The 227552-nt window shown below is 73.9% G+C and carries 211 protein-coding genes, 1 pseudogene and 2 riboswitches (2 of these 214 running past the window's edge); of the genes and pseudogenes, 100 read left to right on the top strand and 112 right to left on the bottom strand.

Annotation, left to right across the window (positions count from 1 at the left end):
• From RM425_RS06100 to RM425_RS06060, 9 genes are all read left to right on the top strand, one after another.
• A protein-coding gene (locus RM425_RS06100; protein WP_311344293.1) for a PEP/pyruvate-binding domain-containing protein crosses the window boundary here: on the top strand, positions 1-1829 show its 3' portion. It extends 235 nt beyond the left edge of the window; the window shows 1829 of its 2064 coding nt (coding positions 236-2064); its start codon lies beyond the left edge, outside the window; its stop codon occupies positions 1827-1829.
• Positions 1826-2362 carry a hypothetical protein gene (locus RM425_RS06095; RefSeq protein ID WP_311344292.1) on the top strand — a complete coding sequence of 179 codons (537 nt, stop codon included), beginning with the start codon at positions 1826-1828 and terminating at the stop codon, positions 2360-2362. Before RM425_RS06100 ends, RM425_RS06095 begins: the two co-directional genes overlap by 4 nt.
• A complete protein-coding gene (locus tag RM425_RS06090) occupies positions 2359-2766 on the top strand; it encodes a hypothetical protein (protein ID WP_311344291.1) in 408 nt (135 codons plus the stop codon). The genes RM425_RS06095 and RM425_RS06090 overlap by 4 nt, the downstream gene beginning before the upstream one ends.
• A gap of 165 nt (positions 2767-2931) precedes the next feature.
• Entirely contained in the window at positions 2932-3435 is a 504-nt protein-coding gene (locus RM425_RS06085) for a hypothetical protein (protein ID WP_311344290.1), read from the top strand.
• 82 nt (positions 3436-3517) lie between these two features.
• The gene (locus RM425_RS06080) at positions 3518-4402 is read left to right on the top strand and encodes a metallophosphoesterase (protein ID WP_311344289.1); all 885 of its coding nucleotides are present in this window, start codon (positions 3518-3520) and stop codon (positions 4400-4402) included.
• A gap of 36 nt (positions 4403-4438) precedes the next feature.
• Entirely contained in the window at positions 4439-5311 is an 873-nt protein-coding gene (locus RM425_RS06075; protein WP_311344288.1) for an alpha/beta fold hydrolase, read from the top strand.
• A gap of 240 nt (positions 5312-5551) precedes the next feature.
• Positions 5552-6229 (top strand): response regulator transcription factor, encoded by a 678-nt coding sequence (locus tag RM425_RS06070; protein ID WP_311344287.1) that lies wholly within the window; start codon positions 5552-5554, stop codon positions 6227-6229.
• Complete coding sequence (locus RM425_RS06065) at positions 6226-7707, top strand: sensor histidine kinase (RefSeq protein WP_311344286.1); 1482 nt, start codon at positions 6226-6228, stop codon at positions 7705-7707. The genes RM425_RS06070 and RM425_RS06065 overlap by 4 nt, the downstream gene beginning before the upstream one ends.
• The gene (locus RM425_RS06060) at positions 7704-8378 is read left to right on the top strand and encodes a GerMN domain-containing protein (RefSeq protein WP_311344285.1); all 675 of its coding nucleotides are present in this window, start codon (positions 7704-7706) and stop codon (positions 8376-8378) included. The genes RM425_RS06065 and RM425_RS06060 overlap by 4 nt, the downstream gene beginning before the upstream one ends.
• A gap of 127 nt (positions 8379-8505) precedes the next feature.
• Here RM425_RS06060 and RM425_RS06055 read toward each other — a convergent pair whose 3' ends face one another.
• The 4 genes from RM425_RS06055 to RM425_RS06040 form a co-directional block, all read right to left on the bottom strand.
• A complete protein-coding gene (locus RM425_RS06055; protein WP_311344284.1) occupies positions 8506-8820 on the bottom strand; it encodes a hypothetical protein in 315 nt (104 codons plus the stop codon).
• 167 nt (positions 8821-8987) lie between these two features.
• Complete coding sequence (locus RM425_RS06050; protein WP_311344283.1) at positions 8988-9467, bottom strand: hypothetical protein; 480 nt, start codon at positions 9465-9467, stop codon at positions 8988-8990.
• A 176-nt stretch (positions 9468-9643) separates the two neighbouring features.
• Positions 9644-10324, bottom strand: a complete 681-nt coding sequence (locus tag RM425_RS06045) for a GPR1/FUN34/YaaH family transporter (RefSeq protein WP_311344282.1) — start codon at positions 10322-10324, stop codon at positions 9644-9646.
• Positions 10321-10800 (bottom strand): hypothetical protein, encoded by a 480-nt coding sequence (locus RM425_RS06040; protein WP_311344281.1) that lies wholly within the window; start codon positions 10798-10800, stop codon positions 10321-10323. Before RM425_RS06040 ends, RM425_RS06045 begins: the two co-directional genes overlap by 4 nt.
• 33 nt (positions 10801-10833) lie before the next feature.
• Here RM425_RS06040 and RM425_RS06035 point away from each other — a divergent pair, with 33 nt between their 5' ends.
• From RM425_RS06035 to RM425_RS06015, 5 genes are all read left to right on the top strand, one after another.
• Positions 10834-11070 (top strand): hypothetical protein, encoded by a 237-nt coding sequence (locus RM425_RS06035; protein WP_311344280.1) that lies wholly within the window; start codon positions 10834-10836, stop codon positions 11068-11070.
• Positions 11071-11432: 362 nt separating this feature from the next.
• Positions 11433-12071, top strand: a complete 639-nt coding sequence (locus RM425_RS06030) for a TetR/AcrR family transcriptional regulator (protein WP_311344279.1) — start codon at positions 11433-11435, stop codon at positions 12069-12071.
• A 55-nt stretch (positions 12072-12126) separates the two neighbouring features.
• Entirely contained in the window at positions 12127-13128 is a 1002-nt protein-coding gene (locus RM425_RS06025) for a hypothetical protein (protein WP_311344278.1), read from the top strand.
• Positions 13122-14201, top strand: a complete 1080-nt coding sequence (locus tag RM425_RS06020; protein WP_311344277.1) for a phosphotransferase family protein — start codon at positions 13122-13124, stop codon at positions 14199-14201. Before RM425_RS06025 ends, RM425_RS06020 begins: the two co-directional genes overlap by 7 nt.
• 57 nt (positions 14202-14258) lie before the next feature.
• On the top strand, positions 14259-15665 hold the full coding sequence (locus RM425_RS06015; RefSeq protein ID WP_311344276.1) for an aldehyde dehydrogenase family protein: 1407 nt from the start codon (positions 14259-14261) through the stop codon (positions 15663-15665).
• 81 nt (positions 15666-15746) lie between these two features.
• On the opposite strand, the gene RM425_RS06010 is transcribed toward RM425_RS06015, so the two are convergent.
• From RM425_RS06010 to RM425_RS05990, 5 genes are all read right to left on the bottom strand, one after another.
• Positions 15747-17117, bottom strand: a complete 1371-nt coding sequence (locus tag RM425_RS06010; protein WP_311344275.1) for an MFS transporter — start codon at positions 17115-17117, stop codon at positions 15747-15749.
• 122 nt (positions 17118-17239) lie between these two features.
• Positions 17240-18565, bottom strand: coding sequence for an alpha-amylase family glycosyl hydrolase (locus tag RM425_RS06005; protein WP_311344274.1), 1326 nt, complete (start codon positions 18563-18565; stop codon positions 17240-17242).
• Positions 18562-19641: an NADH:flavin oxidoreductase gene (locus RM425_RS06000; RefSeq protein WP_311344273.1), complete on the bottom strand. Its 1080-nt coding sequence runs from the start codon at positions 19639-19641 to the stop codon at positions 18562-18564. Before RM425_RS06000 ends, RM425_RS06005 begins: the two co-directional genes overlap by 4 nt.
• Positions 19642-19811: 170 nt before the next feature.
• Positions 19812-21302 carry a DHA2 family efflux MFS transporter permease subunit gene (locus RM425_RS05995; RefSeq protein WP_311344272.1) on the bottom strand — a complete coding sequence of 497 codons (1491 nt, stop codon included), beginning with the start codon at positions 21300-21302 and terminating at the stop codon, positions 19812-19814.
• Positions 21299-21769: a MarR family winged helix-turn-helix transcriptional regulator gene (locus RM425_RS05990; protein ID WP_311344271.1), complete on the bottom strand. Its 471-nt coding sequence runs from the start codon at positions 21767-21769 to the stop codon at positions 21299-21301. The genes RM425_RS05995 and RM425_RS05990 overlap by 4 nt, the downstream gene beginning before the upstream one ends.
• Positions 21770-22042: 273 nt before the next feature.
• Between RM425_RS05990 and RM425_RS05985 the strand changes: the two genes are divergently transcribed.
• From RM425_RS05985 to heR, 6 genes are all read left to right on the top strand, one after another.
• Entirely contained in the window at positions 22043-24046 is a 2004-nt protein-coding gene (locus RM425_RS05985) for an arabinofuranosyltransferase (protein WP_311344270.1), read from the top strand.
• Between the two features lie 50 nt (positions 24047-24096).
• Entirely contained in the window at positions 24097-24603 is a 507-nt protein-coding gene (locus tag RM425_RS05980; protein ID WP_311344269.1) for a cupin domain-containing protein, read from the top strand.
• 67 nt (positions 24604-24670) lie between these two features.
• Positions 24671-25063, top strand: coding sequence for a VOC family protein (locus tag RM425_RS05975; RefSeq protein WP_311344268.1), 393 nt, complete (start codon positions 24671-24673; stop codon positions 25061-25063).
• Positions 25064-25149: 86 nt separating this feature from the next.
• On the top strand, positions 25150-26115 hold the full coding sequence (locus RM425_RS05970) for an asparaginase (protein WP_311344267.1): 966 nt from the start codon (positions 25150-25152) through the stop codon (positions 26113-26115).
• Between the two features lie 49 nt (positions 26116-26164).
• Entirely contained in the window at positions 26165-26344 is a 180-nt protein-coding gene (locus tag RM425_RS05965) for a hypothetical protein (protein ID WP_311344266.1), read from the top strand.
• 30 nt (positions 26345-26374) lie between these two features.
• Positions 26375-26749, top strand: a complete 375-nt coding sequence (heR, locus tag RM425_RS05960) for a heliorhodopsin HeR (protein WP_311344265.1) — start codon at positions 26375-26377, stop codon at positions 26747-26749.
• A 39-nt stretch (positions 26750-26788) separates the two neighbouring features.
• Here the strand turns inward: heR and RM425_RS05955 are convergent, their stop codons facing one another.
• Positions 26789-27634, bottom strand: a complete 846-nt coding sequence (locus RM425_RS05955; RefSeq protein WP_311344264.1) for an ABC transporter permease — start codon at positions 27632-27634, stop codon at positions 26789-26791.
• On the bottom strand, positions 27631-28626 hold the full coding sequence (locus RM425_RS05950) for an ATP-binding cassette domain-containing protein (protein WP_311344263.1): 996 nt from the start codon (positions 28624-28626) through the stop codon (positions 27631-27633). The genes RM425_RS05955 and RM425_RS05950 overlap by 4 nt, the downstream gene beginning before the upstream one ends.
• 223 nt (positions 28627-28849) lie before the next feature.
• Here RM425_RS05950 and RM425_RS05945 point away from each other — a divergent pair, with 223 nt between their 5' ends.
• From RM425_RS05945 to RM425_RS05930, 4 genes are all read left to right on the top strand, one after another.
• Positions 28850-29314 (top strand): nuclear transport factor 2 family protein, encoded by a 465-nt coding sequence (locus RM425_RS05945; RefSeq protein ID WP_311344262.1) that lies wholly within the window; start codon positions 28850-28852, stop codon positions 29312-29314.
• Positions 29315-29439: 125 nt separating this feature from the next.
• On the top strand, positions 29440-30303 hold the full coding sequence (locus RM425_RS05940; protein WP_311344261.1) for a polysaccharide deacetylase family protein: 864 nt from the start codon (positions 29440-29442) through the stop codon (positions 30301-30303).
• A 185-nt stretch (positions 30304-30488) separates the two neighbouring features.
• Positions 30489-31307, top strand: coding sequence for an ABC transporter ATP-binding protein (locus RM425_RS05935; protein WP_311344260.1), 819 nt, complete (start codon positions 30489-30491; stop codon positions 31305-31307).
• 1 nt (position 31308) lies between these two features.
• A complete protein-coding gene (locus tag RM425_RS05930) occupies positions 31309-33852 on the top strand; it encodes an ABC transporter permease (protein ID WP_311344259.1) in 2544 nt (847 codons plus the stop codon).
• Positions 33853-34032: 180 nt separating this feature from the next.
• Here RM425_RS05930 and RM425_RS05925 read toward each other — a convergent pair whose 3' ends face one another.
• On the bottom strand, positions 34033-34368 hold the full coding sequence (locus tag RM425_RS05925) for a hypothetical protein (RefSeq protein WP_311344258.1): 336 nt from the start codon (positions 34366-34368) through the stop codon (positions 34033-34035).
• 136 nt (positions 34369-34504) lie between these two features.
• Here RM425_RS05925 and RM425_RS05920 point away from each other — a divergent pair, with 136 nt between their 5' ends.
• Positions 34505-35194 carry an NRDE family protein gene (locus RM425_RS05920; protein WP_311344257.1) on the top strand — a complete coding sequence of 230 codons (690 nt, stop codon included), beginning with the start codon at positions 34505-34507 and terminating at the stop codon, positions 35192-35194.
• 13 nt (positions 35195-35207) lie between these two features.
• Here the strand turns inward: RM425_RS05920 and RM425_RS05915 are convergent, their stop codons facing one another.
• Entirely contained in the window at positions 35208-37547 is a 2340-nt protein-coding gene (locus RM425_RS05915) for a lysylphosphatidylglycerol synthase transmembrane domain-containing protein (protein ID WP_311344256.1), read from the bottom strand.
• A 163-nt stretch (positions 37548-37710) separates the two neighbouring features.
• Between RM425_RS05915 and RM425_RS05910 the strand changes: the two genes are divergently transcribed.
• From RM425_RS05910 to RM425_RS05900, 3 genes are all read left to right on the top strand, one after another.
• On the top strand, positions 37711-37881 hold the full coding sequence (locus RM425_RS05910) for a hypothetical protein (RefSeq protein ID WP_311344255.1): 171 nt from the start codon (positions 37711-37713) through the stop codon (positions 37879-37881).
• Positions 37882-37970: 89 nt separating this feature from the next.
• Positions 37971-39188, top strand: coding sequence for an MFS transporter (locus RM425_RS05905; protein WP_311344254.1), 1218 nt, complete (start codon positions 37971-37973; stop codon positions 39186-39188).
• A gap of 37 nt (positions 39189-39225) precedes the next feature.
• A complete protein-coding gene (locus RM425_RS05900) occupies positions 39226-40263 on the top strand; it encodes an MsnO8 family LLM class oxidoreductase (protein ID WP_311344253.1) in 1038 nt (345 codons plus the stop codon).
• Here RM425_RS05900 and RM425_RS05895 read toward each other — a convergent pair.
• Positions 40250-41503: an MFS transporter gene (locus RM425_RS05895; RefSeq protein WP_311344252.1), complete on the bottom strand. Its 1254-nt coding sequence runs from the start codon at positions 41501-41503 to the stop codon at positions 40250-40252. The two genes, RM425_RS05900 and RM425_RS05895, sit on opposite strands and share 14 nt — an antisense overlap.
• Before the next feature lie 110 nt (positions 41504-41613).
• Here RM425_RS05895 and RM425_RS05890 point away from each other — a divergent pair, with 110 nt between their 5' ends.
• Together RM425_RS05890 and RM425_RS05885 are read left to right on the top strand one after the other, a co-directional pair.
• Positions 41614-42249 (top strand): trimeric intracellular cation channel family protein, encoded by a 636-nt coding sequence (locus RM425_RS05890; RefSeq protein WP_311344251.1) that lies wholly within the window; start codon positions 41614-41616, stop codon positions 42247-42249.
• A 138-nt stretch (positions 42250-42387) separates the two neighbouring features.
• Positions 42388-43437, top strand: coding sequence for a porin PorA family protein (locus RM425_RS05885; protein WP_311344250.1), 1050 nt, complete (start codon positions 42388-42390; stop codon positions 43435-43437).
• A gap of 80 nt (positions 43438-43517) precedes the next feature.
• Here the strand turns inward: RM425_RS05885 and RM425_RS05880 are convergent, their stop codons facing one another.
• The 4 genes from RM425_RS05880 to RM425_RS05865 all read right to left on the bottom strand — a co-directional run bounded on the left by RM425_RS05880 (position 43518) and on the right by RM425_RS05865 (position 47956).
• Complete coding sequence (locus RM425_RS05880) at positions 43518-44639, bottom strand: acyl-CoA dehydrogenase family protein (RefSeq protein ID WP_311344249.1); 1122 nt, start codon at positions 44637-44639, stop codon at positions 43518-43520.
• A complete protein-coding gene (locus RM425_RS05875; protein WP_311344248.1) occupies positions 44636-45835 on the bottom strand; it encodes an acyl-CoA dehydrogenase family protein in 1200 nt (399 codons plus the stop codon). The genes RM425_RS05880 and RM425_RS05875 overlap by 4 nt, the downstream gene beginning before the upstream one ends.
• Before the next feature lie 48 nt (positions 45836-45883).
• A complete protein-coding gene (locus RM425_RS05870; RefSeq protein WP_311344247.1) occupies positions 45884-47386 on the bottom strand; it encodes an AMP-binding protein in 1503 nt (500 codons plus the stop codon).
• A gap of 267 nt (positions 47387-47653) precedes the next feature.
• Positions 47654-47956, bottom strand: coding sequence for a hypothetical protein (locus RM425_RS05865; protein WP_311344246.1), 303 nt, complete (start codon positions 47954-47956; stop codon positions 47654-47656).
• A gap of 195 nt (positions 47957-48151) precedes the next feature.
• Here RM425_RS05865 and RM425_RS05860 point away from each other — a divergent pair, with 195 nt between their 5' ends.
• Positions 48152-49144: a hypothetical protein gene (locus tag RM425_RS05860; protein ID WP_311344245.1), complete on the top strand. Its 993-nt coding sequence runs from the start codon at positions 48152-48154 to the stop codon at positions 49142-49144.
• On the opposite strand, the pseudogene RM425_RS05855 reads toward RM425_RS05860, so the two are convergent.
• Together RM425_RS05855 and RM425_RS05850 are read right to left on the bottom strand one after the other, a co-directional pair.
• Positions 49113-49646 (bottom strand): annotated as a pseudogene (locus RM425_RS05855) (UGSC family (seleno)protein). The gene RM425_RS05860 and the pseudogene RM425_RS05855 overlap by 32 nt on opposite strands.
• A complete protein-coding gene (locus tag RM425_RS05850; RefSeq protein WP_311344244.1) occupies positions 49643-51040 on the bottom strand; it encodes a thioredoxin family protein in 1398 nt (465 codons plus the stop codon). The pseudogene RM425_RS05855 and the gene RM425_RS05850 overlap by 4 nt, the downstream one beginning before the upstream one ends.
• Before the next feature lie 183 nt (positions 51041-51223).
• On the opposite strand from RM425_RS05850, the gene RM425_RS05845 reads away from it, so the two are divergent.
• The 3 genes from RM425_RS05845 (at position 51224) to RM425_RS05835 (ending at position 53565) form a co-directional block, all read left to right on the top strand.
• Positions 51224-52693, top strand: coding sequence for a GGDEF domain-containing protein (locus RM425_RS05845; RefSeq protein WP_311344243.1), 1470 nt, complete (start codon positions 51224-51226; stop codon positions 52691-52693).
• Positions 52694-52760: 67 nt separating this feature from the next.
• Positions 52761-53060 carry a hypothetical protein gene (locus tag RM425_RS05840; RefSeq protein ID WP_311344242.1) on the top strand — a complete coding sequence of 100 codons (300 nt, stop codon included), beginning with the start codon at positions 52761-52763 and terminating at the stop codon, positions 53058-53060.
• 73 nt (positions 53061-53133) lie between these two features.
• Positions 53134-53565, top strand: coding sequence for a nitroreductase family deazaflavin-dependent oxidoreductase (locus RM425_RS05835; RefSeq protein ID WP_311344241.1), 432 nt, complete (start codon positions 53134-53136; stop codon positions 53563-53565).
• On the opposite strand, the gene RM425_RS05830 is transcribed toward RM425_RS05835, so the two are convergent.
• Positions 53562-56201: an ATP-binding SpoIIE family protein phosphatase gene (locus tag RM425_RS05830; RefSeq protein WP_311344240.1), complete on the bottom strand. Its 2640-nt coding sequence runs from the start codon at positions 56199-56201 to the stop codon at positions 53562-53564. The genes RM425_RS05835 and RM425_RS05830 overlap by 4 nt on opposite strands.
• Positions 56198-57361: an acyl-CoA dehydrogenase family protein gene (locus RM425_RS05825; protein WP_311344239.1), complete on the bottom strand. Its 1164-nt coding sequence runs from the start codon at positions 57359-57361 to the stop codon at positions 56198-56200. The genes RM425_RS05830 and RM425_RS05825 overlap by 4 nt, the downstream gene beginning before the upstream one ends.
• A gap of 291 nt (positions 57362-57652) precedes the next feature.
• On the opposite strand from RM425_RS05825, the gene RM425_RS05820 reads away from it, so the two are divergent.
• A complete protein-coding gene (locus RM425_RS05820) occupies positions 57653-58912 on the top strand; it encodes an HNH endonuclease (protein ID WP_311344238.1) in 1260 nt (419 codons plus the stop codon).
• A 191-nt stretch (positions 58913-59103) separates the two neighbouring features.
• Positions 59104-59430 carry a nitroreductase/quinone reductase family protein gene (locus tag RM425_RS05815; RefSeq protein ID WP_311344237.1) on the top strand — a complete coding sequence of 109 codons (327 nt, stop codon included), beginning with the start codon at positions 59104-59106 and terminating at the stop codon, positions 59428-59430.
• Here the strand turns inward: RM425_RS05815 and RM425_RS05810 are convergent.
• On the bottom strand, positions 59409-60638 hold the full coding sequence (locus RM425_RS05810) for a saccharopine dehydrogenase family protein (RefSeq protein ID WP_311344236.1): 1230 nt from the start codon (positions 60636-60638) through the stop codon (positions 59409-59411). The genes RM425_RS05815 and RM425_RS05810 overlap by 22 nt on opposite strands.
• Positions 60639-60709: 71 nt before the next feature.
• Between RM425_RS05810 and RM425_RS05805 the strand changes: the two genes are divergently transcribed.
• Entirely contained in the window at positions 60710-62239 is a 1530-nt protein-coding gene (locus RM425_RS05805; RefSeq protein WP_311344235.1) for an ATP-dependent DNA ligase, read from the top strand.
• A gap of 9 nt (positions 62240-62248) precedes the next feature.
• Here the strand turns inward: RM425_RS05805 and RM425_RS05800 are convergent, their stop codons facing one another.
• The 4 genes from RM425_RS05800 to RM425_RS05785 are packed head-to-tail and all read right to left on the bottom strand — an operon-like array spanning position 62249 to position 65424.
• A complete protein-coding gene (locus tag RM425_RS05800; protein ID WP_311344234.1) occupies positions 62249-63001 on the bottom strand; it encodes a PIG-L deacetylase family protein in 753 nt (250 codons plus the stop codon).
• Positions 62994-63563: a GNAT family N-acetyltransferase gene (locus tag RM425_RS05795; RefSeq protein ID WP_311344233.1), complete on the bottom strand. Its 570-nt coding sequence runs from the start codon at positions 63561-63563 to the stop codon at positions 62994-62996. Before RM425_RS05795 ends, RM425_RS05800 begins: the two co-directional genes overlap by 8 nt.
• Before the next feature lie 26 nt (positions 63564-63589).
• Entirely contained in the window at positions 63590-64396 is an 807-nt protein-coding gene (locus RM425_RS05790) for an alpha/beta hydrolase (RefSeq protein ID WP_311344232.1), read from the bottom strand.
• A complete protein-coding gene (locus RM425_RS05785) occupies positions 64393-65424 on the bottom strand; it encodes an LLM class flavin-dependent oxidoreductase (RefSeq protein ID WP_311344231.1) in 1032 nt (343 codons plus the stop codon). The genes RM425_RS05790 and RM425_RS05785 overlap by 4 nt, the downstream gene beginning before the upstream one ends.
• A 141-nt stretch (positions 65425-65565) precedes the next feature.
• Between RM425_RS05785 and RM425_RS05780 the strand changes: the two genes are divergently transcribed.
• The gene (locus tag RM425_RS05780) at positions 65566-66561 is read left to right on the top strand and encodes a YihY/virulence factor BrkB family protein (RefSeq protein WP_311344230.1); all 996 of its coding nucleotides are present in this window, start codon (positions 65566-65568) and stop codon (positions 66559-66561) included.
• 5 nt (positions 66562-66566) lie between these two features.
• Here RM425_RS05780 and RM425_RS05775 read toward each other — a convergent pair whose 3' ends face one another.
• Positions 66567-67298, bottom strand: a complete 732-nt coding sequence (locus RM425_RS05775) for a dienelactone hydrolase family protein (RefSeq protein ID WP_311344229.1) — start codon at positions 67296-67298, stop codon at positions 66567-66569.
• 23 nt (positions 67299-67321) lie between these two features.
• A complete protein-coding gene (locus RM425_RS05770) occupies positions 67322-68149 on the bottom strand; it encodes an acyl-CoA thioesterase (RefSeq protein WP_311344228.1) in 828 nt (275 codons plus the stop codon).
• 127 nt (positions 68150-68276) lie between these two features.
• Between RM425_RS05770 and RM425_RS05765 the strand changes: the two genes are divergently transcribed.
• The 4 genes from RM425_RS05765 to RM425_RS05750 all read left to right on the top strand — a co-directional run bounded on the left by RM425_RS05765 (position 68277) and on the right by RM425_RS05750 (position 72346).
• Positions 68277-69326, top strand: a complete 1050-nt coding sequence (locus tag RM425_RS05765; RefSeq protein ID WP_311344227.1) for a zinc-binding dehydrogenase — start codon at positions 68277-68279, stop codon at positions 69324-69326.
• A gap of 28 nt (positions 69327-69354) precedes the next feature.
• Positions 69355-70026 (top strand): M23 family metallopeptidase, encoded by a 672-nt coding sequence (locus RM425_RS05760; protein WP_311344226.1) that lies wholly within the window; start codon positions 69355-69357, stop codon positions 70024-70026.
• 196 nt (positions 70027-70222) lie between these two features.
• Positions 70223-72028 (top strand): helicase-related protein, encoded by a 1806-nt coding sequence (locus RM425_RS05755; protein ID WP_311344225.1) that lies wholly within the window; start codon positions 70223-70225, stop codon positions 72026-72028.
• Positions 72029-72067: 39 nt separating this feature from the next.
• Positions 72068-72346 (top strand): YciI-like protein, encoded by a 279-nt coding sequence (locus tag RM425_RS05750; protein ID WP_311344224.1) that lies wholly within the window; start codon positions 72068-72070, stop codon positions 72344-72346.
• A 21-nt stretch (positions 72347-72367) separates the two neighbouring features.
• On the opposite strand, the gene RM425_RS05745 is transcribed toward RM425_RS05750, so the two are convergent.
• Together RM425_RS05745 and RM425_RS05740 are read right to left on the bottom strand one after the other, a co-directional pair.
• Entirely contained in the window at positions 72368-73192 is an 825-nt protein-coding gene (locus RM425_RS05745) for a sulfite exporter TauE/SafE family protein (RefSeq protein WP_311344223.1), read from the bottom strand.
• Between the two features lie 90 nt (positions 73193-73282).
• Positions 73283-74923 (bottom strand): bifunctional 3'-5' exonuclease/DNA polymerase, encoded by a 1641-nt coding sequence (locus RM425_RS05740; RefSeq protein ID WP_311344222.1) that lies wholly within the window; start codon positions 74921-74923, stop codon positions 73283-73285.
• 96 nt (positions 74924-75019) lie between these two features.
• Between RM425_RS05740 and RM425_RS05735 the strand changes: the two genes are divergently transcribed.
• From RM425_RS05735 to RM425_RS05720, 4 genes are all read left to right on the top strand, one after another.
• Positions 75020-75214 carry a hypothetical protein gene (locus RM425_RS05735; RefSeq protein WP_311344221.1) on the top strand — a complete coding sequence of 65 codons (195 nt, stop codon included), beginning with the start codon at positions 75020-75022 and terminating at the stop codon, positions 75212-75214.
• A gap of 37 nt (positions 75215-75251) precedes the next feature.
• Positions 75252-75614, top strand: a complete 363-nt coding sequence (locus RM425_RS05730) for a DUF1330 domain-containing protein (protein ID WP_311344220.1) — start codon at positions 75252-75254, stop codon at positions 75612-75614.
• A gap of 112 nt (positions 75615-75726) precedes the next feature.
• Complete coding sequence (locus RM425_RS05725) at positions 75727-76596, top strand: siderophore-interacting protein (protein ID WP_311344219.1); 870 nt, start codon at positions 75727-75729, stop codon at positions 76594-76596.
• Between the two features lie 77 nt (positions 76597-76673).
• Positions 76674-77645, top strand: coding sequence for an NADPH:quinone oxidoreductase family protein (locus RM425_RS05720; RefSeq protein WP_311344218.1), 972 nt, complete (start codon positions 76674-76676; stop codon positions 77643-77645).
• Between the two features lie 56 nt (positions 77646-77701).
• On the opposite strand, the gene RM425_RS05715 is transcribed toward RM425_RS05720, so the two are convergent.
• The 4 genes from RM425_RS05715 to RM425_RS05700 all read right to left on the bottom strand — a co-directional run bounded on the left by RM425_RS05715 (position 77702) and on the right by RM425_RS05700 (position 82339).
• On the bottom strand, positions 77702-78025 hold the full coding sequence (locus RM425_RS05715) for a hypothetical protein (RefSeq protein ID WP_311344217.1): 324 nt from the start codon (positions 78023-78025) through the stop codon (positions 77702-77704).
• A gap of 131 nt (positions 78026-78156) precedes the next feature.
• Entirely contained in the window at positions 78157-79134 is a 978-nt protein-coding gene (locus tag RM425_RS05710) for a hypothetical protein (RefSeq protein ID WP_311344216.1), read from the bottom strand.
• Positions 79135-79489: 355 nt separating this feature from the next.
• Positions 79490-80857 carry a hypothetical protein gene (locus RM425_RS05705; RefSeq protein WP_311344215.1) on the bottom strand — a complete coding sequence of 456 codons (1368 nt, stop codon included), beginning with the start codon at positions 80855-80857 and terminating at the stop codon, positions 79490-79492.
• Positions 80858-81072: 215 nt separating this feature from the next.
• A riboswitch (cyclic di-AMP (ydaO/yuaA leader) is annotated at positions 81073-81236 on the bottom strand.
• 245 nt (positions 81237-81481) lie between these two features.
• A complete protein-coding gene (locus tag RM425_RS05700) occupies positions 81482-82339 on the bottom strand; it encodes an SGNH/GDSL hydrolase family protein (protein ID WP_311344214.1) in 858 nt (285 codons plus the stop codon).
• A 275-nt stretch (positions 82340-82614) separates the two neighbouring features.
• On the opposite strand from RM425_RS05700, the gene RM425_RS05695 reads away from it, so the two are divergent.
• From RM425_RS05695 to RM425_RS05685, 3 genes are all read left to right on the top strand, one after another.
• Complete coding sequence (locus tag RM425_RS05695; protein ID WP_311344213.1) at positions 82615-84459, top strand: phosphoenolpyruvate carboxykinase (GTP); 1845 nt, start codon at positions 82615-82617, stop codon at positions 84457-84459.
• A 188-nt stretch (positions 84460-84647) separates the two neighbouring features.
• Positions 84648-85142 carry a SigE family RNA polymerase sigma factor gene (locus RM425_RS05690; RefSeq protein ID WP_311344212.1) on the top strand — a complete coding sequence of 165 codons (495 nt, stop codon included), beginning with the start codon at positions 84648-84650 and terminating at the stop codon, positions 85140-85142.
• Positions 85139-86224 (top strand): hypothetical protein, encoded by a 1086-nt coding sequence (locus tag RM425_RS05685; protein ID WP_311344211.1) that lies wholly within the window; start codon positions 85139-85141, stop codon positions 86222-86224. Before RM425_RS05690 ends, RM425_RS05685 begins: the two co-directional genes overlap by 4 nt.
• A 415-nt stretch (positions 86225-86639) precedes the next feature.
• Here the strand turns inward: RM425_RS05685 and RM425_RS05680 are convergent, their stop codons facing one another.
• Complete coding sequence (locus RM425_RS05680) at positions 86640-87983, bottom strand: RNA polymerase sigma factor (protein WP_311344210.1); 1344 nt, start codon at positions 87981-87983, stop codon at positions 86640-86642.
• Positions 87984-88309: 326 nt separating this feature from the next.
• Between RM425_RS05680 and RM425_RS05675 the strand changes: the two genes are divergently transcribed.
• A complete protein-coding gene (locus tag RM425_RS05675; protein ID WP_311344209.1) occupies positions 88310-89455 on the top strand; it encodes an FUSC family protein in 1146 nt (381 codons plus the stop codon).
• 36 nt (positions 89456-89491) lie between these two features.
• Here the strand turns inward: RM425_RS05675 and RM425_RS05670 are convergent, their stop codons facing one another.
• Positions 89492-90361 carry a tryptophan 2,3-dioxygenase gene (locus RM425_RS05670; RefSeq protein ID WP_311344208.1) on the bottom strand — a complete coding sequence of 290 codons (870 nt, stop codon included), beginning with the start codon at positions 90359-90361 and terminating at the stop codon, positions 89492-89494.
• Positions 90362-90601: 240 nt separating this feature from the next.
• Here RM425_RS05670 and mqo point away from each other — a divergent pair, with 240 nt between their 5' ends.
• The gene (gene mqo / locus RM425_RS05665; protein WP_311344207.1) at positions 90602-92104 is read left to right on the top strand and encodes a malate dehydrogenase (quinone); all 1503 of its coding nucleotides are present in this window, start codon (positions 90602-90604) and stop codon (positions 92102-92104) included.
• A 201-nt stretch (positions 92105-92305) separates the two neighbouring features.
• Positions 92306-92509 (top strand): cold-shock protein, encoded by a 204-nt coding sequence (locus RM425_RS05660; protein WP_040339557.1) that lies wholly within the window; start codon positions 92306-92308, stop codon positions 92507-92509.
• 102 nt (positions 92510-92611) lie between these two features.
• On the opposite strand, the gene RM425_RS05655 is transcribed toward RM425_RS05660, so the two are convergent.
• From RM425_RS05655 to RM425_RS05615, 9 genes are all read right to left on the bottom strand, one after another.
• On the bottom strand, positions 92612-93070 hold the full coding sequence (locus RM425_RS05655; protein ID WP_311344206.1) for a flavodoxin family protein: 459 nt from the start codon (positions 93068-93070) through the stop codon (positions 92612-92614).
• Between the two features lie 7 nt (positions 93071-93077).
• Complete coding sequence (gene mug / locus RM425_RS05650) at positions 93078-93617, bottom strand: G/U mismatch-specific DNA glycosylase (RefSeq protein WP_311344205.1); 540 nt, start codon at positions 93615-93617, stop codon at positions 93078-93080.
• Positions 93618-93640: 23 nt separating this feature from the next.
• Positions 93641-94459, bottom strand: coding sequence for an anti-sigma factor (locus RM425_RS05645; RefSeq protein ID WP_311344204.1), 819 nt, complete (start codon positions 94457-94459; stop codon positions 93641-93643).
• Positions 94456-95091, bottom strand: a complete 636-nt coding sequence (locus RM425_RS05640; protein ID WP_311344203.1) for a sigma-70 family RNA polymerase sigma factor — start codon at positions 95089-95091, stop codon at positions 94456-94458. Before RM425_RS05640 ends, RM425_RS05645 begins: the two co-directional genes overlap by 4 nt.
• Positions 95092-95356: 265 nt before the next feature.
• A complete protein-coding gene (locus RM425_RS05635) occupies positions 95357-96202 on the bottom strand; it encodes a formate/nitrite transporter family protein (protein ID WP_311344202.1) in 846 nt (281 codons plus the stop codon).
• 168 nt (positions 96203-96370) lie between these two features.
• Positions 96371-97234, bottom strand: a complete 864-nt coding sequence (locus RM425_RS05630; protein ID WP_311344201.1) for a dioxygenase family protein — start codon at positions 97232-97234, stop codon at positions 96371-96373.
• 78 nt (positions 97235-97312) lie between these two features.
• Positions 97313-98284 (bottom strand): zinc-binding alcohol dehydrogenase family protein, encoded by a 972-nt coding sequence (locus tag RM425_RS05625; RefSeq protein WP_311344200.1) that lies wholly within the window; start codon positions 98282-98284, stop codon positions 97313-97315.
• Between the two features lie 10 nt (positions 98285-98294).
• Entirely contained in the window at positions 98295-99134 is an 840-nt protein-coding gene (locus tag RM425_RS05620) for a citryl-CoA lyase (protein WP_311344199.1), read from the bottom strand.
• Entirely contained in the window at positions 99131-100330 is a 1200-nt protein-coding gene (locus RM425_RS05615; RefSeq protein WP_311344198.1) for a CaiB/BaiF CoA transferase family protein, read from the bottom strand. Before RM425_RS05615 ends, RM425_RS05620 begins: the two co-directional genes overlap by 4 nt.
• 227 nt (positions 100331-100557) lie before the next feature.
• Between RM425_RS05615 and RM425_RS05610 the strand changes: the two genes are divergently transcribed.
• The 3 genes from RM425_RS05610 to pdxY all read left to right on the top strand — a co-directional run bounded on the left by RM425_RS05610 (position 100558) and on the right by pdxY (position 103870).
• Positions 100558-102048, top strand: a complete 1491-nt coding sequence (locus RM425_RS05610; protein WP_311344197.1) for an amidohydrolase family protein — start codon at positions 100558-100560, stop codon at positions 102046-102048.
• A 120-nt stretch (positions 102049-102168) separates the two neighbouring features.
• Positions 102169-102996 carry an IclR family transcriptional regulator domain-containing protein gene (locus tag RM425_RS05605; RefSeq protein WP_311344196.1) on the top strand — a complete coding sequence of 276 codons (828 nt, stop codon included), beginning with the start codon at positions 102169-102171 and terminating at the stop codon, positions 102994-102996.
• A 22-nt stretch (positions 102997-103018) separates the two neighbouring features.
• Complete coding sequence (gene pdxY / locus RM425_RS05600) at positions 103019-103870, top strand: pyridoxal kinase PdxY (RefSeq protein WP_311344195.1); 852 nt, start codon at positions 103019-103021, stop codon at positions 103868-103870.
• A 4-nt stretch (positions 103871-103874) separates the two neighbouring features.
• Here the strand turns inward: pdxY and RM425_RS05595 are convergent, their stop codons facing one another.
• Positions 103875-104534 (bottom strand): class I SAM-dependent methyltransferase, encoded by a 660-nt coding sequence (locus RM425_RS05595; RefSeq protein WP_311344194.1) that lies wholly within the window; start codon positions 104532-104534, stop codon positions 103875-103877.
• A 158-nt stretch (positions 104535-104692) separates the two neighbouring features.
• On the opposite strand from RM425_RS05595, the gene RM425_RS05590 reads away from it, so the two are divergent.
• The gene (locus RM425_RS05590; protein ID WP_311344193.1) at positions 104693-106312 is read left to right on the top strand and encodes a peptide chain release factor 3; all 1620 of its coding nucleotides are present in this window, start codon (positions 104693-104695) and stop codon (positions 106310-106312) included.
• Between the two features lie 90 nt (positions 106313-106402).
• On the opposite strand, the gene RM425_RS05585 is transcribed toward RM425_RS05590, so the two are convergent.
• Together RM425_RS05585 and RM425_RS05580 are read right to left on the bottom strand one after the other, a co-directional pair.
• Entirely contained in the window at positions 106403-106810 is a 408-nt protein-coding gene (locus RM425_RS05585) for a four-helix bundle copper-binding protein (protein ID WP_311344192.1), read from the bottom strand.
• Positions 106811-106924: 114 nt separating this feature from the next.
• A complete protein-coding gene (locus tag RM425_RS05580; RefSeq protein ID WP_311344191.1) occupies positions 106925-107749 on the bottom strand; it encodes a hypothetical protein in 825 nt (274 codons plus the stop codon).
• A gap of 711 nt (positions 107750-108460) precedes the next feature.
• Between RM425_RS05580 and egtA the strand changes: the two genes are divergently transcribed.
• Genes egtA through egtD form a run of 4 tightly spaced genes read left to right on the top strand, consistent with a single transcriptional unit; the run spans position 108461 to position 112936 of the window.
• Positions 108461-109972 (top strand): ergothioneine biosynthesis glutamate--cysteine ligase EgtA, encoded by a 1512-nt coding sequence (gene egtA, locus RM425_RS05575; RefSeq protein WP_311344190.1) that lies wholly within the window; start codon positions 108461-108463, stop codon positions 109970-109972.
• Positions 109969-111264 (top strand): ergothioneine biosynthesis protein EgtB, encoded by a 1296-nt coding sequence (gene egtB / locus RM425_RS05570; protein WP_311344189.1) that lies wholly within the window; start codon positions 109969-109971, stop codon positions 111262-111264. The genes egtA and egtB overlap by 4 nt, the downstream gene beginning before the upstream one ends.
• Positions 111265-111266: 2 nt before the next feature.
• Complete coding sequence (gene egtC / locus RM425_RS05565; protein WP_311344188.1) at positions 111267-111971, top strand: ergothioneine biosynthesis protein EgtC; 705 nt, start codon at positions 111267-111269, stop codon at positions 111969-111971.
• Positions 111968-112936 carry an L-histidine N(alpha)-methyltransferase gene (gene egtD / locus RM425_RS05560; protein WP_311344187.1) on the top strand — a complete coding sequence of 323 codons (969 nt, stop codon included), beginning with the start codon at positions 111968-111970 and terminating at the stop codon, positions 112934-112936. Before egtC ends, egtD begins: the two co-directional genes overlap by 4 nt.
• A gap of 385 nt (positions 112937-113321) precedes the next feature.
• Here egtD and RM425_RS05555 read toward each other — a convergent pair whose 3' ends face one another.
• A complete protein-coding gene (locus RM425_RS05555; RefSeq protein WP_311344186.1) occupies positions 113322-113654 on the bottom strand; it encodes an alpha/beta hydrolase fold domain-containing protein in 333 nt (110 codons plus the stop codon).
• A 70-nt stretch (positions 113655-113724) separates the two neighbouring features.
• On the bottom strand, positions 113725-115149 hold the full coding sequence (locus RM425_RS05550) for an NADP-dependent succinic semialdehyde dehydrogenase (protein ID WP_311344185.1): 1425 nt from the start codon (positions 115147-115149) through the stop codon (positions 113725-113727).
• 184 nt (positions 115150-115333) lie between these two features.
• Between RM425_RS05550 and RM425_RS05545 the strand changes: the two genes are divergently transcribed.
• Complete coding sequence (locus RM425_RS05545) at positions 115334-116314, top strand: sensor histidine kinase (RefSeq protein WP_311344184.1); 981 nt, start codon at positions 115334-115336, stop codon at positions 116312-116314.
• Here the strand turns inward: RM425_RS05545 and RM425_RS05540 are convergent.
• A complete protein-coding gene (locus RM425_RS05540; RefSeq protein ID WP_311344183.1) occupies positions 116295-117779 on the bottom strand; it encodes a mannitol dehydrogenase family protein in 1485 nt (494 codons plus the stop codon). The two genes, RM425_RS05545 and RM425_RS05540, sit on opposite strands and share 20 nt — an antisense overlap.
• Positions 117780-117906: 127 nt before the next feature.
• Here RM425_RS05540 and RM425_RS05535 point away from each other — a divergent pair, with 127 nt between their 5' ends.
• On the top strand, positions 117907-119082 hold the full coding sequence (locus tag RM425_RS05535; RefSeq protein WP_311344182.1) for an acyl-CoA dehydrogenase family protein: 1176 nt from the start codon (positions 117907-117909) through the stop codon (positions 119080-119082).
• A 7-nt stretch (positions 119083-119089) separates the two neighbouring features.
• Positions 119090-120238 (top strand): acyl-CoA dehydrogenase family protein, encoded by a 1149-nt coding sequence (locus RM425_RS05530; RefSeq protein ID WP_311344181.1) that lies wholly within the window; start codon positions 119090-119092, stop codon positions 120236-120238.
• Between the two features lie 120 nt (positions 120239-120358).
• Here RM425_RS05530 and RM425_RS05525 read toward each other — a convergent pair whose 3' ends face one another.
• Positions 120359-121198, bottom strand: coding sequence for an HDOD domain-containing protein (locus RM425_RS05525; RefSeq protein ID WP_311344180.1), 840 nt, complete (start codon positions 121196-121198; stop codon positions 120359-120361).
• Entirely contained in the window at positions 121195-123255 is a 2061-nt protein-coding gene (locus tag RM425_RS05520) for a putative bifunctional diguanylate cyclase/phosphodiesterase (protein WP_311344179.1), read from the bottom strand. Before RM425_RS05520 ends, RM425_RS05525 begins: the two co-directional genes overlap by 4 nt.
• 122 nt (positions 123256-123377) lie before the next feature.
• Between RM425_RS05520 and RM425_RS05515 the strand changes: the two genes are divergently transcribed.
• The 6 genes from RM425_RS05515 (at position 123378) to RM425_RS05490 (ending at position 130962) form a co-directional block, all read left to right on the top strand.
• Positions 123378-125030 (top strand): leucine-rich repeat domain-containing protein, encoded by a 1653-nt coding sequence (locus tag RM425_RS05515; RefSeq protein WP_311344178.1) that lies wholly within the window; start codon positions 123378-123380, stop codon positions 125028-125030.
• A gap of 142 nt (positions 125031-125172) precedes the next feature.
• Entirely contained in the window at positions 125173-126774 is a 1602-nt protein-coding gene (locus RM425_RS05510) for a Re/Si-specific NAD(P)(+) transhydrogenase subunit alpha (RefSeq protein WP_311344177.1), read from the top strand.
• Positions 126771-128183, top strand: a complete 1413-nt coding sequence (gene pntB, locus RM425_RS05505; protein ID WP_311344176.1) for a Re/Si-specific NAD(P)(+) transhydrogenase subunit beta — start codon at positions 126771-126773, stop codon at positions 128181-128183. The genes RM425_RS05510 and pntB overlap by 4 nt, the downstream gene beginning before the upstream one ends.
• Before the next feature lie 61 nt (positions 128184-128244).
• Entirely contained in the window at positions 128245-129102 is an 858-nt protein-coding gene (locus tag RM425_RS05500; RefSeq protein ID WP_311344175.1) for an MEDS domain-containing protein, read from the top strand.
• Positions 129099-130046, top strand: a complete 948-nt coding sequence (locus RM425_RS05495; RefSeq protein ID WP_311344174.1) for a sensor histidine kinase — start codon at positions 129099-129101, stop codon at positions 130044-130046. The genes RM425_RS05500 and RM425_RS05495 overlap by 4 nt, the downstream gene beginning before the upstream one ends.
• 187 nt (positions 130047-130233) lie before the next feature.
• Positions 130234-130962 carry a GAF and ANTAR domain-containing protein gene (locus tag RM425_RS05490; protein WP_311344173.1) on the top strand — a complete coding sequence of 243 codons (729 nt, stop codon included), beginning with the start codon at positions 130234-130236 and terminating at the stop codon, positions 130960-130962.
• Here RM425_RS05490 and RM425_RS05485 read toward each other — a convergent pair whose 3' ends face one another.
• Positions 130963-131373, bottom strand: a complete 411-nt coding sequence (locus tag RM425_RS05485; protein WP_311344172.1) for a hypothetical protein — start codon at positions 131371-131373, stop codon at positions 130963-130965. It lies immediately after the preceding gene.
• Between the two features lie 17 nt (positions 131374-131390).
• On the opposite strand from RM425_RS05485, the gene RM425_RS05480 reads away from it, so the two are divergent.
• A complete protein-coding gene (locus RM425_RS05480; protein WP_311344171.1) occupies positions 131391-131639 on the top strand; it encodes a hypothetical protein in 249 nt (82 codons plus the stop codon).
• Positions 131636-132034, top strand: coding sequence for a glycoside hydrolase family 3 N-terminal domain-containing protein (locus tag RM425_RS05475; RefSeq protein WP_311344170.1), 399 nt, complete (start codon positions 131636-131638; stop codon positions 132032-132034). Before RM425_RS05480 ends, RM425_RS05475 begins: the two co-directional genes overlap by 4 nt.
• Positions 132035-132130: 96 nt before the next feature.
• Here the strand turns inward: RM425_RS05475 and RM425_RS05470 are convergent, their stop codons facing one another.
• From RM425_RS05470 to RM425_RS05455, 4 genes are all read right to left on the bottom strand, one after another.
• Positions 132131-133042: an aggregation-promoting factor C-terminal-like domain-containing protein gene (locus tag RM425_RS05470; RefSeq protein ID WP_311344169.1), complete on the bottom strand. Its 912-nt coding sequence runs from the start codon at positions 133040-133042 to the stop codon at positions 132131-132133.
• 76 nt (positions 133043-133118) lie between these two features.
• Positions 133119-133272, bottom strand: a riboswitch (cyclic di-AMP (ydaO/yuaA leader).
• Between the two features lie 126 nt (positions 133273-133398).
• On the bottom strand, positions 133399-134040 hold the full coding sequence (locus tag RM425_RS05465; RefSeq protein WP_311344168.1) for a class I SAM-dependent methyltransferase: 642 nt from the start codon (positions 134038-134040) through the stop codon (positions 133399-133401).
• Between the two features lie 4 nt (positions 134041-134044).
• Positions 134045-134953 carry an SDR family NAD(P)-dependent oxidoreductase gene (locus RM425_RS05460; protein ID WP_311344167.1) on the bottom strand — a complete coding sequence of 303 codons (909 nt, stop codon included), beginning with the start codon at positions 134951-134953 and terminating at the stop codon, positions 134045-134047.
• The gene (locus RM425_RS05455; RefSeq protein ID WP_311344166.1) at positions 134953-136434 is read right to left on the bottom strand and encodes a flavin-containing monooxygenase; all 1482 of its coding nucleotides are present in this window, start codon (positions 136432-136434) and stop codon (positions 134953-134955) included. The genes RM425_RS05460 and RM425_RS05455 overlap by 1 nt, the downstream gene beginning before the upstream one ends.
• 146 nt (positions 136435-136580) lie before the next feature.
• Between RM425_RS05455 and RM425_RS05450 the strand changes: the two genes are divergently transcribed.
• Positions 136581-137231, top strand: a complete 651-nt coding sequence (locus tag RM425_RS05450; RefSeq protein ID WP_311344165.1) for a TetR/AcrR family transcriptional regulator — start codon at positions 136581-136583, stop codon at positions 137229-137231.
• 4 nt (positions 137232-137235) lie between these two features.
• Here the strand turns inward: RM425_RS05450 and RM425_RS05445 are convergent, their stop codons facing one another.
• Together RM425_RS05445 and RM425_RS05440 are read right to left on the bottom strand one after the other, a co-directional pair.
• A complete protein-coding gene (locus tag RM425_RS05445) occupies positions 137236-137748 on the bottom strand; it encodes a universal stress protein (RefSeq protein WP_311344164.1) in 513 nt (170 codons plus the stop codon).
• A gap of 103 nt (positions 137749-137851) precedes the next feature.
• Complete coding sequence (locus RM425_RS05440; RefSeq protein ID WP_311344163.1) at positions 137852-138790, bottom strand: hypothetical protein; 939 nt, start codon at positions 138788-138790, stop codon at positions 137852-137854.
• A gap of 349 nt (positions 138791-139139) precedes the next feature.
• On the opposite strand from RM425_RS05440, the gene RM425_RS05435 reads away from it, so the two are divergent.
• Together RM425_RS05435 and RM425_RS05430 are read left to right on the top strand one after the other, a co-directional pair.
• Positions 139140-140300 (top strand): LLM class flavin-dependent oxidoreductase, encoded by a 1161-nt coding sequence (locus RM425_RS05435; RefSeq protein ID WP_311344162.1) that lies wholly within the window; start codon positions 139140-139142, stop codon positions 140298-140300.
• Positions 140297-140953 (top strand): FMN reductase, encoded by a 657-nt coding sequence (locus RM425_RS05430; protein ID WP_311344161.1) that lies wholly within the window; start codon positions 140297-140299, stop codon positions 140951-140953. Before RM425_RS05435 ends, RM425_RS05430 begins: the two co-directional genes overlap by 4 nt.
• A gap of 32 nt (positions 140954-140985) precedes the next feature.
• Here the strand turns inward: RM425_RS05430 and RM425_RS05425 are convergent, their stop codons facing one another.
• From RM425_RS05425 to RM425_RS05395, 7 genes are all read right to left on the bottom strand, one after another.
• Positions 140986-142551 (bottom strand): FMN-binding glutamate synthase family protein, encoded by a 1566-nt coding sequence (locus RM425_RS05425; RefSeq protein ID WP_311344160.1) that lies wholly within the window; start codon positions 142549-142551, stop codon positions 140986-140988.
• Positions 142552-142562: 11 nt separating this feature from the next.
• The gene (locus tag RM425_RS05420; RefSeq protein ID WP_311344159.1) at positions 142563-143309 is read right to left on the bottom strand and encodes a class I SAM-dependent methyltransferase; all 747 of its coding nucleotides are present in this window, start codon (positions 143307-143309) and stop codon (positions 142563-142565) included.
• 87 nt (positions 143310-143396) lie between these two features.
• The gene (locus RM425_RS05415; protein ID WP_311344158.1) at positions 143397-144716 is read right to left on the bottom strand and encodes an MFS transporter; all 1320 of its coding nucleotides are present in this window, start codon (positions 144714-144716) and stop codon (positions 143397-143399) included.
• An 82-nt stretch (positions 144717-144798) separates the two neighbouring features.
• Positions 144799-146001 (bottom strand): DUF4185 domain-containing protein, encoded by a 1203-nt coding sequence (locus tag RM425_RS05410; RefSeq protein ID WP_311344157.1) that lies wholly within the window; start codon positions 145999-146001, stop codon positions 144799-144801.
• A gap of 28 nt (positions 146002-146029) precedes the next feature.
• Positions 146030-150268 (bottom strand): alpha-(1->3)-arabinofuranosyltransferase, encoded by a 4239-nt coding sequence (locus RM425_RS05405; RefSeq protein WP_311344156.1) that lies wholly within the window; start codon positions 150266-150268, stop codon positions 146030-146032.
• Positions 150269-150288: 20 nt separating this feature from the next.
• Positions 150289-151257, bottom strand: coding sequence for a porin PorA family protein (locus tag RM425_RS05400; RefSeq protein WP_311344155.1), 969 nt, complete (start codon positions 151255-151257; stop codon positions 150289-150291).
• A gap of 220 nt (positions 151258-151477) precedes the next feature.
• The gene (locus tag RM425_RS05395; protein ID WP_311344154.1) at positions 151478-152206 is read right to left on the bottom strand and encodes a class I SAM-dependent methyltransferase; all 729 of its coding nucleotides are present in this window, start codon (positions 152204-152206) and stop codon (positions 151478-151480) included.
• Positions 152207-152218: 12 nt separating this feature from the next.
• Between RM425_RS05395 and RM425_RS05390 the strand changes: the two genes are divergently transcribed.
• The 3 genes from RM425_RS05390 (at position 152219) to RM425_RS05380 (ending at position 155481) form a co-directional block, all read left to right on the top strand.
• On the top strand, positions 152219-153550 hold the full coding sequence (locus RM425_RS05390; protein WP_311344153.1) for a glycosyltransferase family 4 protein: 1332 nt from the start codon (positions 152219-152221) through the stop codon (positions 153548-153550).
• Positions 153551-153617: 67 nt separating this feature from the next.
• Positions 153618-154892 carry a lipopolysaccharide biosynthesis protein gene (locus tag RM425_RS05385; RefSeq protein WP_311344152.1) on the top strand — a complete coding sequence of 425 codons (1275 nt, stop codon included), beginning with the start codon at positions 153618-153620 and terminating at the stop codon, positions 154890-154892.
• Positions 154893-155076: 184 nt separating this feature from the next.
• The gene (locus tag RM425_RS05380; RefSeq protein WP_311344151.1) at positions 155077-155481 is read left to right on the top strand and encodes a cupin domain-containing protein; all 405 of its coding nucleotides are present in this window, start codon (positions 155077-155079) and stop codon (positions 155479-155481) included.
• A 61-nt stretch (positions 155482-155542) separates the two neighbouring features.
• On the opposite strand, the gene RM425_RS05375 is transcribed toward RM425_RS05380, so the two are convergent.
• Both RM425_RS05375 and RM425_RS05370 read right to left on the bottom strand, forming a co-directional pair.
• Entirely contained in the window at positions 155543-156469 is a 927-nt protein-coding gene (locus RM425_RS05375) for a universal stress protein (protein ID WP_311344150.1), read from the bottom strand.
• A gap of 70 nt (positions 156470-156539) precedes the next feature.
• Positions 156540-156749 (bottom strand): phosphoketolase family protein, encoded by a 210-nt coding sequence (locus RM425_RS05370; protein ID WP_311344442.1) that lies wholly within the window; start codon positions 156747-156749, stop codon positions 156540-156542.
• Positions 156750-156866: 117 nt separating this feature from the next.
• On the opposite strand from RM425_RS05370, the gene RM425_RS05365 reads away from it, so the two are divergent.
• Genes RM425_RS05365 through RM425_RS05355 form a run of 3 tightly spaced genes read left to right on the top strand, consistent with a single transcriptional unit; the run spans position 156867 to position 161414 of the window.
• The gene (locus tag RM425_RS05365) at positions 156867-159707 is read left to right on the top strand and encodes an FAD-binding and (Fe-S)-binding domain-containing protein (protein ID WP_311344149.1); all 2841 of its coding nucleotides are present in this window, start codon (positions 156867-156869) and stop codon (positions 159705-159707) included.
• Positions 159708-159756: 49 nt separating this feature from the next.
• Positions 159757-160242: a cation:proton antiporter regulatory subunit gene (locus RM425_RS05360; protein ID WP_311344148.1), complete on the top strand. Its 486-nt coding sequence runs from the start codon at positions 159757-159759 to the stop codon at positions 160240-160242.
• Between the two features lie 8 nt (positions 160243-160250).
• Entirely contained in the window at positions 160251-161414 is a 1164-nt protein-coding gene (locus RM425_RS05355) for a cation:proton antiporter (RefSeq protein WP_311344147.1), read from the top strand.
• A 3-nt stretch (positions 161415-161417) separates the two neighbouring features.
• On the opposite strand, the gene RM425_RS05350 is transcribed toward RM425_RS05355, so the two are convergent.
• The 5 genes from RM425_RS05350 to RM425_RS05330 form a co-directional block, all read right to left on the bottom strand.
• Positions 161418-162035, bottom strand: coding sequence for a GDSL-type esterase/lipase family protein (locus RM425_RS05350; RefSeq protein WP_311344146.1), 618 nt, complete (start codon positions 162033-162035; stop codon positions 161418-161420).
• Between the two features lie 53 nt (positions 162036-162088).
• A complete protein-coding gene (fabG, locus tag RM425_RS05345) occupies positions 162089-162856 on the bottom strand; it encodes a 3-oxoacyl-ACP reductase FabG (RefSeq protein WP_311344145.1) in 768 nt (255 codons plus the stop codon).
• 120 nt (positions 162857-162976) lie between these two features.
• Complete coding sequence (locus RM425_RS05340; RefSeq protein WP_311344144.1) at positions 162977-163396, bottom strand: DUF350 domain-containing protein; 420 nt, start codon at positions 163394-163396, stop codon at positions 162977-162979.
• Between the two features lie 42 nt (positions 163397-163438).
• Complete coding sequence (locus RM425_RS05335) at positions 163439-163882, bottom strand: ATP-binding protein (RefSeq protein ID WP_311344441.1); 444 nt, start codon at positions 163880-163882, stop codon at positions 163439-163441.
• Between the two features lie 18 nt (positions 163883-163900).
• Positions 163901-165421 carry an AI-2E family transporter gene (locus tag RM425_RS05330; RefSeq protein ID WP_311344143.1) on the bottom strand — a complete coding sequence of 507 codons (1521 nt, stop codon included), beginning with the start codon at positions 165419-165421 and terminating at the stop codon, positions 163901-163903.
• A gap of 176 nt (positions 165422-165597) precedes the next feature.
• Here RM425_RS05330 and RM425_RS05325 point away from each other — a divergent pair, with 176 nt between their 5' ends.
• Together RM425_RS05325 and RM425_RS05320 are read left to right on the top strand one after the other, a co-directional pair.
• The gene (locus RM425_RS05325; RefSeq protein WP_311344142.1) at positions 165598-166086 is read left to right on the top strand and encodes a GNAT family N-acetyltransferase; all 489 of its coding nucleotides are present in this window, start codon (positions 165598-165600) and stop codon (positions 166084-166086) included.
• A 139-nt stretch (positions 166087-166225) separates the two neighbouring features.
• Positions 166226-167806, top strand: a complete 1581-nt coding sequence (locus tag RM425_RS05320; protein WP_311344141.1) for an HNH endonuclease signature motif containing protein — start codon at positions 166226-166228, stop codon at positions 167804-167806.
• 56 nt (positions 167807-167862) lie between these two features.
• Here the strand turns inward: RM425_RS05320 and RM425_RS05315 are convergent, their stop codons facing one another.
• The 5 genes from RM425_RS05315 to RM425_RS05295 form a co-directional block, all read right to left on the bottom strand.
• Positions 167863-168024 (bottom strand): hypothetical protein, encoded by a 162-nt coding sequence (locus tag RM425_RS05315; protein WP_311344140.1) that lies wholly within the window; start codon positions 168022-168024, stop codon positions 167863-167865.
• 18 nt (positions 168025-168042) lie between these two features.
• Entirely contained in the window at positions 168043-168288 is a 246-nt protein-coding gene (locus RM425_RS05310; RefSeq protein WP_311344139.1) for an ankyrin repeat domain-containing protein, read from the bottom strand.
• Positions 168289-168447: 159 nt separating this feature from the next.
• Positions 168448-168846 (bottom strand): ankyrin repeat domain-containing protein, encoded by a 399-nt coding sequence (locus tag RM425_RS05305; protein WP_311344138.1) that lies wholly within the window; start codon positions 168844-168846, stop codon positions 168448-168450.
• A gap of 10 nt (positions 168847-168856) precedes the next feature.
• Positions 168857-169351, bottom strand: a complete 495-nt coding sequence (locus RM425_RS05300) for a GNAT family N-acetyltransferase (RefSeq protein WP_311344137.1) — start codon at positions 169349-169351, stop codon at positions 168857-168859.
• 61 nt (positions 169352-169412) lie between these two features.
• Positions 169413-170330 carry an SDR family oxidoreductase gene (locus tag RM425_RS05295; RefSeq protein WP_311344136.1) on the bottom strand — a complete coding sequence of 306 codons (918 nt, stop codon included), beginning with the start codon at positions 170328-170330 and terminating at the stop codon, positions 169413-169415.
• Between the two features lie 107 nt (positions 170331-170437).
• Between RM425_RS05295 and RM425_RS05290 the strand changes: the two genes are divergently transcribed.
• Positions 170438-172000, top strand: a complete 1563-nt coding sequence (locus tag RM425_RS05290) for a DHA2 family efflux MFS transporter permease subunit (RefSeq protein ID WP_311344135.1) — start codon at positions 170438-170440, stop codon at positions 171998-172000.
• Here RM425_RS05290 and RM425_RS05285 read toward each other — a convergent pair.
• Complete coding sequence (locus RM425_RS05285; protein ID WP_311344134.1) at positions 171966-172583, bottom strand: TetR/AcrR family transcriptional regulator; 618 nt, start codon at positions 172581-172583, stop codon at positions 171966-171968. The genes RM425_RS05290 and RM425_RS05285 overlap by 35 nt on opposite strands.
• Positions 172584-172734: 151 nt before the next feature.
• Between RM425_RS05285 and RM425_RS05280 the strand changes: the two genes are divergently transcribed.
• The 4 genes from RM425_RS05280 (at position 172735) to RM425_RS05265 (ending at position 178225) form a co-directional block, all read left to right on the top strand.
• Entirely contained in the window at positions 172735-174822 is a 2088-nt protein-coding gene (locus tag RM425_RS05280; RefSeq protein WP_311344133.1) for an AMP-binding protein, read from the top strand.
• 10 nt (positions 174823-174832) lie between these two features.
• Positions 174833-176098 (top strand): acyl-CoA dehydrogenase family protein, encoded by a 1266-nt coding sequence (locus RM425_RS05275; protein WP_311344132.1) that lies wholly within the window; start codon positions 174833-174835, stop codon positions 176096-176098.
• Positions 176099-176171: 73 nt separating this feature from the next.
• Positions 176172-177284, top strand: a complete 1113-nt coding sequence (locus RM425_RS05270) for an acyl-CoA dehydrogenase family protein (RefSeq protein ID WP_311344131.1) — start codon at positions 176172-176174, stop codon at positions 177282-177284.
• Between the two features lie 188 nt (positions 177285-177472).
• A complete protein-coding gene (locus tag RM425_RS05265; RefSeq protein ID WP_311344130.1) occupies positions 177473-178225 on the top strand; it encodes a dienelactone hydrolase family protein in 753 nt (250 codons plus the stop codon).
• 104 nt (positions 178226-178329) lie between these two features.
• On the opposite strand, the gene RM425_RS05260 is transcribed toward RM425_RS05265, so the two are convergent.
• The 8 genes from RM425_RS05260 to RM425_RS05225 all read right to left on the bottom strand — a co-directional run bounded on the left by RM425_RS05260 (position 178330) and on the right by RM425_RS05225 (position 189926).
• On the bottom strand, positions 178330-179370 hold the full coding sequence (locus RM425_RS05260; RefSeq protein ID WP_311344129.1) for an ABC transporter ATP-binding protein: 1041 nt from the start codon (positions 179368-179370) through the stop codon (positions 178330-178332).
• Positions 179370-180470 (bottom strand): ABC transporter ATP-binding protein, encoded by a 1101-nt coding sequence (locus tag RM425_RS05255; protein ID WP_311344128.1) that lies wholly within the window; start codon positions 180468-180470, stop codon positions 179370-179372. The genes RM425_RS05260 and RM425_RS05255 overlap by 1 nt, the downstream gene beginning before the upstream one ends.
• Complete coding sequence (locus tag RM425_RS05250; RefSeq protein WP_311344127.1) at positions 180467-181402, bottom strand: ABC transporter permease; 936 nt, start codon at positions 181400-181402, stop codon at positions 180467-180469. Before RM425_RS05250 ends, RM425_RS05255 begins: the two co-directional genes overlap by 4 nt.
• 49 nt (positions 181403-181451) lie before the next feature.
• Positions 181452-182411 carry an ABC transporter permease gene (locus RM425_RS05245; RefSeq protein WP_311344126.1) on the bottom strand — a complete coding sequence of 320 codons (960 nt, stop codon included), beginning with the start codon at positions 182409-182411 and terminating at the stop codon, positions 181452-181454.
• A gap of 496 nt (positions 182412-182907) precedes the next feature.
• Positions 182908-184566 (bottom strand): ABC transporter substrate-binding protein, encoded by a 1659-nt coding sequence (locus RM425_RS05240; RefSeq protein WP_311344125.1) that lies wholly within the window; start codon positions 184564-184566, stop codon positions 182908-182910.
• Between the two features lie 264 nt (positions 184567-184830).
• Positions 184831-186450, bottom strand: a complete 1620-nt coding sequence (locus tag RM425_RS05235) for an ABC transporter substrate-binding protein (protein WP_311344124.1) — start codon at positions 186448-186450, stop codon at positions 184831-184833.
• Positions 186451-186755: 305 nt separating this feature from the next.
• On the bottom strand, positions 186756-188387 hold the full coding sequence (locus tag RM425_RS05230; RefSeq protein ID WP_311344123.1) for an ABC transporter substrate-binding protein: 1632 nt from the start codon (positions 188385-188387) through the stop codon (positions 186756-186758).
• Between the two features lie 267 nt (positions 188388-188654).
• Positions 188655-189926 carry a PucR family transcriptional regulator gene (locus RM425_RS05225; protein WP_311344122.1) on the bottom strand — a complete coding sequence of 424 codons (1272 nt, stop codon included), beginning with the start codon at positions 189924-189926 and terminating at the stop codon, positions 188655-188657.
• Between the two features lie 178 nt (positions 189927-190104).
• Here RM425_RS05225 and RM425_RS05220 point away from each other — a divergent pair, with 178 nt between their 5' ends.
• Positions 190105-191418, top strand: coding sequence for an acyl-CoA dehydrogenase family protein (locus RM425_RS05220; RefSeq protein ID WP_311344121.1), 1314 nt, complete (start codon positions 190105-190107; stop codon positions 191416-191418).
• A 96-nt stretch (positions 191419-191514) separates the two neighbouring features.
• On the opposite strand, the gene RM425_RS05215 is transcribed toward RM425_RS05220, so the two are convergent.
• The 4 genes from RM425_RS05215 to RM425_RS05200 form a co-directional block, all read right to left on the bottom strand.
• Positions 191515-192060 carry a hypothetical protein gene (locus RM425_RS05215; RefSeq protein WP_311344120.1) on the bottom strand — a complete coding sequence of 182 codons (546 nt, stop codon included), beginning with the start codon at positions 192058-192060 and terminating at the stop codon, positions 191515-191517.
• A gap of 73 nt (positions 192061-192133) precedes the next feature.
• A complete protein-coding gene (locus RM425_RS05210) occupies positions 192134-192655 on the bottom strand; it encodes a hypothetical protein (RefSeq protein WP_311344119.1) in 522 nt (173 codons plus the stop codon).
• The gene (locus RM425_RS05205) at positions 192652-193239 is read right to left on the bottom strand and encodes a hypothetical protein (RefSeq protein ID WP_311344118.1); all 588 of its coding nucleotides are present in this window, start codon (positions 193237-193239) and stop codon (positions 192652-192654) included. Before RM425_RS05205 ends, RM425_RS05210 begins: the two co-directional genes overlap by 4 nt.
• Positions 193240-193277: 38 nt before the next feature.
• Positions 193278-193745 carry a PPOX class F420-dependent oxidoreductase gene (locus RM425_RS05200; RefSeq protein ID WP_311344117.1) on the bottom strand — a complete coding sequence of 156 codons (468 nt, stop codon included), beginning with the start codon at positions 193743-193745 and terminating at the stop codon, positions 193278-193280.
• Positions 193746-193822: 77 nt separating this feature from the next.
• On the opposite strand from RM425_RS05200, the gene RM425_RS05195 reads away from it, so the two are divergent.
• The 3 genes from RM425_RS05195 to pabB all read left to right on the top strand — a co-directional run bounded on the left by RM425_RS05195 (position 193823) and on the right by pabB (position 197949).
• On the top strand, positions 193823-195130 hold the full coding sequence (locus RM425_RS05195; protein WP_311344116.1) for an AI-2E family transporter: 1308 nt from the start codon (positions 193823-193825) through the stop codon (positions 195128-195130).
• A gap of 91 nt (positions 195131-195221) precedes the next feature.
• Positions 195222-196181: a proteasome assembly chaperone family protein gene (locus RM425_RS05190; protein ID WP_311344115.1), complete on the top strand. Its 960-nt coding sequence runs from the start codon at positions 195222-195224 to the stop codon at positions 196179-196181.
• A complete protein-coding gene (gene pabB / locus RM425_RS05185) occupies positions 196168-197949 on the top strand; it encodes an aminodeoxychorismate synthase component I (RefSeq protein WP_311344114.1) in 1782 nt (593 codons plus the stop codon). The genes RM425_RS05190 and pabB overlap by 14 nt, the downstream gene beginning before the upstream one ends.
• Before the next feature lie 156 nt (positions 197950-198105).
• On the opposite strand, the gene RM425_RS05180 is transcribed toward pabB, so the two are convergent.
• The 7 genes from RM425_RS05180 to RM425_RS05150 form a co-directional block, all read right to left on the bottom strand.
• The gene (locus tag RM425_RS05180) at positions 198106-199770 is read right to left on the bottom strand and encodes a catalase (RefSeq protein ID WP_311344113.1); all 1665 of its coding nucleotides are present in this window, start codon (positions 199768-199770) and stop codon (positions 198106-198108) included.
• On the bottom strand, positions 199767-200165 hold the full coding sequence (locus tag RM425_RS05175; RefSeq protein WP_311344112.1) for a Fur family transcriptional regulator: 399 nt from the start codon (positions 200163-200165) through the stop codon (positions 199767-199769). Before RM425_RS05175 ends, RM425_RS05180 begins: the two co-directional genes overlap by 4 nt.
• 64 nt (positions 200166-200229) lie before the next feature.
• On the bottom strand, positions 200230-201111 hold the full coding sequence (purU, locus tag RM425_RS05170) for a formyltetrahydrofolate deformylase (protein ID WP_311344111.1): 882 nt from the start codon (positions 201109-201111) through the stop codon (positions 200230-200232).
• 36 nt (positions 201112-201147) lie between these two features.
• Entirely contained in the window at positions 201148-202080 is a 933-nt protein-coding gene (ligD, locus tag RM425_RS05165; protein WP_311344110.1) for a non-homologous end-joining DNA ligase, read from the bottom strand.
• Positions 202081-202123: 43 nt separating this feature from the next.
• Positions 202124-203620, bottom strand: a complete 1497-nt coding sequence (gene ligD / locus RM425_RS05160) for a non-homologous end-joining DNA ligase (protein WP_311344109.1) — start codon at positions 203618-203620, stop codon at positions 202124-202126.
• 1 nt (position 203621) lies between these two features.
• Positions 203622-204650, bottom strand: coding sequence for a non-homologous end joining protein Ku (ku, locus tag RM425_RS05155; protein ID WP_311344108.1), 1029 nt, complete (start codon positions 204648-204650; stop codon positions 203622-203624).
• A 177-nt stretch (positions 204651-204827) separates the two neighbouring features.
• Entirely contained in the window at positions 204828-205421 is a 594-nt protein-coding gene (locus RM425_RS05150; protein ID WP_311344107.1) for a DUF1360 domain-containing protein, read from the bottom strand.
• A 187-nt stretch (positions 205422-205608) separates the two neighbouring features.
• Here RM425_RS05150 and RM425_RS05145 point away from each other — a divergent pair, with 187 nt between their 5' ends.
• Together RM425_RS05145 and RM425_RS05140 are read left to right on the top strand one after the other, a co-directional pair.
• Positions 205609-206049 (top strand): hypothetical protein, encoded by a 441-nt coding sequence (locus RM425_RS05145; protein ID WP_311344106.1) that lies wholly within the window; start codon positions 205609-205611, stop codon positions 206047-206049.
• Between the two features lie 259 nt (positions 206050-206308).
• Complete coding sequence (locus RM425_RS05140; protein ID WP_311344105.1) at positions 206309-206707, top strand: STAS domain-containing protein; 399 nt, start codon at positions 206309-206311, stop codon at positions 206705-206707.
• A gap of 100 nt (positions 206708-206807) precedes the next feature.
• Here RM425_RS05140 and RM425_RS05135 read toward each other — a convergent pair whose 3' ends face one another.
• Both RM425_RS05135 and RM425_RS05130 read right to left on the bottom strand, forming a co-directional pair.
• On the bottom strand, positions 206808-207815 hold the full coding sequence (locus RM425_RS05135; protein ID WP_311344104.1) for a DNA topoisomerase IB: 1008 nt from the start codon (positions 207813-207815) through the stop codon (positions 206808-206810).
• A 58-nt stretch (positions 207816-207873) separates the two neighbouring features.
• Positions 207874-209721, bottom strand: a complete 1848-nt coding sequence (locus tag RM425_RS05130; protein ID WP_311344103.1) for a SpoIIE family protein phosphatase — start codon at positions 209719-209721, stop codon at positions 207874-207876.
• Positions 209722-209941: 220 nt separating this feature from the next.
• On the opposite strand from RM425_RS05130, the gene RM425_RS05125 reads away from it, so the two are divergent.
• The 3 genes from RM425_RS05125 to RM425_RS05115 all read left to right on the top strand — a co-directional run bounded on the left by RM425_RS05125 (position 209942) and on the right by RM425_RS05115 (position 212084).
• Positions 209942-210439: an ATP-binding protein gene (locus tag RM425_RS05125; protein WP_311344102.1), complete on the top strand. Its 498-nt coding sequence runs from the start codon at positions 209942-209944 to the stop codon at positions 210437-210439.
• A complete protein-coding gene (locus RM425_RS05120) occupies positions 210436-211494 on the top strand; it encodes an RNA polymerase sigma factor SigF (protein ID WP_311344101.1) in 1059 nt (352 codons plus the stop codon). The genes RM425_RS05125 and RM425_RS05120 overlap by 4 nt, the downstream gene beginning before the upstream one ends.
• Before the next feature lie 131 nt (positions 211495-211625).
• Positions 211626-212084, top strand: a complete 459-nt coding sequence (locus RM425_RS05115) for a rhodanese-like domain-containing protein (protein WP_311344100.1) — start codon at positions 211626-211628, stop codon at positions 212082-212084.
• 114 nt (positions 212085-212198) lie between these two features.
• On the opposite strand, the gene RM425_RS05110 is transcribed toward RM425_RS05115, so the two are convergent.
• A complete protein-coding gene (locus tag RM425_RS05110) occupies positions 212199-213422 on the bottom strand; it encodes an SPFH domain-containing protein (protein WP_311344099.1) in 1224 nt (407 codons plus the stop codon).
• A gap of 78 nt (positions 213423-213500) precedes the next feature.
• Complete coding sequence (locus RM425_RS05105; RefSeq protein ID WP_311344098.1) at positions 213501-213938, bottom strand: NfeD family protein; 438 nt, start codon at positions 213936-213938, stop codon at positions 213501-213503.
• Positions 213939-214030: 92 nt separating this feature from the next.
• On the opposite strand from RM425_RS05105, the gene RM425_RS05100 reads away from it, so the two are divergent.
• The 3 genes from RM425_RS05100 (at position 214031) to RM425_RS05090 (ending at position 216980) form a co-directional block, all read left to right on the top strand.
• The gene (locus RM425_RS05100) at positions 214031-214768 is read left to right on the top strand and encodes a hypothetical protein (RefSeq protein ID WP_311344097.1); all 738 of its coding nucleotides are present in this window, start codon (positions 214031-214033) and stop codon (positions 214766-214768) included.
• A gap of 51 nt (positions 214769-214819) precedes the next feature.
• Positions 214820-216271, top strand: a complete 1452-nt coding sequence (gene argG / locus RM425_RS05095; protein WP_311344096.1) for an argininosuccinate synthase — start codon at positions 214820-214822, stop codon at positions 216269-216271.
• A 76-nt stretch (positions 216272-216347) separates the two neighbouring features.
• A complete protein-coding gene (locus RM425_RS05090) occupies positions 216348-216980 on the top strand; it encodes a hemerythrin domain-containing protein (protein ID WP_311344095.1) in 633 nt (210 codons plus the stop codon).
• Positions 216981-217138: 158 nt separating this feature from the next.
• Here the strand turns inward: RM425_RS05090 and RM425_RS05085 are convergent, their stop codons facing one another.
• The 5 genes from RM425_RS05085 to RM425_RS05065 all read right to left on the bottom strand — a co-directional run bounded on the left by RM425_RS05085 (position 217139) and on the right by RM425_RS05065 (position 222402).
• On the bottom strand, positions 217139-217927 hold the full coding sequence (locus RM425_RS05085; protein WP_311344094.1) for a hypothetical protein: 789 nt from the start codon (positions 217925-217927) through the stop codon (positions 217139-217141).
• Positions 217928-219086: 1159 nt separating this feature from the next.
• Positions 219087-220229, bottom strand: coding sequence for a ferrochelatase (locus RM425_RS05080; RefSeq protein ID WP_311344093.1), 1143 nt, complete (start codon positions 220227-220229; stop codon positions 219087-219089).
• A gap of 55 nt (positions 220230-220284) precedes the next feature.
• A complete protein-coding gene (fabI, locus tag RM425_RS05075; RefSeq protein WP_311344092.1) occupies positions 220285-221055 on the bottom strand; it encodes an enoyl-ACP reductase FabI in 771 nt (256 codons plus the stop codon).
• 58 nt (positions 221056-221113) lie between these two features.
• Positions 221114-221854 carry a 3-oxoacyl-ACP reductase FabG gene (gene fabG / locus RM425_RS05070; protein ID WP_449495078.1) on the bottom strand — a complete coding sequence of 247 codons (741 nt, stop codon included), beginning with the start codon at positions 221852-221854 and terminating at the stop codon, positions 221114-221116.
• 146 nt (positions 221855-222000) lie between these two features.
• Positions 222001-222402, bottom strand: coding sequence for a DoxX family protein (locus RM425_RS05065; protein WP_311344091.1), 402 nt, complete (start codon positions 222400-222402; stop codon positions 222001-222003).
• Between the two features lie 59 nt (positions 222403-222461).
• On the opposite strand from RM425_RS05065, the gene RM425_RS05060 reads away from it, so the two are divergent.
• A complete protein-coding gene (locus tag RM425_RS05060) occupies positions 222462-223253 on the top strand; it encodes a crotonase/enoyl-CoA hydratase family protein (RefSeq protein WP_311344090.1) in 792 nt (263 codons plus the stop codon).
• Positions 223254-223272: 19 nt separating this feature from the next.
• Here the strand turns inward: RM425_RS05060 and RM425_RS05055 are convergent, their stop codons facing one another.
• The 3 genes from RM425_RS05055 to icmF all read right to left on the bottom strand — a co-directional run.
• Complete coding sequence (locus RM425_RS05055; protein ID WP_311344089.1) at positions 223273-224469, bottom strand: transglycosylase family protein; 1197 nt, start codon at positions 224467-224469, stop codon at positions 223273-223275.
• Positions 224470-224682: 213 nt separating this feature from the next.
• Entirely contained in the window at positions 224683-225438 is a 756-nt protein-coding gene (locus RM425_RS05050) for a helical backbone metal receptor (RefSeq protein WP_396137027.1), read from the bottom strand.
• An 80-nt stretch (positions 225439-225518) separates the two neighbouring features.
• Positions 225519-227552 carry the 3' portion of a fused isobutyryl-CoA mutase/GTPase IcmF gene (gene icmF, locus RM425_RS05045; RefSeq protein ID WP_311344088.1) on the bottom strand. It continues 1224 nt past the right edge of the window, so only the last 2034 of its 3258 coding nucleotides appear in the window; the start codon falls outside the window, past its right edge; the stop codon is at positions 225519-225521.

The following is a 227552-nucleotide window of genomic DNA, read 5'->3' as shown; positions in this document are numbered from 1 at the left end:
CCTGGCGCGAGCTGTCGCAGGACGGCGCCCTGCCCCTCGTGGTGCGCAGCAGCTCGACGGTCGAGGACCTCGGGAACAGCTCCATGGCCGGCCGCTTCGAGTCGGTCCTGGACGTGCGCGGGCTGGAGGGGTTCCGCCGGGCCGTCGACGTCGTGATCGCCTCCCGCGAGCAGGCGGCCGCCGGCAGCGACGTGCTGACCGGGAAGGAGCCGCTGGCCGTGCTGGTGCAGCCCCTCCTGGACGTGGACTGCGGGGGTGTCCTCTTCGGCATCGACCCCGTCTCGGGGCGGGAGGACCGGCTGGTCGTGGCCGCCACGGAGGGCGGCCCCGACCGGCTGGTCAGCGGCCAGGTGGATGGCGACCGGTACGAACTGGACCGCAGCGGACGATCGGTGCAGGTCGACCGCGGAGAGGGTGGCGCACGGCTGAGCCGCGGGCGCCTGCGCGAGCTGGCCACCCTGGCCGCCCGGACCGCCGAGGTCTTCGGCGGTCCGCAGGACGTCGAGTGGGCCTACGAGCGGAACGGCCGGCTGCGGCTGCTGCAGAGCCGCCCGGTCACCGCCGAACCCCGGGGACGGCCCGTCGGCCCGGTGCTGGGACCCGGACCGGTCGCCGAGACGTTCCCGGAGCCGCTCCAGCCGCTCGAGGTGGATCTGTGGGTGGAGCCCCTGCGCACCGCACTGGCCCGCGCGCTGCTCCTGACCGGGACCGCGCCGGAGGCCCAGGTGGCGGACTCGCCGGTCGTCGCGGTCGTCGGCGGGTACGTCGCCGTGGACCTGGACCTGCTGGAGCCGAAGGCCGGGCGGTCGGGCATCCTGCGGCGGCTGGACCCCCGGCCGGGCCTGCGCCGCCTCCACGCCTCCTGGCGGGTCGGCCGGTTGCGGGCGGCGCTGCCGGCGCTCAGCCGAGACATCGTGGCCGCCGCCGACGCCGCGCTCGCCGCCGTCCCGCCCCTGGACGACCTCGACGACGCCCAGCTGCTGGGGCTGCTGCACCGGACCGGTCCGGCGCTGGTGTCCGTGCACGCGCACGAGCTACTCGTCGGTCTGCTGGTCGATCCCGAGCGCCCGCGGACGACGGGGGTGGGCGTCGCCCTCGACGTCCTGGCCCGCGCGCGGCAGGCCGGGCTCCCCGACGAGCGGACGGTGGCCGAGCATCCCGTCGTCCTCGCCCTGAGCCCCCCGCAGATCCGCCCCTCCCCGCTGCTCCCGGCCGACGTGCCGCCGCCTCCCGACCGCGAACGGGTGGACGCCGACGACCCGGCCCTGCTGCGCGAGGCGCTGCGCCTCCGGACGCGCTGGCTGCAGGAGGCCGGCGTGCGGGCGGCCTGGGCCCTGGGCGTTCGGCTCACCGCGGCCGGCCGGCTGCCGCACCCGGAGGACGTGCGCGGACTGACGCTGCGCGAGCTGGAGTCGCTGGTACGCGACCCGGCGGCGACGGCGAGACCGCAACGCCCCGAGCCGGGCGAGCCGCTGCCCGCGCGGTTCCGGGTCAGCGACACCGGCGCACCCGTGGTCGTGGCCGGCGGTGCGGCGGCCGCCGGCGCCGGCGGGGGCCGGGGCCGCGGCCCGGTCCACCACGGGGACGATGCGCCCGAGGGGTCGGTGCTGGTGGTGCGCACGCTCGATCCCTCGCTGGCCTCGGTGCTGCCGCGGCTGGCCGGTCTGGTGGCCGAGACCGGCAGCGTGCTGGCTCACCTGGCGATCCTGGCCCGCGAGGCCGGCGTCCCCACCGTCGTCGGAGCGGCCGGGGCGCTGGACCGCTACGAACCGGGCACCGTCGTCCGGGTGGACGGCGACACCGGAGAGATCGAGGAGGACCCGTCGTGAGACCCGTCATCTGGACGACCGGGACGCTGGCGCTGCTCGCCTCCGGCGGCTACGTGCTGGTGTACGTCTACCGGTGGGAGTGGCACCGCGCCCTGCTGGTCGGCATCCTCTTCCTGGCCGCGCTGGTCGGGATGTCCACCGCGCTCGTCCTGCGGCGGCTGGGTCGGCTCGAGCGCACCGTGTCGGCCCCCTCGCGGGCGGACGACGCGCTGCAGCACCTGCGCGCCGCTCCGGTGGAGCTGCCACGCTTCCGCTGGCTGGCACCGCACGACCCGGACCGGGTCGGCGTGTTCATCCCGCTGCTGATCGGCGGCGGCGTGCTGCTCTCCGGTGCGGCCTGGCTGGTCGAGCGGGTGGCCGGCTCGGCCGCACGGGCCGGCGTGGAGGAGGACCTGGCCGGCGATCTGCGCGGGCTGTCGTTCCCGGTCGCCCCGCTGGTGCCCTCCCCCGGCGAGGTGCTCGCCGGCGTGGGCCGGGAGGCCGACCCCGGGCTCGAGGTCCTGCTGGGCCCGGCCGGCGGGAGCCCGCGGTGAAGAAGCTGCTCATCGGGCTGGTGGTGGTGGCCCTCGGCACGGCCGGCCTGCTGGCGCTGCGTGCGGAGCTCATGACGGTGAGCGTCGAGCAGCCCGAGGGCTCCTACACCGACGTGGTCGTCGCTGCGGAGGTCAAGCAGGAAGACCCCGGTGTGCGCCCCGAGATGACCCGCGGGCTGGTCAGCACCTGCCGGCTGCTGGTCAACTCCGACGTCGTCGAGGACTCCTTCGTGGCCCTGAGCGAGGGGGTCTTCACCTTCCGGCTGCACCCCGGGCTCGACGAGTTCGACCGGCGCGAGCTGCGCGGCTGCCTCTCCGACGCGCGCGTGCAGCACCTGCAGGTCGAGGTGCGGCACCTGGAGACGGTGACGCCGTCCGACGGCCAGGAGCGTGGCGCCGCCTGACCCCACCCCTCGTCACCTGTCCGTCACACGGCCCTCGGCGCCGGCGGGCTTCCTTGTCAGACGGGTGACGAAGCCGGTCCGTAGCGGATCGGGGCGCGTCGGCCGGGCATGCCCGGTGGACCCGGAACCGATCGCCGGAACCGTCCGGCCCGAGGAGGAACACCGATGCGCACCACCCGGCCCCTGAGGACGACCACTTCCCGCACCGCCGCCGCGGTGTTCGCCGTCGCCACCGCCCTGGGCGTTGCTGCCTGCGGGAACACGGACTCCGGCGCCGACATCGAGGACGTGCCGGAGGACGAGGTGCTGGCCGACGGTCCCTACGAGGGCCGGTACGAGGTCGACTTCTTCGAGTCGATCGACGACTACGCCGACCAGGAGGTCACCCTCACCGCCGCGGTGGACGAGGTGGTCCGGCCCGACGCCTTCACGATCGGCGGAACCGGCGACGTCTCGGTCGAGGCGCTGCTGGTGGTCGGCGCGGAGCAGGACCAGGAGCTGACCCCGGGAGCCACGGTCGAGGTCACCGGCACGGTGAAGGACGGGTTCGTGATCACCGACGTCGAGGAGGAGCTCGGGGTCGACCTCGACGGCCCGGTGTTCGAGGAGTTCGAGGACGAGCCCTACATCGTCGCGGAGGACGTCGAGGTCCTCGAGAACGCCGACTGACCTCACGCCCCGCCACAGCCACCGCCACCGGCCTGCGCCCACGCTCCGGTCGCAACGAGAGGAACGAGAGGAACGACGAGACATGCGCCGCTGGCTGCTCAGGATCGGCGCCGCGCTCGGCGTGCTGCTCACCCTGCTGCTCGTGTACGGCGTGCTGATCGAGCCGCGGCTCGTCCTGGACGAGGTGCACGCCGAGGTGCCGCTGCCGCACGTCGACGAGGAGCTGGCCGGGACCGAGGTGGCGGTGGTGTCGGACTTCCAGCTCGGCATGTGGTTCGCCAACACCGGCATGGTGGAGCGCTCCCTCGAGACGATCGTCGACGAGGAGCCGGACATCGCCCTGCTCGCCGGCGACTTCCTGTACAGCACCGATCCCGGCGTCGAGGCGCAGGTCGACGTGCTGCTGGAGCTGCTCGGTCCCCTGCTGGAGTCGGGCATCCCGACCTACGCGGTGCTCGGCAACCACGACCACGCCGTCGACGGCGCGGAGGAGCTCACCACCGCCCTGGAGGAGGCCGGCGTGCCGGTGCTGCGCAACGAGTCGGTCCCCGTGCCGGGGCTGCGGACCGCCTCGGGAGAGGCGCTGCACGTCGTCGGGGTGGGCCCGGACCGGCCCGGCCTGGCCGACGTCGACGCCGCGCTGGCCGACGTCCCGGACGGCGCACCCCGCGTCGTCCTCATGCACAACCCCACCGTCTTCGACGAGTTCCCGGCCGGCACGGCGCCGCTGGTGCTCGCCGGCCACACCCACTGCGGGCAGGTGACCCTGCCCGGCACCCCGCGGTGGAGCTATCTCGCACTGACCGACGAGGAGAAGATCGTCGCCGACGGCTGGGCGCCTGCCGGCTACGGGGCCGAGGGCAACCGCATGTTCGTGACCTGCGGAATCGGTTTCAGCCTGGCCCCCATCCGGATCAACGCCCCACCGCAGGTGGCGTTCTTCGAGCTCCGTCCCGGCGACGGATGACCCTCGACCACCGACCCCGACACCCGCAGGAGTTCCATGTCCTCCCTCCCGTCCTTCGACGGCACGCCCCTGGCCGTGACCCGGACCGGCCCGCCGGACGGATCCCCCGTGGTGCTCGTGCACGGCCTGGGCATGTCCACCGACTCCTGGGGCGAGGTCCCGGCCCGGCTCGCCGAACGCCACCACGTCGTCCGGTACGACCTGCGCGGCCACGGCCGCAGCGGGAGCGCCGGCCCGGGCGGCTACGAGCTGCAGGCCCATGCCCGTGACCTCGCCGAGGTACTGCGCTCGTGTCTGCCCGACGGCCGGCGGGCCGTCCTCGTCGGCCACAGCCTCGGGGGCGGGATCATCCTGGCCGCGGCCCGGGAGACCGACGCCCTCGACCGGACCGCCGGGGTCGTCTTCGCCGGCTCGGGCGGCTCGGGCGTCACCGCCCCGGGGCTGCCGGTGCGCGGGCTTCCCCCGGTGCTCGCGCACGGGGTGCGCGGCACCTGGTTCGGGGTGCTGCGCGCCACCACGCGACTGGGCCGGCGGATCCGCTCGGCGCAGTGGGTCGCCGACCGGATGGTCCGGCGCATCGGGGTCGGCCCGACCGCCTCGCAGGAGGTGGTGGCGCACGTCCGGGACAGCTTCCTCACCACCCGCGCACCGGCGCTCTCCGCCACCACGCTGGCCAGCCTCAACCACGACGGCACGCGACTGGCGCCCTCCCTGGCGATGCCCACGCTCATCCTGCACGGCACCCACGACCCGGAGGTGACCGAGGAGGAGCTGCGGGAACTGCTCGACGCGCTGCCCGACGGGGAGCGCGTGGAGTACCCCGACGCCGGGCACATGCTGCCGCTCGCCCACCCCGCCGAGGTGGCCGATCAGATCGCCCGGTGGACCCGGCAGGTGCAGGCCGCGTGACCGCCGGGCCCACGTCGGGCCCGCCCCCGCGCCGGATCGGCGGTGGCGATGTCAACCGACCGTCACATCGGCGCCCGCTCGCGGCACGCGACATGACGGATCTGCGACATCGGCTGCCGGTCGGCATGGACCCGCGCCCGGGAGGTCACCCCGCTCGGACGCCGGGAACCCGGCGGACACCGGTGCGGAGCACCCTTCTTCTGTGGTGCGAAAGGAACGTACGTGGGCACACTTCTGGTTGTGCCCCGCTCCGTGCTGATCATCGAGGACGACCCCCGCATCCGCCGGATCCTCCAGATGACGCTGCAGCGCGAGGGTCTGGAGGTCACCGAGGCCGAGAGCGGCGAGTCCGGGCTGGCGCGGGTGGGCGAGCACGAGTTCGACGTCGTCCTGCTGGACCTCATGCTCCCCGGCATGGACGGGTTCGAGGTGTGCCGGGAGATCCGCCGCTCGTCGAACGTGCCGATCATCATGGTGACCGCGCGGGCCGACAGCCACGACGTCGTCGCGGGCCTGGAGGCCGGCGCCGACGACTACGTCTCCAAGCCGGTCGTGGCCAAGGAGCTCTCGGCCCGGATCCGGGCGCTGGCCCGCCGCACCCGCGCGCCGGAGCCACGGCTGCGCATCACCGTGGGCGACCTGGAGATAGCGCCGCAGGAGGGGACGGTCACCCGCGGTGGGCAGGCGCTGAACCTGACCCGCACCGAGTTCCGCCTCCTGTGCGAGCTCGCCGAGGAGCCGGGCCGGGTCATGAGCCGGGAGGAGCTGCTCGAGCGCGTCTGGGGCTACGACTACTTCGGCGACTCCCGCCTGGTCGACGTCCACGTGCGGCGGTTGCGCAAGAAGGTGGAGCACGATCCGGGGCAGCCCACGGTGGTCACCACCGTCCGCGGCATGGGCTACCGCATCCCGGCGTGACCACCACCCGGTCCCGTCCGCAGCCGGCGCCGGCCCCGGACCTCGAGGAGCTCGACCGGGAGCAGGCCCGCGGCGAGCGGCGGTGGGCGTGGCGGTGGCGCGTCCCCGTCCACACCCTGCGCGGTCGGGCCACGCTGGCGTTCACGGTCGTCACGAGCGTGCTGTGCGCCGTCCTCGCGGTGGCCGTCTGGGTCGCCGTGTCCCAGTACCTGCTCGTCCAGCGGGAGCGGGCCACGCTCGTGCAGACGGCGGCCAACGGCGCCCAGGTGCAGCGCGCCCTGGGGACCGAGGGCCTGTCCGTGCCGCAGGTGCTGGCCCAGCTGCCGCGGGAGACGGGCTCGGTCTCGCTCTACGTCGACGACGGCGAATGGCTGACCTCGTCGCTGTCCATCGGCCGCGACGACCTCCCCGACGCGCTGGCCGAGACGGTGCTCTCCGGCACCCCCGCCCGGCAGCGGATCGCGGTGCAGGGCGAGACCCTGATGGCCGTCGGCATCCCCCTGACCAACCTGGACGAGGCGTACTTCGAGATCTATCCGCTCGAGGAGCTCGACAACACGTACCGGGTGCTGGCCGCGGTGCTGACCCTGTCGGTCGCCGGCCTCGTCCCGCTCCTGCTCTCGGTCGGGTGGTGGGTCACCGGTCCGGCCCTGCGACCGCTGAACCGGATCGCCGCGGCCGCCGCCTCCATCGCGGAGGGGGACCTCTCCGCCCGCATCGACTCCCGCGGCGACCCCGCGCTGGCCCCGATCGCCACCTCCTTCAACCACACCGTGGCCGCCCTGGAGGCCCGGGTCCGCACCGATGCCCGGTTCGCCGCGGACGTGAGCCACGAGCTGCGGAGCCCGCTGACGGCCATGCTCGGCGCTCTCGACCTCGTGGAGGCCGCCGCCGACGACCTCCCGCCCGACGGGCAGGAAGGGGTCGCGGTGCTCCGCGCGGAGATGCACCGCTTCGAGCGGCTCGTCGCCGACCTGCTGGAGATCTCCCGCGCCGATGCCGGCAACGCCGACCTCGTGGTGGAGGAGGTCCGGCTGGCCGCACTCGTCCAGGAGGCGCTGGCCCGCCGTCGGCTCGCCGGTCGGGACGACGCCCCGGTGCACGTGGACGCCGACGCCTCCGATGTGGTGATCGACGCCGACAAGCGACGGCTGGAACGGGTGCTGGGCAACCTCATGGACAACGCCGACAAGCACGGTGGCGGGCTGACCGGGGTCACCGTGGCCCGCGGGGAGGACACCGTCTGCGTGATGGTCGACGACGCCGGTCCCGGGGTTCCCGAGGAGGAGCGGGCGCGCGTCTTCGACCGGTTCGCCCGGGGTGCCGGGAGCATCCGGACGAGAACCGAGGGCGCCGGGCTAGGGCTGGCCCTCGTGGCCCGTCACGTGCATGCCATGGGAGGGACGGTCACCGTGGACCAGAGTCCCTCGGGCGGTGCCCGGTTCACGGTGGTGCTCCCGGTGGAGATCACCCCGTGAGCCGGCGCGCCGCCCTGCTGCGGGCCTTCCTCGCGGCCCTGGCGGCCGTGCTCGTCGCCGGGTGCGGCGTCGCGCCGGACGACCGCCCGGAGGAGGTGTCCACCGACCCCGCTCCCGCGTCGGCGCCCGGCATCGGGAGCTCGGGATCTGGTCCGCTGGTCACCCTCTACCTGATCCGCGGCGCCGACCTGACCCCCGTCGTGCGCCGGACCACGACACGGACGACTCCCGTCGTCCTGGACCTGCTCCTCGAGGGGCCCACCCGCATCGAGGCAGCCGACGGGATCCGCACCGCCCTGGCGCCCGAGCTGGTCGGCGTGGAGGCAACGGAGCCCGACGGCACCGTGACCCTGACGCTCACCCGCGGCTTCACCGGCCTCACCGGCGGCAACCAGCTGCTGGCCGTGGCCCAGGTCGTCTGGTCCCTCACCGAGCTCCCGGCGGTCACCGGGGTCCGCTTCACCGTCGAGGGGGCGCCGGTCGAGGTGCCGACCGATGAGGGGCTGACCGCGAGCCCGGTCGAGCGGGACGACTACGCGTCGGTGGCGCCTGCCACGCCGACTCCCTCGCCGTCACCGACCACCGGCCCGCCGGACGACCCGGAAGATCCGGAAGATCCGGACGGCGCACCGTCCACGCCGCCCACGTCGACCGGCGCACCCGCCAGCTGACCGCGCCACCAGGAGCCGGCCCGGTCAGCGCCGGCGCGATGACGACGGTGCCGACCCGGCCCGCACGGTCGTCATCGCGGCGTCCGTCCGCGGACCCGTCCGGGCCGTCGGCCCTCGTCGAGGACGCTCACCGCACGGCGTCGGGCCGCGGGTCGGGCCGCGGCCGCAGGGCAGGTGCACCGCCCCTCTCCCCCGCTACCGCCAGCCGGTCGTCGAGCAGGTCGTCGATGCGCCGGACGCGTGCCTCCAGGGCCACGACGAGCGCCGACTCCATGTCGATCAGCTCCGCCCGGCGACGCCGCACCTCGGCGAGTTCGGCCAGTGCCCCACGCATGATCTGGCCGTGCGCGCACAGCTCGTCGTCGATGGTGAGCAGCAGCCGACGCGCGTCGGGAGGAAGCCGCCGACGGACGGTGGACGGCGGGGCCTCGGTCTCCGGCATGGCGCTCTCCTCATGTCTGCGGGCGATCCGTCGCATCCACCGAGCGGTCGCTGCGACGCCGTGCTCCACGGTTGCCCCGGGCGGCCCCGGTGGCTTCGCCCCTGCCGCGACTGACACGCGACCGCAAGTTCGGTGCCACGCGACTGCAACGACGCGGGAGCCGCGGGTCAACCGGGAGGGTCGGTGGCGCCGAACGCCGGGTCCTCCTGGTCTTCGGCGGCGACCACCGCAGCGACGGTGAGGTCGCCGGCCTCCGCGAAGACGAGCGTCACCGGGATGGACTCCGGCGAGCGCAACGACGTCCGGACGTCCCGGAGGAGGACGGTCGGGAAGCCCTCCGCGCCGATGTGGACGGTGTCGTCCGCGGGGATCCGGATCACTCCCGGGACCCCGTCGACGGTCAGCAGCGCATCGGCGAAGTCCGGGCCCCGGACGTCGAGCAGGTCGTCGTCGGTGTCCCCCGTGTTGGCGACCACGAGGGAGAGCGCGGCGTCCTCTCCGACGTCGTAGACGCCGTCGTGCGGGTACGCCAGCTGCGCCTGGAGGACACCCAGGTCCCGGCTGACGGCCGCGCCGGTGTCCAGCGCGCCGCGGTCGTCGACGTCGGGGGCCTCGCCACCGCAGCCGGTGACGAGGAGCGCGATCACGCCGGCCACGGAAGCCGGCCGAGCACTCCTGGTCGACATCGCCGCCCACCTCCGGTCGTGCGCGTCCAGCCCGGAGTTCTCCCGCTGCCCGGGGCCGGCGGGAGGAAAACGACGTCCCGGGCCTCCGTCACGGAACCGACATGGCGCTCGTCGGCACCCAGCCGGACCGGCCGGGATCACAGCTGCGGCCGCACCCCCGCCTCCCGCGCCAGGTCGGCGGCATCCAGGGCACCGTCTCCGGCCATGGCGATGCGGCCGGGCCCGCGGCGGCCGAGCGGGAGGACGGTCTTCTCCCTGGCCCCCTCGAGCTCCAGCGCCAGGGCGGTGTAGACCGCGAATACGGCCAGGGCCACCCCGACCCAGCCGGCCGCCGTCTTCCAGGGCGCGGAGGCGGTGACCTCGTAGACGCCGGTGACGACGAACCGGGTGCCGGTCAGCGCCATGACCACGGCCGGGGCGATCTTGCTGCTCACGGCCGCGGCGGCCGGGACGAGCATCGCCGTCCCCGCGACGCACAGCAGCACGCCCAGACCCTGACTGGTGGCGCCCGGCGGACTGGTCAGCGTCGTGAGGCCCGCGACGGCCCACGTGCCGGCGAGGATCCCCATGCCGGTCGCCGCCACCGGATCACGGGTGAGGAAACCGAAGACTGCGGCGAGCAGCTGGAGGGGGGCGGCCGCGAACAACGCGGTGTACGCCACCACCCGACCCTGGTCAGGGTCGATCCAGCCCAGCTGCAGGGCGCTGAACATGGTGGTGGCCAGCGACAGGGCGAGAAAGCCCAGCGGCAGTGGCGTGGCCAGCGGCCGCAGCACGACCCTCGTGCCGGTCGAGGAGTCCCGGCCCTCGCCGCTCAACTGACGAGCACCTGGATCGCGGACTCCTCGAGCTTGCCGTTGGCCCAGCGCACCTGGCGCAGCGTCTCCGGGTGGCAGCGCTCCGCCGACTCGAGGAGCTGCCTCTTCCGCGCGCCCCGGGCGCCCTGGGCGACCAGCTCCCAGTCCCGCGAGGTGCCCGAGGCCTCCCGGTGGATGTGCCGGAGGTCGGCCAGCAGCAGCCCCGGCTCGGGCCGTCGCCCCATCAGGTCCGAGGCCTTCTGCCGGGTCTTCTCCAGGATCGTCGGGTCGCCCCCGGGCTCGGGGTCCAGGTCGAGCCCGACGTCCTTGGCGATGTCCGACAGCGCACGGACGTGGTCCTGCGACCACCGGGCGATGTCGCGGGCGACGTGGAACACCTCGTGGTCGGCCTTGTGCCGGTCCGACATCGCCAGGAGCGCACCGGCGAGGTGGTTCTCCGAGCGGTGCAGTTCCTCGATCGCCAGACCCGGCTTCATCGGGCACCTCGGGACACGGTCGGCATCTCCTCGGTGGACAGGGCGTCGTCGCCCCCGGTCGTGGGCGGCACCCCGTCGCTGAGCGGCCGGGAACCGGTCGTGGTGGGCGCCGCGGAGGGACCGTCCGACTTCTTCGACCGCTTCACCACTGCCGCCGCCGTCGTGAAGACCGGCTGCTTGCTCGCCGGGTCCCAGTCCGTGATCGTCAGCTCGTCGGCCGCCCGGCCGCGCCTGCCGGCGGGCTCGTGGCCGTCGGGTTCGTCCCAGTAGCCGTAGCGTCGCCGACTGCACCCAGCGGTCGACGTCGTCCTCGGTCAGCCCGTCGCCCAGGTAGCTGTCCACCCGCACCGGCCAGGGCTCACCCGATCCGTACGGCGTGCGGCAGCCCCATGGTTCGGCGATGCGGTCGGTCCGTGACATCCGACCTCCTCGTGACGGTGACCCCGCAGCGGCGCCGGGCCGGTTCCGCCCTACCCGCACGCGTACCGGCAACCACTCACCTGCATGACATTTCTGGGACGTGCGCGCCTCTCCCGGGGCCGGCGGAGGACGCCCGCCACCGGTGGCGGCCCCCGCGCGCTGCCCCGTGGGACCGGCGGCCGGGACGGGACTCCGGCCGTAGCCTGACCCCCGTGTGCGCGGCCCCCGCTCCCCCTGGAAGCGCCCACTGGTGGCACGAGCACGGGGAACGGCTGCGCCGCCGCCGGCCGCACACCGACGGCCTGACGCTCGAGCTCGTGCTGGCCGAGGCGCTCGCCCTGGTCGATGCCGAGGGCATGGACGCGCTCACCGTGCGGGCGCTGGCCACCCGGCTCGGCACCGGCAGCTCCACCCTCTACCGCCACGTCGCCAGCCGGGACGAGCTCCTCGTGCTCCTGGTGGACGCCGTCCTCGGGGAGGTGCGGCTGCCGGATCCCGGGCTCCCCGGCCGGGCGCGGGTCGAGCAGCTGTCCGGCGAGCTGCGGCGGGTGCTGCGGAGCCACCCGCACGTCGTCCCGGCGCTCAGCGGGTCGCCGATCCTGGGCCCCAACGCGATGCGGGCGTCGGCCTGCGGCCTGGACAACCTGCTCGCCGCCGGACATCCGCCCGACCGTGCGCGCACCGCCTACCTCGCGCTGCTGGACTACGTCCTCGGCTCGGTCGCGTTCGACGCCGCCACCGAGCCGCCGGGCGATCGGGGCGAGGGACGGCCGGCGCACGAACGACCCGGCAGCGACGACGTCTTCGCCTTCGGGCTGCGCACGTTCCTGGACGGCCTCGAGAGGGGCTGACGCATGCGAGCGTTGCTCGCTAGTGTTCCGGGTCACACCCCGAGGAGGCACCACCGTGGCCCGTCCCACCCCTGCCGACGAGCAACTCGTCCACCAGCTGCCGGAGCTGCTCCCCGCGGTGGCGACGCCGCACCCGCACTGGCGCGAGAGCCACTTCTTCGACGTCCACGACCCCTCGGGCAGCGGGGACGCCGTCTTCTTCACGATGGCCGTGCGCCCTGCCCAGGACAAGATGGACAGCCTGCAGATGGGCCGGGTCGGCGGCGAGCAGATCCTGCACGGGAGCGCCCGGCCGCTGGGGGACGACCCGCAGACCCCCGAGGTCCCCGGTGCCCGCGTCGAGATCGTGGAGCCGTGGCAGGAGGTCCGGCTCTGGGCCGACCCCGACCTCAGCCCCATAGGCGTCGACCTGGTGTTCACCGCCCGCACGCAGCCCTACGGCCTGCGCCGCGGAACGATGCGCGCGACCGACGGCATCGTCTGGGACCAGAGCCACATCCTCCAGTCCGGCACGTGGTCGGGCACCTACACCGTCGGCGGCACCGAGCACCCGGTCGACGGGTGGGTCGGCCAGCGCGACCACTCGTGGGGCATCCGCGACCACGGCCGATGTCCGCTGTGGATCTGGTTCCAGATCCAGCTGGAGGACGGGATGCTCGGCGTCTGGCACTGGGAGCTGGCCAACGGCGCGCACATCTACACCGACGGCTGCTGGGCCGCCGCCGACGGCAGCGACCCGGTGCCGCTCGTCGGCTTCACCTACGACGTCGACTGGCGCGACCGCGACGGCGCCGTCGTGGCCTACGGCAAGAACGGCGAGCAGGTCGCCGGCCTGGCGGGCAGCTGCCGCTTCGTCCTCGCCGACGGGCGGACGATCGACGTCGAGGCCGAGGGCGACTTCGTCCGGCCCTACGAGCCCTTCCACCGCGGCGGCCTGAACGTCGTCCGCGTGCGCACCGGCGACGGCCGCACCGGATCCGCGGTGTACGAGGTGACCGGCGCCCGCCACCACCGCTTCTTCCCCGACACCGACGTGGACGGCGTCCTGCCGTGCTGACCATCGCCGACACGCCCGACGCCCTCACCCCCGAGTGGCTGACCGCGGCGCTGACGGCGTCCGGCACCCTCTCCGGGGCACGCGTCGTCGCCGCTGACGTCCGTCCCCTCGGCACCGGCCAGATGTGCGACAGCGTGCGGATCCACCTGCGCTACGACGCGCCGTACGCCGGACCGGCGTCACTGGTGGCCAAGCTGCCCGCCGCGGACGAGGGCAGCCGGGCCACGGCGATCGCGTTCCGGTCGTACGAGAAGGAGGTCCGCTTCTACCAGGAGCTGGCCGACCGGCTGCCGGTCCGCACGCCGCGCCTGCACTACGCCGACCTCGACGTCGCGACGGCGTCCTTCGTGCTGCTGCTGGAGGACCTCGCGCCCGCCGAGCCCGGCGACCAGTTGCAGGGCTGCGGCACCGACGTCGCCGCGGCCGCCGTGGCCGAACTGGTCAACCTGCACGCGCCGCTGTGGGGCGACCCGGCGCTGCGGCAGCTCGACTGGCTGCACGGCGATCCCGAGGGCCGGGGGGCCTTGCTCCGCGAGGTGCTGCCGATGCTCTGGGCCGGCTTCCAGGAGCGGTACGCCGCCTCCCTCGAGCCGCACGTGAAGCAGGCCGGCGACCTGTATTTCGGTGCCATGGCCTTCGGCCGGCTCGGCAGCCGGCACCAGGACGACCGGCCCGTCACGGTGACCCACGTCGACTACCGCCTGGACAACCTGCTCATCGATCCGGACGGCGTCGTCACCGTCGTCGACTGGCAGACCTGCGGGACCGGGAACGGGCCCAGCGACGTCGCCTACTTCCTCGGCGCGGGTCTCGCGCCCGAGGTCCGGCGGGAGGCCGAGGTCCGGCTCGTCCGCGGCTACCACGACGGCCTGGTCGCGGCCGGCGTGACCGGCTACGACTGGGCGGACTGCTGGCTGGACTACCGCCGGGGGACCTGGTCGGGGCTGTCGATGGCGGTCCTCGCCTCGATGAGCGTGAAGCGCACCGACCGCGGCGATGCGATGTTCCTCGCCATGGCCGAGCGGCACGCCCGGCACGCCCTCGACCTCGACGCCGCCGACCTCCTGACCTGACTCCCCCGCTCGCTGACTCCCCGGATCCCGACCCGACCCGACCCCGAGGAACCCGACGTGACCCAGCACCAGATGACGATCAACGGGGAGTCCCGCGACTCCGCGACCCGCTTCGACGTGATCAACCCGGCGACGGGCGCACCGTTCGCCACCGCACCGGAAGCGACGCCGGAGATCCTGGACGACGCCATGGCCGGCGCCGAGCGGGCGTTCCGCTCCTGGAAGGTGGACGACGACGCCCGGCGGGAGGCGCTGCGCCGGGCCGCCGCCGCCATCAACGAGGCCACGTCGCAGATCGCCGCGCTGCTGACCCAGGAGCAGGGCAAGCCGCTGGGCGAGGCGGTGTTCGAGGTGGCCGGCGTCGGCATGTGGCTGCAGTACTACGCCGACCTCGAGGTACAGCGGGAGATCCTGCAGGACGACGACGCCGCCTTCGTGGAGGTGGTGCGCCGGCCGATCGGCGTGGTCGCCGCGATCGCCCCCTGGAACTTCCCGCTGCTGCTGTCGTCCTGGAAGATCGCCCCCGCCCTGCGCGCGGGCAACACCGTCGTGCTCAAGCCGTCCCCGTACACGCCGCTGTCGTCGCTGGCGATGGTGGAGGTGCTGAGCCGCGTGCTGCCGCCGGGCGTGCTCAACATCGTCACCGGTGGCGACGCCCTGGGTGCCGCGATGACCGCGCACCCCACGCCGCGCAAGGTGAGCTTCACCGGGTCGGTCAGCGCCGGCAAGAAGGTCGCGGTCGCCTCCGCAGCGGACCTCAAGCGGGTGACCCTGGAGCTCGGCGGCAACGACCCCGCCATCGTGCTGGACGACGCCGACCCCGCCGTCGTCGGCAAGCAGCTCTTCGCCGCGGCGTTCGCCAACAACGGCCAGACCTGCATCGCGGTGAAGCGCGTCTACGTCCCGGAGCAGCTGCACGACGCGGTCGTCGACGCCCTGGTGGCGGAGGCGAGCAGCGTCGTCGTCGGCGACGGCATGGCCGAGGGCACGCAGCTGGGCCCGCTGAACAACCGCCCCCAGTTCGACCGGGTCTCCGACCTGGTCGCCGGCGCCCTGTCGTCCGGGGCCCGGGCCGCGGCCGGGGGCGCGGCCCTCGACCGGCCGGGCTACTTCTTCGCGCCGACCATCCTCACCGACGCCGGCGAGGGCACCGCGATCGTCGCCGAGGAGCAGTTCGGGCCGGCGCTGCCGGTCATCGCCTACCGCGACCTCGACGACGCGATCGAGCGGGCCAACGCCACCACCTACGCCCTCGGGGCGTCGGTGTGGGCGACCGACACCGAGCGCGGCGAGGACGTCGCCCGGCAGCTGGAGGCCGGGTCCGCGTGGGTGAACACGCACGCGGCCCTCGCGCCGAACCTGCCCTTCGGCGGGCTCAAGTGGAGCGGCGTCGGCGTGGAGAACGGCACGTGGGGCTACAAGAGCTTCACCGACCTGCAGGTCGTGCACCGCCGCAAGAAGTAGGCCCGCCCGCGGCACCGCCGAGCTCGACGTCTCCTGGAGCTCAGGAAGGTGGATCTTCCCGCGCTCGGTGTGTCGCAGGCGTCAGCGGGCGCCGTGGCCGTCGCGGATGAGCAGGGCGAACGGCACGGCGATGAAGGCGCACAGCGCGGTCAGCAGGTAGACGACGCCGAAGGGCCCCGCCGTCGTGGCGTCCCCCGCGAGCGCGGTGAACAGCCCGATGCCGACCACCGCGCCGATCTGGTTCGAGGTCTGCTGGAGCGACGTCGCCAGCCCGAAGTCCTGCTCGTCCACCGCGTGGCCCATGGCCGACACCAGGCCCGGTTGCGCGTGCCCGAAGGCCCAGCCGGACAGCGGCAGGGCGATCGCGATGGCGACCACCGAGGTGGTGAGCGCCCCGACGGTCATCGACGCCATCACCACGCCGAGCCCCGCGGCGGCGACCACCACCAGGCGGCGCTCCCCGAAGCGCTGCCCCCAGCGCGAGGCGGTCGGCGCCGCGCCCACGATGAAGAGGGCGCGCGGGACGCTCAGCAGCGAGGTCAGCCCCGCCGACAGCCCCATCACCGACTGCATGAGCAGCGGGGTGAGCACGAAGTTGCCCATCCAGCCGGCCCCCAGGAAGAAGCTCGCTGCGGTGACCACCCGGGTGTTCCGCGTCGACAGGACCCGGATCGGCAGCAGCGGGTGCGGCGCCCGGCGCTCGATGCGCACCAGGGCCCAGACGGCGAACGGGACGACGACGAGGCAGGCGATCGGCACCGGTGCCGGGCCCCAGACCCCCAGCCGGTTGATGCCGAAGGTCAGCGCGAGCGTGGCCAGCGCCAGGGCGAGCGCCCCGGGCAGGTCCAGCGGGATCCGCTCCCGCTCCGTCGGGTCGGCCGGCAGCACGGGCACCGCCGCGGCCAGCGCCGCCACGCAGACGGCGGCCTGGACGAAGAAGATCACCCGCCACCCGACGAGGTCGACGAGCGGCCCGCCGATCACCACGCCCACCACGGCGGCGCCGGCCAGCACCGCCGAGGCCAGCGACGACACGCGAACCCGCTGCCCGGGTGGGTGCGCGCGGAAGAGCATGGCGAACGAGCTCGGGATGGTGGCGGCGGAGCCGAGCTGGGAGATGGTGCGCGCGGTGATCAGGCTGCCGGCGTTCCACGCCAGCGCCGTACCGACGGCGAACAGCGCGGCGACGACCATGCCGATGAGGAACAGCCGCCGGTGTCCCCGCAGGTCGCCCAGCCGGCCGAGCACCGGGGTGCTGACCGCGGCGGCCAGGAGCGGCGCCGTCGTGACCCACAGGACCGTCGAGGGGGTCGAGTCCAGGTCGACCGCGATCGGCTGGACCGCGATGGTGAGGATGGTCGCCGGGAACGTGGTGGCGAACATGCCGGCCAGGCAGGCCACCAGGATCCACCGCCGCCGCTCGGGGCGCGGGACGTCGGGCTGCTCGCTCACCCGGCGTCCACCAGGGTCCGGTCGGTCATGGCGCCGTCCTCATGCCCTGGTGCACACGTCGGAGACTCGCACGACCGCCCGGCCGCCCTTCCGGCGGGCTCCGGGTCGCACGACCCGGCCGGTCAGGCCGTCAGCACCGCCCAGCCGCGCGCGGGCAGCGTCACGCGGCCGCCGGCCAGCCGGCCGTTCCCGCACTCGACGGTGGAGGCGTCCGCGGCCGGGAGCTCGACGCGCTCCGGGGCGAGGTTGAGCGCGACCACGACCGCCGTCCCCGCGGTCCCGGAGCGGAGGACGACGTGCTCGTTGGCGAGGTCCACGACGTCGACGTGGACCCGCGTGAGCCAGGGATGGCGGCGGCGCAGGGCGACGAGCGCGCGGTGGGCATCCAGCGTCCCGCGGGCCGTCGCATCCAGCTCCGCGGGAGCCGGGGGTCGGGGCGGGAACTCGGGACGGACGGCGTCGTCACCGCCGGCCCGCTGCTCCTTGACGCCGGTCCAGCCGTACTCGTCGCCAGCGTAGACGCTGGGCACCCCGGCGACGGTGAACAGCACCGCCAGCGCGTGCGGCACCAGCTCGGCGCCCACCGCGGAGGCGATGCGCGTGACGTCGTGGTTGCCGACGAACGTGGACGGCAGGAACGTGCCCAGCAGGCCGTTGTGCCGCTCCAGCGCGTGCGCCAGCTCGAAGAAGTTCCGCTCGGCGATGCCGTGCCAGATCGCCTGCCAGAGCTCGTACTGCGTGAGGGAGTCCATTCCGGAGGCGCGGACGATCGCGGCGGCGTCGCCGTGGATCACCTCGCCGGTGAACCATGCCCCGGGGTGGGTGCGGCGCACCTCCGGCAGCACCCGTGCCCAGAACTCCGGGGGCACCGCGTAGGCGGCGTCCAGGCGCCAGCCGTCGACGCCGCGGTCGAGCCAGTACCGCATCGCCCGCACCACCAGGTCGGCCACCTCGGGCGCGGAGTGGTCCAGGGCGACCAGCTGGTCGTGCCCCTCGAAGACGTCGGCCCGGACCGGGTCGCCGGGCTGCCAGCCGCTCCAGTCGATGCGGAACAGCCCCGCCGTCGGCGCGGCCGGGCCCTCGGCCTCCACCGCGGCGAAGGCGGGGTGCGCGCGGCCGACGTGGTTGAAGACGCCGTCCAGGCAGACCCGGATGCCGCGCTCGTGGCACGCCGCGATCAGCCGGTCGAGGTCATCGGCGTCCCCGAGCCGCGGATCCACGCGGAAGTGGTCGACCGTGTCGTACCCGTGGGTCTGCGAGGCGAAGACCGGCCCCAGCGCGAGCCCGTTGAGCCCGAGCTCGACGACGTGGTCCAGCCAGGCCGCCACCCGGTCGAGCCGGTGCGCCGTGCCCTCTCCACCGGACGCGGGCCGCACCGGGGCGCCGGCGAAACCGAGGGGGTAGACGTGCCACCAGATGACGGTGTCGGACCACTCCGCCGCGGTCACGAGGCGTCTGCGACGAAGTTCCGCCAGTTGCGCATGTACTCGACGAACACCGGGGACAGACCCTCGCCGGCCAGGTGCTCCGGGCTCACCGGGGTCTTCACCGGCACGAAGGCGCCGTCGCGGCGCACCTGGTCGGGGAAGTCGTGGTGCAGGATCGCCGCCCGGCCCACCATCACGAAGTCCGCGCCGCGCTCGAGCGTCTCGGCGGCCCCCTGGCCGCTGCGCACCTTGCCGGCCACGCCCAGGCGCGTCGTACCGCGGTCCAGGTCGGTGAACCAGTCCATCAGCGGGCGGTGCTGGAACTCCTCCTCCTGCGGCAGCTTGGCCACGTCCCACAGCGACATGTCCAGGTAGTCGACGTCGCCCCGGCCCATGAGCTCCGCGGCGACGTCCCGGATCTCCCCGAGCCGCAGGCCGAAGCGCTCGGGCGAGAGCCGGACGCCGACCTGGAAGTCGGGCCGGCACCGCTGCCGCACGGCGGTGAGGATCTCGGACAGCAGGCGGGCGCGGTTCTCCAGCGAGCCCCCGTAGCCGTCGGTGCGCCGGTTGATCTCCGGGGAGAGGAACTGGGCGATCACGTATCCGTGCGCCCCGTGCACCTCGATGCCGTCGAATCCCGCCTCCTGCGCCCGCAGCGCGGCGACGGCGAAGTGCTCGACCAGCTCACCGACCTCGTCGGCGGTCATCGCCCGCGCGCCGGTCTCCTCGTCGTCCGACGGTCCGACCGGCTGACCCACCAGGTCACGGGGCGACCGGATGCCGGCGTGGTGCAGCTGCAGGGAGGACAGCGAGCCGGCGTCGGTGAGGGCGGCGGCCAGCCGGGTCAGGCCCGGCAGGTGGTCGTCGGAGAAGACGCCGAGCTGCCCGGGGAAGCCCTGTCCGCCGGCCTGCACGTGCGCGGCGCAGCTCATGGTCAGCCCGTGCCCGCCGCGGGCCCGCATCGCCAGCCAGTGCAGCTCCTCGTCGGAGAGCCGCCCGTCGGGGTGGCTCTGCGTGTTGGTGAGGGGCGCGAGCCACACCCTGTTGGGTGCGGCCGGGCCGTGGGCCAGCGTCAGGGGCGTGAAGAGGTCGGACACCCGGCCGAGGGTACGGAGGGGCGGCACCCGCGCACGTTCCGACCACCGGGGACCGGCACCCCCGACGCAGCGACGGCCCTCCCGGTGCACCGGGAGGGCCGTCGTGCCGTCGCGCGGACGGGTGGACGGGTGGATGGGTCGGTGGGTGGGTCGGTGGGTGGGTGGTGAGGTCAGTGCACGAGCACCGGCGCCGCGGCGGGACCGTCCTGGTCGTCGAGGAGGTGGGACTCCTCCTTCTTGCGCGGCAGGAAGGACACCGGGACGAGCGCCAGGAGGATGAGGCCGAAGGCCACGGTGAACGTCGTCCCGAACCCGTCGGCCATGAACTCCAGCGGCTCCACCGGACCCGACGGCGTCGACGTGAGCTGGTTGGTCAGCACGACCGACAGCACGGCGGTCCCGATGGAGCCACCGATCTGCTGGACGATGTTGACCAGCGTCGAGCCGCGGGCCACCTCGGAGTTGGTCAGCGACTTCAGCGCCGAGGTCATGATCGGCATCATCGTGCCGCCCATGCCCAGGCCCATCACGAACAGCGCGCTGCACAGCACCAGGTAGGACGTGTCGGCGCCGACCTGCGTGAAGACGAAGAAGCCGCCGGCCATCACGAGCAGGGCGACGGGCACCGTGCGGCCGATCGGCACCCGGTCGGCCAGCACGCCGGCGATGGGCATGGTCACCATGGCACCCAGGCCCTGCGGGGCGATCAGCAGACCGGCCATCAGGGTGGTCTCACCGCGCACCTGCAGGAAGTACGACGGGAACAGCAGGCCCGCGCCCATGAAGGCGATGACGAACACGAACATCGACACCGTGGCGATCGTCAGGCGCCGGTTCCTGAACAGGCGCAGGTCGATCAGCGGCTTCTCGGCCCGGAGCGCGTGGGCGACGAAAGCGACGACCAGCAGGACGCCGATGGTCGCCGACACCCACACCCGGGGGCCGAAGGACGCGCCCTCGCCCCCCTCGGCGATCGAGGAGACGCCGAAGAGGAACAGGGCGAGCCCCGGCGAGAGCAGCAGCATGCCCATGAAGTCGAACGGCTCGGTCGCGCTGGGCTCGTCCTTGGGCAGCACCCGCAGCGCGTAGACGAGCGCGGCGATGCCGATCGGCAGGTTGATCAGGAAGATCCAGTGCCACGACGCGACGTCGATGAGCCAGCCGCCGAGGATCGGTCCCGAGATGGGGCCGAGCAGCATCGGGATGCCCAGGACGGCCATGAGCCGGCCGATGCGGTCGGGGCCGGCCGCGCGGGTCAGGATCGTCATGCCGAGAGGCATCAGCATGCCGCCGCCGAGGCCCTGCAGGACGCGGAAGGCGACCAGCATCTCGATCGAGGTGGCCATCGCGCACAGCACGGAGCCGGCGGTGAAGAGGAACAGCGCCGCCAGGTAGAGGCGCTTGGTGCCGAAGCGGTCGGCGGCCCAGCCGGTGAGCGGGATGACGGTGGCCAGCGCCAGCGTGTACGCCGTCATCGTCCAGGCGACGGTCGCGTAGGTGGCGTCGAAGACCTCTTGGAACGTGGGCAGCGCGACGCTGACCACGGTGATGTCGAGGATGGACATGATGGCGCCGAGGACGACGACGCCGGCGATCCTGAGCACCGGGCCGTCGATCTTCTCGGGGTACACCGGCGGCAGCGGCGGAGCGGACTCGGTCACAGGCACTTCTCCTGGTCTGGTGCCGGGCGGAGGGCGCCGCCCGCGAGGATGTCGGTGAGCGCCCCGTGCAGCCGGTCGCGCTGCTCCGGGGACAGGGCGTGCGTGAACGCCTTGAGCGATTCCTGCTTGGCCGCGATGTGCTGCGCCGCCAGCTCCTCCCCCAGCGGGGTGAGCGACACGAGCTTGACCCGCCGGTCGCTCCGGCTCTCGCGGCGCTCGACCATCGACAGGCCCACGAGCTGGTCCACGTTGCGGCCGGCGGCGGCCATCGACAGGCCGAGGGCATCGGCGATGGAGTTGATGGGCATCGGCTCCGCCGTCCTGGTCAGCAGGAACAGCGTGCGCGCCTGCGAGAACGACAGGTCGCTCTCGGCCAGCGCATCCAGACCGTCGGACTCTCCGGCGCTCATCAGACGCTGCACGAACTCCACGAGCACGTCGTAGAGGTCGTCGGGCTGGGCAGGCACCCGGAAACGCTAACGCTCGTGCAACCTTTGCCCAAGCGAAATGGTTGTGAACGCGCGATGACTTCCGCCACAACGCTCGACCCACGAGGGGCCGGGCGTTCACCCGCCACGGCCTCGTGCACGGCCGGGGCTCCTCGGAAGGCCCGAGCTCCGGCCACGCCGAGCCCCGGCCACCGGAACGTCGTCCTCGCACGCGCGGGAGAATCGCTGCATGAACTCCAGGCCGGCCTCCCCGAGAGCGGTCGCGGTCCCGGCGTCGGGAGCGATCGGCACGTGAGCACGACCGCCCGCGAGGCCATGGCCGTCGGTCCCCCGAGCCCTCCCGCCGCTCCCCCGCGCCCCGGGGGACGTCGCACCGCCGTCGGTCTGCGGTCCGTCCTGCTGCTCGTGCTGACGCTCGGCGGATGGGCGGTCACGGCCTGGCTGATCGACGTGTGGGACGTGACCGTCGTCGACCGGTTCTGGCAGGACCGCCTCGTGCTGGTCCTCACCGTGACCGCGGCGCTGGCCGCTGGGGCGGTCGCCGTCCTGGCCCGCAGCCGGCCCCGGCTGGCGGCGGACGCGGGCATCGTCGCCGCAGGCGTGCTGATCGGTGCGGCGACGACGGCGGCACTGCACGGCACCCGATGGGGGTGGGGCGGCCTCTACGCCGACTCCTCCTTCCGCACCCAGATCGCCACCCGGTACGCCGAGACGCCGGCACTGGCCGACTACGGCTACCGCGATCTCCCCGCCTACTACCCACCCGCCCTGGGCTGGATCCAGGGCCGGCTCGCGGCCGTCACCGACCTGGCCGGCTGGGAAGCGGTGAAGCCGGTGCAGCTGCTGGTGGGCGTGCTCATCCCGCTGGCCGCCTACCTGCTGTGGCGCACGGTGGTCGGCGCCCTGCCGGCGTCGGCGGTGGCCGCCCTCGTGACGATCTGGACCGTGCACCCGCACAAGCCCGACGAGTGGCTGGTGCTCTGCTGCCTGCTGCCGTGGTGGCTGCTGGCCGTGCGTGACGTGCGGGCGCCGGGGGTGCGGCGGTGGCCGGCCTGGCGGCTCGGCGTCGTGCTCGGGTTGCTGCTGCTCGTGCACACCTACTGGTTCCTGCCGTTCGGCGTGGCGACGGTGCTGGCGCTGACCTACGACGCCGTCCGACGCCGCCTCGCCGGGCGGCGGGGGCCGCGGCCCGAGCCGCGGCTCCCCCTGCGACGGGCGCTGGTCATCGGCGCGGTGGGCCTGGCCGTGTCGGCCGTGTCCTGGGTGCCCGTGGTCCTCGCGCGGCTGCGGTTGCCCTCGGACAGCCTGCAGATGCGCTACTCCCTCGCCGGCGCCCACGACCTGGTGCTCCCCTCACCGCTCGAGGCGGCCGAGTTCGCCGGGCTGGTGGGGCTGGCCTGGCTCGGCTGGGTGGCCTGGACGCGGCTGCGCGGGCGCGACATCGGGCACGGCACCGCGGAGCTCGCCGGGGGCCTCGCGCTGGCCCTGCTGGGGTGCCTGGTGACGCTGCGCCTGGGCGCGCTGGCCGAGCGGGCCGACATCGGCTTCCTCGCGTTCAAGACCCAGGACGCCGCGATGACGGTGCTGCTGGCCGCCGGGGTGCTGGGCACCGCCGACTGGCTGCGGCGCTGGTCGGCCCGGCGGCGGAGGGGTGGTCCGGCCGGCGCCTCCACGCTGCCCCGTCTCGCCGCCGTCGTCCTCGCCGCGGGCGCGGCGGCGACCGCCGCGTTCCACCTCGCCGACTACTGGGTCACCGGGCACCACGCGCTGGTCGCCCAGACCACCCGCTACCCCGACGGCTCCGCCCCGACCGGGGACCCGGACGACGGGCCCTACATCGGCACGCTGTTCGTCGAGCCCAGCGACCCCTCGGTGGCGGAGATCCGTGCGGCGTGGCGGACGCTGCGTCCGGAACTCCCGCTCTCGGACGCCGTCCTGGTCACCTCGCAGGTCGACCTGCTCGCCACGACACCGGTGCACGGCTTCCTGGCCTTCAAGAGCATCTACTCCCACCCCAACGGCCGGTTCGAGGACCGGGTGGCGCTGCTGGAGGAGGTCGGGGACTGCCCGACCTCGGCGTGCGCCGCGGACCTGCTGCGCGACAACGAGTTCGACGAGGTCGACGGCCTGGTGCTCCAGCGGGCCGGCGAGGTGTGGCTGCTCCCCCTCATGGTCGACGACTTCCCGAACAAGACGGTGCGCACCGACATCGACTTCCCCGACGCGGTGCTGACGGGCCCGGAGTTCGAACGCATCGAGCTCGGCCGGCTCGTGGTCATCGCGCTCCGGCCCTGACCACGACGGGGAACCGGCTCGGCGGGGCGTCGCTCTGGCAGGCTGGCCCGGTGAGCTTCCCGGACGCCCCCGGCTACCCACCGGTCCGGTACCGCGAGGAGGCGGGCGAGCGCAGCGCCCGGCTCCGCCCGGCCGGCACCCCGCCCGACCTGGTCGGGCCCGCGACGGAGATCGGCTACCTGGCCACCGCGGTGCAGACCGACGGCGGGTTCGGCCTGTACCGGTACACGATGACCGGCCCGCCGACCGGACCCGGCCCGCACTTCCACCGCACCATCTCCGAGTCCTTCTTCGTCCTCTCCGGCACCGTCCAGCTCTCCGACGGCGGCGACTGGTACGACGCCACGGCCGGGGACTTCCTGCACGTCCCCGTGGGCGGGGTGCACGCGTTCCGCAACGCCTCCGGGGAGCGCGCCGAGATGCTGCTGCTCTTCGCACCCGGTGCGCCGCGGGAGTCCTACTTCGCGGCCAACATGGCACGGGCCGCAGCCGGCCTCGAGCTCACCGAGGAGGAGCGGCTGGCCTTCCTCCGGGCCCACGACCAGTACGACGCCTGAGCCGCCGACACCACGACGGACGCCGGGGATCGCGCCGCCCGCAGGCAACCGCTGCAACGATCACCGCATGCCTCCTCTGAACGGCGCCTCGCACCTCGCCCTCACCGTTCGCGACATGGACGCCAGCGCCGAGTGGTACCGGCGCGTCCTGGGCCTGCAGGAGCTGCGCCGCTACGGCGCGGACGAGGCCGGCTCGCCCCGCGTCCTGCTGCTCGACCCGTCGAGCTTCTTCGTCGTCGGGCTCTGCCAGCCCGCCGACGGCTCGTCCGAGGCGTTCGACCACCGGCGCACCGGGCTGGACCACTTCGCCTTCAAGGTCGCCGACGACGCCGAGCTCGACCGGTGGGTCGCCCACCTCGACGAGCAGGGCGTGCCGCACTCGCCGGTGCGCGTCCTGGACCTCGGGCGGTTCGTGTCCTTCGAGGACCCCGACGGCATCCAGTTCGAGTTCTGGCTGTAGTCGCCCTCGGGTCGCCGGACCGCGATGGCCGTAGGAGCGTGGGACCCCGTCGTCGCCCTGACGCAGCAGGGGCGGGAGGAGGTCGTGTGGGCCGGATCCATCTGCTCGCCACCGGCGGCACCATCGCCAGCCGGCACGGCCCGGACGGGCTGGCGGCCCTCACTCCCGCCGCCGAGCTGCTGACCGCGGCCGGACCGCCCCCCGGGCTGACCGTCACCACCAGCGACCTCGGCGCCGTCGGCAGCTTCGCGCTCACGACGCCGGACCTGCGCCGGCTGGTCGACGAGGCCCGCCGGTCCCTGGCCGACGGTGTCGACGGCGTGGTGGTCACCCACGGCACCGACACCATGGAGGAGTCGGTCTACCTCGCCGACCTGGTTCACGACGACCCGCGGCCGATCGTCTTCACCGGCTCCCAGCGACCCTTCGACAGCCCCGCGCCGGACGGCCCGGCCAACCTCGCCGATGCGCTGCGCGTCGCCTCCTCCCCCGCCGCCCGGGACCTGGGCGCGCTGCTCTGCTTCGACGGGGAGGCCTTCGCGGCGCGCGGGGTGCGCAAGGTGGACACCCTGCGCAGCGCCGCCTTCGGCGCTCCCGGGCGCGGGCCGGTGCTCCGCGTGGCCGGCGGCTCGGTGCTCTCCCTCGGCCGGCCCGCCCGCCCGGACCCGCTCCCGCTCGACCTGGCGGTGGAGCTGCCGCGGGTGGACGTCGTGGCCTGCTACCTCGGGGCCGATGCCGCACTGGTGCACGCGGCCGTCGACGCCGGCGCCGCGGGCATCGTGCTCGAGGCGTTCGGCGCGGGCAACGTCCCCCCGGCGGTGGCCGAGGCCGCGGAGGACCTCGTCGCCCGCGGCGTCCCCGTGCTGATCTGCTCCCGGGTGCAGTCCGGGCCGGTCCTCCCCCTCTACGCCGCGGGCGGGGCCCGGCTGGCGCGAGGTGGCGCGGTGTTCGCCGGCGACCTGAGCCCCTGGCAGGGCCGGCTGCTGCTGGCCGCGGCGCTCGCGCTCGCGCCCGACGATCCGCAGCGGGTGCTCACCGCGTACCTCGCCTGAACCCCGCCCCATCCGGACGCGGGCGACCCACCGGAAAGGAACGCGACCGATGACCAAGGAGATCTTCGTGGCCTTCGGCGTCGACATCGACGCCGTCGGCGGCTGGCTCGGCTCCTACGGCGGGGAGGACTCCCCCGACGACATCTTCCGGGGCGTCTTCGCCGGCGAGATCGGCGTCCCGCGCATCCGCTCGAGCACTCGATCAACTCGACCATCATGGTGCTGCTGATCTGCGCCTACACCGGCATCACCGCGGTGCGTGCCCCTCATCGGCATCGCCGGCGCCGACGTCGCCATGATCCTGTTCGGCTGGCTGCAGGAAGTGATGAATCCGCCCGGCCGGGCCCGGACGACGATGCTGCCGTTCTGGTTCGGTTGCGTCGCCGGGGCTGCGCCGGGGGTGGCGGTCACGACCAACATCGTCGGCGCCGCGGAGATACCGGGCTTCGTCTACGGGATCTTCGGGTCGCTGTCCGTGTTCTTCACGAGCTTCGCGGTCAACCAGTGGCTGCAGTACCGGCAGGTCGGCGCGTGGCGCGACTACGCCTACGGCGAGCAGGCCTACCTGGTGCTCAGCCTGGTCGCCAAGAGCGCCCTCGCCTGGCAGGTCTTCGCCGGCTCGCTGGCCACCTGAACCGCCCCGCGGCGGGATCAGGTGGCCGGGCCGGGCCGGTCAGTCGCGGGAGCGACGCCGGAACGCCGAAACGGCGAGCGGGGCGAAGATCGCCGTGAGGACGAGCGACCAGGCGATCGACATCGCGATCGGGTGCTGCAGCGGCCATGCGGCCTCGGGGCCCGCAATCGGGCCGTTGCCCCACAGCTCCCGGCAGGCCTGGGCGATGGCGGACACCGGGTTCCACTCGGCGATGGTGCGCAGCCACGACGGCATGCTCTCCGTCGGGACGAACGTGTTGGCCACGAAGGTCAGCGGGAACATCACCGTGAACATGAAGCCCTGCACGGATTCGACGGTGCGCATGAGGGACCCGACCCAGATGCCGAGCCAGATCACGGCGAAGCCGAACAGCAGCAGGAGCAGGAACCCGAGCACGCCGTCCACGACGCCGTTGCGCACCCGCCAGCCGATGAGCAGGCCCGTCACGCCCATCACCGCGACGCCGATGCTGGAGTGGATGAGGCTGGACAGGCTGCGTCCGACGAGCACCGCGGGACGTGGGACGGGCAGGGACTTGAACCGGTCGACGAACCCCTTCTGGAGGTCGTTGGTCAGCCCCATGGCCACGATCGCCGAGGAGAACACCATCGTCTGGACCATGATCCCGGGCAGCAGGAACTCCCGGTAGTTGGACCCCTCGACCGCGATCGCGCCGCCGAAGACGTAGGCGAACAGCAGCACGAACATCACCGACTGGACCGTGACGTCCAGCAGCATCTCCGGCATCCGCCGGATGTGGATCAGGTTCCGCCAGACGATCGTCATCGAGGCCCGGACGAGCGACGGCGGATGGATGGGCGGCCGCGACGCCGGCTTCACGGGGGTGGTCTGGACGGCGGTCACGTCGTCGCTCCTTCGGTGGTCGGGCCGGCCGGGGCGCCCGCGGCGGGTTCGGCCTCGGCGCGGCGGCCGGTGAGGTGCAGGAAGACGTCGTCCAGGCTCGGCCGGGCCAACCCGAGGTCGTCCAGTTCGATGCCGCTGGCCTCGAACACCGCAGCGATGCGCGTCATGTCCCCCAGCCCGCCGGCCTGCGCGGTGAGGCGACGGCTGCCGGGTTCGACGTGCACCTCCGGCGAGTGCGCACGCATCAGGTCGGCCGCCGGGTCGAGGTCGGCGGCGTGGGTCAGGGTGACCACGACGCTCGCCTTGCCGGCCCGGTCCTTGAGCTGGGTGGGAGTGCCGGCCGCGATGACCGTGCCCTTGTCCACGACGACGATCTCGTCGGCCAGGTGGTCGGCCTCCTCCAGGTACTGGGTCGTCAGCACCAGCGTGGTGCCTTCCGTGACCAGCTCGCGCAGCACCGCCCACAGCCCGGACCGGCTGTGCGGGTCCAGGCCGGTCGTCGGCTCGTCGAGGAAGAGGATCGGTGGGGTGGCGAGAAGGCTCACCGCCAGGTCGAGCCGGCGTCGCATGCCGCCGGAGTAGGTCCTGGCCATCCGGTCGGCCGCGTCGGTGAGGTCGAAGCGGTCGAACAGGCGCTCGGTCGCCTCCCGGATGTACTTCTTGGGCAGCCCGTAGAGACTGCCGATCAACCTGAGGTTCTCCCGACCGGTCAGGATCTCGTCGACGGTGGCGGCCTGTCCGGTGAGGCCCAGGCTGCGACGGACCTCGTTCGGCTGCTCCCGGATGTCGTGACCGGCCACCCGGCCCGTGCCGCTGGTGGGGACGCTCAGCGTCGTGAGCATCCGCACGAGGGAGGTCTTCCCCGCTCCGTTGGGTCCGAGCAGGCCGAGGACGGACCCCTCCGGGACGACGAAGCTCACGCCGTCGACGGCTCGGGTCGTGCCGAAGTGCTTGACCAGGTCGATGGCTTCGACGGCAGGAGTCACGTCCATGCCAGGATCCTCGGCTCAGGTACCGACAGTTCTGCAGCGGCGGTCCTCCGCGGAGTCATGCCGTCAGCATGCGACCTCCAGGGGGCACCGGAGCAAGCGATTTCTCGGAGGGCGCACGACGGCAACGCCACGGCGCACGGCCTCCGGACGGCCGGTGCCGGGCGGCTCCGGAGGCCGGTGACCGTCCTCCGTGGCACGGTGCAGGGAGGAGAAGGGAGCACCGATGAGCCGACCACCCCTGCCCCCGTTCACGCGGGAGACGGCGGTGCAGAAAGTGCGCCTGGCCGAGGACGCCTGGAACACCCGCGACCCCGAGAAGGTGGCCGGCGCCTACACGGCCGACTCCCGGTGGCGGAACCGCTCGGAGTTCGTCACCGGCCGGGACGAGATCGTCGCGTTCCTGACCCGCAAGTGGCAGCGCGAGCTCGACTACCGGCTGATCAAGGAGCTGTGGGCCGCCGAGAGCGATCACCTGGCCGTCCGCTTCGCCTACGAGTGGCGCGACGGGTCCGGCAGCTGGTTCCGCTCCTACGGCAACGAGAACTGGGAGTTCGACGACGAGGGCCTGATGCGCCGGCGGCACGCGAGCATCAACGACGTGCCGCTCGCGGAGGAGGACCGGCTCTTCCACTGGCCTCGGGGACGCCGCCCCGACGACCACCCGGGACTCACCGACCTCGGCCTCTGACCAGGGGGCGTGCCGGCACGACGCGTGCGGGTGGGGCGCCGCGCCTCGTCGTCCGCGGTTCCGGATCCCTTCCGCCACGCGGCCGCGGTCTTGCCCGTCCGTTCCCGGGCCGAGAGGGTGGGGCAGTGAAGAGACGCGGGTTCCTCGCAGCCGCGGGTGCGGTCGTGCTGGCAGCGTGCTCGGGTCCCGGCGCGTCGACGGCTCCGACGGCGGCGCCGACGACGCGTTCCTCCCCGCCGGCCACCACCCCCACGCCGTCGCCGTCCCCGGAACCAGCTCCGACGCCCGCGACGGCCCAGGAGGTGCTGGCCCGCTCCACGGTGCCGGTGCTGTGCTTCCACCAGCTGCGCGAGTTCCGTCCGGATGACAGCGCCTACGCCCGCACGCTGATCACACCCCCGACGGTCTTCCGGGCGCAGCTGCAGGCGTTGCGGGACGGCGGCCGGACGCCGATCAGCACCGGCGCGCTGCTGGACCACCTGCAGTTCGGCGCGCCCCTGCCCGATCGTCCGGTGCTGCTGACCTTCGACGACGGCTCGGCGACCCACTACTCGGTGGCCCTGCCGGTCCTGACCGAGTTCGGTTTCCCGGCGGCGTTCTTCCCCATGACCGTCGTGCTCGGGAAACCGGACTGGCTCAGCCACGACCAGGTGCGCGACCTCGACCGGGCCGGCATGAGCATCGGCGCGCACAGCTGGGACCACCAGCGGGTGGACCGGCTCGCCGGAGACGACTGGGCGGTCCAGCTGGACCGGCCGCGGGCAGAGCTGGCGGAGATCCTGGGCCACCCGGTCGACACGCTGGCCTACCCGCACGGCGTCTGGTCGGCCGAGGCTCTCCCCCGGGTCGAGGCAGCCGGCTACCGGGCGGCCTTCCAGCTCTCCGAGCCGCAGGACCCGACCTACCCGCTGCTGACCATCCGCCGGATCATGCCGCCCCCGACGTGGGACGGACCGACGCTGCTCGAGCGGATGGACGCGGCCTTCTGAGACCCCATGGCCTGTGGCCGCCTCGAACGGTGGAAGTCGCCGACTTCCTTCACAGCCGGGCGCCGGTTGCGCACCGAGATCGTTCACTCGCGGTGTGCCCAAAACCCCTACCGGGGGCTGACGACCCTCCCCTACCGTGCTGAAGCTGCAGGCGGTGACCCGTCCCCCCATCCCGAGGAGCTCCCGTGACCCCCCTCCCGCCCACCGACGCGCAGTCCGTCCCGACGCCGGCGGCGCGGGGCCGCTCCCTCACCAAGGTCTTCGGTGAAGGCGACACCCGGGTGGTGGCCCTGGACGGCGTCGACGTGGACTTCGCCCGCGGGCGCTTCACCGCGATCATGGGGCCCTCCGGCTCGGGCAAGTCGACCCTCATGCATTGCATGGCCGGCCTGGACTCGGTCACCAGCGGACAGGCGTTCATCGGCGACGTCGACCTGAGCACGCTCGACGACAAGGCGCTCACCGTGCTGCGGCGCGACCGGGTCGGGTTCGTCTTCCAGGCCTTCAACCTGCTGCCCACGCTCACCGCGATGGAGAACATCACGCTGCCGATGGACATCGCGGGTCGCAAGCCCGACCGCGACTGGCTGGACACGGTGATCGACACGGTCGGTCTGCGGCCGCGGTTGACGCACCGGCCCAGCGAGCTCTCCGGCGGTCAGCAGCAGCGCGTGGCCTGCGCGCGGGCGCTCGCCGGCCGGCCGGACATCGTCTTCGCCGACGAGCCGACCGGGAACCTGGACTCGCGCAGCGGCGCCGACGTGCTGCACTTCCTGCGCCGCTCGGTGCGCGACATGGGGCAGACCATCGTGATGGTCACCCACGACCCGACGGCCGCGAGCTACGCCGACCGCGTCCTCTTCCTGGCCGACGGGCGGATCGTCGACGAGATGCTGGAGCCCACCGCGGACCGCGTGCTGGAGCGGCTGAAGGCGTTCGATCCCGACAGCGGCGGCGAGCGGACCGCGGCTGCCGGCGACGACACGAGAGCAGCGGTGCGCTGACGTGTGGCGGACCACCTGGCGCAACCTGCTGGCGCACAAGCTGCGGTTGGCCATGTCGGGGCTGGCGATCGTGCTCGGCGTCGCCTTCGTGGTGGGCACGCTCATCTTCACCGACACCCTGAGCAAGACCTTCAACGACCTGTTCCGCAGCACCGCGGCCGACGTCACCGTCACCCGCGCCGCGGCGTTCGACCAGGGCCTGGCGGGCACCGGCGCGGGCGGCACCGCCACCTTCGTGCCGGACGACCTGGTCGACGAGGTCGCCGACGTGGACGGCGTGGCGGCCGTCGCCGGTGACATCACCGCCGAGGGGGTCTACGTCCTCGACCCCGACGGCGAGGTCCTGGACACCGGCGGGGCCCCGGGCATCGGCATCAACTGGACCACCGAGGAGGCCGTGTCCGTGACGACCCTCGTCGAGGGGCGGGCGGCGACCGGCCCCGGCGAGGTCATGATCGACACGGGAGCCGCCGAGGAGACCGGCTACGACGTCGGTGACACCATCACGCTGCTCACGCCCGGCCCGCGCGTCGAGGCCGAGCTCGTCGGCACCTTCCGGTTCGGCGAGGAGGGCGGGCTGGCCGGGGCGTCCCTGACCGCGTTCGACACGGCGACCGCCCAGGAGCTGCTGACCGCGCCGGGACAGTTCACCGGGATCGGCGTCGCCGCCGACGACGGCGTCGCCCCCGGCGAGCTGGCCGACCGGGTCGCCGCCGCGGTGGGTTCGGACTACGACGTCAGGACGGCGGCCGAGCAGGCGGACAGCCTCGCCTCGGACTTCTCCGAGGCGCTGCAGTTCTTCAACATCTTCCTGCTCGTCTTCGCCGGGATCGCGCTGTTCGTCGGCACCTTCATCATCCTCAACACCTTCTCGATGCTGGTCGCGCAGCGGACCCAGGAGCTGGCGCTGCTGCGGGCCCTGGGCGCCAGCAAGGGGCAGATCACGCGCTCGGTCCTGGGCGAGGCCCTGGCGGTGGGCGTCGTCGGATCGACCATCGGGCTGGCGGCCGGCTACGGGATCGCCGCCGGGCTGCGCGCCCTCTTCGGCTCGTTCGGCCTCACCCTGGACGGCAGCCTGGTCTTCGCCGTCGACACCGTGCTGTGGGCCTACGCCGTCGGCGTCCTGGTGACGCTGGTGGCCGCCTACCTCCCGGCCCGGCGCGCGGCCGGCATGCCGCCGGTCGCGGCCATGCGCGACGACGTGGTCACCGTGCAGCGCGGTCTGCGCCGGCGCACCGTGGTCGGCGTGCTGCTGGCCGCCGCCGGCGCCGCGGCGCTGGTGGCCGGGACGCTGACCGAGGACGGCGGCAGCGCGGCCTCGCTCGTCGGCCTGGGCGCGCTGGGGCTGATCCTGGGCGCCACGGCGCTGAGCCCGGTGCTGGCCCGCCCGTTCCTGCGGGGGGTGGGCGCCGTGCTGCCGGCGATCTGGGGCACGACGGGGCGCCTGGCCCAGGAGAACGCCGTCCGCAATCCGCGGCGCACGGCTGCGACGGCGTCCGCGCTGATGATCGGCCTGGCGCTGGTGAGCGCCTTCAGCGTGATCGGCGCCTCGACCAACGCGAGCATCGACAAGCTCATCGCGGGGTCGGTCCGCGCCGAGTTCGTGGTCTCCAGCGCCGTGGGGCAGCCGTTCAGCACGGACGTCGCGACGCGGATCTCCGAGGTCGACGACGTCGAGACCGTCATGCCGCTGCGCTGGGGACAGGCCCTGCTCGACGGCGACATCACCTTCCTGACCGCGGTCGACCCGTCGGGGCTCGACCGCAGCGTCGAGCTGACCTGGGTGAGCGGCTCCGCGGACGGGCTCGGGGACGACGGGCTCATCGTGGACGAGGCCACGGCGGACGCCCGGGGATGGAGCGTGGGCGACACCGTCGACGTCCTCACCATCGACGGCCGGCAGCAGGAGGTCGTCGTCGGCGGGATCTACGAGTCCAACCAGGTGGTGGGCTCCTCGATCGTGTCCCTCGACACCCTCAGCGGGGCAGGAGGCGTGGCCCAGGACCGGTTCCTGTTCGTGGACCTCGCCGACGGCGCGGCGCCCGCTGACGTCCGGCCGCAGCTGGAGGAGGTGCTCGGCGCCTTCCCGATCGTCGACCTCAAGGACCAGGGCGAGTTCTCCGAGGAGCAGAAGGGGCAGGTCGACCAGCTGCTGCTGCTCATCAACGCCATGCTCGTGCTGTCGGTGCTCATCGCCGCGCTCGGCATCGTCAACACCCTGGCCATGTCGGTGATCGAGCGGACCCGGGAGATCGGGCTGCTGCGCGCCGTCGGGCTCGGCCGTACCCAGCTGCGCCGCATGGTCCGGCTAGAGGCCGTGCTCATCTCGATCTACGGCGCGGTGCTGGGACTGGTCCTCGGCACGCTGTTCGGCGTCGCCCTCAGCCGGGCGCTCGACGACCAGGGGATCACCGAGGTGGTGGTGCCCTGGCCGCGGATGGCGGTGTTCCTGCTCGTCGCGGCGGTCATCGGCGTGCTGGCCGCCGTCGGGCCGGCGCGGCGGGCCGCCCGGCTCCGGATCCTGGACGCCATCGCCCGGGCCTGACGGCCGCCGGCCCGCGCGGAGGAAGGTCTGCACCCCGTCGCGGGGCCGGTTCGACACTGCCGCATCCGGGACGGGCACCGGGTCGCGGCGAGGATCGCGGCGGCACTCCGCGCACGGACGGTGCGACGCACCTGCAGGGCGGCCTGTTCCCGCTCGGGGCCGTCGGCCGGGTGCCGGACGTCAGCCGGAGCGGTGCAGCAACCGGGCCAGCGGCGACCTCGAGCGCGCCCGGGGCCGCTCCTGCACCGGCGGCGCGGGCCGCTCCGGCTCCGGAGGTTCCGGAGCCGGTCGCGCCGGTGGGGTCGTCCCGTGCGGCCGCGCCGGCTCGACGACCCGCGAACGGGCGAGATAGTGCTGCAGCGCGTCGGCACCCGACCGGTGCCCGCGCGCGGCCACGTCGTGCCGCGCCTCCCACTCGGCCATGCACTTCTCGGCCGCGGTCATCTGCAGCGGGTCCCAGGTGGGCCGCGGTCGTCCTGGCTGCGCCGCCCGCGCGCTGCCGCTGTCGGTGTCCATTCCGCCTCCTCGTGGGGCGCCGGTGGTCCCGATGCTCCCCGTCCGGCGCGCCGCCACCCAGGGCGCAAGGTCCCCGTTCCGCCGCGCCGACCGGCCCGGCGTCCGCGGGGTCCCCGCAGGCGGGAAGGATGGCCGCATGTGCACGGTCGTGGTGCGACGGTCCGGTGCCGGACCGGCGGAGATCCTCGCCGTCCGCGACGAGGTGACCACGCGCGAGTTCGACGCCCCCGACCGGTGGTGGCCGGAGCTGCCCGATCTCGTGGGTGGTCGCGACCGCGTCGCCGGCGGGACGTGGTGCGCCACCGACGTGGGCACCGGCGTGACCGCGCTGGTGCTCAACCGGTACCACGAGCGGCCGGCCGCTCCCGGGGCGCCGAGCCGGGGTGTCCTGCCGCTGCTCGGCGCCGCCCACGGCCCGTCCTGGGTGGACCACGTGCGGCTGGACGGCATGGCCGGCTTCCTGCTCGTCCTGGTCGCACCGGACCGGCTGACCAGCTGGGAGTTCGACAGCGAGCGGCTCACGGCGACCGAGCACCCGGCGGCCACGCAGGTGTTCACCTCCGGCGGCCCGGAGGACCGCAAGGCCGAGCTGTGGCGCGGGACCTTCGCCGCGGCGCCCTTCCCCGACCGCTGGCGCGAGCTGGTGCAGGAGCAGGAGCCGGCCCCCGAGGCCGAGGCCCTGGTCATCCGCCGCGAGCGGGAGGGCGTCGTCTACGGCACGGTGTTCGCCGAGACGATCGACGCCCGGCCCGGCCGGTTGCGCCTGGAGTACACCCGGCAGCCCTGGACCGGGGACTGGGACACCGCCGCGTTCGCCGCGGGCTGATCCGCCCGGCGGCTCAGATGTGCTCGCGCCGCTGCAGGTGCACGAAGGCGACCCAGCCCACCGGCGCGGGCAGCCAGAACGTGACGGTGCGGAACGCCAGCACCGCGGCCAGGGCCGCCGCCACCGGCACGCCCGTGGCGGTGAGGCCACCGATCAGTGCGGCCTCCACCGCACCCAGGCCGCCCGGGGTGGGCGCCACGGACCCCACCGCCGAGGACACCAGGTAGACGCCGATCACCGTGGGCAGGGCCAGCGAGGCGCCGAAGGCCCGCAGGGAGGCGTCGAGCGCCAACGCGTACCCGGCGTTCTGCAGGACGATGCCGCCCAGCGCCGTGGCCAGCCGCCGCGGCTCGGTGGCCGCGGCGAGCAGCTGCGGGAGCGACTGCCGGACCAGCGGCTCGAGGCGGCGGTACAGCAGGTGCCGCACCGGGGGGATCGCGAGCAGGACACCCACGACGGCGACGGCGCCGAGCAGCACGAGCAGCACGTCCGTGCTCGGCACCAGGGACAGCCGCGACGTCGACACACCGCTGCCCCAGCCGACGACCAGCAGCAGGACGACCGTCGCCGCGACGGTCGCCACCTGGCTCACCGCGACACTGGCCGCGGCCGCGCCCAGGCCGAGTCCCGAGCGCTGGAGGTAGCGGATGTTGAGCCCGACGTGGCCGACCGTCGGCGGGGTCACGAGGGTCAGCCACGCCGTCGCCACCTGCACCAGCGTGGTCCGCGCCAGGGACAGCACCGTCGGCACGAACGCGACCAGGGCGAGGGCCGCCCCGAGGTAGGTCAGCGCCGAGCCGCCGAGGGCGACGAGCAGCCACAGGGGTTCGGCCCTCCGGATCTCGTCGACGATGCTCACCTGCGACAGCTGCGAGGCCAGCAGGAAGGCCGCGACGGTCGTCGCCACCACGGTGAGGACGGCGCGCAGCGAGAAGCGCTCCAGGCGGGGCGCGGCGGCCACGGTCCCGTCCGGGGCGGCCAGCGCGCGCCGCAGCTCGTCGAGGACCTCGGTGCCGCGGACCGACCGCCGTACGGCCGCCGGCAGCGCGACCGGCTGCAGCAGCGCCGCCACCCGGGGCGGCGTCGGAGCCGGGGCCCGGTCGGCCTGCAGCGCGGCCGCCGCCGCGGCCGGTCCGACCACGGTGGCCCCACCGACGAGGAGGGCCACCGTGTCCAGGTCGCGCTGCAGCTCACCGGCCGCCGGCTGGGCAGCTCTCAGGTCGCGGAACCCGGCCGCTCCCCCCGGCCCCAGCACGACGCTGTCGGGCGTGAGGGCGCCGTGCGCCAGGCCGACCCGGTGCAGCCGGCGCAGCGCGGCGAACGCGGCGGCCAGGCCGGCGACCGCGCCGTCGCCGGCGTCGGGCAGCGGCGTCCCGTCCGTTGGCCGCTCGGCCAGCACGAGAGCGGGCCCCACGGCGAGCAGCGCCAGCACCGCGGGCACCGGCACGCCGGCCGCGCCGGCCAGCGCGGCGCTCGAGGCCTGCCGCTCCAGGTCGCTGCGCTGGCTGATCGCCGGCCGGCCGACCACCGCGGCGCGGAACCGGAGCATCCGCCCGGCCCGGCGCACCAGCGGCAGCCCCCGGCCGTCCGGGTCGACGACGGTGATGCAGACGGGACCGCTCGCGTCCTCGCCGGTGAGCCGGAGGAAGCCGGCCGCCTGCTCGGTCGTGTGCAGCTCGCCCACCACCACACCCGCGCGGGCCAGCTCCGCGCGGATGACCTCGTCGCGCGGGCGGGCCGGGGCGACCCCGGCCGCGAGGCGCACGGCGAGGCCGGCGACGGCGCCGAGGAGCACCGCCGCCACCGCGCCGAGGACCGTGAGGCTGCCCAGGGCCACCCCGAGGATCAGAGCGGCCAGGACCGACCACCGGCTCGGCTGCCGCCAGCGCCGGCGTCGCTGGAGGTCGGCGCCGACGAGGAAGGCGACCGAGGCCACCACGGGCACCAGCGCGGCGTCGTCGCGCGGCCCGGTCAGGACGTCGGCCACGACGCCACCGGCCGCGTCGCCGACCCGCTCCCCCACGGCGCCGAGCAGCAGACCGAGCAGCCCCGCGGCCAGGCCCTGCACCAGCGCCGCTCGCCGGTGGCGGGCCGCGTCCACCGCGACGGTGACCAGCACGCCGAGGATCGTCAGGGACGCGGCCACCGACGCGACGGAGGCGAGGGTCCGCGGCAGGCCGCGACCGAGCGTGGGGACGGCGCCGTCGAGCGCGTCCACCACGTCCGGTGCCGTTCCCGTGGCCAGCACGACCAGGGTCAGCCCGGCCCCGGCGGCGAGCAGCTGCACGACGTCGGTCGGACGGCGGATCCGGGGGACGACGGGACGCGGTGCGTCCTCGCCGGCCTCGGTCACCGCGCGATCATCCCCGAGCCGGTCGCCGGGTGGGACGACGGGACACGACTCTGCCCGATCGTGGGCAGGGGGCGCTGTGGCCGGCCCACCCCGATCCGGCGACGGCGTTCCGCGGGCCGGGCCGGGTCCTGCGACGGGACGGATGCGCTGGTTGACTACTCGCATGGTGTCCCCACTGCCGGAACCGGGTCGCGAGATCGATCCCGATCAGCCGATCCCCGATGACCCGGGTGAGCTGCTGCCCGACGCACCGGAGGAGCTCCCGCCGCCGCCCATCGAGGCCACGCCGGAGGATCCCGGCGGCGATCCGGGCAGCGTCCCCGAACCGGCCTGAGCCGGGGTCGTCCTCCGCCTCCTCCCCCGTCGCGCCGGGTCCCACCCGCCGGCGGAGCGCCCCGCCACGACGTGCCAGGATCGACCGTCGTGCGACTCGTCGGGCGCGGTGAACTGCCCCGCGAGGTGGGCGTCCTCGCGATCATCGCCTTCGTCGTGGCCCTGGGCTTCGGCATCGTGGCGCCGGCCATCCCGCTGTTCGCCCGCGACTTCGGCGTCGGCCGGACGGCGGTCGGCCTGGCCGTCAGCGCCTTCGCGTTCTTCCGTTTCGTCTCGGCGTTCGGCGGCGGCTCGCTGGTCGAGCGGTTCGGCGAACGCCTGGTCCTGGCCGCCGGGCTGCTGATCGTCGCCGTCACCACCGGTGCCGCCGGCCTGGCCGGCTCCTTCCCCGTCTTCCTGGCCCTCCGCGCAGCCGGTGGCGTGGGCAGCGCGATGTTCAGCGTCGCCGCGCTCTCGCTGCTGTTCCGGGTGGCCCCGCCCACGCACCGCGGACGCGCCGCGGCGACCTGGCAGGGCGGGTTCATCCTCGGTGGCATCGCGGGGCCCGCGGCCGGCGGTCTGCTCGCCGAGCTCTCCCCGCGACTGCCCTTCTTCCTGTACGCCGGTTTCCTCCTGGTCGCCGGCGTCGTCGGGATGGTGCTCCTGCGCACCGCGCCCGAGGGGGCGACGGCGGCGCCGTCGGCCGGCGTGGACCTCGACCCGGGCCCGGTCGGGCTGCGCAGCGCCCTGCGGTCGCGCGCCTACCTCGCGGCGCTGGTGGCCAACCTCGGGGTCGGCTGGGTGCTCTTCGGCGTCCGCAACTCCCTGGTGCCGCTGTACGTGACCGAGGAGCTCGGCCGCACCGTCGCCTGGGCGGGGGCGGGCCTCCTGGTCGGATCGCTGGCCCAGGCGATCGCCCTGCTGCGGTCGGGCCGGCTGGTCGACGAGTGGGGCCGGCGGCCCTCCCTGCTGCTGGGTTCCACGCTGGCCACCACCTCGATGCTGGTGCTGGTCGCCCCGCCGCAGCTGGGGCTGTTCCTGCTGTCCATGGCGGTGTTCGGCCTCGCCGCCGCCCTGCTCGCCAGCGCGCCGGCCGCGCTGGTCGCCGACGTCAGCCCGGCGCGCGGCGGACGCGTGGTCGCGGTGTTCCAGATGTCGGCCGACCTCGGCGCGATCACCGGCCCGCTGGTCGCCGGCTGGCTCACCGACGTCGCCTCCTTCCAGTGGGCGTTCGCGGTCAGCGCGCTGGTGCTCGCCGCCGCCCTCGTGGCCACGCTGTCGCTGCCGCGGGCGGGCGCACCGACCGCGGCCGGCACCGGACGGGGTTGATCGGAACAGGCCACGGGCGGAGGGCGCTGCACCGGCCGTGACCGCTCCCGAGCCCCGGCTGTCGCTGCTGGACCGGGCCCGCACCCGCGCCGGCGAACCCGATGCGGCAGCGCTGCGTGCGACGGTCGCGCGCGCGGCGTCCGCCGAACGGCTCGGGTTCGGGCGGTTCTGGGTGGCCGAGCACCACGGGGTCCCCGGCATCGCCGGCGCCGCGCCCGCCGTCCTGCTGGCCGCGCTCTCCGGCGCGACGTCCACCATCCGGCTGGGTTCGGCCGGCGTGATGCTCCCCCACCACCAGCCCCTCGTCGTCGCCGAGCAGTTCGCCACGCTGACGGCCTTCGCGCCCGGCCGGGTCGATCTGGGCCTGGGGCGCTCCCCCGGCTTCACCCCGCCGGTGCGCCGCGCCCTGCGGGAGACCGAGCGCGACTTCGCCGCCGACCTGGCCGAGCTGCGCGGCTTCCTGACCGGGACGGGAGAGATCACGGTGCACCCCCGTCCGGTCGGCGACGTCCCGATGCACGTGCTGGCCACCGGGCAGGGGCTGCAGGTGGCCGCCGCGCTCGGGCTGCCGGTGATCGTCGGCGGTCCGCTCCTGGGCGTGGCCGGGGACCCCGAGCCCGGGCTCGCGGCGCTGGCCCGGTACCGGCGGGACTTCCGACCCTCGGAGCAGCTGGCCCGGCCGCGGGTGTCGATCAGCCTCGACGTGCTGGTCGCCGACACCGCCGCCGAGGCCGCGGACCTGCTGCTGCCCGAGGCGTGGGCCATGGCGGTGTCCCGGACGACGGGATCGTTCCCGCCGCTGGAGCCGTTGGTGGCCGTGCAGGCCGCGTCCCGCACCCCACGGCAGCAGCGGTACCTCGAGCAGACGGCCGCCGCGGCGATCGCGGGCACCGCCGCTCAGGTGGAGAGGCGCGTGGCCGAGCTGATCGAGCGCACCGGCGCCGCCGAGCTGGTCGCCAGCAGCAGCACCTTCGACCGGGAGGCGCTGGCCGCCTCCGACTCCGCGCTGGCCGCGATCCTCGGGACGGCGCCGGCCCCCGGGCGGCGTTCGGAAGCCCGGCTCACCCCGGGATGACGGCGGCCTGGGTCTCGGCGAGCCGCCGGCGGTGGTCGCGCACCATGGCCCGCGTGGCGTAGGTCGAGTACTTCGGCACCCACCGGGCGAGACCCGCCGCGCCCAGGAGTCCGACCCCGCCCATGACCGCGATGCCCACCCCCAGCGTCGCGACCGTGGCGATGGCCGCCGGCACGACCGGTCCCAGGGAGGTGCCCACGTCGTTGATCAGCCGGAAGATCGCGAGGAACGAGCGCCGGTCCACCTCGGGTGAGGTGTCCGCGCCGAGGGTCATGACGATGCCGGAGCCGATCCCGTTGCCGAAGGCCATCACCATGGCCACCGCCGTGAGGGTGGCGGCGCTGGACGCCAGCGGCAGGGCCATCGTGCCCAGGCCCAGGACGAGCATGCAGGGGACGGCGATCCACAGCCGGCCCAGCGTGTCCATCACGTGGCCGGAGGGGTAGAAGAGCGCCATGTCGACGGCGTTGGCGATGCCGAAGATCAGGCTGGTGGTCGTCGCGTCCAGGCCGATGTGCTCCGCCCACAGCGGGATGACCGCCACCCGGGCCGCCCGGATGGCGCCGATCGAGGCGACGGCGATGCCGAGGGTGAGGAACAGCCGCCGGTGCCGGCGGAACATCTCCCGCACCCCCACCGGTCCGGAGTGGGCACCGACCGCCGACCCACCCGTCGACGTGACCGGCGCGAAGGCGAGGACCACGGCGGCCAGCAGCGACGCCACGACGGCGACGGCGAACGCCGACCGCGTCCCCCACACCGAGATGACGGCCGCCCCGACGAACGGGCCGATGAACAGGCCGATGCGGAACACGCCGCCGAGGGTGGACATCGCCCGGGCGCGGTGGTGGACGGCGACGACGTCGGCCACGTAGGACTGCCGGGCGAGGTGCATCGTCGCGCCACAGGCGCCCAGCACGAGCAGGGCCACCGCCAGCGCGGCGACGGAGTCGGTCAGCAGCACCGACAGCATCGCCGCCGCGGAGGCGAGCATCGCGGCGAGCATCGCGCCCTTCTCGCCCACCCGGTTGGCCAGCCAGGCGGCGGGGACGTCGCCCAGGATCGTGCCGATCCCGATGGCGGCGAGCATCAGCCCGGCCACCGTCGTGGAGGCACCGGCGTCCAGGGCGGTGAGGGCGATGACCGGCATGACCGCGCCGTGGCCGATCTCGTACACCAGCATCGGCAGCATCACCGACGGCCCGATCTGCCGGACGACGGTGCGCAAGGTCGAACTCATCGCCGTGGTTCCTCGTCCCCGCTCGGTGGCCTGTCCCGGTCAAGCATGAGACACCCGGGGCCGACGACTCGTGCGCCGGGCGCCGGCGACGCGCAGGTTACGTTCCCGCCATGGCAACGACGGCGCTGCTGGTCCTCGACCTCGTCGGCACCTTCGCCTTCGCGCTCAACGGTGCCCTGACCGCCCTGCGCACCACCCGGCTCGACATCGTCGGCGTGATCACCCTCGGCATGATCACCGCTCTGGGCGGCGGCACCATCCGGGACGTCTTCCTCGACGCGCTCCCGCCGGCCACCTTCCTCGACTGGCGCTACCTGGCCGTGGCCGCCGCCGGCGGGCTGATCGCCTTCCTCACCGGGCACCACCTGGACCGGATCAACGGCACGATCACCGTCCTCGACGCCGCCGGGCTGAGCCTGTTCGCGGTCACCGGCGCCCTCAAGGCGGTCGATCTCGGCTTCGGCCCCGCCCAGGCGGTGATCGTGGGTGCGATCACCGGGGTGGGCGGCGGCACCCTGCGGGACGTGCTGATCCGCCAGGTGCCGTCGGTGCTCAGCAGCGGCCTCTACGCCGTGCCCGCGCTGGTCGGCGCCACCGTGGTCGTCGTCGCCGACCTGCTCGACGCCCGGGGCCCGGTCGCCGCCGTGGCGGCCGCCGCGGTGTGCTTCGCGATCCGCATGCTCGGCGTCCGATTCGGCGTGGACGCGCCCTTCCCGCCCGGTGGACGGCGGCGTGAGCCCGGATAGTTGCGGAACTGCATGGTGGCCGACGTCACCGACCCGTTCGGGGCGGATTCGGCAGCGCGAAGGCCCCGACGCAGGTCACAGTCGAGAGCGACGCAGACTCGTCGGGTTCGCACCCCCCTCGCTTCCGGAGTCCCACACGTGAGATTGACCCGTTCCTCCGTCGTCCTCGCCGTCATCGGCGTGCTGCTGATCGTCGCCGCCGCGGTCGTCCGCTTCGTCGTCGTCCCCTCGGTCACCGAGCTCCCGACCGACCTCGACGTCACGCTCGAGTTCGAGGGCACGTACAACGGCATCAACCCGGGCGTGATCAACGGCTCGTCGACCGAGGTGCTGTCGGAGGACGTCCCGATCCAGGCGACCCGGCAGGTGCTCGGCGAGTCCGTGGACGGCGACACCGAGATCGTCCTGCGCAGGGACGAGCGGACCATCGGCGATCGACGGCCGCAGGTGACCGAGGTCCGGTTCGCCGTCGACCGCGAGACCTTCGAGGCCGTCGCCGCCCCCGGCGACGCCGAGGACGTGACGTCCGCCGAGGGTCTGGTCTTCAGCCTCCCCGTCGACCCCTCGACCGAGGAGGGCGCGTACGGGTACTGGGACCAGTACACGATGCAGGCCGCCCCGCTGACGTTCGAGGGCGAGGACACGCTCGGCGGTCGCGAGGTCTACCGGTACGAGTCGGTGGCCGAGGGTGAGCTCGCCGACCCGCCGTCGCTGGGCCTGCCGAGCTTCCTGCCCAAGGCCCAGCTCGCGGCGCTGGCGCCCGGGCTCGAGGGCCTCGTGGCTCCGGAGCTGCTGGCCGCACTGCCCGGGGTCCTGCCGTCGCTGCCCACCTCGATCCCGATCGAGTGGACGTCGAAGACGACGACCCTCGTCGTCGCCGACCAGGAGCTCGGGGCGACCGTCGCCGGCGGGAGCACGCAGGAGATCACCGGTTCGCTCGACCTGGGCGTGACGACGGTGGACGTGCCGTTCGCGACCATCGCGATCGAGTCCACCGACGACTCGATCGAGACGCGCGGGGACCAGGTGGCAGACGACTCGCAGCTGCTGAAGCTGGTCGGGACCGTCCTGCCGATCGTCGCGCTGGTGGTCGGCGTCCTGCTGCTGGTCGCGGCGCTGCTCCTCGCCCGGCGGGCGGCGGCACGCGCCGCGGCGCCGGTGGAGACCGGTTCGCACTCCTCGGTCTGACCCACGACGACGGGCCCGGCCCCGGGTGATCACCACCCGGGGCCGGGCCCGTTCCACGTCCGGCGGCGCCGCGCCGGGCGTCAGCCCACCGGGGCCGGCGCGGGCAGGTCCACCAGCTCGGCCAGCCGGGCGCGGTGGGCGGCCGGGGTGCCAAGGGCGATCTGGTCGGCCTTGGCCCGCTTGAGGTAGAGGTGGGCGGGGTGCTCCCACGTCATGCCGATACCGCCGTGCAGCTGGACGGCCTCCTCGGCCGCCTTGACCGCGACGTCGGAGCAGAACGACTGCGCCACCGCGGTGGCCACGACGGTCTCGGGGTCCTCATCGGCCGTCGCCGCCGCCGCGTACCGCGCCGCGGCGCCCGCCGACTCGACGGCCGCGTACAGGTCGGCCAGCCGGTGCTTGAGGGCCTGGTAGCCACCGACCACGCGGCCGAACTGCCGGCGGTCCTTGAGGTAGGCGATCGTCGTGGTCAGGCACCACTGCGCGACGCCGTACTGCTCGGAGGTCAGCAGCGCGGCACCGACCTCGAGGCCGCGGCGCACCGCGTCCCCGCCCTCGCCGGCGCCGAGCAGCTCCTGGCCCGCCACCCCCTCGAGGGTCACGTCGGCGAGCTGGCGGGTCATGTCGAGCGAGACGACGGGCTCGATGCGCGCGTCCGCGGCCGCCACCGCGTACACGGCGGTGCCGCCCGCCGTGGCGACCGGCACTAGGAGGACGTCGGCCTCGATGGCGCCCGCGACGCTCCGTGCGCTCCCGCTGATCCGCCCCTCCTCGGCCGAGAAGGCCGGGGACTCCTCGCCCGGCCCCGCCGACAGCGGGAGGACCAGCGCGGCGGTGCGCTCGCCGGCGGCCAGGCCGGCCAGCAGCTCATCCGCGGCACCCCCCGGCGCGGCGGCCAGCAGCACGGTCGTGGCGACGACGCTGCTGGTGAGGAACGGCACCGGTGCCACCGAGCGGCCCAGCTCCTCGAGGACCACGGCGGCCTCGCGGGCCGAGGCACCGGCTCCCCCGCGCTCCTCGGGGATGAGCAGACCGGCGAGCCCGAGGTCGCCGGCGATCGCACGCCACAGCGGGTCCACGACGGACCGATCGCCGTCGTAGATCCCCAGCACCGTGTTCGGCTCGCTGCGGGCGGCGACGAGGTCGCGCACGCTGCTGCGCAGGTCGTCCTCGACGTCGGTGTAGAGCAGGTTGAGGCTCATCGGGGCAGGTCCTTCCAGGCGATGCCGGTGTCCACACGCGGCTCGGAGGGCAGTCCGAGCACCCGCTCGGAGATGACGTTGCGCAGGATCTCCGAGGTGCCGCCCTCGATGGAGTTGCCCTTGGCGCGCAGGTAGCGGTAGCCGGCGTCGCGGCCGGTGAAGTCGACGTGCTGGGGGCGCTTCATCGTCCAGTCGGAGAACCGCAGCCCCTCCTCGCCGAGCAGTTCCAGCTCCATCCCGCTGGCCTCCTGGGCGATGCGGGCGAAGGTCAGCTTCATGGCCGACCCCTCGGGGCCGGGCTCGCCGACGGCGAGCTTCTGCCGCAGCCGCTGTCCGGTCATCCGGGCGACCTCGGCGTCCACCCACAGGCGCATGAGCTTGTCGTGCTGGCCGGCGCCGCGGCGCTCGGGGTGCTCGCGCCAGGTCCGGGCGAGGACGCCGACCATGCCGCTCTCCCGGCCGCCGCCACCGCCGCCGATGGCGACGCGCTCGTTGTTCAGGGTGGCGGTGGCGACCTTCCAGCCCTGTCCCTCGTCACCGAGCCGCTGGCTGTCGGGGACGTGCACGTCGGTGAGGAAGACCTCGTTGAACTCGGCCTCGCCGGTGATCTGCCGCAGCGGCCGGACGTCGACGCCGGGAGCGTCCATGTTGCACAGGAAGTAGCTGAGGCCCGCGTGCTTGGCCACCTCGGGGTTGGTGCGCGCCACCAGGATCGCCATCTGCGCCTTGTGCGCACCCGACGTCCACACCTTCTGGCCGTTGACCACCCAGTCACCGCCCTCGCGGACGGCGCGGGTGCTGACGGCGGCGAGGTCGGAGCCGGCGCCGGGCTCGCTGAACAGCTGGCACCAGATCTGCTCACCGGTCCACAGCGGGCGGAGGAACTTCTCCTTCTGCTCCTCGGTACCGAAGGCCAGGATCGTCGGGGCGGCCATGCCCAGGCCGATGCCGTTGCCCCGCGGGTTGTTGTCGGGGGCTCCGGCGGCGGCGAACTGGGCGTCCACCTGCGTCTGGAACGCGCGGGGCAGGCCCAGCCCGCCGTGCCCGGCCGGGAAGTTGACCCAGGCCAGCCCGGCGTCGTACCGCGCGCGGAGGAAGTCCAGCCGCTCCATGGTCGTGTGGTCGTGCTCCGCGAGGAAGTCGGCGACCCGCTGGCGCAGGTCCTCCCCCACGGTTCGTGCGTCGGTCGCGGTCATGACGGAACTCCAGTCGGGTCGGGTGCAGGACGAGGTCGGAGGAGGGGGCTACTGCGGGGCGGGCAGCCGGTCGGCCAGCAGCTGGGAGCGCCGGACCTTGCCGGCCTCGTCCCGCAGCGGCTCGCCGACCAGCTCGAACGTGCGCGGCTGCTTGTACCGCACCAGCCGCTCCGCCAGGTGACGGCGGAGGTCGTCGAGGTCGACGGCGTCGCGCCCGGGCGCCGGCTGCACGATCGCGTGCACCACCTGGCCCAGGTCTTCGTCGGGCAGCCCGATGACGGCGCTGGAGGCGACCTGCGGGTGCTCGTCCAGCGCTGCCTCGACCTCGGCCGGGTACACGTTCGAGCCGCCGACGAGGATCATGTCGGTGCGCCGGTCGGCCAGGTACAGGTAACCGTCCTCGTCCAGCCAGCCGACGTCGCCGAGGGACTCCCAGTCACCGCGGGTGCGCGCCTCCGCGCCGATGTAGCGGTAGGAGGGCCCCATGCCCGGGGCGCGCCGCAGGTAGACCTCCCCGACCGTGCCCGGAGGCAGCTGCTCGCCGTCCGGGCCGAGGATCGTCATCTCGCCGTAGGCCACCTTGCCGACCGAGCCACGGTGCTCCAGCCACTCGGCGCCGCTGATGATCGTGCCGGCCTGCGCCTCGGTGCCGGCGTAGAGCTCCATCAGCACCTCGGCGCCGACCCAGTCGATCCACACCTGCTTGAGCCAGGGCGGGCACGGGGCGGCCAGGTGCCAGACGACCTCGAGCGAGGAGAGGTCGTAGCCGTCGCGGACCTCGTCGGGGAGCCGCCAGATGCGGCTCATCATGGCCGGCACGAGGTAGAGCCAGGTGGCCCGGTGGCGCTCGACCAGGCGGAGGACGCCCTCGGCGTCGAACCGCGGCATGAGCACGAGCGTCGAGCCGTTCAGCAGCCCGGCCATGGCGCTGGTGAAGGGTCCGTTGTGGTACAGCGGGCCGGGCATGAGCAGGGTGCCGCCGGGCCGGTGCTTCCACACCGCGACGCCGAAGGGCTCCACGACGCCGGCCTGCGCGGACACGATGAGCTTGGGCCGGCCGGTGCTGCCGCCCGACGTCGGCGCCTTGTAGGCCGGCGAGACGACCGTCGGCAGCGGGCTGTCGTCCGCGACCTCGCTCAGCAGCTCGTCGACGTCGACGATCGGGCGGTCCAGCGCCATGCCCGCCCGCGCGATGACCAGCGGCGGCCGGGCGAGCTCGACGATGCCCTGCAGCTCGAGCGGCGGCAGCGCCGCGGACACCGGCTGCGGGACCGCACCGGCCTTCCAGCAGGCGACGCACGCCTCGACGAACTCCACGCTGTTCGGCAGGCCGATGGTGAGCAGGTCGCCGAGGACCACCCCGCGCGCGAGCAGTGCCCGGGCGAGCCGGTTGGTGCGGCGGTCCAGCTCGGTCCAGCTCCGCGAGACGTCCTCGCAGACGACCGCGGGCGCGTCGCCGTACCGGGCGGCCAGCTCCGCGACGCGGACGCCGATGGGCACCGGCGGTGGCGGGTCCTCGACGTCCCCGGCGCTCTGCGCGGTCTGGGTCATCGGGTGCCTCCACGGTGCGCGCGGGTCCGGTGCCGGAGCGTTCGACCCGGGCGCACTGCCCCGGTCGCACGGCTCGCCTCCGACGGTCAGAGCGGGCACGACCCCGGGACGTCCGGGCCGCACCCACCGTGAGCGGGCCCACATCGGCCCGTGTTTTCGGACTGTAACGCAGGCCTCAGCGCGTGCGTGAGGGCCGATGCCGAGCCTGTGCACCGCGCCCAAGGACGACGCGCGCGGACCCGGCAGACCGCCGGGGGCGCCCCGGTCTCAGCGCCGGATCGGCGTCCCGGAGCGCCCGCCTGCCCCGTGCGGGGAACGGTCCCCGGGCGGCGCCGAGCGGGTGGCGGCCGGGTCGCTGTCGGCGATGCTCCCCGCGCGGGAGCGCGCATCGAGCCATGACCGCCACTCCGCGGACCGGCTGTCCGACGGGGTGCTCGCGCCGATCAGCAGGAAGCACACCGCGACGACGATGACGAGCCCCAGCAGGACCAGCAGGACGACCCAGCCGTGCAGCGGCGGCACCGTCAGGCTGCCCGGCGGCGGCGGCGGTGCGTTCGGATCGGGTCCCATGCCACGAGGGTGCCCGCCGCTCGGGGGGTCGGCAGCCGCTGCGGGGATCCCCTCACCCGCGCGGGCGAGACGTTGCGAGGACCGACCGGGTGAACCCTCCCCGTCCGGGTGATGCGACTGTCCGTGGTCGAGCGCGCACCTTCCGCTCGACCTAGCGTCGTTCCCGATACCGGTACTCCTGGGGAAGTGGGTGGGATGAGCGTCGAGCTGCATGCCGACAGCGGGGTGGACGGCGACACCGGCCTCCTCTCCCGTGCGGGCACGAACGAGCACATGCGTCCGGACGTGCCGGCCGGCCTGGACCGGGTGCTCGAGGCCGCACCGATGTTCCGCCGTGCGCTGGCCGGCTACGACCGCTTCGAGGTCGAGTCCTACGTCCAGTGGGCCGAGACCGAGCTGGCCACGGCCGAGCGCGAGCGCGAGCACCTGCTCGCCCGCCAGCTCGAGACCGGCGCCGCCCTCGACGAGGCCCGTGAACTGCTCGGGCACTCCGCGGGTGGGGGTGAGTTCCTCCAGCTCTCCCGGCACCTCGGTTCCATGCTCGCCGCCGCCGCGGACGAGGCCGAGGCCATCCGTGCGGAGGCCTACGCCGTCCGGCAGGACGCCACCGCGTTCGCGCAGGAGACCGGCACCGAGGCCCGTCGCGTGGCGGCCGACGCCGCCGACGCCGCGGTTCGGGTGCTCGCCCAGGCGCGGTCGGCCGCGGCGGAGAAGGTCGAGCACGCCCGTCGCACCCTCGCCGTCGCCGAGGAGACCCGGGAGCGGACCCGGGTCGAGCTGGAGGGCCGGGTCGCCGAGGTGCGCCGGCTGGAGCAGCGGGCCGCCGAGGAGGCAGAGCGGGTCCGCGAGAGGGCCGCCGACGAGGCGGCCGCGGCCCGGCTCCGGGCCCGCGACGAGGTGGTGCGGATGCTCGCCGTCGGCCGCGAGGAACGCCGCCGGGCCGACGCCGAGGCCACTGCGGCACGCGAGCGACTGGACCGGGACGCCGCGGCACGCACCGCTGCCCTCCTCGCGGACGTCACCGTCCTCGAGGAGCGACGCGGGGCCCTGCGCATGGAGGTCGAGCAGCTCGCCGCCGCCGTCCCGGCGGGCGCCACCCGGAGCCCGAGCCGGTCACTGCTCGGACGGCTCGGGTGGTCGCAGCGGTCGGCCCAGCTCAGGAACGGGGTGCCGCTCCTCCGGAGGTGACCGCGGCCACGACGGCGGGATAGGCGCCGTCGGCTGCCGCGCGCAGCTCCTCGTCGGTCCGGTCCTGCACCGGGTGCGGCAGCAGCACGAACGGTGCGGGGAACCCCAGCGCGGCGCCCTGCAGCCGGGCGGCGTCGGCGAACACCTCGCTGGCGAGGAAGGCCCCCACCACGCCACGGCGCTCGAGGTCGGCGATGTCGTGCACACTGCACGACGTGCACGAGCCCTAATCGGCCAGTGCCTCGATGACCACCTCGCATTGCTCGGCGATCTCGTGCCGCAGGTCGACCGGCGCCGTCCGGGCGAAGGTCGGCTTGCGGTAGCGGCGGACCACCGCCCCGTCGGCGGTGAGCAGCTCCTCGAGGCGGTCGAGGACGACGTCCCCGCGGGCCTTGCTGATGTCGAGCAGGCCCACGCTGCGACCGCGCAGCGACGCCGGGCGCTGCAGCAGCTCCCGCGCCGACGGCCGGCGCTCCCCCGTGGGGTCCAGGACGGTTCTCATGCGCGCACCTCTCTGGTCACGGGGGCGCTGCCGGTGGCACCGGACACCCACCCGCCGACGATCGCACTGAACAGACCGGCATCGCCGCCGGCGTGCACCACCAGCAGCCCGCCCGGCCGGAACTTGGGCAGCTGGGCCCCGGCCAGACCCTCGGGCACGCCTTCCGCGATGCCGGCCGCCCCGCGGAGGAGCTCGTCGGCGGACAGCGTGAGCAGGCCCTCGAGCTCGGCGAGCAGCCGGGCGCGGTCCCAGCCGGCCTCCCGGAACACCCGTCCGTGCTCCGGCGAGACGACGAGCATCGCGTCGAAGGCCATCGGCAGCTTGGGATGCCCGTTGACCCGCAGGCAGGCCGCGAACGTCCGGGCCAGGGACTCGGGCGTCCGGCTCAGCTGGTCGACGACGGGCTGCACGCCCGAGCCGGCGAAGAGGGTGACCGCATCGCCGGGGACGCCGCGGTCGGCCGCCAGCGGCGCGAACGGGCTCATCCCCTCCCGTTCGGCGAAGCAGGAGGTGAACTTGCCGGGGTTGCCGAGGGTGGCGCGGTCGATCTCGCCGGGGCGGCCGCCGCCCACGTTGCGGACGACGAGCTGCAGGGCCCGGCCGATGGTGGCGTTGGCGCGGTTGCCCTGCCCGAGGGCGTTGACCCCGCTGTTCATGCCGATCCGGGCCGCGACCGGGCCGTTCACCACGATCATCGGGCCGGAGAAGTACGTCGTGGCCAGCAGGCCGTGCAGGGCGAACTCCTCGGTGCAGGCCGCCTCCAGCGCCGCCAGCACGACCGGCAGGTGCTCGGGGAGGCAGCCGGCCATCACCGCGTTGACGGCCACCTTCTCGACCGTGCACTCGACGAGGTCGGGCGGCACGACGGCGACCACGTCGCCCGGGTCGCGGGTGGTGCCGCGCAGCATGCGCAGGACCCGCTCGGGCGTGGGCGGGACGACCGGCAGCCCGTCGGTCCAGCCCCGGTCGTACATCGCCTCGTGCTCGTCTTCGAGATCTGCGAGCTCCACCCGGCGGCTGCCGAGGCCGCTGCCGCCGTACCGCGCCTCCAGGGCGTCGATCCGGTCGGGGTCGACCGAGAGCGACCCGCAGCCGGGCCGGTGCTCGGGCAGGTCCGCGCCGAGGTCGCTGCGCCCGGTCAGGCCCTCCCACTGCTCACGGCTCCAGCCCACGACGCGGGCCGTCTCGGCGCCGTCCTCGATGCGCATCAGCGTCGGAACGGTCTCGATGCCGAGGCGGTAGGAGAGCTCGAGCGCGGTGTCGTCGCCGTCGAACCACCCGGCGTCGTCCTGGCACCACACCGCGGCACCCAGCTCGCGGAGCACCGGCTCGACGAGGACGCAGGTCGGGCAGTCGCGCTTCACCACGGCCACGAGACCGTCGGGAAGGCGCATCGTCGGACCGTAGCGGATGCGGTGGGGCCCCCGCGACCGGTTCCGGCAGCTGCGGCAGCAGGCGCCGGTGGTACCCCTCGGGGTGAGGCCTTCCCGCCTGCTCCACCCGCCCCTCAAGGTTCGCCGCCGGCCGCCGATGCAACGGCAACGGCCGGAGGAGGCATGGTGTCGAGCGGTGGGAACGTGAAGCGCGCAGGAGCGCGGCGGAGCTGGGGACCCCTGGTGGTGTCGGGGGCTCTCGTCGCGGTCATGGGCGTCCTGGGGCTCGTGTCCACGCAGAACGCCGGCGAGCTCGCCGTCGCCCAGCACCGGGAGGACCGGCTCGAGCAGGCCCGCGTCCTCGGGCACCTGAGCGCCCGGACGGCGGAGGACGGCTTCACCCAACTGACATCGGTCCTGTCGGTGCAGGCAGCGGCCGGCGTGCCCCCCTTCGTGGCCACCCGGGACGACGAAGCCGCGGTGGCCAGGGACGTCGCCCGCATCCGGGCGATCGTCGAAGGGTCGGCCGGCCTGATCGACCTCGGCGCCGTCGTGCTCGACGGGCGTGGTCAGCTCATCACCTCGTACTGGACGGCCGACCAGGGCGCCTCACCGGCCGACCCGGGCTTCGATCCGCTCGTCGCCGCGGTCACCGGGACCGATGCGGACGAGGTGCCGCTGTCCGGCATCGTCCGGGTGGGCGACGAGCCGGCCGTCGCCCTCGGCAGCCCCACGCGGCTGTCCGACGGCAGCACGGGCCTCTTCGTCTGCCTGTGGTCGGCTCGCGGCACGTCGCCGCAGTTCGCGCGGGACGGCGCGAACGAGGGCGAGAGCTGGCTCGTCGACGCCGCCGGGCTCGTCGTCGGTGCGCGGGACCCGCAGCTGATCGGCACCGAGCTGCCGTATCCACGTGCGCTGGCCGCCGCGCGGTCGGGCGGGAGCTCCGGCATCGTGGACACCGCCGAGGGCGGTACCGACTACGTCACCGCGTGGCAGCGCCTCGAGGGCACGACGTGGCTGTTCATGAACGTCCAGAGCAAGGACGGCTTCCAGGGCCACCTGGACCGGGCGAGGCTCCGGACCGAGGGCCTCGTCGTCGCACTGCTCCTCATCACCGGCACCGCGCTGGTGGTCATGAGCCGCCGCCGCGAGCGGGCCATGGCCGTCATCGCGACGACCGACGAGCTGACCCGGATCCACAACCGGCGCGGCTGGTTCGAGCTGGCCGAGCAGGAGCTGGCCCGGGCCGCCCGGGCCGGCGAGACCCGGCTGGCCGTCTTCATCGACCTGGACGGCCTGAAGCAGGTCAACGACGTCCTGGGGCACGAGGAGGGCGACCGCGCGATCGCGTCGGCCGCGGCGGTCCTGCGGGCGGCGTGCCGGTCGGGCGACGTGGTCGGCCGGCTCGGCGGCGACGAGTTCGTCGTCCTGTTCGGCGACGGCGCGGACGCGACGATGGCCCGGCAGCGACTGGACGCCGCACTCGAGGACTACAACGCCGGGTCCAGCGCCGCCTTCGAGCTGCGGTTCTCCATCGGGACCGAGCTGTGGGACCCGGAGGACCCCTGCTCGGTCGAGGACCTGGTCCGCCGGGCCGACGAGCGCATGTACGCCCACAAGCAGTCCCGCACGGACCGCTACGACAACCTGATCCGGGTCCCGGCGAAGGTGTAGCCCGGCCGGTCATCGGCGGGGCCGGTCCCGCTGGCGCGTGGTGGCCCTCGACCGGAACACTGGCCGGGTGAGCCCGCCGCCGTCCCCCGGTCCCGGCGCCCGCGGCATCGTCCGTCTGCTCAACACCGCGGGTGGTCGGCTCCTCGTGCTGGCCGGTGAGGTCGACGGCGCAGCGGTCGACGCCTTCCACCGCCGGTACGGACGGGAGCCGGCCCGGATCGACGGCATCGACGCCGGTTCGGTGACCTCTCTGTCCGCGGCGGGACTCGAACTGCTCCGGGACCACCTGCACACGGCGCCGTGGTCCGACCGCACGGTCGCGCTCCGGCGCACCCCGGAGGTCGACCGGCTGCTCGCCGGGCGCTGAGCGTGCCGATGGGCGCCGGCCGAGGCCGCGCCGACGCGTCGGCAGCCAGGTGCCGGTCTGGGAGACTGCAGGGATGGCGCTGCCCGGGGTGTACGAGCCCAGCACGGTGCCGTGGGTGCGCGAGGAGGTCGAGCACCTCGAGCGGACCGGCCAGGGCCTGCGCGGCCGCGCCGTCGTGCTGCTCACCACCGTGGGTGCGCGCAGCGGCAAGCTGCGGAAGACGCCGCTCATGCGGGTCACTCACGCCGGCGTCTACGCCGCGGTGGCCTCGACCCGGGGCGGCGACGCGCACCCGCACTGGTACGCCAACGCCCTGGCCCACCCACAGGTCGAGCTGCGCGACGGGGACCTGGTGCTCTCCCTCGTCGCGCGGGAGGCCACCGGTGCAGAGCGCGCACGGTGGTGGTCGCTGGCCTGCACCCGGTTCCCGTCCTACGTCGAGTACCAGCGGCGTACCGGTCGCCGCATCCCCGTCCTCCTGCTGGAACCGGCCCCAGCGACCTAGGACCGGGCAGCGTCCGATGGCTGGTCAGCCGGCAGCAGGTGCTTGGCGAGCCGAGCCCAGACGTGCTTGCGGTCACCGTCGACCTCGACACCGTGCGCCGAGGTGAGATCCGCGATGACGTAGAGCCCGTATCCCCCTTGCCCGGCGGGGCGGCTCACGGCCGGAGTCGGAAGCACGCTCCCGGCCGAGTCGGTGGCGACGACGACCCAGTGATCACCGGCTTCCCGGAGGTCGAGGCTGGCGGGCAGCGCGCCGTGGCGCAGCGCGTTCGAGGCCAGCTCGTCGATGACCAGGATCGACCGCTGCACCACCTCGTCGATGACGTCCTCGACCACCTCGCCCCCGGCCTGGAGCGACTCGGTCAGGAACGCCCGCACCGCACGGCGGACGGCCCCGAGCTGCCGCAGCGACGTCAGCTCCAGGACGGCTGACGGCACGAGGTCCGGCACCGCGCTCAACCGCCGCCAGGAGGTCCGGGCCGCGTCCACCGCGGCAGCGACCCGCCCCGTCGCCGGGCTCGCCCCATCGTCGCCGTCCACGACGGGGCCGACCGGCTCCGCGGACGACGAACGTGGCCGCACGGCCACCATGGCGACGTCGTCCTCCCCGGCGCGCGGGACCATGACCTCCAGGATCGCGTCGCAGAGCGTGGCGAGGTCCGCGGAGGCGTGCTGCTCGACGGTGGCCAGGAGTCTCCGCAGTCCTTGGTCGAGGTCCTCCCCTCGCCGCTCGATCAGTCCGTCGGTGTAGAAGAGCAGCGTCGAGCCGGCCGGCAGCGTCGTCTCCTCGGTCGTCCGCCGGGCCGAGGCGTCGACGCCCAGCAGGACGTCCGCCTTGCCGGTTCCCGGCTCGAGCAGGTGGGCCCGTCCGGTGGCGTCCAGCAGCACCGGTGGGGGGTGGCCTGCGTTCGACCACCGCATCCGGACGTCCCGGCCGTCCGCCGTGGGAGGCGAGAGCTGGGCCAGGACCGCGGTGGCCATGGTGTTGAGCTCCAGCCCCTGGATCGCCTCGTCCACCGAGGACAGCAGCCGGCTCGGGACGTCGGCGGAGCTGAAGCAGATACCACGCACCAGCCCGCGGATCTGACCCATCGCAGCTGCGGCACGGGTGTCGTGCCCCACCACGTCACCGATGACGAGGACGAGGTCGCCTCTGCGCTGGCGGAAGGCGTCGTACCAGTCGCCCCCGACCTGGGCCTGCTGGCCCGCAGCGACGTAGCGGACGGCGATGTCGGCGAAGGCGACGGTCGGCGGGTCGGTGAGCAGGCTCTGCTGCAGCTCCGTGGCCAGGTGGCGCTGCCCCGAGTACAGCCGCGCGTTGTCCAGCGCGATGCCCGCACGCCTGCCGATCTCGACCGCGAGGTCCCGGTCAGCGGCTGTGTACGGAGCACTGCCCGGGCTCCTCACCAGGAGCAGGGAGCCCAGCAGGCTCGTGCGGCCCGGGACGGGCACGGCGATCAGGCTCCTCGTGCCCAGCAGTCGTACGAGCGAGTGCAGGCCGGCGTCGGGCACCTGGGCGACGAGTTCCTCGGCGTCCACGTCTCGGAGCAGCACCGCCTCACCAGCGGCCGCCCGGCGACTGGGCTCGGTGCTCAGCCCCCTCCGGGACTTCAGCCGCTCCGCCTTGCCCACCACGGCATCGAGCGCGGGATCCCGGTGCCGGATCAGGACCCCGGCAGACTGGTCGTGGTCGTCCCGCAGGTGGATGCTGACCCAGTCGGCGAGCGCCGGCACCAGGGCGCCGGCCAGCCGGGACTGCGACTCCGCGAGGTCGAGGGACCCCATGAGCGACTCGGAGATCTGCCCCAGCAGGTCGACCTGCGCGGCCAGGCGGTCGCGTTCCCGCTCGACCCGCCGCTGCTCGGTCACGTCGATGGCGAGCAGCAGCACGACGGGGCGGTCCAGGTCGGTCTGGCTGCTCACCGCGCTGAGCTCCACCTCCAGCCGGTCGGCGACGCGCACGTGCAGCGGCGGTGCCGCGACCCGGTCGGCCGCGAGCGGGCCGTTCCCCGGCGGCGCGGAGGTCACGATCGACAGCGCGCCGGGAATGACGTCGTCCACCGACGTCCCGCGCATCGCCGCCTCCAGGCCGAAGAGGTCCTCGGCACGGCGGTTCCAGCCCAGCACCTCGCCGGCGCTGCCGGCGACGAGCACGGCCAGCGGCGCGTGCTCGAGGAGGGCTCCCATGGCGGTGACCCGCGACGGCGACGGAGCGTCCGCCGCGCCCACGCCGTGGACGACGGCCGCGAGGACGGCGCTGTGCCGGCGGCGTCCGATGCTGGCCGCGCGCAGCTCCTGGAAGCGGAGGAGCAGATCGTCGGTGCGGCCGGCGACGAGCAGGTCCAGCGGAACGCCGGGGGCGTAGGACACCTGGCGCCGGACGGTGACCGGATCCGGTGCCACGACGGCGACGCTCGCATCCGGCCACCGGCGATGGGCCCGCTGCACCATCGACACGGCCGCCGTGACCTGAGGCCCGATGACCACCAGGTCCACGGGCCCGCCGGCCGGACCCGGCGGCTCCGCGAGCTCGGACGGGTCGATCCGCTCGGCGCCCTCCAGCCCCTCGACCAGCGCGGCGTCCGCAGCCGAGAACCCGGCGAGGACGCAGCGCCCCGGGACACCCTCCCCGGTCACTCGCCCAGCAGCGGCAATCCGAGCGCCGCCCGCCCCGTCCAGGTGCGCAGGATGTCCGTGGTCGGGCTCATCACGTCGGCGGCGCGGGCATCTCGGAGATGCCGCTCCAGGGGCGACCGGTCCCGGTAGCCGATGCCTCCCACCAGCGTCATCGCCTCGTTCGTGACCTCCACGGCGCACCGGGCCACTTCTGCCTTCGCCGCGGTGAGCCCGGGAAGGGCCTTCGGCCCACCTGCGTCACCCTCCTCAGCGGCCCAGTAGACGAGCCGGCGGGTCCGCTCGACCTGCGCCCACAGCTCGCCGAGGCGGTGCTGGAGGATCGGCTCGGTGGCCAGCCGGCGCCCCGTGTGCGCGTGTGCCCGACGGCCCAGGTGTGCGGTCGCCTCGTCCAGCGATGCCTGTGCGACTCCGAGGTAGCTCCCGGCCATCGCCATGAGGAAGTAGGGCGCCACGACCTCGAACACGTACCAGATCTGGTCGCCCTCGGCGCCCAGGAGGTGGTCGGCCCCGACGCGGACGTCCTCCAGGAGGGCCCGCCTCGAGGAGTTGCCGCGCATGCCGATGCCCTCCCAGGCGTCGTGCCACGTCAATCCCTCGGCATCGTCCGGGACGAGCACGCAGGAGAACTCACCGACAGGCGCATCCGGGTCGGCGGCCACCGTGCTGACGACGTAGGAGTCGGCATGCGAGCCGTTGGTGACGAACGACTTCTCCCCGTCGATCCGCATGCCCGTGCCGGCCTGGGTCATCCGGGTCTGCGGCAGCCAGAAGGCTGCGCCGGTCCCCGGCTCGGACAGCGCCAGGGTCGTGAGGTGCTCCCCCGCGACGATGGCGTCGAGGAACTCTGCACGCTGCCGGTCGGTGGGCTTGGCCGCGATCACCGCGGTGCCCACGGAGTGCATGCCGAAGCACAGCGCGGTGGAGGCACACACCCTGCCGAGGGCCTCCCCGACCGCAGCGACGCCGCTCAGGCCGAGCCCGGTCCCGCCGAGTGACCGCGGGGCGGCGAGCCCGCCCAGCCCGGCGTCCTGCAGCGCGCGAAGCGGCTCGGCCGGCCAGACGCCGGAGTCGGTGCGGCCAACCAGCGGGCGTGCGACGGCCTCGGCGATCTCCGAGGCGCGTCGGGAGGCTTCCGCGACACTGACGGGGGGCGCGGTCACAACGCGAGACCTTAGGTGACGGGCTGCCCAGGGGCGGGATGCCTGCCTCGGACGCAGTCCGCCGGGGGCCGCGCCGGCGAGTGGCCAGTGCCGGCGAGTGGCCAGTGCCGGCTGTCGGTGCGTTCGTCGGGTCGGCGCCATCGCCGACGCCGCTGTCGGAGCCGCTGTCGGAGCCGGAGCCGGAGCCGGAGCCGGAGACACTCCCACCGAGAGGTCCCCGCGATCTGCAGACAGACGTCTGAGCTGGGGATTCGACTGGTACAGCGTGCTACCGGACGCTAAGATTCGTACATGTGTTCGACCGACTGTGCGACTCCGCTGGCGTGCCTGGCTGGTGCGCTGGAGGCGCTGGCCGGGCAGGACCTGAAGTCGTCGTTCGGGCCGGCGATGCTCGAGCGCACCGGGTCGCTGGTGGTGGCGCGGAACCGGCTGGACGCCGAGCTGGCGCGCACCGTGCGCGAGGGTGAGTTGACCCAGGCGCCGGAGCACGACGGCAAGGCCTCGATGGCCTCCTGGCTGCGCGGGCACCACCGGCTCTCCCAGGCCGAGTCGAACCGGCTGGTGCGCGCCGGGCGGGCGCTGGAGCAGCTACCGGTGCTGGCCGCCGCAGCCGCCGCGGGTGCGGTCTCGGCGGAGGCGGTGAACGCGATCGCGCCGATCGCCGCCCCGGACACGCTCGCCGCCGCCGACGCGCAGTGCGTCGACGTCGCCGAGATCGACGCGGCCCTGACCCGGGCGGCGATGACAGCGCCGCACGCCGACCTGCGCCAGGCCGTGGGGCACTACCTTGACCGCCTCGACCCCGACGGCCCCGAACCCGACCCCACCGAGCAGCGGTCGCTGACGATCACCCGGCACACCGACGGGTCGGTGTCCTTCCACGGAACCCTCGATGCCGTGGGCGGGGAGAAGTTCCACGCCGCGGTCGAATCGATCCGACAGGCCAACCGCCCCGCCGGGGACACCCGCACCCGCACCCAGCAGGGCGGCGACGCCCTGGTCCAACTGGCCGACAACGCGCTCGCCTCCGGGGATCTGCCGACGATGCGGACGGTGAAGCCGCATGTCGCGGTCGTCATCGACCTGGACGACCTGGTCGACCCGCACCCGGGCGCCGGTGCCGGGCGCACCGGGTTCGGGGCGCTGATCTCCGCGGCCCGCGCGCGCTGGCTGGCCTGTGACAGCGTCGTCAGCCGCGTGGTGATGGGCCCCGACGGGCAGCTGCTGGACCTCGGCCGCACCCACCGCGTCGTGCCCCCGCACCTCCGCCGCGCGGTGGAGATCCGCGACCGCACCTGCGTGTTCACCGGGTGCGACGCCCCCAGCCACTGGTGCGACGTCCATCACGCGCTCGAGTGGCTCGCCCATGACGGCGACACCTCGCTGGAGAACTCAGCGCTGCTGTGCGAAAGGCACCACACCAAGGTCCACCACGGGTTCCGGGTGGAGCGACAACCCGACGGGCGATGGCGCACCTGGCGCCCCGATGGCACCGAGATCCTGATCTTCCCCAGCACGGCCCACGGTCAGGTCCTCGCACGCTCAGGCTGAGCCGTAGGGAACGCGAGCTCGCCGGTAGGTGCCCGTGCCTCACCGGACTCCTCGCCTGACCGGTAGAGCAACTCGTCTCGCTGCAGCAGCCGCCTGCCTGACGCTCACCCGTGCCCGGCCGTGCCGGTCGTCGCCGCACGATGCCGTGCCGACGCGTCCGCAGCCGGCCGCAGGTCTGGGAGACTGCAGGGGTGGCACTGCTCGGGGAGGACGAACCCAGCACGGTGCCGTGGATGCGCGAGGAGGTCGAGCACCTCCAGCGGACCGGCCAGGGCCTGCGCGGCCGCCGCGCCGTCGTCCTGCTCACCACCGTGGGTGCGCGCAGCGGCAAGTTGCGGAAGACGCCGCTGATGCGCGTCTCGGGCGGCGCCGCCCCGGAGGGGCGACGCCGCATGCGCCTCGCCGCCGGACCGACCGGCTCCGACAAAAGCGCGCGAGCCGTTCCTGGCCGGACCTGCCGGAATTCCGTCCGCTGCCTGGGAACCTCCAGTGCTGCTCAGACGGCCGTGACCTCGTAGGTGTGCCCGGCGGCGCGCAGCCGCTCGACGAGGACGTCGCCGAACGCGGTGGCGGGCGTGAGCGAGCCGGCGCGGTCGGGCAGCCGGTCGCCGTCCAGGACCAGGGCGAGCGCGGACTCGCCCAGCATCACCGCGGTCGCGGCGTAGCCCGGGTCGCCCTTGCCGGCGGCGACGGCGGTGTAGCGGCGACCGCTCTCGGTCGTCGCCTCGACGTCCATGCGGAACCACCCCTTCTCCCGCACCTCCTCGCTGGGTCCGGTCCCCGGCGCGGGCAGCACGCGGTCGAGCAACCCGCGGGTGGGCCCGAAGCTCATGGCGGACACCGCGCCGACCAGGCCGGCGGTGACGATCGCCGCCGTCACGGCCCCGCGCGGCCCGCTGCCCGCGCCCATGGCCTCGCCGTAGCTGAACTCCCGGCCGTAGGCCCAGTCCTGCAGCGCGTTGCTGCGCCGGACGATGCGGGTGTTGAACGACGCCATCACGAACGCGGCGGTCCACCGCCCGTCCGACGAGCGCTCGGGCATCCCGGCGTCGCGCGGCTGCCGGGTCTCCGGCTCGGCCGCCCGATCCGGGCTCAGGGCGTACGGGTCGCTGACGACGCGGCGCCGCGACGGGTCCTCCTTCAGCGCCTCGATCTGCGCGCGCATCGAGTCGATCGTGCCGCCGCTGAAGCCGCCGCGGAGGGTCGCCACCAGTTGCACGTCGCGGAGCCCTCCGGCACCGTCCGCGCGGGCCTGATCGGCGAGGAGGAACGCGCTCAGGTCCGAGGGGATCGAGTCGTAGCCGCAGGCGTGCACGATGCGGGCGCCGGTGCCGCGCGCGACGTCGTCCACCCGGTCGATCGCGTTCCGCACGAACAGCACCTCACCGGTGAGGTCGGCGTAGTGGGTGCCGGCCGCGGCGCACGCCTCGACCAGCGGCATGCCGTAGCGGGCGTAGGGGCCGACGGTGGTGACGACGACGCGGGTGCCGCGGGCCAGCTCTGCCATCGAGGCCGGGTCGGACGCGTCGGCCTCGATCAGCGGCCACCCCGCAGCCGCCGCCGGCAGGGCCGCCCGGGCGTCCTCCAGGCGCGCACGCGACCGCCCGGCGAGGGCGATGCGCACGCCCGCGGGGGCGTGCTCGGCGAGGTAGGCGGCGAGCAGCTTCCCCACGAAGCCGGTCGCCCCGAAGACGACGAGGTCGAGGTCGCGTGCGCTGTCGGTCATGCACGCATGCTTACCGGGCCGGACGCCGTCCGCGCACGCCGGCCGTCGGTAGCGGCTGCCACGATGGACCCGTGCTCCTCGCCGAGGTCGTCGCCGCGTCCGCCCAGGTCGCCGCCACCCGGTCGCGCACCGCCAAGGCCGCCGCCATCGCGGACCTGCTGCGCCGGGCCGGCGCCGAGGAGGTCCAGCCGGTCACCGCCTGGCTGTCGGGCGACACCGGCCAGGGCCGGCTGGGCGTGGGCTGGCGCACGCTCGCGCCGCGGACGGGCGCGCCCGCGGCGGAGCCCTCGCTGACCGTCGACGCGGTGGTCGTGGCGCTCACCGAGCTGGCGACGACGTCGGGTCCGGGGTCGACAGCGCGCCGCGACGCCGTCCTGACCGGGCTGTTCTCGGCCGCGACCGAGGAGGAGCACCGCTTCCTCGTCGCCCTTCTCACCGGCGAGCTCCGCCAGGGGGCGCTGGAAGGCGTGGTGCTCGACGCCGTCGCCGCGGCAGCCGACGTCCCATCGGGCTCGGTGCGCCGGGCCTTCATGCTCTCGGGCCGGCTGCCCGAGACCGCCGCCACGGCGCTGTCCGGTGGCACCGCGGCGCTGGACGCGGCGAGGCTGCAGGTGGGGCGGCCGGTGCGGCCCATGCTGGCCGGCCCCGGCTCGTCGCTGGACGGAGCGCTGGCCGACCTCGGCAGCGACGTCACGGTCGAGTTCAAGCTCGACGGTGCCCGCATCCAGGTGCACCGGGACGGCGACGACGTGCGCGTCTGGACCCGGACCCTGCGCGAGATCACCGACGGCGTCCCCGAGCTGGTCACGCTGGTGCGGTCGCTCCCCTGCCGCAGCGCCGTCCTGGACGGCGAGACGCTAGCGCTGGACGACGACGGCCGGCCGCGCGCCTTCCAGGACAGGATGAGCCGGTTCGGCAGCGACGCGGCGGACGAGGGCGTCCTGCTCAGCCCCTTCTTCTTCGACCTCCTGCACCTCGACGGGCGCGACCTGCTCGACGAGCCGCTGCGGGTGCGCCTCGACGCCCTGGCGGAGCTGCTCGCCGGCGACGCGCACGCCCCGCTGCGGATGCCCGGCGTCCGCCGGCCCGACCCCGGGCAGGCCGCGCGGGTGCTGGACGACGCGCTGGCCGGTGGGCACGAGGGCGTCGTGGTCAAGGCGCTGGACGCCCCCTACGCGGCGGGCCGGCGCGGCAGGGCGTGGCAGAAGGTCAAGCCGGTGCACACCCTCGACCTGGTCGTCCTCGGCGCCGAGTGGGGCTACGGCCGCCGCACCGGGTCGCTGTCGAACATCCACCTCGGCGCCCGCGACGCCGACGGCGGCGAGCCGGTCATGGTGGGCAAGACGTTCAAGGGGATGACCGACGAACTGCTGGCGTGGCAGACGGCGACCTTCCCGGAGCTGGCCCGGGAGCGCCCGGACTGGGGCGTCCTGCTGCGACCCGAGCTCGTCGTCGAGATCGCCGTGGACGGCGCGCAGCGCAGCACGCGCTACCCCGGTGGTGTCGCCCTGCGGTTCGCCCGCGTGCTGCGCTACCGGCCGGACAAGACCCCCGCCGAGGCGGACACCATCGACGTGGTCCGCGCCCTGCTCGCGTCCTGACCTCGCGCGCTACCGCACGATCTCGGCCGTCGCCGCCGGGCCCGGAGTGCACCGGATGAACCACTCCGTGGCGAGCATCGAGCCGCGGGTCTCCGGAGGCAGCGCGGCGACCAGCCCGGGCACGGCGCCTCTGGCCACCTCGCTCCGGTGCGCCAGGATCGCCGCGATCTTCGCCTCCAGCCAGGGGGTGACGTCGAGGCGTTCGGTGATCTGCTCGTCCGGAACGCTGTAGACGGCCCGTCGGGCGCCGATGAGCTCGCGCAGCGCCGGCACGACGGAGTCCGGGTGGGTGGCCAGGTACAGGGCGCTCGGCTCCCACGGCGCGCCGGCGTCCGGGTACAGCTGCTCGAGCCCGGCCGCCTGGGCGGCGAGCACGGTGGCCCGGTACGTGAGCAGGTGGTCCGCGTGGCCGGTCATCCCGCCGTAGGCGTCGTGGGTCACCACGATGTCGGGCCGGAACTCCCGGATGTGCGCCACCAGCCGCCGGACGACGTCGTCCAGGGGCGCGTCGAGGAGGCGGGGGCTCCCCGGCGCGGACTCGGGGACTAGCGCGTCGGCGTAGCCGAGCAGGCGCGGGTCCCCAGCGCCGAGGATCCGGAGCGCCTCGGCCAGTTCCGGCGCGCGCACCGAGTCCTCGGCCCAGGTGGCCGTGACCACCGCGGTCCGCGCGCCGGCAGCGGAGGCCCGGGCCAGCAGTCCGCCGGCGGAGAGGGACTCGTCGTCCGGATGCGCGAAGACGGCGAGCACGCTGGGTTCAGCCATGGGCACCACCTTGCTGGATGTGTCCGGCTGCGGCGTCCTGACCCGTCAGCGCACGGTCGGGACCGGCGCTGACGTAGAAGTCGAGGGGACCCGTGTCGTCGGTGTCCTGCCGCGCCCAGCGGTACCCGATGGACTGCGCGAGCCGGCTCGATGCTCCGTTCGACGGGCGGATCGTCGCCCACACGCGCCGGTGCCCGGCCTCGTGCGCCGCGTCGGTGACCCGCCGGGCCGCCTCGCGGGCGATGCCTCGCCCGCGGTGGCGTTCGTCCAGCTCGTAGCCGATCTCCGGTTCGTCACCGCACCGGTTGCCGGTGAAGACACCGCAGCTGCCGAGGAGGGCGCCGCCCTCCGGTGCCCGGATGCCGTACCAGGCCAGCCCCTGCGCGCGATGCCGCTCCACCCTCCGCTCGAGCCAGGTCAGGGTGTCCGCGGGGTCGTGCACCGGCCCGCCGCCGACCGTGCGGCCCGGGCGCGAGAAGAGCGCGTGCACCGCATCGAGGTCATCGGGGCACAGGAGCCGCAGGACGAGCCGCTCGGTGCTGAGCGACTCCGGCATCCCCATGCCGGCACGCTAGGCCAGGCCCGGAGTTACCGGCGCAGCGCGTTCCGGATGAAGGCGACGACGTCGGCGAGGACCTCGTCGCGGTTGGTCTCGTTGAAGATCTCGTGCTGTGCGCCGGGGTAGATCTTCTCGACGTAGTGCTCCCCCCGCAGGTGCTCCACGCCGCTGCGGCTGCCGGCCATCGGCACGAGGCGGTCGCCCTCGCCGTGGGCCCACATCAGCGGCAGCGCACCCAGCGACGGGCCGTCCTGCACCCTCAACAGCGCCCGGGCGATCGCCTCGATGGTCGGGCGCTGGAACGGCCCGTGCCAGACCAGCGGGTCGGCCTCGTAGGCCCGGCCCACCTCGGGGTCCCGGGACAGCGTCGTGCTGTCCAGCGGGGTGTCGGGCATCTCCGGCAGGTCCAGCAACGCGGCCCCGCCCCACTCGCCGACCAGCGGTCCGGAGAGCACCACCGCGGCCAGCGAGCCCCCGTGGCGCTGCGCGTAGCGCGCCGCGATCAGCCCGCCCATCGAGTGCCCGATCAGCACCACCGGCAGGCCGGGGTGCTGCGCCCGGGCCTGCTCGTCGACGGCGTGCAGGTCGTCGACGACCCGCTCGAAGTCGGCGACGACCACCCGGTCGCCCTCGCTCTTCCCGTGTCCGACGTGGTCGACGGCGGTCACGACGGCGCCGGCGTCGACCAGGGCCGCGGCCACGTGCTCGTACCGCCCGGTGTGCTCGCCGTACCCGTGCGCCAGCAGGACCACGTGGCTGGGCGACCCACCCGTCCAGGTCCGGCCGGCCAGCCGCCCCGCGTGCCCGTCGAGCGTCCACTCCCGCGCCGCGGTCATGCCGACGCCGCCACGCGCGGGGCGGCCTCGGTGCCCAGCAGCTCGATGCCGCGCAGCAGGTCGTCGTGCGCCAGCCGCGGATTGGTCATCTGCAGCGAGATGCGGTCCACGCCGCCCAGCTGCCCCGAGATCCGGACCAGCTTCTCCGCCACCGTGTCGGGATCACCCATGAAGAACGCTCCGTCCGGTCCACTCGTCGCATCGAACTGCGCGCGGCTCGGCGGGGAGAACCCGCGCTCGCGCGACACCTTCTCGAACATCTCGTGCCAGCCGGGGTAGATGGTGTCGGCCGCCGCCTGCGTGCTCTCCGCGACGAAGCCGAAGACGTGCAACCCCACCTGCAGCGTCTCCGGCGAGTGCCCGGCCTGCGCGCCGGCACGGCGGTAGAGGTCGACCAGCGGCGCGAACTGGCGGGGCTGCCCGCCGATGATCGCCACCATCAGCGGCAGGCCGAGCAGGCCCGCGCGCACGAAGGACTCCGGGGTGCCACCGACACCCACCCAGATCGGCAGCGGGTCCTGCAGCGGCCGGGGGTAGACGCCCTGGCCCGTCAGCGGCGGGCGGTGCCGGCCCGACCAGGTGACGTGCTCGGACTCGCGGATCCGCAGCAGCAGGTCAAGCTTCTCGGCGAACAGCTCGTCGTAGTCGGCCAGGCTCAGCCCGAACAGCGGGAACGCCTCGGTGAAGGACCCGCGGCCGACGACGAGGTCGATGCGCCCCTTGGAGATCAGGTCCAGCGTGGCGAACTGCTGGAAGACGCGCACCGGGTCGGCGGCGCTCAGCACGGCCACCGCGCTGCCCAGGCGGATGCGGGAGGTGCGCGCGGCGGCCGCGGCCAGGATCACCGGCGGAGCCGAGTCGTAGTACTCGCTGCGGTGGTGCTCGCCGATGCCGAACGAGTAGAGCCCCACCCGGTCCGCCAGCTCGATCTCCTCGAGCAGGTGCTCCATCCGCTCCTCGGCCCCGATGAGGCGGCCCGAGGCCGGATCGGTCACCGCCGAGACGAAGCTGTCGACGCCGAGGTGCATGGACCGTCCCTCCGGAGGCTCTCCCGCGGCGGGCCCGGCGCGGGAACGGGTCCAGTCAAGCAGGGACCGCAGATGCCGGCCGACCGCGAGCCGGGCCGCCCGCTCGGCGTGGCAGCGCAGCCGGGCGGGCAGTAAGGAGGCATGGCGGGAGCGTTGCCGGCACGGGCCGGCCCGAGAGGTGTCGCACGCGGTCACGGGCACGACGCGCGTGCCCCGCACCGGATCCCGCCGCGGGGCTGGCTCCAGGTGCTGCACCGGGCCGCGAGGCACGTCCTCGACGACCGCCTCATGGCGCTGGCCGCGGCCGTCTCCTTCTTCGCGATCCTGTCCATCGCCCCGCTGATGGTGACGGCGCTGTCGGTCTACGGGGCGCTCAACTCCCCCGAGCAGGCGCTCGACCAGCTGTCGTCGGTCGCCGAGGTGCTGCCGCCCGAGCTCGAACCGCTCGTCGCCGAGCAGCTGACCACCATCACGACGGCGTCGGCGCAGGTGCTCACCTGGCGCGGGGTCACCGGGCTGCTGGCCGCGCTCGTCACCGCCACCACCGCCGCCACCTACCTGATCGACGCGCTGACGCTGGCCTACTCCGAGACCGAGACACGGGGCTTCCTCCGCCGGACCGGGCTGGCCGTCACGTTCGTGCTCGGCGGCGCGCTGGTCCTCGGCGCGCTCATCGCCGGCGGCGGTGCCCTGTCCCGGCAGCTGGGCCGCCTGCCCGATCCGGTGCGCCCGCTCGCGCCCGCGCTGATGTGGCTGACCCTGGCGCTGCTGCTGGCGCTGCTCCTGGCCGTCCTCTACCGCGTCGCTCCCGACCGCACCCAGGCGCGCTGGCGCTGGATCAGCGTCGGTGCCGCGGTCGCCACCGGGTTGTGGCTGGCCACGTCGGTCGCCCTGTTCGCCTACGTGCAGGGCCTGGGCTCCTACGAGACCACCTACGGCTCGCTCGGCGGGGTCGCCATCAGCATGTTCTGGCTGTGGCTGAGCGTCTTCCTCGTCATCGTCGGCGCCACGGTGAACGCCGAGAGCGAGCGCCAGACCGCCCAGGACTCCACCGTGGGGCCCGACCGCCCGCCCGGTGAGCGCGGCGCCGTCGTCGCCGACAGCATGCCGCCCCTCCGCGACGACGCGACCGGCTAGGCCGGCTAGGCCGGTGACGCCGGCTGCCCGGCCCGCAGGTGCTCGCCGAAGAACCGCAGGATCCGCGCCCACGCGTCCTCGGCGGAGGGGTGGTGGTAGTCGAAGCCGGTCACCTTCTCCAGCACGCCGAAGGGGCCCAGGTCGTGCCGGTTCATGAAGGAGTGACCGGCGTCCGGGTACTCCTTCACGTCGTGGTCCACCCCGAGCCGGGTGAGCACGCCCTCCAGCTGGTCCGCGGCGCCCCGGAACATCCGGTCCCGCTTGCCGTAGCTGGCCACCACCGGGCAGGCCCCTTGGAGGACCTGTTCGGCGTTCTTCGGCAGGGCGCCGTAGTTGGGAGCGGCAGCGTCGAAGCCCCGGGTGGCGGCCAGCAGCGCGAAGCCGCCGCCCATGCAGAAGCCGAGGACGCCGACCCGCCCGGTGCTGTCGGGCCGCTCGATCAGCCACCGGCGGGCCGCCTCCAGGTCACCGAAGGCCGCCCCCTGCCCCTGCAGCATGGCGCGGAAGGTCGAGCGCAGGCACCGGAGCGCCCCACCGGCGGTGAAGAGGTCGGGCGCCACCGCGAGGTAGCCGGCGGCGGCCAGCCGGTCGGCCTGCTGCCGGGTGTCGTCGTTGAGCCCGAGCGCCTCGTGCACGACGACGACCGCCGGCCAGGGGCCTTCCCCCGTCGGCGGTACGGCGAGGTACGCCCGCAGCTCCGGTGCGCTCTCGGCGCCGGGGATCGAGATGTCGGGCACGAGGCCTCCTGGAGGCGCGGTGGTCAGCTGCCCGGACGGAAGGGGTTCTTGCCCGCCCGGAAGAGCGTCTCCTGCGTGAAACTGGCGGCGAGCGTGCCGCCGGCGGTGAAGATCGCACCGGTGTACCAGCCGCGTCCACCCGAGACCGTGCCCGGCGCCATGTCCATGAGCACCCACTCGTCCAGCGGCGCGTGCCGGTGGAACCACACCGCGTGATCGAGGGTGGGCCCTGGGCTCGCTTCGTCCTGCGGCATGTTGGCCAGGCCGGTGCCGATGTCGGACAGGTACGTGAGCACGCAGGCGTGCACGAGGTGGTCCTCGGGCAGCGGCACCGTCGTCCGCGCCCAGAAGCGGGTCGGCAGCCGCCAGCCCGGGTCCGCCTGGCCGGGCCGGCGGCTCTCCATGGTGAACAGCCGCGGCATGCCGTAGCTCTTCAGCCCGTCGGGCCCGTCGACGTCGGCCATCTCCTGGACCGGGATGTCCGGCCCCACGCCCCCTGCGTGGAAGGAGGCCGCCATGCTGAAGATGACCTCGCCCCCCTGCACCGCGACCACCCGCCGGGCGGAGAACGAGCCGCCGTCGCGGTCCCGCTCGACCCGGAAGATCGTCGGCCGGGCGGCGTCGCCGCTGCGCAGGAAGTAGCCGTGCAGCGAGTGCGGCAGGCGCCCCTCCCCGACGGTCAGCCCGGCGGCCAGCAGCGCCTGGGCGGCGACCTGACCGCCGTAGAGCGGGAACGGGTCGGCGAAGACCAGCGTGCTCCGGTAGAGATCGCGGTCGATCTCCTCGAGGTCGAGGACGTCGAGGACCGACGGCTCGGACTCTGCTGGGTCGGCCCCGGGCTCGCGCTGCACTGGTTCTCCCTGGTCGGTGTCGGATCGCCGCCGCGACGATACGGTCGCCGGAGTGCGACCGACGTCACCGGCTCGGTGGACGTACCCGGACGATCCGGCGGTCCCCGCCGACAGGAGGCAGTGCTCCATGACCGGAACGATGCGCGCGCAGCGGTTCTACAAGGCCACGGGCCAGTGGGCGGTCGAGGATGTCCCGATCCCCGAGCCCGGTCCGGGCCAGGTCCTGATCAAGGTCGCCTACTGCGGCATCTGCCACTCCGACCTCAGCCTGATCGACGGCGTGTTCGGCGGCCTGGGCACCCCCGACGTCATCACTCAGGGGCACGAGGCCTCCGGCACGATCGCCGCCCTCGGCGAAGGCGTGACCGGCTGGTCGGTCGGTGACCGCGTCATCCCCGCCGCCGGGCGCCCGTGCGGCACGTGCGCGAACTGCCTGCGCGGACCGATCGGCCAGTGCCTGAACATCCAGCTGATGGCCTTCGCCTACGACGGCGCCTGGGCCGAGTACACCGTCGCCGGCGCCTTCGGCCTCACCCAGGTGCCCGACGGCGTGCCCATGGACCAGGCCGCGATCCTGGCCGACGCGGTGTCCACCCCCTTCGGTGCGGTCGTGCACACCGGGCAGGTGCGCATCGGCGAGGCGGTCGGCGTCTGGGGCGTGGGCGGGGTGGGCACGCACATCGTGCAGCTGGCCCGGCTGGTGGGCGCCAACCCGATCATCGCCCTCGACCTCGAGGAGCCCGTCCGCGAGCGTGCCCTGGAGATCGGGGCCGACTTCGCCTTCGACTCCCGGGACCCGGACCTCGCCGCGAAGATCGCCGAGGCGACGAAGGGCCGCATGCTCGACGTCGCCTTCGACGCCGTGGGCGTGAAGGCGACCTTCGAGCAGGGGCTGGCGATGCTGGCCAACGGTGGCCGGGTCGTGGTCGTCGGGCTCAGCGGCGAGGAGGTGAGCGTCGGGAACACGCTCGGCTTCGGCCTCTCGCGGAAGCAGGCACTGGGCCACCTCGGCTACCAGGGCACCGACATCGCGATCCTCGCGGAGCTGGTGGCCAGCGGCCGGCTCGACCTCTCCCGCTCGATCAGCGGCGTGGTCTCCCTGGAGGACGTCGGCGAGGGCATCCGCCGGCTGCACGAGCGCGACGGCAACCCCATCCGGATCCTGGTCCAGCCCTGAGGACCCGCGGACACGGCAGGAGGCCGGCATGTCCTTCCCCGGGGCCGTGTCGCTCGCCCTGCCGTTCCGCGGGACCTGGCTGGTGCGCAACAGCCCGGCACGCCGGAGGGACGGCACTGAGCTGTTCGCCACCACGTACGCGATCGACTTCGTCGCCGTCGAGGGCCGGCGGACCGCCGCCACGCGGAGCTGGCGGACGCTGCTGGGCACCGAGCCGCCCGAGCTGTTCGTCGCCTTCGGGCAGCCGGTCCTGGCGCCGGCCGCGGGCACCGTGGTGTCGGTGCTGGACGGCGAGGCCGACCACGAGGCCCGCCGGTCGCAGCTCGCCCTGGTGCCCTACGCGCTCACGCAGGCCGGCCGGATCCGCGGCGGGCCGGCCGCCATCGCGGGCAACCACGTCGTCCTCGAGCTCGCCGACGGCGGCGGGTTCGTGCTGCTCGCCCACCTCCGGCGCGGGTCGGTGACCGTGGCACCGGGCCGCCGCGTGGCCGAGGGTGAGCAGCTGGGGGCGTGCGGCAACTCGGGCAACTCCACCCAGCCGCACGTGCACCTGCAGGTCATGGACGATGCCGACGCCTCGCGCGCGTCCGGGCTGCCGGTGGAGTTCCGCTCCTACCGCGTCCGGCCCCGCTCCGGCGGGCAACCGGTCGAGGTGGCACGCGGGGTCCCCGGTGAGTCCGAGGTCGTGGAGCCCCGCTGAGCGCGGCGCGACCCCGCCGAGGAACGGGTGCTGCGCAGCTCGCGGCACCCCGCAGTGGACAATGGACGCCGTCCGCGAGGGCCGGGGACGCCCGGCCCCGGGCATGAACGCGCCTGTTCCGCTGTTGCTCCCTGCGACGGTCCGCCTGCGACGGCGTCGACCCCGCCTCCAGACGAAGCCTTCCGAAGGACACTGCTTGACCGAGATCCGCTCCACTCCCCTGCCGCAGACGGCCCGCCGCCGCGAGCGCTCCGAAGGCCGCCAGACCGCGGCCCGCGACGCCGACCGCGTGGCCGCCCGCGCCGAGAAGCTGGCGCAGCAGAGCTGGGTCGAGGGCGCCGAGCCCGCGCTGCCGGTCCGCACCACCCGGCCCGAGGACGTCGTCTTCCACCTCGGCCCCACCAACTCCGGCAAGACCTACGAGTCGCTGCAGGCGCTGGCCGCGGCCGGCTCCGGGGTCTACGCCGCACCGCTGCGCCAGCTGGCGCACGAGGCCTACGAGAAGCTCTCCGCCGTCCTGCCCGAGGGCACGGTCGGCCTCTCGACCGGCGAGGAGGAGATCGACCCCTTCGCGCCCATCGTCTGCTGCACCGTCGAGAAGGCACCGCCCCGCGGCGAGATGCTGGTCCTCGACGAGGCCCACTGGGTGACCGACCCCGACCGCGGCCACCACTGGGCGCGGCTGCTGCTCACCGGCGAGTACCGGACGATGCACCTGATCGCGGCCGCGGAGGCCTATCTGGTGCTCAAGCCGCTGGTCTCCGACGCCGAGCACGTCGAGGTCGTCAACCACAAGCGGCTGTCGCGGCTCGACGTGCTGCGCGCTCCGGTCCGGGCCGACGCCGTCCGCCCGCAGACCCTCGTCGTCGCCTTCTCCCGCAAGGCCGTGTACGCGGCGGCGGCCGAGCTGGACCAGCACCGGCCGGGCAAGGTCGGCGTCCTCTACGGCGCCCTGCCCCCGGCCACCCGTCGTGAGGTGATCCAGCGGTTCACCGACGGCGAGCTCGACGTGCTGGTCACCACCGACGTCATCGGCCACGGCATCAACGTCCCCGCCACCACCGTGCTGTTCGCCGAGACGTCCAAGTTCGACGGCCAGGAGGTGCGCCCGCTGCGCACCTGGGAGGCCGCCCAGATCGCCGGGCGGGCCGGCCGCTACGGGCTGACCGGTCACGGCTCCGTCGGCATCCTGATCGGCGTCAGCGGGCTCAAGCCCGTCGGCGCGCTCGTCGCGAACGGCGCCGCGGTGGCCCGCGGCGACGAGATGAGCGACCTGCCCAAGCGCGCGCCGCGGCTGCGGCCGGAGCTCGAGGACCTCGGCGCGATGGAGGCCGTCGACCTGCCGGAGGCGCTGGTGCGCTGGATGGCGTGGGCGCGCGCCGCCACCCGCGACCAGGCCATGACCGCCGACGACGTCACCAGCCTCGTGCTGCGGGTGCACGCCCTACTCCCGCTGCTGCGCGGACCGCTCGGGGCGGCCGGCGACCTGGAGACGGTCTGGCGGCTGGTCAACCTGGCCATCGACTACAACCCGCCGCGGCGCACCCGCTGGCTGGTGCTGGCCCGTGCGGCCCTGGAGCACGCCGTTGGCCTGCCCGTGCAGCCGGAGACCGTGCTCCCCGACGTGCCCCGCGGCGGCACGGTCGAGGAGTACGAGCAGGCGGCCGCCGCGGCCCGCGACGCCCAGACCCTGCTGCGCCAGTTCCCCGGTGTGGGCGGGCTGGACAGCGACGACGCCGCCTGGGTCGAGGAGGAGTGCGCGGAGATGATCACCGAGCTGCTCCCCGACGCGATCGCCCTGGGCCGGTCGGGCACGTGCACCGGCTGCGGCTCGGCGATCGCACCCTGGTTCACCACCTGCCGTCCCTGCAGCGCTCCCGCCGGCCGCCCCGCCGGGCAGCGCGACCGCCGCCCCGGTGGTCAGCGCGCGGCCGGACGGGCCGCCGGTCGCGCGCTCGGTGGCCGCCAGGGCGGACCGCGCGGGCGCTCCCGCCGGGGCTGACCCGCCGGGCGGCGCCCGGCGGTGCGGGACGATGGCGCGATGCACCTGCTCCTGGAGTACGCCCTCGCCCCGGACTACCTCGAGCGCCGCGGCGCCCTGCGCGAGGAGCACCTCGACCTGGCCCGTGCGGCGCACGAGCGGGGCGAGTTGCTGCTCGCCGGCGCCCTGCCCGACCCCTTCGACCGGGCCCTGCTGGTCTGGACGGCGCCGCGCGAGGTGGTGGAGCGGTTCGCCGAGCAGGACCCGTACGTGGTCCAGGGCCTCGTCACCGCCTGGACGATCCGGGAGTGGAACGTCGTCGTGGGCGGCTCGCGGTAGCCCGGCACGTCCCGGGGCCGGTCACTCCAGCCGCGGCCGGATGTTCTCCGTCCAGACGTCCCAGCCCAGGCGCACGATCAGCACGCTGACGACGACGAGGAACGCGACGCGGATGAAGCCGCTGCCCCGGGCGGCCGCGGTGCGTGCCCCGAGGTAGCCGCCGGCCATGTTCGCCGCGCCCAGCGCCAGCCCGAGGCCCCAGTACACGGCACCGTGCGGCACGAAGAAGAGCAGCGCGCCCAGGTTGGTGGCGCAGTTGACGATCTTCGCCTTCGCGCTGGCCTGGAGGAACGCGTAGCCCAGCAGCGAGACCATGGCGAAGACCAGGAACGACCCGGTGCCGGGGCCCAGGATGCCGTCGTAGAAGCCGATGGACACCCCGATGACGGCCGCCGTCCCGTGGTGCCGGCGGCCGGTGTGCCGCAGCGCGGTGACGTTGCCCAGCGCCGGCCGGAGCAGCGTGAACGCCCCGATGCCGACCAGGGCGACGACGATGACCGGCTTGAAGACGCTGGCCGGCAGCAGGGCGGCGATCGACGCGCCGCAGAAGCTGCCGACCAACGCGATCCCCGCCATCGGCAGGGCGGTGCGCAGGTCGGGGTGCACGCGGCGGTAGTAGGTGACCGCGCTGGTCGTCGTGCCGAAGATCGAGCCCAGCTTGTTGGTCGCCAGCGCCTCCACGGGGCTGATGCCCGGGACCAGCAGCAGGGCCGGCAGCTGCACGAGACCGCCGCCGCCGACGACGGCGTCGATGAACCCCGCGGTCAGCCCGGCCAGCAGCACGAGCAGCAGCGTGGCGAGGCCGACCCCCTCGGGTAGCAGGTCCACCGCCTGCAGGTCGGTCATCCCCAGTCCTCTCGGCCCGCCGTCGTGTCCGGCGGGGCCGGGCACCGACACTCCACCACGGCATGGGCGGTGACCGCGCACCGCCCTGGCTCAGGCGGCGTCGGCCCAGGACCGGACGACGTCGACGTCCAGCGGGAAGTCGATCGGGAACTCGCCGAACAGCAGCCGGCCCGCCCGGGCCGCGGCCTGCCGCACCGCCTCGCCGACGTCGTCGGCCAGGTGCGCGGGGGTGTGCACGACGACCTCGTCGTGCAGGAAGAAGACCAGGTGCGGCCGCTCGTGCAGCGCGCCCTCCCCCAGCGTCCAGAGCCGGTTGCGCAGGTCGGCCAGCCAGCACAGCGCCCACTCCGCCGCGGTGCCCTGGACGACGAAGTTGCGGGTGAACCGGCCCCAGGCGCGGCGCTGCCGGTCACGGTCCTCCCGCGGCCCGCTCTCGTCGGGCGCCTCCCCCAGGTCGGCGGAGCGCTCGGCCCAGCCGGCGGTCGGGAGGGGCGAGCCGCGGCCGAGCAGCGTGCGCACCACCTCGCCGCGCTCCCCCGCCCGTGCGGCATCCTCGACGAGGCCGATGGCTCGCGGGTACCGCTGGGTCAGCCGCGGCATCATGCGCCCGCTCTCGCCGCGGGTGGCGCCGTAGAGCGCGCCCAGCATCCCGACCTTGGCCTCGGCGCGCGTCGCGACCACTCCGGCTCCGACGATGCCCTGGTACAGATCGGTGCCCCGGGCGGCGTCGGCCATCGCCGCGTCGCGGCTCATGCCGGCCAGCACCCGCGGCTCGAGCTGGGCGACGTCGGCGACGACGAAGCGCCACCCCTCGTCGGCGATCGCGGCCGGCCGCACCTGCGCGGGCATCGACAGCGCTCCCCCACCGTTGGACGCCCACCGGCCGGTGACCACTCCGCCGGGCACGAAGTAGGAGCGGAACCGGCCCTCGCGCACCCACGTGTCCAACCACGCCCAGCCGTTGGCCGTCATCAGCCGGGCGAGCTTGCGGTACTCCCGCAGCGCCGGCATCGCCGGGTGCTCCAGCTGCTCGAGCGTCCACGAACGGGTGTCGGTCACCGGCAGTCCGGCCGCGGTGAGGGCGCGCAGCAGATCACCCGGCGAATCGGGGTTGAGTCCCGGCGCGCCCAGCGCGGTCCGCACCTCGGCGACCAGCCGCTCCAGCACCACCGGCCGCTGTGCACCGGCCGGCCGCGGGCCGAGCAGCTCGGTGAGCAAGCGGTCGTGGACGTCGGCCCGCCACGGCAGACCCGCGTGCGTCATCTCGGCCGCGACGAGCGCGCCCGAGGACTCGGCCGCGAGCAGGAGGCCCAGCCGGCCCCGCTCCGCCGAGGCGGCCAGCGCCGCCTGCTGCCTGTCGTGCTCGGCGACCGGGTCGAGCAGGTCGGCGGGGTCCGCGAGGGGGAAGAGCGCGGAGTCGACGGCGGTGACCGGCTGCAGCGCGTCCCAGCCCGCGGTCGAGCCGGCCGCGAGCAGCCCCTGGTCGACGAACGGGGACCGCCGCAGCACCGCGTGGCACAACCGCAGGTCGGTGCACCGGGCGACGCGGACGCCGTGCGCCAGCAGGGCCGGGTACCAGCGGGTGGTGTCGTCCCAGACCCAGCGCACCGGTCCGGCCGTCTCCCGGTCGGCCACGAAGGCCGGCAGCTCGCCGGCCGGCAGCCGGAGGGCGCCCGCGGGCTGCTCGACCTCGACGTGCTCGCCGCGGCGCACGAGGACGATCCGGTTCACCCCGGCAGTGTCGCCGACGGGTGCGCCGGCGCTGCGGACATCGGCCGATCGCCCGACCGAGGGCTGATGACGGCGCCGCCGGGGTAGGGCGTGACCATGGATGCCATCTCGATGGGAAAGGCCGGCCTGCAGGGCTGGCGCGCGAAGGTCGCCGACGCCGTGGCGAGCCCGGTCGCGCGGCGCTCCGGGTTGAGCGACGACCAGGTGCGGGCGGTCGTCGGCGGCGCGTTCTTCGTGCTCGCCGTCGTCTACGTCGTCCAGACGCTCCGGCAGCAGCTGCAGCAGACCTGACCCGATCTCCGGTGCCGGAGACCGGTTACCGTGCGGCATGGCTGTCGATCCCCGTGGCTCGGACCTCAAGCGCTACCTGCAGGACGACCCGGGCGGACCCGTCGTGATGCTCAACCTGCTGCGCTACGCGGACGGGGGCAGGGAGACCTACGAGAAGTACTCCTCGGCGCTGCGGACGACCTTCCTCGCCCGCTACGGCGCCGAGGTGCTCTACGCCGGTGACGGGTCGACCGCGCTGGTCGCAGAGCCCGGGCAGGAGTGGGACGCAGTACTGCTGGTCCGCTACCCCTCGCGCGAGGCGTTCAGCCGGATGGTGGCCGACCCGGAGTACCAGCAGTTCACCCATTTCCGCACCCAGGCGCTGACCGAGGCGGTGCTGCAGGCCACCGTCCCTAGGTGAGGGCACCCTAACCACGCCGCTTCGTGCCGGGCTAGGGTTCGGCCGAGGGGGCACCCGACCTCGCGCCGAGCACGGCCGTCCCGCCCCCTGGAACCGTTCCGGAGGAGCAGGCATGACCGAAACACGACGGGGTGGCCCCGACGGCCGCCCGCCCCGCAGGCGGACGGCCCGGGTCGCCGAGGTGCTGCGGACCTCGCGCATCACGCCGCACCTGGTCCGCGTCGTGCTCGGCGGCGAGGGGCTGGCCGGCTTCCCGGCCGGCGAGTTCACCGACCACTACGTGAAGCTGCAGTTCCCGCCGGCCGGCGCGTCCTACCAGGCCCCCTACGACATCGACGAGCTGCGCGGGCAGCTGCCGCCGAAGCAGTGGCCGGTCATCCGCACCTACACCGTGCGCGCCTGGGACGCCGCCTCCGGTGAGCTCACCATCGACTTCGTGCACCACGGCGACGCGGGCGTGGCGGGGCCCTGGGCCGCGGCCGCCCGCCCCGGCGACCGGATCCAGTTCCTCGGCCCCGGCGGCGCCTACCGCCCACGGCCGGACGCCGACTGGCACCTGCTCGCCGGCGACGAGTCCGCCCTGCCGGCCATCGCGGCGGCCCTCGAGGGGCTGCCCGCCGGCGCGCGGGCACTGGCCTTCGTCGAGGTGGCCGGCCCCGTGGAGGAGCTGACCGACGTGGCTGTGCCCCCGGGGAGCGAGCTGCGCTGGCTGCACCGCGGGGATGCCGCACCCGGCGAGGCACTGGTGGCCGCGGTCCGTGCTGCCGAGCTGCCGGCCGGCCGAGGGCACCTGTTCGTGCACGGCGAGGCCTACGCCGTCCGCGAGCTGCGCCGGCACCTGCGCGGGCTCTACGGCCTGGCTCCCGAGTGGACGTCGATCTCCGGCTACTGGCGGCGGGGGGACACCGAGGACGGCTGGCAGACCACCAAGCAGGAGTGGAACGCCGCGATCGAGGCCGAGGAGACGCCGGCCAGGGCCTGAGCCCCGGGCCGGGGCTCGGGCCGGGCACGGCCGTCTGACAAGCTCGGGTGGACCGAACACCGACCTCAGGAGGACCCGTGCGCGCCGCCCAGATCTCCACCCTCGACGGCCCTGGGGCCATCCAGGTCGTCGACGTCCCCGAGCCAGAGGCCGGGGACAAGGTCCTCATCGAGGTGCACGCTGCCGGCGTCACGTACCCGGAGGTCCTGCAGAGCCGCGGCGAGTACCAGATGAAGCCGCCGCTGCCGTTCATCCCGGGCAGCGAGGTGGCCGGCGTCGTGCGCTCCGCCCCCGAGGGCAGCGGCTTCACCGCCGGGCAGCGGGTGGCGGCGTTCCCGTCCCTGGGTGGGTTCGCCGAGGTGGTCGCCGCGGCGCCGTCCATGGTGTTCGCGCTGCCGGACGGCACGAGCTTCGCCCACGGCGCCGCCCTGCCGATGAACTACCTGACGATGCACTTCGCGCTGCGCCGCCGCGGTCAGCTCCGCGAGGGCGAGACCGTGCTGGTGCACGGCGCGGCCGGCGGTCTGGGGACGGCGGCCGTCCAGCTGGCGAAGGCCTACGGCGCCCGCGTGTTCGCCGTCGTCTCCAGCGACGCCAAGGGCGAGGTGGCCCGGGCCGCCGGCGCCGACGAGATCGTGCCCTCCGACGGCTTCCGGGACGCGGTCAAGGAGCTGACCGGTGGGCGCGGCGTCGACGTCGTGGTCGACCCGGTCGGTGGCGACCGGTTCACCGACTCGCTGCGCAGCCTCGGTCGCGAGGGCCGCATCCTGGTGCTCGGCTTCACCGGCGGGGAGATCCCGACGGTGAAGGTCAACCGGCTGCTGCTCAACAACGTCTCCGTCGTCGGCGTGGGTTGGGGCGCGTTCTGGTCCACCAGCGCCCGCGACTTCCCGAAGGAGCAGTGGCAGGAGCTCTACCCGCTGCTCGAGAGCGGCGCGCTGGACCCGGTCCTGGGCACCGTGCACCCGCTGGAGGACGTCGTCGCGGCCGTCACCGAGCTCGACGAGCGCCGCGCAGCGGGCAAGGTCCTCCTCCGCGTCCGCGGCTGACCGCTGCGGCTGCGGCTGCGGCTGCGGCTGGCGGCTGGCGGCTGGCGGCTGCGGCGCTACTCCCCCACGAGTCGCCGCAGCCGCCGCGCGGGCTCGCACAGCAGCACGCCCGGCAGGCGCAGGGCGACCGAGGCCACCCGCACCCCCAACCGCAGCAGGTCCGGCCACTCGGCCGGCCGGGGCGCGGGCGCCACGGGCCGCTCTCGCACGGGCGGCGGCACCGGCGGGAGCGGGAGCTGCGGTGCGGCCGGCGGTGGCGCCAGCACGTCCATGGCCGGATGGCTGCGGCGCGGCGCGCGCAGCGAGGCGAAGGACGGGATGGGTGGCGCCAGGGGCGATTCCCCCTCGCCGCTCCCTCGTCCGCGACCGGTCGTGGACACGGCTGGTTCCTCCAGGTGGGGTTCCGGGATCAGGGTGACCGGGGTGGATCAGTGGTCGCCCGGGGCCGTCGACACTAGTGCCGGCGCCGGACGCGCCCGGCGCGGGTCGGCCCCCGCCGACGCGGCAGGCGTCAGCGGTAGTTCACGTGGACGTGGTCGAAGTGGTTCGCCGTCACGCCGCCGCGGTTCTCCATCTGTTTCCAGGAACCGCCTGGCGAGCTGAGCATCCGCTGCTGCCAGATGACGTAGTCCACGCCCAGCTCGTTCCAGTGGGCCACGTGGTAGGCCGCGATCGCGTCGCCGAGGGCCGCGTTCGTCATCACCATGTAGTCCACCGCGAGACCGGACGGGTGGCCGCCGGGGTCGGCGGCGCTGGCGCGCGTGCCTCCGAGCGCGATGGAGCCCGCTCCCGGGACGTTGCTGACGACGGCGTCGGCCGCCGCCTGGGCCCGGGGGTTGATGGCGCCGGCGGTGTTCCTGATCCGGGCGCGGACGGTGGCGGCCACCGAGCCGGCGGCCTGAGCCACGGCGGCGGCCGGTGCCTTCGGGGCGGGCCGCGCGGCAGCCGTCGGCTGCTCGGCGGCACGCTCGGCGGCACGCTCGGCGGCGGCCGCCTCCTCGGCGGCCCGGCGTGCGGCGGCCGCCTCCTCGGCGGCCCGGCGTGCGGCGGCCTCGGCCTCGGCCTCGGCCTCCACCTGCGCCTGGGCCGCGGCCGCGGCCGCGGCCGCGGCCTCCGCCTCGACGCGCCGCTGGTCGAGCACCGCCTGATCGGCCGCGGCCTGCGTCATCAGTGCTGCGGCCTCGGCGTCCTCACGGGCGCTGCGGCTGGCGGCGATCTCGGCCAGCGGCTCGAGCTCGCGGGTCACGTCCTCGGGAGCGGGCGTGGCCTCGAGGCCAAGCTGACGGGCCACGCTGACCGATTCCGTGCTCACGGCCTCCGCCTGGGCGGCGGGGCCGGCGCCGATGACCAGGTTCACCACGAGAGCACCGGCGGCGGCCACTCCCAGGTAGATGCCCGGACGGCGGACGGCTGCCGGAGGACGGCGGTGAGAGCTCGACCGGCGGTGGGAGCGCGCCGGTCGGTGCGAGACGGTGGTGCGGGGGTGCATGTGCGCGGGTGCTCCGGAGGTGCGTGCGGCGGCGTCCGACCAGGGACGACGAGGTGCTGCGACGGGTGTGCGGTCGGCGGGATCGGCGGCTCCGCGGCGAGCCGGACGCGGCGGGGGGCGAGCGCAGGGCCGCGGCTCGCCCCCGCCCCGCGAGGGACGACGGCGATCCGGCGGCGTCCGTCGATCTCCCCTGGTGGGACGTGGTGACCGTCGGACACTGCCACGGTACCCACCGTTACGGATCCGTGACAATCGCCGGCGGCGTGTCCGTGCGGGACACGCCTGTCCGCGCCTGCGTCCGGGCGCGGACCACCACCGCCGGCCGTCGCACATCGCGACGGCCGGCGGGACGGCGTCAGCGGTAGTTCACGTGGACGTGGTCGAAGTGGTTGGCCGTCACGCTGCCCCGGTTCGCCATCTGCTTCCAGGCGCCACCGGGTGAGCTGAGGTAGCGCTGCTCCCAGATGATGTAGGCCACGCCGAGCTCGTTCCAGTTGGCGATGTGGTAGGCGGTGATGGCGTCCCCGAGCGCGCGGTTCGACATGACCATGTAGTCCAGCGCGAGCCCGGAGGGGTGCCCCCCGGGATCGGCCGCGCTGGGGCGCGTGCCACCGAGCCTGATGGAACCGGCGCCGGGCACGTTGCTGACCACCGCGTTCGCTGCCGCCTGCACCTGCGGCCGGACCGCTCCGGCGTTGTTGGTGATCCGCGCGACTCCGCGTGCGGCAACCGGGGCGGCTGCGGGGACGACCGACGGTGCCGGCACAGCGGCCGCGAGCGGGGCGGGCGCCCGGGGCGCGGGCGGTGCGGGCGGGGCGGGCGCCCGAGGCGTGGGCGGTGCGGGCGGGGCGGGCGCCCGAGGCGTGGGCATGGCGGACGCCCGCGGAGCAGGCGCCGCGACCGTCACCGGAGCAGGAGCGGGCGGGGCAGCGGCAGGTGCGACCGGCCGCGCGGCGGCGGCCTCCTCGGCAGCTGCGAAGGCCGCAGCCGCCTTCATCCCGGCCTCCGCCTCCGCAGCGGCCATCGCCGCGGCCGCCTTCATCCCGGCCTCCGCCTCCGCAGCGGCCATCGCGGCGGCCGCCTTCATCTCGGCCTCCGCCTCCTCGGCAGCGGCCATCGCCGCGGCCGCCTTCATCCCGGCCTCCGCCTCCTCGGCAGCGGCCATCGCCGCGGCCGCCTCCATCCCGGCCTCCGCCTCCGCAGCGGCCATCGCCGCGGCCGCCTTCATCCCGGCCTCCGCCTCCTCGGCAGCGGCCATCGCCGCGGCCGCCTTCATCCCGGCCGCCTCCTCGGCGGCGCGCCGGGCGGCGGCGTCGGCCTCGGCACGCTGCTGGTCCAGCGCGGCCTGGTCGGCGGCGGCCTGCGCGAGGCCGGCGACGGCCGCCGCCTCCTCGCGGCTGCTGCGGCTGGCCGCCAGCTCCTGGAGCGGCTCGAGCCGGTCCGCCACGTCGTCCGGCGCGGTGGTGGTGCCGATCCCGAGCTGCCCGGCGACGCTTCCCGACCCGGAGGGGGCGGGGGCCGAGGGCGCCGGCCCGGCGCTCGCGGCACCGGCGCCGACCGCGTCGGCGCGCGGGGCGACCTCGCTGCCGATGAGGGCGGTGGCCAGGACGAGGCTCGCGGCGGCGGACGCCAGGTAGGTGCCGGTGCGCACGCCGACCGCTGGGCGGCGGCGCGGGGAGGAGTGCCGGCGGCGGGCGCCGGAGATCGTGGTGCGGACGTTCATGGGTGCGGGTGCTCCGAGACGTGGGGCAGCGACACCCCGGCACGGGGTGAGGAGCTGCACGAGTGGGATCGGCGGGACTGCGCTCCGGGCACGCCCGCCTGCAGGCGGGCATGCGGGGAGCAGGGGCGCGGCTCAGCTGTGCGGGTGGACCCGCCGTCGGTAGTGGGTGCGGGCAGGTCCAGCGGCGGTGCAGGGGCGCGCCATCCGGCGGCTCTCCGTTCTTCCGATACCGCTTACCGGGTTAGCTGACGGGTTCGGGCTCAGAAGTGCCCTACGCGCGACGGATGCGTCTCCGGTGCGCGATTCACCCCAGTGCTGCGGTGGGTCCCCGGCTCGCCGGCGTCCTGCGTGGACGACGGCGACTCAGCGGCGTCCGCCGGACTCCCCGGGGAGGGGACGTGGCGACCGGCGGACGGCATGACGGTAGGCACCGTTATGCATCCGTGACAAACGACCAGGTAGTCGTGCCGATTCATGCGCCGGGCACCCGCCGGGGACCGTGTCCACCCGACCGGCAGGGCCGGAACCGGTCTCCCCCCCGCCGCCCGGGGAGCCTGCAGCGCGACGGGCTCCGGCGGCCAGATCCGGGGCCGGGGTGCAGCGGCCGGCTCGAGGAACCGGGGGTCAGAGGCGCCGCAGGGCCTTCATCGCCTGGGCCGCCATCCGGGCCTCGCCCAGGGCGTTGGGGTGTACGACGACCGGGTTGGTGCCTCCGACGACCGGCTCCACCCAGCGGACACCGATCGGCTGGCAGGCGTCGTGTCCCTCCGACACCCGGGTCATGTCCACGTAGGTCACGCCCGTGGCCTTCGCCGCCCGGCGGATGGCGTCGTTGAGAGTCGCCTGCACGCCCCGCAGGTAGGGGACGTCGCCTTCCGCGACGGGCATCTGCGGGAAGCACCCGCCGGTGGCCGGCAGGATCGACGGGTAGCCGAGGATCGCGACCTCGGCGCGCGGGGCCTTGGCGCGCACCGCCCGGAGCGCCTGGACCAGCGACGGGTACGTGGTGGTGCGGATGGTGTCCTCGAAGGACGAGCCGTACCGGTCACGGCACGGGCTCCCCCGGCCGAGCGTGGAGAGCCCCGCTGCGCCGCACTGGGTGATCGAGTCGATGAACACGCCGCTGTCGTTGCCGCCGATGGTCATCGTGATCACCTGCGTGTCGCTGCTGACCGCGTCCAGCTGCGGCGCCACACCCGGGTACTGAGCGGCGAGGTAGTCGCCGGTGTCGGCTCCCCCGCACGTGACGTCGGTGAGCCGGGCGCCGGTGGCCGCGGCGATGACGTGCGGGTAGTTGGCCGTCGAGCGCAGGCACTGCGGTGGGGCTGTGAGGTCGGGCGGCAGGACACCGGACGCCGCGCTGTAGGAGTCGCCCAGCGCGACGTAGCGGACCGGGCCGCTCCCGCCGTGCGCCTGCGCCGGTGGGGCGACCAGCACGAGCGTGACGAACAGGGCCGACAGGACGGCGGCGAGACGGCGCACGGGGCAGCTCCGGAGGGGGCGTGGACAGGCCGCACGGGACAACGACGGCCCGATCCCCGGGTTACGCGCGTCACACCTGCGAGCGTGGACGTACCTCTTCCGGATGCCCGTGGGCGGTCCGGAGGCCTCCCGGCGTACATCAGCGGTAACACGCCTGACACCATCACCGAACGATTTCCCGATCAGGGGTCCACACCACTCCCTCGCAGAGTGGCGCGGTGGCTGGATCGTGCCCGGGACGAGAAGGTGGGTCGTAGCGGATGGAGAGGATCCTCGTGACTGCCATAGACGCGGTACTGGACGAAGCTGGACTGACGAACGAAGCCGTCCGGTCCTACGTGAAGCACTGGGCACAGCACACCGGCGCCGAGCGGGTGGAGGTCATCAACGCCTCCGACGACGCGCGGCTGATCCGCGAGTCGCTCGACGCGGGCGAGTTGCTGCCCGCCGGGGAGGGCCGCTACTACTCCCGCAGCCACCCGAAGGACACGGCGCGCTCCGAGGAGCGCACCGTCGTCGCGACGAACGACCCCGAGGACAAGGGCGAGTACAACAACTGGCGCCCGGCCTCGGAGATGCGGCCGATGCTCGAGGAGCGGATGGCCGGCAAGTCCGCGGGCAAGACGATGTACGTCGTCCCCTACGTGATGGCGCCGCCCGGGTCTCCCCTGCAGCCCTACGCCACCGGCGTCGAGCTGACCGACACCCGCACCGTCGTGCTGCACATGATCCGCATGGCGCGGGTCGGCGTGCAGTACGTCAACGATCTGGCCGACCAGGACTACTTCGTCCGCGGCGTGCACGTCACCGGCGACCTGGACAACCTGGGCCAGGGCACCGCCGACGATCAGCGCTACTTCGTCACGATCGCCGACGAGCGCACGATCCTGCACTACGGCTCGTCCTACGGCGGCAACGCGCTGCTGGGCAAGATCGCCCACGGCCTGCGTCAGGCGACCTACGACGGCTGGGCTTCGGGCAAGTTCCTCTCCGAGCAGTTCCTGCTGCTCGGCATCACCGACAAGCAGACCGGCCGCACGTACCACATCTGCGGTGGCATGCCGAGCGCCTCGGGCAAGACCAACCTGGCCATGATCCTGGCGCCCGACGCCCTCGGTGACCGCTACCAGGTGCACTTCTACGGCGACGACATCGCCTGGCTGTGGGTGGACGAGGAGGACGGTCGCGTCTACGCGATCAACCCCGAGTTCGGTGCCTTCGGCGTCGCCAAGGACACCAACGAGGCCACCAACCCCACGGCCGTGGAGGCCATCGCCGAGGGCACCGGGACGATCTTCACCAACGTCGCCTACAACGAGCAGACGCAGGACGTCTGGTGGGAGGGCAAGTCCAAGCAGCCGCCGGCCGACGTCACCGGCTGGCGCGACTGGAAGGGCGAGCTGATCTCGGAGCGCTCCGAGGCGGAGAAGGACGCGCCCTGGGCGCACCCGAACAGCCGGTTCACCACCACGCTGGCCAACATCCCGAACATCGCGCCGGACTACGAGAACCCGAAGGGCGTGCCGGTCGACGCGATCATCTTCGGCGGGCGCACCCGTGACCGCGAGCCGCTGATCCGCGCGATCACCGACCTCGCCGAGGGCGTCTACGACGGCCTCACCCTGGGCGCGGAGGCGACCTTCGCCGCCGAGGGCACCGAGGGCGTCCTGCGCTACGACCCGATGTCGATGCGGCCGTTCATGGCCTACTCCGAGGGCGCGTACGCCGCGCACTGGATGAAGATCATCGGTGCCGCCAAGGACCAGCCGGTCTTCGCCCACGTGAACTGGTTCCAGCGGGGCGAGGACGGCCGCTTCCTGTGGCCGGGGTACCGGGACAACCTCCGCCCGCTGCTGTGGCTCATGCAGCTGCGCAACGGCGAGGTCACCGGCCGGCAGACCCCGGTCGGCATCGTGCCGACCAAGGAGGAGCTGCAGCTCGAGGGCATGGACGACCTCCGCCCGGACGACCTCGAGACGCTCCTGACGATCGACGTCCCGCGCTGGCAGCAGGAGATGGCCCACCGCGAGCAGCACCTCTCGCTGTTCCGCGACATGCCCGAGGAGATCTGGGCGGCCCACCGCCGGGTCTCCGACGCCCTGGACGCCGAGGCGAAGTGATCCCCGGGGGGCTCCGGCCCTCCTGAACGACGAAGGTCCCGACCGCTCCGGTCGGGGCCTTCGTCGTTCCCGGCGCGCGTCTGCCGGCACCACGTCGCCCGGACCGGGCAGGATCCGTTCCCACCGCGTGCAGCGCCACGCGGTCCCCGATGCGTCTGACCGGGTGGAGACCACCGACGGGAGCAGGCGTGACGTTCGAGGAGTTCGTGGCCGCGCAGGGCAGGCCCCTGCTGCGGCTGGCGTTCGTCCTGACCGGGGACCGGCACCTCGCCGAGGACCTGACGCAGACGGCGCTGGCCGACGCCTACCGGCACTGGCGGAAGGTGCGGGCGGCCGCCGACCCGGCCGCGTACGTGCGCCGGATGCTGGTCAACGCGCACCTGAGCTGGCGACGCCGTCGCTCGAGCACCGAGCGCCCGGCCGAACTGGTGGACGCCTCGATCGATCCGGCCGCCGGACCCGGGGACGCCCTCGAGGCGCGGGAGCAGATGCGCACGCTGCTCGCCGGCCTGGCGCCACGGGCACGCACCGTGCTGGTGCTGCGGTACTACGCCGACCTCGACGACGCCGCGATCGCCGAGGCCATGGGCGTCAGCCAGAGCGCGGTGCGGGCGACCGCCTCGCGGGCCTTGGCCGGTCTCCGCTCCACCGCCGTCGTCGAGGCCGTCCAGGAGGCGCCATGACCGACCCGACCGAGCGGCAGCTGCGCGAGCTCTTCGCCGCCGACGCCGCTCGCGCGCCCCACCCGGGCGGCCTCGCCGCCCTCACCCTGCACAGGGTGCGGCACCGCCGTCGGGTCCGGACGACCGCAGCGACGGGGCTGATCGCGGCCGTGCTGGTCACCGGAGGGAGCGCGGTCGTCTGGGGCCCCCTGGGTTCCAGTTCCTTCCCTGCGGCCGCCCCCACGGGCGTCGGCGAGCTCCCTGGCGGTGCGACCGAGGACTGCTCCTCCGGGTACTCGAGCGCCCGGCTCGCCGCAGAACTGACCCAGGAGGGCGCCTTCGCTCTCGACGGCACCGTCACGGCGATCGAGCTGGGTGCCGACCCCGGTCCCGGGCGGCCCAGCCGGTACGCGAGCGTCACCTTCCGGGTGCACACCTGGTACCACGGCGGCTCCGGCGGGACGGTGGAGGTGCTGCTCGGCCCCCCGGACGTCACGTCCCAGACCTCGGACGTGAGGTCCTACGGCATCGGTACCCGGCTGCTCGTGTCGGGTCAGGTCGCCGAGACCGCGAAGGTGTCGGACGCTCCGACGACCGAGGACGTCGCTCACTTCGGGTTCTCCTGCGGCTCCACCCGCTACTACGACGATGCGACCGCCGCCGAGTGGGCCGCCGTGGCCGCCGGTGAGGCGCCGGCCGGTGCGCTGCCGGCCACCAGGGCCGCGAGCTGCCCCGAGTACTCGCCCGCCCTCGTGGGTGAGCGGGACTTCGCGCTGGACGGAACCGTCACCGGGATCGGGGAGCAGCGCTTCCCCAGGCTGCCGGGAGAGACCGAGTCCGACGGCTACTACTCGGTCACCTTCGAGGTGCACACCTGGTACCTGGGCGGCACCGGCGGGACGGTGACCCTGCACATGGAGGAGCTGCCCTACCTGCCGACGCCGGAAGGCGGAAGCGTCGAGACCTACGGGGTCGGCACCCGCCTGCTCGTCTCCGGTGTGGTGAGCGAGATCGAGGGCCGAGGCCTCATCGGCCAGGGCTGCGGCTACACGCGGTACCACGACGAGCAGACTGCCGCCGAATGGACCGCCGCCACGGACTGATGCGACGAACGACGAAGGCCCCGACCAGTCGGTCGGGGCCTTCGTCTCGTTGCGGGGTCGTGCCGAGTGGGCCCCGGACGGGTCCGCGCAGGCGCGACGGACACGCTCTGCGGGACCGGCCCCGGCACGTGGCCGCGGGGTCGTGCCGAGTGGGCCCGGGAGGGGTCCGCGCAGGCGCGACGGACACGCTCCGCGGGACCGGGCCCCGGCACGTGGCCGCGGGGTCGTGCCGAGTGGGCCCGGGAGGGGTCCGCGCAGGCGCGACGGACACGCTCCGCGGGACCGGGCCCCGGCACGTGGCCGCGGGGTCGTGCCGAGTGGGCCCGGGAGGGGTCCGCGCAGGCGCGACGGACACGCTCCGCGGGACCGGGCCCCGGCACGTGGCCGCGGTGTCGTCCGGAGGACGACAATGTGCTCAGTCGAGGTAGTCGCGGAGTACCTGGGAGCGGCTGGGGTGGCGCAGCTTGCTCATGGTCTTGGACTCGATCTGCCGGATCCGCTCGCGCGTGACCCCGTAGACGCGGCCGATCTCGTCCAGGGTGCGCGGCTGGCCGTCGGTCAGGCCGAAGCGCAGGCGGACGACGCCGGCCTCCCGCTCCGACAGCGTCTGCAGCACGCTCAGCAGCTGGTCCTGCATGAGGCCGAAGCTCACCGCGTCGACGGCCACGACCGCCTCGGAGTCCTCGATGAAGTCGCCGAGCTGGCTGTCGCCCTCGTCGCCGATGGTCTGGTCGAGGCTGATCGGCTCCCGGGCGTACTGCTGGATCTCCAGCACCTTCTCCGGGGTGAGGTCGAGCTCCTTGGCCAGCTCCTCCGGGGTGGGCTCGCGCCCCAGCGACTGCGACATCTCGCGCTGTATGCGGCCGAGCTTGTTGATGACCTCGACCATGTGCACAGGGATGCGGATGGTGCGGGCCTGGTCGGCCATCGCGCGGGTGATCGCCTGGCGGATCCACCACGTCGCGTAGGTGGAGAACTTGAAGCCCTTGGTGTAGTCGAACTTCTCGACCGCACGGATCAGGCCCATGTTCCCTTCCTGGATCAGGTCCAGGAACGCCATACCACGCCCGGTGTAGCGCTTGGCCAGCGACACGACGAGACGGAGGTTGGCCTCCAGCAGGTGGTCCTTGGCGCGCTCGCCGTCCCGGGTGACCCAGGTGAGCTCACGCCGGCGCGCGATCGGCAGGGTCTCGCCGGCTGCCGCGGCGTCGGCGAGCTTGTGGCTGGCGTAGAGCCCGGCCTCGATCCGCTTGGCGAGGTCGACCTCCTCCTCGGCGGTGAGGAGCTTCACCCGGCCGATGAGCTTGAGGTAGGCGCGGACGGCGTCCGTGGACGCGGTCATCTCCGCGTCCTTGCGGGCCTTCCGCAGGGCCAGCGACTCCTCCTCGTCCTCCCACTCGAAGCCGGTGCCGGCGGCACCGGCAGCGGCCTCGCCGTCGGCCTCGGGGGCGTCGGTGTCGTCGTCCTCCTCGACCTCGGCGGGGGCGATGGTGACGGCCTCGCTCGGGGCGGCCGTCTCGAGCGCGTCGTCGAGGACGGGCGCATCGTCGTCGGCCGCGGCGCCCGTCTTCCCCTTGGCCGCCGCCTTGGTCTTGGCTGCGGTCTTCGGAGCGGACTTGGGTGCGGCCTTGGCCTTGGCCTTGGCCTTGGCCGTGGGCGCAGCCTTGGCCCGGGCCTTGGTGGTGGGGGTGGTGGCGGGCGAAGCGGTGGGGTCGTCCGTCCCGTTGGGGGCCGGCTGGGCGATGTCGGTCGCGGTCATCGTCGCCTCTCGTGACGGTGTCGGACGGCGTCGCGAGAACCTGCAGTCCTAGCGGAGAGGCCGGCGCGTGCACGACGAGGGAGCCGGCACGCACTGAGGGTGGGGGGCGAATGTCCTGCGATGGCGGCCAGATCGGCGCGTCACCGGGGACGACATGCCATTTTAGCCCTCCCCGGCCGTCGATGCCGACGGCCTCCGTTCGGAGCCGCCCCGTCGGGGTGGGTTCCGGCCGCTCCGCCCGGGGCACGCAGCCCTCGGGGCCGGTGGCGGACACGCCGGCGAGGGATCGGCCGGCGCGCGGCCGGCCGGGACGACGGAGGTGGGTCGTGCAGCACGACGGCAGCGGGCCGCGCCCGTCCCCGCGGCTCCTGCCGGCGCGCGCCCGCAGGGTGTGGGCCCGGCACCCCCGGCTGGGCATGGCGGTCAAGGCCGCCGTCGCCGCATCGCTGGCCTGGGCGCTGGTCCAGCTCGTCCCCGGTCCGGCAGCCGACTACCCGTACTACGCCCCGCTGGGTGCGCTGATCGCCACCTCGACCACCCTGACCGGATCGGCGCGCGAGGCGGCGCAGGCCGTGACCGCGATCTCACTCGGCGCGGCGGTCGCGCTCGCCGCCGATGCCCTGGGCGGACCGAGCCTGCTGACGATCGCGCTGGCCGTCGCCGTCGGCGTGCTCGTGGGCAGCTGGTCCCGCCTGGGCGGCTCGAAGAGCTGGGTGCCGACGTCGGCGCTGTTCGTCCTGATCATCGGCGACACCAACCCGACGGGCTACGTCCTCGGCTTCGCCGGGCTGACGCTGCTGGGGGCGCTCGTGGGCCTGGCGGTCACCGCGGCATTCCCACCGCTACCCCTGGCCCCGGCGCAGGCGCAGCTCCAGCTCCTGCGCGACCGGCTGGCCGACCAGCTCGACGACCTCGCCGGCGGCCTGCAGCAGGAACACCCCCCGACCGCCGAGGGGTGGCAGAAACGCATCCGCACGATCGATCCGGTCCTCGCCTCGATGCGGGCGGCGGTCGGACAGACCCGGGAGGCGCAGCGCGGGAACCGCCGGGCGCGCCGGTACGCGCAGGACGCCGAGCAGCAGCTGCGGCAGGCCCGGACCCTGGAGCGGCTGACCCTCCTGGTCGAGGAGCTCACCGACGTGCTCACCGACAGCGAGCGCGCGGAGTTCGAGCAGGTGCCCCTCGGGCCGGCGCTCCGCCCGGCGGCGGCCCGCACGCTGAGCGCCCTCGGCGAGGCCCTCCGCTCGGTGGACGCCGAGACCGCGGACCAGGGATCGCTACGGGAGGCGGAGGAAGCGCTCCAGCAGTTCCGGGACGAGGTCCGCCGGACGCGGACGACGACCCAGGACGACCTCTTCGTGGCCGGCAGCGTCATCGACGCGGTACGCCGTGGGCTGATGTCGCTCAGCCCGCCGGCGGCCGCTGCCGCCCACTCCCCGGAGCCGCCGGACCGGGCGGAGCCGTCGCGGTGACCGGCCCGGTCGGTCCGACGGTGCGGTAGGGAGCGCTCAGGTCCCGATCTCCGTGCGGACGGCGTACAGCTCCGGGAAGAAGGTGAGGTCGAGCGCACGGCGGAGGAAACCCACTCCGGACGACCCGCCGGTGCCGGTCCTGGCGCCGATCGTGCGCTGGACGGTGAGCAGGTGCCGGAACCGCCACATCTGGAAGTTGTCCTCGATGTCCACGAGGCTCTCGCACGCCTCGTAGACCCCCCACGGGGTGTCGGTCGATTCGTAGATGCGCCGGAACACCGGGACGAGGCCGGGTGCGAACCGCCAGGCCTCGCAGACGTCCCGGGTCAGCACGGCCTCGGGGACGTCGAAGCCCGCACGGGCCAGCAACCGGAGGAACTCGTCGTACAGCGTCGGGGCCTCCAGCAGCTCCGCCAGCAGCTGCCGCGCGGCGGGCTCGCCCTCGAAGACCTGGAGCATCGCGCCGTTCTTGTTGCCGAGGACGAACTCCACGGCCCGGTACTGGTGGGACTGGAAACCCGAGGCATTGCCCAGCGCGCCGCGGAACTGCGCGTACTCCCGCGGCGTGAGGGTGGCCAGCACCGACCACTGCTCGGTCAGGGTGCGCTGGACGTTCTTGACCCGGGCCAGGCACTTGAGGGCCGGGTCCAGGTCGTCGGCGGCGAGGTAGCGGCGGGCGGCCATCAGCTCGTGGAGCACCAGCTTGAGCCAGAGCTCGCTGGTCTGGTGCTGGACGATGAAGAGCAGCTCGTCGTGGTGCTCGGGCCGGCTGCGGGGCGCCTGCGCGGTGAGGAGCCGGTCGAGCCCGAGGTAGCCGCCGTAGCTGTCGTCGGCGGTCAGATCGGTCCGGATGGACTCCTCGAGCGCGCGCTCGGCGCGGGCCGGGTCGTCGGGAGCGGTGGCCATGACCGGCACGCTAGCCCTCCGGACCGGGGCGCCTGCCTCCTCTGGAAGAGTGGACCGCCGTCCGGGCATGCCCGGGCGGCGGACGGGGAAAAGCCCCGGTCGGGCGGCGCCGCGGACGGAGAAGCCCCCGCTGCGCGAGATTCCTCACACCGCAGCGGCTCACGTCGGCGCCCGTTTCGTCCGACCATCTAGGGTGCGGCGCTCCTGTGCGCCCTCACGCGGCAGGCCAGAGAGGCAGAAGTGACTTCGGATCCCGGCGTAGTAGCTGACAGCGCGAACCCCGACGTGGTGCTCGTGGGCGGCGGCATCATGAGCGCCACCCTGGCCGCGCTGTTCGGCGTCGTCGCCCCCGACTGGTCGGTCACCGTCTTCGAGGCCGGGCCCGCGCTGGCCGGCGAGAGCTCGGACGCCTGGAACAACGCCGGCACCGGTCACGCCGCGCTGTGCGAGCTCAACTACACGCCCGCCGGCCCCGACGGCGAGGTGGACGCGACGAAGGCCGTGTCGATCAACGAGCAGTTCCAGATCTCGCGGCAGTTCTGGTCGCACCTGGTCCGCGGTGGCATGACCGGCTCACCCAAGGACTTCATCACCCCCGTTCCGCACGTCGGCTTCGTGACCGGCGAGGAGGGCCGCCGCTACATGCGCGCCCGGTTCACGGCGCTCAAGGCCCAGCCGCTGTTCGCCGAGATGGAGTACACCGAGGACCCCGCCGTCCTGGCCGAGTGGATCCCGCTGGTCATGAACGGCCGCGACCCCGAGCAGGCCGTGGCCGCCACCCGCTCGATCGCCGGCACCGACGTGAACTTCGGCGCGCTGACCAAGCTGCTCCTCGCCGACGCCGAGACCCGGGGCGTCGCCACGCACACGAACCAGCGCGTCTCGGAGATCGAGCGGGAGAGCGACGGCCGTTGGAGGGTGACCGTCCGCGACACCCGCACCGGCGAGCCGCGCACCGTCCGGGCCCGTTTCGTGTTCGTCGGCGCCGGCGGCGGTGCACTGCCGCTGCTGCAGAGCACCGGCATCCCCGAGATCGCCGGTTTCGGCGGCTTCCCGGTCAGCGGGATGTTCCTGCGCACCACCTCCCCGGAGCTGGTCTCCGAGCACCAGGCGAAGGTCTACGGCCAGGCCGCCGTCGGTGCGCCCCCGATGTCGGTGCCGCACCTGGACCTGCGGCTGATCGACGGTGAGTACTCGCTGCTCTTCGGGCCCTACGCCGGCTTCTCCCCCAAGTTCCTCAAGGCCGGGTCGATCTTCGACCTGCCGCTGAGCGTGAAGCCGAACAACCTGGGCTCGATGCTGGGCGTGGCCCGCACCGAACTGGCGCTCACCAAGTACCTGATCGGCGAGCTGCTGCAGACGCGCGGCGCGCGACACAAAACCCTGCAGGGCTTCGTGCCGGAGGCCGAGCAGGCCGACTGGGACATGATCACGGCCGGCCAGCGCGTCCAGGTGATCAAGCGCGATCCCGACACCGGCAAGGGCATGCTCCAGTTCGGCACCGAGCTGATCGTCGGCGCCGAGGGCAGCATCGCCGGCCTGCTGGGCGCCTCCCCCGGCGCCTCGACCGCGGTCGCGGCGATGCTCACGCTGCTGGAGCGCTGCTTCCCCGACCGCATGACCGCCTGGCGCCCCCGGCTGCAGGAGGCGATCCCGTCCTACGGGCACCGGCTCTCGGAGGAGTCGGCGCTGCTGGCCCAGGTGCGCGCGGACACGATGCAGACCCTGGAACTCAACGGCTGAACCGCCATCGCGGACACGGGCTTCCGTCCGGGGCCGAAGTCGGGGTAGGGTTCTGCCCGGTCGCTGTTGTACCTCTGCTCGTTCTCGAACGTCCGCAGTCGTCTCTGCCCTGACGTTCCTCTCGGTCCTGCCGGTCGGTGCGGCGGCCCCGGATCGGCGCATTGCCGGTCCGGTCACCTCCAGCACGGAAGAAGATCGAACATGGCTCAGGGCACTGTGAAGTGGTTCAACGCGGAGAAGGGCTTCGGGTTCATCGCCCAGGACGGCGGCGGCGCCGACGTCTTCTGCCACTACTCCGCCATCGTCAGCGACGGCTACCGCTCGCTCGACGAGGGCCAGCAGGTCGAGTTCGACGTCACGCAGGGCCAGAAGGGCCCGCAGGCGGAGAACGTTCGCCCCATCTGATCCGAACGGATCCCCGTCGGGGGTCACGGCGCTCCGGCGCCGTGGCCCCCGTCGGCGTTTCCGGGGTCCTCCCGGCTCACCGCCCTCCGGGGTAGATCCGGCTCACCGCCCGCCGCGGTCCTCCAGGCCCACCGCCACGGTCGCGGCCAGCTCGCGGACGGCCTCCAGATCGTCCGGCGAGGCCGAGCCGGTGAGGCTGAGCGGCGCGGCCGCCTGCTTCCAGCGCAGCGCCCCGGTGATGCGGTCGATGCTCTTCAGCGCTCCCGCGGTGTCGTCGTTCCCGTGCACGTAGACGCCGTACGGCAGCCCCACCGTCGCGTCGAGGCACGGGTAGTAGATGGTGTCGAAGAAGTGCTTGAGCGCCCCGGACATGTAGCCGATGTTGGCCGGCGTGCCCAGCAGGACACCGTCGGCGGCGAGCACGTCCGCCGGCCCCGCCGACAGGGCCGGCCGGAGCGTCAGCTCCACCTCCTCCACGAGGGCCGCGCCCTCCTTCACCGCCTCGAGCACCGCCTGCAGCGCGGGCGAGGGCGTGTGGTGGACGACGAGCAGACGAGGCATGCCCGGATCATCCCGCGTCGGCGCCGCCCGGTGTCGTCCGGCCGGCCGCCGTCCGCAGCTCTCCGTACAGCCGCGCCAGGTCGGGCAGCTGGAAATGGGCGTTGAGGCCGCTGGGGTTCGGCACCACCCAGGTGCGCACGCCACCGACCCGCTCGGCCTGCTCCCCCAGGCCGGCGCCGGGTCGCTCGAACGCCAGCCGGTAGGCCCCGATGCCGAGCACCGCGAGCACGCGGGGGCGGTACCGCCCCACGAGCGCCGCCAGGGAAGCGCCACCGGCTCGCAGCTCCTCCCGGCTCAGCTCCGCCGCCGTCCGCGTCGGCCGGTCGGCGAGGTTGGTCACCCCGAGGCCGTGCCGCAGCAGCTCGCGGTCCTCCTCCGGGGTCAGTCGCCGCGGCGTGAGCCCCGCCAGGTGCAAAGCCGGCCAGAACCGATTGCCGGGCCGGGCGAAGTGGTGCCCGCGCTCGGCCGACATCAGCGAGGGGTTGATCCCGCAGAACAGCACGTCGAGGTCCGGAGCGACGACGTCGGGCAGGGGCTTGGCGGGCACGGCCCGATTCTCCGCCCCGGCGGTCAGCTGGGCAGCGCTCCCTCGGCGACCACGTCGGTCGGCGCCTCGGGCGCGGTCCTCCCCCGTTCGATGCTGATGCCGTAGCGCGGGAAGTCGTCGGCGCCCTCGACCTCGAGCGTCTCCAGCTGGAGACCGTCCTCGGTCACGTCGAACTCGCCCAGCGGCTTCGGGGTCCCCTGGTCCAGACCCCACAGCACGTAGATCTCGGCATCCCGGTCGTTGGTCTGCAGCCCGTGGCTGATCAGCTGCACGCCGTCGTCGCGGGCCAGCAGTGTGGCCACGGTCCGGTCCTCGCGATCCTCGACCGGCACGACCGTCGCCGGGCCCGGCTGCAGCAGCTGCTCCACGAGCGCGGTCTGTGCGTCCGCCGTCCGCTGAGCATCGTTCCGGTCGTCCAGGAGCGCGACCGTCCAGCCGCCGAGGCCCACGACGGCGGCCAGCGCGGCCGCCACCAGCACCGCCGTCCAGCGCCGGCGCTGCGCCGGCACCGCCACGGGTGCCGCGGGAGCCGGCTCGGCCGGCCGCGCCGGGACACCCGCAGGCGCCCCCGCCCCGTCGAACGGCGTCTCCTGCGGCGTGCGCGCCACCTCCGCCCGCAACCGCTCACCCAGCGAGGGCGGCGGCTCGGCGGCCGGCGCGGCACCGGCCATGGCCGCCATGACCTCGGTGGTCTCGTCGGCGATCTGCCGGCAGTACGGGCAGCGGTCCAGGTGGATGAGGAAGACCTCGGCGTCCTCGGGCTCCAGCGCGTGCAGCGCCCAGCCGACGGCGAGCTCCTCGAACGCCTCGTCGTGTCCGGGACCCGGCCGGGGGACGCTCATCGGGAGCTCCCGTCCGACGGCGCGGCGGCGCCGCGGCCCTCGCCGGCGGGTCCCGCGCTGCTGCCCAGGTCCGACCGCAGCTTGCGCATCCCCGAGAGCATGCGGGTCTTCACCGTGCCCAGCGGGACGCCGGTCAGCGCGGCCACCTCCCGCTGCGTGTAACCGCCGTAGTAGGCCAGGGCCAGCGCCTCGCGCTGTGCCGGGGGGAGCTCGCCGAGCGCGGTGCGGACCTGCTGGGAGACCACCCGGTCGACGGCCTGCTCCTCGGCGTCGCGCGTCGCGGTCGGTGTGCTCAGTGCCATGTCCTCTTCCGCCCGGCGGCCGCGCCGCCGGTGCCCTTCCTCTCGGCGCACCGCGTCGACCGCCTTGTGGTGCACCATCGCCAGCAACCAGGACGAGACGCTCGCGCGCCGCTCGTCGAAGGCCGCCGGGTTGCGCCACACCGACAGGAACACCTCCTGGACGACGTCCTCGGCGAGCCCGTCGTCGAGCAGGATCCGGCGGGCGAGCGCGAACGCCGGCCGGCCCAGGAGCTCGTACAGTTCGTCGACGGCGTGCCGGTCCCTCGTGCGGATGCGGGCGAGCAGCGCCGCGGCGGCCGGGTTGTCCGGCCGGCGTGCCGGTTCGTCCATGATCGCCACGGTATCCGGCGTTCGCCCCTGGCCGGCGGTCGGAGCGCGCACCGGGAGCAGATCCGTTCCCGCGACAGGTCGCACGGTGGTCTCCTCGTCGTCGGTGGGCGGGCCGTCGACGGCATTCGTGCCGGAGTCCGGATCGGTTCAGCCGTGCCCAAAAACGTTCTTGGCCGGCTGACCGACGAGGGGCTGCACATCCTGGAGGGCGAGCCCGACCACGGGCAACGGGCGTTCCCGCCGCGCCCGCGCCGCCAGGAAACGGTCAGGCCCGTTCGGCGCTCTCCGCGCCGGCCGGTGCCGGCTGGTCGTCGTCCTTGAGGAACAGGTACCAGTACGACGTGGCGACGAACACCACGGCGCCGACCAGGTTGCCGGCGCCGGCGAGCAGCCAGTTGAGCAGCGTGTCCCCCCAGCCGACGTCGGGCACCCCGGCGAAGATGGCGGCCGGCAGGAAGAACATGTTGGCCACGACGTGGTCGAAGCCCATGGCCACGAACGCCATGATCGGGAAGAAGATCGCCAGGATCTTCCCCGAGACGGTGGTGGCCGCCAGCGACATCCAGACGGCCAGGCAGACCAGCCAGTTGCAGCCCACCGCCCGCAGGAACGTCTGCGAGGGTGACTCCCCCAGCGCCTTGCCCTCGGCGATGCCGGCCAGCCGCTCGTAGGTCAGCCCGGCGGTGCCGCCGGCGTCCGCGTCGCCGATGACGCCGGTCTGCACGGCCAGGAACCAGGCGACCACCAGGGCACCGATCAGGTTGCCCAGCAGGACCAGCGAGAGGTTCTTCGCGACGTCGGCCACGCCCAGCTTCCCGCGCATGGCGCCGAGCGGGACCAGCGCCATGTTGCCGGTGGCGAGGTCCGACCCGGCGATGAGCACGAGGACCAGCCCGAGGGTGAACGTCGCGCCGGTGAACAGCGTCGGCAGGGTGCCCCACGTCTCGGGGTCCAGGCCGGAGGAGACCGAGATGGCCACCAGCCCGCCGAACGCGATGTAGGCGCCGGCCAGGAAGGCGCTGACCAGCACCTTGTCCCATGTCCGCTGCGTCTTCTTCGCGCCGGCCTGCGCCGCCACACGGGCGATCTCCTGCGGTTCGCGTGCGGTCATCGGTGCCTCCGCGGCTGCTCGGTGCGGGCCCGGCGCGGCTGCGCCGCACCTCGCCGGCGCAGCTACCCGGTCACCGGCTCGCTGATGCCGACGACGACGCACCGGGAGCGGGATCCGCGTCCCCGGTTCGGGATGCGGGTCCCGCTGCCCGTGGGCGGCGGGTAGGCGTCAGTCCCGGCGCTGCAGCACGAAGTCGTACCGGGACTCCAGCCAGGGGGTGGCCGACGTGCCGCCGTCGGGGGTCGGCCCGGTGGGACGCTCCTCGAACGCGGTGACCAGCTCCTGCTTGGTGCCGAAGACGACGTCGCTGTCGAGGTACTGGGCGCCCTCCTGGAACAGGTGGGTGATCAGGGGCTCGAACCCGGGGACGTTGAGCAGGAAGTGGATGTGGGCGGGGCGGTAGTGGCTGATGCCGGTGCGCCCGACCAGGTCACCCACCGGCCCGTCCATCGGGATCGAGTACCCGAGCGGCGCGATGGTCCGCACGCAGAAGCTGCCGTCCTCGCGGGTCGTGTACTTCGCCCGCAACCGTGCCTCGTCCACCTCGGCCAGCTGCGACTCGTAGAGCCCCTCGGCGTCGGACTGCCACACGTCGAGGACGGCGCCGGCCACGGGGGCGCCGTCCAGGTCGGTGACCGTGCCGTGGAGGTACAGCGGGACGCCGGACAGCCCGTCGGACATGTCCTCGGCGTAGCCCAGCTCCGGGGAGCCCTCGATGTGGAAGGGGCCCAGCACGGTGGCCGGGGTGGCCCGCGGGTCGAGCCGGTGGTTCATCTGCACGACCAGCATGGACAGCCCCAGCACGTCGGAGGCGAGGATGAACTCCTCCCGCTTCTCGGTGCTGATCTGCCCGGCGCGGGTGAGCCACTGCATCGCGGCCATCCACTCGGCCTCGGTGAGCCGCACCTCGCGGGCGAAGTCGTGCAGGTGCCGCACGAGCGCCGTCATGACCTCGGCGAGGCGCGGATCACCGGCCGTGGCCCAGCGCTCGACCGCCAGGTCGGTGATGTTGTCCTCGGTGACCAGCTGCACGGTGTCCTCCTGCTGTCCTCGCGGCCGTGTCCCGGTCGCGCTGCCTGTCGCCCCGCGGTCGGCGGGGGTCGTGCCCGGCTAGGGCGTGAGCACCAGCCGGACGCCCGGGTCGCCGGTGGCCTGGCGGCGCCAGGCAGCGGCGACGTCGGCCAGCGGCACCTCCTCGTGCGCGACGGCCAGCCGGCCGCCGGCGGCGTGCCCGGCGACCGTCATCAGCGCCTCGCGGCGCCGCGCCGGGGTCAGCGCGTTGTTCGTGTAGCCGAGCACCGATGCCGATCGCGCCCGCAGTACCGCCGAGGAGAACTCCGCCAGGTCTCCCGAGGCGCCGCCGAGGTTGACCAGCCGGCCGCCGTCGGACAGCACCCGGGAGGCCGCCGTGGCCGCGGTTCCGAAGACCGGGTCGATCACGAGATCGAGCCTCCCTCCGAGCGCCTCGCGGAACCGGTCGGTCAGGACGTCGGCGTCCCCGTCGAGGGGCAGCACCTGGTCCGCACCCGCTGCCCGCGCGCGTTCCCGCGCCGCCGCGGACCGGGCGACGGCGACCACCTGACCGGCGCCCAGGACGCGAGCGGCCCCGACGGCGACCTGCCCGACGGCTCCGCCGGCACCGAGCACGAGCACGTGCTCCCCCGGCCGCAGCCCGCCCCGCCACGTGAGGGACATCCAGGCCGCCACCGCGGACAGCCCCAGGGCGGCGAGGGCGGCGTCGGGGACGTCCGCGTCCACGGGCACGACGTCGTCGGCACGGACCGCACAGCGCTCGGCCAGGCTGCCGTCGCCGGGCGCCATCCCGGCGCTGGTGGCGAACCAGACCCGGGTACCGGGTGCGAGGTCCGGCGAGCTCTCGACGACGCCGACGCCCTGCACGCCCGGGACGTACGGCGTCGCGGGACGGCCGAAGTACGAGGTGCCCGAGGCGCACAGCAGGTCCAGCGGCACCAGCGGCGCCGCGCTCACCCGGACGACGGCCTCCCCGGCCCCCGACGTCGGCTCCGGGTGCTCGACCAGCTCCGGGGTCTCCCCCGGCGTGCTCACGACGGCGGCGCGCATGCCGGACTCCTCAGGCGGCCGGGCCGTCGCCGGAGCCCGGCAGCGGCGGGGGGACGAAGGGCGCCGGGTCCACCGGCCGGTTGTTCAGGTCCACCGAGAGGAAGATGTCGTTGGCGACCGGCCGGCGCAGCTCTTCGGCCAGCTGGCCGATCAGCCCGGCGGTGCGGGCGAGCAGCGCGAAGCCGCGCAGCAGCTCCAGGGGCAGCCCGAGGTCGGCCAGCGCCGCACCGCACACACCGGCGCCGTTGAGCGGCAGCCGCCTGCCGAGCACCTGCTCGTGCACCCGCCCGATGGCGGCGAACAGCGACAGGTGCGGCCCGACGAGGCCCTCCTCGCCGGCGATCTCGATCAGTCGCGGCGTGCGGGGGTCGCCCTGCTTGTGCACGTGGTGGCCGAGGCCGGGCACGAAGCGGCCGGCCGCCCGCTGGACGGTCACCGTCTCCAGCGCGAGGGCGTCCCAGCCGGCGTCGTCGGCGGGCAGCGCGCCGTCCACACCCGCGAGGACGTCGTGCAGGAACCGGCCGCAGTCCTCGGTCACGCCGAGGAACCGGGAGCCCCCGCCGAGCAGGCCGGCGGCCAGCGCGCCCTGGATGGAGTCCGGCGCCGACAGGTAGGTCAGGCGGGTGACGATCGCGGTCGGGGTGAAGCCGTGGTCGGCCAGCGCGGCCAGCACCGCCTCGAAGACCCGGGTCTCGCCGGGGGTGGGGCGGCGTTGCGTGGCCAGCCAGAAGGAGAGCTCCCCGAAGCCGACCGTGCCCATGACGTCGCGGGCGAGGTCGCTGCCGAGCAGGGTGATGGAGTGCAGGCTCGAGGCGCCCAGGGCGGTCGGGTACTCCGGTCGCTCGCTCACGCGCTCTCCTCCTCCGCACTGCCCAGCCAGCGCCGGAGCTCCTGCCCGTGCTCGTCCAGGCCAGGCGGCGGGAGCCGGTAGGAGGCCTCGGTGGCCGAGAAGGTGATCGGGTTGCGGACCGACGGGATCGCGGCCGCTCCCTCGCCGACGGTGACGACGGGGTCCAGGCCGATCTCCTCGGCGAAGGCCACGCCCTGGTCGATGGTGTTGATCGGCCCGCAGGGCACCCCGGCGCCGATGATGTCGCGGAACCACTCCATCTTGGTGCGGGTGCGCAGCCGCTCGACCAGCAGCGGCCGCAGGGCGTCGCGGTTGGCGGTGCGGTCCTCGTTGCGGCGGAACCTCGGGTCCTCGACCAGCTCGGGGACGCCGAGCACCTCGCACAGCTTGCGGAACTGCCCGTCGTTCCCCGCCGTGATGATCAGCTCGCCGTCGGCGCAGGGCAGCGGTTCGTACGGGAACAGGCTCGGGTGGCTGTTGCCCATCCGGAAGGGCACCACGCCGCCGGCGACGTAGGCGCTGGTCTGGTTCACCAGGCCCGACAGCGCCGAGGAGAGCAGGTTGACCTCGACGTGCTGACCGGTGCCCGTCTCGTGCCGGTGGTTGAGCGCCGAGAGGATGCCGATCGTGGCGTGCAGGCCGGCCATCACGTCGAACAGCGCGACCCCACCGCGGTACGGCTCGCCGTCGGGGTCGCCGGTGAGGCTCATGAAGCCCGAGATCGCCTGGACGATGAGGTCGTAGCCGGGCAGCGCCGCTCCACCGGGGCCGCTGCCGAACCCGCTGATCGACGCGTAGACGATGCCGGGGTTGGCCGTCGCGACGGAGTCGTAGTCCAGTCCGAAGCGGGCCAGGCCACCGGGCTTGAAGTTCTCGACGAGGACGTCGGCGCGGCGGGACAGCTCCCGGGCCAGCTCCACGTCGCCGGGATCCTTGAGGTCCAGCGCGATCGACCGCTTGTTCCGGTTGGCGCCCAGGTAGTAGGTCGAGACCCCCTCGCGGACCGGCGGCTGCCAGGTGCGGGTGTCGTCGCCTCCCGGACCCTCGACCTTGACCACCTCGGCACCGAGGTCGGCCAGCAGCATGGTGCTGTACGGACCGGCGAGGATCCGGGAGAAGTCGGCCACCAGGAGCCCGGAGAGCGGCCCCGGAGCCGCGGGGACGGCGTTCGCCCGTCCTGTCGCGTCGACGCTCATCGGCGGTCGGTGCCTCCTCGCACGCATCGCAGCGGACGGCTGTCCGTGTCTGCCGGGAGTCTCGACCGGCCTCGACCGGCGTGTCAACCGCAGTGTGGAGGCGTCTCACACGCCGTTCGGGGATCGGTTGACAGGTGGTCCCCCCGGGTCCACTGTGACCCGCAACGCACCGAGTGTCCGTTGCGCGGACGAGTGTCCGTCGGTGTGGCCCTGACGAGGAGGAGACCATGAGCAACCCCGAGCCCACGCCGGAGGCCGGCCGCCCGGTGGTCCTGCGGAACGGCACCGTGCTGACGATGGACGACACCTGCACCGTGCTGGAGGGCGCCGACGTGCTCGTCGTCGGCGACCGCATCGCCGCCGTCGGCCCGGCCCTCGAGGTGCCCGAGGGCACTCAGGAGATCGACGCCCGCGGCGGGATCGTCATGCCGGGGATGATCGACACCCACCGGCACATGTGGCAGACCGCGATGCGCGGCTACGGCGCCGACTGGACCCTCACGCAGTACTTCGTCTGGTACTACCTGGAGCACGGCCGCACGTTCCGCCCCCAGGACGTCGCCGCCGGCAACCGGCTGGCCGCGCTGGAGGCCCTCGAGGCCGGCGTCACCACCACCGTCGACTGGTCGCACGGCCTGCAGAGCGTCGACCACGCCGAGGCCGCCGTCGAGGCGCTGCGCTCGGTGCCCGGCCGCTTCGTGCTGGCCTACGGCAACATCCAGGCCGCGCCCTGGGAGTGGACCGCCGACCCGGCCGTCCGCGCCTTCCTCGAGCGCCACCGCGACGCCGCCGACGACATGCTCGGCCTCCAGCTGGCCTTCGACGTCACCGGCGATCCGGCGTTCCCCGAGCAGGCCGCGTTCGAGGTGGCCCGCGAGCTGGGCCTCCCGGTCACGACGCACGCCGGCGTCTGGGGCGCCACCAACGACGACGGCATCCGGCTGATGCACGAGCACGGCTTCATGACCCCCGAGACCGTGTACGTGCACGCCGCGACGCTCACCCCCGACTCCTACCACCGGATCGCGGCCACCGGCGGGTCGATCTCGGTGTCCACCGAGTCCGAGCAGAGCGCCGGGCAGGGCTACCCACCCACCTGGCAGGTCCGCCGGCACGGCATCCCCGTGTCGCTGTCGATGGACACCAGCGTCTGGTGGAGCGCCGATCTGTTCTCCGCGATGCGCACCACGCTGGGTGCCGACCGCTCCCGCGAGCACTTCGAGGCCCACCTGACCGGCGAGACGGTCACCCACGTCGCACTGCGGGCCCGCGACGTCGTGCAGTGGGCCACCCGCGGCGGTGCGACGGCCCTCGGCCGCGACGACCTCGGCTCGCTGCAGCCGGGCAGGAAGGCCGACGTCGTCCTGCTGCGCAACGACGACTCCCCGGTGTCCTTCCCCGTGCTCAACCCCTTCGGCCACGTGGCCTTCCAGGCGCAGCGCGGTGACGTGCACACCGTCCTGGTCGACGGCCGGGTCGTGAAGCACGCGCACAAGCTGGTCGGCGTGGACCTGGCCGCCGTGCGCCGCGAGGTCGAGTCGAGCGTGGAGCACCTGCGCTCCTCCCTCGGGGAGGAGACGTGGGCGCAGGGCATGAACCCCGACCTGCCCGACGCCCAGATGCTGGACAACCCCTACCAGTACACCGAGTACAAGTCCGACAGCACGCGGGCCGCTCGCGAGGAGGTCTTCGAGGAGCACCTGGCGACCGAGCGCTGAGCCACCCCCTCCGGAGGAGGGCAGGCAGCGCCGGGATCGCGCGATCTCGCAGACTTCCCTGCGGGAAGCGATGCCGATCGCGCGATCGGCGTCGGAACGAGGCACGACGGAAGGACCGACATGGCAGGCCGCGGTACCGGGCCCGACTTCGTGGAGGCGCTCGCCCGGGGACTGGACGTCCTGGCCTGCTTCGACCGGGACACCCCCACGATGACGCTCTCCGAGGTGGCGGGCGCCGCCGGGCTGGCGCGGCCCACCGCGCGGCGGCTGCTCCTCACCCTCGAGGAGCTGGGCTACGTGCGGACCACCGCCGGGGCCTTCGCGCTCACCCCCAAGGTGCTCACCCTCGGCATGGCCTACGTCAGCGCGCTGGGGCTCTGGGACATCGCCCGGCCGCACCTGGAGTCACTCGTGGCGCGCACCGGCGAGTCGTCGTCGATGGCGCAGCTGGACGGCTCGGACATCGTCTACGTGGCCCGGGTGTCGGTCCCGAAGATCATCACGCTGCGGGTCGAGGTGGGGACGCGGTTCCCCGCCGTCCAGACGTCGCAGGGCAAGGTCCTCCTGGCGGCCCTCTCCCCCGACGAGCTGGTGGTGACCCTCGCCGAGGCCAGCCGGGCCGGCCTGCCGCCCTTCATCGGGCGCAGCCCGGATCGGCTGCGCGACGAGCTGACCGAGGTGCGCGCCCGCGGCTGGGCGCTGGCCGACGAGGAGCTGGCTCCCGGGGTCCGCTCGGTGGCGGTCCCGGTGCGCGACGGCACCGGCACGGTGCGGGCCGCGATGAACGTGACCGTGCACGCCGCGGAGACCAGCACCGAGCGGCTCCTGCAGGAGCACCTGCCGCTGCTGCAGCGCACCGCCGGCGACGTCAGCGCGGAGTGGGCACTGTGGCAGTCGCGGCCGCACGTCGAGCTGCCCCGCCCCGACAGCGGATCGGCCAGCGCCTGAGCCGGCGTCTACGTTCTCCCCTGTGCTGAACGTCCTCTCCATCCAGTCGCACGTCGCCTACGGGCACGTGGGCAACGCGGCCGCGGTGTTCCCCCTCCAGCGCCTGGGCGTGGAGGTGTGGCCGGTGCACACGGTCCAGTTCTCCAACCACACCGGCTACGGGAAGTGGACCGGTCGGGTCTTCGACGGCCTGGCGGTCGAGGAGGTCGTCGACGGCATCGCCGACCGCGGGGTCCTGCCTGCCTGCGATGCGGTGCTCTCGGGGTACCTCGGCTCGGCCGACATCGGGCACGCGGTCGTGCAGACCGTCTCCCGCGTGCGCGCGGCCAACCCCGACGCCCTGTACTGCTGCGACCCGGTCATCGGCGACGTCGGCCGCGGCGTCTTCGTCCGGCCCGGCATCGAGGAGCTGATGCGGGAGGTCGCCGTGCCGGCCGCCGACGTCGTCACCCCCAACCACTACGAGCTGGACCTGCTGGCCGGGACGACGACCCGCTCGCTGGACTCGGTCAAGGACGCCGTGGCCGCCGTGCAGGCGCTCGGGCCGCGGGTGGTGCTCACCACCTCGCTGGACGCCGAGGACACCCCGGACGACGCCGTGGACCTCCTGGCGTCCGAGGGCGGGCGGCACTACCGGGTGCGCACCCCGAAGCTGGGCCTGTCGGTCAACGGCGCCGGGGACGCCATCGCCGCGCTCTTCCTCGCCCACCTCCTCCGGACCGGCTCGCCCGCCGACGCGCTCGGGGCGGCCGCGGCGTCGGTGTTCGGGCTGCTCGCGCGCACCGAGGCCGAGGGCTCGCGGGAGATCCTGCTGGTGGCCGCCCAGGACGAGTACGTCTCGCCCAGCCGCCTCTTCGCCGTCGAAGAGGTCTGAGGCGTCACGGTCTCCGCAGCGCCGTGCCCAGCACCTGCGGTGCGGTGGGCATCGGCACCCGGCCGTCGGGGAAGCGGAAGCGCTCCACGCGCTCGATCGTGAAGCCGGCCGCGGCGATCTCCGCGGCCGTGTCGCGGCCGGTGTGGCAACCACCGCCGACCGTCGGCCACACCGTCCGGTCGAGCAGGTCCTGCACCCGCGCGGACCCGCGGCGCTCGGCCCGCACGTGCTCCCAGAAGTACAGCCGCCCGCCGGGGCGGAGCACCCGCCGCAGCTCGCGGAGCGCCGCGGCCTGGTCGGGCACGCTGCACAGGACGAGCGAGACGACGGCGGCGTCGAAGGTGCCGTCGCCGGCGGGGATGTCCTCGGCGGTCCCGTCGACGACGGTCACGGGCACGCGTGCGGTCCGGGCGGCCTGCGCCGCGACCCCACGCAGGTGCCGCTCGGGCTCCACGGCCAGCACCTCGGTCACCTCCGGCGGGTAGTGCGCGAAGTTCGCGCCCGTTCCCGCGCCCGGCTCGACCACCCGTCCGCCGATCCCGGTCAGCAGCCGGTCCCGGTGCTGCGCCGCGCCGCTCCGCTCGATCGCCGGGGCCATCCGCGCCCACAGCCGGGCGAACAGGGGGTGGTCCACGGCCGGGCCGTCCGCCGCGTCCTGGGTCATGCGCCCACCCTGGCCGCCCCCTCGCCCCAGGGCAACGACCCCCTCGGGGGGCCGCCCGTGACCGACGACGCAGCCGGGACCCGTGCCGGGCGCGGATACTGTGCAGACGTGCCCCCAGTCGAACGCGCCGTGACCCTCGCTGCCCGGACGACGCTCCGATGAGCGTGGTCGAGGAGCGGCCGGGCGGCGGCCGGAGCCCGCGGGACGCCGTCGACCAGGCCGGGCGACGGCGCACCTTCGCCGTCATCAGCCACCCCGATGCCGGCAAGTCCACGCTCACGGAGGCGCTGGCCCTGCACGCCCGGGTGATCGGCCAGGCCGGTGCGGTGCACGGCAAGGCCGGCCGGCGCGGCACGGTGTCGGACTGGATGGACATCGAGAAGCAGCGCGGCATCTCGATCACCTCGGCGGCGCTGCAGTTCGAGTACCGCGACGCGGTCGTCAACCTGCTCGACACCCCCGGTCACGCCGACTTCTCCGAGGACACCTACCGGGTCCTGACCGCCGTGGACGCCGCGGTGATGCTCGTCGACGCCGCCAAGGGCCTCGAGGCGCAGACGATGAAGCTCTTCGCCGTCTGCCGGCACCGCGGCATCCCGGTGCTGACCGTCATCAACAAGTGGGACCGGCCGGGCAAGGACGCCCTGGAGCTGATGGACGAGATCAGCGAGCGCACCGGCCTGACGCCGACGCCGCTGACCTGGCCGGTGGGCATCGCCGGTGACTTCCGCGGCGTGCTGGACCGCTCGGACGGCAGCTACCGCCGCTTCACGCGTACTGCGGGTGGAGCGACGATCGCGCCCGAGGAGACCCTGTCGGCCGACGCCGCGCTGGCCCGCGAGGGCGAGGCGTGGCAGCAGGCCGTCGAGGAGGCGGAGCTGCTCGGGGCCAGCGGTCAGGACCACGAGCAGTCGCTGTTCCTCGACGGCGTCACCACCCCGGTGCTGTTCGCCTCGGCGGTGTCCAACTTCGGCGTCGGCGCCCTGCTGGACACCCTCGTCGACCTCGCGCCCGCCCCGTCCGGCATGCCCACCGCCGAGGGCGCGGTCCGCGAGCTCACCGATCCGTTCAGCGCCTTCGTGTTCAAGGTGCAGGCCGGGATGGACACCGCGCACCGCGACCGGCTGGCCTTCATCCGCATCTGCTCGGGTGTGTTCGAGCGCGGCATGGTCGTCACGCACGCCCGAACGGGCCGCCCGTTCGCGACGAAGTACGCCCAACACGTGTTCGGCCGGGACCGGGAGAGCATCGACGTCGCCTACCCCGGCGACGTCGTCGGCCTGGTCAACGCCAACGCGCTCGGGGTCGGCGACACCCTGTACGCCGACCGGCCGGTGCAGTTCCCGCCGCTGACCACCTTCGCCCCGGAGCACTTCGCCGTCTGCCGCGGCCGCGACGCCGCCAAGCACAAGCAGTTCCGCAAGGGCATTGCGCAGCTCGACAGCGAGGGCGTGGTGCAGGTGCTGACGTCCGACCGCCGGGGCGACGGCGCGCCAGTGCTCGCCGTGGTCGGGCCGATGCAGTTCGAGGTGGCCACGCACCGGATGGAGCACGAGTTCGGGGCGCCCGTCGACCTGGACCGCCTGCCCTACAGCCTGGCGCTGCGCACCGACGAGGCGTCCGCCCCGGGCATCCTCGCCGCCGCCCGCAACGCAGAGATCCTGCGCCGCGGCGACGGCGAGCTGCTCGCGGTCTTCCCCGACAAGTGGGGGCTGCGGGTGCTGCAGCAGAACAAGCCCGTGCTGCTGCTCGAGCCGCTGGTCGCCGCCCAGCTCTGACGAAGGGGCCCTGACGACGGGATCTGGACGACGACGGGATCTGGACGACAGAGCCTTGACGCACCCAGCGGCGACCGGCGCGGCGCGACCTCAGCCCAGGCCGGCGATCAGCGTGCGGCACGCCTCCTCGCAGCGGCGGCAGGCCTCGGCGCAGACGCGGCAGTGCTCGTGCATCTCCGCGTGGGACGCGCACTCGTCGCCGCAGGCCTTGCACGCGGCGGCGCAGGCCTCCAGCACCGCGCGGGTGAGGTTGGCGTCGTAGCCGGTGTGGCGGGACAGCACCCGGCCGGTGGCCTCGCAGACGTCCGCGCAGTCGAGGTTGGTGCGGATGCACTTCTGCAGCTCGGCCACCATGTCCTCGCTGAGGCAGGCGTCGGCGCAGGCGGTGCAGGCCTGGGCGCACTCCACGCACGCCTCGATGCACGCGGTCAGGGCATCGCGGTCCACGCCGCCGAGGTCCTTGGGGTAGGTGGCCAGCATCTGTGCAGCGACGGTCATGTGTTCCTCCTGGATCGATCCGGCCCGGCGACGGTCCGTGCGCCGAGGGCTCGCGCCATCGGAGCCGTACCCGGCGACCGGCCGCCCCGGAACATGACGCTCCGGTGACGGCGCTCAGTCCGCCCTCAGCGTCGCCTCGATCCGCGCGATCGTCGCCTCCTCCACCGGGAGGTGCGGCAGGACGGCGGGCACCTCCTCGGGCTCCAGGCCCGTCCCGGCGAGCGCGGCCAGCAGGAGGTCGGCCTCCGCCGGGGGCACGGGGACGGTGCAGCCGGACTCCTCGAAGGCCGCGCGGGCCAGGAAGAGGGCGCCGGCGAGACCGTCGTCGGGCGCCGTCCGCGGCGGGGCGGTGGGGGCGGCGGCCCGCGTGGCCGACTCGGCCGCCCGCACCAGCGACAGCGGCAGCCCCTCGGTCTCCACCTCCAGCAGCGGCAACGCTCCGAGCGCGGCCAGGACCAGCTGCTCGGCGTCGATCCGCAGCGGCGGCTCCCACTCCCCCGCCCGCACGACGGCGGCCAGGTCGGCGCCGTCCTCGCCGACGTCGTCGGCCAGCTCCGCCCACGCCACCGGGCGGTCGGCGCGGGCGCGGTCCGCCGCGGCGAGGCACGTGTCGTGGACGAAGGGCATCAGCACCTCGTCGTCGAAGCGCTCGGCGTGCACGCCGCCGTCGGCGGCCAGCGCGTTGAGCGCGTCCTGGAAGCTGCCCGGCACGGCGTCGCCGAGGTCCAGCCGGCCGCCGTCCTCGCTGCTCAGCGGCAGACCGCCCGCGGCACGCTCGCCCAGCGTGGGCCCGCCGGCCTGGGGCATCCCGCCGCGCCGGCGCAGGTAGGGCCGGTCGGACAGCCCCACCGCCCAGGCGCACGCCTCGGCGATCAGCGCGGGGGTGCGCTCCCGCAGGACCTCGCGGACCAGCAGCCCCATCCAGTCGACGTCGAACACGCGCTCCAGTCTCCCAGCGTGCTGCGGAGCCGGGGTGGTGGCCGTATCCGCGCCCGGACACACACGGGTCCTCGCGGCTCCGCCGACGTAGGGCCCGCCCCACCGACGACGGGCGTGCGTGCGTCGTGGCGGCGCAGGCGGGCGGAGAGGGCGCAGGAGGTCGTGAACCTCTACTGCGCGCACTCCACCGAGAAGGTGCGCGTGACGGAGGGCGACGAGATCTGCCTGCCCGAACAGGCACAAGGAGTCCGGGACGCGGCGCAACGAACCCGGCGACACGAGTGGAGCCGCGTCCGCCGAAGTAGGCGCCGGGACGGCGTCGCGTCCTGCGCCTTCGAGCACGCCGGTGCCCCGCTCGAGAGGACTCCTCGTAGCAGCACCGATCACCGTCGCCCCCGGCACGCGCGTCGTCTGCACCGACGTGATGCGCGCCCGGTCCCGCCCCGCGGCTGCACCCTTCCTCGCGGCGAGGAGCAGCCTGGCCCTGGACGACGCGGTTCGGGTGGACCACCGGCTGTTCCTGCTCGAAGACGTCGACCGCTCCGCCATCCCGGCACGGATGCTGGACGCTGAGATCCCCGTGGCGAGGCCGCTGGAACCGGGCCTGGGGATGCCGCCCTGGGCGGGAACCGTCGAGTACCTCCGCTCAACCGCCCCGGCCTTCCGGCGTCCCGACGAGGGCGAGGAGCCGGATAGGAGCCGTACGCCGCGGTGGCCGCGGTGCTGGCCGCCTCCGGCAGCCTCGCGCTGGGCCTCGCGGCCGGCGTCGTCCTCCGCCTCCTCGACGGCCTGCCCGTGCGGTCGATGCGCGCCGCGTCGGGTCGGCGGGTGCCCCGACTTGCCGAATGCGCGCCGGTCGGCAGGATGGACCGCGCACGTGGACGGCGGCTGCCCAGTCGCCCCCGCACCGACCCGCGGTCGACGTCGACCGGTCCGGACCTGGAGGGGGTGGACGACCTGACGTCCGTACCCGCCGCGCCGGAGGTCGCCCTCGACACCGAGCAGGTGGCCGAACGGATCACACGGGAGGCTCTGCGTCCCGGCGGGACCGGCCGGGTCGGCCTGGAGCTCGAAGCGCTCCTCGTCGAGCGGGCCGATCCCGGGAGGCGCGCCCCGTGGGACCGCGTCACGGACGCCCTGGCCGGGGTGGGGCCGCTGCCCGGCGGCAGCCGGATCACGCTGGAACCGGGTGGGCAGGTCGAGCTCTCCGGCCCGCCGGCCGAGGGCGTGGCCGCGGCGGTGTCGGCGCTGCGCGCCGACCGCGCGGTCCTCGCCGGCGCCCTGGCGGCCGACGGCCTCGAACTGGCGCTCCTGGGCAGCGATCCGTTGCGCTCTCCGCACCGGTTGAGCCCCGCACACCGCTACGCCGCGATGCAGGAGCACTTCGCCGCCGCCGGCTGCTCGGGTGCCGGGCTGAGCATGATGACCGGCACCGCGTCGCTGCAGGTGAACCTGGACGCGGGGCCGGCCGACGGCTGGGCGGCCCGGGTCGCCCTGGCCCACCAGCTGGGTCCGGTCCTGGTCGCGGTCTCGGCCTGCTCACCCGTGGCCGCCGGTCGCCCGACGGGCTGGCGGTCCTCCCGGCAGCAGATCTGGGGCGACCTGGACCAGGCCCGCTGCGGACCAGTGCTCACCGGCGAGGACCCGGCCGGCGAGTGGGCCGCCTATGCGCTGGCCGCCCCGGTGATGCTCGTGCGCGATCCGGTCACTGGGCGCGCCGAGCCGGTGCGCACGCGGACCTCCCTCGGCGAGTGGGTGGCCGGCATCGTCCCGCTGGGCGGCCGCAGACCGACCCAGGACGACGTCGACTACCACCTGACCACCCTGTTCCCACCCGTCCGCCCGCGCGGCTACCTCGAGATCCGCTACCTGGACGCCGCCCCGGAGCCGTGGTGGCCGGCCCTCGCCGCGGTGACCGCGACGCTCCTGGACGACCCTGTCGCCGCCTGCCGGGCGGCCGCGGCCAGCGCCCCGGTCGCGGGACGGTGGAGCGATGCCGCCTGCCTGGGCCTGGCCGACGCCGCCCTGCGCACCGCCGCGGTCGGCTGCCTGTCCGCCGCGCTCGACGCGGTGCCCCAGGCGCTCCGCGACGACGTCGCCGCCCTGCTCGCCCTGGTCGAGCGGGGACGCAGCCCCGGCGACGCCGTGCTGGCCGCCGCCGGCTCGGCCGACCCGCTGGCCCTCCTCCGGGCCGCCATCGACCTCCCGGAGGCATCCCCATGACCCACGAACTGCCGCCGTCGGACCTGCGCGACCGCCTGGCCGGCGACCTGGCCGACGCCCGCGCCCGCACCCTGCTGCTCACCGATCACGACGAGCCGGAGCTGCTGCGCCAGCACAGCTCCCTGCTCAGCCCGCTCGTCTGGGACCTCGCGCACATCGGCCAGCAGGAGGACCTATGGCTGCTGCGCTCCGGGGACCCCCGCCGGGCGGGGCTGCTCCCTGCCGACGTGGAGGCCCTGTACGACGCGTTCACCCACCCGCGGGCCGGCCGGGCGAAGCTGCCGCTGCTGCCCCCCGTGGAGGCCCGCGGCTTCTGCTCCGAGGTGCGCGGCCGGGTGCTGGACCGGCTCGACTGCCTGGGCGACGAGGACGACCCGTTCGACTTCGCGATGGTAGTCAGCCATGAGCAGCAGCACGACGAGACGATGCTGCAGGCGCTGAACCTGCGGACGGGTCCGCCGCTGCTCGGGGCCGGATCGTCCCTGCCACCCGGCCGTTCCGGGGTGGCCGGGACCTCGGTGCTGGTCCCGGGCGGGTCCTTCGTGCTGGGCGTGGACTCCGCCGACGAGCCGTTCTCGCTGGACAACGAGCGGCCGGCGCATCAGGTGGACGTCCCGGCCTTCCGCATCGGGCGGGTGCCGGTGACCAACGCCGAGTACGCCCGGTTCGTCGCCGACGGCGGGTACGCCCAGCCCCGGTGGTGGTCGAAGCGCGGCTGGCGGCACCGCACCGAGGCCGGCCTGGAGCGCCCGCAGTTCTGGGGGCCGGACGGCACCCGGACCCGGTTCGGGGTGGTCGAGGAGCTGCCGCCCGACGAGCCGGTGCAGCACGTCACCTTCTTCGAGGCCGAGGCCTACGCCGCCTGGGCCGGTGCCCGGCTGCCCACGGAGGTGGAGTGGGAGAAGGCCGCCGTCTGGGACCCGGCGGCCGGCCACCGGCGGCGCTTCCCGTGGGGTGCGGCCGAACCCGTCGAGTCCCTGGCCAACCTGGGCGGGGCGGCGCTGCGCCCGGCGCCGGTCGGCGCGTACCCGGCCGGCGCATCGGCGTACGGCGTCGAGCAGCTGATCGGGGACGTCTGGGAGTGGACTTCCTCCCCGTTCGCCCCGTGGCCCGGCTTCCGGCCGATGCTCTACGCCGACTACTCGGCCCCCTTCTTCGGCGGCGACTACCGGGTGCTGCGCGGCGGTGCCTGGTCGGTGGCCCCCTCCATCATCCGGCCGAGCTTCCGCAACTGGGATCACCCGATCCGTCGGCAGGTCTTCAGCGGTTTCCGGTTGGCCTGGGACGCCTGACCGTGTGCCGCCACCTCGCCTGGCTGGGGCAGCCGCGGTCCCTGGCCGAACTGGTCCTCGAGCCGTCGTCCTCGTTGCTGGTGCAGTCGTGGGCGCCACGCCGGCAGCGGCACGGCACGATCAACGCCGATGGATGGGGAGTGGGTCTCTGGGCTCCGGGACACGACGGTCCGGTCCGGTGGCGGTCCCCTCGGCCGATGTGGGGCGACCCTTCCTTCGCGTCGATGGCCCCGGTGCTGCGCTCGGGCTGCGTCGTGGCCGCGGTGCGCTCGGCCACCGTCGGGATGCCGCTGGAGGAGAGCGCCGTGGCGCCGTTCACCGACGGACGCGCACTGGTGTCGCACAACGGCCGGGTGGACCGGGCGGCGCTGCCCGCGGCGCGGGACGCGGAGTCCACCGTCGACAGCGCCCTGCTCGCCGCCCTGGTGTTCGACCGGGGGCTCGACGCCCTGGGCGACGTCGTCCGGGAGGTCGCCGGACGCGATCCGGCCGCCCGGTTGAACCTGCTGGCCGCGGACGGCGCCCGGCTGCTGGCCACCACATGGGGCGACACGCTGTCGGTGCTGGTCACGGCCACCGGCACCGCGCTGGCCAGCGAGCCTTGGGACGACGACCCGGCGTGGTCCGACGTTCCCGACCGCCATCTCGTGGAGGTGACGCCGGACGGCGTCGCGCTCCTCCCCCTCGACCCACCGGAGCCGACGTGACCCTGACCCTGACCGACCACCTCGGCCTGACCGACGCGGCCGCCGCCTTGCGCGCGGACGTGCTCGCCGGACTGACCGCGCAGCCGAAGTCGCTGCCCCCGCGGTGGTTCTACGACGAGCGCGGCAGCATCCTGTTCGACGAGATCACCCGGCTGCCCGAGTACTACCCGACGCGGGCCGAACGGGCGGTGCTGGCGTCGCGGGCGGACGAGCTCGCCGCGGCATCGGGTGCCGAGGTGCTGATCGAACTCGGCAGCGGGACGTCGGAGAAGACCCGCCTGCTGCTCACCGCCCTGCGCGATGCCGGCTCGTTGCGCCGATTCGTGCCCTTCGACGTCGACCCCACCGTGCTGCGCGGCGCGGGCGAGGCCGTCACCGCCGAGTACCCGGGGATCGAGGTGGTGGCCGTGGTCGGCGACTTCACGCGTCACCTCGCGGAGCTGCCGCGGGACGGCCGCCGGATGGTGGCCTTCCTGGGCTCGACCATCGGCAATCTGGAGCCCGGGCCGCGGGCCGCCTTCCTGCGCGACCTCGCCGCCACCCTCGACCCCGGCGACTCCTTCCTGCTCGGCACCGACCTGGTCAAGGACCCCGGCCGGCTCGTGCGTGCCTACGACGACGCGGCGGGGCTCACCTCCGCGTTCAACCGGAATGTCCTCGCCGTGCTCAACCGTGAGCTGGGCGCCACGTTCGACCTGGACCTCTTCGACCATGTGGCCCGGTGGGACGCCGACGAGGAATGGATCGAGATGCGACTCCGGTCACGCGTCGACCAGCGGGTGCGGGTGGCGGGGCTGGACCTCGAGGTCCCCTTCGCCGCCGGCGAGGAGATGCGCACCGAGGTCTCGGCGAAATTCCGCCGCGCCGGGATCGAGGCCGAGCTGGCCGCGGCCGGGCTGCGGCTGACCCACTGGTGGACCGACCCCGACGACGACTTCGGGGTGTCGCTCTCCACCCCGGCGTGACGGCAGCCGGCCTGGTCACCCGTCGGCGACGTCCAGCGTGCGGTGCATCCCGGACCCGCTGTGCCCGCCGGCGGTGCACTCCCGACGCACCGGACGCTCGGCCGCCACCTGGATCTCCGCCGTCTGCCGGTCTCCGGGCCCGGCAGGTCGCTGACCCGGAGCGTGGCCCTGTCCCGCACGACCACGCGGCGGGCACGCTGCCGGCCTGGGTGGGTGCCCGCGCGCAGCTCCCCGCCGTGACCCGACGTCGTCGCCCCACGTCGGGTAGCAGACGAAGACCCGCCCCTCCGTGCGACACCGTCACGCCCGTGGCATCGCACCGGTGAATCGGTGGTCGATCTCGTCGACGGCGAGCCGCAGCGCCGCCGTCACACGGACCCGCCGCTCACGCGCGCGGCGCCGAACACGCGGGTGACGTGCGTCGCGGCCTCGTGCTGGGCCTGCTCCGCCTCGTCCAGCACGGCCCCCGCGCCGAAAAATCGTGCATGACGCCGGGGTAGTGGCGGTGCGTCGTCTCGGCGCCCGCCGCCTCGAGATCGCGCGCGAACTGCTCGCCCTGGCTGCGGAGCACGTCGCGCTCGTCGGTGATGACCAGCGTCGGCGGCATCTGCGCCAGCCGGTCGGTCGTCCAGCCGAGGAGGTCGATGCGGGGCCACGGGTGCTCCTCCGGGAGAGATCGTCGGACCGGCCCGCCTGGGCTCGACGGCCGGTCGCCCACGACCTCACCCCCGACCTGGCAGGTACACGCCCGATCGACGGCGCACCAGCCGGCCCGCGGACCGTCCGGCTCACTCCGCGGCGGCCCCCGCGGTGTTCCCCTCGGCCTGCTCGCTGCTGGGCGGCCCCACCCAGACGGTCTTGGCGTTCATGAACTCCCGCATCCCCAGCTCGGTGAGCTCGCGGCCGTAGCCGCTCTGCTTCACCCCGCCGAAGGGCAGCTCCGGATAGCTCGTGGTCATGCCGTTGATGAACGCCATCCCCGACGCGATGTCGCGGACGAACTGCGCGCGCTCGTCCTCGTCCTCGCTCCACAGGTTGCTGCCCAGGCCGTAGGGGTGGCCGTTCGCGATCTCGATGGCCTCGTCGAGGGAGTCCACCGTGAACAGCGCGGCGACCGGGCCGAACACCTCCTCGGCGTAGAGGTCCATCTCGGGCGTGATGCCGCTGAGCAGCGTCGGCTCGTAGAACCAGCCGGGCCGGTCAACCCGCTTGGCACCGGCGAGCACGGTCGCGCCCTTGGCGACTGCGTCCTGCACGTACTTCTCGACGTCCTCCAGGCCCGATTCGGTGGCCAGCGGGCCGACCTGCGTCGCGTCGTCCATCGGGTCGCCGACGGTGAGGCCGGCGATCTTCGCGGCGAACAGCCGGGTGAACTCCTCGGCGACGTCCCGGTGCACGAAGAACCGCTTCGCGGCGATGCAGCTCTGCCCGTTGTTCTGGTTCCGCGAGGTGACCGCGACCTCCGCGGCCCGGTCGAGGTGCGCCGAGGGCATGACGATGAACGGGTCGCTGCCACCGAGCTCGAGCACGGTGGGCTTGAGCGCGTCGCCGGCGATGGCCGCCACCGACTGCCCGGCCGGGGCGCTGCCGGTGAGCGTCGCGCCGGCCACGCGGTCGTCGCGCAGCACCCGCTCGATGGTCGCCGACCCGATGAGCAGCGTCTGGAACACGTCGTCGGGGAAGCCGGCCGTGCGGAAGAGCTCCTCCATGTACAGCGCGGTCTGCGGCACGTTGCTGGCGTGCTTGAGCAGGCCGACGTTGCCGGCCATCAGCGCCGGCGCGGCGAAGCGCATCGCCTGCCAGAGCGGAAAGTTCCACGGCATGACGGCCAGGACGACGCCGATCGGCTGGTGGACGACGTAGGCCCGGGTCGCACCCACGGCGGCGGCGTCGCAGGGCTGCGGTTCCAGCAGCGCCGGTCCGCGTTCGGCGTACCAGCGCAGCGCCGCCGCGCACTTGCCCACCTCGGCCTTCGCCGACGCGAGCGTCTTGCCCATCTCGGTCGTCATCAGCTCGGCGACCCGGTCGGTGTCGGCATCCAGCACGTCGGCGGCCGCACGGAGCCAGCCGGCCCGCTCCCCGGGCGTCGTCCGCCGGTAGCTCGCCGCAGCCGTGGCGGCCCGCGCGAGCTTGTCCTCGAGCGCGGTGTCGGAGAGCGGCTCGAACGTCCTGAGCGTCTCCCCGGTGGTCGGGTTGATGGTGGCGATGGCCATGGTGGATCCCTCCGTCGTCAGCAGTGCTGACCTGCCCGGGTCACCGCCGGCGAAACGGCCGCTCCACCGGCGCCCGCCCGATGCACGGCGCCCGGATGCATGACTCCCCGCCCGCCGGGTACCCCGCCTACGGGACACCGGTGCAACAGGGCGCCGGTGGCCCTGATCTGCGGGGGTTCCATCCGTGAGTGTGCTGGGTCCTGCCGCGTGCGGTTTGTCCTCGGACCGCGACTTCCGGCATGACGGCCTCTTCTACGACGACGACGAGCAGCTGGCCCGGGTCGCCGCCCCCTTCCTCCGCGACGGCCTGGCCGCCGGTGACCCCGTCGTGCTCACCACCAGTCCCCACGCCGCCCGGGTGCTGCGCGAGGCCGTCGGCGACCATCCGCTGCTGCACGTGCTGGAGCGGAACGAGGCCTACCGCACCCGCACCCCGACGGCGATCACCACGTTCCGCCGCCTCGCCGACGAGTACACCGGCGAGGGCGTTCCCCGGGTCCGGGTGGTGGGCGAGGTCGACTTCGGTGCCACCGAGCGGGACTGGCTCGAGTGGCAGCGCTACGAGTCGGTCGTCAACGAGGCCATGGCGGACTGCCCGGTGTGGGGGCTGTGCCTGTTCGACACCCAGCGGCTGGCTCCCCGACTGCTGGAGACCGCCCTCGCCACGCACTCCGCGCTGGTGGACCCCGACGGCCGCGCGGCCAACCCGCGCTTCGTCGATCCGGCCGACTACCTGCGGGGCCTCCCCGTCCCGGACGAGCCGCTCGAGGGCACGCCGCCGCGCCTGGACGCTCCGGACGTCGCCGACTTCGTGGGTCTCCGGCACGCCGTCGCCCGGGAGCTGACCACCGCCGGCGGGGACGACGACCTGGCCGCGGACTTCGGGCTGGCGGTGGACGAGATGGTTTCCAACGCCGTGCGCCACGGGCTGCCGCCGGTGAGCCTGCGGCTGTGGACCGCCGAGGACCGGATCGTCTGCACCATCGGCGACGGCGGCCCGGGCTGGGACGACCCCTTCGCCGGCTACGGTCCCGCCCACGGCGACGACCTGTCCCGCGGCGGCATGGGCCTGTGGCTGGCGCGCCAGCTGTGCGACCACGTCGACATCTCCGGCGGGCCGGACGGGACCGGCGTCCGGGTGCGGCTCACCGTCCGCCTGCGCTGAGGACCTCCTCGAGGGCTGCCCGGGTCCCCCGGCTGCGCACCAGGTCCAGCGTCGCGACGTAGGTCCCGGCGAAGCGCTCGTCGTCGACCAGGTCCCCGAACAGCTCGCGGTCGGCGACGAAGGCCAGCGGATCCCGGGCCTGCCTGCGCGCGGCGGCCACGAGCCGTTCGCGCAGCGGATCGACGACGTCGAGCGGCCGGCCGTCCTCACCGGTGCCCTCGGCGTACCGGGCCCAGCCGGCCAGGACGGCCACCGAGCAGCGGATGTCGCCTCCGGAGGCCAGGTTCGCGCGCAGCACCGGCAGCAGGAACTTGGGGATGCGGTCGGAGCTCTCCGCGCAGAGCCGGGCCAGCGTGTCACGCACGTTGGGGTTGGCGAACCGGCCGATGAGGTCGGCCTTGTAGGACTCCAGGTCGATGCCGGGGACGGGCCCGAGCGTCGGGGTCGCCTCCTGGTCCATGTAGCCGTGCAGGAACCGGCGGAACAGCGGGTCCTGGCAGACGTCGTGCATGAACGTGTAGCCGGCCAGCGTGCCCAGGTATCCCATCGCCTGGTGGCTGCCGTTGAGCAGTCGCAGCTTCATCAGCTCGTAGGGCTCGACGTCGTCGACCAGCTGGACGCCGACGTCCTCCAGCGGCGGACGGCCGCTGCCGAACCGGTCCTCCAGGACCCACTGCGTCCACGGCTCGCACACCACCGGCCAGCCGTCCTCGACACCGAACCGCCGGGCCAGTTCGGTGCGGTGGACGGCGGTCGTCGCCGGGGTGATCCGGTCGACCATCGAGTTCGGGAAGGGCACCTCCCGCTCGACCCACTCCCCCAGCGCCGGCTCCCGCAGCGCGGCGAACGCGGCGAAGCTCCGCCGGGCGACGTCGCCGTTGCCGGGGATGTTGTCGCAGCTCATGACGGTGAACGGCGCGATGCCCCGGTCCCGCCGGCGCACCAGCGCCTCGACGACCAGGCCGAAGCTGGTCCGGAGCGCGGCGCCGGGGACCAGGTCGGCCAGCACGCCGCTGTCGGTGCCGTCGAAGGCACCCGTGACGGCGTCGACGTTGTAGCCGCCCTCGGTGACGGTCAGCGAGACGATGCGGATCGCCGGGTCGGTCATCCGCTCGACGACGGCGTCGGGGTCGTCCGGCGCCAGCAGGTACTCGACGACCGACCCGACGACCCGGGCGTCGAGGAAGCCGTCGGGATGGGTCACCACGAGCGTGTAGAGGCAGTCCTGCGCCGCCATCACCTCGGCCATGCGCCGGTCGCCCGGCAGCACCCCGACGCCGCAGATGCCCCAGTCCAGGGCGCGCCCCTGCTGCATGAGCCGGTCGAGGTACATCGCCTGGTGGGAGCGGTGGAAACCGCCGACGCCCAGGTGCACGATGCCGGCGCGGACCAGCCCCCGGTCGTAGCCGGGCGTCGCGACCGACGCGCTCAGCAGGGGCAGGGTGCGGGAGGACAACGGGGGCACCCTGGCGACCTTGCCCCACAGCGCCCCGGGCTAACGGGAGGGGCGAACCGAATGCCGTTCGGGGATGTGGGATCGTCGCACCTACACGTCGAGACCGCAGCGCGCCTGCGGTCAGGAATGAGGACCGATGCAGCTGCAGCTGTCCCCGGAGCTCCAGGCCTTCCGGGAGGAGATGCGGACCTTCTTCACCACCCAGGTGCCGCAGGAGATCCGCGACAAGGTGGCGGCCCGCCGTCACCCGACGAAGCAGGACTTCGTCACCACCCAGCAGATCCTCAACGCCGCCAACCTGGCCGTGCCGCACTGGCCGGTCCAGTACGGCGGCCGGGACTGGACGCCGCTGCAGCGCCACATCTGGCGCGAGGAGATGCAGCTGGCCAAGGTGCCCGAGCCGCTGGCCTTCAACACGTCCATGATCGGCCCGGTGCTGGCTCAGTTCGGCAACGAGGAGCAGAAGGACCGCTTCCTGGCCAAGACGGCCAACCTGGACATCTGGTGGTGCCAGGGCTTCTCCGAGCCCGACGCCGGCTCCGACCTGGCCTCGCTGCGCACGACCGCCGTCCAGGACGGCGACGAGTGGGTCGTCAACGGTCAGAAGACCTGGACGACCATGGGTCAGCACGCCGACTGGATCTTCTGCCTGGCCCGCACGGACCCGACGGCGGAGAAGAAGCAGCGCGGCATCTCGATGCTGGTCTTCCCGATGGACACCCCCGGCGTGACCCTGCGCCCGATCGAGCTGCTCGACGGCGGCTTCGAGGTCAACGAGGTCTTCTTCGAGGACGTCCGCGTCCCCTCGGAGAACCTCATCGGCGAGGTGAACAAGGGCTGGGACCAGGCCAAGTTCCTGCTCGGCAACGAGCGCGTGGGCATCGCCCGCGTCGGTGGCATCAAGGGCATGCTCGCCCTGGCCAAGGAGCTGGCCCGCGAGACCCACTACAACGGCCGCCCGCTCCTGGAGGACCCGCGCTACGCGTCGCGGATCGCCGAGATCGAGAACGAGCTCGTCGCCCTGGAGCTGACCGCGCTGCGCGTGGTCGCCAACTCCGCCGACGGCAAGCCGCACCCGGCGTCCTCGGTGCTCAAGCTCAAGGGCTCGGTGCTGCAGCAGGAGGTGACCGAGCTGATCGTCGACATCGCCGGCCCGCTGTCGGTGGCCTCGTTCGCCGAGGAGGGCTCCGACGTGCCCGACTGGGCACGGGTCGCGGCCCCCGAGTACCTCAACTACCGGAAGGTCTCCATCTACGGAGGCTCCAACGAGGTGCAGCGCGTCATCATCAGCGGCACGATCCTGGGGTTGTGAGATAACCATGGACTTCACCTACGACAGCGAGCAGAACGACCTGCGCGAGGCCGTGGCGGCGCTGCTGGCGCGCGCCTACGGCGACAGCGAGGTGCGCCGCAAGGTCACCAAGACCGACCCGGGCTTCGACGAGAAGGTCTGGACGCAGCTGGCCGAGATGGGCCTGCTGGGTCTGCCCTTCGCCGAGGAGCACGGCGGCATGGGCGCCGGCCCGGTCGAGGTCGCGATCGTCGCCGAGGAGATCGGGCGGGTCCTGGCACCCGAACCGTTCATCGAGGCGGTGGTCCTGGCCGGCGGCCTGATCTCCAGCGTCGGCTCCGACGCCCAGAAGGGCGAGCTCCTCGAGGCGATCGCCGGCGGCTCGTCGCTGCCGACCTTCGCGCACGCCGAGATCGGTGCCCGGTGGACGCCGACCGCCTCCGCGGTCACCGCCACCCAGGCCGGCGACGCGTGGACGCTGAGCGGGGTCAAGGAGCCGGTGCCGCACGGTGCCCGCGCCGACGTCCTCGTCGTCTCGGCCGCGCTGCCGGGCGGCGGCACCGGGCTGTTCGTCGTCCAGGGCGACGCGACCGGCCTGAGCCGGACCGGGTACCGCAACCACGACGGCACCCGGTCGGCCAACGTCCGCTTCGAGGGCACACCAGCCACCCAGCTGGGCACCGGTGGCGACCAGACCGACGCCATCGAGCGCGCGCAGGCCGTGGCCCGGATCGCCTACAGCCACGAGGCCGTGGGCGCCATGGACACCGCGCTGCGCACCACCGTCGAGTACCTCAAGACCCGCAAGCAGTTCGGGGTGACCCTCAACAAGTTCCAGGCGCTCAACTTCCGCGCCGCGGACATGTACGTCTCCCTCGAGCTGGCCCGCAGCATCGCGCTGTGGGCCTCGGTGGTGCAGCTCTCCGACGGTGACGTGGTCACCGCCGCCGACCGGGCCCGGCTGCTGACCAGCCGCACCGGCCGGCACATCGGCAAGGACGCCATCCAGCTGCACGGTGGCATCGGCGTGACCGCCGAGTACAAGGTCGGCCACTACACCAGCCGGCTCACCGCGATCGACCACCTGCTGGGCGACGGCGACTTCGCCGCCGACCGGCTGGCGGCGAAGGTCGGCAGCTACCCGACGGTCGACCCGCTGGGCGCTCCGTACGCCTGACGGGCACCCGCACGCACGACGGAGCCCCGCTCCCCTTCCGGGGGGCGGGGCTCCGCCGCGGTGTGGCCCCGTTCAGGCCCCTGCCACGAGCTCGCGAGCGGTGGGGGAACGGGGTCCTTCTCAGTCGCCGAGCATGGCGCGGCGCAGCTCCTCGGCGTCGGCGCGGACGACGTCGAGCACCGGCACCACGTCCTCCTCGCGCAGCTGTCCGCAGCTGACGCGCACGATCGGCACCGTCTCGTAGTCCTCGGTGGTCAGCCGCGCCGCGAGCTCGAAGCAGCTGCGCAGCAGCGCGCCGTCGGCCGCCCGGTAGTCGTCGACGTGCTTGAGCGGCACGGTCATCGGGTCGGGGAAACCCCACTGCTCCAGCGCCACCGCGGTCAGGCGAAGGCTGTTGATCCCGTACCGCCGCGTCTCGGCGGCGCGGCGGCCCGCGAAGGTCGGCTCGGTGGCCGCGATCTCGGCGTAGCCCTCGCTGTCGTTGTGGAACAGCAGCGCCGCGCCCAGCTGGGCCAGCAGCCCGAGGCACAGCGCGTCCTGGGGGCGCTGCCCGAACCGCGGCGCCAGCGTGGCCGCCGCCAGCGCCAGGTGCGTGGTGAAGTCCCAGAAGTCCTCGGGCAACCGTGACTCGTCGTCGAGGTCGGTGAGCGCCACGGTCGCCATCGTCCGCACCGTGGTGAAGCCGACGACGGTCACCGCGAACTGCAGCGAGGTCACCCGGCCACGCATCCCGAAGTAGGCGGAGTTGGCCAGCTTCATGACCCGGCTGGCCAGCGCGACGTCCGAGGCGAGGATCCGGGAGAGCTCCTTGGCGCTGGTGTCCTCGGAGTTGGCCACCGAGACCAGCTGGGCGGCGACCGGCCTCTGCGCGGCCATCGTGTCGATGCTGGCCAGGATCTTCTCGACGTCGAACGACGGTGCGGCGACCGGCGAGAGATCGGGGAACGGTGTGACGGTCACTGGGCGGTCTCCCCGTGGATGGCGAACCAGGCGGCGGCGTGCCCCCCGGTCATGGGCTCGGCGAGGGTGAAGCCCTGGAGGTAGGTGGCGCCCAGGCGGCCGAGCTCGTCGGCCTGCTCGGCGGTCTCGACGCCCTCGGCCACGGTGCAGAGGTTCAGGCTGCGGGCCAGGGCGATGACCGCGGAGGCGATCTCCCCGTGGCCGGCGCTGAGCTCGGCCACGAAGGAGCGGTCGACCTTGAGGCAGTCCACGGGCAGGTGCCGGAGGTAGGCCAGCGAGGAGTAGCCGGTGCCGAAGTCGTCGATCGCCAGCTCCACTCCGAGGTCGCGTAGCTGCTGCAGGACCCGCTGGGCCGACGCGGGGTCCTTCATGAGCGCCGACTCGGTGATCTCGATGGAGATGCGCGAGGGGTGCAGCTGGTGGCGCTGCAGGGCCGCCGCGACCTGGTCGGGCAGGTTGCCGTCCAGCTGCAGGGCCGAGACGTTGACGTTCGCGCGCGGCGGGGCGGCGACGCCGGTCAGCCGGTCCCACTCGGCGAGCTGGCGGCAGGTCTCGTCGAGCACGAGCAGTCCCAGCCCGCCGATCAGGCCGCTCTCCTCGGCCAGCGGCACGAAGACGGCGGGGCTGATCGGGCCGCGCTCCGGGTGGTCCCACCTCGCCAGCGCCTCGACGGCGACGGGCGTGCGGGACGCCGTGCTGAAGATCGGCTGGTACAGCAGCGTGATGTCGCGGCTGTCGATGGCGTCGCGCAGCTCGGTGACCAGCCGCAGCTTGTTCCTCGCCTCCGCGCGAGCCTGCTGGTCGAGCACCGTGATGCGCCCCTTGCCACCGGACTTGGCCTGGTACATCGCGATGTCGCAGTCCCGGATGAGCTCCTCCGGGGCCACGTGCTCGGCGGTCTGGACGGTCACGCCGACGCTGGCGTGCGGTCGCACGTCGACCCCTCCCAGGCGCATCGGCCGGGCGAGGGCGGCGATGATGCGCTCGGCGAGCGCGACGGCGTCGTCCTCCCCCACGTGCTCGCACACCACGACGAACTCGTCGCCGCCGAAGCGGGCGACCAGGTCACCGGGCCGCACCGTCGCCCGGAGGCGGTCGGCCACCTCGATCAGCAGCTCGTCGCCGGAGGTGTGGCCCAGGGAGTCGTTGACGACCTTGAAGTTGTCCAGGTCCAGGAAGAGGCAGGCCAGGCCCCCGGCGCCCGGGCGGAAGCGCTCGGCCACGTACTGGGCCAGCAGCGTGCGGTTGGGCAGCTCGGTCAGCGGGTCGTGGTTGGCCTGGTGGGCGAGCCGCGCCTCGAAGGCCAGCCGGTCGGTGATGTCCTCGATCGTGGCGACGAAGCCGGCCCCCACGCCGGGGGTGAAGAGGTGGGCGAATCGGATGACCGTCGTCCGCACCGTGCCGTCGTCGCGGATCAGGCGGGCCTGCACCTCGACCTCGCCGCCGCCCAGGGCGGCGGACACCTGCTCGATGACGGCGTCGAGGTCGTCGGCGTGGAGGGTGCTGATCCAGCCGGTGCCGAGCATCTCCTCGGCGCCGCGGCCCACCAGGCTGCAGAACGCGTCGTTGACGTGCGCCAGCCGCATGCCCTGCTCCGACAGCAGCGTGGGTACCGGCGACCGTTCGGTCAGGGCGGAGAAGCGGCGCTCGTGCGCGTCTGCCGTTGCGCGGAGGGCCCGCTCCTGCTCGTTGGCGGTGGCCCGCAGCATCACCGTCCAGCGGCGGCCTCCCGGGGACGGCGTCGTGAGGATCCCGGCGTCCAGGAGCGCTCCGCTGGCGGTGCGCACCTGCAGCGTGCGCCGGGCCGACCGCTCGCGGCGCAGCAGCAGCTTGAGCTCGCCGCCTCCGAGGGTGGGGAAGAGCTGCTCGACCGGCATCGCGCACAGGTCCGCCGGGCCGTACCCCAGCAACTGCACCGCGCCCTCGTTGGCCCAGGTGAAGCGCTGCGTCCGACCGGAGGTCTCGGCCACCAGCAGCGCCAGGGAGTCGCTGACCGCGGCGCTGTAGAAGATGGAGGAGACGATCTCCGGCGGCACGTGGTCGTCGGACGCGGTCACGGCGGTCACGGTCCTCCCCTCGTCGCTCGTGGTCCGGCGCCCGACCGGGCGCGCCACCGCTTACTTCGGCCGCCTGACGGGGCCTCTTGCAGCCCAACCGGAACCGGTCCCCCGATGGGGGGATGGAGCGGGCAGGGTGGCGTTCCCGGGATCCGGGCAGTGCGGAACTAGCCTGCTCGCCAGGAGGTGCCGCCATCCCCCGCATCCTGGATCTGACCTGCGCGCTCCTGGCCCTGGCCGGCGCGGCGGTCGCCCTGGCCGTCCGGTCGCCCGGCGAGTCGTCGTCCCCCGTGGTGCTCGCCGCCGCGCTGTGCGCCGCCCCGCTCCTGGTGCGGGCCGCCTGGCGTGTCCCCGCCGGACGGCTGTGGCCCACGGTGACGGCGCTCGGCGCAGCCCTCGTCCTTCTCGGCCTGATCGGCAACGCCGGCCGGGACGTGCTCGCCCTGGTCGACCCGGCCACCCCGCCCCGCGTGATCGCCTACGAGGCCGCCGCCACCACGGCACCCCTGGGATGGGCCGCCGGCGGGCTGGCCCTGGTGCTCGCGGGCCTGGCCCTGCGCACCGCCGACCGGGTCCTCGGCGTGCTGTCCGCCGTGGTCGGGGTCCTGCTGTCCGCGTCCGTCGCCGCCGTGCTGCTGGCCCGGTCGGTCGCGGCATCGACGTCGTCGGTGATCACGGTCGACCGACCGCGGGCCGGCCTCGCGGTGCTGGTGCTGCTGGCCGGCCTCTTCCTGGCCGTCGAGGCGGCGAGCCGGCGCACCGTGCCGCTCCCCCGCCCCCAGCGGGATGTCGGTCCCGCGCGCTCCGCGGCCGGTGCGGTGCGCTGGACGGCGGTCGCCGCAGTGCTCGCCCTGGTCGCCGGTGCCGGCCTCTGGGCCTGGTCGTGGTTCGGCACCGGCACAGAGCCCGCCCGGGTCATCGTCGACGACGCCCTGGCCGCCTGCGTGGCCGCGGCCGCCGGCCTGCCCGGTGCCACCGACGGCGTGTCCGACCGCGACCTCAGTGCGATCAGGGACCTCACCTGCACGCCGGAGACTTCGGCACTGGGCCCGGTGCGCTCGTTGGAGGGGATCCAGCGGTTGCCCAACCTGGGCGAGCTCGACCTCTCCGGTAACGGGCTCACCGACATCTCCCCCCTCGCCTCGCTGCCCCAGTTGCGCATCCTCACGCTGAGCCGGAACCAGGTCAGCGACATCTCCCCGCTGGCCGCGCTGGCCCGGCTGGGCACGCTCACGCTCACCGGCAACCAGGTCAGCGACATCGGCCCGCTGGCCGGCCTCCCGCTGAGCGACCTGGGGCTCTCGCAGAACCCGGTGCGCGACCTGTCGCCGCTGGCCGGGACGTCCACGCTGTCCACGCTCGGTCTGAGCGGCGGGCAGGTCACCGACATCTCCGCGCTCGCCGGCAAGGACGGGCTGCGGACGCTGGACCTGTCCGGCAACCGGATCACCGACGTGTCCCCGCTCGCGGGGCTGCCGGCGCTGGACACCGTCCGCCTCGGCCAGAACGCGGTCGTCGACCCCTCGCCGCTCGGGACCGTGCCGACCCTGCTGATCCTGGATCTGTTCGGCAACCGCATCCCCGACGTGGGCGGGCTGACGCGGGCCCCGCTGCTCCAGGAGCTCCAGCTGGGCGCCAACCCGCTCACCGACCTCACCCCGCTGCTGGCGGTGGACACGCTCGTCAACCTCGGTCTGGACGAGACCGACGGCACGCTGCTGACCGGGATCGAGCAGCTGCGCGCCGCCGGAGTGTCGGTGAACGGACTGGCCTGACGTTCACCCGCGGGGACGTGGCAGTCGTCACATCCGCGGGCCCCGCGCTGGCGCTGCGTCGTTACCCAGGCATGATCCTCCCGGATCACCGAGAACGCGTTCGACCCCAACCACCTGCCGGCCGGCTGCGAGCCCGACGGCGATGATCGGAGCCACGTTGCACATCGGAGTGCCGCGCGAGACCCGCCCCCGCGAGACGCGGGTGGCCGCGACGCCGACGACGGTGACCCAGTTGGTGGGTCTCGGCTACGACGTCGTCGTCGAGTCCGGAGCTGGTGCGGGCAGCAGCTTCCCGGATCAGGCCTACGCCGCCGCAGGCGCGCGGATCGGCACCGCCGACGACGCCTGGCAGGCCGACGTCGTGCTGCGGGTGAACGCCCCGTCGGTCGAGGAGATCGGCCGGGTGCGGGACGGCGCGACGCTGGTCGGCCTGATCAGCCCGGCGTTCAACCCCGAGCTCGTCGACGCGCTCGCCGCCCGCCCGATCACCGTGCTGGCCATGGACGCCGTTCCGCGCATCTCCCGCGCGCAGTCCCTCGACGTGCTCAGCTCGATGGCCAACATCGCCGGTTACCGGGCCGTGGTCGAGGCCGCCCACGTGTTCGGCCGCTTCTTCACCGGCCAGGTCACCGCCGCGGGCAAGGTGCCGCCGGCCAAGGTGCTCGTGGCCGGCGCCGGCGTGGCCGGCCTGGCCGCCATCGGCGCCGCGAGCAGCCTGGGCGCGATCGTCCGCGCCACCGACGTGCGGCCCGAGGTCGCCGAGCAGGTGCGCTCCCTCGGCGGCGAGTACGTCGCCGTGCCGGCCGGCGAGCAGGAGGTCAGTGCCGACGGCTACGCCCGCGAGATGGGCGAGGACTTCAACCGCCGGGCCGCCGAGATGTACGCCGAGCAGGCGACCGACGTCGACATCATCATCACCACCGCGCTCATCCCGGGCCGGCCCGCGCCGCGGCTGATCACCGAGGAGATGGTCGCCTCCATGCGGTCGGGCTCGGTGATCGTGGACATGGCAGCGGCCCAGGGCGGCAACGTCGCGGGCTCGGTGCCCGACGAGATCGTCCTGACGCCGAACGGGGTGTCGATCATCGGGTACACCGACCTCCCGGCCCGGCTGCCGGCGCAGGCCTCGCAGCTCTACGGCACCAACCTGGTCAACCTGCTCAAGCTGCTCACCCCCGGCAAGGACGGCTCGCTGGTCCTGGACATGGACGACGTCGTGCAGCGCGCGATCACCGTCGTCCACGCCGGTGAGAAGACGTGGCCACCACCGCCGGTCCAGGTCTCCGCCGCGCCACCGGCCCCGCCGGGTCCGCCCGCCGGGGCGACGGCGGCCGCTCCCGCGGTGCCGGAGAAGACCCCTGCCCCGGGTCGGCGGTTCGCCCTCGTGGGCGCTGCCGCCGCCGCGTTGTTCCTGCTCACCGCATTCTCCCCGAACGAGCTCGTCCAGCACTTCACCGTGTTCGCGCTCGCCGTGGTGGTCGGCTTCTACGTCATCAGCGGTGTGCACCACGCGCTGCACACGCCGCTGATGAGCGTCACCAACGCCATCTCCGGGATCATCGTCGTCGGCGCCCTGCTGCAGATCGGGCACGACGACGCCCTGGTGACCGCGCTGGCGTTCGTGGCGATCCTCGTCGCGAGCATCAACGTCTTCGGCGGCTTCGCCGTCACCCGCCGCATGCTGAGCATGTTCTCGCGCGGCCCGAGCGCTACCGCTCGCCCGACCCTCCCGGCCGCCCGATGACCGCCACCGGCGCCGCCTCCGCGGCCTACATCGTCGCCGCGCTGCTGTTCATCCTCAGCCTGGCCGGGCTCTCGAAGCACGAGACGGCCAAGGCCGGCAACGCCTACGGGATGGCCGGCATGGTCATCGCGCTGGTCGCCACCATCGGGCTCGCCTTCGACCACGGCATCTCCGGCACGGGGACCGTCCTGCTCGTCGTGGCCGTCGTCATCGGGGCCGCGATCGGCCTGTGGCGGGCGGCCAAGGTCGAGATGACCGGCATGCCCGAGCTGATCGCCCTGCTGCACAGCTTCGTCGGCCTCGCCGCCGTGCTGGTCGGCTGGAACGGTTACCTCACGGTCGAGGCCGATCCGGACAACCAGACCGAGGTGTCCTCCGACCTGCTGGGCATCCACTCCGGCGAGGTGGCGATCGGCGTCTTCATCGGCGCGGTCACCTTCACCGGCTCGATCGTGGCGTTCCTCAAGCTCTCGGCCCGCATCAAGAGCAACCCCCTCGTGCTGCCGGGCAAGAACTGGCTGAACCTGGGCGCTCTCGCCGCCTTCGTGGCGCTGACCGTCGTGTTCGTGGTGGAGCCGAACCTGCCGGTGCTGGCCGTGCTCACCGTGATCGCGCTGGCCCTGGGCTGGCACCTGGTGGCCTCGATCGGCGGCGGCGACATGCCGGTCGTCGTCTCGATGCTCAACAGCTACTCGGGCTGGGCCGCGGCCGCGGCCGGCTTCCTGCTCGGCAACGACCTGCTGATCATCACCGGTGCCCTGGTGGGCGCCTCCGGTGCGTACCTGTCCTACATCATGTGCAAGGCCATGAACCGCTCGTTCATCTCGGTCATCGCCGGCGGTTTCGGCAACGAGGGCAGCGCGGCCGCCTCCGACGTCGACTACGGCGAGCACGTCGAGATCTCCGCCGAGGACACCGCGGAACTGCTGCGCGACGCCACGTCGGTGGTCATCACGCCGGGCTACGGCATGGCCGTGGCGCAGGCCCAGAGCGCGGTGGCCGAGCTGACCCGCAAGCTCACCGAGCGCGGCGTCGACGTGCGCTTCGGCATCCACCCGGTGGCCGGGCGGCTGCCGGGGCACATGAACGTGCTGCTCGCCGAGGCGAAGGTCCCCTACGACGTCGTCCTGGAGATGGACGAGATCAACGACGACCTGGCCGCCACCTCGGTCGTCCTGGTCATCGGCGCGAACGACACGGTGAACCCGTCCGCCGCCGAAGACCCCGCCAGCCCGATCGCCGGCATGCCGGTGCTCCGGGTGTGGGAGGCCGAGCGCGTCGTGGTGTTCAAGCGGTCGATGAACACCGGCTACGCCGGCGTGCAGAACCCGCTGTTCTTCCGGGACAACAGCCGGATGCTGTTCGGGGACGCCCGCGAACGCGTGGAGGACATCCTCCGGGCGCTCTGAGCGACGGAGGCGTGGGTCACCACCCCTGTTGCTCGGGCCCCCGGAGGCATACGGTCGGTACATGCGCGCACACGGATCGGTGACCGAACCTCCGGCCGCGCACTCCGCCGACCACCTCTGCTGGGTCCACGACGACGACGAGCCGTTCGGTGACGCCGTCCGGGCGTTCCTCGCCGGAGGGCTCGTCCGCGGTGAGCGGCTGCTGTGCGTCGGGGACCGGGCCATCGCCGCGCTGGAGGACCCGTCGGGCTCCCTCGGCGACGTCGCCGCCCTGCTCGCCGGCGGTGCGCTGGAGACGATGACGGTTGCCGAGGTCTCCGCCGCCGCCGGCGCCCTGGGCGCCGACCCGCAGCGCGCCTTCTACGACGCGGCCACCCGGAGGGCGCTCGACGACGGCTACCGGGGCCTGCGCGTGGTCGCCGAGGTGACCGAGCTCGCGGCCGACCCGGGCCTGATCGAGGAGCTGGTGCGCTGGGAGCACGCCGCCGACGAGTTCATCGCCTCCGGTTCGGGGATGTCGGCGATGTGCGCCTACCGCGGCGACCTCCCGCCGGCCACGCTCGGCGCCGTGCTCGCCGTCCACCCCCTGCGGCACGGACCCGACCAGCTGAGTCCCTTCCGGCTGTTCTTCGACGACGACCGCCTCGTGCTGACCGGCAGCGTCGACACCTTCAGCGCCGATCGGCTCGCCACGCTGCTGGCCGGGACGCCGGCGGGGAACACCGCCCTGCTCGACCTGAGCGGTCTCGAGTTCATCGACGTCGCCGGGTGCCGGGCGCTGGCCGGCTGGGCGGGCGAGCTGCAGGCCCGCTGCGTCCCGCTCGAGGTCCGCGGCGCCTCTCCCCTGCTGCAGCGGGTGTGGCACATCCTCGGTCTCCACGACGTCGCACCGGTCACCTTCACCGACCCGCGCGGATGACGCCGCCGGCTGCGTTCGCGACCGCGCCGGCCGGCTTCGAGCACGAGGCGCTGTTCTACCGCGACGACGAGACCTTCCTCGCCGGTGTGCTGCCGTTCGTCCGGGACGGGCTGACCCGGGGCGAGCAGGTGGTCGTCGCCGAGCCACCGGGGCGCCTGGAGCTGCTGCGCGACGCCGTGGGCGCCGCCGCCCCGGTGCGCTGGCTGGACATGGCCGCGTTGGGCGGGAACCCGGCCCGCATCATCGGCGCCTGGCGGACGGTGCTGGACGAGACCACCGCTGCCGGGCGCGGCCTGCGCGGCGTCGGTGAACCGGCCTGGCCCGGCCGCCGGGACGCGGAGTACGCCGAGTGCCGGCTGCACGAGCTGCTGCTCAACACCGCCTTCGACGACGGACCCGCCTGGCGCCTGCTGTGCCCCTACGACCAGACCCACCTGCCCCGCGCCGTCCGCACCGGCGCGCTGCAGTCCCACCCGCTCGTCTCCACCCACGAGCACCGCCGGCCCAGCACCGCCTTCTCCCGCGAATCCGCGGCGGCCACCTTCGCCACACCGCTGCACCAGCCGAGCGAGGGCGTCCTGCGCGGCATCTACGGCGCCGGCGACGCCCGCGCGACCAGGCGCACCGTGGTGACGTTCGCCCGCTCCTGCGGCCTGTCCGCCGAGCAGGCGCAGGCCCTCGAGCTCGCCGCCTCGGAGCTGGTCGCCAACTCCGTCCGCCACGGCGGGGGCAGCGGCACGGTCGCGATGTGGCGCACCGACGAGGCCGCGATCGTGGAGTTCAGCGACGGGGGGCACATCAGCGACCCGCTCGTCGGGCGGCGGGTCCCGCCGCCGGAGCAGGTGAGCGGGCGGGGCCTCCACCTGGTCAACGAGCTCTGCGACCTGGTACAGCTGCGCTCGTGTCCACGCGGGACGACGGTGCGCATCACGACCTGGCGCTGAGGCCCCGCGGGCGCCTCCCCGGGGCGGCACGTGCGTCCGGCGAAGGCCCCGCCCGGCGGCCGCCGGGTATATTGGTCGCGCGTCAGACAGCCGGCGCCCGGAGGAATCCCTCCAGTGGACGAGCCCGCCCAGGGAGTCCCGCCGAGACCGACCGGGCCGCTGGCCCGGTCGACCCGCACGGAGGCACGTGAACACCCCCGACGCCGGCGCGCCGGACGCCGTCGCCGTCCAGTCGGCCCTGGCCGACCTGGGCCGCATCTCTCTCGCCGAGCACTCCCTCGAATCCGTCGTCCGGACCGTCACCGAGCTGACGGCCCGGGTCCTTCCCGAGGCGCCGATCGCATCCGTGACCGTCCTGCGCGGCGCCCAGCCGACCACCGTGGCGGCCAGCGGAGAACTCGCCCTCGACCTGGACCACGAGCAGTACCGCCTCGGCTCCGGGCCCTGCCTGAGCGCCGCCGCCACCGGGCGCCCGTCGGAGATCGCCGACACGCGGCAGGACCGCCAGTGGCCCGACTTCGCCGCGATCGCGGCGGAGGCGGGCTGCGACAGCATGCTGTCCGTCCCGCTGCCCGTGCACGAGCAGGTGTCCGGAGCGCTGAACGTCTACGCCCGGAAGCTCACCGCCGCCGATCAGCGGACCTGGGACCTGCTGAGCCGGTTCGCCGCCTACGCCGTCGTGCCGGTGTCGAACGCCTACCTCTACGCGGCGGCGGTCCAGCGGGCCGAGCACCTGGAGGCGGCGCTGGACACCCGCGGCGTCATCGACCAGGCCAAGGGGATCCTGATGGAGCGGTTCAAGCTCACCCCGGAGGCGGCGTTCCAGGCCCTGACGCGCGTGTCGATGGAGACCAACACCAAGGTGCGCGACGTCGCCGCGCGTTTCGTGGCCACCGGGGAACTGCTCGCCGACTGATCAGCGGTCCGGGTCCGGCCCCGGCTCCTCGGGGCTCCCGCCGTCCCGCCGCACCAGGTCGCCCACCGCTTCCTCGAGCCGGGCCCAGGTGCCGCTCCACTCGACCAGCGGCTCGAGGATCCGCTCGAAGACCGCGAGCTGCTGGTCGAAGGCATCCAGCTGGGCGCGCATGCCGGCGATCCCGGCCCGCTGTGCGGCGACCATGTCCGCGACCGCCCGCAGCTGGGCGGCCGACATGGCCCCCGGCGGGCTCGGCAGCGCGGGGATGGACAGCTTGGTGGGCATGGACCCGGCGACGGTCCGGGCCCGGTCGGTGAAGCCCCGGAGCTGCTGCACGAACTCCTCGACGGACCGGCCCACGAGGCCGCCCGGTGGCATGCCCCGTTCGGGTCCTGGTCGTTCCTCGGTCATGACCGGACGCTATGCCGGTGTGCGCCCCGGGGCGAGCGGGGCCGGCGCGCCCGGCGGTGGCGGCACGGTCCGGCACCCCCGGGCCGAGCCGTCCCAGGCCCGGTGCGGAGGTCGTCCCGGCCGCGACGGCCGTCGTCGACGGCCTGGCGGCGGCGGGGGTCACCTCCACGCTCGAGCACTTCCCGGGACCGGGCCGGGTGCGCGGGAACACCGACGACACCGCGGACGTCGTCGATGACGTCACGACGGCCGGGACGACCAGGTGACCGCGTTCACGGAGACGCTGTCCCGGACCGAGGGGCACCCGATGGTGATGACGTCGTCGGCGACCTACAGCCGGATCGACCCGGCCTCCCGGGCGGCCTTCTCGCCGGTGGTCATCGGCGACGTGCTGCGCGGGGAGGTGGCTTTCTCCGGCCCGGTCATCTCCGACGACCTGGGCAGCGCGGTCGCGGTGACGAACGTCCCGGTCGGCGAGCGGGCGGTGCGCTTCCTCGCCGCGGGCGGGACCCTCGTGCTGACCGTCGCCCCCGCCACCTTCCCGGCCATGCTGGAGGCGGTGCTGGCCCGGGACGCGGCCGACCCGGCGTTCGCAGCGGTCGTCGACTCCGCCGTGCGCACCGCGCTGCTCGCCAAGGCCGAGGCCGGGCTGCTCGGCTGAGCCCGGCACGCACGGAGCCGCCGAGATCACGAGATCTCGGCGGCTCCGGGGCGTCGACGTACCGGGATCACGCGATCCCGGCCGGGGGGGCTCAGCTCAGTACCAGCCCTTGGCCTGCGAGTGCGACCAGGCGCCGCAGGGCGAGCCGAAGCGGTTGTTGATGTAGATCAGCCCGGCGTCGATCTGGCGGTAGCCGTCGGAGGTCTTCGCGATGCCGGTGCCGGCCCAGGTGCTGTCCAGGAACTGCGCGATCCCGTAGGCGGTGCTGCGCGGGTTCTGCGCATTGGGGTTCCAGCCGCTCTCCTTGCCCCAGAGCTTCTCCAGGCAGGAGAACTGGGAGCTGTTGCCGCCGAGCTTCTGCAGGGCGTAGCTCTGGTAGGAGCCCGACGGCGCGGCGGGTGCCGCCGGACGCGCGGCCGCGCGGGGCGCCGGGGCGGCCGCGCGGGGCGCCGGGGCGGCCGCGCGGGCGGCGCGGGCTGCCTCCGCGGCCCGGGCTGCCTCCGCGGCGCGGGCTGCCTCCGCGGCCCGGGCTGCCTCCGCGGCGCGGGCTGCCTCCGCGGCCCGGGCTGCCTCCGCGGCCCGGGCTGCCTCCGCGGCCCGGGCTGCCTCCGCGGCGCGGGCAGCCTCCACCCGGGCCGCCTCCTCGGCCGCGAGCCGGGCGGCCTCCTCGGCCGCGCGGCGGTCGTGCTCGGCCTGCTCGGCGGCCATCTGGTTCAGTGCAGCGGCTGTCTGCTCGGCGTCCCGCGCGCTCCGGCTGGCGGCCAGCTTCTCCAGCGGTGCGACGACGTCGGTGTCCAGGGCGGGCGCCGACTCCGCCGTGATGCCGAGCTGCTGGGCGACGCTCATCGACTCGGTCTGCGCGACGGCCTGCGCCTCGGGCTCACCGGCCGAGAGGACGCCGACCATGACGGCGCCGGCGGTGGCCACGCCGACGAGGGCGGCGGACCGGCGCGCACCGAGGGGCGGGCGGTTGCGGAGACGTGCGTTCACCGTGGTGCGGAGGTTCATGAGGAGGTTCTGCTCCGGGGGTCAGGGCGCAGCAGAGCAGCCGCCCTCCAGGGGCGGCGAGAGCCTGCGGCTGTCCAGTTCTTCCGTGAGCCGCCTACCGGGTTAGCTGACGGGTTCGGGCGGGAAGCAGCCCTACCCCACCCCGGACTGGAGGTCCGGGGCCGGGATTCACCCCAGTACTTCGGTGGGTCCCCGGCTCGCCCCTCGGGACGATTCGGCGGCGCCCGGCGCGGAACCCTCGGGTGAGGGAGCCGCCGGCCGGACCGGGCCAACGTAACGGCTGTTATCGGTTCGTGACAACGCCGTGACCGTATTTCTTGGCGTGACGCATCTCCCGTCCGCGCGGCCGGGAGGGCTCACGGCAGCCGCCACACCGTCGTCCGGCGGACGCGCGCGGGCCCGCCTTCGGTGTCGACGACGTCGTGGACGGCCGCCTCGACCAGCCGGTGGTGCGGCAGGTACGGCCGTCCGGGGTCACCGATCAGCACCTCGGCGCCGGTGGCCCGAACGGCGTCCAGGAACGGCAGCACCCGGTCGGTCATGATCCGGTCGTAGCAGACGTCACCGGCCAGGACGACGTCGACCGACGGCGGCCCCTCTCCCAGCAGATCGCCCACCGGCTCGATCCCGGCCACGCCGTTGAGCGCCGCGTTCTCCGGGATGGCGGCCAGCCCGAAGGGGTCGATCTCGCTGGCCACGACCCGCGTCGCGCCGGCCATGACCGCCGCGACGGCGACCAGCCCGCTGCCGGCGCCCAGGTCCAGCACCGACCGGCCCGCGACGAGCTCCGGGTGGTCGAGCACGTAGCGGGCCAGCGCCTGCCCACCGGGCCAGGCCGCAGCCCAGAACGGCGGCTCCTGCGCGGTCCGGCCCTGCTCGACGGCCATCGCCTCCCACAGCGCGACGACGTCGGCGGCGACCAGCAGCTGCACCTCGGGCACCAGCGAGGGCCGGACCGGACGGGTGTGGGCGCGGATGAACTGGGCGGGCACGGTCACCCGGTCAGTCTCGCGCGGCCGTCCCGCCCATGTCGGAGGAGCTCTGGCCGGAGGAGCTCTGGCCGGAGGAGCTCTGGCCGGAGGAGCCCCGGGCGGCGATGCCCCGGGCGACCAGCCGCCAGTAGCTGCCCGGCCGCAGCCGCACGAGCGCGTCGGGCACCCGCGCGCTGAGGCCGATGAGCAGCCGGGGACGGCGCTTCTCGATGGCGGCCACGATCTGGGCTGCCGCCTTCTCCGGTGGGATGCGCAGCAGCCGGGCCATCTGCGCACGGCCCTCCGCCACCTCGGCGGGATCCACCCCGGAACCCAGGCGCGCGCTCTCGGCGATCCGCGTCCGGATGCCGCCCGGGTGGACCACGGTGACGCCCACCTCGTCGTCGGCGAGCTCGTGCCGCAGCGACTCGCTGAAGCCGCGCACGGCGAACTTGCTGGCGGCGTAGGCGGCCTGGCCGGGCGGGGCGAAGATGCCGAAGATGCTGGAGACGTTGACCAGGTGCGCACCGGGATGCGCCTTGAGCGTGGGCAGCAGCGCCGCGGTCAGCCGCACCACGGCACGGAAGTTGATCGCCAGCACCCAGTCGAACTCCTCGAGGGTGACCTGGTCGAAGCGGCCACCCAGGGCGACGCCGGCGTTGTTCACCAGCAGCGTCGTCCCCGGGTGGGCGGTCTCCAGCGCGGTCCCCAGGGCGTCGGTGGCCGCGTCGTCGGCGAGGTCGACGACGTAGGTGTCGACCTCGAGCTGAGGATGAGCTTCGCGGATGCGGTCGGCGACACCCGTCAGCCGGTCGCCGTCCCGGTCGACCAGCACCAGGGCGCTCCCCCGGTCGGCGAGCTGGACGGCGAGCGCCTCGCCGATGCCGCTGGCGGCGCCGGTGACGACGGCGGTGCCGCCGGCGAACTCGTAGGCGCGCATCAGGCGGCCACCCGCTCGGCGCGGGTCGGCGCGGCGCTGAAGGTGATGCCCTCGTCCTCGAGCGGACCCCGGCGCATCATCCGGACGTCCCGGATGTAGTTCTGGTGCAGCTTCCACGGCGTGCGGCTGCCCTGCTTGGGCAGCTGGGCCAGGCTGCGCTGCACGTAGCCGGCGGCCAGGTCGAGGAAGGGCAGGTCGGCGCCCTCGGGCGGCGCGACCGGCGTGGAGACGGCGAGCCCGCGCGCGTCCATGTGCTGCAGCAGCCGGCACACGTAGCGGTTGATCAGGTCGGCCTTGAGCGTCCACGAGGCGTTCGTGTAGCCGATGACCATCGAGAAGTTCGGGACGCCGGAGAGCATCATCCCCTTGTAGGAGACGGTCTCGGAGACGTCGACGGGCGTGCCGTCGAGGCTGAGCGTCATCCCGCCCATGGCCAGCAGGTTCAGGCCTGTCGCGCTGACGATCACGTCGGCGTCGAGGTGCTCGCCGGATTCCAGCTCGATGCCGGTCTCGGTGAAGGTCGCGATGCGGCCGGTGACCATCGAGGCCGCGCCCTCGCGCAGGGTGCGGAACAGGTCGCCGTCCGGGACGAGGCACAGCCGCTGGTCCCACGGGTCGTAGGGCGGGTTGAAGTGCGTGTCGACGTCGACGCCGGCGGGCAGCTGCTTCTCGGTGAGCCGGCGGATCAGCTTCCGGACGCCGTCGGGCCAGCGCCGGCTGGCCTGGAACAGCGCGGTGGTGGTCAGCACGTTCTTCCACCGCACGATCGGATAGGCGACCTTCGCCGGCAGCCTGCGGCGCAGGAGCTCGGCCAGCGGGTCGGTGCCGGGCAGCGACATGATGTAGCTCGGCGTGCGCTGCAGCATCGTCACGTGCGCGGCGTCGTCGGCCAGGTTGGGCACCAGGGTCACGGCCGTGGCGCCGCTGCCGATGACGACGATCCGCTTGCCGGTGGCGTCGAAGTCCTCGGGCCAGTGCTGCGGGTGGACGATCTCCCCGGTGAACCGCTGCTCGCCGGCGAACTCCGGGCGGAAGCCCTCGTCGTAGCGGTAGTAGCCGGAGCACACCGACAGCCACGAGCAGGTGAGCTGCACCGTCTCGCCGGTGTCGGTGCGGCGAGCGGTGACCGTCCACCGCGCCTCGGCGCTCGACCAGTCGGCCGAGAGCACCTGGTGGTGGAACCGGATCCTCTCCTCGACGCCGTACTCGCGGGCGGTGTCCTGGATGTACCCCCGGATGGACGCGCCGTCGGCGATGGCCTTGGCGCCGGTCCAGGGCCGGAAGGCGTAGCCGAGGGTGAACATGTCGGAGTCGGAGCGGATGCCCGGGTAGCGGAACAGGTCCCACGTGCCGCCGATGGCGCCGCGGGACTCCAGCACCGCGTAGCTCTTGTCCGGGCACTCGACCTGCAGGTGGCAGGCGGCGCCGATGCCGGACAGCCCGCCGCCGATGACGAGGACGTCCACGTGCTCGGGACTCATGTCCACACTCCAGGTAACGGGCCGGCCGAGGCGGCTCTGAGGGTTCGGCGGTGCCGCGGAACGCTGCACCGCCGACGCTATCGACACCCTGTCGAACGAGTCAACAGGGTGTCGAGCTACGGCGCGTTCGCCGGTACTCTTCCTGCATGTCCGACGGCGCCGCTCCACCGCCGGTGGCGGGGCGCGGCCGTCGTCCCCCGCGCGCCGGCGGGGACGACCGGGAGCTGGCGATCCTCGCCACGGCCGAGCGGCTGCTCGAGGAGCGCACCCTGGGCGCCATCTCGGTCGACGACCTGGCGCGGGGCGCGGGCATCTCCCGGCCCACCTTCTACTTCTACTTCCCGTCGAAGGACGCCGTCCTGCTCACCCTGCTCGACCGGGTGGCCGCCGAGGCCGACGCGACCATGGGCGCGGTGTTCGACACCCCGGCCGCGGGGCCGCGGGAAGCCTGGCAGCGGGCACTGGCCGCGTACCACGAGACGTTCCGCAGGCACCGCGCCCTCACCGTCGCATGGGCGGAGGCGCGCTCGACCAGCGAGGCCGTGCGCACGCTCTGGGGCGAGGTCTTCGAGCGCTGGGTGCAGCGCTGCGCGACGGCGATCGAGGCCGAGCGCGCCCGCGGCGCGGCTCCGGCGGGGCCGGCGGCCCGCGACCTGGCCATCGCGCTCACCTCGATGAACGAGCGCGTCATCTACGGATCGCTCAGCGGCGACGGGCCGGCCGTGGCCGACGCCGACGTCGTCCCGGTGCTGCTGCGGGTGTGGCTCGCCGCCGTCTACGGCGACGAGCCGCACTGACCCCTCAGGCCTCGACCGCGGCGTTCTCGCCGGTGACCGCCTCCAGCTCCTTGCCGCTGGCCCCGGTGCGGACGACGGTGACCGGGCACGGCGCGTGGTGCACCAGCTTGTCGCTGACCGAGCCGAGCAGCAGGCCGGTGAAGCCACCCCGCCCCCGGGCCCCCATGACCACCAGGCTGGCGTTCTCGGCGGCCTGCATCATCGCCTGCTCGGCCGGGCGGTGCGCCACGTGGCAGGTGACCCGCACCTCGGGAGCCAGTCCGGCCATCCCGACGTGCGCGGTCAGCTCGTCGTGGACCGCCTGCTCCCACTCGGGCAGCGGGGGGACGTACCCCGCCGTCCCGCTGGCCGGCTGCGGCGCCGTGGTCATCGACCAGGCGCGCACGACGTGGAGGTCGACATCAGCCCGTGCCGCGAGCTTGCCGGCCCAGATCAGCGCCTCCTGCGCGCACTTGGATCCGTCGTGCCCGACGACGATCCCGCCCTCGATCTCCACCGTCTTGGCGACCTCGCTCACCGCTGACCTCCTGTGCTCACTCCGACGACTGGACGCCGCACTCGCAGCAAGGCTCTCATTCCTGCACGACCGACGGGTCGCCCGGCGTGCCCGGCGCACAGGTTCAGGAGGACACGGGCACCGGCCGCCGCAGCAGCACCACGCCGTCGCCGGCGGCGCGCTGGCCGGGCGATGCGTCCATCGGCGCGGCGACCCGGACGTCGGCCGGGCCCGATGCGACCAGCTCGGCGTCGTACTCCCGGCCCTCGATCGCGACGTTGGGCTCGACCGCTTCGGGCACCGTCGCCGCGACCGCCTGCAGGGCCTCGCCGATGCGGCTGCTCAGCGCGCGCAGCGACCGGCGGGCCTGGTCGCGCTGACCGCGCAGGTCGGTCACCTGCGCCTGGAGCTCGGTCAGCCGCGCCTCGGCGGAGGCCGTGGCCTCCTCCCGCGCCCGGGTCGCCTCCTCGGTGATGCGCCGCCGCTCCCCGGCGGCCTCCGCGGCCAGCCGGTCCCGGTCCCGTGCCGCCTCGGCCGCCAGCCGGTCCCGCTCGTCGGCGGCTGCCCGCAGGAGCTCGGCGGCCTCCTCCCGGGCACGGTCGAGCATCGCCTGGGCCACGCCGCGCTGCTTGCGGGCGTGCTCGCGCAGCTCGTCGGCCGCGCGTACCGCCGTCTCCTTGATCTCGTGGGCCTTCCGCAGCCGGGCATCGGCCTCGCTGCGCGCCTCGGCGACCAGCTGCTCGGCCTCGCGCGCACCCGCGTCGATGAGCGCGGCGGCCTCCTCGGCGGCCAGCCGCAGCATCTCCTCCACGCGGTCGGACACCGGGAACACCACCCGCCCGCGCGGCGCGTCGGCCATCAGGCGGCGGGAGATCTCCAGCTCGGCCGAGCAGGCGCCGAACCGGCCCAGCAGGTCGTCGACCTGACGGCGCACGGTGCGCAGCTCCGACTCCGCCCAGGATACGTAGGTGTCGACCTCCACCGGGTCGTAGCCCCGCAGCCTGCTGCGGAACACCGGCGCGGAGCCGAGCATCGAGTCCAGCGCCCCGCTGTACGCGGGCACCGGCCTCCCGTCGGCCGCGCCGCCCTGCTCGCCGACCCCGATATCCGTCCGCACCGCCATCGCGCCGCCCCCTCGAGCCCAGGGCCCCCCCTGCCGCGGGCACCGGCCGGCGCCCGGGCGCGGGGCGGTCGCCCCCCACTGGTATCGATCCGGACAGTGCCAGAACTGCGGACGCCGGGCGGGGCGCCGTGACCGGACCGTGAACTGCCACCGGCGTAGTTCGACGCCGAGTGGCGAGTCGGTCACCCAGCGGAGTCGGTCCGTTCGCGGGTCGAGCGCGCGGGGAATGCCGATCCCGGTGGCGCGGTTCGGTCCGGTAGTTGTATTCTCAACCACCCTGGGGGCGGTCATGCAGTTCGGCATCTTCACGGTCAGCGACCTCACGCAGGACCCGACCACCGGTCGCACGCCGACCGAGCGCGAGCGCATCAAGGCGGTCCTCGCGATCGCGCAGAAGGCCGAGGAGGTGGGCCTGGACGTCTTCGCGCTGGGCGAGCACCACAACCCGCCGTTCTTCTCCTCCTCCCCCACCACGACGCTGGCGCACATCGCGGCCCGGACGTCCACGCTGCAGTTGTCGACCGCGACCACGCTGATCACCACCAACGACCCGGTGAAGATCGCCGAGGACTACGCGATGCTCCAGCACCTGGCCGACGGCCGGGTCGACCTGATGATGGGTCGCGGCAACACCGGCCCGGTGTACCCGTGGTTCGGGCAGGACATCCGCAACGGCATCGAGCTCGCCGTCGAGAACTACGCCCTGCTGCGCCGCCTCTGGACCGAGGAGGTCGTCGACTGGCAGGGCAAGTACCGCACCCCCCTCCAGGGCTTCACCTCGACGCCGCGCCCGCTGGACGGCGTCGCACCGTTCGTGTGGCACGGCTCGATCCGGTCTCCGCAGATCGCCGAGCAGGCCGCCTACTACGGCGACGGCTTCTTCTCCAACCACATCTTCTGGCCGCCGGAGCACACCCAGCGGATGGTCGAGTTCTACCGCCGCCGCTACGCGCACTACGGCCACGGCAGCGCCGACCAGGCCATCGTCGGCCTCGGCGGGCAGGTGTTCATGCGCCGCAACAGCCAGGACGCCGTGCGGGAGTTCCGGCCCTACTTCGACAACGCGCCGGTCTACGGCCACGGCCCCTCGCTCGAGGAGTTCTCCGCCGAGACGCCGCTGACGGTGGGCAGCCCGCAGCAGGTCATCGAGCGCACTCTCGGCTTCCGCGACTACGTCGGTGACTACCAGCGCCAGCTGTTCCTCATCGACCACGCCGGACTGCCGCTGAAGACCGTGCTCGAGCAGCTGGACCTGCTCGGCGAGGAGGTCGTGCCGGTCCTCCGCCGGGAGTTCGCCGCCCTCAAGCCGGCGCACGTGCCGGAGGCGCCCACCCACGCCGCCCGGGTCGCGGCCGCGGGCGGACCCACGGATTCCACCGTCCACGCCGACGGCGACTCCGTGACCGGGCGGGCGCCGGGCGAGCGCCGCGAGGAGGTCGAGATCCGATGAGCACGCAGGGCGGGAGCACCAGGACCATCGCCGTCGTCAGCGCCGGGCTGAGCACCCCCAGCTCGACCCGGCTCCTGGCCGACCGGCTCACCGCGGCCACCGTCACGGCGCTCGGCGACCGCGGCGTGCCCGCGACCGTCGAGGTCGTCGAGCTCCGGGCGCACGCCCGCGACCTGGCCGACGACCTGCTCACCGGCTTCGCCAACGAGCCGCTGCGCGCCGCCGTCGACACCGTCGTCGGCGCCGACGCGGTCATCGCCGTGACGCCGATCTTCTCGGCCTCCTACAGCGGCCTGTTCAAGACCTTCTTCGACGTGCTGGACACCGACGCCCTCGTGGGGACGCCGGTTCTCATGGGTGCCACGGCGGGCACCGCCCGGCACTCCCTGGCCCTGGAGCACGCCCTGCGCCCGCTGTTCGCCTACCTGCGGGCCACCGTCGTGCCGACGGCCGTCTTCGCCGCGTCGGAGGACTGGGCCGGGGGCGACCGGGCCGGCGCGGACGGCGCCGGCAGCCCGCTCGCCGACCGCGTGACCCGCGCCGCCGGCGAGCTCGCCGACCTGGTGGCCGGTCGACCGCCCGCCGCGCCGGCGGATCCCTTCGCCGACCCCACGACGTCCTTCGAGGACCTGCTGCGCGGTGGCGGCACCTGAGCCGGGCCTGACCCTCCACCTGAGGGCGAGGGTCAGCCGACGGCGTCCTCGGAGGGCGGCGCGCTGCCGCCCTGTGGTGCCTCTCCGGTCATGAGCGCGGCGATCGCGGCGCGGTCGGCGGCCGAGGGCATCCCCCAGCCCGGCTCGTAGCCGTACACCTCGTGCAGCGGCGTGGACGCCGTCCGCCCGGTGAGCACCTCCACCGATCCGGCGTCGATCAGCCCCGGGTGCTCGACGCCGCACGCGCCGGCGACCTTGAGCAGGTCCCGGCGCAGGGTCTGGATGTACCCGGCGGTCCGGACCGACTTCAGCTCCGGGTCCAGCCCTCGGGTGAGCCAGGCGTTCTGCGTGGCGACGCCGGTCGGGCACGTGTCGGTGTGGCACTTCTGGGCCTGGATGCAGCCGATGGCCAGCATCGCCTCGCGGCCCACGTTGACCATGTCGCAGCCCAGCGCGAAGGCGACGGTCGCGTTGTCCACCAGCCCCAGCTTGCCCGCCCCCACGAAGACGACGTCGTCGGTCAGCCCCTTGCGGGCGAAGGTGCTGTAGACGCGGGCGAAGCCGAGCTGGAAGGGCAGCGAGACCGAATCGGTGAAGATCAGGGGTGCCGCGCCGGTGCCGCCCTCTCCCCCGTCGATCGTCACGAAGTCGACCCCGCGATCGGTCGCCGCCATCCGGTCGGTGAGCTCCTCCCAGAAGGCCATGTCGCCGACCGCGGACTTGATCCCGACCGGCAGCCCCGTCTCGTCGGCCAGCAGCTCGACCCAGTCCAGCAGGCTGTCGACGTCGGAGAACTCGGCGTGCCGGGACGGGCTGATGCAGTCCTCGCCCTCGGGCACGCCGCGGGTCGCGGCGATCTCGGCGGAGACCTTCGCCGCCGGCAGCACGCCGCCCAGTCCCGGCTTGGCGCCCTGGCTGAGCTTGATCTCCAGAGCGCGCACCGGCGCACCGGCGACGAGGGCCTTGAGCCGGTCCAGGTCGAAGCGGCCCCGTTCGTCGCGGCAGCCGAAGTACGCCGTGCCGAGCTGGAAGATCAGTTCGCCGCCGTGCCGGTGGTGCGGCGACAGACCGCCCTCGCCGGAGTTGTGCAGGCAGCCGGCCAGTGCGGCGCCGCGGTTGAGCGCCTCGACCGCGGCGCCGGAGAGCGAGCCGTAGCTCATGGCCGAGATGTTCACGACCGACCCGGGCCGGAAGGCGTGCCGGCGCCCGCGGGCCGCGCCGAGCACCTTGGCGGCAGGCAGGTCGGCGCCGCGCCCGGCGTGCACGTCCGTCGCCGGCACGGCCCGGCCGAAGGTCCGGTGGTTGATGACCGGATAGCCGGCGGTGTACTCGAGGTCGTTGTCCGTGCCGAACCCGAAGTAGTTGTTCTCGCCCTTGGCCGAGGCGTAGACCCAGCGCCGCTGGTCGCGGGTGAAGGGGCGCTCCTCGTTGTTGCCGGCCACCAGGTACTGCCGCAGCTCGGGGCCGATCGACTCCAGCAGGTACCGCGCCCGCCCGATCACCGGGTAGTTGCGGAGCAGCGAGTGCTCGCGCTGCAGCAGGTCACGGGCGGCAACCGCCGCGAGGGCGGACAGGCCGGCAGCGGCAGCACGCTTCATGGACGGATTGTTCACCCGGTGGCGTGCCCCCGCCGGATGACGTAGCGCCGCGCCTGCCAGTGGGACTCCGGCTCGGCGACGGCGACGGCGTCGACGACAGCCCCGCCGTGCATCGCGACGAGCTCGGCCACCTTCTTCTCCGACACCCCGGTCATCCTCATCGGCGCCGGGTAACCGAGCAGCCGTCGCTGGGCCCAGCGGATCACCGGGGCCGGCGCCGCGCGCCAGACGAAGCCCCGGAACGACCAGGTCGGTCGGGTCGTGCAGTGCACCCAGGCCACGCCGCCGGGACGCAGCACCCGCAGGAACTCGGTCAGGTAGGTCTCGAGCGCCTCGGGCGGGAGGTGCTGCAGGACCCGCTCGGTGAAGACCAGGTCGAAGGACGCGTCCGGGAAGGCCCGCAGGTCCGGATGCTGGTTCAGCACGAACGTGACCCGGCCACTGCTGCGGTCGAAGCTGCGCGCCTTGTCCAGCATCGGCGGCGACACGTCCACCCCCACGACCTCGGCGGCGTGCTCGGCCAACGCCTGACTCAGCCGGCCGGTGCCGCACCCGAAGTCGAGGACGCGATCCCACGTCGCGGGCAACCCGAGTGCGGACAGCTGCTTGCGCGCGCTCGCGACGTCATCGCGGCCGAGTTGGAGGAAGGCATCGGTGTCCCAGCGCCCGCCCCGCTTGCCCTCGGCGACGAGCACGGCCCACAGCGGGTCCTCGCCCCCCAGGGTGATCCAGTCCTTGCGCACCTGCTCGAAACTCATCGCACCGCCGCTGTCGTGACCCCTCGGGAGGCGGACGGTACCGGACGGGAGCCATCGGGCTCCGTGTGGCTCCGGTCGCAGTGCTGGTCAGGGGTACGCCGAACCACCCCGGAGGCGGGCACGCACCGCGGTGGCCAGCGGCGCGAGGACGACGCCGTCGCGCGCCAGCCGCGCCCGCAGTTCGCGCCGGTGCCGCAGGACGCCGGCCAGCCCGATGGCCCAGAAGACGTACTGGACGGCGAAGGCCGCCCGGAAGGCGCTGAGCTCGTAGTCGGCCGAGGCGCCCGGCGTGAGCAGGTCGAGCACGGCACCGATCCCGAGGATGGTCAGCAGCGACGCGACGAAGCCACCCACGTTCACCACGCCGCTGGCGCTGCCCATCCGCTCGGCGGGGTTCTCCGTGCGGGCGTAGTCGAAGCCGATCATCGAGCCCGGACCGTTCGTGCCCAGCACGACGACGAGCGCGACGAGCAGGGGCAGCGGCGCGCGCCCCGGCCACAGCAGCACGACGGTCCACGTGGTCGCGGTGGCCCCCAGGATCGAGAACACCAGGATCGACCGGCGCAACGGCCAGCGCCCGCACAACCGGCCGAGCAGCGGACCGACCGCCATGCCCACGAGGACGAGCAGGGTGAGCAGGCCCGCCGCCGTCCCCGGTGAGAGTCCCTGGCCCACCACCAGGAACGGGTAGCCCCACAGCAGCGCGAAGACCGTGCCGGAGAACTGCGTGACCAGGTGCGTGTAGAGCCCGATGCGCGTGCCCGGTTCCCGCCAGGTGTCCACCAGCGTGCGGCGCAGCTCCGCCAGGCCCACGGCAGGGGCGCGGACCGTGCCACCGGGTGCGTCCCGCAACGCGACGGACACCAGGACCGCGACGAGCAGGCCGGTGGCCGCGGCGCCCAGGAAGGTCGCCTCCCACGAGGTGCCGTGCAGCAGCGCCACCAGTGGATAGGCCGCGAGCACCGAGCCCAACTGGCCGAGGATGCCGGTGAGCTGGGTGAGCAGCGGGATCACCGGCCCGGCGAACCAGAACGAGACCACGCGCAACACGCTGATGAAGGTCATCGCGTCCCCGGCGCCGACCAGCACCCGGGCCGCCACCGCGGTGGGCACGTCTCCGGCCAGCGCGAGCACCAGCTGCCCGGCGGCCATCGTGACGGCACCGGCGAGGATCAGCCGCCGCGACCCGAACCGGTCCAGCGCCACGCCCACCGGGATCTGGAGGCCCGCGTACACGGCCAGCTGGAGGACGAGGAACAGCGAGACCGCCGAGGCGCCGGCGGAGAACCGCTCCTGGGCGTCGACGGCGGCCACGCCGAGGGACGCCCGGTGGAAGACGGCGACGACGTAGGACAACAGGGCCACGCCCCAGACCGCGTAGGCGCGGGCAGGCGTGGCCGAGGTCATGACTGTCCTGACACCGGACACGGCGCCGATCTTCCGGCGCCGGCGGTGACGTCGCTCACCGGGCCGGCCCGGCGGCCTGCCGTCAGGGGCGGGGGACCTCGGTGAACAGGATCCGCCCCAGCTGGGGGAACTTGACGAGCTCCTCGAGGCCGGTGGTGTTCCGCGACACCGAGACCAGCAGGCGCCCCGAGGGCGTCTGGATGTCGGGATGGGCCAGTGGGGTGTACTGGAGGTTCCCGGAGTCCTGACCGCTCGGCGAGCGGCCCACCTCGGCCGCCGTCCAGGGCCCGTAGGGCTGGTCGGAGGTCCACATGGTGATCTCGTCGGCGAGGTCGCCACCGCGCTTGGAGATCGCGGTCCACGTGCCGTCCACGAGGTCGACCGACAGGGTCTGCGAGGTCCCGTCGACCGCACCCATGATCGGCACGACCCGGCCTGCGTCCGGCTGCCACTCCGAGCCGTCCCAGTACATCATCGCCGCCGGGTTCGCCGGCTCGTCGGCCGGCACGCGCGAGACGTACAGCTCCCGGCCGTAGACGCTGGCCTCGCCGGTCTGACGGGTGCCGTAGAGGTACAGCCAGTCCCCGTCGACCGCGGCCGCGGCGCCCCAGTTGATCTGGTCGAAGGACACGCTGTCCGGCGTCAGGTGCTGCATGCTCGCCAGCCGGGGCACTCCGTCGGCCCCCACCTCGAGGACGGCCACCGACGTGCCGCGGAACATGAAGTCCCACTGCCGCTCCCCGCGCTGGATGCGCGAGAGGTAGACGGCGACGACGTCCCGCACGTCCTCGCCGTGGGCCTCGGTCGGCTCCAGCCTGACCAGCGACATGGGCCAGTGGCTCAGCTCGCCCGGGTCCCGCGGGAAGACCGCTCCGAGGTCGTCGGTCACCAGCTGGGACATGCATGTCCCGGACGTGACCACCACGGCGTTGTCGATCAGCTGCGGCCGCGTCGGCCTCTTGCGCAAGGTGTCCCCGAAGACCCAGAGGACGCGTCCGTCGCTCAGCACGGCGCTCGCGCCGACGTCGGCCGCCTGCCAGAACGGGAGGTCGGAATCGGTGACCATCTGGTTGAGCTGGTCGGCCGACAGCACGGGGGTCTGCTGCTCGGGCGCCGGGCAGCTCGGCTCCAGCCGGGCCGTGTCGGCGTCGCCGGCCGGCTCGACCTCCAGCAGCGGAGGCGCCTCCCGCCCCGGCTGGACGTCCGGCGCCGGCGCCTCGAGGCGGAGGCAGCCGGTCAGGACCAGACAGAGCGCCGGGACCACGGCGGCAGTTCGACGGAGCACACCCCGATGGTGCCTCATGGATGCCACCTCATCGGCCAGGCACCGCGGTCCCGGGCGATCCGCGGTGGCCCGGCAGCCGGCCGCGGGGCAGCTCGGGCAGGACCCCCGCCACGACCGCGGACACCGCCACGACGGCCAGGAGCTGGCGCGCCCCGCCCGTGCCGTCGGGATCGGCGAGCAGCAGGGCCCCGGCGACGAGGAGGGCTCCGGCCGCCACACCCCCGAGCACCGCGGGCGCCGTCCGTGGCAGGAACGAGCGCAGGAGCCACAGGCCCAGGAGCGCGGCCAGCCCGACCGGGCCGCCGACGAGTGCGGTGCCGAGCAGGGCCGCCCCGACGACGAAGCCGGTGAGGAGAGCCGCCGACAGGCCTGCGCCGAGCCGCGGGCCACGGCGGGTGCGTTCCCGCGACGGGCGCGCGGGGAGCACCGCCACCAGGACCAGCAGCAGCACCAGTCCGGCGCCGACGGCGAGCGCGGCGCGGTAGTACGGGCCGGGCCGGAAGTCCAGCTCCACCGTCCCCGCCGCCCCGGGCGGGAGGATGTAGCCCTGCTGCCATCCGTCGACGGCCACCGGGCCGAGGACCTCCCCGTCGAGGGTCGCCCGCCAGCCGGGGTTGGTGTTCTCGGGGATCACCAGCAACGTGGGCTCGCTGCGGGCGCCGACCTGCACCGCGCGGTGCTCGGCCTCCCACGCGGTGGTCTCGGCCGCCTCCCGGTCCCCGCGGTCGGTGTCCGCGGGCCACCCGACCCGCAGCAGGGTGGCCGAATCGATGCTCAGGGCATCGCTGCTCCGGGCCAGCAGACGGTGCTCACCGGCCGGTAGCCGGAGGGTCGGCACGGCGTCGCAGAACTCCAGCGCGAGCTGGTCCTGCGACTCCAGCTGGCGCAGGGTCGTCCGGACCGTGGTCAGCAGCACCGCACCGTCGACCCGCACCTCGGGCCCGGCGCCGCACTCGAGGACGACGGGGGTGTCCGGCCCGGCGACGGGGTTGGGGCCGCCGATCTCCAGCTCGCTGACGCCCACGCCCAGCTGCTGCTCCCAGCGGGTGAAGGGATCGATGGACTCGACCTCCTCGGGCAGCAGGAACGTGACCGCCAACCGGTCGGTGACGACGGGGGCGAACCGGGCGGTGCCGTCCTCGGCGAGCCGCACGGTGCGCGGCAGACCACCGGGGGGATCGACGGTGACGGCGGTCGGCGTGGCAGCGGCCAGGCCCGGGGTCGTGACCACCCGGAGCGAGTCCACCGTGCGGGGCTCCGGCCAGGTGAGCTCCAGCGTGGGCCGGCGGTCGTCGCCTCCGGCCAGCCAGGACGTCGTCGGGTCACCGTCGACGGCCGCCACCGCACTGCCCCGCGGGTCGGCCACCGGCGCGCTGCTGGCCGCCACCTCCGGGGCACCCCGGATCTCGGTGAGCAGGTCGTCGAGCGCCGGTCCCGGGCGCGCCACCGCGGTCGCGAAGATCTCGTAGTCGAACCAGGTCGGCGTGTTGAACCCGCGGTCCAGCCACACCGCCTCCTCGGCTCCGTTGACCAGCCCGGGGGCGCACCGGGACACGTCCTCGGCGCCGGTCACGCAGCCCGGCCGGCCGCGCAGGGTGTCGAAGGCGAACGCCGTGACCGGCCCGGCGACCGGGGTGACCGCCGAGCGGTGCACGTTGAGCCCGGGGACCCGGACCTCCGCGAGCGAGAAGCCGGGGGCTCCCGGGGCGTCCGCCGGCGCGAGGGGGCTGATGGTCACCTGCGAGGCGAAGCCCTCCGGCAACGGCAGCGCCTGCTCCTCGCCGGTGTCGGCCACCGGCACGACGAGCTCTCCGGTGTCGGTGGTGATGCGCAGCTCGGCCGGTCGCGCCACGCCGGGCTCCTGGCCGAGGGACACGATGATCTCCCCGGCCGCGATCGGCCGTTCGGTCGTCAGCCGCCACCACGGGGGTTCGCCGCTCTCGTTCCACGGGGCGGGCCGCCAGGCGGTCAGCGGGTCGCCGTCCACGGCCGCCCAGGGCTGGGTGTCCACCCGGGCAGGGGTGAAGCCGTCGGGGTCCGAGGCCGAGCTGGACGCGGTCGGGGTGCCGCCCAGGTACTCGATCACGGTCTCCGCGGCACCGAGCGCCGGGATCACGTAGTCGCGCGCCGGGTTGTCCATCCGCAGCGGGTCCTCGTCGGACAACCCGCCGGACGTGGCCCCGATCAGCCGGCCGTAGTTGCGTTCGCGCCGGAGCAGCGCGTCGCTGACCATGGCCGGCTCCAGCGGGGCGCCGGGGGTGCCGGCCATCAGGGTGGGGCGTTCGGTGACCAGCCCGCGGTCCTCGAGCGCGAGGACCGCCTCGGGGCCCCCGTGCACGGTGACCACGGAGGACATCGGCGCCGTCCAGGCCTCCGGCACGACGTCGGCCACCGAGTACACCTCGATCGCCGGCGCCGGCTCGTCGAGCCCCGCGTCGGCGACGGTGCCGTCCCTGACGTCGTCCTCGGCCGACACCGGCCCGAAGGTGGCGACCGGGCGGATGCCGGGCGACTCCCGCAGCGCCTGGCGCACCAGGACCGCGCGGGTGGATCCCGCCGTGCCGGTGTCCAGGTCGTTGCGGAGCACCAGGTGGGAGATGCCGGCCCGGGCCAGGTACCTCGTCAGGCCCTCGGACCCCTCGCCCACCTCGAGCCTTGCCTCGATCGCGTCGAGCATGCGGATGTGGCCCTCGGGGGTCAGCGGGATGGCGTTGCGGACGTCCCACGGCGACTCGGCGAGCGCCTGCATCGGCTCGTCGATCGGCGTCCCCCACTCGTACTGGGGGAAGGACGACCCGGGGACCAGCAGGGCCCGCCCGCTGGGCTGCTGCGCGGCGAGGTAGTCCGCCGTCTCCTGCCAGTAGCCGGGGACGTCGGTGAAGCCGGTGGGCGGCGCGAGGCGGCCGGCCAGCGCCGGGGAGATCGAGGCCACCAGCGCCAGGACGAGCGCGACCAGCACCGCACGCGAGGCGACGGTTCCCGCGCCCCGCCGCCGGTTCCGGGGAGCCGATCGCTCGGACCGGGCGCGCTGCACCCGCCGGAGCGCGACACCACCGAGGTGCGCGAGGCCGAGGACCAGCGGCAGGCGGACGACCGGGTCCCACTTGTGCACGTTGCGCAGCGGGGCCAGCGGACCGTCCAGCCAGTCGTGCAGCTGCTCGGCCAGGACCCCCTGGACGCCGGCGAGGTGGCCCAGCGACACCAGGCCGACGCCGGCCAGGAGGCCGAGGACGAGCCAGGTGCGCTCGGGCATGTCGCGGCGGCAGAGCGCGGCCACCCCGGCCGCGGCCAGGACGACCGTGCCCGCGATCGGGACGATCTCGTGCACGAGGGCCCAGCCGGCCGGCCAGTTCGGACCCGAGGGGAAGGCCAGGGTCGCCAGCCAGTGCGTGGTCCCGCGCAGCACGCTGAGGACGTCGGTCGGACCGGTCGTGGCGTCGGCCGTCTCGATGTAGTACAGGAACGAGGAGCCGAACCGGCCCAGCAGCACCAGGGGGCCGGCCCACCAGGCGGTGGCCAGCCCGACTGCGACCACCCACCAGGCGATGAGCCGGCGCTTGAACGGCCCGGCGGGCCGGGTGAGCAGGTACAGGACCGCCAGCGGGAGGACGGCCGCGGTGGCGACCGCGTTGACACCGCCGACGCAGAAGACGGCCAGGCCCGACAGCGCCGCGGCCCGCCTCGCGGAGCCTCGCTGCGCCGCACCGACCAGCGGGATGAGCACCCACGGCGCGATCACCAGCGGCAGCGTCTCGATGGAGAGGGCCCCGACCGCGCTGACCATGCGCGGGGAGAGCGCGTAGGCGATCCCGGCCACCAGCGCCGTCGCCGGCGTCCCGACGCGCAGCCGCCGGGCCAGGATCACGATGCCGAGGAAGGCGACGCTCATCAGCGCCGCGAACCAGAGCCGCTGCACGATCCACGCCGGGATGCCGGCCAGCTGCCCGAGGGCGAAGAACGGCCCCATCGGGAAGAAGTAGCCGTAGGCCTGGTTCTGGATCTGGCCGGCTGCCCCCTCGGGCTCCCAGAGCGTGAGCGCCCGGCCGAGGAACGCCAGCGGGTCGACCACCAGGTCCGACTTCGTGTCGCCGAGGATCTCCCCCGGCGCCTGCAGCATCGCCAGCACCAGGAAGCCGGCGCAGACCAGCGCCAGCCGCCACCGCCGCAGGAACGTCCACACCCGCCCCGTCAGGGGCTCGCGCGGTCCCCCCGACGCGTCGTCCGCCGGTGACGGTGCGGCGGACGTGCCGGTGACCATCGTCGCCATGTGCAGCAGTGCCCCTGTCGTCAGGCGCTGGGGACGGGGACCCGAACGGGCTCGTCCTGCGCGTCGTGGGGCTGGGTGGGGCTGCGCCGGGTCGCCAGGAGTGCGCCCAGGGCGAGGAGCGCGGCGCCGGTGCCGGCCGCGGCCCACCGCACGCCGGTGCGCAGGTCGGCCCGCTCGTCGCGGACGTCCTCGGCACGGGCGAGCGCCTCCCGGACGGAGGCCTCCGACCAGGAGGACGTCCCGCTCAGGAGCACGGCTCCGGACGTGCCGTCGGGACCACGCAGCGCGGTCACCGGGCTCTCCTCCTCGGACACGACGACACCGCTGAGCGGCTCGACGAACACCGTCCTCGTGCTGCTGTGCACGACGTCGGCGAAGACCTCGTCCTCGAGGGAACCGACCAGGCGTCCGGGGACGGGGACCGAGCGGATCACCTGCTCGGGGACCTCCTGCTCGAAGCGGTACACCTGCCGGCCGTCGAGGCGCTCGACACCCTCGAAGCGGGCGGGGAACGGCTGCCTCGCCGTGGTGTCCCAGAGATCGTAGTCGCGTCGTTCGGTGTCGGCCGGAAAACGCACCGTGAGCCCGCGGATGTCGGTGGGCTCTCCGTCGACCGACTCCCCGGCGCAGTCCACGGCCTCGGCGGTCCACCGGTCCAGGCACACCAGCGTGGTGCTCGTGGCGACCAGCGTCCCGTCCGCGTCGCTGGTCTCCGACACGTACTCCCACACGGCGGTGCGGTCACCGGCGGCACCGGTGTCCTCGTCGCCGCGGACCCGGACCGACGTCGCGACGTCCTCGCTGGTCACGGGGGCCAAGGTGACCGGGTCCAGGTAGGTGACCTCCCGGCCGAGCGCCTCGGTCCCGAAGCTCTCGTCCAGCGGCAGCTGGACCGGCAGCAGCGGGACCCAGGACCCCGCCGTCACCGACGCGACGACCGCGAGACCTCCCAGGCCGATTCCGGCCAGCCCGACGACACGCGCCCGCATGCAGCTCCCCCTCGCCGCTACGGCTCGCGCGGCACGGACATCGACGGTACGGGACGTCGTCGACCCCACGGCGGACGACGCCCCGGCACCCGGGCCCGGATCCGGCCCCGCACCGACACGCCCGGGAGGCGCCGGGGACGCGCGGGACGCAGGCGGTTCCCGGGCTCTCCCGGGCCGGTCGTTGCGTCCGTGACGCGGGTGCCCGGCGGGGAAGGCGGGGTCAGCTGTTCCGGCGCAGCACCAGCAGCATGTTCCAGCTGGCGAACTCGCGCAGGCCCGGGACGCGCGCCACCCAGGTGGCCCACCACGGGTGGTACCGCGGCAGGGCGGCGATCAGCTCGGCGTCCGGGCAGGCCCGCGCCCAGCGCAGCGCGGCGCCGGCCGACGCCGCGAACAGCGACTCCCCGAACTTGTTCTTCGGCTCGGCACCCGTCTTCTTCCGGAACCGCCGCCGGGCCCGGTGCCCGCCCAGGTAGTGCCACGGCGCCGTCTCGTGCCCACCCCACGGCGAGAGCCAGGGGGTGAAGGAGAGGTAGATGGTGCCGCCCGGCTTGGTCACCCGCACCATCTCGTCGGCCATCGTCCAGGGGCGCCGCACGTGCTCGAGGACGTTGGACGAGTAGCAGACGTCGACGGCGCCGGTGCGGATGGGCAGTTCCTCGCCGCTCGCCCGCAGCGTGCCGGGCTCCGGCTCCCCGCGCGCGGCCATCTCGCCGGCATCCGGTTCCAGGCCGACGTACGTCGCACCGGCACCGCGGAACGCGTCCGCGAAGTAGCCGGGACCACCGCCCACGTCCAGCACCCTGGCACCCGAGAGGTCGACCCAGCGGGACAGCTGGGCCACCGAATCGGCGGCCAGCACGCTGTAGAAGCGCTGCGGATCGTCCTGCTCGTGCAGGAAGGCCTGGAAGAGCGAGACCGACCGGGAAAGGGTGGCCGATCGGTTCATCTGTGTACTCCAATGGGTCGTGGGCCTCGTTGCGGGTCGAAGCCGCCGCTCGGGTGCATTAGTGTGCCGCGGGTGTTGTACCGAACGACGGACATCGATGTTCTCTTCGTGAACTGGCGTGATGTCAGCCACCCGGAGGGCGGCGGATCGGAACGGTACGTGCAGCGGATCGCGGAGGGTCTGGCTGCCGCCGGGCTCCGTGTGACCCTGTTCTGCGCCGAGCACGGCCGCGCACCGAGGGAAGAGACCGTCAACGGTGTCCGGATCGTGCGGCGCGGCGGCCGGCTGAGCATCTACCCGCGGGCCATGGCCTTCGTCCGGCGGCACAAGCCGCGCCTGGTGGTCGACGTCCAGAACGGCATCCCCTTCTGCAGCACCCTGGTGACCCGCTCCCCGGTGACCACCGTCGTCTTCCACGTGCACAAGGAGCAGTGGCCCATCGTCTTCGGCCGGATCGGCGGCCGCATCGGCTGGTGGCTGGAGTCCGTCGTCGCCCCGAAGGTCTACCGCCGGGTCCCCTACGTGACGATCTCCGACGCGACCGGCCGGGAGATGGCCGGCCTGGGCATCGCCCCCGAGCGGATCACGCTGGTGCCCGTCGGCACCGAGCCGATCGTGGACGTGCCGACGCCGCGCTCCGAGTCCCCCCGGCTGATCACGCTGGGCCGGCTCGTGCCCCACAAGCAGGTCGAGCACTCGCTGAAGATCCTCGCCCGGCTGAGCGACCGCTGGCCCGACCTGACCCTCGCCGTCGTCGGCGAGGGCTGGTGGGAGGACACCCTGCGGGCCCAGGCCGAGCGGCTCGGCGTCGCCGACCGCGTGGAGTTCCTCGGCTTCCTCGACGAGACCGGCAAGCACGAGCAGCTGGCCGCGGCCTGGGTGTTCGTCTGCCCCTCGATCAAGGAGGGCTGGGGCATGGTGGTCATCGAGGCCGGTGGCCACGGCGTGCCCACGGTCGGCTACCACTCCTCCGGCGGCCTGCAGGAGTCGGTCGTGGACGGCGTCAGCGGGCTGCTCGTCGACGACCTGGACCAGATGACCGACGCCGTCGCCCGGCTCCTGGACGACACGGACGCCCGCCGAGCCATGGGCGAGGCAGCGGTGCGGCACGCGGCCACCTTCGAGTGGTCGGCCAGCGTCCGCGAGTTCGCCGGGGTCCTGGCCCGCTCCGTCCGCGAGTCCCCCCGCCCCGGCGTCCGCGAGGGCGCCGCGGAGCTGGTCGCCCGGCTGGAGGGCATCCAGCACAGCACCGGCGACCCGGCCCGCGAGCCGGCCGCCCGCCTCGAGGCGTCGGTGACCGGAAACGCACCGTTCCGGGAACCCGCTTCCTCAGGACTGCCGTGATCCGGGGCGGCTCCCCGGACACCCGGCGGCGAGCGGTCCTCCCGGGCCCTCGGTGCGGGGTGCGGGGATGACCGCCGTCGAGGTCCCGCCGGTACCCAGCGCCGCCCGCCGCCGGCGCGAGGCCGCCGTGCCGGCAGCACTGGTCTCGCTCGCGCTGCTGGGCGTCAACGGGCTGGCCTACGTCATGACCGTGGTGGCGGCCCGCCTGCTCGCCCCGGAGGCGTTCGGTGAGCTCGCCGCCCTGCTGGGCGTCATGTTCATCGGCGTCGTGCCGGCGACGGGGCTGCAGACCTCCGCCGCGCTCACCCTGGGCGCGAACCCCGCGGACAGGCCCGCCGTCCTCGCCCGGCTGCACACCGCCACGTGGATGGGCGCCGCGGCCGTCGGCGTCCTCGGGCTGCTCGCCGTCGCCCCGCTGGTGTCGCTTTTGCACCTGTCCGGCCCCACGACGGTGCTGTGGCTGATCGCCGTCCTCGTCCCGCACACGCTCGTGGGCGGCTACGACGGGCTGCTCCAGGGCACCCGCCGCTACCGCCGGCTGGCCCTGGTCAACACCACGTTCGGCCTGCTGAAGTCCGGCGGCGGCATCACGGGCCTGGTCGTCGGCGGCACGCCCGAGGCGGCGCTCATCGGGATGGCGGTGGGGTGCGCGGGCACCGCCGTCGTCGGCTGGACCTTCTCGGGTCGGCCTGGCTTCGCCCGCGGCCTGCGCCCCCACATCGTGTCCGCCGCGAAGGCGTCCGGTGCGCTGCTCGGCCTGGTGCTCATGGTGAACCTGGACCTGCTGCTGGCCCGCCACCACCTGCCGGCGGAGCTCGCCGGCGAGTACGCCGTCGCCTCGATCTTCGCCAAGGTCGCCTTCTGGCTCCCGCAGGGCATCAGCGTCGTCCTGCTGCCCCGGCTGGCGCACGCGGGCGGCCGGCGGCGGCTGCTGCCGGTGGCCGCCGCCCTCGTCGCGCTGGTGGGGGCCACCGTCACCGCCGCCACGGCGGTCCTGGGCGCGCGCGCCCTCCCGCTGGTGGGCGGCGCGGAGTACGGGGACGCCCTCGGGGGCGCCACCTGGGTCTTCGCGATCCTCGGCACCCTGTTCGCGCTGGCCCAGCTGCTGCTCTACTCCGGCATCGCCGCGGCCGACCGCGTCGCGGCGGTCGCGGTCTGGTGCGCGGTCACCCTGGAGGCCGTCGCCGTCGAGGTGCTGGCCGTCCGGGACGGGCTCACCGTGCTGACGATCGTCGGCATCGCCGTCGCGGCCAGCGTGCTCCTGGTCGGCACCGGGCTGCTCCGGCTGTGGCACTCCCACGGCCTCCCCTTCCTCGGCCGCTCCAGGTCCGCCACCGGCTGAGCGGTCCCCGCCGACCGCCTCCCGCGACGACACGACCGGCGGTTCCACCTCCCCGGGAAGATCAGCGAACCGGGCGAGGGAGGACTACTCCCCCGGCTCCGCGGGCAGGACCTGCACAGTCGCCCGTCGGGTCGCTCCCGGTGGGCCGCCCAGCAGACGAGCCGAGACGAGAGGAGCGCCGTCCATGGCGTCCGTCATCCACTACACGATCGCGACCGAGGCCGAGAAGAGCCCCGACTTCCGCCGGGTCCTCTGGACCGGCAAGAACACCCAGCTGGTGATCATGACGATCCCCAAGGGCGGGGAGATCGGCGAGGAGACGCACGAGGACATCGACCAGATCCTCACCTTCGTCAGCGGCACCGGGAAGGCGATCATCTCGGGCTCGGAGAAGAACGTCGCCCAGGGCGACCTCGTCGTCGTCCCCGCCGGCACGAAGCACAACTTCGTCAACACCGGCGAGAACCCGCTCATCCTCTACACGGTCTACGGCCCGCCGGAGCACGCCGACGGCGCGGTGCACCAGACCAAGGAGGAGGCCGACGAGCTCGAGGAGGCCGGCAAGGACGAGCCGCCGACGTCGGACTGACGCACCACGCCCGGAGGGCCGCCGTTCCCGTGACGGCGGCCCTCCGGCGCGTCCCGGCCGCTCAGGCGGGGACGTGCCGGCCGCTCGTCCCCGACCCGGGGACGACCATCACCGGGCACCGCCCGGCGAGCACGCAGTGCAGCGCCACCGACCCCATCAGCAGTCCGCGGACCGCACCCTGCCCGTGCCCGCCGACGACGAGCAGCCGGGCGCCCTGTGCGGCCTCGACCAGCACGTCGCCGGCCGGCCCCTCCAGGCACTCGATCCGCACGGGCACCCCGTCCGGCACCCGGGCCTCGGCGACCTGCTGCTCGGCCACGCCCCGGACCTCGCCGGCCAGCTGCTCCGGCGGCGGGAGGGCGACGGCGTAGGCGTCGCTCCAGTACCCCGTCACCGAGTAGGCCGCCACGGCCACCAGCTCGGCGCCGAGCAGCTCCGCCTCGCGGCCCGCCCGCTCCAGCGCGATCCCCGACGCCTCCGAGCCGTCCAGGCCGACGACGACGCGCGGCGGGCCGTCGTCACGCCCCTCGTCGGCACCCGCGTGGACGACGACGACCGGCACGCGGGCGTGGGTGACGGAGCGGAGCGCGACCGAGCCGAGCACGAGGCTGCGCACGGCGCCGCGCCCCCGGCTGCCCACGACGAGCCGGCCGGCGTCCTCCGAGGCGGCGAGCAGCATCTGCGCCGGCGGCCCGGCCACCGCGAGGACGTCCAGCGGGACGCCGGTCTGCCCGGTCTCGGCGCGCACCTCCTCGACCTGGGCACGCGCCCGCTGCAACGTGTCCTCCCGGACCGACTCCAGCTGCGCCTCGTCGAGAACGAAGGGGTCGGACAGGCGCAGCTCCACGGGGAAGCTGCTGACGACCTCGAGGGACGTCCCCCGCCGGGCGGCGTCCCGCAGCGCCCACACCAGCGCCTCGCGCGCCCCGGGGGAGCCGTCCACGCCGACGACGGTCCGCTCCGCGCCGCCCTGTTCGCTGTGCGCCACGACCACTCCTGCCGTTCGCCGATCGGTTGCCCGAGGCTCCCCCGGTCCGCCCCCGTCGCACAAGGGCCGGTCAGGCGGCCAGCAGCTCCCGGACCTGCCGCCGGATCTCCGGAAGTCCAGGGCGGTGGGCGTCCCCGGTGGCCTGCAGCCGCGGCTTCACGTGCTCCGGTCGCAGCGGCTCGCGCAGCAGCGGGTTGCCCATGAGGTAGATCTGGCCCACCGAGAGGTAGGCGGCGGCCCGCCACCACGCGTCGAGGGCGGCGAGCTCGTCGGGGCCCAGCGGGCCGGAGGTGGGACGGCATCGGACGTCGGGTGCGTGGAGATGGCCACCTCCCGGACGCTCACGAGCCGGTGGCCGGGTGCGCGAGGCTCGTCGCCCCCTGGTTGCATGACGGCCATGAGCCGTACCACCGCGGTCGACCTCGCCGCAGCACTGCGCGCGGCCGGACTGACCGACGTCGACGACTCCGGGCTGGCCCGAGCGCTCTACTCCTCCGACGCCTCGATCTACCGGGTGCTCCCCCGGGCCGTCGTCCGCCCCCGCGACACCGACGAGGTCCTCGCGACGCTCACCGTCTGCCGCGAGCTGGGCGTGCCCCTGACCGCCCGCGGGGCGGGCACCTCGATCGCCGGGAACGCCGTCGGGACGGGCGTGGTGCTCGACACCAGTCGGCACATGAACCAGGTGCTCTCGCTCGACGCCGGGGCGCGGACCGCCACGGTGCAGCCGGGTGTCGTCCAGGCCGCCCTGCAGACGGCGGCCCGCCCGCACGGCCTGCGCTTCGGCCCCGATCCGAGCACGCACAACCGCTGCACGATCGGCGGCATGATCGGCAACAACGCCTGCGGCTCACGGGCGCTGGGGTACGGGCGCACCTCCGACAACGTCCTCGGTCTGGACGTCGTCACCGGTGGAGGGACCCGCCTGGACCTGGGCCCCGGCACGGTGCCGGAACCCGGCGTGCTCGCCGACCTGCAGCGCCTCGTCGGCGCGGAGCTCGCGACGATCCGCACCGAGCTGGGCCGCTTCGGCCGCCAGGTGTCGGGCTACTCGCTGGAGCACCTGCTCCCCGAGCGCGGCTTCGACGTGGCCCGCGCCCTGGTCGGGAGCGAGGGCACGCTGGGGCTGGTGCTCTCCGCCACCGTGCGACTGGTGGCCGACGCGCCGTTCCGCGGGCTGGTCGTCCTCGGCTATCGCACGATGGCCGACGCCGCCGACGCCACGCCCGCCCTGCTCCCCCACGAGCCGACCGCCGTCGAGGGGCTGGATCAGCGGATCGTGCAGCGGCTGCGCGACGTGCCGGCCGCCGTCGTGCCCGACCTCCCCCGCGGCGACGGCTGGTTGATCGTGGAGCTGACCGGCGACACGGTGGCCGAGGTCGAGGCCAAGGCCCGCGGGGTGCTCGCCGACGCGGCCGCCCTGGACTCCCTCGTCGTCACCGATCCGGCGGAGGCCGCCGCGATCTGGCGGATCCGCGAGGACGGCGCCGGCCTGGCCGCGCGCACCTCGGACGGGCGGCCGGCGCACGCCGGCTGGGAGGACGCCGCGGTCCCGGTCGAGCGGCTCGGCGACTACCTGCGCGGCTTCGAGGCGCTGCTCGACGGCCACGGCCTCCAGGGCGTCCCCTACGGGCACTTCGGTGACGGCTGCGTGCACGTGCGCATCGACTTCCCGTTCGGCGCCGACGGCGGACCGGACCGGGGGCGGGCGCGGTACCGGGCCTTCGTGGAGGACGCCGCAGGCCTGGTCGCCGGCTACGGGGGCTCGCTGTCCGGGGAGCACGGTGACGGCCGGGCCCGCAGCGAACTGCTCCCGCTCATGTACTCCCCCGCCGTCATCTCGCTCTTCGAGCGGGTCAAGGCGCTCTTCGACCCCGACGACGTCCTCAACCCCGGCGTCCTGGTCCGGCCGGCCGCCCTCGACGACGACGTCCGCACCGCGGCCGCGCCGGTCGTCAGCCGCGACACCCGGCCCACCCTCGCCCTGGCCTACCGGCACGACGGCGGCGACCTCTCCGCCGCCGTGCACCGCTGCACGGGCGTCGGGAAGTGCCGCGCGGACCTGCAGTCCAGCGGCGGGGTCATGTGCCCCTCGTGGCCGGCGACGCGGAACGAGAAGGACACCACCCGCGGCCGGGCGCGCGTGCTGCAGGAGATGCTCGCCCCCGGCGGACCGGTGACCGGCTGGCGCTCGCCGGAGGTGCACGACGCGCTGGACCTGTGCCTCTCGTGCAAGGGCTGCTCCTCGGACTGCCCGACCGGGGTCGACATGGCCGCCTACAAGTCCGAGGTGCTGCACCAGTCCTACCGGCGCCGGCTGCGTCCCCTCCCGCACTACACGCTAGGCCGGCTGCCGCGGTGGGCCGACCTCGCGGCCCGGGCGCCGCGGCTGGTCAACGGATTCCTGGGCTCCCGGCTGGGCGGCCGGCTGGCCAAGTGGGGTGCGGGCATGGACCAGCGCCGCGCCGTCCCCGCCTTCGCCGTCCGCACCTTCCGGCAGCAGTGGCAGGACCGGCCCGCAGCCGCCGGGGACGGCCCGCCGGTGGCCCTCTGGGTCGACTCCTTCACCGACCACTTCGACCCCGACACCGCCCTGGCCGCCGCCGAGGTCCTGGAGGCGGCCGGCTACCGGGTGCAGGTGCCCGGTTCGGACACCTGCTGTGGGCTGACCTGGATCACCACCGGGCAGCTGGACGCGGCCCGCCGCATCCTCGGGCACACCGTCGCCGAGCTGGCACCGGTCGTCGCCGCCGGCATCCCGGTCGTCGGCGTCGAGCCCTCGTGCACCGCGGTGCTGCGCGGCGAGGCGCTGGAGGTGGTGGGCGGCCCGGACGCCGAGGCCGTCGCCGCCGGCACCCGCACCCTGGCCGAGCAGCTCGCCGCCACGCCCGGCTGGGAGCCGCCGTCCCTGGCGGGCCTGCAGGTGGTCGCGCAGCCGCACTGCCACCACGCCTCGGTGCTCGGCTGGTCGGCCGACGCCGCGCTGCTGCGGCGGGCCGGCGCGGAGGTGACCCGGCTGGGTGGCTGCTGCGGGCTGGCGGGCAACTGGGGCGTCGAGAAGGGCCACCACGACGTGTCGGTGGCGATCGCCGGGCAGCAGCTCCTGCCGGCCGTCGAGGGCCTCCCCGACGACGCCGTCGTGCTCGCCGACGGGTTCTCCTGCCGCACCCAGCTGGACCAGCTGGCCGGGCGCCGCGGCATGCACCTGGCCCAGCTGCTCGCGGGGCGCCCGGGCTGACCGGCCCGGCCGGGCGACCGGCCGGCGGGGCGTCTGCGACGATCGCGGCGTGGACCTCGAGGAGACCCTGCTGCCCGGTGTCGGCGTGCGCTACGAGCTGCGGTGCAGCTCGGGGCAGGTGCTGGGCATCGTCGTCCAGCGCGAGGGCGGGGCCGAGATCGCCGTCTACGACCGTCGCGACCCCGACCGCGCCCAGGGGATGTTCCGGCTCAGCCCCGACGAGGCCGACGCCGTCGCCGAGGTGCTCGGCGCGCCGCGGCTGACCCAGCGCTTCGCCGACCTCTCCCGCGAGGTGCCGGGGCTGGAGTCCGGACGGCTCACCGTCGCACCCGGCTCGCCGTTCGACGGCCGGCCGCTGGGCGACACCCGCGCCCGCACCCTCACCGGCTGCTCGATCGTGGCCGTCGTCCGCGGCGTCGACGTCGTCCCCTCCCCGGGCCCCGAGCACGTCCTGGCCGGCGGCGACGTGCTCGTGGCGATCGGCTCGGACGCCGGACTGGTGCAGCTCGAGCGCCGCCTCGCCGGCCAGGCCTGACCTCGCCGGTGGACCACGTCGCGACCCTGCTGGTCGAGCTCGGCCTGCTGTTCCTCGGCCTCTCGCTGCTGGGCATGCTGGCCCGCAGGCTCGGGCTCTCCCCCATCCCGTTCGTCCTCGTCGCCGCGCTCGCCGTCGGCAACGGCGGACTGATCCCGCTGGACACCGCGGAGCCCTTCCTCACCTCCGCCGCCGAGATCGGCGTGGTGCTGCTGCTGCTCACCCTCGGGCTGGAGTTCTCCGCCACCGAGCTGTTCAGCTCCTTCCGGCGGCACGCACCCTCGGGGCTCGTGGACCTGGTACTGAACGCGCCACCGGGCTTCGTGGCCGGGCTCCTGCTCGGCCTCCCGTGGCAGGGTGCGCTGGCTCTCGCCGGCGTCACCTGGATCTCCTCGTCGGGGATCGTGGCCCGCCTCCTCGGCGACCTGGGCCGGCTGGCCAACCGGGAGACCCCTGCCGTCCTCGCCGTCCTGGTGCTCGAGGACCTGGCCATGGCACTGTTCCTGCCGCTGCTCGTGGTCGCCCTGGCCGGCGACGGACCGACGGCGGCGGTCGCCGGCGTCGCGCTGGCCGTCGGGGCCGTGACCCTGGTCCTGGTGGCCGCACAGCGCCACGGACACCGGCTGGGCCGGTTGCTCAGCCACGACGACGACGAGCAGGTGATGCTGCGCCTGGTGGGGCTGACCCTGCTGGTCGCCGGTGCGGCGCAGGCGATGGGGGCCTCGGCGGCGGTCGGCGCGTTCCTGGTGGGGCTGGCGCTCCCGGCCTCCTTCGCCGAGCGCGCCCGGGCCATCCTCGGTCCCCTGCGGGACCTGTTCGCCGCGCTGTTCTTCGTCGCCTTCGGCTTCGCCACCGACCCGGGCGCGATCCTGCCCCTCCTGCCCGCGGCGCTGGCACTGGCGGCCGTCTCGACGGTGACCAAGATCGGCACCGGCTGGTTCGCAGCGAAGCGGGACGGCATCGCGGTACCCGGGCGGCTGCGCGCCGGGACGGCCCTGGTCGCGCGCGGCGAGTTCTCCATCGTGATCGCCGGGCTCGCGGTGACCGCCGGGCTGGCCGACGTCGGCCCGATCGCCACGGCCTACGTGCTGATCCTCGCGGTGGCCGGCCCGGTCCTCACCCGCTTCGCCGAGCCGGCCGCGCTGCGCCGTCCGGCGCCCCTCGCCGCCTGAGGCTCAGGCCGCCGTCTCCCGACGGGCGCGGGCGGCGGCGAGGACGGCAGGGGTCAGCGCGGCGGCGATGCGGGCGTATCCCGCGGACGACGGGTGGAAGCGGTCGGCGGCGAAGAGGGCCGCATCGGCACCGAAGGCCCGGTTGACGTCGGCGACCGCCGCGACGGTCGCGCCGGTCGCCCGTGCCACGGCGGCCTGCCGCTGCTGCAGCTGCGCGCACGCCCCCTGGACGAGCGGGCGGAACGCGGGCGGCACGAACGGCACGCTGGACATGTCCGGTGCCGGCACCAGGACGACGTCGGTCCCGCCGGCCCTCAGCGTGCGGAGCGCCGCGTCCAGGGAGGCCGCTGCCTGCTCGGGCGGGACGAGGCGGACGATGTCGTTCGCCCCGACCACGATCAGCGCGAGATCGGCTGCCAGCGGCGCGGCCGCGCGCACCTGCCGCGGGAGGTCCGCAGAGACCGCGCCCGGCACCGCGAGCACGTGCAGGTCGACGTCGTGCCCGTCCCCGGTCAGCGCGGCGGCCAGCCGCGGGCCGAGGGCGTGCTCGGCGCGCAGCGCGCCGGTGCCGAAGGCGATCGAGTCGCCGAGGACGAGGAGGCGGACAACGGAACGGGCCACGGACGGCACAACGCCGTCCGTGGCCCGCTGGATTTCGTGCAGGGGTCCTGCGGTCAGCCCTTCGGGCCGCCCGCGGCGTAGACGACCTGGCCGGAGATGAAGCCGGCGCCCTCGCTGGCGAAGAACGACACGAGGTGCGCGATGTCCTCGGGCTGGCCGACGCGCTGCACCGGGATCTGCGACCCGGCGCCCTTGATGAAGTCGTCGAAGGGGATGCCCATGCGGTCGGCGGTCGCCTTGGTCATCTCCGTCTGGATGAAGCCGGGGGCGATGGCGTTGGCGGTGACGCCGAACTTGCCGAGCTCGATGGCCAGGGTCTTGGTGAAGCCCTGCAGGCCGGCCTTGGCGGTGGAGTAGTTGGCCTGGCCGCGGTTGCCCAGCGCCGAGGTGCTGGACAGGTTCACGATCCGGCCCCACTTGGCCTCGATCATGTGCTTCTGGGCGGCGCGCGACATCAGGAAGGCACCACGGAGGTGCACGTTCATGACGATGTCCCAGTCCGAGTCGCTCATCTTGAACAGCATGTTGTCGCGGAGGACGCCCGCGTTGTTCACCAGCACGACCGGCGCGCCGAGCTCCGCGGCGATGCGGTCGACAGCGCCCTGGACCTGCTCGGCGTCGCTGACGTCGGCCCCGACGGCCAGACCCTTGCCCCCGGCGGCCTGGATCGCGTCGACGGTGCCCTGGGCGGACGCCTCGTCGAGGTCCAGGACGGCGACGGCGAACCCGTCCTTGGCCAGCCGCTGCGCGGTGGCGGCACCGATGCCGCGCGCGCCGCCGGTCACGATGGCCGCCCGGGTGCTGTTCACTGCCTCGCTCATGAATCTTCCTCTCGTCAGGTCTGCTCGTGCGTCGGTCCCCGACCGAGCGGGGACGACAAGCTGCCCGGCACCTTACGGCCAGGGCGTGAGTCGCCCGTCACACGGGGGAAGCAGCCCCCGTCAGGGCCAGATGGAGGCGACGATGATGGCGGCGACCGCGAGCTGGCTGGCCGCGCTCACCAGGCTCGCCGGGTGGAACCGCACCTGGACCAGCGACGATCCCAGGGAGCCCGGCGTCACCAGGTTGAGCACCAGGAAGGCCACCGCCTGCAGGAGCACGCCGACGACGCCGAAGACCACGGTCCACCACAGCGCCCGGCCGAAGCCGTCGGTCGCGTTGGTCCAGATCGTGGTGAACGCGATCGCGCCCTGGCCGAGGAACCCCGCAGCCAGCACGATGCCGGCGTTGATCGATCCCTCCTGGTAGATGTGCCGCCCCAGGTGGCCCGGGGTGAGGAGGTCGAGCGCCACGAAGCCGAGGGCCAGGAGCGCGATGCCCACGCCCGTGTAGGCGGCGGCGTAGCCGATGCTGGCCAGCACGAGGGGGACCTCCGGGACGTCGGGGGGAACGGCCTGCCGTGTCTACCGCACGCCCTCCCCCGTCGCATCCCTCGGGCCCTGCGACGGGCCGAGGACGTCGACCCGGTCGAACCCCTCCGCGGTCGTCGGCGGCTGGAACCGGGCGACGGCGGCGTGCACAGCCACCAGCGGCACGCGGGTGCCCTCGGGGCGCCTGGCGTTGCGCGCCAGGCAGACGTCCAGCGGCGTGTCCAGCCAGACCGCCTGCACCGGCACGCCCGCCTCCCGGGCCGCCGCGATCAGCGGCGCGCGCTCGGCGGCCGAGGGGTTGGTGTTGTCCACGACGACGCTGCGGCCGGCGGCGAGCAGCTCGGCCACCACGCGGCACTGCCGCGCCTCCCGCCTCGGGCACGCGTCAGGCCTCCGTGCAGGGGCCCGTCGCGAGCCTGCGAGCGGTGGGGGGGGCAGGGAGGTCCTTCTGTTGCCGGCGCCCTGCAGACCGACCACGACCACCAGTTCCGGCACTCAGCGCACCGGCGTACCGGCGTCGCCCACCGGTGCGGGCGTACCGGCGTCGCCCACCGGTGCGGGCGTACCGGCGTCGCCGGCCGGCGCGAGCTCCTCGCCGGGCAGCCGCCGGGGCTGGTGCAGCCGGCGCACGGAGGCGAGCGCAGACCGCCGGGCGTGCATCCGGCGCCGGGCACGGGAGGTCCTCGGCGCCCGCGGCTCCTCCCGGAGCAGGGCGTCCAGCCAGTGACCACGCGGGTCGACGTCGACCAGCAGCGCCTTGACCAGCAAGGTCAACGGGATCGCCAGCAGCGCCCCGAGCGCCCCGAGCACCCAGCCCCAGAACAGGAGGGCGATGAAGGTGACGGTCATCGACAGGCCGACCGAGTCCCCGACGAACCGCGGCTGGATCAGCGTCTGCACGACGAAGTTGAGCAGCGTGTAGATCACCAGGATGGCGATCAGCTCGCCCCAGCCGCCGGCGAGCAGCCCGAGCAGCGCCGGGGGGACGACGCCGAGCACGAACCCGATGTTCGGCACGTAGTTGGTGATGAAGGCCAGCAGCCCCCACAGCGGCGCGGCCGGCACGGCGAGGATGGCCAGGGCGATCGCGTCGCCCACCGCGACGACCGCCCCGAAGACGGTGCTCACCAGCAGGTAGCTGCGGGTGCCCTGGGCGAAGAGGCTGAAGGCGACCGGCAGGTGCGGCCGCTCCCGCGCGATGAGCACCAGCCGCCGGCCGTATCCGCTGGACTCGATGGCCATGAAGACCAGCGCGGAGAGCAGCAGGATCAGGGTGCTGGCCGCCGCGGTGATGCGCCCCAGCAGGTCGGTCGCCAGCCCCACCACCTGCCCGTACTCGATCTGCTCGACGAGGTCGGAGAGCTGTCCCGAGACCAGGCCGGCGTCGTTGAGGTCGGCGACCACCCCGTCGAGGAGTTCCTCGGCCCGGTCGGCGTAGTCCGGGAGGAGAGCGGCCAGCTGGGCGACGCTGGCCACGAGCAGCGCGACGAACCCGAGCAGGACGGCCCAGACGAGGAGCAGCAGGACGGTCGTCGCCACCCAGCGCGGCGCGCCGTGACGACGCAGCCAGCTCGAGACCGGCATGAGGCCGACGACGACGACGAGCGCCAGCAGGATGGGCGCGGCCAGCCAGGCGACCTCGCGCAGCCCGGCGATGGCGATGGTCGCTGCGGCCAGCCCACCCAGCACGAGCAGCCAGCGGGGCAGGCCGGTGGGCGATCCACCCAGGGCCTCGGTGGCGGTGGTGGCTCCCGTGGCGGTCGGAGCAGCCGCCCCCGCGTCGGCCGCGGCCAGCAAGTCGGCGTCGTCGGCCGGCCGGCCGGCGTCGTCGTCGGCCTGCTGTCCGGCGTCGTCGGCCGGTGGCTGCACCTCGGCGGCGCCGTCGACTGCCGAACCGGTGGACAGCGGGTCGGAGGTGGGCGTGGCGGCGGCGGGCGGCTCGGCGGGGCCCTGAGCGCTGGGGTCGAGCGCGCGGGACGGCTCCTGCCCCCTGCCGTGCACCGCAGGTCGCGCCACCGGGCCACCCCCTCCCCTGGATCGCGGGCTCGTACCCCTGGAGTGTCCACCCATGCCCGCGCATCCCGGCGCCGGGCGCGTGCGTCGACCGACGTCCGGGACGGGCGGCAGCCGACGTCCCGGACCGGCACCGGAACTCCCGCCCGCATCGGGCGCCGGCGTGCCAGTGTCGACGCATGGATGCCGTCGCGGTCCGCCCGGCGACGCCGGCCGACGCCGATGCGGTGGAGGACTACCACCACCGCTGCTTCGTGATGACCTACGCCGGCCGGCCGTCCGCCGGCGGGTTCCAGCCGCCCGACCGCGCGGGCACCCGGCAGCAGCTCCACGACTGGTTCCGGCCGGGCTCCGACTGCACGACGCGGGTGGCCGTGGCACACGGCACGCCGATCGGGCACGTCACGATCAGCGGGCACCGGCTGGTGCACCTGTTCGTCGATCCCGACCACCACGGCACCGGTCTCGGCCGGCGCCTCCTCGCGCTGGGCGAGGCGATGCTCGCCACTGTCGGCCACACGGAGCTGGAGCTGCACACCCGGGTCGAGAACCACGCGGCGATCGCCTTCTACGGACGTGCGGGGTGGGTCGTGACCGACCGCGTGATCCACACCGTGGAGCACGGCATCAGCTACGACGAACGGGTGCTCGTCAAGCACATGTCCTGACGCCGACCCGGCATCGCGCCCCGGCCACCGTTCGCCGGGCGGAGGAACCGGCCTCACAGCGCAGGCGTCGATCCCCGGGCACCGGGCACCGGACACCGGGCACGGCAAAACTGTCGTACCTCGAACGTATGTTCGGTCCATGTCGGCGACCGTGGTGCAGCGCTCCGTGGTGGAGGGCGTCCTGGTCGGCTGGCTGATGCAGCGTCCGCCGTCGGTGCAGCGGCTGCCGGTCGAGCTGCTCTCGGCCGAGCAGGTGGCCGTGGAGCTGCAGCGGGTGCAGGCCCGCAAGGCGATGGACGCCGCCTACGAGGCCGAACTGGTCATGGCGCTGGCCGCCGCCCGGCCCGACACCGATGATCCGCCGCCGGGGCATCCCGGTGCGCGGCGGCGCGGTGGCGGGTCGCCGGTGCCGGGCACCTCGGAGTTCTTCCCCGACGAGCTGGGGATGGTGCTGAACTGCTCCCGGTCGTTCGCCTCCCGGACGGCCGCGCAGGCCTATCAGCTGGTGGAGCGCATGCCCGCGGTGCACGCCGAGTGCACGGCCGGCCGGCTGGACCGGTACCGCGCCGGGGTGTTCGCCGACGTCCTCACCACGGCCTCGGACGAGGTCCTCGCGGCCGTGGTGCCCGCGGTGCTGCCCCTGGCCGCGGGCCTGTCGCCGGGGAAGCTGCGCAACCGGCTGGTCGCTGCGGCGGAGGCGGCGGATGAGGAGTTCGCCGAGCAGCGCCGCATCGACGCCGAGCAGCGCGCCGCGGTGCGGCTGTACCCGACGACCGACGGCATGTCGGCGCTGACCAGTGAGCTGCCCGCGCCGGTGGCCGCGGCGATGTGGTCCACGATCGATCAGGCCGCGCAGCTGGCCGCCACCGGCGGGGACGACCGGCCGATCGGCGTGCTGCGCGCCGAGGCGCACGCCGCGCTGGTGCTGCGCTCCTGGAACACCTCCCGCCCGGCGATGACCGGCCACCTCACGATCACCGCACCGCTGTCGGCCCTGCGCCGCCCGGACTGCCCGGACTGCCCGGGCACACCGGACCAGGGGCATGCGGTGGGCAGCGCCTGGAGCCGAGGGGCGGAACGGGCCCGTGGTCAGGCGGTGGATCGAGCGGCGGCCGGCGAGGCGACGCCGACCGTGGACGGCACCCCGATCACCGCCGCCCACCTGCGCGAACTGCTCACCCAGCTCAGCGCACTCGGCGTGCAGGCGCCACCCGGCGGCAGCCTGACGGTGGCCATCACCGACGACGACGGCGCACTGCTGGCCACCGCCACCGCCACCGAACTCGCCCGGCTGGCCCGCGGCTGCCGGATGCACGGGCGGGACGTCGCCTGCGAGTGTCCGGTGCTGGGGCCGCCGCCCGAAGCGACCGGCTACGTACACACCCCCGCGCAGGAACGGTTCATCCGCATGCGCGACCGCACCTGCCGTCACCCCGGCTGCGGGCAACCCGCCGGACGCACCGACGCCGACCACGTCCTCCCCTACGACTGCGGCGGCCGCACCACCTGCCAGAACCTCTGCTGCCTGTGCCGCACCCACCACCGGCTCAAGACCTTCGCCCGCGGCTGGCGCTTCCAGATGCGCCCCGACGGCACGCTCAGCGTGACCACCCCGTCCGGCATCACCCGGACCACCCGACCACCCGGCCTGGTGCACGCACAACGCGCGCTCCCGGCGCCACCACCCACACCGGCCGACGACACCCCGCCGCCCTTCTGAGGCCGCTGCGGGGGGTACGCGTGGTGCCGGGTTCTCTGGGGCGCCGAGGGCTCCGTTCACCTGGGTGCGTCGAGGAGTTCCGTCATGGCCGTCAGGCCGAAGAACCGGGCCGTGTCCCGCGCCGTCTGGTCGCCACGGTCGGGGTCGGCGCCGGCAGCCAGCAGCCAGCAGCCAGCAGCCAGCAGGTGCCGGATGCCGCCCTCGGCCTGCTTGAACATCGCCGCGGCCAGCGCCGTCTACCCCTTGTCGCTGACCCGGGCGTGGTCCGCACCCCGGGCCAGCAGGGCCGCCACCGTGTCGCCGTGACCGTGGTACGCAGCGAGCGTTAGGAGGGTGTCTCCCGCGTCGTTCGTCAGGTCGACCGGGACGCCGGCGTCGACGTAGGCCGCCAGCACCTCGGTCTCGCCCTGCCGCGCCAGGTCGACGAGGTGACCCGCCTGGACGGTTCCGGTGGACGAGCCGCCGATGCTCGTGGCGGGCATCGTAGGAGGCAGCGGCGGCGCGGCGGACGGCCCGGACGGGCGTACTCGGCGTCCGTCCGACGGGCCGGACACGCGCGCACCGCGCCCCGCCGGCGTCTGGAACGGAACGCGCCCGGTCGGCGCCAGGCGCGGACCGTGCCCGGGTCAGGCAGAGGCGGGTCAGCGAGGCGCGTCGAGCAGCTCGGTCATGGCCGTGAGGTCGAAGAACTGCGCGGTCGCCCGGGCGCTCTGGCCACCCAGGTCCGGGTCGGCACCGGCCGCGAGGAGGTGGCCGACGGTCTCGGCCGACTGCTTGAACACCGCCGCGGCCAGCGCGGTCTGCCCCTTGTCGTTGACGCGCGAGTGGTCTGCCCCGCGCGCCAGGAGCGCCGCGACCGTCTCCGCGTGGCCGTAGTACGCGGCCAGCAGCAGGAGCGTGTCGCCCTTCTCGTTGGTCAGGTTCACCGGGGCACGCCGGTCGATGTAGGACACCAGTTCCTCGGTGTAGCCGAACCGCGCCAGGTCGAACATCCGGCGGGCCACCTCGAGCAGCTGGGGGTCGATCTGTCCGCTGGTCACGTCGCCCACCCTAGGAGTCCAGGCCCAACTTGTAGCCCCGGTGCGACGCGACGAAGCCGAGCCGCTCGTAGAAGCGGTGCGCGTCCGGACGCGCCTGGTCGGTCGTGAGCTGCACCACCGCGCAGTCGCGCCGGCGGGCCTCCGCGAGCGCCCAGCGGAGCAGCGCCTCCCCCAGTCCGTCGCCCCGGCGGTCGGCACGGACGCGGACGCCCTCGACCTGCGCCCGCAACGCCCCGCGGCGGGAGAGCCCCGGCAGGAAGGACAGCTGCAGGGTGCCCACCGCCTCGGCGCCGGCCAGCGCCACCACCAGGAGGTGGGCCGGATCGGCGTCGACCAGCGCGAACGCCCGCCGGTAGGGCTCGAGGCCACCGTCGGCGGATTCCCGCAACGCCCCCAGGGGGTCGTCGGCGAGGAGAGCCACCAGCGCCGGCAGATCCGCGGACACCGCCCGGCGCACCACCACCCCGGGGACACCGGGCAGCGGCCCCCACGCGACGTCGTCCACACCGCAGAGTGTCCCGCAGACGGCCGGAGCGGCATGCGCCCCGGCCGGCCGCGGGAGCGGCTCAGCCGGTGGCCGGGCGGATGCCCCGCTGGTCGGCGTTGGGCGCCGCCTTCGCGACCAGCCCGGGGAGGACGTCGTCGAGCTCCTCGACCGTCCACCGCGCGCCCTTGTCGACGCCGGGACCGGCCTGCCACCCCTCGGCGACGCTGATCATGCCGCCACGGACGTTGAACACCCGGCCGGTGACCTCCCGCGCCGCGGGCCCGGCCAGCCAGACGACCAGGGGTGCGATGTTGTCCGGCGCGGACGGGTCGAACGCCTCCGGATCCGGCTTCTCCCGGTCGGGGCGGAGGTTCTCGGTCATCCGGGTGAGCGCGGCGGGCGCCACCGCGTTGACCGTGACGCCGTACCGCCCCAGCTCCATCGCGGTGATGACCGTGAAGGCGGCTATGCCGGCCTTGGCGGCGCCGTAGTTCGACTGGCCCTGGTTGCCGTAGATGCCCGAGGACGACGTCGTGTTGATGACGCGGGCATCCACCGGGCGGCCGGCGCGGTGCTCCTCCCGCCAGTAGGCGGCCGCGTGGCGCAGCGGCGCGAACGTGCCCTTGAGGTGGACCTGGATCACCGAGTCCCACTCCTGCTCGGACATGTTCACCAGCATCCGGTCGCGCAGGATGCCGGCGTTGTTGACCAGCACGTCCAGTCGGCCGAAGTGCTCCACGGTCGACCGCACGAGGCGCTCCGCGGCGGCGAAGTCCGAGACGTCGTCCCCGTTCGCGATCGCCTGACCGCCCAGGGCCCGGATCTCGTCGACCACCTCACCCGCCGGGCCCGTGGACCCACCCGTGCCGTCCACGTCGGCGCCGAGGTCGTTCACGACCACGGCGTAGCCCTGCCGCGCGAACTCCAGGGCGTGTCCGCGCCCGATGCCACGGGCCGCACCCGTCACGATGACCACGCGTTGCTCGTCGGACTGCATCAGGCAGCCTCCTTCTCGTCGGTGTCCCCTAGAATCCTGTTCCAGGATTGCCGGCGTCAACCGGCTGGGCCGCCGTGAGGGCGACCGCTCGACCTCCGAGGGGATGCATGGCTGCCGACGCGCGCACCACGAGCAGCGAGGTCGCCGCACCCTCACCGGCCGCTCCGGAGCCGGTCGGCGTCGAGGCGCCCGACGAGCGCGCGGTCATGAAGGAGGCCTGGCGGGCGCTCTCGGTCGTCAGCCTGGCCAGCGTCTTCTCCGGGATGTCCGGCAGCGCGCTCAACGTGGCCCTGCCGACCGTCGTGCGCCACTTCGACGCCAGCGCCACCGCGGCCAGCTGGATGTTGCTGGCCTTCATGCTGGCCAACACGGTCATGATGATCTTCTTCGGGCGGCTGGCCGACATGTTCGGCCGCCGCCAGATGTACCTCATGGGCCTGGCCACCTTCACCTTCGCCAGCTTCCTGTGCGGTCTGGCCCCCAACGCCTGGGTGGTCGTCGGGCTCCGCGTGCTGCAGGCCGCGGGCGCGGCGATGCTGCTGACCAACAGCGCCGCCATCGTCACCGCCGCCTTCCCCCGCGCCCGCCTCGGCCAGGGCATGGGCATCTACCTCGCCTCCTTCTCCGTCGCCCAGCTGCTGGGCCCCACCGTGGGCGGGGTGCTCGCCGAGCACGCCGGCTGGCGATGGGTCTTCTGGTTCAACGTGCCGGTCGGGCTGATCTGCCTGGCCTGGGGGGCGTGGGCGCTCCCCCGCGTCGCCCGGGCGGGAGAACGCCAGGGCATCGACGTGACCGGGAACCTGCTGATCCTGGTGGCCCTGGGCAGCGGCCTGGCGGCACTGTCCCAGGCGACCACGCTCGGCTGGACCAGTTGGCTGGTCATCGGCGGGCTGGTCGTCTTCGTCCTGGGCATGCCGACGTTCGTCCTCTTCGAGCGCCGGGTGACCCACCCGCTGGTCGACATGACGCTCTTCCGGAACCGGCCGTTCGCGCTCGGCCTGATGGCCTCCTTCCTCAACTCGACGTCGCAGGCGGGCGTCCTGCTGCTCTTCTCGCTGTACTTCCAGGCCGTGCAGGGCGTGGATCCGCTGACCGCCGGCCTGCGCGTCCTGCCACTGGCGGTGGCCACGCTGGTCTTCTCCTCGTCCTCGGGCCTGTTCCAGCGCTGGATCGCACCGCGCGCGCTGGCCGTGGTGGGTAACCTCTGCACCGGCGCCGGCCTGGTCGTGCTCGCCTGGTCGGTGATCACGGAGGCCGACTACGTCGCCATCGCCGCCGGTCTGGTGCTCGCCGGTGCCGGGTCGGGGCTGTTCATGCCGTCCAACACCACGGCGCTCATGGGCGACATGTCCCACGAGCGGCTGGGCATCGCCAACGCGATGCGGCTGATGCTGCAGCAGAGCGGGTTCGTGCTCGGCACGGCCGTGGTCCTCTCCGTGCTCACCGCGCCGCTCGCCCCCGAGCTGCGGCAGTTCGCGTTCGCCGGCACGTTGTCCGACGTGTCGGCCGAGGGGTTGGCCGACCTCCTGACCGGCTACCGGTGGACGCTGTTCACCATGCTCGCGCTCAACACCGCGACCGTCCTGACCTCGCTCGCCGCGCTGCGCGCGAGCAGGCGGCGACTCCGCGAGGAGGTCACTCCCCCCGAAGGTCCGACAACCGCCGGATGATCGCCAGGGCGCTCTCGGTGACCGCCACGGCCTGCTCCTCGGTCTCGCAGCCGATGATCTGACGGCCCGCCTCGCCCATCGCCGCGGTGAGGATGGAGACCAGGAGCCGGTCGGCCGGCCCGGTGCCCACCGCGAGGAGCACCGCGTTCTGCCGGACCCAGTCGTTGCGCCGGCGGCTGCGGACGAGGAAGAAGCCGGGCGGCCCGTCGCCGTCCAGGAACAGGCGGGCCAGCGCCCGGCGCTCCCACGTGGTCTCGAGATAGGCCCGCGCCCCCACGAGGAACAGCTCCGCCGGGGCGGTCGTGCCGCCACGCCGGGCCAGGGCGACCGCGGTCGCCGCCTGCTCCTCGTACGCCGCCTGGTGGTCCTCCCACACGGCGAGGAAGAGCTCGGACTTGCCGCCGTAGTGGTGGTACAGGCTGCCCACGCTCAGCCCGGCGAGCTCCACGACGTCGGCCACGCTGCACTCGGCGAAGCCCTTCTGGGCGAAGACCTCTCCGGCTGCCGTGATGAGCGTGCGGCGCGTGTCGGCGGTCCGGCTCCACTGCCAGGCACTGCCCTGCGGCTGCTCGCTCGTCCGCACCCGGCCCACACCCCTCGACCCGACGACACGCGACTGCCGCGAGACTACTGGCGCGTAGCGGTCTGCGTCACCTCTGCGTCACGGAACGCGGTCCCTGGGACTCCGACGAGCCCCTTGCAAAAGAAGTTAGAAACCTGAATGGTTAGCGGCTGTGATCGAAGCCACGCCCACCGGTGCGCGGACGGTGGCCCGCCTGGCCCGGTTCGTGGAGGTGGCTCTGGCCGAGTGCGATCTCTCCATGCCGCAGTACCGGCTGCTCAGCCTGCTGTCCGAGGGCTCGGTGAACGCCTCCACCCTCGCTCGCCGGCTGGTCGTGAGCCGTCCGAGCGTCACCGCACTCGTCGACGGCCTCGTCGCCCGCGGGATGGTCGAACGCGGCACCGACCCGGCCGACCGCCGCCACGTCACCCACCTGGTGACCGCGCGCGGGCACGAGGTGCTCGCCGAGGCCGACCGCACGGCCGCGGCGCGGCTGCAGGACCTCTCCGCTCACCTGTCCCCCGACGACGTCCCCGCCGCGCGCGCGGGTCTCGCCGCCTGGGGCCGGGCGCTCGACTCGTACCGCGAGACCGCAACGCGCGCGCGCCACTGGCCCTCGACAGGAGACACCATGCTGCCCACCGCATCCCAGCAACCCCCCGCCGCCGCACCCTCGGCCGACGTGCAGGCCCTCGTGGAGCGCGCCGCGGCCACCGGCACGCTGGGTGCCCTGTGGGCCGCCCGGCAGCCGGACGCCCCGGCGATCCGCTCCGCGCACGGCGACCGCAGCTTCGCCGAGCTCAACGGCCGGGTGAACCAGCTCGCCCGCGCGCTGCGCGCCCGGGGCCTCGGCGCCGGCGACTCGATCGCCCTCATCAGCGCCAACCGGCCCGAGTCCGTCGAGACGCTCTACGCCGCCCAGCGCTCCGGGCTGCGGCTCACGCCGGTCAACTGGCACCTCACCGCCGACGAGATCAACTACATCCTCCGCGACTGCGGCGCCCGCGCCGTCGTCGTCGACGGCCGGTTCGCCGACACCGTCGGCTCGGCGCTGGACGGCGTGGAGGCCCGCGCCCTGCTCGTCGTCGACGGTGCCGGCGAGCGGTTCGAGGACTACGAGCAGGCGCTGGCCGGCGAGTCGGCCGAGAACCTCGAGCACCCGGTGCTCGGCACCACCATGGCCTACACCTCCGGCACCACCGGGCGCCCCAAGGGCGTGCACCGCTCCGCCGCTCCGGCCGCCGGCGCCGCCGCCTCGGAGTTGGCCACCCTCGTGGCCGAGGCCTCCGCCTACGTGCCCGGGCAGGACCTCAACCTGGTCACCGGCCCCCTGTACCACTCCGCGCCGCTGCTCTTCTCGCTCAGCATGCCCCTGTCCCGGGGCGCCGGTGTCGTGCTCATGGACAAGTGGGACGCCGAGGAGACCCTGCGGCTGATCGAGCAGCACCGGATCACCCACACCCACCTGGTGCCCACGATGTTCCACCGGATGATCTCGCTGCCGCAGGAGGTCAAGGACCGGTACGACCTCAGCAGCCTGCGCAACATCTGGCACGGGGCCGCCCCCTGCCCGGTCCCGGTCAAGCAGGCGCTCATGGACTGGCTCGGCCCGATCGCGTGGGAGTACTACGCGGCCACCGAGGGCTTCGGCTCGGTCGTCTCGCCGCACGACTGGCTCGCCCGCCCCGGCACCGTCGGGCACCCGACGCCCGGGCACATCCGGATCCTGGACGAGGCCGGCGAGGACCTGCCCGCCGGCGTGCCGGGCACCATCTACCTGCGGGCGCCGGAGACCGGGCGGTTCGTCTACCTGGGCGACGAGGCCAAGACCTCGTCGTCCTACCTCGGCGACTACTACACCCTCGGGGACGTCGGCTACCTCGACGAGGACGGCTGGCTCTTCCTCACCGACCGCAGCGTCGACCTGATCATCTCCGGCGGGGTCAACGTCTACCCGGCGGAGGTCGAGGCCGCGCTCATCACCCACCCGTCGATCGGCGACGTCGGCGTCATCGGTGTGCCCGACCCCGAGTGGGGCGAGTCGGTGAAGGCCGTGGTGGAGCTGCAGCCCGGCTACGAGGCCTCCCCCGAGCTCGCCGAGGAACTCAAGATGTGGGCCCGCGAGCGGCTCGCCCACTTCAAGTGCCCGCGCACGGTCGACTTCGTCGAGGAGTTGCCGCGCACCCCGTCCGGAAAGCTGTCCAAGCGCGTCCTGCGGGAGAACTTCCGCCGGCAGGCCGCCGCCGGCGCGGACGCCTGAGAGGAACGACATGCCCCTGACCGTCCGACCGATCCCGACGCTCGACGAGCGCATCAACGACATCCGGATGCGCACGGCCGAGATCGTGAACAACGACATCCTCCCCAACGAGCAGGCGCTCCGGCGCTCCGGCCACGGCGGCTACGTCGACGACACACAGCCGGCCGTCATCGACGCCAAGGCGCTGCGCGAGGAGATCAAGCAGAAGGTCCGGAGGGCCGGGCTCTGGGCGCCGCACCTCCCCCCGGAGTACGGCGGCATGGGGCTGGACTTCCTCGCCCACGCCTACATGAACGAGGTCCTCGCCTACGCCACGGGCGCCGCGGCCCTGTTCGGCGTCGTCGCCCCCAACTCGGGCAACCAGAAGATCCTGCTCAAGTACGGCACCGACGAGCAGAAGGAGCAGTGGCTGCGCCCCCTCGTCGAGGGCGAGATGGAGTCCGGCTTCTCGATGACCGAGCCGGAGAATCCCGGTTCGGACCCGCGCTCGCTCACCACGACCGCCGTCCGCGACGGAGACGAACTGGTGCTCAACGGGCACAAGTGGTTCACCTCCAACGGCCACGCCGCGGACTTCTTCATCGTCATGACCCGCGTCGTCGAGGCCGACCACGACCCGGCCTCGGGCCGGGGCCAGATGGCGCAGCTGATCGTGCCGACCGACACCCCTGGCGTGAACATCGTCCGGGGCGTCGGCATCTGGGGCCGGTCGACGTCGGACCACGTCGAGGTCCGCTACGAGAACGTTCGGGTCCCGGCCTCGAACCTGCTGGGGGCCGTGGGCCAGGGCCACCAGGCCGCCCAGGACCGGCTGGGCGCCGGCCGCGTCTTCCACTGCATGAACTCGATCGGCCAGATGTGGCGCGCTTTCGATCTCATGGTGGAGCGGGCCACCACCCGGACCGTGCACGGCGGGCCGCTCCAGGACAAGCAGTTCGTCCAGGGCTTCATCGCCGACAGCTACATGGACATCAGCGCCGCCCGGCTGATGACCATCCAGGCCGCCGAGCGCGTGGCCCGCAACGACCGGGGCGCCCGCACCGACATCTCGTCGATCAAGGTGTTCGTGCCCGCGGCCTACTCACGGGTCGTGGACCGGGCCATCCAGGTGTGGGGGGCGGCCGGGGTCTCCAGCGACCTCCCGCTGTCCAGCATGTACCTCGGCGCGCGCACTCTGCGGCTCGCCGACGGACCGGACGAGGTCCACAAGGTACTGATCGCCAAGCACGTGCTCGACCGGTACGCCACCGAGGGCGGCTGGGACTTCGGCAACTGACGACCCGCCGGCCGGACGCCCGTCCCCGGCAGATGACTTGTCCACTCCGTACGACTCCTGAGAGGTTCACCCCATGCTGATGCAGTTCGACAAGGAGCAGGAAGAGCTGCGCCGGACCCTGCGCCGCTTCCTCGAGACCAAGTCCTCCTCGGAGGAGGTCCGCCGCCTGATGGAGACCGAGGAGGGCTACGACCCCGCGGTCTGGAAGCAGATGGCCGACCAGCTGGGCCTCCAGGGCCTGGCCATCCCCGAGGAGTTCGGCGGCTCGGGCTTCGGCATCCTGGAGACCGCCCTGGTCACCGAGGAGATGGGCCGCGCGCTGCTGCCCGCCCCCTACCTCGCCACGGTCCTCGGCGCGAACCTGCTCCAGCTGTCGGACGACCAGCAGGCCAAGGCCGATCTCCTCCCCGGCATCGCCGACGGATCCGCCATCGCCACCGTCGCCCTGGCCGAGGCCGACGGCGCCTGGACGGCGGAGAACCTGCAGACCCGCGCCACGAAGTCCGGTGACGGCTGGACACTGGAGGGCCAGAAGTCCTTCGTCCTGGACGGCGCCACCGCCACGCTGCTGCTCGTCGTCGCGGAGACCCCGGGGGGGCCCAGCGTCTTCGCGGTCGAGGGCTCGGCCGCCGGCCTCTCCCGCCGGGCACTGACCACCCTGGACATGACGCGCAAGCTGGCCGAGGTCGGCTTCTCGGGCACGCCGGCGCGTCTCGTGGGCGCCGAGGGCGACGCCGCGACGCTGATCCCCCAGCTGATGCGCATCGCGGTGGTCCTGCTCGCCACCGAGCAGGTCGGCGGCGCCCAGCGCTGCCTCGAGCGGACCGTCGAGTACGTCAACATCCGCTACCAGTTCGGCCGCCCGGTCGGCAGCTTCCAGGCGGTCAAGCACCGCTGCGCCGACATGCTGCTCGAGGTGGAGTCCGCCCGCTCCGCGGCCTACTACGCCCTGTGGGCGCTGGCCGAGGGCGCCGACGACGCCGAGATCTCGGTCGACCTGGCCAAGGCGTACTGCTCGGAGGCCTACTGGATCGCGGCCTCGGACTCGATCCAGCTGCACGGCGGCATCGCGTTCACGTGGGAGCACGACGCGCACCTGTACTACCGGCGCGCCAAGTCCACGAGCCTGCTGTTCGGCACCCCGACCGAGCACTGGGACGCCGTGGCCGAGAAGCTGCTCGCCTGACGCACCGCGCCTCCCGGCCCCCGTGCCCGCCTCCGGGCGGGCACGGGGGCCGTCGCACGTCCGGGGCCGGTCGCTGGTCCCGGCCGGCTCATCCCGAGCGGCTCATCCGGAGCGGTCGTCCTCCGGGCTGTCGTCGAACCGCGGATGGTCACCGGGCGCCCGGTGGGCCGAACGGCTAGAACGGGGGCATGTGCCACGACCACGACAGCCGGCCCCCCGCCCCACCGCGCAGCGGGGAGGTCGTCGAGCGCGCCTCCCTCACCCTGACCGCCGAGGACGGGACGCGGTTCGCCGCGGGCTACGCCGCCCCGGCCGGTACCCCGCGCACCGGTGTGGTGGTGCTGCCGGACATCCGGGGGCTGCACCCGTACTACGTGGCGCTGGCCGAGCGCTTCGCCGAGGCGGGCGTGGCCGCGGTCGCGATCGACTGGTTCGGCCGGACGGCGGGCGTGCCGGAGGACGGGACGCGGGGCGAGGACTTCGGCTGGCAGGAGCACATCCCGCAGACCACCACCGCCGGCATCGACGCCGACATCGTGGCCGCGATCGCCGGCCTGCGGGATCGGCACGGCGCGGACCTGCCGGTCGTCACGGTCGGGTTCTGCTTCGGCGGGAGCCACTCGTGGCGGCAGTCCGGCGGCGACCTCGGCCTCGCCGGCTGCGCCGGCTTCTACGGCCGCCCGTCGCTGGTGGGCGACGCCGCCGCCCGGGCCGCGCTGCCCACGGTGATGCTGATCGCCGGCGACGACAAGGCGACCCCGGTGGAGGACCAGCTCGCGCTGGCCGAGACGATGCGCGCCGCCGGCGCGGACGTGGACGCCCCGGTGTACGACGGCGCGCCGCACTCCTTCTTCGACCGCGCCTACGGCGACTGGAGCGACGCCTGCCGGGACGCCTGGGAGCACGTCCTGGCACTCACCGACCGGGTCGCACGAGGCTGAGCCGGTCCCTCGGTCCGCCGCGGAGTGCCCCGACTCACGACCGCGGCCGGACGGACCAGTTGCCTGGTCCGCCCGGCCGCGGGACGCGCTCCTTGCTGCAGTACTCAGGCGGTGGCAGTGGCTCCAGCCATGTGCCGGCCACCTTCGGACGCCTGCTCCCCCACCAGCGGGAAGTGGCAGGCGACGTACTGCTCCGGCGCGACCTCGCGCATCTGCGGCTCCTGCTCGGCGCACAGATCCTGCGCGCGCGGGCACCGGGTGCGGAACCGGCACCCGCTGGGCGGGTTGACCGGCGAGGGCAGCTCCCCGGACAGACCGGCGTCGGTGTGCTTGGCCTCCGGGTCGGGCTCGGGGATCGAGGCGAGCAGTGCAGCCGTGTACGGGTGGGCCGGATGCGCGTAGAGCGTGTCCGACGGGGCGACCTCGCAGATCTTGCCGAGGTACATCACCGCGACCCGGTCGCTGATGTTCTTCACCACGGCCAGGTCGTGGGCGATGAACACCATGGTCAGCTCGAACTCGGCCTTGAGGTCCTCGAGCAGATTGAGGATCTGGGCCTGCACGGAGACGTCCAGCGCGGACACCGGCTCGTCGCAGATCAGCACCTCCGGCCGCATGATGAGCGACCGCGCGATCGACACCCGCTGGCACTGACCACCGGACATCTCGTGCGGACGCCGCCCGCCGGCCCGCTCCGGGTCGAGCCCGACCTCCGCCAGCATCTCGTCGACCCGCGGGTCGTCGGCGCCCTTGCCCTCCCAGATCGACAGACCCTCGGCCACGATGTCCTTGACCCGGCGCCGCGGGTTCAGCGACGAGATCGGGTCCTGGTAGATCATCTGCAGCTTCGTGCGACTGCGCCGGAGCTCGTCGGCCGACAGGGAGCGCAGATCCTTGTCGTCGAACACGATCTTGCCGCCGGTCGGGCGGGGCGCCTGCATGATCGCCCGCCCGGTCGTCGACTTCCCGCAACCGGACTCCCCGACGAGACCCAGGGTCTCGCCCTTGGCGATGTCGAAGCTGATGCCGGAGACGGCGTGGACTTTCTGCCCCTTCTCCAGGGGGAACTCCACCACCAGACCTTCGACGCGCAGGACGATGTCGTCCTGGTCGTCCCGCAGGTGGGCGGTACCTGTGCCGGCCATCAGGCTGCTCCTGCCGTCGCGAGAACCGTGCTGTCCAAGGGCGTCCCGGCCGCGGTGCGTCCGGCGGCCACGTTGCGCGCGAGCGCTTCCTGGCCGGCCGTCGTCCCCACCGGGAAGTGGCAGGCCGCCTCGTGCCCGGGGGCGTGCGGCGCGAGCAGCGGCGTCTCCGTCAGGCACTTGTCCTGGGCGTAGTTGCACCGCGGCGCGAACGGGCAGCCGGCCGGCGGATCGACGAGGTCCGGTGGCCGGCCCGGGATGGCCGCCAGCCTGGTGTGGCTGGGCTGGTGCAGCCGCGGGATGGACCGCAGCAGACCCTCCGTGTACGGCATCCGGGTGCGGGCGAACAACTCGCGGGTGGGTGCCCGCTCGACGATCCGGCCGGCGTACATGACCGCGATCTCGTCCGCCCGGCCCGCGACCACGCCGAGGTCGTGGGTGATGATGATCAGCCCCATGTTGCGCTCGTGCTGCTGGGTCTCCAGCAGGTCGAGGATCTGTCGCTGGACGGTGACGTCCAGGGCCGTCGTCGGCTCGTCGGCGACCAGGAGCTTGGGGCTGCAGGCCAGCGCGATCGCGATGGTCACGCGCTGGCGCATGCCACCGGACAGCTGGTGCGGGTACTCGTTCAGCCGACGCTCGGCCGCCGGGATCCCGACCGACTTGAGCAGCTCGACGGCGTGCGCCTTGGCCACCTTGCCCTTCTCGCGCAGGTGGATCCCCAGGGACTCGGTGATCTGCTCGCCGATCTTGGTGACCGGGTTCAGCGAGGTCATCGGGTCCTGCAGGATCATCGCCAGCTCGGCGCCCCAGATCGTGCGCATCTCCTTGTTCTTCATGGTCGTGAGCTCACGACCCTCGAAGCGCACGGAGCCTTCACGGATGGTGTTCGACTTGGGCAGCAGGTTCATGATCGACCGCGAGAGCACGGTCTTGCCCGAGCCGGACTCGCCCACGATGCCCAGCGTCTTGCCCCGGTCCACCCGCAGGGAGACGCCGTCCACCGCCTTCACCACGCCTCGCGGCGTGTCGAAGTAGGTGCGCAGGTCCTCTACCTCGAGGAGCGGTTCGTTCGCCCGGCCTTCCAGCTGCGCGGTGGTCACAGGTTGCTCCCTCGGACATCGAAGCGGGTGCGGAGCTGGTCGCCGACCAGGTTGAGCGACAGCACCGTGAGGAACATGGTGATGGAGGGGATGAGCACGACGTGCGGGGCCTCGCTGAGGTACCGCTTGCCGTCGAAGATCATCCCGCCCCAGGTGGGCGCCGGCTGCTGGACGCTGAGTCCGAGGAAGGCCAGCGTTCCTTCCAGGACGATCACCACGCCCATCGCCACCAGACCGAACGCGGCCACCGGGAGCACCACGTTGGGCAGGATCTCCCGCGCCAGCACGCGCGAGTTCTTCGCCCCCATCGTCCGGGCGGCCCGGACGAACTCCCGCTCGGCGACGGCGAGCGTCGTCGCCCTCGCCACACGGGTGTAGATGGGGATCGAGAGGAACCCGACGATCAGCGAGATCACGACCAGGCTGCGGCCGACGAAGGCCAGCAGCAGCAGCAGCAGGACCAGCGCCGGGAACGCCAGGATGATGTTGATGATGGTCATCAGGACCGTCTCGATCCTCCCGCGGAAGAACCCCGAGATGATCCCGAGGAATCCGCCGACCACCATCCCGATGGCGACGGCCGTGACGCTGATCGTGACCGAGACCCGGGCCCCGTGGACCAGGCGGGCGAGGGTGTCCCGGCCGAGGCCGTCGGTGCCGAGCCAGTGCTCCGGCCCCGGCAGCGCCAGCTTGTTGATCACGTCGGGCGTCAGCGGGTCCTTGACCGGCAGCAGGTCGGCGAAGAGGGCGCAGATGAGCACCACCACCAGCCAGACCGTCGCCAGCCAGAAGACGAGGCCGAGGCCCTTGCGCTTCTTCCGGGCGGGCCCGGCGTTGACCGCCGAGGGATCGGTGTGGAGCGGATCCTTCGGATCGGCGTTGTCAGGGGTGCCCGGATGAGGAGCACCCAGCACTGGGACGGGGGTCTGCACCTCCGAGGCACCCTCGGCACGCGAGCCGGCGGGTGATCTCGGCGAATCGTCAGACTCGTGCCGCACTACGTCCATGAGAAATCCTCGGGTCGAGGTACGAGTAAAGGATGTCGACGGTGAAGTTCACGACGACGTAGCTGACGGCGATGACCAACGCCACGCCCTGGACCATGAGCAGGTCGCGCACCAACACCGACTCCAGCAGGAGGCGTCCGACGCCCGGCAGGGCGAACAGCGTCTCGACAACCACCGAGCCGCCGATGATCGCCCCGACCTGCACGCCTGCGACCGTCATCAGCGAGAACGACGACGGGCGCAGAGCGTGGCGGAACAGGATCCGCCGGTTGGAGACGCCCTTGACGCGGGCCATGGTCACGAAGTCCTGCTGCAGCGTCCCGATCATGTCCGTGCGGAGCAGCCGGGTGTAGACCGCCATCTCCGCCACCGCGAGCGACAGCGCCGGTAGCAACGCCGAGCGCAGGTTCTGCAGCGGGTCGTCGGTGAAGTTCACCCAGCCCGTGGCGGGCAGGAAACCCAGCCACACGGCGAAGATGAGGATGAGGAAGATCGCCACCATGAAGTTCGGCACCGCGAGCAGGCCGAAGCTCGTGCTGCTGATCAGCTTGTCGGTCCGCGTGCCGGCCCGGTAGGCCGACAGCATCCCGACCGGGATCGCGACCGCCAGCGCGATGAGGATGGCGAGGACGCCGATCTCGGCGGTGACCGGCAGCCGGTTGAAGATGGCCTCGCTGACCGGCTGGTTGGTCCGGTAGGAGCGACCGAAGTCGCCGGTCAGCGCGTCACCGATCCAGTGCAGGTAGCGCACGGGCAGCGGGTCGTCCAGGCCGAGATCGGCCCGGACGGCCGCGATCGCCTCGGGGGTCGCGGCCTCTGGCCCCAGGATCTGCAGCGCCGGGTCACCGGGCAGCAGGCTGGTCATCAGGAAGGTCAGCAGCGACACCGCGAACAGGGTGGCCAGGAGCGACGGAAGCCTGCGTAGGAGGTACACGGGCGCTTACTCCGTCGTCCAGACGTGACCCCACATGACCTGGGAGCTGGCCGCGCCGACGGTGATGGAGCCGCCCTCGAGCCCCACGGATGCGAGCGCCCGTATCCACGGGCCTCTCATCGGGCGCCGATGTCCTCGCATGTAATTACTCCTTGACCAGTGTTCGTACCGGCACAGCGACGAGGCCGGCGGATGGCGCGTCGATGTGCGAGCGCCCACAGCGCGTGCTGGGAGTCTGTCCTACCGGAGTGGGCTGCGTCACTAGGCGCCTCGCCACTCTCGCCGGGGGCCGGACTATGCGATGCGCACAACGTGGCGGTGCGGTCCGGAGAGGGCCGCGACGAGGCCCCCACCCGCTGCTCTCCCGGCCGCAGTCCCTCGTGCTCGCCGGTGTGCCGCCGCAGTCGCTGCGGCATGTCCTCGTGCGCCCGTCATGTGCCCCGGGATGCACGGCGGCCCGGGCGTGTCCGCCCGGGCCGCCGTGTCGAGCGAGGGACTACTCGGCCATCCAGACGTGGCCCCACATGGCGGTCGCACCGGGGACACCGTTGCCCGGTGTGCCGTCGGGGAACTCCCAGCCGCCGACGTTCTTCACCTCTTCCTGCACCGCGATGTCGGTGAGGGTGTAGCCGGTGAAGAGGTTCGGCACGTTCTCCGAGACGTCCAGGCTGATCTCCTCGACCGCCGCCTGGCGCTCGGCCAGGTCGGTGGTCGTGCGCAGGATTTCCAGGTTCTCGTCGATCACCGCGCTGGTGTAACCGGTGAAGTTCAGCGGGCCCGGGGTGAACGCCTGGCTCAGCGTGACGTAGGGATCCGACTCGGAGCCGACCCGCCAGCACTGCACGTCGTAGTCCTTCGCGATCCCGTTCTGGATGTGGGCGGCCTGCTCGACCGTGTTGAGCTCGACGTCGATGCCCAGGGTGCTCCAGAAGGACTGGTAGAGCTGGGACAGCTCGTTGAGGCTCGGGTCGGGCGGGCAGTTGTAGGTGAAGGAGAGGTCGGTCCCGACGGGCTGGCCGTCGGAGCGCTGCGGGTCGTTGATGTACTCGTCGTAGAGCTCCTGCGCCCGCTCCGGCTCGTACGTGGGGAAGGCTTCGGCCGCCTCTTCGGAGTAGAAGGGGCTGTCCGGGCTGAAGTACTGCGTCGCGTCCGGGGTCAGGCCGGTGCCGCCGACGACGTCGATCAGGGCCGGCTGGTCGATGGCGTATGCCAGGGCCTGGCGCACCCGCACGTCGTCGAACGGCGGCTTGCTGGTGTTGATGATCGAACCGCCGCTGTTGTTGCCCAGGTACTCGTAGTTGTCCACGCCCTCCAGGTCGCGGGCCCGGGCGATGGTGCCCTGCCGCAGGGACTGCATGGCCTGGATGTCACCGCTCTGCAGGCTGGCCAGCCGGGTGTCCTCGTCGGGGATCGGCCGGAAGGTGATCCCGTCCAGGTAGGGCAGGCCCTCCTGCCAGTAGTTCTCGTTCCGCTCGAGCTCGAGCGCGCTGTCGCGCTGCCAGCTGACGAACTGGAACGGGCCCGTGCCCACCGGGTTGGCGCCCGCATCGGGGCCGAACTCGGCCGCCGCGGTCGGCGAGAACGGCCAGCCGGGCGAGCCGGTCAGGATGTCGGGGAAGGCGGCATTGGGCTCGTCCAGCACGTACCTCACGGTGAGGTCGTCCACGACCTCCAGGGAGGCGCCGGCCAGGAGCGCCGTCACGTTCGACGTCGGGATCGTGAGGTACTCGTCCCAGATCGTCTTCAGCGCCTGGGCGTTCAGCGGGGTGCCGTCGTGGAACTGGACGTCCGGGCGGAGCGTCAGCGTCCACTCGGTGAGGTCCTCGTTGGGCTCCATCGACTCGGCGAGGTAGGGCTTGAGCTCGCCGTCCTCGGTGCGCTTCATCAGCGGGTCGTAGAGGGCGTAGGCCACCGAGATGCCCGGGTTGCTGAACGCCCCCTCGCCAGGCAGCCAGCTGTTGGTCTCCGCCTCCAGGCCGACCTCCAGGGTCCCGCCGGTCACCGGGTCACCCTGCTCGGAGAAGTCGTCCTGCCCGACGGCCTGCGGCGTGCCGCCATCGTCGCCACCGTCGTCGCCACCGCACGCGGCGGTAGCGAGCAGCAGAGCTGCCAGACCGGCGGCTGCCAGCGGTCGACTCCAGGGGCCTCTCGTCAAACGCCGATGTCCTCGCACGTGATCACTCCTCAACCAGGTTTCGCCAGCACGACGACGCGCCGGGGACCGGCGCCTCGCGGTGCGCGCCCACAGCGCGTTGGAGGAGCATGGACGAGTTCGTGAGCCGCGTCACCAGTTGTTGCCGTCCTGTTACACAACCGGGCCTGGAGCGCCTCGGGGACGACAGCGGCCCGAGCGATGTCTCGCTCGGGCCGCTGCGTGGATCTACCGGGTCAGTCGTTCACCGGATGAGTGGTTCACAGGTCACTCGGTGACCCAGACGTGGCCCCACATGATCTGGGCACTGGCGGCGCCGTTGCCCTCGGTGCCGTCCGGGAAGGTCCAGCCGTCCAGGTTCTTCACCGCGTCACGGGTGGCCATGACGGTCAGGGTGCCCGCGGAGAAGGTGTTCGGGACGTTCTCGTTGAGGACCTCGCCGATGGCCTCGACGGCCGCCTTGCGCTCGTCGATGTCGGTGGTGGTCTTCAGGATCTGGAGCTGCTCGTCGATCTCCGGGCTCTGGAACGCCGTCATGTTGAGCGGCCCCTCGGTGAATGCCTGGCTGAACACGACGTAGGGGTCGCGGTCAGCGCCGACACGGGTGCAGCCGGCCTCGTAGTCGCGGGCGAGCATGTCCTGGATCCAGGCGGCCTGCTCGGTCTGCTGCAGCTCCACCTCAGCACCGATCGCGCCGAAGAAGGCCTGGTAGAGCTGGGACAGCTCGTTGAGGCTGGGGTCCGGCGGGCACTGGAAGGTGAACGAGATGGGGTCGCCCACCGCCTTGCCGTCGGAGCGCTCCGGGTCGTTGACGTAGTCGTCGTAGAGCTCCTGTGCCTTCTCCACGTCGTACGTCGGGTAGCTCTGCTCGAGGGCCTCCGAGTAGTACGGGCTGTCCTTGCTGAAGAACTGCGTCTGCGGCTCCGTGACACCGGATCCGCCGAGGACCTCGATCAGGGCCTCCTGGTCCATGGCGTGCGCCATGGCCTGACGCACCCGGACGTCGTCGAACGGCGGCGTGCTGACGTTCATCGTCATGCCGCCGGAGTTGCTGCCCAGGTGCTCGAAGTTGCTGACCCCGTCGAGGTCGCGGGCGCGCACCACGGTGCTCTGCCGCAGCGACTGCATCACGTCGATGTCACCGCTCTGCAGGCTGGACAGCCGGGTGTCCTCGTCCGGGATCGGGCGGAAGGTGATCTCGTCCAGGTAGGGCAGGCCCTCCTGCCAGTAGTCCTCGTTCTTCTCGACCACGAGGTTGCTGTCGCGCTGCCAGCTCACGAAGCGGAACGGTCCGGTGCCCACCGGCTGCGAGCCGGCGTCCTCACCGGCAGCCGCGGCGGCGGTCGGCGAGAACGGCCAGCCGGCGGCGAGGACGAGGTTGTCCGGGAACGCGGCGTTGGTCGCGGCCAGGCGGTAGACGACGGTCAGGTCGTCCACGACGTCCAGGGACGTGACCTCGCCGAGCGTCGCGGCCAGGTTGGAGCCGGGGGCCGTGAGGTACTCGTCGAAGATCGTCTTCAGCGCCTGGGCGTCCAGCGGGGTGCCGTCGTGGAAGGTCACCCCCGGGCGGAGCTTCAGCGTCCACTCCGAGAGGTCCTCGTTGGGCTCCATCGACTCGGCCAGGTAGGGCTTGACCTCGCCGTCCGCGGTCCGCTGCATCAGCGGGTCGTAGATCGAGTAGGCGACGTTCACGCCGGGCTGGTTGAACGTGCCCTCGCCGGGCAGCCAGCTGTTCGTCTCGGCCTCCAGGCCGACCGTGATGGAGCCGCCGGTGACCGGGTCGCCGGCCTCGGCGACGTCGCTGACGGCGCCGGCCTCGACGTCCCCGCTCCCGTCGCCCCCGCTGCCGCAGGCGGCGCTGCCCAGCAGGAGACCCGCGAGGCCCACGGATACGAGCGCTCGCTTCCACGGGCCCCTCATCGGGCGCCGGTGTCGTTGCATGTCTGAACTCCTCGACCAAGTTGCCTGTGCCACTCCGACGGCATGCCGCGGCAGGCGCGTCGAGGTGCGGGCGCACGGAGCGCTTGATCGGAGTCTCTCCCGCGAGTGTGCGGAGAGTCATTGGGCGCCTCGCCATGGTTACCGAGGGTGACACCCGGCGATCCGCACAGCGGGGGCGATGTGCTAGATCGGCGCGCAGGGCACGGCGGCCCGGGCGTTGATCCGCCCGGGCCGCCGCGTGGTGCGAGGTGCTACTCGGCCTTCCAGACGTGGCCCCACATCGCGGTGCCGTCGGGCGTGCCGTTGCCCTCGGACCCGTCCGGGAAGACCCAGCCGTCGACGTTCTTCACGGCGTCGTCCACCGCGACGACGGTCAGCGTGCCGCCGGTGAACGTGACCGGCACGTTCTCGGCCAGCACCAGGCTGATCGCCTCGGCCGCCGCCTTGCGCTCCTCCACGTCCGTGGTCTCACGCATGATCGCGAGGTTCGCGTCGATCACCGGGTCGGTGAACTCCGTCACGTTGGGCACGCCGGGGGTGAAGGCGCGCTGGAAGACGTAGTACGGATCCCGGGCACCGCCGTGCCGGGTGCAGCCGGCGTCGTAGTCCCGGGCGACGACCTGCTGGACGTAGGCCGCCTGCTCCACCGCTTCCAGCTCGACCTGCATGCCCAGCGCGTTCCAGAACGACTGGTAGAGCTGGGACAGCTCGTTCAGGCTCGGGTCGGGCGGGCAGGTGTACGTGAAGGAGATGGGCTCTCCGACCGGCTTGCCGTCCGAGCGTGTCGGGTCGTTGATGTAGTCGTCGTAGAACTCCTGCGCCTTCTCGGGGTCGTTCGCCGGCCACGCCTCGGCCGCCTCCTCCGACCAGAACGGGTCGTCCGGCCCGAAGAACTGGGTGGACGGCGGGGTGAGTCCGGAACCACCCAGGACCTCGATCAGCGCCTCCTGGTCCAGCGCCAGCGCGAGCGCCTTGCGCACGCGCAGGTCGTCGAAAGGTGGCCGGGCGGTGTTGAAGTTCGACCCACCGCTGTTGTTGCCGAGGAACTCGTAGTTGTCCACACCCTCGACGTCCCGGGCGCGATCCACGGTGCTCTGCCGCAGGGACTGCATGGCGTCGATGTCACCGCTCTGCAGGCTGGACAGCCGGGTGTCCTCGTCGGGGATCGGCCGGAAGGTGATCTTGTCCAGGTGCGGCAGCCCCTCCTGCCAGTAGTCCTCGTACTTCTCGACGACCAGCGCGTTGTCCCGCTGCCAGCTGACGAACTCGAACGGTCCGGTCCCCACCGGGTTCGAGCCCGCGTCGTCACCGGCCGCAGCCGCGGCCGTGGGCGAGAACGGCCATCCGGCCGGGTCGCTGAGCAGGTCGGGGAAGGCCGCATTGGGCGCCTTCAAGGTGTACTTGACGGTGAGGTCGTCCACGACGTCCAGCGAGGTCACCTCGGCCAGGTTCGACGCCAGGTTCGAGCCGGGCGCCACGAGGTACTCGTCCCAGATCGTCTTCAGCGCCTGCGCGTTCAGCGGCGTCCCGTCGTGGAACGTGACGTCGGGACGCAGCTTCAGCGTCCACTCGGTGAGGTCCTCGTTCGGCTCCATCGACTCGGCGAGGTAGGGCTCGACGCCGCCGTCCGGGGTCCGCTTCATCAGCGGGTCGTAGATGGCGTACGCGACGTTGTACCCAGGGTTGCCGAAGTTGGCCGTCCCGGGGAGCCAGCTGTTGGTCTCGGCCTCCAGGCCCACGGTGATCTCGCCACCGTCGACGGGATCCCCCTGGTCGGAGACGTCGACGACCGCCCCGGCATCGGCGCGCTCGCTGCCGCTGCTGCCGCCCCCGCCGTCGCCGTCCTCGGAACCGCAGGACGCCGTCGCCATCAGCAGGCCCACGATCCCTGCGGAGGCGAGGACGCGACCTGACCGGCGCCACCCTCCCCGCTGCGTCTGTACGCGCATTGTCCACCCCTCGACGTTGCCCACCAGCAGGGACGGCGGCCCGCGAACGGCCGCTCCCCTGTTGTCCGCGCGCTGCTCGCGCTGGAGGGAGTGTCCTCCCTCACAGTGATCGACGTCACTAGCCGTCATGCCACTGACACGGGGGGTCGGACTATGCGGACCGCACAACGCAGGCTCGGCACGCGGGGCGGCGGTCGTCGATCAGGTGCTGCCGGCGTCGCCCAGGACGGAGGGCTCGAGCAGCCGCAGCGCCTCGACCGCGACGAACAACCGCGCCACGCTCCGCGGGTCCTCCAGGGACTGACCGCTGAGCTGCTCCAGCCGGGCCAGCCGGTTGCGGACGGTGTTGCGGTGACAGAAGAGGAGGCGTCCGGTCTCGGTCGAATTGCCGTTGGTCGCCAGCCAGGTGGCGAGCGTCGCCAGCAGGGTCTGCTGCTCCGCGTCCGGAAGCTCCATGACCGCGCCGAGCAGGAGCCGTGAGACCTCGGTCGAGGTCTCGACCGAGGAGGCCAGCAGCGCTGCCACCGGGTCGTCGTCGATGGCGGTCACGCCGACCGCTCCGGCCGGCAGGCAGCGGCGAGCCACCATCGCGCGGGCCATGGCGACGGAGCTGTGCAGGGCGTCGGAGTAGGAACGGCTCAGCCCGACCCGGCCCGTCGCCAGGGTGCCGAGCAGCTCGCGGATCGAGGTGACGGTGCGCCACTCGCCGATCGCGACGACGCCGACGGTGCCGTCCGCGGTCGTGCGCCAGGCCGAACGGACGCCGTGGCCGGCGAGGAACTCGTCGACGCCGGGGAGCGCAGGGCGGCCGGCAGCGTCCTGTTCCGCCGAGACCGCGACGTAGGGCCCCTCCTCTGGCAGGCCCAGCCGGGTCAGGCTGCCGCCCAGGCGCGACCACTCCCCCAGCCGGCCGTCGACCAGTGCGTCGAACAGGAGCCGGCGCCGCTCGCGGTCGGCGTCGGTGAGCGCGGTGAGCCCGGCGTCGTACCCGTCGGCCAGCGCCCGGGACTGCTCGTCGAGCAGCGCCCAGAAACCGGCCGACTGCTGCAGGAAGACCGCCATCTCGTCCGGGGCCCGTGCGGCCGCCCGCTCGGCGAGCTCGCGCCACACCACCGACGCCGCCGTCCGCACTCCGCGCAGGACGACCGCCAGCGGGACGCTCTGCTCCGCCCGGCGCCGGCCGAGAGCGGCCATGCCGGCGCTCCCGCGGGACGCCTCCCCCTGCTCGACGGAGAGCCGGCCCAGCGTGGCGTCGAGCTGGGCGCTCACCTCACCGGTCAGCACGGTGGCGTCGAGCCGCCGGCACGCAGGTTCCTCCGCCCGCAGCCGGTCGACCACCTCGCGGGCGAGCGCGGTCACGTCGCCGTCGAGCACCTCCAGGGCGATCGCGGCCAGCACCGGCGGAGCCGGCTCGTCGCCGGGACGCCCGGGCGCGCACGACCGCGCCCGGTCGGTCTCGAGCGGCTCGCGCACTGCGCCTCCGGAGGTGTGGCGCCCGAGGGGTGGGCGCGCGGCACGACGATGATGTCCGAGTGTTCCCCGGCGTCGGCCCGGCGCCGCGAGCGGGCGACGGAAGGACGATTAGTTAGAGCCTTGCACTTTTCCAGGGGAGCACTAGGTTCGGGAGACCCGAGCGCCCGAAGGAGTGCGTATGGCCACCGAGACCACAACGGACGAACAGCTGGACACCACCGCCCACGTTCGTCAGGCCGTCAAGGCTTTCATCGACGAGCACTGGGACCCGTCGGTGTCCCTCAAGACCTGGCTCGAGCGCCTGGCGGACTCCGGCTGGGCGGTGCCGCAGTGGCCCGCCCAGTGGTTCGGCAAGGGCCTGACCAACGACCTGGCCGCGACCGCCTACGACGAGTTCAAGAAGGTCGGTGCCCCGGGGCCGCCGGCGGGCCTGTCGCGGATGCTCGCGGCGCCGACGATCATCTCCCACGGCACGGACGAGCAGCGCGCCCAGTACATCCGGCGGATCCTCGTGGGTGAGGACGCCTGGTGCCAGCTGTTCAGCGAGCCCGGCGCCGGTTCCGACCTCGCCGCCCTGCAGACGCGGGCCGAGCTGGACGGCGACGAGTACGTCGTCAACGGCCAGAAGGTCTGGACGTCGGGCGCCATGGGCTCCGACGTGGGCATGCTCATCGCGCGGACCGACCCCGACGCCGTCAAGCACGCCGGGATCACGTACTTCGCGATCGAGATGGACCAGCCCGGCATCGAGGTGCGGCCGCTGCGGCAGATCACCGGCGAGGCGCACTTCGCCGAGGTCTTCCTCACCGACGCCCGCGTGAGCGCCGACAACATCATCGGTGGCCTCAACAACGGGTGGAACGTCGCCCGCACGACGCTGGCCAACGAGCGCGTCGGCCTGGGCGGTGGCGGCTCCCTCGGGTTCCCGCTGTCGGCGCCGGGCGGTCGCCGGTCGGCGGAGCTCCTCGAGCAGTCCGTCGGGGAGTACATCGAGTCGATCAAGCGCCAGGCGACCGGTGGTCGCGTGCCGGCCATGATGATGGTCCGCAACGGCGAGGCCCTCGCCAAGATGGCCAAGAGCATGGGCCGCGACCAGGACCCGTCCGTGCGCCAGGGCATCGCCCGGGTACACGCGCTCACCTCGCTCAACCGCTGGAACACGCTGCGTGCGCGTGCGGCGGTCGAGGCAGGTGGCCGTCCCGGGCCGGAGGCGTCGCTGGGCAAGCTGATGGTCTCGCGCATCACCCGGATGTCCCGCGACGTCGGCATGGAGATCGCCGGCCCGTCGGGCATGCTCGCCGGCGAGGACGGTCCGCTGCACGGCGCACTGGCTCTCCAGTTCCTCGGCGCTCCGGCTCCGTCGATCTACGGCGGGTCCGACGAGGTCCAGCACAACATCATCGGCGAGCGGGTGCTCGGCCTCCCCCGCGAGCCCGACGCGTCCAAGGACGTGCCGTTCCGCTCGCTGCGCACGGGCACGCAGTCGCAGTAGGCACCGCGCACCGGCACGGAGACCCGTGGCCCGTCCCCGCGAGGGGGGGGGCCACGGGTCTCCGTGCCAGTGCGGGCCCCGGCGGGCCCGCACGGCTCAGGTGTCGGCGGCGTCGCTCGCGGCCTGGGCTCGGCCGCCGAACACCTCGGCGGCGATCTCGCGGCGGGCCTCGGCCAGCCACGTGTGCTGGTCGTCGGCCTGGTCGATCAGCCGCTCGAACAGCCCGGCGTCGATCCGCGGGTCGACCGCGGCGAGCTCGCGCAGCGTCTCGAACCCGGCGCGCTTGGCCAGCACCGCCGTCGCGATGAACTCGAACTCGATGAGGTCGCTCAGGGGCGACCGGGAGACCAGCCGGCCGTTGAGCTTGGCCCGGGACAGCTTCTCCCCCATCCAGACGGCCAGCAGCTTGTACTGGCGGACCGGTGCCCCGAGTGCGGCCATCGTGGCGCGCAGGCCGTCCCGCTCCGCGCGCAGCTCGTCCAGCAGTTGTTCGAGCGGCTGCTCGAAGCGGGTTCCGTGCCAGCGGCCGAGCATCCGGACGACCAGCTCGATGCCGCCCCTCGCCGCGGCCAGGTGGTCGTTGCAGTAGACGCCGAGCAGGTCGGGGTTGCGCGGTGCGCTCCCGGTGGACGACTCGGACACGGTGCCTCCTGACGACGACGGACTCCCGCCATTGTCACGGCCGGATCGCTCCCGCGCGCGGCGTAGCGGCCGGTCAGACGCGCAGCAGGACGACCACGCCCGCGCAGGCGGCCGCCCACAGGGCACTGGCCAGGGTGCCGACGATGAACCGTTCCGCCGCCGCCGGAGAGCGCAGCTCGTCGAAGCGGCCCAGCCCTTTCACCGCGAGGGCGACGGCCAGCCCCTCGGGCCAGCCGGCCAGCAGCGTCGCGGTCAGCGCGGCGCGTTCCAGCACACCGATCCAGGCGCCGCCACGCAAGATCTCGGGGTCCTGCGCACCGCCCCCCACGCCGACGGCCGCCGGATCCGCGGCGTGCAGCACACCGACGGCCACGGGGCCGCCACCGGCCACGGAGGCCAGGACGGCCAGCACGGCGGCGCCACCCAGGAGGCCGTCCGTGGCGTCGCCGCCGGCCCAGGCGGTCCCCGCGGTGACCGCGAGCAGCGCCACCATGCCGGCTGCCCGGACCTGCGGGGCGGGCGACCGCCCGCCGAGGGCGAGGACCAGGCCGACGGCGCCCGTGAGGCCCAGCAGCACGAGGGCGGCGACGTTCATCCCGCCGCCCGGGCCAGCATGCGGGCAGCGGTCGGCCGGAGTTCGCGCTCGAGCTCCCACGACCCGGCGGCCAGGCGCTGGCCGACCGCCTGCCGGGAGATGCCGAGCGACGCCGCGGCCTCGGCCTGCGACCGCCCGTCCTCGACCAGGCCGATGGCTTCCCAGGCCTGGGAACTGCGCCGCTCGTAGATCATCGCCAGCGCGCTCAGCACGGCCTGCGCGTCCTCGGCGTCCATCACCGCCGCCCCGCGGACCGCGATCCGGGCGGACCGCTGCTTGGCCGCATCGACCGCTCCGCGAGCACTGAGGAACGCCGGGCCGGCCGCGGCACGCGTGCTGGACGGCAACGGCACCTGCACCGGTCCCGCCCCCACACCCACGCTCCAGGTGCCTTCGCGCAGCAGGTCGAGGACGACGTCGACGACGACTTCCGGATCGTCGAGCACGCCCTGGAACTCGTCACCGGCGGTCCGCTCGAAGGCCAGCACCGCGGGCACCGTGCCGTCGAGGCGACGCAGCACGCCGGCGACCCGGTCAGGGGTGCTGCGGCTGGCTCGCTGGTCCACCGTGAGCACGAAGGGCACGCCGCAAGGCTGACACCTTTCGGATACAAAAGCAAGTCTCAGAGCTTGTCGGTCACGTCCGGCGGGAATCCACCCGTCGCGACGGGTCCCCACCCGGTCACCGTGATCCGCAGCAACGACTTGCCCTGCCGGACCATGGCCGCGCGGTACCCGTCCCAGTCGGGGTGCTCACCGCTGATGGCCCGGTAGTAGTCGACCAGCGGCTCCAGCGCCTCCGGCAGGTCGAGCACCTCCGCCTCGCCGTCGACCTGGACCCAGGGACCGTCGAAGTCGTCCGACAGCACGCACAGCGACACCGCCGACGTCCGGCGGGCGTTGGTGACCTTGGCCCGCTGCGGATAGGTGGACACCACGATGCGCCCCTCGCCGTCCACCCCGCAGGTCACCGGCGAGAGCTGCACGCCGCCCTGACGGCGACGGGTGATCAGCACCGCCTTGTGGCGCGGTCGCAGGAACTCCAGCAGGGCATCGCGGTCGACCCGGTCGGCGGTGGCGGTCCTCGGCATGCCCCGACGCTACGACGCGGGTGTGACCATCGCCGCCCGGCCGGTCGGAGTGCGCCCCGTGTGCTGAGATCACCCGCATGAGGATCCGCCTGCCCGGCCGCACCGCCGAGTCCCCGCGGGAGGACCCCGCGGTCGACCGCGAGCCCGACGAGCTGCCCGAGGGCGGCGGCGTCGTCCCCGGCACCCACGCCCCGGCCTTCACGTCCCAGCGCGGGGCGCGCCTGCAGGCGGCGAGCAGGGCCCTGGCCATCGCCTCCGGCCAGCTGCTGCTGATCGTGGGCGGGCTGATCGTGGTCGGCTACGTCCTGGGCAAGCTCTGGGTGGTCCTGCTCCCTGTCGTCCTGGGGCTGCTGTTCAGCACCGTGCTCTGGCCGCCCACGAGGTTCCTGCGCAACCGCGGGATGCCCGCCGCCCTCGCCGCACTGTCGGTGCTGCTCTCGTTCCTCGCCGCCTTCATCGGCATCATCGCGCTCATCGCGCCGCCGGTCGTCCGGCAGGTCGAGGAGCTCGCCGACGGCGTCAGCGACGGGCTGCAGCAGCTGCAGGAGTGGCTGACCGGTCCACCGTTCGACCTCGGCGAGGAGCAGATCGGCACCGCCGTGGACCAGGCGATCAACAGCATCCAGGGCAACGCCCAGAACATCGCGCAGTACGCGGTCACCGGCGCGGCGACGATCGGTGGGCTGCTGATCAACCTGGTGCTCGCGCTCGTCCTGACCTTCTTCTTCCTCAAGGACGGCCCCCGCTGGGTGCCCTGGCTGGCCGCGCAGACCGGCCCCCCGGCCGCCCCCCACGTCGCGGCGCTGTCCTACAAGACCTGGTCGACGCTCTCGGAGTTCATCCGCCAGCAGGCCATCGTCGGGTTCGTCGACGCGTTCTTCATCGGCCTGGGGCTGTGGATCCTCGGGGTCCCGCTGGTGCTGCCGCTTGCCGTGCTCACGTTCTTCGGTGCCTTCATCCCGATCATCGGCGCCTTCGTCGCCGGCGGTTTCGCGGTGCTGATCGCGCTGGTCGACAGCGGCCTGACGACGGCGCTGATCGTGCTGGGCATCGTGCTGCTGGTGCAGCAGATCGAGGGCAACGTCCTGCAGCCGATCCTGCAGGGCCGCGGGCTGAACCTGCACGCCGCCGTCGTCATCCTGGCCGTCACCGCGGGCAGCAGCCTCGCGGGCATCGTCGGCGCCTTCCTCGCCGTCCCGGTGACCGCCCTCATCGCCGTCAGCTACCGCTACGCGCGCGACCAGCTGGACGGGAAGTCACCGGAGGTCGACCCCGACGGGACCCGGGCCCAGGTCGTCGAGGACGAGACGGGCGCGCACCTGACCCGGGAGCAGGTCGCTCCGCCGGCGGACTCCGATGAGGAGGGCGCGACCGTCCGGAGCTGAGGGCGCCCCCCGTCCTGCGGCGGCGGGAATGCGGCCGGGCCCGGTGGGGCTGCACCGACAGTGGTTTCGACGTCGACGGAGGAATGATCACGTGACCCAGCGACCCGAGGATCTCGTCGAGCTCCTCCCGGGGACGGAGCGCTTCCTCGCCCGCGGTGCGTCGGCGGGTGGGGCCGAGCGCGACCGGGGGCTGGTGCTCGTGCACGACATCGCCGGGAACTTCGACGCCGCCTCCGCCGGCGCACTGGCCGGCGCGCACCTGCTGGCCGGGCTCCCCCACGAGGTCATCGCCCGCTTCGACGCCGATGTCCTCGTCGACTACCGGGCCCACCGGCCGCGCGTCACCTTCAGCGGCGACCGATACGAGACCTTCCACGCTCCGGCGATCGAGCTCTACGCCGTCGAGGACGACGCGGGTGTGCCGTTCCTGCTGCTGCACGGGGCCGAACCCGACTACCAGTGGGAGCGCTTCGTCGCCACCGTCCGCCGGCTGGTCGAGCAGCTGGGCGTGACGTCGGTGGTCGCACTGCACGCCATCCCCATGCCGGTGCCCCACACCCGCCCGGTCACGGTCACCGCGCACGCCACGCGCCGGGCGCTGATCGAGCAGTACCCGGTCTACTGGGGCGAGATGCGGATACCGGGAAGCGTCGCCGCGCTGCTGGAGGTCCGCCTCGGAGAGGCGGGCGTCGATGCCCTCGGCGTGGCCGTGCACGTCCCGCACTACCTCGCCCAGGCCACGTACCCGGCCGCCTCCCTGACGCTGCTCGAGCACCTCGAGCAGCTCACCGGCCTGCACGTGCCGGTCGAGTCGCTGCGCGAGGCCGCCGAGGCGCACCGCACGGAGGTCGACGAGCAGATCGCCCGGTCGGCGGACAACACCGCGGTCGTCGCCGCACTCGAGCAGCAGTACGACGCGTTCACCACGGCGCGGGAGAACAGCGACCTGCTCAGCGACGAGGGCGCGGTCCCGACCGCGGAGGAGATCGGCGCGGAGTTCGAGCGGTTCCTGGCCGACCAGGACCGCAAACACCCCCGTGGCGGCGAGTGACCCGGGCCTGACCGGGCGGGTGCACGGCCGCTTCGACGACCTGGCCACCGGCTCGGCGCTCGCCTTCCCCGGCGCGGACCGGGTGCTGGTGGCCCGCGAACCGGCCGACGTCGTCCCCCTGCTGGCCGAGGTGGAGCGGGCGACGGCCGCCGGCGCCTGGGCCTTCGGCTACCTGGCCTACGAGGCCGCGGCCGGGCTCGACCCCGGCGCGGCGGTGCCCCCGCGGGCCCCGGACGAGACCCTGCCCCTGGCCGTGTTCGGGCTCAGCGGGCAGGCCATCGCCGTTCCTCCCGTCGCTCCCCTCCCCGGCCGGGAGCGCGACTACGCGGCGGGTCCCTGGCGGCGCGACTGGACGCCGGACGGGTACCGGGACGCCGTCGCCGCCGTCCGGCGCTGGATCGCGGCCGGCGACGCGTACCAGGTGAACCTCACCGTGCGGATGCGGGCACAGGTCACCGGCGACCTGGAGCAGCTGTACGCCGACCTCGCCTGCGGGCAGCGGGGCTCGTGGGCGGCGTACCTGGACATCGGCACCCACGTCGTCGCCAGCGCCAGCCCCGAGCTGTTCTTCGACTGGACCGGCGACCGCCTGCTCACCCGCCCGATGAAGGGCACCGCACGGAGGGGCGGCACTCCCGAAGAGGACGACGACGCCCGCCGGACGCTCCTGGCCAGCGCCAAGGAACGCGCCGAGAACCTGATGATCGTCGACCTGCTGCGCAACGACCTCGGGCGCATCGCCGAGGTGGGCAGCGTCGAGGTCCCCGCGCTGTTCCGGGCCGAGCGGTACGAGACGGTCTGGCAGCTGACCTCCGACGTCACCGCGCGGCCGCGGAGCGACGTCGGGCTGGTCGACGTCTTCCGCGCCCTGTTCCCCTCCGGCTCGGTGACCGGCGCCCCCAAGCACCGGACCATGCAGCTGATCCAGGCCCTGGAGCCCGAGCCGCGCGGGGTCTACTGCGGAACCCTCGGGGTGGTCGCTCCCCCGGGGCAGGCCTTCCGCGCACGGTTCAACGTGGCCATCCGGACGGTCACCGTCGAGCGGGCCACCGGCGCGGGCGTCTACGGCACCGGCGGGGGGATCACCTGGGCCTCCGACGCCGACGCCGAGCACGCCGAGCTGCTGGCGAAGGCGGCGATCCTCGCCCGGCCGTACGAGGAGTTCGGCCTGTTCGAGACGATGGCCCGCCTGCCCGGGGGCGCCCTGCGCAACCTCGAGCGGCACCTGGCCCGGCTGGCCGGCTCCGCAGCCTGGGCCGGGTTCGCGCTCGACCCCGAGGTCGTCCGCCGGCGGCTGGCGGCGGTGACCGCGGATCCCGCACCGGCGCGCGTCCGACTGGTCCTGCACCGCGACGGCCGGGTGGAGGTCGAGGTCGGGCCGCCCCCGGTGCGGGTCGACGCACCCGTCCGGCTGATCGTGGACCCCGACCCGGTCGACGCCGACGACGTCTGGCTGCGGCACAAGACCACCCGGCGGGCCGTCTACACCGAGCGCGCCGCGCGATGGCCGGACGCCGACGACGTCGTCCTGACGTCCTCGCGGGGCGAGGTGACCGAGACGACGATCGCCAACCTCGCCGTCCGGCTCGACGGCCGCTGGTGGACTCCCCCTGTGTCGGCCGGCTGCCTGCCCGGCGTGGAACGCGCCCGGCTGATCGCCGAGGGCCGGCTGCACGAGCGCCGGCTCACCCCGGCCGACCTCGTCGCGGCCGAGGGGCTGGCCGTCGTCAACTCCCTGCGCGGCTGGCGAGACGCAGTGCTGCCCTGACCCTGGCCGCCGTGGCGAGCTGACGTCGTCCTCCCTCACCGCAGCGCGTCCTCCCTCACCGCACACCGTGAGGGAGGACGCGCTGGGATCAGGTCACCTGATCGTGGCCGGGGGCGATACCGGAGGCGGCGGCCCGCCGCGTGTTGCGTGCTGCTGTCAGGCCACCGTGACGTGCTCGTTGGGCACGCAGTGCGTCATGACCAGGCCTGTCACGTCGCGCGGACCGTTCTTGCCGAGGTTGGCGGCCCGCTGGAGCTCGGCCTCGGTGAGGGTCTGCGTCTGCAGCGGCGGCAGCCCCCGGACGTCGTCCGCGGAGATGCCGAGGCCCTCGCCGACCCGCTGACCGAGCTCGTCCTCGGCCATGAACAGGTGCCAGACCATCCGCTCCTGGATCGGGCGGTCGCACTGGGACAGCGCGTCGACGAAGTTGGCCACCACGTCGTCCTTCTCCCACTGCTCGGACAGCAGGTAGCGCTGACCGGCCTGCGTGTAGTCGTCGGTGCGCTCGATCCGCTTGCGGGTCAGCCGGCCGGTGATCTCCGGACCCTGCTCGTCGTGCGTGGGGTAGGCCGCCTCGCGCAGGCCGCCGGTGATCGACGGCTCGTAGTTGACGTGCGGGTTCTGCCCCGGGCCCAGGTCCACGGAGTAGGCCATCGCGCCGTCCCGCTGGTTGGTGGCCACGCGGGCGTTCTTGGCCTGGTTGACCGGCAGCTGCAGGTAGTTCGGGCCCACCCGGTAGCGCTGGGTGTCGGAGTAGGAGAACGTCCGGCCGACCAGCATCTTGTCGTCGGAGAAGTCCAGGCCGTCGACCAGCACGCCGGTGCCGAAGGCGATCTGCTCGTTCTCCAGGAAGAAGTTCTCCGGCGCCCGGTTCAGGGTCATGGTGCCGATCTTCCGCAGCGGGAACTCGTTCTCCGGCCACACCTTGGTGTCGTCGAGCGGGTCGAAGTCCAGCTCCGGGTGGTCGTGGTCGTCCATGAGCTGCACGTGCAGGTCCCACGACGGGAAGTCGCCGCGGCCGATGGCGTCGTAGAGGTCCTTGGTGTGCGCGCCGAGCTCGTTGGCCTGCACCGCAGCGGCGTCCTTGGCCGTCATCGACTTGACGCCCTGCTTCGGCAGCCAGTGGTACTTGACGAGCTTGGTCTCGCCCTGGGCGTTGACCCACTTGTAGGTGTTCACGCCGAAGCCCTGCTGGGTGCGGTAGTTCGCCGGCAGCCCGCGCGGGCTGAAGACCAGCGTGAACATGTGGATCGACTCCGGCGTCTGCGAGGCGAAGTCGAACACCCGGTTGGCGACCTGCCGGTCGAAGGTGACCGGGTCGGGCTTCTGCGAGTGGATGAAGTCGGGGAACTTGATGGCGTCCCGGATGAAGAAGACGCCCAGGTTGTTGCCGACGAGGTCCCAGTTGCCGTCCTCGGTGTAGAACTTCACCGCGAAGCCGCGCGGGTCGCGCGCCGCCTCCGAAGAATCCCGGCCACCGGCCACGGTGGAGAAGCGGACGGCGACCTCGGTCTCCTTGCCCTTCTCCTGGAAGAGCTTCGCGCGGGTGTACGTGCTGATCGGCTCGTCGCCGACGGTGCCGTCGGCCACGAAGACCCCGAAGGCGGTGGCCCCGCGGGCGTGCACGACGCGCTCCGGGATGCGCTCCCGGTCGAAGTGGCTGATCTTCTCCAGGAACTGGTAGTTCTCCAGGGTGGCGGGGCCGCGGGAGCCCACCGTCCGCTGGTTCTGGTTGTCGTAGACCGGGTGGCCCTGACGGTTGGTCAGGACGGCGCGGTGGGCCTCGCTGGGAGCCGGGCCCTGCGATGAGACGTCGGTCATGCGGGTGTTCCTCCTCGGATGTCCTGCGCTTCGGACTGCACTGCTCCTGCTGCTGCCCCGCCCTGGCAGGCACGACACGAGCCCCAGAACACGACCTCGGCCGCGTCGACGACGAAGCCGGTCGCATCCGAGGGGGTCAGGCAGGGGGCCCCACCGACGGCGCAGTCGACATCGGCGACGGCGCCGCACGAGCGGCAGACCGGGTGGTGGTGGTTGTCACCCACCCGCAGCTCGAAGAGCGCGGGCGCACCGGCGGGTTCGATCCGGCGGGCGAGCCCTCCGGTGACGAGGGCATCGGCGTGGGGCTGGGCGGAGAGGACGTCGAGCACGGCCAGCCGCGGTCGGGTGACCCGCAGGCCCGCCTCGCGCAACCGGGGCGCCCACGTCGTCTCCATCGGGGGCCACTCTGCCGCCTTGTTTTGAACTAGTCCAATCAAGGATATGTACTCCCGGCCACGATCAGGTGAAGACGATGGTTCGCGGGCCTTCCACGATCACGCGGTCCTCCACGTGCCAGGTCACCGCCTGGGCCAGCACCTGCCGCTCGACGTAACGGCCCACCCTGCGCATGTCCTCGACCGTCGCGCGGTGGTCCACCCGCGCGACCTCCTGCTCGATGATCGGGCCGGCATCGAGCTCCGGGGTCACGTAGTGCGCCGTCGCCCCGATCAGCTTCACCCCGCGGTCGTGCGCGGCCTGGTAGGGGTTCGCGCCCACGAACGCCGGCAGGAAGCTGTGGTGGATGTTGATCAGCCGCTCCGGGAAGCGGCTGCAGAAGTCGGCCGACACGATCTGCATGTAGCGGGCGAGCACGACGAGGTCGACGTCGCCGATGAGCTCCAGGGCGCGGGCCTCGGCCTCGGCCTTGGTCGCCGGCGTCATCGGGACGTGGTGGAACGGGATGCCCGCGGCGGCCGCGACCGGCGCCAGGTCGGGGTGGTTGGAGAGGACGGCGACGATGTCGGCCCGCAGGTCGCCCGCCCGGACGCGGTAGATCAGCTCCTGCAGGACGTGGTCGGCCCTGCTGACGAACACCGCCACGGTCGGGCGGTGCGCGGCCTCGGTGAGCCGCCAGGTGAGCTGCCACTCCCCCGCCACCGCGGCCAGCCGGTCCTCGAGCCCGGCCCGGCGGTCGGCCAGTCCGGCCAGCACGAACTCCAGCCGCAGGGTGAAGGTGCCCCCGCTGGGATCGGAGGAGTGCTGCTGGGAGTCGGTGATGTTCGCGCCGGCCTCGGTCAGCAGGCCGCTGAGCAGGTGCACGATGCCCGGCCGGTCGGGGCAGCGGACGACCAGCCGCCCGACGTCGTTGGTGCTGGGGTCGAACGGGTCGGCGGCGGACATGGCGGGAATCGTCCCAGACCGGGGACCCAGGCCCGCTCAGCCCTCCGGCAGCGGGGCCCGGGTGGCACCGGCGACGTCGAAGAGGTCGCCGTACTCCTCGACCCGGGCCAGGACGTCGTCGGTGGTGAACCGCAGCGCCGCCGGGTCCAGCGATCCGTCGCGCACCGCGTCCACCTCGTCCCACCCGATCGGCGTGGACACCGTCGCACCGACCCGCGCCCGCAGCGAGTACGGCGCCACGGTGGTCTTGGCCGGGTTGTTCTGGCTCCAGTCGATGAGCACCTTGCCCGGGCGCAGCGCCTTCTCCATGCGCCACACGACGTCGTCGGGCGTCTCCGCCGACAGTTCCTGGGCCAGCTGCTTCGCGTACCGGCTGGGGTGCTCGCGGTCGGCCGGGGCCTCGATCGGCGCGTACACCTGCATGCCCTTGGACCCCGAGGTCTTGACCACCGGGTCCAGCCCGTCGGCCTCCAGCCGCTGCCCGAGCCGCTCGGCGACGGCGCAGCACTCGGCGATGCCCGTTTCCTGTCCGGGGTCGAGATCGAGGACCAGGAGGTCGGGGAGCGCCGGCTGCCCGTCGTCGTCCACCCGCCACTGCGGCACGTGCACCTCGAGCGCGGCCAGGTTGGCCGCCCAGGCCAGGTCGGCGGTCGACTCGAGGATCACCATGTCCAGGGTCTCCCGCCCGCGGGAGCTGCCCGGGCTCGGGATGGTCACCCGCCGGACCCACTCGGGGGCGTGCCGGGCGCTGTTCTTCTCGAAGAAGGTCTGCCCCTCGACGCCGTCGGGCCAGCGGGTGAACGTGACCGGCCGGCCCGCGACGTGCGGCAGCAGCACCGGCGCGATCCGGACGTAGTAGTCGATGACCTGCGCCTTGGTGAACCCCACCTCGGGGAAGAGCACCTTCTCCAGGTTCGACACCGACAGCGTGCGGCCGTCGATCTCCACCCGCTGCTTCGCCGGGCTCATGGTCCGTCCCGCATCCGCCGGGGGCGGTCGATCACGGAGCCGCTCACGGCTCGACCACCACGTCGTCGGGCTCCAGGTCGTCCCGCACGCCCTTCCACGACGGGTGCCGCAGCCGGTTGTCGGCCGTCCACACCGCGTAGGCCACCTCGCCGACCAGGTCCGGCTCGACCCAGTGCGCGTCCCGCGTCACCTCCCGCGGCAGCGTGCCGGCGAAGGGCGACGTCGTGCGGGGGGTGAGCGTGCGCCCGAGGTCGGCCAGGTGCTGGGCGCTGAAGCCGGTGCCCACGTGGCCGACGTAGACCAGCCGGCCCTCGTCGTCGGGGACGCCGACCAGCAGGGAGCCGATGCCGCCGGCCCGCCGGCCCTGACCGGGCCGCCAGCCGCCCACGACCACCGCCTGGGTGCGGACGTTCTTGAGCTTGCGCCAGTCGGGGCTGCGCAGTCCCGGCCGGTACGGGGAGTCCAGCCGCTTGGCGACGACGCCCTCGAGCCCGTTCTCCTCGCTCGCCGCCAGCACGCCCGCCCCGCCGCCGGTGAACCACGGGGTGGCCACCCAGCGGTGACCGGCGAGACCGAGGCCGTCGAGCCGTGCCCGGCGCTCGGCGTACGGGCGGGTCGTGAGGTCCTCGCCGTCCCAGGACAGCAGGTCGAAGACGAGGAAGCTGACCGGGCGTGCCGCGGCCATGCGGGGCACCTCGGGACCGGTGCGGTGCATGCGGTTCTGCAGGGCGCCGAAGTCGGGGCGGCCGTCGGCGTCCATGAGCACGATCTCGCCGTCGACCACGGCGTCGTGCCCGGCCAGGGCGGCGGGCAGCCGGCCCACCTCCGGATAGCGGACGGTGATCTCCGCGCCCTTGCGCGAGGTGAGGACCAGGGCGCCCCGGTGCACGGCGGCCACCGCCCGGACGCCGTCCCACTTGAACTCGTAGCCCCAGCGGTCGTCCTCCTCCGGCGGGGGCAGGACTCCCGCGGTGGCGAGCATCGGCAGGGGGGTCGGCGCAGGGCCCGGCGACGCCTCCGGGGACGGCTGCGGGGACGGCGTCGCGTCGAGCCTGCGGACGTTCCAGGTGCCGTCGGCCAGCCGGTAGATGACGTAGCGGCCGGTCAGCCGACGGCCGTCGAAGGTGACGGTGATGTGGTCGTCGGCCCACTTCTCCGTGGCGTAGCGCCCGGCGTCCCAGATGGTCACCTCTCCGCCGCCGTACTCGCCGGCGGCGATGGTCCCGGAGAACGACGCGTACTCCAGCGGGTGGTCCTCGGTGGCGACGGCGAGCCTGCGGGGCCCCTGCTCGGTCGGCGGCCCCTTCGGCACCGCCCAGCTCTTCAGGACGCCGTCGCGCTCCAGCCGCAGGTCCCAGTGCACGCGCTCGCCCGCCCGGCCGCGGGGCGTGTGGTGCTCGTGGACGACGAAGGTGTCGCCGTCGCCCACGGGCAGCGGCTGCCCGGCCGCGGGCACGGGTTCGGCCGTCCGCGCCGGATCGCGCTTGGCGCGGTACTCGGCGAGCGGGTCGTCCTGCCGGCCGCGCGGGCGCCCGGGCACGTCAGGCGCTGCGGCGGGCGCGCTTGGCCGGTGGCTTGTCGGCGCTCGCACTCTTCGTGGCCGCGGTCTTCGCGGCCGTCGTCTTCTTGGCGGCGGTCGGCTTCTTCGCCGCGGGCGACTTCGCGGCCGGCTTCTCGGCGGGCGCCTTCGCGGCCGCCGCCTTCTTCGCCGGCGCCCGCTTGGCCGGGGTCTTCTTGGCCGGCTTCTCCTCCGCGGCCGCGTCGTCCGCCGCAGCGGCGTCGTCGGCACCCGCGGAGCCGCCGCGGGCCCGCTCGACGCTGCGCCGCAGCGCGCTCATCAGGTCGACCACCGCGGCGCCGTCGTCGGGGACCTCCGGTGGCTGCTGCACGTCGCCGCCGCTCTGCTTGGCCTCCAGCAGCGCGGTCATCGCCTCGCGGTAGTCGTCGGTGAACTCGGTCGGGTCGAACGCGCCCGACATCGACGAGATCAGCGCCTCGGCCATCTGCAGTTCCTGCGGCCGCACGGAGACGTCCTCGTCGAGGAACGCGAAGTCGGGACGGCGGATCTCGTCGGGCCACCGCATGGTGTGCAGCACGAGGATGCCGTCCCGGACGCGCATCGCCGCCAGGGACTCGCGCTGGCGGATCGCGATCTTGGTGATCGCCACCTGGCCGGCGTTCTCCAGGGCGTCGCGCAGCAGCACGTAGGGGCGCGTCGCCGGGCCGTCGGGCTCCAGGTAGTAGGTCTTCTCGAACTGGATGGGGTCGATCTCGGCCTGGTCGACGAACTGCAGCACCTCGATCTCGCGCCGGGTGCTCAGGGGCAGCTCGTCGAAGTCCTCGTCGGTCAGGATCACCACCTGGCCGTCGGGCAGCTCGTAGCCCTTGGCGATGTCGCGGTACTCGACCTCCTCGCCGTCGATCGAGCAGACGCGCTTGTACTTCACCCGGCCACCGTCGGCGGCGTGCACCTGGTGGAAGCGGATGTCCTTGTCCTCGGTGGCGGAGTACAGCTTCACCCCGATGCTGACCAGCCCGAAGGACACGGCCCCGCGCCAGATCGATCGCATGCCGCCCCTTCCCGAGTGGTCCCCGACGGGAGCCCCGACCGACCCACGACCGGGTCAAGATCACACGATAGGGGCGCGGGGCCACCGGCGGCAGGTCGGCGGACACGCCGCCTCCCCCGGTCGGAGGACACGGCGGGACACGCCCGACACGCCCGGCGGCTCAGGGGACGGGTGCCGTCACTGCCCGCCCGCGTCCACGCCCTGCGGCTCGTCGTCCTCGATGGAGCCGGTGAGGATGCCGTTCTGGATGGCGTCGTAGACGAACTGGAGGACGTCGGAGCCGGCCACCATGGTCATGGTCAGCGCGGCCAGCCGGGTGGCCCTCGGCGCGCTGACGTAGCCGAACACGAAACCGGTGCCGACCCACTGGGCCAGGCAGAACGGGCAGGTCAGCAGCTCCCCCACGGCGTGCTTCGCACCACCGTGCTCGCGGACCTCCTCGGCGACCTCCGCGTGCCCGGACGGGCCCTCGAAGCGGACGAAGGGCGCCCGCAGCGGCGCGGTCACCGGGTCCTTGGCGATCCGCCTCGCCAGCCGGAAGGTGGCCACCGTCAGCAGGGCGGCGTCGCCCAGCGGGATCCGATCGGGCAGCTCCCTGCCGGAGACGCGCACCGCCGCGGCGGCCGCCGACACCAGGCCGACGTAGACACCCATCGCGCCGAGGTCCGCGGCGAGCGGACGCGGCTCGCCGTCGGTGTACTCCCGCTTCTGCGTGCGGGCCCACCGTCGGACCGGGGCCCCGATCCGCTGCACCTCGTCTGCGATCGCCATGGGCGCGCGCTACCCGCGCGCCGCCCGGGCGAACCCGCCACGCCCGACCGTGCGCGAGCGCACACCGAGGCATGGCGACGGAGGCCACGGGTAGGGCCGTGGTCCGACGCCGGTCCGCACGGACCGGCTCCCGGTCCCCCCGGGGACGACGAGAGCGGGTGCACCCGCCCGACGAACGGAGAACCGCATGACCGACCCCGGCACGACCGACGGCACCACGCAGACCGAGGGGCAGACCGCCCGGGACATCTTCCCCGAGGACGACGGCATCCCTGAGGTGGCGCAGGACGACTCCCCCACCATGCAGCGCGCCGAGGATCCCCAGTTCGAGGCGCTGCCCGGTGAGCGGCCCACCGCCACCACCGACTTCGGCACCACCGCGTCCGAGCAGGCCGACGGCGAGTCGCTCACCGGCCGGCTGGACCGCGAGCTCCCCGACGACGGTCCCGACGTCCGCCCGGCCGAGGACCCGCAGCGCGCCGACGTGCAGCTCGAGCAGGACCTCAACACCACGCCCGACAGCGACTCGGGCACCAACCGCACGGCGGACGACATGGAGGCGACGGGCGACGCGGTGATCGGCGGCGAGGGCCCCGAGGAGTCGGCCGTCCACATCACCGACGGCTGACCGGCTCAGCTCTTCCCACCCGCCCGGGCGGACGCGGTCCGGCACCGCGATCTTGCCGGGCGGGTTGGCGCGTCCGCGTCCGGTTGTCTACGTTGAGTCAGCGGTTGAGCAGGCAGCCGCTCCGGAGCAGGTCCCACGAGGGCCCGTTCCGGCCGCGTCGACCACGCGCGGAACCGGGGTGATCCATACCCCGCGACGCGTCAGCGGTAGATTGACCGGGCGGTGCGCCGCCGCGCCGCCGCCGAGAGGAGCACCGTCCGTGACCACTTCCGACCTGCCCGCCGAGGGGCAGCCCGACGTGTCGAGCGAAGGCACCGAGGCACCCTTCGACGACGTGATCACGCTCTCCACCTCCACCGATGAGGACGGCGTGGTGACGGTGAAGGTCGTCGGCGAGGTGGACACCTTCACCGCTCCGGTGCTGCGTTCGACGCTGGACAGCCAGCTCGAGCAGTCCCCGCGCGAGCTGGTGATCGACCTGTCCGGGGTCCAGTTCCTGGGCTCTGCCGGCCTGGCCGTGCTCGTCGAGACCCAGAAGTCCGCCCGCAGCCGTGAGGTCGCCCTGCGCCTCATCGCCACGACCCGTGCCGTCACGCGGCCGCTCGAGGTGACCGGTCTGATCGACCTGTTCACGATCGCCGACAGCACCGCACGCTGAAGAAGGACCCCCTGCCCCCCACCGCTCGCTAGCTCGCGGCGGGGCCCTGCAGGGGGCCGGACGAGGGCCTCCCGGTTCGCCGGGGGGCCCTCGTCCCGTCTCAGGCCGACAGCAGCTGGCAGACCGCCTGCTCCAGGAGCCGCTGGGCATCCCGGTCCGCCTCTGCCTCCGCCGCCTCCCGCAGGGCCTCGGCCACGGTCTCACCGTGCTCGAACCGGTCGACCACCCGCGGGTCCACGTAGCTGGCCTTGCACACGGCCGGGGTGTTGCCCAGCTGCTCGCTCACCTGCTTGTAGGCGGCGCTGACGATCTTCTTGCGGGCGGTGCGCGACGTCGGCCGCGCCGCCTCGGCCAGCTGCGCCGCCATCAGTACCGTGGCGTTCCAGGTCCGGAAGTCCTTGGCGGTGATCTCCGCCCCGCTGATCTCCTTGAGGTAGGCGTTGATCTCGGAGCTGGTCACGTCCCGCCAGGTGCCGTCCTCGACCTGGTAGGCCAGCAGCTCCTCCCCCGTTCCCTCGGGGCGGTCGAGCAGCTGGCGGACGACGGTGGCCGTGGGACGGTCGGTGAGCTCCACCTCGCGCTCGATGCCGCCCTTGGCGGTGTAGGAGAAGAACGTCCGCTCCCCCCGCACCCGGACGTGCTCCCGGCGCAGCGTGGCCAACCCGTACGTGCCGTTCTCCTCGGCGTACTGCTCGCTGCCGACGCGGAAGGCGCCCAGGTCGAGCAGCCGGATGGCCGTCGCCAGGACCCGCTCGCGGTTGAGTCCCCGGGTGCGCAGCGCGGCGGTCACCTCGTCCCGGACGTCCGGCAGCTGGCGGGCGATCTCCAGCACCCGCTCGTGCTTCTCGGCGTCCCGGCGCACCCGCCACTGGTCGTGGTACCGGTACTGCCGCCGCCCGGCCGCGTCGACACCGGTGGCCTGGATGTGGCCGTTGGGCCACGGGCAGATCCAGACGTCCCGCCAGGCCGGGGGGATGGCCAGGCCGCGGATCCGGTCGAGCCGCTCGTCCCTGACCAGCGCGCCGTCGGTGTCGTAGTAGGCGAAGCCCCGCCCTGCCCGACGACGTCCGTAGCCGGGTCCGTTCACGTCGCTCCGCCGCAGTCTCACCGCCGGAGGATGAGCACGGGGACCGGCGCGCAAACCCGGGCGGGCGCGCGGTCACCCGTCAGCGGAGGTCGACGAGGCCGCCGAGGCCGCTGACCTCCAGCACGGAGCGGGTCACGCCGCTCTCGGCGGCGTGCACGATCAGCCGCCACCCCTCGTCCCGCGCGATCCGCGCCATCGCGAGGACGACGCGCACCGCGGCGCTGCTGAACAGCGTCACCTCGTGCAGGTCCAGTTCGACCTGCACGGTGCCGCCGTGGCTGGCCTCCAGGAGGCGTATCCGCAGCTGTCCGGCGCACGACTCGTCCACCGCTCCGGTGGCGCGGACGACCGGCCGCGGGCCGTCCCGGTCGACGACGACGGTGGCGCCGTCGGCACCGGCCGCCGACGACGGCTCGGGCTCCGGGCTGCGTCGCAGGCGCATCGACAGCGTCACCGTCGTGCCGTTCCGGTCGTCCAGCGAGACGCTGTCGACGAGCTGACGCATGATCAGCAGCCCTCGGCCGCGGTCGCCCGGATCGCGGTCCGGCGCCCGCCAGGTCCCGTCGTCGTGGATGGTGACCGACAGCACCCCGTCCGCGTCGACCTCCGCCCGCACCGACATGGGGCCCGGCTCCGTGCCGCGGTAGGCGTGCTCGGCGGCGTTGGCGCAGGCCTCACCGACGGCGGCCATCACGCCGACCCGGTCGTTCTCCCCCATGCCCAGCTCGGTCAGCCACGCGCTGAGCCGGCGCCGCACCCCCGGCAGCGACGCGGGCACGGCCACGAGGTCCAGCTGCAACGGCTCCAGGGCGATCTCGCGACGGTGGGCCACCAGCACGGCGACGTCGTCGGGCCAGTCGTGCGGCGGCCGGACCAGCTCGGCGATCTCCACGGCCAGCCCGGAGGCGGTTCCCGGGTCACCCGCACCCGGCCGGCCCAGCACCTCCCGCGAAGCGGCGACCAGCCGGTCCAGCGCGACCGCGTAGTCGCTGCCGCCCCCGGCGAGCGCCCCGTTGGAGAACAGCACGAGGGTGGCGCCCTGGGCGAGCTCGTACCCGTGCACCGGCGTCTCCGCGCCGGGCATGCTGCCCAGTGGCGGACGCGGCGTCACCGGGAGGAAGGAGGCGCTGCCGTCCCGTCGGACGACGAGAGGGGCCGGGTGCCCGGCCGTGGTGTAGGACAGCGCGCCGGTGGCGGAGTCGAGCACGCCGTAGAACACCGACGCGCCCTCGACGTCGTCCATCGGAGCCGCGAAGGCGTCCAGATCGGCCAGGACCGCCGGCGGGGACGGATCGCGCAACGCCGTCGAGCGCATGGCGCCGCGCAGCCGGCTCATCGCACCCGCGGCGGCGACGCCGTGGCCCACCGCATCCCCCACGACGAGGGCGACCTTCCCGTCGCCCAGCGGGACCGCGTCGTACCAGTCACCGCCGGCAGCCCGCACCGAGGTCGCCTGGTGGTAGCTGCCCGCCAGGGCCAGGTCGGGCAGCATCGGGAGGAACGGCGGCAGGAGCGAGGACTGGGCGGCCTCCACGGCGTGCGCGGCGGGCAACGGCCAGGGCACGGCGTCCGGGTCGTCGTGCTCGATGACGGCCATCGCGCCGCGTTCACCCGCGAAGGACATGGCCCGGACGACGACGGTCACCGAGGGCCCGTCCTGCCCCAGCGGGCCGCGGAGCGTGTCGGCCCGGCCCGTGCCGGTCACCGCGTCCACCACCCCGGCCAGGGGCCGGCCGTCGACGGGCGGCAGCCGGTCGAGGTCGGCGCCCAGGCGGCGGGCGCTGGCGTTGGCCCAGATCGTCCGCCCCGCACCGCCCACGCAGTAGATCGCTGCCGGCGCCGTCTCCATGCCCGCGAGCAGCGCAGCGGCCCCCTCCGGCCCGAGGGCGTCCGGAGGGGTTGACAGACTCCCCTGGTCGGTGCTCATCCATGGCCAGGGAACAACAGGCCCTCGACCTCGGCAACCGCGCCGTGTCGACCCCGCACGGGCGGGGCAGCGCACGTTTCGGCCGGTTCCTGCGGTGGTAGTAGAACCCGTCGGCTCTCGCCCGCCGAGGGCCTGTCGGCCCCCACCGGGGGCGGCGGGGCAGGATGGACACCGTGCGGCTCGACAGCCGAGTGCGCCGGGACGAAGGAGCGGATAGCGGATGGTGGACTCGAGGGGTGCCCTCGCGCAGGACGGGCGGCGTGCGGAACGGCTGGAGCTGCGGGTGCCCATCACCCCCATGCAGCTCCCGGCGGTCCGGGCGATGGCCGGTGACCTCGCCATCCGGATGGACTACGACCTGGACAGCGTCGAGGACCTCCGCCTCGCCGTCGACGAGGCCTGCGCGACGCTCGCCAGCGTCGTCGCGGGCGACGCGCCGCTGACGGTGGTCTTCGAGACCACGCGCTCCGGGCTGCACATCGAGGCCTGGGTGCCCACCACCGAGGGCGTCGACGTGCCGCGGGACGGATTCGGGTGGGCGGTGCTGGCCACGCTGGTCGACGCGGTCGAGGGCCGGCCCGCCACGCAGGGTCAGGTCCCCGGCGGGGATGGCTCGACCGCACCGGTCGCCGTGATCACCATGGACAAGTTCCTGCCGGGTCAGCGTCCCGCCGAGCTCACGGGCGGGGCGGGGCAGAACCTCTCGGTGGCCCGATGACCCGGTCTCCCGCCACCGACCCCGCGGGGATCAGGGTGGATTCACGGGACGGCGTCACACCCGAGCCGCGGGAGGCGCCGGAGGTGGATGTGGCGACCGGCGCCCGGCCCGACGCCGCCGACCTCCCCGTAGCGGAGCTCCCGGCCGTGGCCGAGACACCCGCCGAGGGCGAGGCCGTCGAGAGTGAGGCCGTCGAGAGCGAGGCCGTCGAGAGTGCGGCCGTCGAGAATGTGGCGGCCAACAGTGTGGCCGCCGAGGAGTCCCCTCCCACCGAGGATGCTCCGCCGATCTCGGACAACCGGCGCCGGGCCCAGCGCACCGCGCCGCTGTTCGCCGAGCTGGCCACGCTGGAGAAGGACGACCCGCGCCGGGAGCGGCTGCGGGAGATCCTCGTCGAGGAGCACCTGCCGCTGGTCCGGCACTTCGCCCGCCGGTTCAGCAACCGTGGCGAGCCCTTCGACGACCTGCTGCAGGTCGGCACGCTGGGTCTGATCGCCGCGATCGACCGGTTCGACCCGACCCGCGGCGTGGAGTTCCTCTCCTTCGCGGTGCCGACGATCACCGGGGAGATCAAGCGGCACTTCCGCGACCAGGGCTGGTCGGTGCGCGTGCCGCGCCGGCTGCAGGAGCTGCACCTGTCGCTCAACGCGGCGGTCGGGGAGCTGGCGCAGAAGAACGGCCGCGCGCCCACGCCGAGCGAGCTCGCGCAGCACCTGGGCATCCCGCGCGAGGAGGTCCTCGAGGGCCTCGCCGTCGCCAACGCCTACCGCAGCAGCTCGCTGGACGAACGGCTCTCCGGCGACGACGACTCCCCCACTCTGGCCGCCACCCTCGGCGAGGAGGACGCCGCGCTCGAGGGCGTGGAGTACCGGGAGTCGCTGCAGCCGCTGCTGGCCACCATCCCGGCCCGCGAGCGCCGCATCCTGATCCTGCGGTTCTTCGGCAACATGACGCAGTCGCAGATCGCCGCCGACATCGGCATCTCGCAGATGCACGTGTCCCGACTCCTGTCCCAGACGCTGGCCAAGCTGCGCGAGGGCCTGCTCAAGGACTGAGTAGCCACCGGCACGGCCGCGGCCCGCGACCTCTTGGTCCCGGGCCGCAGCCGTGCCGGGAGGCAGATCCGCTGCGACATCTGGCAACCCGGCCACTCGTGCCGGCGCTCCGTCCCGGCGAGGGTGGGCACATGACCACCGCAGCGGACCAGGACGCCGTCGCCCACTTCTCTGCCCGGCTGCGCTTCGGGACCGATCCCTCCGACGTCGCCGCCGCACGTGGTACCGGTGCGGACCTGCTCGTGCTCGACGTGCGCAGCCGAGCCGCCTGGGACCAGGGCCACGTGCCCGGCGCCCGCCACCTGCCGCTGCCCGAGCTGGAGGCGCGGCTGATCGAGCTGCCGGCACCGCAGGACGACCCGCACCTGGTCGTCTACTGCTGGGGTCCGGGTTGCAACGGCTCGACCCGCGGAGCGTTCACGCTGGCGCGGGCCGGCTACCGGCACGTGCAGGAGATGCTCGGGGGCTTCGAGTACTGGGCGCGCGAGGGTCTGGCCGTGGCGACGGCGTCCGGGCGCACCCGGCTGCCCGTCGACCCCCTGACGGCGCCGGCGTCGTCGGCGCGCCCGCCCGGGCCGGGCGGTTGCTGAGTCCCGGAGCGCGCCGGCCCGGGCACGGCAGGAGCCCAGGACCGCGGCGGTCCTGGGCTCCCGACGGTTCGTCACCCGGGGCCGCGCGACCGGCCCACCCTGCGACGGGCCGGTTCAGCCCTGCGGCGGGCGGGTGCCGTCGTCGTCCGCGGCGAACTGCTCGCGGACGGCGGGATCGGCGGCCGGCCCGCTGTCCCGCACGTCCCGGGTGAGCTGCGACAACGGCGGCGGCGCGGGCACGGCGGGTGTGGAGTCGCTGATGCTCGTCATCTCGATCTTCGCCTCGGGCTGGTCGGCGGCCCGCGGGAGCTGCGACTCGAACCAGCTGCTCGTGTCGATGCCGCCCTCGGGAGGAGCGGTGCGCCCGTCGGCCGACGGCTCGACGTCCATCCAGGACTTGCCGCCCTCGGCGCCGCCGAGGCTGGCCAGCCCCTCGAGCGCCTTGCTGAACTCGCTGGGGACGATCCACATCTTGTTGGCGTCGCCCTGCGCGATCTGCGGCAGCGTCTGCAGGTACTGGTAGGCCAGCAGTCCCTGGTCGGGCTTGCCGTCGTGGATGGCCTGGAACACCGTCTCGATCGACTTGGCCTGACCCTGGGCCTGCAGGAAGAGCGCCGCCCGCTCACCTTCGGCGCGCAGGATCCGGCTCTGCCGCTCGGCCTCGGCCTCGAGGATCGCCGCCTGCTTGCGCCCCTCCGCGGAGAGGATGGCCGAGGCCTTCTCGCCCTCGGCGGTGGTGATGGCCGACTGCCGGGCACCCTCGGCGGTCAGGATGATGGCGCGCTTGTCGCGGTCGGCGCGCATCTGCTTCTCCATCGAGTCCTGGATGGAGGCCGGCGGGTCGATCGCCTTGATCTCGACGCGGGCGACCCGAAGCCCCCAGGGTCCGGTGGTCCCGTCGAGCACCTCGCGCAGCTGGCTGTTGATGCCGTCGCGGCCGGTCAGCGCACCCTCGAGGTTGAGTCCGCCGACCACGTTGCGCAGCGTCGTGGTGGTCAGCTGCTCCATGCCGGTGATGTAGTTCGCGATCCCGTAGACGGCCAGCTTCGGGTCGGTGACCTGGAAGTACAGGACCGTGTCGATGCCGACCTGCAGGTTGTCGGCGGTGATCACCGGCTGGGGCGGGAAGGAGATGACCTGCTCGCGCAGGTCGATGGTCGCGCGCACGCGGTCGACGAAGGGCACCAGGATCGACAGACCGGGCGTGAGCGTCCGGCTGTAGCGGCCCAGCCGCTCGATGACCTTGGCCTGGGCCTGCGGCACGATGGTCACGCTCTTGGCGAGCACGAAGATCAAGAGCAGGGCGACGACGATCAGGGCGATCAGAGCGGCGTCCACGGGAGACTCCTTCGTCGGGGGCGGTCGGGGCCGACCCTTTCACGTCCCGCAGCGCCGGTCACGCGGCCGGCCGCTCGTTCACTCCAGGGCGTCCCCCACGACCGCCGTCGCGCCCTGGATCTGCAGGATGCGGACGGTCGTGCCGACGGCGTAGGCCTCGCCCTCGTACTGGGTGCGGGCCGACCACTCGTCGGCGCCCATGCGAATCCGGCCACCGGCGGCGTCGACCGCGCGGGTCACCGTGGCCGTGCGGCCGACGAGCACGTCCACGCCGTCCAGCTGGAGGGGCGTGCGCTCGGTCAGGTGCCGCTTGGCGATCGGCCGGACGACGGCGAGCAGTGCCAGCGAGACGGCGATGAAGGCGAGCAGCTGGAACGCCACCGCGCCCCCGGCGAGCGCGACGGCCATCCCGCCGAGCGCGCCGCCGGCGAACATCAGCAGGACCAGGTCGAGGGTGAACACCTCGCCGCCGGCGAACAGGCCGGCGGCGATCAACCAGAGCAGCCACGCAGCCATGGCCGGAGTCTGGCAGAGCCGGGGGCCGGACGTGGGACGGCGCACGCCGCGCACCCCGGCGGGACGACGCGCCGCCGACGTAGCCTCGCCCGGTGCACGACTTCCCCGCCGGCCGTCTCGCGGTGTGGGCCACCGCCTGGCTCACCGGCCGCACCTCCTTCGACGAGGCCCTCGACGCCGTCACCGGCGACACCGCCCACCGGGTGAGCGGGCTGCCGGGCACCGACGGCGCCGTCCCCCTGGGCGAGGCGCTCGCCGCGCTGCGCGGCCTGGGCGAACGCCGGCTGCGGCTGGTGCTCCCCGCCCCCGGCGACGTCCGCGGCCTGCCCGCGGTGCCGGGACTGGCACCGGTCGCGCTGGAGGTGGGGCAGGCCGCCGTCGGCGACCGGGTCGTCATGATCCCCGAGCCGCTGGGCCCCGAGGTCCTGCAGTGGACGGCGTTCCCGCTGGACGGCATCGCCCCGCCGCCCCCGCCGGTCGAGGGCACGCTGCGCGCCGCGGCCGGCGCCCTCGACCTCGCCGTCACCGACTCCGCCCGGACGCTGGCCGAGCTCGACCTCGCGCGCTGGCACCCCGAGGTGCCCGAGCTGCTCGCCGGCCTGGCCCGCCCGAAGCCGGCGCCGGGGCTGCCCGACGACCACGACCCACTCGCCCTGGCCATCCTGGGCCGGGCCCTGCGCGTGGCCGCCGTCCTCGACCTGGCCATGGCCGACGCGCCGGGCGGCGCGGTCAACCAGGCGCAGGCCGCCCGCCGGGACGCCGTCCTGCGTCCCCTGTCCGGCGCCGTCCGCGAGGCGGTGACGGCGGCGTACAACGCGCTGCCCCGCTGACCGTCGGACCCAGTGCTGCATGGTCATGCAGAGTCGTGAATACTTGTGCTCGTGTCCAAGGTGCTCACGTCTCTCCCGGTCGACGAACGCGTCGGCATCGCGTTCTCCGGCGGTCTCGACACGTCGGTGGCGGTCGCGTGGATGCGCGACAAGGGCGCCGTCCCCTGCACCTACACCGCCGACATCGGGCAGTACGACGAGCCCGACATCGGCTCGGTGCCCGGCCGGGCCACCGCCTACGGCGCTGAGCTCGCGCGGCTGGTCGACTGCCGCGCCGCGCTGGTCGAGGAGGGCCTGGCCGCGCTGACCTGCGGCGCCTTCCACATCCGCTCGGGCGGGCGCAGCTACTTCAACACCACGCCGCTCGGCCGCGCGGTCACCGGCACGCTGCTGGTGCGCGCGATGCTCGCGGACGACGTCCAGATCTGGGGCGACGGCTCCACCTACAAGGGCAACGACATCGAGCGGTTCTACCGGTACGGGCTGCTGGCCAACCCCGGGCTGCGGATCTACAAGCCGTGGCTGGACGCCGACTTCGTCACCGAGCTCGGCGGGCGCAAGGAGATGTCGGAGTGGCTGGTCGCCCACGACCTGCCCTACCGCGACAGCGCGGAGAAGGCCTACTCCACCGACGCCAACATCTGGGGCGCCACCCACGAGGCCAAGACCCTCGAGCACCTGGACACCGGCATCGAGACCGTCGAGCCCATCATGGGCGTGCGGTTCTGGGACCCGGCGGTGTCGATCGAGCCGGAGACGGTGGCGATCGGCTTCGAGCAGGGCCGGCCGGTCACCATCGACGGCAAGGAGTTCGACTCCGCCGTGGACCTCGTGATGGCAGCCAACGCGATCGGCGGCCGGCACGGCCTGGGCATGTCCGACCAGATCGAGAACCGGATCATCGAGGCCAAGAGCCGCGGCATCTACGAAGCACCCGGCATGGCACTGCTGCACATCGCCTACGAGCGGCTGGTCAACGCCATCCACAACGAGGACACCCTGGCCACTTACCACTCCGAGGGCCGGCGGCTGGGCCGGCTCATGTACGAGGGCCGCTGGCTGGACCCCCAGGCGCTCATGCTCAGGGAGTCGCTGCAGCGCTGGGTCGGCATGGCCGTCTCCGGTGAGGTGACGATCCGGCTGCGCCGCGGCGAGGACTACTCGATCCTTGACACCACCGGCTCCTCGTTCAGCTACCACCCGGACAAGCTGTCGATGGAGCGCACCTCGGACTCCGCGTTCGGCCCGGTCGACCGGATCGGCCAGCTGACCATGCGCAACCTCGACATCGCCGACTCCCGGGCGCGCCTGGAGCAGTACGCGCGGATCGGCATGGTCGGCGGCTCCGCCACCCATGCCGCGATCGGTGCAGCGCAGGCGGCGTCCACCGGGCTCATCGACGCCTCCGAGGCCGGCGGCGCCGAGGCGATCGCGAGCCGGGGCGAGGTCTCCGAGCACGACGAGCTGCTCGACCGCGCGGCGATGGAGTCCGGCACCGACTGACCCACCGCTCCGGGGCTTCTTCCCGCGCGCACGAACCCCTGCTCCGGCGATCGGGCCAGGGCTACGGTCGTCGGGCATGACCGAGCAGTTGACGATGAACCGGGTCATCCACGCCGCGGTACGGCGCGACCTGGACCGCCTCGACCAGGCGCTGGCCGGCATGGCCGACGGCGACCGGTCACGCGCCCAGGCGCTGGAGCGTGCCTACGCGAACCTGCGCACCGAGCTCACCCTCCACCACGAGGGCGAGGACACCCACATCTGGCCGATGCTCGCCTCGGTGGGCGTCGACCGGGGTCTGCTGGACACCATGGAGAGCGAGCACCACGCGATGGCCGAAGCGCTGGCGGAGACCGGTGCGGCCATGGCGACCCTCGCGGGCAGCGGTCGGGCCGTCGACGCCGCGGCGGCCCGGGACAGTCTGCTGCGCACGCGGGAGGTCACCGAACGCCACCTCCGGCACGAGGAGACCGAGCTCGAGCCGCAGCTCGCCCCGTTCCACGACAGCCCCGAGTGGAAGGCCGTGGAGAAGAAGCTGCGCAGCCAGCCGCTGCCCGTGACGGGGCGCTTCTTCGCCTGGCTCACCGACGGCATGAGCGCGGAGCACCGCGCGTTCCTGAAGCAGACGGTGCCCACTCCGGTGGTCACCGTGCTGTCGAGGACCTTCGGCCGCCGCTACTACAGGGACGTCGCCCGCACCTGGAAGTGACTCTCGAGCCCCATCGGCGACGGGTGTTCAGGGTGCCCCGCAGACGACTGTGGTCCGCGAAGGCAGCCGATGCAGGTGTCTGACCCGTGTGGCGCCGATCGGAGCGCCGGCGGCCCGACAGAACGCAGTCGCCCAGAAGGCGGCTTAAGGGACAGCCGTCACCATCCGCGGTTCGGTGTCAGGTCGTCGGTTGCCGCGACGGGCCAGGCTTCCAGGCCCGGAGCCTGGAGCAGGGCTTCGATGAGCTGGTTGGACCCGCCGATCACTGTGGAGTCGAAGTCTATCTCGCTGCCCAGGCACCAGGTGCGATCGGCAGGCCACAGCAGGTCGGGTGACTGCCGCTCCTCGTGCCCGTCGGGCTCCTGCACGCCGATGCTGAGCGCTGCCCGCAGGGGGCCTCGAAAGAGGAGGTAGTCGCGGCCGGGAAGGCGGAACAGCGGACCGGCCAGCAAGTCCTGCGGCAGGGCCCCGGAAGGCGCGACTGCTGGTGCCGCAAGCCCACCAAGGAGGGTCCTGCGCTGCAGGCGCATCGGGCCCGCGTTCAGCCACGACCATCCCTCCCAGACCGCGTGGTAGCAGTCCGACCCGGCAGGGGTGAAGCGGTCCAGCGCATCCAGCAGCGCGACCAGAGTCGACGTCGGGACGTTGCCTTCTGCGGGCTCGCGGCCGTGCCACGTCGCGGTGGACGACCGCGCCGTCTGCCGGAACGGCCAGCGGCCCGTCGTCCGCATCTCGTTGATGGTTGGTGCGATGGAGCTCCAGAGCATGGTGGCGTGCGGCGTCTGACCAGTCCGCTGGCACGCCTCTGTCCAGGTCACCGGATGACCTTGCTCATCCTGGGCGGGGTGTAAAACGCGGGCGTAGGCGTCGAACCCTGTCGGAACGACGTCGCACACCCGACTCCCGAAGTCGCTGATTCGAGCTGCGATCCAGTCGCCGACGGACACATCAGCGACCGGCTCAAGTCCATAGAAACTCACTCGGCCATCGTCCCTGGAAGATCGTCGCCAATGCCCAGATGCGAACAGAATGTCACCCCCGCGGATGTCCCTTAGTGGGCGGCGGTTTCAAGCGGTCGTCGCAACGACTGGCTTTCCGGGGTCGGACAGTAGCCGCTCCATGGCCTTGGCTGGACTGATGAACCCGAGGGTCTGGCGGGGCCGATCGGCTACTGGCCGGATCCCCGGACAGGAATATGCCGCCCAGGAGTCCGAGGGCCGGGCGGACCAATAGACGATCAGGAGCAGGGCGACAAGCACCAGCGCTCCCGCTGCAACGAGGGTGATCGAACCACGGTAGAGGCGCCGGAGGTGAAACTCGCTCCATCTCGGCGCGGATCTTCTCTAGTGTCATCGCATGCCCCCCGGTCAGCGCCCAGCCGTCGTGCGCCGAGTAACGCTGCTGACTCTCTTCGGAGGGGTCGCATTGATTGCGACATACGCTCTGTGCAAGACGTTCGAGATCGGCAAGATCGGAGCGCCCAGCGACATCGGCGGAGGATTTATCCTCCTCGCTGGCTACGCCTGTGCGGGCATCGGGGTCGCGCTAGCCATTGGCGACTTCCTGCAGTACCGGCGCGGCCGTCAGTCGTAGGCGCCAGAGGGGACATGCGGCGGGCTCGCTAGCCGCAGCCTTCCGACTCCTGATTACTGCGTTAGTCGTCGAGTTGAGAGCTCCGCGCGGTTGCACCTTAGTGGGCCGCACAGTGACACGCGCTGACTCACCGCTAAGGCGGCCTCGGTAGACAAGACGGCTCGAACCACCCCGGCGAGTTGCGGGGATGTGGGCCCAGCAAGGACCGGCATGGAGAGGGCACGCAGTGGCTCCATCGCCGACTCGCTCAGCCCCCGGCGGAGCACGCAGGCCGCCTGGCGCCATGGCGTCGCCGCCTCGTCCTCGTCCTCCTGACCGTGCAGGGTGTCGACCTGATCCACGCGGTCACTTCGCGGTGATGGGCTACCGAGCTGAGCTCAGCGTGCTTCGGGGCGGTGGCCCTGCACGCACTCGTTGCAGATCGCCGCAAGCGACAAGAGGACGGCACATGGGCAACGCACCCAGCGAGGTTCCTGGGACGTGACGTTCTCGAGCCGCGGGACCGGTCGCCCCTTAGGCAGTGGGGCGCTGCCGCGGCGGCACGAAGCAGCACAACGCGGGGCAGTTCGTGCCCAGCCGAGGCTCTCCGCCCGCACGGCGCTCGGCCAGCAGCTCGACCAGGGAGGCGACGAAGGCCGGGTGGGTACCGGCCGTACCGGCGCGGGCGAAAGCCAGCCCGAGCTCCTCGGCCGTCTCCTTCGCCTCGTTGTCGAGGTCCCAGATCACCTCGAGGTGGTCGCTGACGAACCCGACCGGGAAGAGGACGACGGCCGTCTCCCCCGCCTTAGCCAGCGCGCTCAGGTGGTCGTTGACGTCGGGTTCCAGCCAGGGCACCGACGGCGGGCCGCTGCGGCTCTGCCACACGAGGTCGAAGGCCCGGCCCGGCGCCACCAGGTCGACAACGTGGCGCGCGGCGGCCTGCAGCTCGGCCTCGTAGGCGTGACCCTGCGGGCCGGCGACGGCGGCCATCGAGTCCGGGATGCTGTGCGCCGTCGCGACCAGCCGGGCGGAGTCGCGCACGTCGTCGGGCAGCTCGGCCAGGGCGGCGGCCAGCGCGTCGGCGTTGGCACGCACGAAGCCCTCGGCGTCGAAGTAGTGCGGCAGCTTCTCCGCGGTCGGCCCGCCGGCCGCGCCCGCGTCCCCGGTCATCGCCGCGCGGGCCCGGGCGATGTCCTCGTGGTACTGCCGGCAGCCGGAGAACGAGGCGTAGGCCGACGTCGCCAGGACGTAGGCGTGCTGGATGCCGTCGTCGGCCATCTGCTGCCAGACGTCCTCGACGTAAGGCGCCCAGTTGCGATTGCCCCAGTAGACCGGCAGGTCGATCCCGGCCGAGCGCAGGCCGCCCTCGAGGGCTGCGAGCAGCGCCTTGTTCTGATCGTTGATCGGGCTGACGCCGCCGAAGTGGTGGTAGTGCTCGGCGACCTCCTCCAGCCGCTCGCGCGGGATGCCGCGGCCGCGGGTGACGTTCTCCAGGAACGGCATCACGTCGTCGTGGCCCTCGGGGCCGCCGAAGGAGAGCAGCAGCAGGGCCTCACGGCGTCCGGCCGGCGCCGGGGCGGACGACGGCTCGACGCCGCCGTTGTTGCGGACGGCCAGCGAGGGGTTCTCGTCGGGACGCTGACCGGCAGGGGTGATGTCGACGATGGCGCGGGGCACAAGAATTCTTTCCTGTTACGAGGTGTCTCCGGATGCAGCGTGGCTCTGTGAGGCGTCACACGCCGACGGCGTGGAAGCCTCCGTCGACGTGGACGATCTCGCCGGTCGTGGCGGGGAACCAGTCGGAGAGCAGCGCGACGACGGCCTTGCCGGCGGGCTCGGTGTCGGTGACCGACCAGCCCAGCGGTGCGCGGCCCTCCCAGGCCTCCTCGAACTGAGCGCTGCCGGGGATGGACTTCATCGCCATGCTGCGCAGCGGGCCGGCGGCGACGATGTTGGACCGCACGCCCTCGGGTCCGAGCTCGCGGGCGACGTAGCGGGAGGTGGACTCGAGGGCCGCCTTGGCCGCGCCCATCCAGCCGTAGACCGGCCAGGCGACGGTGGCGTCGAACGTGAGCCCGACGACCGAGGAGGGGTTCGCGAGCAGCGGGCGGCAGGCCTGGGTGAGGGAGGCGTAGGACCAGGCCGACACCTGGAACGCGGTGGCGGCGTGCTCCCAGGCGACCTCGGGGAAGCCCTCCCCCATCGCCTCCTGGGGCGCGAATCCGATCGAGTGGACGACGCCGTCGAGCGAGTCGACGCCCTGCTCCCGGAGCCGGTCGGCCAGCGAGCCGAGGTGCTCGGTGTTCGTCACGTCCAGCTCGACGACGGCGGCCTCCTGCGGCAGCCGCTTGGCGATCCGCTGGCACAGCGACAGCGCGCGCCCGAAGTTGGACAGCACGACGGTGGCGCCCTGCTCCTGGGCGATGCGCGCCGTCGCGAAGGCGATCGACGCCTCGGTCAGCACGCCGGTGACCAGCACTGTCTTCCCCGCCAGGATGCCCATCAGTACTCCACCTCAGGTCCGGTGCGGCTCGGGGCCAGCACCCAGCGAAGAGTCCCCATCAGTGCCCCATCCCCAGTCCGCCGTCGACCGGGACGACCGCCCCGGTGATGTAGCCGGCCGCGTCGCTCGCCAGGAAGCGCACGACGCCGGCCACCTCCTCCGTGGAGGCGTACCGCCCCAGCGGCACCTGCCCCAGGATCTCCTGCTGCCGAGCCTCCGGCAGCGCCGCGGTCATGTCCGTGGTCACGAAGCCCGGCGCCACCACGTTGGCGGTGATGCTGCGGCTGCCGAGTTCGCGGGCGATCGAGCGGGCCAGGCCGACCAGGCCCGACTTCGACGCCGCGTAGTTGGTCTGACCCGCCGAGCCGAGCAGGCCGACGACGGACGACACGAAGATCATCCGCCCCGAGCGGGCGCGGACCATCTTGGCGCTGGCCCGCTTGGCGACCCGGTAGGCGGCGGTGAGGTTGGCGTCGAGGACGTCGGCGAAGTCCTCCTCCTTCATCCGCATGAGGAGGCCGTCGCGGGTGATGCCGGCGTTGCTCACCAGCACCTCGACCGGGCCCTGGCGCGCCTCGATCTCGGTGAAGGCCCGGTCGACGTCCGCGCTGCTGGTGACGTCGCACTGCACGCCGAAGAGCCCGTCGGGGGCGCCGCTGCCGCGGTGGGTCACCGCCACGGAATCGCCCTGCTCGGCGAACGAGCGCGCGATGGCCAACCCGATGCCCCGGTTGCCGCCGGTCACCAGCACCGATCTGCCCACGTGCACTCCCCTGCCGACGACGCCGAAGTCCTGCATCGAACCTATCCCCTGGTCGCAGGTCACACCGCCTACCGGCGGGTACGAACCTGCCCCGAGTCGATCATCGGCATCGGGTCGGGCCCGGCGGCGTGTCGAGCAGCCGATCGCCGATGATCAACGACCGGCGGGGCCGCAGCCCGTCGTCACCCGCGCCGGTCGCGTCGCAGCCACCCGCCGCCGTACAGCGCCCAGAGCACCAGGAGGGGCTGGAAGAACAGCCGGACCAGTCGCTTGCGGTCGGTGTCCAGGCCGAACGCGTCGGCGCCCTCCACGTACTGCGCGACGTTGCCGGGGAAGATCGCGACGAAGAACGCCGCGAGCAGTGCGCCGACGAGTCGCTTCTTCCCCGGCAACGCGATGAACGAGGCGCCCAGCGCGATCTCCGCGACGCCCGAGCCCAGCACCGTCAGGTCCTCGTCCACGGGGAACCACGCGGGCACCTGCGCCCGGAACTCCTGCCGTTGCGTGGTCAGGTGCAGCACCCCGGCCCCCACCATCGTGGCGCCGAGCAGCAGGCGGGCCGCGGTGCGGGGCAGCGAGGTCATGGCGCCACCCTAGGCAGGGCTCGTTGACAGGCCGGGCGCCACGGCCGTAGACAGCCGGGATGGAGAACGAGGCACAGCACCGCGTGGCGCTCGAGGTGGCCGACGGCGTGGCGACCGTCCGGCTGGACCGGCCCGAGAAGATGAACGCCCTGGACACGCCGATGTTCGAGGCGATCGTCGCGACCGGCCGGGAGTTGATGGAGCGCGACGACGTCGGTGCGGTGGTCCTCTCCGGCGCCGGGCGCGCCTTCTGCGCCGGCCTGGACTTCAGCGGCTTCGCGGCCATGGCCGAGAGGAGCGGGCCACGCGAGGTCGTGCCCCGCGAGCCGCTGGGCGCGGCCGGCGTGCTGGCCCAGCAGGCCGTCCACGTGTGGTCGCTGGTACCCGCACCGGTCATCGCCGCGGTGCACGGCTACGCCTTCGGTGGCGGGCTGCAGATCGCCCTCGGCGCCGACATCCGGCTGGTCGCCCCCGACGCGCAGCTGTCGCTCATGGAGATCCAGTGGGGCATCTGCCCCGACATGTGCGGCACGCAGCTGCTGCCCGAGCTCGTCGGCCGAGACGTCGCCAAGGAGCTGGCGCTGACCGGCCGCCGGGTGTCCGGGACCGAGGCGGCCCGGCTGGGGCTGGCCACCCGCGAGGAGGCCGACCCGCTGGCCGCGGCGCTCGCCCTGGCCGGCGAGATCGCCGGGCACAGCCGGAACGCGACCCGGGCGGTCAAGCGGCTGGTCGACCTCGCCGGCCGGGTGCCGCTCGGCGAGGGACTGGCGGCCGAGCAAACCGAGATCGGGAAGCTCATCGGCTCCCCCGAGCAGGCCGCCGTCGTCCGCGCGCGGCTCGGGACCGCCTGACCGCCGTGCTCCGGACGGCTCAGAGGTTGCGGCCGCAGGTGGGCCAGGCGCCCTTCCCCTGCCCCGCGAGCACCTTCTCCGCGACGGCGATCTGCTGCTCCCTCGTGGCCAGGTCGGCCCGCGGGGCGTAGGCGGCGCCGCCGTATCCGGTCCAGGTCCCCGGCGAGAACTGCAGCCCGCCGTAGTAGCCGTTGCCGGTGTTGATGCTCCAGTTGCCGCCGGACTCGCACCGCGCCACGGCGTCCCAGTCGCGGCCGGGGGCCGGGGCCGGGACGGCCGCGACCGGAGGCGGCGCGGCTGCGGGTGGCCGGGCGGGCGACGGCGACGGCGACGGCGCCGGCGCAGGTGCCGGCGCGGGCCGCGGTGCCGGCGCCGGCGCAGGTGCCGGCGCGGGCCGCGGTGCCGGCGCAGGTGCCGGCGCAGGTGCCGGCGCGGGCCGCGGTGCAGGTGCCGGCGCGGACTGCGTCGACGGCGACGGCGACGGCTGCCGAGGCGGTGGCGGTGCCGCCGATGGCGCCGGCGGGGGCACGGCCCGCGCGGCGGCCTGCTCGCGCTGCAGATCCACGATCGTCGTCCGCGCCGACTGGAGGCTGGCCCGCAGCGCGGCCTGCCGTGTCTCGAAGGCAGCGGTCGCCCGGCGCGCCTCCGCCTGCGCCTCCTGCGCGGAGGCGAGTGCGGCCGAGGCCTGCCGCGCCCGTTCCGCGGCGTCGGCGAGGGCGGCTCCGGCCGCGGCTGCGCTCCCGTCGGCGTCGTCCCGGACGGCGGTGAAGCGGTCGACGACGTCGGACTGTCCCTGGCCGGCGGCTTCGAGGAGCGCGGCCCGCTCGATCATCTGTGCCGGGCCCGCGGAGGTGAGCATCGCCCGCATCCCCGCGGAGGTGGTGCCGTCCATGTAGCTGCGCCGGGCGAAGGCCGCCAGCTCCGTCCGCGCGGCGTCCACGGCGGATGCGGCACCCTCGGCGGCGGTCCGGGCACGCTCGGCGGCCGTCCGGGCCTCGTCCAGCCCGGCCCGCTCGGCCTCGTACCGCCCGAGGGCAGCCGCCGCGGCGGCCTCGGCGGCGTCCAGTTCCGCCTGGACGGCGCCTTCCTCGGTGAGCAGCTCGGTGACCTGGGCAGCGGCCTCGTCGGCGGCCCGCTGGGCCGCGGTGACCTCGGCGTCGGTGGGCGCCGCGGAGGCCGTGCCGGCGGCGCCCGCCACCGCGAGGGCGGCGGCCACGGAGACGGCGAACGAACGGCACGCCGTCCGTCGCGATCTGCTGTTCCGGTGCACCCGCCCACCCCTCGTCGACCCGCTGTCCCGGGCCAGCATCCCCGCGTGGAGGCGTCCCTGCAGGGGACGTCGACCTTCCCGACCCCGCTGCGTCCCGCTGACCAGCGAGTTGGCGACGTGAAGCGATCTGCACCTCGGGGCCCGGGCGGGCGGCGTGGCTCAGCCGCGGGTCGTGACCAGCAGGCGGTCGCGCGCCGTCGCCAGGGACGGGCCGTACCAGGTGAGATCGCGGCCGGAGACGAGCACGGACCGGACGCCCGGCAACGCCTCCGGGCCGTCCTCGGCGGTGAAGACGTACGGCTCGTCCGGCAGCAGCACCAGATCGAGATCGTGCGCGCGCAGGTCGTCGAGCTCGACCCGCGGATAGCGCTGCGGGTCGTCGGCGAACACGTTCCGCAGGCCCAGCCGGGTCAGCAGGTCGCCGGCGAAGGTGCGGCCGCCGACCACCATCCAGGGGTCGCGCCAGATCGGGACGGCGACCCGCAGCTCCGGCTGTGGCGCCGGGCGCGCCCACTCGTCGGCGGCGGTGCGCAGCCAGGACGGCTCACCCACGTCGAGGACCTCGGTGAACAGCCGGCGCATCGACGCCAGCGCCTCGTCGAGCGACTCGATGACGGTCACCCAGACCGGCACCCCGGCGTCCCGCAGTCGCTGCACGTCCAGCTTCCGGTTCTCCTCCCGGTTGGCGATGACCAGGTCCGGGGCGAGCGCGGCGATGGCGGCCCGGTCGGGGTTCTTGGTGCCGCGCACGCGGGCGACGTCGAGGCCGGCGGGGTGCGTGCACCAGTCCGTGGCACCGACGAGCCGATCGGGCACGGTGACCGCCAGCGCCTCGGTCAGCGACGGCACGAGCGACACCACCCGCCGCGGGGGGCGCAGCAGCCCGACCGGCGTCCCCAGGTCGTCGCTCAGCACCGGTGAGGGGCTGGAACGGCCGCCGTGCAGGGGCCCGCGCCGAGCCTGCGAGGTGTGGGGGGCACGGGGGTCCTTCGACTTCATACGTTCCGCCGGTACTGGCCGCCCACCTGGAAGAACGCCTCTGTGATCTGCCCCAGGGTGCAGCAGCGGACGGTCTCCATGAGTTCCGCGAACACGTTCCCGCCGTCCATCGCCACCTGCTGCAGCCGGGCCAGCGCGGCCGGCGCCCCGGCGGCGTGCTGTTCCTTGAAGGTGGCCAGCCGGTCCAGCTGCGACCGCTTCTCCGCCTCCGTGGCCCGTGCGAGCTCCACCGGCGCGGGTGGGGCGTCGCCCCGGTCCGGCGCCAGGAAGGTGTTGACGCCGACGATCGGCAGGCTGCCGTCGTGCTTGCGGTGCTCGTAGAGCATCGACTCGTCCTGGATGCGGCCGCGCTGGTAGCCGGTCTCCATGGCGCCCAGTACTCCCCCGCGTTCGGCGATCCGGTCGAACTCCGCCAGCACGGCCTCCTCGACCAGGTCGGTGAGCTCCTCGATCACGAAGGAGCCCTGCAGCGGGTTCTCGTTGCCGGCCAGCCCCCATTCCTGGTCGATGATCATCTGGATGGCCAGGGCGCGGCGGACCGACTGCTCGCCGGGCGTGGTCACCGCCTCGTCGAAGGCGTTGGTGTGCAGGCTGTTGGCGTTGTCGTAGATCGCGCACAGCGCCTGCAGCGTGGTGCGGATGTCGTTGAAGTCCATCTCCTGGGCGTGCAGCGACCGACCCGAGGTCTGCACGTGGTACTTCAGCTTCTGCGACCGCTCGCCGGCGCCGTACTTCTCCTTCATCGCGACGGCCCAGATGCGCCGGGCCACCCGGCCGATGACCGAGTACTCGGCGTCCATGCCGTTGGAGAAGAAGAAGGAGAGGTTGGGCACGAAGTCGTCGACGTCCATCCCGCGGGCCAGGTAGCTCTCCACGTAGGTGAAGCCGTTGGCCAGGGTGAAGGCGAGCTGGCTGATGGGGTTCGCCCCGGCCTCGGCGATGTGGTAGCCCGAGATGGAGACCGAGTAGAAGTTCCGGACGCCGTTGTCGATGAACCACTGCTGGATGTCGCCCATCGCCCGCAGCGCGAACTCGGTGGAGAAGATGCAGGTGTTCTGCCCCTGGTCCTCCTTGAGGATGTCGGCCTGCACCGTGCCGCGGACGTTGGCCAGGACCCAGGCGCGCAGCTCCTCGGCCTCCGCCGCATCGGGCTCGCGGCCCTCCTCCGCCCGGAAGGCGTCGAGCCGCTGGTCGATCGCGGTGTCCAGGAACATCGCCAGGATGGTCGGGGCCGGCCCGTTGATGGTCATCGACACCGACGTCGTCGGCGCGCACAGGTCGAAGCCCGAGTAGAGGACCTTCATGTCCTCCAGCGTCGCGATCGAGACCCCCGACGTCCCGACCTTGCCGTAGATGTCGGGACGCGGGTCGGGGTCGCGGCCGTACAGCGTCACCGAGTCGAAGGCCGTGGACAGCCGGGTCGCCTCGCTGCCGGCCGACAGCAACCGGAAGCGCCGGTTGGTGCGGAAGGGATCGCCCTCGCCGGCGAACATGCGGGCCGGAGCCTCGCCGGCCCGCTTGAACGGGAAGACGCCGGCGGTGAAGGGGAAGGCGCCGGGCAGGTTCTCCAGGCGCAGGAAGCGCAGCAGCTCGGCGTCGTCCCGCGTGCGGGGCAGCGACACCCGCCGGACCGCGCTCCCCGACAGCGTCGTGCGGGTCAGCGGTGTGCGGATCTCCTTCCCGCGCACCGGGTAGACGTACTCCTCCCCCGAGTAGGCCTCCACCCGCGCCGGCCACTCGTCGAGCAGCGCCCGCACGTCGGGCAGCAGCTCGGCCGCCGCGGCCTCCGCCGCGGCGCGCGCGGCCTCGGCGGCCGCACCGTCGAGGACCCCGGCGGCCGTGGTCAGGTGCTGACGGCGTCGGGCGACGTCGGCCTGCGCCTCGGTCGTCGCCGAGTAGCCGCGCACCGCCTCGCTGATCTCGGCCAGGTACCGCGCCCGCTGCGCGGGGACGACGCTGGTCAGGCCGGACGAGGCGCGGACGTCCACCCGCGGCAGCACACCGGGACCCGCCGCCAGCCCCTGCTCCAC

Origin of the sequence: Blastococcus goldschmidtiae, from assembly GCF_031845325.1 — a bacterium.
Taxonomy (GTDB): domain Bacteria; phylum Actinomycetota; class Actinomycetes; order Mycobacteriales; family Geodermatophilaceae; genus Blastococcus; species Blastococcus goldschmidtiae.
The sequence above is the reverse complement of the archived record's forward strand: the minus strand, read 5'-3'. Positions and strand labels throughout refer to the sequence as shown.

Excerpts from the sequence above, each read along its gene's own strand:
- RM425_RS06085 (WP_311344290.1), top strand. The coding sequence starts at position 2,932 with ATGCGCACCACCCGGCCCCTGAGGACGACCACTTCCCGCACCGCCGCC.
- RM425_RS06080 (WP_311344289.1), top strand. The coding sequence starts at position 3,518 with ATGCGCCGCTGGCTGCTCAGGATCGGCGCCGCGCTCGGCGTGCTGCTC.
- RM425_RS06075 (WP_311344288.1), top strand. The coding sequence starts at position 4,439 with ATGTCCTCCCTCCCGTCCTTCGACGGCACGCCCCTGGCCGTGACCCGG.
- RM425_RS06055 (WP_311344284.1), bottom strand. The coding sequence starts at position 8,820 with ATGCCGGAGACCGAGGCCCCGCCGTCCACCGTCCGTCGGCGGCTTCCT.
- RM425_RS06040 (WP_311344281.1), bottom strand. The coding sequence starts at position 10,800 with ATGAAGCCGGGTCTGGCGATCGAGGAACTGCACCGCTCGGAGAACCAC.
- RM425_RS05975 (WP_311344268.1), top strand. The coding sequence starts at position 24,671 with ATGCCTCCTCTGAACGGCGCCTCGCACCTCGCCCTCACCGTTCGCGAC.
- RM425_RS05965 (WP_311344266.1), top strand. The coding sequence starts at position 26,165 with ATGACCAAGGAGATCTTCGTGGCCTTCGGCGTCGACATCGACGCCGTC.
- RM425_RS05950 (WP_311344263.1), bottom strand. The coding sequence starts at position 28,626 with ATGGACGTGACTCCTGCCGTCGAAGCCATCGACCTGGTCAAGCACTTC.
- RM425_RS05945 (WP_311344262.1), top strand. The coding sequence starts at position 28,850 with ATGAGCCGACCACCCCTGCCCCCGTTCACGCGGGAGACGGCGGTGCAG.
- RM425_RS05925 (WP_311344258.1), bottom strand. The coding sequence starts at position 34,368 with ATGGACACCGACAGCGGCAGCGCGCGGGCGGCGCAGCCAGGACGACCG.
- RM425_RS05920 (WP_311344257.1), top strand. The coding sequence starts at position 34,505 with ATGTGCACGGTCGTGGTGCGACGGTCCGGTGCCGGACCGGCGGAGATC.
- RM425_RS05910 (WP_311344255.1), top strand. The coding sequence starts at position 37,711 with ATGGTGTCCCCACTGCCGGAACCGGGTCGCGAGATCGATCCCGATCAG.
- RM425_RS05895 (WP_311344252.1), bottom strand. The coding sequence starts at position 41,503 with ATGAGTTCGACCTTGCGCACCGTCGTCCGGCAGATCGGGCCGTCGGTG.
- RM425_RS05890 (WP_311344251.1), top strand. The coding sequence starts at position 41,614 with ATGGCAACGACGGCGCTGCTGGTCCTCGACCTCGTCGGCACCTTCGCC.
- RM425_RS05880 (WP_311344249.1), bottom strand. The coding sequence starts at position 44,639 with ATGAGCCTCAACCTGCTCTACACCGACGTCGAGGACGACCTGCGCAGC.
- RM425_RS05875 (WP_311344248.1), bottom strand. The coding sequence starts at position 45,835 with ATGACCGCGACCGACGCACGAACCGTGGGGGAGGACCTGCGCCAGCGG.
- RM425_RS05870 (WP_311344247.1), bottom strand. The coding sequence starts at position 47,386 with ATGACCCAGACCGCGCAGAGCGCCGGGGACGTCGAGGACCCGCCACCG.
- RM425_RS05865 (WP_311344246.1), bottom strand. The coding sequence starts at position 47,956 with ATGGGACCCGATCCGAACGCACCGCCGCCGCCGCCGGGCAGCCTGACG.
- RM425_RS05860 (WP_311344245.1), top strand. The coding sequence starts at position 48,152 with ATGAGCGTCGAGCTGCATGCCGACAGCGGGGTGGACGGCGACACCGGC.
- RM425_RS05850 (WP_311344244.1), bottom strand. The coding sequence starts at position 51,040 with ATGCGCCTTCCCGACGGTCTCGTGGCCGTGGTGAAGCGCGACTGCCCG.
- RM425_RS05835 (WP_311344241.1), top strand. The coding sequence starts at position 53,134 with ATGGCGCTGCCCGGGGTGTACGAGCCCAGCACGGTGCCGTGGGTGCGC.
- RM425_RS05820 (WP_311344238.1), top strand. The coding sequence starts at position 57,653 with ATGTGTTCGACCGACTGTGCGACTCCGCTGGCGTGCCTGGCTGGTGCG.
- RM425_RS05810 (WP_311344236.1), bottom strand. The coding sequence starts at position 60,638 with ATGACCGACAGCGCACGCGACCTCGACCTCGTCGTCTTCGGGGCGACC.
- RM425_RS05800 (WP_311344234.1), bottom strand. The coding sequence starts at position 63,001 with ATGGCTGAACCCAGCGTGCTCGCCGTCTTCGCGCATCCGGACGACGAG.
- RM425_RS05795 (WP_311344233.1), bottom strand. The coding sequence starts at position 63,563 with ATGGGGATGCCGGAGTCGCTCAGCACCGAGCGGCTCGTCCTGCGGCTC.
- RM425_RS05790 (WP_311344232.1), bottom strand. The coding sequence starts at position 64,396 with ATGACCGCGGCGCGGGAGTGGACGCTCGACGGGCACGCGGGGCGGCTG.
- RM425_RS05785 (WP_311344231.1), bottom strand. The coding sequence starts at position 65,424 with ATGCACCTCGGCGTCGACAGCTTCGTCTCGGCGGTGACCGATCCGGCC.
- RM425_RS05780 (WP_311344230.1), top strand. The coding sequence starts at position 65,566 with ATGGCGGGAGCGTTGCCGGCACGGGCCGGCCCGAGAGGTGTCGCACGC.
- RM425_RS05765 (WP_311344227.1), top strand. The coding sequence starts at position 68,277 with ATGACCGGAACGATGCGCGCGCAGCGGTTCTACAAGGCCACGGGCCAG.
- RM425_RS05760 (WP_311344226.1), top strand. The coding sequence starts at position 69,355 with ATGTCCTTCCCCGGGGCCGTGTCGCTCGCCCTGCCGTTCCGCGGGACC.
- RM425_RS05750 (WP_311344224.1), top strand. The coding sequence starts at position 72,068 with ATGCACCTGCTCCTGGAGTACGCCCTCGCCCCGGACTACCTCGAGCGC.
- RM425_RS05745 (WP_311344223.1), bottom strand. The coding sequence starts at position 73,192 with ATGACCGACCTGCAGGCGGTGGACCTGCTACCCGAGGGGGTCGGCCTC.
- RM425_RS05735 (WP_311344221.1), top strand. The coding sequence starts at position 75,020 with ATGGATGCCATCTCGATGGGAAAGGCCGGCCTGCAGGGCTGGCGCGCG.
- RM425_RS05730 (WP_311344220.1), top strand. The coding sequence starts at position 75,252 with ATGGCTGTCGATCCCCGTGGCTCGGACCTCAAGCGCTACCTGCAGGAC.
- RM425_RS05725 (WP_311344219.1), top strand. The coding sequence starts at position 75,727 with ATGACCGAAACACGACGGGGTGGCCCCGACGGCCGCCCGCCCCGCAGG.
- RM425_RS05710 (WP_311344216.1), bottom strand. The coding sequence starts at position 79,134 with ATGCACCCCCGCACCACCGTCTCGCACCGACCGGCGCGCTCCCACCGC.
- RM425_RS05705 (WP_311344215.1), bottom strand. The coding sequence starts at position 80,857 with ATGAACGTCCGCACCACGATCTCCGGCGCCCGCCGCCGGCACTCCTCC.
- RM425_RS05685 (WP_311344211.1), top strand. The coding sequence starts at position 85,139 with ATGACCGACCCGACCGAGCGGCAGCTGCGCGAGCTCTTCGCCGCCGAC.
- RM425_RS05680 (WP_311344210.1), bottom strand. The coding sequence starts at position 87,983 with ATGACCGCGACCGACATCGCCCAGCCGGCCCCCAACGGGACGGACGAC.
- RM425_RS05670 (WP_311344208.1), bottom strand. The coding sequence starts at position 90,361 with ATGGCCACCGCTCCCGACGACCCGGCCCGCGCCGAGCGCGCGCTCGAG.
- RM425_RS05660 (WP_040339557.1), top strand. The coding sequence starts at position 92,306 with ATGGCTCAGGGCACTGTGAAGTGGTTCAACGCGGAGAAGGGCTTCGGG.
- RM425_RS05655 (WP_311344206.1), bottom strand. The coding sequence starts at position 93,070 with ATGCCTCGTCTGCTCGTCGTCCACCACACGCCCTCGCCCGCGCTGCAG.
- RM425_RS05645 (WP_311344204.1), bottom strand. The coding sequence starts at position 94,459 with ATGAGCGTCCCCCGGCCGGGTCCCGGACACGACGAGGCGTTCGAGGAG.
- RM425_RS05640 (WP_311344203.1), bottom strand. The coding sequence starts at position 95,091 with ATGGACGAACCGGCACGCCGGCCGGACAACCCGGCCGCCGCGGCGCTG.
- RM425_RS05635 (WP_311344202.1), bottom strand. The coding sequence starts at position 96,202 with ATGACCGCACGCGAACCGCAGGAGATCGCCCGTGTGGCGGCGCAGGCC.
- RM425_RS05625 (WP_311344200.1), bottom strand. The coding sequence starts at position 98,284 with ATGCGCGCCGCCGTCGTGAGCACGCCGGGGGAGACCCCGGAGCTGGTC.
- RM425_RS05615 (WP_311344198.1), bottom strand. The coding sequence starts at position 100,330 with ATGAGCGTCGACGCGACAGGACGGGCGAACGCCGTCCCCGCGGCTCCG.
- RM425_RS05610 (WP_311344197.1), top strand. The coding sequence starts at position 100,558 with ATGAGCAACCCCGAGCCCACGCCGGAGGCCGGCCGCCCGGTGGTCCTG.
- RM425_RS05605 (WP_311344196.1), top strand. The coding sequence starts at position 102,169 with ATGGCAGGCCGCGGTACCGGGCCCGACTTCGTGGAGGCGCTCGCCCGG.
- RM425_RS05595 (WP_311344194.1), bottom strand. The coding sequence starts at position 104,534 with ATGACCCAGGACGCGGCGGACGGCCCGGCCGTGGACCACCCCCTGTTC.
- RM425_RS05590 (WP_311344193.1), top strand. The coding sequence starts at position 104,693 with ATGAGCGTGGTCGAGGAGCGGCCGGGCGGCGGCCGGAGCCCGCGGGAC.
- RM425_RS05585 (WP_311344192.1), bottom strand. The coding sequence starts at position 106,810 with ATGACCGTCGCTGCACAGATGCTGGCCACCTACCCCAAGGACCTCGGC.
- egtB (WP_311344189.1), top strand. The coding sequence starts at position 109,969 with ATGACCCACGAACTGCCGCCGTCGGACCTGCGCGACCGCCTGGCCGGC.
- RM425_RS05550 (WP_311344185.1), bottom strand. The coding sequence starts at position 115,149 with ATGGCCATCGCCACCATCAACCCGACCACCGGGGAGACGCTCAGGACG.
- RM425_RS05535 (WP_311344182.1), top strand. The coding sequence starts at position 117,907 with ATGCAGCTGCAGCTGTCCCCGGAGCTCCAGGCCTTCCGGGAGGAGATG.
- RM425_RS05530 (WP_311344181.1), top strand. The coding sequence starts at position 119,090 with ATGGACTTCACCTACGACAGCGAGCAGAACGACCTGCGCGAGGCCGTG.
- RM425_RS05515 (WP_311344178.1), top strand. The coding sequence starts at position 123,378 with ATGGAGCGGGCAGGGTGGCGTTCCCGGGATCCGGGCAGTGCGGAACTA.
- RM425_RS05510 (WP_311344177.1), top strand. The coding sequence starts at position 125,173 with ATGATCGGAGCCACGTTGCACATCGGAGTGCCGCGCGAGACCCGCCCC.
- pntB (WP_311344176.1), top strand. The coding sequence starts at position 126,771 with ATGACCGCCACCGGCGCCGCCTCCGCGGCCTACATCGTCGCCGCGCTG.
- RM425_RS05500 (WP_311344175.1), top strand. The coding sequence starts at position 128,245 with ATGCGCGCACACGGATCGGTGACCGAACCTCCGGCCGCGCACTCCGCC.
- RM425_RS05495 (WP_311344174.1), top strand. The coding sequence starts at position 129,099 with ATGACGCCGCCGGCTGCGTTCGCGACCGCGCCGGCCGGCTTCGAGCAC.
- RM425_RS05485 (WP_311344172.1), bottom strand. The coding sequence starts at position 131,373 with ATGACCGAGGAACGACCAGGACCCGAACGGGGCATGCCACCGGGCGGC.
- RM425_RS05470 (WP_311344169.1), bottom strand. The coding sequence starts at position 133,042 with ATGAACCTCCGCACCACGGTGAACGCACGTCTCCGCAACCGCCCGCCC.
- RM425_RS05460 (WP_311344167.1), bottom strand. The coding sequence starts at position 134,953 with ATGCGCGCCTACGAGTTCGCCGGCGGCACCGCCGTCGTCACCGGCGCC.
- RM425_RS05455 (WP_311344166.1), bottom strand. The coding sequence starts at position 136,434 with ATGAGTCCCGAGCACGTGGACGTCCTCGTCATCGGCGGCGGGCTGTCC.
- RM425_RS05450 (WP_311344165.1), top strand. The coding sequence starts at position 136,581 with ATGTCCGACGGCGCCGCTCCACCGCCGGTGGCGGGGCGCGGCCGTCGT.
- RM425_RS05435 (WP_311344162.1), top strand. The coding sequence starts at position 139,140 with ATGCAGTTCGGCATCTTCACGGTCAGCGACCTCACGCAGGACCCGACC.
- RM425_RS05430 (WP_311344161.1), top strand. The coding sequence starts at position 140,297 with ATGAGCACGCAGGGCGGGAGCACCAGGACCATCGCCGTCGTCAGCGCC.
- RM425_RS05425 (WP_311344160.1), bottom strand. The coding sequence starts at position 142,551 with ATGAAGCGTGCTGCCGCTGCCGGCCTGTCCGCCCTCGCGGCGGTTGCC.
- RM425_RS05420 (WP_311344159.1), bottom strand. The coding sequence starts at position 143,309 with ATGAGTTTCGAGCAGGTGCGCAAGGACTGGATCACCCTGGGGGGCGAG.
- RM425_RS05415 (WP_311344158.1), bottom strand. The coding sequence starts at position 144,716 with ATGACCTCGGCCACGCCTGCCCGCGCCTACGCGGTCTGGGGCGTGGCC.
- RM425_RS05405 (WP_311344156.1), bottom strand. The coding sequence starts at position 150,268 with ATGGCGACGATGGTCACCGGCACGTCCGCCGCACCGTCACCGGCGGAC.
- RM425_RS05400 (WP_311344155.1), bottom strand. The coding sequence starts at position 151,257 with ATGCGGGCGCGTGTCGTCGGGCTGGCCGGAATCGGCCTGGGAGGTCTC.
- RM425_RS05395 (WP_311344154.1), bottom strand. The coding sequence starts at position 152,206 with ATGAACCGATCGGCCACCCTTTCCCGGTCGGTCTCGCTCTTCCAGGCC.
- RM425_RS05390 (WP_311344153.1), top strand. The coding sequence starts at position 152,219 with ATGGGTCGTGGGCCTCGTTGCGGGTCGAAGCCGCCGCTCGGGTGCATT.
- RM425_RS05385 (WP_311344152.1), top strand. The coding sequence starts at position 153,618 with ATGACCGCCGTCGAGGTCCCGCCGGTACCCAGCGCCGCCCGCCGCCGG.
- RM425_RS05380 (WP_311344151.1), top strand. The coding sequence starts at position 155,077 with ATGGCGTCCGTCATCCACTACACGATCGCGACCGAGGCCGAGAAGAGC.
- RM425_RS05365 (WP_311344149.1), top strand. The coding sequence starts at position 156,867 with ATGAGCCGTACCACCGCGGTCGACCTCGCCGCAGCACTGCGCGCGGCC.
- fabG (WP_311344145.1), bottom strand. The coding sequence starts at position 162,856 with ATGAGCGAGGCAGTGAACAGCACCCGGGCGGCCATCGTGACCGGCGGC.
- RM425_RS05325 (WP_311344142.1), top strand. The coding sequence starts at position 165,598 with ATGGATGCCGTCGCGGTCCGCCCGGCGACGCCGGCCGACGCCGATGCG.
- RM425_RS05320 (WP_311344141.1), top strand. The coding sequence starts at position 166,226 with ATGTCGGCGACCGTGGTGCAGCGCTCCGTGGTGGAGGGCGTCCTGGTC.
- RM425_RS05315 (WP_311344140.1), bottom strand. The coding sequence starts at position 168,024 with ATGTTCAAGCAGGCCGAGGGCGGCATCCGGCACCTGCTGGCTGCTGGC.
- RM425_RS05310 (WP_311344139.1), bottom strand. The coding sequence starts at position 168,288 with ATGCCCGCCACGAGCATCGGCGGCTCGTCCACCGGAACCGTCCAGGCG.
- RM425_RS05295 (WP_311344136.1), bottom strand. The coding sequence starts at position 170,330 with ATGCAGTCCGACGAGCAACGCGTGGTCATCGTGACGGGTGCGGCCCGT.
- RM425_RS05290 (WP_311344135.1), top strand. The coding sequence starts at position 170,438 with ATGGCTGCCGACGCGCGCACCACGAGCAGCGAGGTCGCCGCACCCTCA.
- RM425_RS05275 (WP_311344132.1), top strand. The coding sequence starts at position 174,833 with ATGCCCCTGACCGTCCGACCGATCCCGACGCTCGACGAGCGCATCAAC.
- RM425_RS05270 (WP_311344131.1), top strand. The coding sequence starts at position 176,172 with ATGCTGATGCAGTTCGACAAGGAGCAGGAAGAGCTGCGCCGGACCCTG.
- RM425_RS05265 (WP_311344130.1), top strand. The coding sequence starts at position 177,473 with ATGTGCCACGACCACGACAGCCGGCCCCCCGCCCCACCGCGCAGCGGG.
- RM425_RS05260 (WP_311344129.1), bottom strand. The coding sequence starts at position 179,370 with ATGGCCGGCACAGGTACCGCCCACCTGCGGGACGACCAGGACGACATC.
- RM425_RS05220 (WP_311344121.1), top strand. The coding sequence starts at position 190,105 with ATGGCCACCGAGACCACAACGGACGAACAGCTGGACACCACCGCCCAC.
- RM425_RS05210 (WP_311344119.1), bottom strand. The coding sequence starts at position 192,655 with ATGAACGTCGCCGCCCTCGTGCTGCTGGGCCTCACGGGCGCCGTCGGC.
- RM425_RS05200 (WP_311344117.1), bottom strand. The coding sequence starts at position 193,745 with ATGCCGAGGACCGCCACCGCCGACCGGGTCGACCGCGATGCCCTGCTG.
- RM425_RS05195 (WP_311344116.1), top strand. The coding sequence starts at position 193,823 with ATGAGGATCCGCCTGCCCGGCCGCACCGCCGAGTCCCCGCGGGAGGAC.
- RM425_RS05180 (WP_311344113.1), bottom strand. The coding sequence starts at position 199,770 with ATGACCGACGTCTCATCGCAGGGCCCGGCTCCCAGCGAGGCCCACCGC.
- RM425_RS05175 (WP_311344112.1), bottom strand. The coding sequence starts at position 200,165 with ATGGAGACGACGTGGGCGCCCCGGTTGCGCGAGGCGGGCCTGCGGGTC.
- purU (WP_311344111.1), bottom strand. The coding sequence starts at position 201,111 with ATGTCCGCCGCCGACCCGTTCGACCCCAGCACCAACGACGTCGGGCGG.
- ligD (WP_311344110.1), bottom strand. The coding sequence starts at position 202,080 with ATGAGCCCGGCGAAGCAGCGGGTGGAGATCGACGGCCGCACGCTGTCG.
- ku (WP_311344108.1), bottom strand. The coding sequence starts at position 204,650 with ATGCGATCGATCTGGCGCGGGGCCGTGTCCTTCGGGCTGGTCAGCATC.
- RM425_RS05150 (WP_311344107.1), bottom strand. The coding sequence starts at position 205,421 with ATGGCGATCGCAGACGAGGTGCAGCGGATCGGGGCCCCGGTCCGACGG.
- RM425_RS05145 (WP_311344106.1), top strand. The coding sequence starts at position 205,609 with ATGACCGACCCCGGCACGACCGACGGCACCACGCAGACCGAGGGGCAG.
- RM425_RS05130 (WP_311344103.1), bottom strand. The coding sequence starts at position 209,721 with ATGAGCACCGACCAGGGGAGTCTGTCAACCCCTCCGGACGCCCTCGGG.
- RM425_RS05125 (WP_311344102.1), top strand. The coding sequence starts at position 209,942 with ATGGTGGACTCGAGGGGTGCCCTCGCGCAGGACGGGCGGCGTGCGGAA.
- RM425_RS05120 (WP_311344101.1), top strand. The coding sequence starts at position 210,436 with ATGACCCGGTCTCCCGCCACCGACCCCGCGGGGATCAGGGTGGATTCA.
- RM425_RS05115 (WP_311344100.1), top strand. The coding sequence starts at position 211,626 with ATGACCACCGCAGCGGACCAGGACGCCGTCGCCCACTTCTCTGCCCGG.
- RM425_RS05105 (WP_311344098.1), bottom strand. The coding sequence starts at position 213,938 with ATGGCTGCGTGGCTGCTCTGGTTGATCGCCGCCGGCCTGTTCGCCGGC.
- RM425_RS05090 (WP_311344095.1), top strand. The coding sequence starts at position 216,348 with ATGACCGAGCAGTTGACGATGAACCGGGTCATCCACGCCGCGGTACGG.
- fabI (WP_311344092.1), bottom strand. The coding sequence starts at position 221,055 with ATGGGCATCCTGGCGGGGAAGACAGTGCTGGTCACCGGCGTGCTGACC.
- fabG (WP_449495078.1), bottom strand. The coding sequence starts at position 221,854 with ATGCAGGACTTCGGCGTCGTCGGCAGGGGAGTGCACGTGGGCAGATCG.
- RM425_RS05065 (WP_311344091.1), bottom strand. The coding sequence starts at position 222,402 with ATGACCTCGCTGCCCCGCACCGCGGCCCGCCTGCTGCTCGGCGCCACG.
- RM425_RS05060 (WP_311344090.1), top strand. The coding sequence starts at position 222,462 with ATGGAGAACGAGGCACAGCACCGCGTGGCGCTCGAGGTGGCCGACGGC.